Origin of the sequence: Paenibacillus sp. FSL L8-0470 (assembly GCF_038008625.1) — a bacterium.
In the GTDB taxonomy this organism is placed as follows: Bacteria; Bacillota; Bacilli; order Paenibacillales; family Paenibacillaceae; genus Paenibacillus_AQ.
In genome coordinates this window covers 5,401,867-5,632,552 of the sequence record NZ_JBBOZM010000001.1, presented here as the reverse complement: position 1 = coordinate 5,632,552, position 230,686 = coordinate 5,401,867, and the positions used below count along the sequence as shown (strand labels likewise).

Genomic DNA, 230,686 nt, shown 5'->3' with positions numbered 1-230,686 from the left:
GGGAAGAAGTGATTCAGGGTCTGCATGACCTGTTGAACAAGCCGGTGGATCAGTTGAAGATACTGGTTGAGGCCAAGGATGATAAAGGCAATTTTCTCAAGAATCGCGAGGTCCGCACCGAAGGCTGGAAAATCGATCAGGAAATGAAGGACAAGGTGGACGCTTTTATCAAAAAGCTCCGCAAGGAGCATGATATTCTCGAAACCGGCGTCGGCACGGTCAGGGAGCAGAGACGTTATTATCCCAAGAAAACACTTGCCGCGCATATTTTGGGTTATACCGACAGAGACGGCATTGCCATAGCGGGTCTGGAGAAATATTTCGATAAGCAGCTTAAAGGCGTCGACGGCAAGCTCTATTACCAGAGTGACGGCAAAGGATTCAAGCTGCCTGACTCACAGGATACTTTTCAGCCTGTCGTGAACGGCAGTGATTTCAAGCTGACCATCGACAGCACCATTCAGTATTACATCGAAGAAGCGATGAAAAAAGCTTATGAGCTGTATAAACCAAAATCCATAAGTGTGATTGCCGCCGACCCGAACACGATGGAGATTCTGGGCATGGCCAATTTGCCTACCTTCAATCCCAATGAATTCTGGAATTCGGAAACGAAACCGGGGGACTTCTATAACCACGCCATCATGTCGAGATTTGAGCCGGGGTCGACGTTCAAGATTGTAACGCTGGCCGGTGCGGTGGAGGAAAACCTCTTTGATCCGGATGCCTATTTTATGTCCGGCCAAATCAAACTCAAGGGTTTGCGCAAGCCTATACCTGATATCAACAGAGTAGGATGGGGTGAAATCACTTACCTTGAAGGGGTTAAACGTTCCAGCAACGTAGCGTTTGTCAAGCTAGGCTATGAAAAGCTTGGGAAGGAAAGGCTGCTGCAATATATCACTGATTTTGGTTTCAAAGATAAAACAGGCATCGACCTTCCGGGAGAAATCATCGGGCTCGTTAACCCCGACCCGAACAATGTGTCGGAAAATGCTACACTTTCTTACGGTCACGGGAAATTGCTCGTTACTCCGATCCAACAGCTTACGGCGGTGGCAGCGATTGCGAACGGCGGCAAGCTGATGGTACCTCATGTCGTCAAGGAAATTACCGATCCGAATACCGGGAAGACAACAGTCACTCAGCCTGAGGTTGTGCGTCAGGTTATCTCGAAGGAAAGCGCACGCGAGACCGGAAGCTATCTGGAGCAGGTTGTTGCGGATTTGCAGCATGGGACCGGGAGACACGCCTACATTGAGGGCTATCGTGTGGCGGGCAAGACCGGAACGGCGATCAAGCCTGACGGCAAAGGTGGTTATGACCGGGACAAGGTGCGCTCTTCCTTTCTAGGATACGCACCGGTCAATGATCCGAAGATCGCGGTCTATGTCATTATTGACGAGCCTGCCGACGCTGCCGGCGGCGGTATCGCGGCGGGCCCGGTGTTCCAGGAGATTGTATCCCAGGCTCTGCCCTATATGGGCGTGCCCAAAATGGGTGACACGAGCGATACAAGCAGCAGCAAGAAAACGGTCAAGGCGCAAGCCTCTGTACAGCGCAAGGCACCTGATCTGACGGGCAAAACCGTGAAGGCAGCCAGAGAGCTGCTTATCAATGGGGGATATGATTTTGAAGCGGTCGGTCAAGGAGCTACTGTGGTCAGCCAGTACCCAGAGAAAGGAACTGTGCTTGCAACAGGACAGCGCATTTACCTGTTAACTCAGCAGGGTGACAAACAGACCATTCCGGATTTGCGCGGGCAATCCCTGCGGGATGCACTGGAAATTCTTAATCTTCTGAAGATCGGCATTGCAGTGGATGGCGAAGGGTATGTCTCCGGGCAAACGGAAGGCATCAAAAATGGCAAGCCGCTGGTTACTCTGAAGCTCAATCCGATCAATGAATACGGTGAGGATATTCCGGTTACGGAGCCGGCGGAGGATGCAGCGGAAGAGTAGCCGGGGATCTCAGGTTGTTTAAAGAAGTGAACCAAAGCCGTTCCGTCAGCGGTAAAACAGTGATGGACCCGTTAGCTGAAGAACGGCAATCGTACAGGCTGTTCTAAGCCCTGTTTGTCCCGAATATTCATGAGATAAGAGATCATGTCTATACGAGCGAAAGCGGGGAGAACGGAATGAAGGTTTCGAAAGTCGTAACTCGGCAGAGAATGCTGTGGACGCTGCTGGGATTGGCCGTATTATTCGGCTCTCTGGCCGTGCGTCTTGCCTATGTGCAGTTGTCCAAAGGCGAAGAACTCAGCGCTAAGGCGGAAAATTTGCTGCGCCGTGACATACCTTTTACTGCAAAACGCGGTGAAATATTGGACCGTGAAGGGACGTCACTGGCCTATAATGTCAGCTCGCCTACGATTTATGCGGTTCCTGTGCAGGTGAAGGATAAGCAAGGAACAGCACAACAGCTGGCTCCACTACTCGGCATGACTGAGGTGAAGCTAGTGACGCTGCTGTCTAAAGGGAAGTCTTCGGTGAAGTTACAGCCCGGCGGCCGCAAAATTACGATGGAGCTTGCCGCAAGCATCCGTGATTTGCAGCTGCCGGGCATCGTTGTCGCTGAGGACAACAAACGTTATTATCCTTACGGGGATTTGGCGGCCCATATTCTTGGGTTCACGGGAATTGATAATCAGGGCATCACCGGCGTTGAGAATATTTACGATAAACTGCTGCGGGGAATTGACGGGAAAATATCTTATTTGTCTGATGCAGGCGGCCGGTTAATGCCTGGCTCCTCTGAGAAGTATTTCGAACCCCAGGAGGGACTGAGTCTGCAGTTGACCATTGATAAGCAGATCCAGTCCATTATGGAGCGTGAGCTGGATCAGGCAATGGTGAAATATCAGGCTCAGGGCAGCTGGGCTATTGCCATGAATCCGAAAAATGGCGAGATTCTGGCAATGGCGAGCCGGCCGGGTTATGAGCCTGGCGCTTACAAGGAATACGATGCGGCAGTTTATAACCGTAATCTGCCGATATGGATGACGTATGAACCAGGATCGACTTTCAAGATTATTACCCTGGCTGCGGCACTGCAGGAGGGTAAGGTGGATTTGCAGCATGAGCATTTTTTTGACCCCGGTTTTATTGAGGTCGGGGGGGCGAAGCTGCGCTGCTGGAAAAAAGGCGGCCATGGCAGCCAAACCTTTCTCGAAGTGGTGGAGAATTCCTGCAATCCGGGTTTTGTCGTGATGGGCCAGCGTCTTGGCAAAGATACCTTGTTCAAATATATCCGTGATTTCGGCTTTGGCACGAAGACGGGGATCGATTTGAACGGGGAGGCAAGCGGCATCCTGTTCAAGCCTTCGCAGGTGGGGCCGGTGGAACTCGCTACAACAGCTTTTGGCCAGGGGGTATCGGTTACGCCGATTCAGCAGATTGCGGCAGTGTCTGCGGCAATAAACGGCGGTAAGCTGTACACGCCTCATGTTGCCAAGGCATGGATTAATCCGGATACCGGTGAGACGGTATCAGAAGTGAAGCCGCAAGAAGTGCGGCAGGTTATTTCAGAGGAAACCTCGAAGAAGGTGCGGGCTGCCCTTGAGAGCGTAGTTGCCAAAGGCACCGGACGGCCGGCATTTATTGACGGCTACCGTGTGGGGGGCAAGACAGGGACGGCACAGAAAGTAATCAATGGCCGATATTCTCCTACGGAGCATATCGTATCTTTTGTAGGCTTTGCGCCTGCGGATGACCCGCAGATTGTTGTGTACACTGCGGTGGATAATCCACAGGGCATACAGTTTGGGGGCGTGGTAGCGGCTCCGATCGTACAGAACATTCTTGAGGATTCCCTGCGTTATTTGAAGGTGCCGGAGCGTAAAGACCAGCTTCCCAAAACCTATAAGTACGGGGAGACTCCGATTGTGACGGTTCCCGATCTGACAGGCGCCACAGTTCAGGATATTTATGAAGATCTCAACATGAATTTTACGCTCGTGCGTTCAGGCTCAGGCAATACCGTAGTCAATCAGGCCCCCAAAGCGGGAGCTAGAGTCGAACAAGGCTCGACGATCAGGATTTATATGGGGTCTTCAGGTGAATCATAAGAACGACAAAGCAGAGTGAGGGATTGCTATGAACATTAATGAATTATCTTCTTGTCTTGCAGCTTCGCGCCTATACGGCGATGGTGAAACAGAGATTTCCGATCTTCAGACGGATTCCCGCCAGGTGAAACCGGGTGATTTATTTATTTGTTTGCCGGGACATACTGTGGATGGGCATAAATTTGCCCCCCAGGCTGCCGCGAGTGGAGCCGCTGCCATCGTCTGCGAGCGGAGGCTGGATATTGATCTGCCCCAGCTCGTAGTGGACGACAGCAGGTTTGCTATGTCCGTGCTGGCAAATGTCTTCTTCGGATCTCCTAGCAGCCGCATGAGAATGATAGGGATCACTGGCACCAACGGTAAAACTACCACCACTTATCTGATTGAACGGATCATGCAGGACCATGGTGTAAAAACGGGACTGATCGGAACCATTCAAATGCGATACGACGGACAAAGTTATCCGATGTCAGGCACCACGCAGGAGTCGCTTGAACTGCAGCGTACGCTTCAAGATATGGTGCTTAAAGGTGTACATTGCTGCGTAATGGAGGTCTCCTCCCATGCGCTGCAGCAAGGACGCGTGAAGGGGACGGATTACCGTACGGCGATATTTACGAATTTAACCCAGGATCATCTCGATTATCATCATACAATGGAAGAGTATCGCGCCGTTAAAGGCCTGTTCTTCTCCCGTCTCGGCAACGCTATTTCTCCCTGGAAAGAAGAGCGCAAATATGCCGTACTTAACGCGGACGATGAGGCGAGCGCCTATTTTTCTGCCCAGACAGCAGCGGAAGTGATTACATACGGCATTGACAGCAAGGCAAATGTCCGGGCCTCACAAATTTCAATCACATCCAAAGGAACATTTTTCCATGTGGATACGTTTAAGGGAGAGGCAGACATTTCTCTGCGCATGGTCGGCAAGTTTAACGTATATAATGCACTTGCTGCTATCACTGCTGCACTTCTCGAAGATGTGCCGCTTCAAGAGATCAAAGCCAGCTTAGAGTCTGTGCCAGGTGTGGATGGACGGGTGGAATCGGTGGATGAGGGGCAGGACTTTGCGGTTATCGTTGACTATGCCCATACACCGGATGGCCTTGAAAATGTGTTGAAGGCAGTCAGCGAATTCGCCACCGGCAAAGTGCTTACCGTCTTTGGCTGCGGCGGCGACAGAGATACCACCAAACGGCCGTTGATGGGGAAGATCGCAGCCAAATACAGCGACAGTGTATTTGTGACCTCCGACAACCCCCGGACCGAAGATCCGCTGCTGATCCTGCGGGATATTGAAGCAGGACTGAAAGAGGATGGGGTAGCACAGGAACGTTATGAAATGGTTCCCGACCGGCGGGAAGCGATCAGAAAAGCTATTGAAATGGCAAGCCCCGGCGATGTAGTATTGATTGCGGGGAAAGGTCATGAGACCTACCAGTTGATCGGCGGAGTGGTTCATGATTTCGATGACCGCATTGTCGCCAAAGAAGTGATAAGGGGCCGAAGCTATTGATTACAAGAACGCTGCGAAATATCGCTGACATGTGCGGGGGAGAAGTGTTTTCCGCTGAAGATAGGAATGTAAAGATTGCCGGAGTGGTTACCGATTCCCGCAAAATTACATCTGACTGTCTGTTCGTTCCGCTTGCCGGAGACAACTTTGACGGACATCATTATGGTGCTGCAGCTTTGGCTGCGGGAGCGGCCGCAACGCTATGGCAGAAGGATAAGGGGACTGCGCCTGAAGGCGGCGGGGTTATTCTGGTAGAAGACACGCTGTCTGCACTGCAGAAGCTGGCTGCTGCTTATTTGAGCGAAATTGCTCCGCAGGTTGTTGCGGTTACAGGCAGCAACGGCAAAACGACTACCAAGGATATGATTACAGCCTTGCTTGAAGGACAATTTAAGGTCCATAAAACTCAAGGCAATTTCAATAACCATATCGGACTGCCGCTTACGGTCCTTTCTATGCGCGAGGATGTGGAGATCGCTGTGCTGGAGATGGGGATGAGCTCAAGGGGCGAAATCGCCCTGCTCGCTTCGCTTGCTGCGCCTGATGTGGCCGTCATCACAAATGTAGGTGAATCCCATTTGCTGCAGCTCGGCTCCCGTAAGGAGATTGCCCGGGCCAAGCTGGAGATTGCCGAAGGGCTGAAGCCGGGAGGTCTGCTGATCTATAACGGGGATGAGCCGCTGCTAGCTGAGGTTATGGCTGAAGCCTCCTTCCATGCGCCGGAGGGAATGCATACCTTGCGTTTCGGCATCTCTACGGATAACGATGATTATCCGACCGGGATGATGACGCATAGCGGAGGTATGACCTTTACAAGTTACCTCCATAAGGAGCGCGCCTATACGCTCCCGCTGCCGGGCAGGCATAACGTAGTCAACGCATTGGCCGCGCTTGCGGTTGCACGTCATTTCGGCGTAACTGATGACCACGTAGAGGATGGGCTGAAGAGGCTTAAGCTAACCGGCATGCGGATTGAAGTGATGCTGACCTCTTCGGGACTCACCTTGCTGAATGATGCTTATAACGCTAGTCCTACCTCGATGAAAGCAGCGATTGATGTGCTGCAGTCTATGAAATGCACTGGCAGCCGAATCGCCGTGCTGGGGGACATGCTGGAACTTGGTCCGGATGAAGTGCCGTTCCACCAGGAGATCGGGACTTATCTCGATCCTGAGGAAACAGATCTGGTCTTTGCCTATGGACCCCTCTCCGCCCACATTGCTGAGACGGCAAGGGACAAATTCGGAGCAGAACGCGTTTTTTCTTTTACGGACAAAGCGGAGCTGACTTCAGTCTTGATCGGGAAATGCAGTCCCGACGATGTTGTGCTGTTCAAGGCTTCCAGAGGGATGCGCTTGGAAGAAGTACTGCACAGCCTAAACAAACATTTTGAGCAAACTTAACATATTGGAGGGGGTGTACCCATGGATTATCAACTGCTGCTGCTGACGATTGCTGTGTCCTTTATCCTTGCGGTCATTGCCGCTCCGCTGATCATTCCGCTGCTGAGACGGATGAAATTCGGACAGCAGGTTCGTGATGACGGACCGCAAACTCATTTGAAAAAGGCTGGAACGCCTACCATGGGCGGCATCATAATTATGGTGGCCTTCACTTTATCTTTTCTGAAATTTTCCGTGGTGAATTCGGACTTTTATGTCCTTTTGGTAGCAACGCTCGGCTACGGGCTGATTGGTTTCCTTGATGATTATATTAAAATTGCTTTCAAGCGTTCGCTGGGACTTACAGCCCGCCAAAAGCTGGCAGGTCAACTGCTGATCGGGGTAGTGTTATGCGTTCTGCTGATTAACGCCGGCCATAATACAGGCATCAGCATACCGGGAGCCTCCATCAGCTTCGATTGGGGCGCATGGTTCTACTATCCATTTATTATCCTCATGATGATGGCGGTCACGAATGCAGTAAACTTTACTGACGGAGTAGACGGCTTGCTGTCGGGTGTCAGCGCGATTGCGCTTGCCGCCTTTGCCGTAGTGGCCATGCAGGCTACCTCGATTGCTGCCGGTGTCTGCGCAGCGGCGATGATCGGGGCGGTGTTAGGTTTTCTGGTATTTAACGCCCATCCGGCAAAAGTATTTATGGGAGACTTCGGTTCCTTCGGAATTGGCGGTGCGATCGGGGCTATTGCGATTGTGACCAAAACCGAGCTGCTGTTTGTTGTGATTGGCGGAGTTTTTGTGGTTGAGATGTTGTCTGTTATTTTGCAGGTAGCCTCCTTTAAAACGCGCGGCAAGCGCATTTTCAGAATGAGCCCGATCCACCATCACTTTGAGCTCGGCGGCTGGTCGGAATGGCGGGTTGTTGTCTCCTTCTGGGCGGTTAGCCTTGTGCTGGCGGCAGTAGGACTATATATCAGCAAGGGGTTGTAAACAATGAAACATCCGGATATGTACCGTGGGGAAGAGGTGGTCGTCCTGGGGCTGGCTAAAAGCGGCGTCCAGGTGGCCAAAGTGCTGCATGAGCGCGGTGCGGTAGTTACGGTCAACGATAAAAAGGAAAGAGATCAAAGTCCCGAAGCTTCCGAACTGGAATCTTTGGGAATTTCTGTTATATGCGGCGGGCATCCGGAAGGACTGATTCATTCAGGTGTCAGCCTGGTGGTCAAAAATCCGGGCATTCCCTACACTGTTCCTCCAGTGCAGCAGGCGCTGCAGCTAGGCATCGAGGTTGTGACCGAGGTGGAGGTGGCTTACCGGCTCTGTGCCGCCCCCATGATTGGTATTACCGGCTCCAACGGCAAGACAACGACTACGACCTGGGTAGGCCGCATGCTGGAGGCCGCAGGGATGAAGCCGATTGTTGCCGGCAACATCGGTACGCCGCTCTCTCAGGCCGCTCTGGAGGCGGATGAGGACAACTGGATGGTTGTCGAACTAAGCAGCTTCCAGCTTAAAGGGACGGAGACCTTCCGTCCCAAGGTGGGTGCTCTGCTGAACGTAGCCGAAACCCATCTGGATTATCATGGCGATATGGACGATTATGTGGCATCCAAAGCGAAGCTGTTTGCTAACCAGGAGCCTTCTGACACGGCTGTGCTGAACTGGGATGATCCGGTTTGCCGGGGCCTGGTTCCTTACATCAAAGGCAGCATATTGCCCTTCTCCATGACGGAGGAGCTGGTTCAGGGCATCTTTGTCCGTCCCTCTTTTGTGCCGGATACCGAAGATGACCACAATCGGGTAATCATTTATCGTGATTATTCGGAGAGCGAGACGGAGATTGCCACGGTGGATTCCATTGGCCTGCCGGGGCGGTTCAATGTTGAGAATGCCTTGGCTGCCTGCGGAATCGCCATCGCTGCCGGAGCAGCTCCGGAGGATCTTGGGGCTGTGCTGGCTTCTTTCCGCGGGGTGGAGCACCGTCTGGAATATGTGGCGGATAAGGCTGGCGCCGCTTACTACAACAATTCCAAAGCAACAAACTCCAAAGCCACCTCCATGGCATTGGCTTCGTTCCGCGAGCCGATTGTATTGATCGCCGGGGGACTCGACCGCGGGTCCGATTATATGGAGCTTCTGCCTGTCCTCAGCGGCAATGTGAAGGGGCTGGTGGTCCTGGGGCAAACAAAGGACAAGCTGGCCAGTGTGGCGCAAATGGCAGGAGTAAAGCACATCATCTCCGTCGATAATGGGGAGAGCGCCGCCGCCGTGCTGCAGCAGGCTGTCCGGGAGGCTTCCGCTCTTGCGGAAGAAGGAGATGTTGTTCTCCTGTCTCCTGCCTGTGCAAGTTGGGATATGTTTACTTCCTATGAGGAGCGCGGGCGTATTTTTAAAGAGGCGGTGCATAACCTTTAAGTAGGGGGGTGGATAAGCCCCTACTACGGATGCAAGAGGTGTGCTCCTGATGAAGAAATCCCGTCATGCGCCCGATATCTGGCTGCTGATTCCGATTCTGGCTCTACTGGCAATCGGCATGGTGATGGTGTACAGCGCCGGGTCCGTTTTGGGCTTCCGCAATTATGGCGATTCGTTTTATTTTGTTAAAAGGCAGCTGCTGTTTGCCGGACTGGGTCTCGGGGCAATGTTTGTTACTGCCAACACGGACTATCTGGTGCTCAAAAAATTTGCGAAGCCTGCTCTGATCATCTGCTTCGTTCTGCTGGTGATGGTGCTCATTCCCGGAATCGGGGTTGTGCGCGGCGGTGCGCGGAGCTGGCTGGGCATCAGCTCCTTCGGAATTCAACCCTCCGAGTTTATGAAGATGGGGATGATTCTTTTTCTGGCAAAATGGCTGGGACAGGATGATTATGATATCTCCGTCTTCACTCGCGGGCTGCTTCCTCCCCTGGCATTGATTGGTTCTGCCTTTGGGCTGATTATGCTGCAGCCGGATCTGGGCACTGGTACAGTAATGTTCGGTGCGGCTCTGATGATGGTGTTCACAGCAGGAGCCCGGATGAAGCATCTGCTGTCACTCGGAGTGGCCGGCATCGCCGGGTTCGCCGGATTGGTTGCTGCCGCACCATACCGCTTGCAGCGCATTACAGCATTCCTGGATCCCTGGTCGGATCCGCTCGGCGCCGGTTACCAGATTATCCAGTCACTGTATGCGATTGGACCAGGCGGCCTTGGCGGTCTTGGACTGGGCATGAGCCGGCAAAAGTACAGTTACGTGCCGGAGCCGCAGACTGATTTTATTTTTTCTATATTGGCCGAAGAGCTCGGATTTATCGGGGGGCTGGCGGTATTGCTGCTGTTTCTGATTCTGATCTGGCGCGGGATGAAGGTGGCGATGAGCCTGCCTGACCGTTTCGGCAGTTATCTGGCCGTAGGCATCGTCTGTATGGTGGCTGTCCAGGTCATCATCAACATCGGTGTTGTCATCGGCATGATGCCGGTAACGGGCATTACGCTCCCGCTGATCAGCTATGGAGGCTCGTCGCTGACCCTGATGCTTACAGCACTCGGTATTTTACTGAATTTATCCCGTTATGCGAGGTGAGAGACATGCGTATCGTATTAAGCGGCGGGGGTACGGGGGGACATATTTATCCCGCCGTCGCCGTCGCCAGACAGCTGGAAGAGGAAGACAAGGGCTCTGCCTTTTTGTATATCGGCGGCAAGCGTGGTCTGGAGAGCAAAATCGTTCCCCAGGAGAAAATTCCATTCAAGGCGATTGATATTACGGGCTTCCGCCGGAAGCTTTCCATGGACAATGTAAAGACAGTCATGCGTTTCCTCAAGGGGGTTAAAGCCTCCAAAGAAATGCTCAGGGAATTTAAACCGGATGTCGTGATCGGTACTGGGGGCTATGTCTGCGGCCCGGTCGTTTATGCGGCCTCCCGTCTTGGAATTCCGACCTTGATTCATGAGCAGAATGCCATTCCCGGGCTTACGAACCGCTTCCTTAGCCGGTATGCTGACACAGTTGCCGTAAGCTTTGAAGGGACTGAATCGGCTTTTCCGGGAGGCAAAAACGTCATTTATACAGGCAATCCCCGGGCAACTACCGTAACGACTGCCAGCGCTCAGAGAGGGTTCGCATCACTGGGCATTCCTGAAGGCAGCACAGTGGTGCTGGTTGTCGGAGGCAGCGGGGGGGCTAAGGCCATCAATCAGGCGATGATTGAGATGGCCCCTTATGTGGGTAAGGGTAATGGTGTTCATTATGTGTATGTTACCGGCGAGTCCTATTTCGAAGAAACCCGGAAAGCCCTGCGTCAAAAGCTGGGAAGCGAGCCAAGCTGGCTGCATATCCTTCCCTATATTCACAATATGCCCGAGGTTCTGGCTTGTCTTTCTCTGATTGTGAACCGGGCAGGCGCATCTTTTCTTGCAGAAATTACGGCACTGGGTATTCCCTCCGTCCTTATCCCGTCACCCAACGTGACGAATAATCATCAGGAAGCAAATGCTAGACAATTGGAACGTGAAGGCGCGGCGGTTGTACTGCTGGAGAAGGATCTGAACGGCCAGACCCTGCTGGCGGCTGTACAGAATATTATTGGCGCAGAAGATGTGCAGAGAAACATGTCGGAAGCCTCAAGACGTCTCGGCAAAAGAGATTCCGCCTCGCTGGTCGTGGCTGAGCTGCGCAGGCTCGTGGCCAACCGTAAAGCCTAGGTCTTCTGCAGGCTGTTGGGTGATGTATAACTGAAGTCGATGTTGTTTCCCGCTTACATGAACAGTCAATTAGGCCGGGAAATGCGCACTTTTTCTCTAGTTAAGAGGTTGTGAGTTTCTTGGTGAACAGCAAGCAATTCTCCGTGCCGGACCAGTCCTTAGTGCGTTACTCTTCTTGTTATCCTCCACTGTCACACACCCGGGGTTATGAACATAGGATAATCCTATAATCGTGACAATCACCCAGGGCACTTCCGGTTTATGAGATGACAAAGCGGGAGGGCCATCCCGCACATTTCATTGCTCCTTGTACGGGAAGTGCTTGTGGTGGGTGAGCGGTAATCTCGGAGGTGATACATTGGACAAATTGGTGATTGAGGGTGGAAACCCCCTGTCAGGCACCATACGTATCCATGGAGCAAAAAATGCGGCGCTGCCGATCCTGGCGGCAAGCCTGCTGGCCGAAGGAGTTCACTCACTGCATAATGTGCCGAAGCTGCTGGACATCGAAACAATGCTGAATATTTTGGAACGGCTGGGCTGCAGGGGCGTGCATGAAGACGAGACGGTGACCATTGACACGTCAATGCTGGGCACTTCCCATGTTCCTGAGGATTTAATGCGGCAGATGAGATCGTCTATTTTTCTGATGGGACCGTTATTATCCAGATTTGGAGAGGTGACGATTTATCAGCCGGGAGGCTGTGCGATCGGGGAGCGCAAGATTGATCTTCATCTGCAGGGACTGAAGCAGCTGGGGGCGGAAATTGAAGAGAGTAATGGACGGATTTCCTGCCGGGCCGCAAGACTTAAGGGAAGCGATATACATCTTGATTATCCTAGTGTCGGAGCCACGGAGAACATTATGATGGCTGCTTCCATGGCAGTAGGAACGACAACGATATCGGGTGCGGCCAGAGAGCCGGAGATTCAGGATCTGCAGAATTTCCTGAATCAGATGGGTGCCCAGATTATAGGTGCCGGTACCGATACCATTACGATTCAAGGTGTAAAGAAGCTATATCCCTGTACGTACGAGGTTATTCCCGACAGGATTGTCGCCGGAACGGTCATGATTGCCGCTGCCGCCACGCGGGGCAACGTTACATTGACCCATACCAATGCCGGGCATCTAACCTCCCTGATCCATGTGCTTAGGAGGGCTGGTGTTCAAATCACCGTATGCAATGATATAATTAATATCAGTTGCATGGGACGCCCCCGTGCGGTGGAACGAATCGTTACTTCTCCCTACCCTTCCTTTCCCACAGATCTCCAATCTCAGGTAATGGTGCTGCTGTCGCTGGCCGACGGATTCAGCGTCATCAAAGAGACGGTATTCGAGGGACGCTTCAAGCATGTGGAGGAGATGGCCAGGATGGGCGCCGATATTTCCATTGATCTGAACCGTGCGTTTATCCGCGGGGTGCAGAGACTGTATGGAGCAACGGTGGAAGCAACCGACCTGCGGGCGGGAGCTGCCCTGGTGATTGCCGGACTCGCCGCTCATGGAACCACGGTTGTTGAGCAGGCGCATCATATTGACCGCGGATATGACGGCATTGAGCAGCTCTTTCAGAAGCTGGGTGCACGCATCAGCCGCAAAGTACCTGTGCCGGGTCCGTTTGATTTGGCCAATTAAAGCTCCCTGTCTCCTTCAGCTTCATGCGTGGGAAGGAGACAGGGCCTTATTACGGAGATATGAGATGCCAAAAACCCGTTTACCTCTTCTTAAAGAGGACAAGCCTACCAAAAAAATGAGCCGAAAGATTACTTTCATTCTGCTGCTGCTGTTTATTGCGCTGTTGGCCGTGATTTTCTTCCGCTCGTCAATGAGCCGGATTACAGAGATCCAATTTCAGGGAAACAAATATTCCACCCGTGAGGTGCTGCTTGAGAAAAGCGGACTTGCCCTCGGAGGACAGTATTTTGCCGTCTCTAATGATGCAGTGGCTGATCGCCTTAAGGAGCTCAAGACGGTTCAGGAGGCCAGTGTGGAAAAAAAATTTCCCGGACTAGTCACCATCAGTATTAAGGAGTACCCTGCAGTGGCCTATGAATTGGATCAAGATGGCATACTGGAGGCTATTCTATCCAGCGGCGCTGCTGTTTCCGTGAATGAAACGGGCATTGCGGTGGAGAAGCCGATCTTGACAAGCTGGGGGGAAGATGATCCCCATAAAGCCAAATTGTGCCAGGCTCTCGCCAGTATTCCGAATGAACTGACCAGTGACATTTCTGAGATTGTGCCATCACCAACATTATCCTTTCCAGACCGCATCAAGCTGTATACCCGTTCGCATTTTGAAGTCATTACGGCAATTTCTTTGCTTAAGGATAAAGTAGAGTATTTAAATCAAGTGATAGAGACAGAGGAGCCCGGACTGATCAAGATGCTTGAAGCGGATTCCTATGTTCCTTTTGCACCTGTAAAAGAGGAGAATGTGAAAGAGGACACGCAAGAGTAAATAGGCCCTACTAATAGTAAGAAAAAAATGCTACAATCGGTTTTACGGGCAATAGGCAACGTCCCTCTTTTTTCTTCGGATTTTTTGAAATGAAGTATCAAATATGGATGACATTTCTTTATTACACTTATATTTCATGTAATAAAATGCCTGTTTTCAGGTTTCTAGCAGCTGCTGTCTTCATGCGAGATGCTTGTCATATTATCCCACTCAAAAAATTTGTAGAAAAAAGAGGGAAAGGATTAGAGATGTTGAATATGTACAGAGAAGTTTTTCTTCAATGGAAACCAAAAACTAAATCAGCTTTACATTTCATTTTGATAATAACAGGAGGTGCCATAGGGCTTGAGCAACAATGACATCATTGTTAGTTTGGACATCGGTACATCCAAAGTTCGGGCAATTATTGGGGAAGTTACTAATGGAACCTTTAATATTATTGGCGTTGGATCTGCTGATTCGGAAGGAATACGAAAAGGTGCGATTGTAGATATCGACCAGACTGTGCAATCGATCAAGAGTGCTGTAGATCATGCGGAGCAAATGGTCGGTATACAAATATCCGAGGTCTATGTCGGCATTTCCGGCAATCATATCGGGCTTCAATCCAGTCATGGTGTCGTGGCCGTTCAGAATGAGGATCGTGAAATCGGCGAAGATGATATCGATCGTGTAATCAAGGCAGCAGAAGTTATTGCACTGCCTCCTGAACGCGAGGTAATTGATGTTGTCGCCAAGCAATATATCGTCGATGGCCTTGAAGGAATCCAGGATCCCCGCGGGATGATCGGAGTTCGTCTGGAAGTGGAAGCGACGATTATTACCGGGGCCAAAACGCCAATACATAATCTGCTTCGCTGCGTAGAGAAATCAGGACTTAAAGTCAAAGATCTTGTACTGATGTCTCTTGGAGCCGGCGGATTGGCGCTTTCCAAAGATGAGAAATCAATGGGCTCCGTGCTGGTTGACATCGGTGCGGGCTCAACGACGATAGCCGTATATGAAGAAGGTTCCCTTTGTGCCACCTCCACGATCCCGATCGGCGGAGAATTTGTAACCAATGATATCGCATACGGTCTCCGTACACTTACTGATCAGGCGGAGAAGGTGAAGCTGAAGTATGGCTGCGCCTGGATTGACGACGCCGCTTCTGACGTAGTGTTCAAGGTGCTCCGGATCGGCAGCAATGTGGAAAAAGAATTTAATCAGGAAGATCTTGCGGCGATCATTGAACCGAGAGTGCAGGAAATCTTCCATCTGATTCGTCAGGAAGTGAAGCGGCTTGGTTACAATGAGCTTCCCGGAGGTTATATACTAACGGGTGGTACTGTATCTATGCCGGGGGTATTAAAAGCAGCCCAGACTGAACTATCAGCCTCTGTGCGCGTTGCGGTGCCGGATTATATCGGAGTCCGCGATCCCGGATTTACCGGAGGAGTAGGCATCCTGCATAACGTTGTCCGCAGATTCCGCGGACGCGGAAACAGCAGCAGCGGGAATAAAAAGACGGTCAACCGGAACAAGCAGAATGCAGCTCCAAATCAGGAAGCTGTATCGAAGCCGGGTTTGGTGGAACGTCTAAAGAATATGTTCAGCGAGTTCATATAAGTGTAAGTCCAGATATACTTGGACTGGCCATCCAAGCACATTGAGGGGGAGATGGAACAATATGTTGGAATTTGATTTTGAAATGGAGAGCTTGGCGCAAATAAAGGTCATCGGCGTGGGCGGCGGCGGTAGCAATGCTGTCAACCGGATGATTGAAAATGGCGTTCAGGGTGTGGAATTCATCACAGTTAATACAGATGCCCAAGCGCTGCATATGGCCAAATCGGAGCATAAACTGCAAATTGGGGACAAGCTGACCCGGGGACTTGGCGCGGGTGCCAATCCTGAGGTGGGCAAGAAAGCGGCCGAGGAGTCCCGTGATCTGATTTCAAATACTCTGAAAGGCGCGGACATGGTATTTGTTACCGCTGGTATGGGGGGCGGCACCGGTACAGGCGCAGCGCCTGTGATTGCTGAGATTGCCAGAGAGTGCGGAGCATTGACGGTTGGCGTCGTGACCCGTCCGTTTACTTTTGAAGGCAGAAAACGTGCAACTCAGGCAGAGCTTGGCATCGAGGCGCTCAAGGAAAAGGTCGATACACTGATCGTGATTCCCAATGACCGACTGCTGGAAATTGTGGATAAGAAAACCCCAATGCTGGAGGCATTCCGTGAAGCGGATAATGTACTCCGCCAGGCGGTGCAAGGGATCTCCGACCTTATTCAGGTTCCCGGCCTGATCAACCTTGACTTTGCCGATGTGAAGACAATTATGACGGAGCGCGGTTCAGCGCTTATGGGTATCGGTATCGCCACTGGCGAGAACCGTGCTTCGGAGGCGGCCCGCAAAGCGATCATGAGTCCGCTCCTGGAGACCTCCATTGAAGGTGCTCGCGGCGTGATCATGAACATTACAGGGGGTTCCAACCTTTCCCTGTATGAGGTGAATGAAGCAGCCGAGATCGTTACCTCTGCTTCGGATCCTGAAGTGAATATGATCTTTGGTGCCATCATTGAGGAAAGCATGAAGGATGAAATCAAAGTTACGGTAATCGCTACCGGCTTTGAACACAAACCTTCACCTATTGCTCCGGCCCGCCGTCCATCGGCGAGCAGCGAACCTGCTGCGCCTGATAAGAATGCCAATCTGCGTCCGTTTGGCAATCAGACGGCCTCAGACCAGCTGGACATTCCAACATTCCTGCGCAACCGTACGCGCGGCAATAATGACTAATAAAATAGTATAGTGTAAATAGATTTACGGAAGCACCGTATCTCCCTAGCGATCAGCTATGGGTGGATACGGTGCTTTTTGGTTTACCGGCTGTTATAATACTAGTAACGGGAGAGGATACAATGAAACTGCTTGATCCCCGGGTTGATTTTGTATTTAAACGTATTTTTGCAAGCGAGGGCAATAAGGATGTGCTGTTGGCTTTTCTTAACGGTATTTTTTCGGATGCGGGGGAACCTCCGCTGAATGAAGTGGTGCTGCTGAATCCATACACGGATAAGGATGATCTGCTGGATAAGCAATCGATATTCGACATATGGGCCAAGACCGAGGAAGGCAAGTTGATTAATATTGAAATGCAGCTGTTTAATAAATATGATATTGAGAAACGCACGCTCTATTACTGGAGCAAACGATATTCGGGGCAGCTGCAGGAGACAGGCAAGTATAAAGATCTCAAAAAATGTGTGACCATCAATATATTAAATTATAAAGTTTTGCCCAATGAGCATACTCATAGTGTGTTTCATCTGCGGGAAGATAGGAATGGAACTCCGCTCGCAGACGATATTGAAATTCATTTCTTGGAGCTGCCGAAGCTGGAGCATACGCCTGTTCCCGGTGAAGGCGGTTTGGTCAATTGGCTGCTGTTTCTGAAAGGAATAGACGATTCGAATTGGGAGGTGCTTAGCATGAATGAGCCTGTCTTGAAAAAGGCAATGGATACGCTGCAATTCCTGAGCCAGGATGAGGAGGCCCGCATGAAGTATGAAGCCCGCCAGAAGTTTTTGCTGGATGAGGCTTCGCAAAGAGACGGGGCGCTTACAGAGGGCTTTGCCAAAGGATTGGCTGAGGGAAGAGCGGTAGGAAGAGCTGCGGGTATAGAGGAAGGTAAGGCGGAAGGCAAGCTGGCGGGGAGATTGGAAGGCAAGCTGGAAGGCAAGCTAGAAGGTAAGCTGGAAGGTAAGCTAGAAGGCAAGCTAGAAGGCAAGCTGGAAGGGAAATTAGAGGGGAAATTAGAAGCAAGATTGGAAGTGGCCAGAAATCTGCTTGCGATGGGACTGGACTATCATGCGATCCGAACGGCAACGGGTCTTACAGATGAAGAATTAGAGTCTATGAAGCGAATTTAAGAATAGGGATTTTGAAGTCAGCCTTTAGATTTAGAGGCTGGCTTTTTTATGCTGTAATGATAAGCCTCGAGCCGCTCCAACCCCTCAAGTTAACTCTGTCACGCTATAACTCGACAAAAAAACCTTAAGAACGCCCCCCAAGTTTAGACAGACTTTGAATGCGAGAGTTCCTATACTAATCTTATCGTCCAAAAAGAGAGCCTGATCCCTGGCCTTGAGGATAGAGAGCAGCCCTTAGGCAGGTGAATGCATTGGTAGTTTATATTGACTTGATTTTCGCTGCCAATCTGCTGATCGATGGCATTCTTCTATGGCTGACAGGCTGGCTGGTTAAACTTAAGGTCTCCTGGTGGAGACTGGCGCTTTCCGCGCTGGTTGGCGCGCTTTATGTAGTGATGATGTTCGTACCGGAGCTGTCTTTTCTCTATACCTTCCTCATTAAATTCGGATTGTCGGTAGTCATGCTGTGGATTGCCTTTGGATTCAGGAGTCTGCAAAGCTACCTCCGCGTGTTGGGGGCCTTTTATATTATTAATTTTGCAGCAGCCGGCGGCATTGTAGGTATTCACTATTTGTTGCAGAGCTCAGGCGACATCTGGAACGGTATTCTGTTTACCTCTTCAGGAGGCCAAGCATACCGGATGAAGATCGGTTTCTGGTTTGTGCTTGCGGTCTTACCGCTGGTACTGCTCCTCTTTAAGCTCTTCCATTCTTCACGGGTCCGCAGGGAGCAGCTCGAATCGTATATTGGTGAGGTAACAGTGGAAATTGACGGCGTAACTGTGGTCTGTCCAGGGCTGCTGGATACAGGGAACCGGCTCAGTGATCCGTTGACGCGGATTCCGGTAATGGTGATGGAGGCGTCGCTCTGGGAAGGCCATCTGCCTGCTTCATGGAAAGGGAGGCTGACACAGACGAGCGCAGACACCCTTCTGCTGGAAACGGACGGGCAGTCTTTTGCCTGGCAGGATAGGATGCGGCTTGTCCCTTATAGGGGCATCAACCGTGGTTCATCCTTTATGCTTGCGCTGAAGCCGGATCTTGTGAAGATACAGCTGGGTGAGGAGACCTTTTACAGCAAAAGGGTGCTCATCGGGCTGGATGGCGGGACACTGTCGGGAGACGGCGCGTACCGGGCGGTCATACACCCTGACCTCGCCCAAAGAGAACAGGCTGCTGACGCGGCGCTGCCATGCTGATAACCGCAGAAGCATTTGCATTTCAATCCTAATATCGGACAAAGGGAATTGGGCAGGGCAGCAGGGAAATGGATGGGATAAGAAATATCACAGGGTTACTGTGTACTTCTTGGAGGAGGAACAAGAATGGTCAAATGGAAGTTAGCGCTGCAACTGCAATATTACCGCATGCTGTTTCTGCTGGGGCTGAAAAGCCAGGAAATTTATTATATCGGTGGAAGCGAGGCGTTGCCTCCTCCCTTGACTAGGGAAGAGGAGGAGTATTTGCTGCAGCGGCTGTCCAGCGGCGATGCGGCCGTCCGGGCTATGCTGATTGAGCGCAACCTGCGGCTCGTTGTGTACATTGCCCGGAAATTTGAGAACACCGGCATTAACATTGAAGATCTTGTTTCTATCGGGGCCATTGGACTAATCAAGGCAGTCAATACGTTTGATCCGGAGAAAAAAATCAAGCTGGCTACCTATGCCTCACGCTGCATCGAAAATGAGATACTGATGTATTTGCGGCGCAACAGCAAGACACGGAGTGAGGTGTCCTTTGATGAACCGCTAAATATTGACTGGGACGGCAACGAGCTGCTTCTCTCCGATGTGCTTGGCACCGAGAACGACACCATTTACCGTAACATCGAAGAGCAAGTGGACCGAAAGCTGCTGCAGAAGGCACTGGAAAAGCTGAGTGAGCGGGAGCGCCTGATTATGGAGCTAAGATTTGGACTGCGCGGGGGAGAAGAAAAAACGCAAAAGGATGTGGCCGATCTGCTGGGTATTTCCCAATCCTATATTTCGCGTCTGGAAAAAAGAATTATCAAGCGGCTGCGCAAGGAGTTTAACAAGATGGTGTAAGCATAAATCAGCAAGGAATAAAATGCCGGACCGGGGAGATAATGTACAGTAATGTTTCTCCTTGGGAGGTAAATCATCATGACCCGAAATAAAGTCGAGATTTGCGGTGTGGACACCAGCAAGCTGCCCGTTCTAACAAACGTGGAAATGCGGGAGCTGTTCACTTCGCTGCAGCAGCAGGGCGAGCGATCCGCCAGAGAGAAATTGGTAAATGGTAACCTTAGACTTGTTCTTAGTGTTATTCAAAGGTTCAATAATCGGGGAGAGTTCGTTGACGATCTGTTCCAGGTAGGCTGCATCGGGTTGATGAAAGCCATCGATAATTTTGATTTATCGCAAAATGTGAAGTTCTCCACCTATGCAGTGCCGATGATTATCGGTGAAATCCGCAGGTATCTACGCGATAATAACCCGATTCGGGTATCACGTTCGCTCAGGGATATTGCATACAAGGCCCTGCAGGTGCGTGACAGTCTGACGAACCAGAATTCCCGGGAGCCGACGATTTTTGAAATTTCCGAGGCGTTGGGAGTTCCGAAAGAAGATGTAGTTTTTGCTTTAGATGCCATCCAGGACCCGGTCTCCTTGTTTGAGCCAATCTACCATGACGGCGGGGACCCGATTTATGTGATGGACCAGATTAGTGACGATAAGAATAAAGATGTCTCTTGGATTGAGGAAATTGCATTGCGGGAAGCGATGCGCAAACTGGGACAACGCGAGAAGCGGATACTGTCCATGCGTTTCTTCGAGGGCAAGACCCAGATGGAGGTCGCCGATGAGATTGGGATCTCTCAAGCCCAGGTTTCCAGACTTGAGAAATCGGCCATCCAGCAAATGCAAAAGCATGTGAAGACCTGAGTAACAGCGATAGATGAAGCAGGGGTATCCAAGGGGCTATAAACCCTTATGGATACCCCTTTGTATGTAGAACTATATTGGAAAATATATATTGCATTGCATGTTGCCAAGCCCGAACAACATATATTGGACTATATGTCTGAAAGTACAGGGGTGGTGAGGTGAACGAGGATTCAATAGGCACAGGCAAAAAAATGAAAATCTCTGATTTTCAGACCAAGGATGTCATTAACATTGTCGACGGCAAGCGGCTCGGGCAAATCAGTGATCTGGAGCTCGATCTGCGCCGCGGAGTTATTGATGCAATCATTGTGCCCGGGTATACACGGTTTATGGGGCTCTTTGGAGGTGGCGCTGATTTGATCATTCCCTGGAGGAATATCGTTAAGATTGGTGCTGATGTTGTGCTCGTAAAGATAGAGGAGTCCAGAATGCCCCAAGGTCAGGAAGAGCGGGAAACGATGTATTTGGAACGGGGGGACCGCAGTGAAAGGCGCACATATTAACCGGGTGCGTCTTTTTTTGACGGAAACGGGTATAGAGCTTATGTAAGAAATGGGGCCCATAACCGGGCTCCGAAGTCTAAACATCACTTTGTGGGAGGTCTTGTGGTACACTTAGGCGGAGGTGAGAAGATGGAACCGTTCGTACAAATCGACAGAACGCCTGTGCAGCTTCATCTGGAGCGGTGGTGTTCAGCACATCCCCAAATTACTGCCGGATTCACAGGAAGACAAGGTGGTGCGGGCAAGGCACCGTATGAAAGCTTCAACTGTGCTCTTCATGTAGGCGATGACGTGGAAGATGTGATCAGCAACCGTAGGATGCTCGCCGAGAGTCTCGGTTTTACACTGGATTCATGGACATGCGGGGAACAAACTCATGGGAAAAATATTGCGGTTGTTACCAAAGAAAACCAAGGATACGGCAATCTGGACAGAGCAAGCGCCTTTCAGTCCACTGATGGGCTGCTGACCAATGTGCCGGGGGTGCTGCTGACTTCCTTTTATGCGGACTGTGTGCCGCTATATTTCTATGATCCTTTGCGGCAGGTGGCCGGTCTTGCGCATGCCGGCTGGAAAGGGACTGTAGCAGAAATTGCCGGGGCTATGGTCAGCACAATGGGTGAGGTCTACGGCAGCCGTCCAAAGGAGATCCTGACAGCCATTGGACCTTCTATCGGTGAATGCTGTTATGAGGTCGATGATTATGTAATGAATCATGTCCACCGGTTGGAGGATGAGCTTAGCACACTGAATTTGGCTGAGAACGCTCCGGTCTTATACAGGAGGTCGGATGCAGATGACAGCAAAAGCATGCTGAACTTGAAAGAAATGAATCGACGCATTATGATTAAAGCAGGAATATTGCCGACTCATATCGAATGTACAACTTGGTGTACAAGCTGTAACAGTGATCTCTTCTTCTCATACCGTAAGGAAAACGGGGTTACAGGAAGAATGACGAGCTGGATCGGAATAAAGGAGAGCTGAATGTTGGGGTTGACACTGCAAGAAAGAATAGCCGAGGTCAAGGAACGTGTAGAACGGGCTTGCGCGGCAAGCGGCAGGGATGCAAGTGACGTCAAGGTTATCGCAGTGACGAAATATGTATCGCTGGAAACGGTATCCGCTGTACTGGAAGCGGGTCTTGAGGACATTGCCGAAAGCCGCTGGCAGAACGCCGAACATAAATGGAACGCCCTGGGCAACAAAGGCACATGGCATTTCATCGGTCATTTGCAGACCAATAAGGTAAAGGACGTTATCGGCAAATTTCAATATATACACTCTTTGGACCGGTTATCGCTGGCACAGGAATTGCACAAGAAGGCTGAAGCCGCCGGTATAGACGTAAACGTCTTCCTTCAGGTGAATATCTCGGGAGAAGATACGAAATTTGGTTTATCTGCTGAAGCGGTGCCTGAATTTTTGCGTGAAATCGCTCCTCTGCATAATGTGAAAGTAATCGGCCTTATGACGATGGCGCCTTATGAAGGGGATCCCGAGCTTACCCGCCCGGTCTTTCGCGGACTCCGCGAACTGCGCGATGCGCTCAATCTGCTAGCTTTGACACCTGAGCCTATACAAGAGCTGTCGATGGGAATGTCGAATGATTTTGAAGTGGCGATACAGGAAGGAGCCACCTGGGTGCGCCTGGGAACGGTATTAGTAGGTCATGAGGAGGGAGCTTGATGGGCGTGATGAACCGGTTTATGAGCTTTTTGGGCTTGCAGGAGGAAGAGGAAATTGTGGAGCGGGAGCAGATTTCCCGTGAAGAGGATGAATACGAGCCTGCCCCTGTAGAAAACCGCAAAAACCAGCGGGCCAACGTCGTCAGTATCCATTCGCAAAAAAATGTGAAGGTAGTGCTTTATGAGCCCCGTTCTTATGACGAGGCTCAGGAAATTGCCGACCATCTCCGTTCGCACCGCACGGTCGTAATTAATTTGCAGCGCGTGCGTAATGACCAGGCGATGCGGATTATTGATTTTCTCAGCGGAACTGTTTATGCCCTGGGTGGAGGAATCTCCAAAATTGGGGGCAATATATTTATGTGCACACCGGATACGGTCGAAATTCAAGGTTCCATATCGGAAATTCTGGGTGACGATCAAGACTACAACAGAATGAGGTGAACGGGCTTTGTCCCAAATCGATTTAATTATTAACTTGCTTTTCAAGATCTACTACTACATGATTTTTTTCTATATCCTCATGTCCTGGCTTCCCAATGTCCGTGACAATTTCATCGGAGAACTGCTCGGCAAGCTCGTGGAGCCTTATCTGAGTCCATTCCGCCGGATTATTCCGCCACTGTTCGGAACGATAGATATTTCCCCGATCATCGCGCTGATCGTGCTTCAATTTGCTCAAGGCGGTCTGCACTCCATTGTGGGCCTGCTGCTCCGTTAATGACATGAAGAATGAAATTTATGGTCATTTTCACCCTGACGAACGGCAATTTGTGGACAAGGCCTGGGAATGGGTCACTCATGCAGGAGAGTATCATGAGCTCAAGCTGACTGAGTTTCTCGATCCCCGTCAGGGCTATATTCTGCAGAGTCTTGTGAACCGTCATCCCGATGTTGCTGTAAGATGGGAGGGCGGCTCAGAAAATGCTGAGCGGAAGCGGGCAATAGTGGCACCCGATTACCGTGACCTTTCAGAAGAAGATATGGAACTCAAGGTGCTTGCCATCACCTCCGGGGAACAGAAGTTTTTAGCATTGGAGCATGGCGACTATATGGGTTCAATTCTTGGGCTGGGCATCAAAAGAGGCAAAATCGGCGATATACATGTGCTCGAGGATGGCTGTCATGTTGTAGTGGCAGCGGATATCGCTAATTTCCTGGACGTGAATTTAACAGGAGTGCACCGGATTAATGTCAGCACAGAGATTCTGCCGTTGTCCGGCTTGCGGAGCAGTGAGGTTAAACTTGAGATGATGGAGTTGACCGTGGCTTCCTTGCGGCTTGATGGGATCGCTGCGGATGTGACCCGGCTCAGCCGGAGCAAGATACTTGCCCCGATCAAAGCAGGAAGGGTCCGGGTGAACTGGAAGGTAGAGGAAGACCCCTCCTGTGGACTTAAAGACGGCGATATGGTCTCCATTCAAGGTTTTGGCCGGTTTAAGGTTCTGGAGATCGGAAGTTTGACGAAAAAAGGCCGTTACCGGGTTCAGGTTGGCAAATTTGTCTGAATCGTTTGCAGGAATCCGGATTTGCTTGTCGAAATTCATTATCTCTAGGGAAGCAAACATTTTGAAAGCTGGGCGCCGATACTTGTAGAAGAGGCGGATCCTTAAACGGCATTCGGAATGATAACCAGCCTTATTTTTCTTGCAGAAACACTTGCCGCTTTATCCAGGCAGGCATGTTCGTTTCTTCTTAAAGTACAGTCTTTCTTCTTTGTCTGCCGGGACAAATTATGTTTTATGGGCATAAGAGGTCCGAAATTTCTAGGAGGTGCACAGCATGCCATTAACGCCGCTCGATATACATAACAAGGAATTCTCCCGGAGAATCCGCGGTTATGATGAAGACGAGGTCAACGAATTTCTGGATCAGGTAATCAAGGATTACGAAAGTGTCATTCGTGAGAACAAGGAGCTGCACAATCAGCTATTGTCTATTCAAGAGCGCCTTGATCATTTTGTGAATATTGAAGAAAGCTTGTCCAAGACAATCATCGTCGCGCAGGAGGCGGCAGATGATGTCAAGAACAACTCCAAAAAGGAGTCACAGCTGATTATCAAGGAAGCGGAAAAGAACGCTGACCGGATTATCAACGAAGCGTTATCCAAATCCCGGAAAGTAGCGATTGAGACGGAAGAATTGCGTAAGCAAGCCTCCATCTACCGCACCCGTTTCCGGACTCTCGTCGAAGCACAGCTTGAACTGCTGTCCCAGGATGATTGGAACGCCCTGGAGAGCCGCGAGGTCAGCGAGAACGTGCTTTAACCTTCTGAAAAGCTGAGCATATCTTGTGAGATGAATATCTCTTGTTTCCGGCCACTGTTATACCGCGGCTATGAATATTGACATTTTGTCTTGAAACGTCTATAACTAAAACATATCTGTACCATTATCATTCGATGACGGGACAAGTACGATAAGGTTACGTTCTCCAGAGAGTCGGTGTTTGCTGCGAGCCGATTGTTCACACCTTGCCGGAAGATCTTCCCCTAGAAGCTGAGCTGAAGCGTTAATTCGTGCGTAAGTTGAGCCGTCTGCCGGACGTTATCCCGGACCCGCGCGTTTAGATTGTCTGCGCGGAACTGAGATTGTGCTGAATACACTCCCCCTGAGGATGTGCGTGAAGCGCAGAATTAGGGTGGTATCGCGAGCGTCGTCTCGCCCCTTTGGGGGTGGGATGGCGCTCGTTTTTGTTGTTGCGGGGTGCGATCCCCCTAAATCCCCCTTTCCAAGGGGGACCCCAAGGGCTGGCCGCCCTCTGGACACCTGCAACAAGGGCATTGTGCAGAGAGTGGCGTCCGCGGACGGGTAGGGATTTGTTCGACGGGGGAGCGGCCCTTCTTAGGCTCCCCTGGCGGGTACGCCTGCGGGGCCTTTCCTGCTCAAGAGCAAGAGCAAGGGCAAGAGCAAAGACATTTGGTCGGCTACGCCCCGCGCGGGCAACCCGACCCAGCGCTGCCCTGACGGGATCGCGGGCCGGGGGCCCAAGACTAGAACAAAGACGAGGGCGAGATCAAAGGCAAGAGCAGGAGCAGGAGCAAGAGCAAGAGCAAGAGCAAGAGCAAGGACAAGAGCAAGAGCAAGGGCAAGAGCAAGAGCAAAGACATTTGCGTCGGCTACGCCCCGCCGCGGGCAACCCGACCCAGCGCTGCCCTAACGGGATCGCGGGCCGGGGGCCCAAGACTAGAACAAAGACGAGGGCGAGATCAAAGGCAAGAGCAAGAGCAAGAGCAAGAGCAAAAACATTTGCGTCGGCTACGCCCCGCCGCGGGCAACCCGACCCAGCGCTGCCCTGACGGGATCGCGGGCCGGGGGCCCAAGACTAGAGCAAGGGCAAGGGCTTTAGCGGGCCCGAGCAGCTTTATAGACTAAACTAAGGAAGGATTGACCAGCAATGCAAAAAGTAGATGTCAAAGAAAAAGCGCGGGCAAGAGATGTCCGCATACTGAAGAAATGGAGCGATGAGAATACGTTCCGCAGATCCATGGAGAACCGCGAGGGCCGTCCGAACTATGTGTTCTATGAAGGACCTCCGACAGCTAACGGCGTACCGCATATCGGGCATGTGCTGGGCCGGGTCATCAAGGATTTCATCGGCCGCTACCAGACGATGAAGGGCTACCGCGTTGTGCGTAAAGCGGGCTGGGACACTCACGGCTTGCCGGTTGAACTCGGCGTGCAGAAGAAACTCGGAATCTCCGGCAAGCAGGAAATTGAAGAGTATGGCGTGGAAAAGTTCATCAAAGAGTGCAAAGAGAGCGTATTTGGCTACGAGAAGCAGTGGCGTGAGTTCACGGAAGCGATCGGTTACTGGACCGATCTGGATAATCCGTATGTGACGCTGGATAATACGTACATCGAAAGCGTGTGGAACATCCTGGCTACGGTGCATGAGAAAGGTCTGCTGTACCGCGGACACCGCGTCAGCCCGTATTGCCCGAGCTGCCAGACAACGCTAAGCTCCCATGAAGTGGCGCAGGGCTATAAGACGGTGAAGGACCTCAGTGCAACGGCCAAGTTCAAGCTGGATGGCAGCGGCGACTATGTGCTGGCCTGGACGACCACCCCTTGGACGCTTCCGGCGCATATGGCGCTGGCAATGAACCCGGAGATGGAATATGTCCGTGCGCAGCAGGAAGACGGCGTATACGTGCTGGCCAAGAACCTCGTGGAAGAGGTACTGAAAGGGAAGTATACGGTTCTTTCTACGCATAAAGGCTCTGACTTTATCGGTCAAAGCTATACCCCGCCGTTTAGCTATATCGAGGCGGAGAAACATAATGTGATTGTTAGTGCATCCTTCGTAACGGATTCCAGCGGTACAGGGATCGTGCATATGGCTCCGGCACATGGTGAGGATGACTATAAGAGCTGCCGCGACAACGGCATCAGCTTTGTTAATGTGGTGGATACTTCCGGTAAATACATTGACGTGGTAAGTGATTTTGCCGGACGGTTTGTGAAAGATTGTGATTTAGACATCATCAAGGCGTTGTCCGAAAAAGGACTGCTGTACAATAAAGAGAAATACGAGCACAGCTATCCGTTCTGCTGGCGCTGCGATACTCCGCTGCTGTATTATGCGACAGACAGCTGGTTCATCAAAACGACAGCGATCAAAGATCAGCTGATCGCCAACAACAACAACGTGGACTGGTATCCTGACCATGTGCGCGAAGGCCGCTTCGGCAAGTTCCTGGAAGAACTGGTGGACTGGAATATCAGCCGCAACCGCTACTGGGGCACACCGCTGAATGTCTGGGTTTGCCAGGACACCGGCAAAGAATTTGCGCCGCACAGCATCGCAGAACTCCGCTCGATGGCGATCGGCGAAGTCGCTGAGGATATCGAGCTGCATAAGCCATATGTAGACAATATCAAGCTGCGCAGCCCGTTCAGCGAAGGCGGCGTGATGGTGCGTACTTCTGAGGTCATCGACGTATGGTTTGACAGCGGCTCGATGCCGTTTGCCCAAAGCCACTATCCGTTCGAGAATGAAGACAGATTCGCCGACCAGTATCCGGCAGATATGATCTGTGAAGGAATTGACCAGACACGCGGCTGGTTCTACAGCCTGCTTGCGGTATCGACGTTGTTCAAGGGCAAAGCGCCTTACAAGGCAGTTATTGCCCACGGCCACATCTTCGATGAGAACGGCCAAAAAATGTCCAAATCCAAAGGCAATGTTATTGACCCTTGGGAAATCATGAACGAATACGGCACCGATGCCTTCCGCTGGGCGATTCTGTCCGACAGTGCGCCGTGGAATAACAAACGTTTCTCCCGCGGTCTGGTTGGTGAGACCAAATCCAAGGTTGTGGATACGCTCGTCAACACGCATGCGTTCCTGACGCTCTATGCCGGCATTGACGGGTACGACCCTGCAGAGCATCCATTCAAAGTATCGGGGCATAAGCTCGACCGCTGGATTCTCTCCCGCTTGAACAGTCTGATTCTAGTTGTGGAAAAAGGCCTCGCCATCAACGACTTCGTCAATTCGTCCAAAGCAATTGAGAACTTCGTGGATGAACTGAGCAACTGGTATATCCGCCGCTCACGCGACCGGTTCTGGGGCAGCGGGCTTGACGAAGAGAAGCTGGATGCCTACCGTACGCTGACACATGTGCTGCTCACAACGGCTACGCTGATGGCACCGTTCACACCGATGCTGTCGGAAGATATCTATATGAACCTTGGCGGCGGGGAAAGTGTGCATTTGGCGGATTATCCGGCTGCCGACGAGAGTCTGATCGATCTTGAGCTGGAGCGGGATATGGAGAGTGCCAGAGGCATTGTCGAGCTTGCCCGCAACGTGCGCAACGAGGCTGGCATCAAGACACGCCAGCCGCTGTCCGAGCTGATCGTTTCCCTGGACCGCAGCTTTGATGTAACGGATTATGAAGAGATCATCAAGGATGAGATCAATGTCAAAGAAATTGTGCTGGAGAACAGCGACAGCGGGTTTGTTGATTTCACGCTGAAGCTGAACCTTAAGGTAGCCGGTAAAAAATACGGCAAGAGTGTAGGCTTCCTGCAAGGCTACCTGAAAGGGATGAACAGCGACGCTACCCGCAAAGCGGTACAGGACGGTGTGATTGCCATCGTGTCGCCGGAAGGGGAAGAACTGCAGATTACTGCCGAGGAGCTGCTTGTTGAGAAGCAGGCCAAACCAGGTTTTGCATCAGCTTCCGGTTACGGTCTCACGGTAGCGCTGAACACGGAAATCACTCCTGAACTTGAGCAGGAAGGCTGGGTCCGTGAAATTATCCGTTCAGTTCAGGATTACCGCAAACGCCTGGATCTGGCGATCGAGAAACGGATCGCGCTCACGCTGCAGCTGGATGATGAACTGAAAGCGGCTGTGACTGCTTTTGAACATGTACTGCGTGAAAATGTGCTTGTGACTACCGTTGAGTTTGACGGAGTGCATCCATTTGAAACGGTGGATGCCGGCGGCAGATCCATTGGAATCCATATCGGAGCCTAAAGAGAAGCTAAATGCTGATCCCCGTATCGCTTGTCTCCAAATGACATATACTAGCGGCATAAGAAGAAACGTCCAGGCCTTTAGCATCGGGCAGGGGCTTTCGAGATTGGCGGTATATGCACTGCTGATCAGAAAGCCGTTTCTGCGGAAATATGAGGATCATTACTGAGAACCTTATATTTATGCGCAAAATGACGAGCCCCGTGTTCGGGGAGAGATTGCCTCTCCCCGAACCGGGCTCATTTATTTTGTGGACGTTAGGGAAGGAGCAGGAGTGTTTTGGAGGGTCGGGAAGAAGGAAGCAAAGCCTCCGGGCAGCAGAGAGAAATCTCCGCCGCAACAGGCAAGGGTAGCGGACCGGATCAGGCTCCGGATTTCAAACGGGAAGCTGAAGCGGGAGCAGAGGCCCTTTCCCCGGATGAGAAATTGAGCGCGGTATACCGGCTGACATTGGGGCTGGCCCGGGAGATGGAGAAATCGCGGATTGCTGAATATACACAGCTGCTGCATTCGCCCTGGCGGCTGATCTGGCTGAACATAATATCAGGAATAGCGCGCGGGGTGGGGGTTGCCCTCGGATTCACTTTTTTTGCGGCGACGATCATTTATGTACTGCAGATGCTGGGGGCACTCAACCTGCCGATTATCGGAGATTATATTGCAGATATTGTGCGGATCGTACAGCACCAGCTGGAGCTTAAGACTTTTTAGGGATTAGAGAATCATTGATCTGGCATGTGTACCTAAAAAAGGAGCAGCATATGGCTACTCCCTTTCCTTTTTAGCGGACGGATCCAGCAGGTAGCTGCCTTCCTCGGTGTCCATGTAATGACGGTAACTGGTTCCTTTAATGATGGTTAAATGGTTCCCGGCGATATCGGTCGCCACAAAGTTCTCCCACGGCTCCACGAAGCCTTCGGTTTCGTCGGCCTCAATCTCCATATCGTTGTAAGAGCCGATATCATTGCCTTCGGCCATGGCCGGGGAGTTGGAGCTGCCCCAGCTTTCGACGATCTGCCAGGCATCTTCGCCGTCAAAACCGTTTTGCTCTTCGCGTTCGTCAAGGCTGGTGCGTCCAAAAGGCGGGAACAGCAGCTCTTCTTCGACCGGCCGGGTAAACGGGGCGTTCTGGCGTGGGGCATGCTCCTTGCTGTATCTGGTGGATGGAAGGGCTGAGAGGCGCTCATATGGAATCGGATTACCGCTGGCAATACAAATCCCGTAGGTGCCTTCATCCATGGCCTGCAGAGCGGCTTCGATATCGTCCAATTCATGCTCGTCGCGTTCCAGCAGGGAAATATCTATCGAGCGGTTATACAGCTCAGTGGCGGCATCGCCGGGATGGTTGTCGATTTCGGACAATTCCCCGGTTGTATCGCGCATGGCTTCCTGCAGACCGTAATGCTCGTTATTTTGCAGCCTGTGGCGGATTTCCTCCTGCTGCTGCAGCAGCGCTGCCCGCAGCTGCGAGAGCTGCTGTGATGTCAGATGGCTCATAGGCGAGTGCTCCTTTCAGATGCTTTTGTCATAACGTACGCTTCCCGGCATTCCTGCCGGTTCGTTCTTTGATAGCTTGACCGGAGAAGCGTCTTTTTAGCGATGGTAAATAGTCCCCCCGGCCTTAAAAGGGTTATACGGTCCGCAATAGACGGCTTCTTGAGGCCTGTGCTACAATATACAAGTCTTTATTCAGTATTTGTACCGCTATCACGCGGGAAAAATAAGAACGGAGTGACAACTTCTGTGGTGTACTATCTGATTGCGCTAATTGTGTTTTTGATTGACCAGGGTACCAAATATGTGATTGCTACCCGGCTGGAGCTCGGCGAGCAGATTCCGGTCATAAACGACTTCTTCATTATTACCTCCCACCGCAATAGTGGAGCCGCTTTCGGAATTCTTGAAGGACAGCAATGGTTTTTCTTTATAGTTACGGTTGTTGTTGTCGTCGGAATTGTCTGGTATATGAACAAGGCCAAAGCCTCGCGGAAGCTGCTTCCTACCGCTCTGGCATTGGTGCTGGGCGGAGCTATAGGCAACTTTTTGGACCGGATGCTTAACGGTGAGGTTGTCGACTTCCTGATGTTCAACTTCGGAAGCTACACCTTCCCCATTTTTAATGTTGCCGACTCCTGCATCGTGATTGGGGTTGGACTGATTATTCTCGATACACTGCTGGATATGAAGAGCGGGGACGAAATCATCGAAGTTAAGGAATCAAAGGAAGTAAAAGAAGGGAATGAATGATTTGAACAAGGACGTCAATGAGCAGGCAGGTGCAATTGCCTTCGAAGAAGAAAGGGACGTCACGGAGTGGATTGTTTCTGGAGAGAATGCCCGGGAGCGGGTTGATAAATATATTACGGAGGCCTGGGAAGAAGAAATTTCACGCTCTCAGGTACAGCTGTGGATCAGCAGCGGACATGTTAAGGTTAACGGTTCTCCGGTTAAGGCCAACTATAAGCTGAATGAAGGCGATGTTATCGCTGTTACGGTTCCAGAGGCTGAAGTTACCGATCTGATTGCGGAGGATATCCCGCTTGAAGTGGTCTACGAGGACAGCGATGTTATTGTAATCAATAAGCCGCGCGGCATGGTCGTGCATCCGGCAGCAGGGCATCCGTCCGGTACACTGGTCAATGCGCTGATGTTTCATTGCAAAGATCTGTCCGGCATCAATGGCGAGATTCGTCCCGGGATTGTTCACCGCATTGATAAAGATACTTCCGGTCTGATTATGGCAGCTAAAAATGATGCCAGTCATGCTTCACTCGCTGCCCAGCTTAAAGAGCACAGTGTAACACGCCGCTACATCGCAGTGGTGCATGGTAACCTGGCCCATAGCCAGGGAACCGTAGACGCCCCGATTGGCCGTGACCCGCATGACCGCAAGCTGTACACGGTAACCGAGAAAAACAGCAAACGTTCCGTGACCCATTTTACCGTGCTGGAACGCTTTGGCGACTGCACACTGCTGGAACTGCAGCTGGAGACCGGACGGACGCATCAGATCCGCGTGCATATGAAGTTTATCGGGCATCCGCTGGTCGGTGATCCGGTATACGGGCGCAGCAAGGGGATTATGATGAACGGACAGGCTCTGCATGCCGCCGTACTGGGCTTTAAGCATCCTTCCACGGGTGAGTATATGGAGTTCAGCAGACCGATTCCGGCAGATATGGAAGAAGTGCTGTTTACGCTGCGCAGCAGATAAGTACAAATGAAGTGATCATAAATCCATGGTTTTGGAGACGATTTTGCTTCATATTTAATGATATATTTAATAATAGCCAGGAGATGAGAACAAAATTATGAGTATCGAACAGTATCAAGAGACTTTCATTCAGACTAATTTTGCGGACCGCATCGGCGGTGCGAACTACGGCAAAGATACAGCCATTTACAAATTCGAGAAAATCAAACGCGCCAAAGCATCGGCGAAACAGGATTTTCCTAATATTGAATTGATTGATATGGGCGTCGGCGAACCTGACGAGATGGCGGATGAAGGCATTGTTGCAAGACTTGCCATTGAAGCGGCCAAAGAAGAAAATCGCGGCTATTCCGACAACGGAATTCCTGAATTCAAAGCTGCCGCTGCAGCTTACCTGAAGGATGTATTTCGTGTAGAGGGGATCGACCCTGTAAACGAGGTTGTGCATTCCATCGGTTCGAAGCCGGCATTAGCCATGCTGCCATCCTGCTTCATCAATCCGGGCGACATCACCATTATGACGGTTCCGGGTTATCCGGTACTGGGTACCCACACCAAATATTTGGGTGGACAAGTCTATACGGTGGAACTCAAGAGAGAGAACAACTTTCTGCCTGATCTGAATTCCATTCCGGAAGATATCGCCCGCAAAGCGAAGCTGCTCTACCTGAACTATCCGAATAATCCTACGGGTGCCAGCGCAACTCCTGAATTTTTCAGCGCCGTTGTAGACTGGGCCAAAAAATATGACGTCGTAGTCATCCATGATGCTCCGTATGCAGCGCTGACTTATGACGGTGTGAAGCCGCTGAGCTTCCTGTCCGTACCCGGCGCAAAGGATGTCGGCGTAGAATTGCACTCGCTCTCCAAGTCTTACAACATGACAGGCTGGAGAATCGGCTTCGTTGCCGGCAACCCGCTGGTCGTGAAAGCATTCAGCGATGTGAAGGACAACAATGACTCCGGCCAGTTCATCGCGATTCAAAAGGCTGCCGCCTACGGTCTGGAACACCCTGAGATTACTGAAGCGATTGCTGCCAAGTATTCCCGCCGCCACAACATGCTGGTGGACGCGCTGAACAGCCTGGGCTTCAAGGCAGAGAAACCGAAAGGTTCTTTCTTCCTTTATGTAGCTGCACCAAAGGGTATCAAAGGCGGACGCCGTTTCGAATCCGGCGAAGATTTCTCGCAGTTCCTGATCCGCGAGAAGCTGATCTCCACCGTGCCTTGGGATGATGCAGGTCCATTCGTACGTTTCTCCGTGACCTTTATCGCCAAAGGTGAAGAGGAAGAGAAACGTGTAATCTCCGAAATTCAAAGACGCCTCAGCGACGTTGAATTTGAATTCTAAACTAACGGGCAACAAGAAGCCGCCGCAGAGAAATCTGCGGCGGCTTCTTAGTGCAGCACGCTCAAGACGGGCGGTAAGATTTTCTGTGAAATTTGTTAATATAACGGAATAAGGACTCCCCGTTATCTTCGGCAGCAACCCCCTGCTTCAGCGGGCGCAGCATTGCCTGATACGGCTCCGGCACCCAAATATATTGATGGATATACGGTGTCAGCTTGAAACCGTTCTGTTCCCAGAAATGAATACGCTCAAGATGCGCAGCTGTATTTCCGGCTTCCACTTCAATGATGATTCCACCGGCCTTATGCACTTGTTCAGCCCAGTGAATGATTTTTTCCAGAAACAATGAGCCGAGGCCTTCTCCGCGTGACTTCTTGGCAACTGCCAGATAGTCAATGATAAGCCGCTTGTCGGCCGTCCCTCCAACCATCCCGGTTACAGCCATTGCTACAATATGTCCATCAGCTAAGCCAGCATGCAAATACGCTATTCCTCTGTCCAGCATATTGTGTATTATTCCTGCCGGTTTAGCTCCACTTGGAAAAGCCTCCAGGTACATGGGTTCAATTAACTCCCATAAGCTATCATTCCAATGCGCAGCTGTGATAAATTCCAGTTCCATTATCAGTCGCCTCCGGTCTTCATCATATCAAAGACGAACAGTTGCAGCTATTACAGCAGCTGGCGTTCTTTTTGCTTCTTTCTTTTAAACTGAAAAATTTCACGTTTAGGTGGAAGCTGCGGAGGGAATTTTGGAACTGTAGGAGCGAATGTGTTCGCCTTTGTCACCGGATTTCCACCGCATATAGCGGGTAAAATCAAGAAATCTGGTGACAACAGCGGCCGGAAGTCCAAACATTCACCGTAGTTACGTCCTCGACCAAAATGGGTAAATCTTAAATTGAATCTATATAGCAGCGGTATCAATCAAGAAATCCAAATCTAACAGCGGCCGAAAGTCCAAACATTCCCGCAGCCTGCGTCCTCTCACCTATACAATCTAATATTTTCAGTTCCACTGCCTCCCATTTGACACAAGCCATGACTTCTGTCATAATTCTGTTAAATGAATATGCGCCTTTAATTCAGTCCCGTGAGGCTGGCAAGGTAACGTGAATCGAGGTTCGCGACTTAAGGAAGGAATCCGTATGAGTACGGAGGGTCTTTTTATGCGCGCGGACACGCCATCTTTTTGAATCTGCGGATTTCACTCCTTGCCTGCTTTGGGCAAGGAGTTTTTTGATTTCCGGGAGCTTGAACGGGCGTACAAGCAGGAGGATGACGGATTATGGTTACTGAGAAAAATGTCATTATGGATGAAACGGCAATTCGCCGCGCGCTGTCGCGCATTGCCCATGAGATTTTGGAGAAAAACAAAGGTATCGAGAATTGTCTGCTGGTAGGCATCCGGACACGCGGCATTTACCTGGCCCAGCGGATCGCAGAACGTATCAAGGAAATTGAAGGTGTTGATATTCCTTACGGCGAGCTGGACATCACACATTACCGCGATGACCGCGAAGAGATGGATCGGGCGGTAGTGAAGAGCTACCTGACCCTGCCGGAAGGAGTCAGCGGCATCCACGACAAAAAAGTGATTTTGTTCGACGATGTGCTGTACACCGGACGCACAATCCGCGCGGCGATGGATGCCCTGATGGATTGCGGACGGCCAAGGATGATCCAACTCGCTGTACTGGCTGACCGTGGACACCGGGAGCTTCCGATCCGTCCGGATTACATCGGCAAGAACGTACCTACCTCCAGGCATGAGCAGATCGAAGTGGCGCTGACCGAATTCGACGGCAAGGATGAAGTTTACATTATTTCAAACCGGGAGGAACGATAACAATGATGACGGCAACCAAGGTGAAGGAACGCAGTCTGCTGGGGATTAAAGAGCTGGACAGCTCGGAAATCCGTGAGTTATTGGAGAGAACAGCGTACTGGGACAATCAGGCCGAGAAGCTGACCCCGGTACTGAGATCACATTTTGTTGCCAACATGTTTTTTGAGAACAGCACGCGCACCCGCTTTTCCTTCGAAATGGCCGAGAAACGCCTTGGCGTTCAGGTGCTGAATTTCACGGCTGCGGCTTCCAGTGTAGAAAAAGGCGAGTCGATCTACGATACAGTACGCACACTGGAATCAATGGGGATCGATGCCGGAGTTGTGCGTTTGAAGCCTGCGGGCGTGCTGCAGCAGCTGGCCGAGAAGGTGTCCATTCCGCTGATTAATGCCGGAGACGGCAATAACGAGCATCCGACGCAAGCGCTGCTGGACCTGTATACAATGAGCAAAAATTTTGGCGGGCTGAAGGGCCTCAAAGTTTCGATTATCGGGGATATTATGCATAGCCGGGTTGCACGCTCGAACCTCTGGGGATTGACAAAAATGGGGGCCAAGGTGCAGTTCTGCGCACCGGAGAATATGCAGGCGCCGGAACTTGCTGCCTACGCTCCTTATGTGAGTATGGAAGAAGCGCTTCAGGCTGATGTGGTCATGATGCTGCGGGTTCAGCTTGAGCGCCATGCATCCGGAATACTGCTGTCTGCTGAGGAATACCGGAAACAGTATGGATTGACGGAAGAACGGGCGGCCCGGCTCGATAAGAACACGATCATTATGCATCCGGCTCCGGTGAACCGCAACGTAGAGATTGATGACGCAGTGGTCGAAAGCAGCCAGTCGCGGATTTTTCCGCAGATGTCCAACGGCGTGCCTGTACGGATGGCTGTGATGGAGAGAGCCCTTCAATAAGAACTCTTCAAGTTAAAAAAAGCTGACATAAACACACTAATAAATATACACAAAGTTGAATTTTTATTATATAATAATCAGAGAGCTTGCGGCTGCGGCCTGCAGGTAAAAGGAGAATCATAACCGTGATCATAAGAAACGCCAGCGTGCTCAACCAGGAAGGCGAGTTAGAGACTAGACATATCGTAGTTCAGGACGGCATAATTTCCGCAATTGAGAGTAATCTGGATGTGCTCGACGAATCCGCTGAAATCATAGAAGCCGAAGGCAAACTGCTGATCCCGGGACTGATTGATATGCATGTGCATCTCCGCGAGCCTGGCTTTGAGCATAAGGAAACGGTAGAAACCGGAGCACGTTCGGCTGCCAAGGGCGGATTTACTACTATCGCCTGCATGCCGAATACACGCCCGGTAACGGACAGTCCGGAAATCGTACAGTTTGTGAAGGACAAAGCGCGCGAAGCCGGACTGGTGAAGGTGCTCCCTTATGCGGCGATCACGAAAAATGAGCTGGGACGCGAGCTGACCGATTTTGCCGCACTTAAGGAAGCTGGAGCCATTGGTTTCACGGACGACGGAGTAGGCGTACAGACTGCCCAGATGATGAAGGATGCTATGAAATTGGCTGCCGGGCTAGATATGCCTGTAATCGCGCATTGCGAGGACGATTCGCTGGTTGAGGGCTGTGCGGTAAACGAAGGCAAGTTCGCAACCGCGCATGGCCTTAAAGGCATCCCGAACGAGTCGGAAGCGATCCATGTCGGACGCGATATCCTGCTGGCTGAAGCAACCGGTGTTCATTATCATGTCTGCCACGTCAGCACAGAACAATCGGTGCGGCTGATCCGCCAGGCCAAACAAATCGGCATCAAGGTGACCGCGGAGGTATGTCCGCATCATCTGCTGCTGTCAGAGGATGACATTCCGGGCATGGATGCCAATTGGAAAATGAACCCGCCGCTGCGTTCGCGCCGCGACGTGGAAGCCTGCATCGAGGGTCTGCTGGACGGGACGCTGGATATCATCGTGACCGATCATGCGCCGCATAGTGAAGAAGAGAAAGCGAAAGGCATGCAGCTTGCACCGTTTGGTATTGTCGGATTTGAGACAGCATTCCCGCTGCTCTACACCACTTTTGTGGCAACCGGCAAATGGGATCTGTCCCTGCTGGTGCAGCGGATGACCGCTGATCCGGCCCGGGTGTTCCGGCTGAATACAGGCCATCTAACGGTTGGGGCCCCTGCCGATTTGACGCTGATCGACCTCAAGGAGGAGCAGGAAGTAGATCCGGCTTCATTTGCCAGCAAAGGACGCAACACTCCTTTTGCCGGATGGAAGCTTAAAGGCTGGCCGGTTATGACATGGGTAGACGGCACAGCGGTTTGGACTAAAGCTAATTAATGAACTGGTGGAGCGAAGATGCCGGCTGTATGGGGCAAGGTGAACATGCGGCGGCATTTTGGCGCGTTACACTCCGCTAATGATGCAAGGCATAGAATCAGACTACAGAAACAAGAAGGAGTGGATGGGAATGCAGGCGAGATTGCTGCTACAGGACGGAACGCTGTTTACAGGCACCGCATTTGGCGCTGAAGGCGAAAAGACGGGCGAGGTTGTTTTTAACACAGGAATTACGGGATATCAGGAGGTGCTGTCGGACCCTTCGTACTGCGGGCAAATCGTCACCATGACTTATCCGCTGATCGGAAATTACGGCATTACCCGTGATGATTTCGAATCTGTGCGTCCTTTTGTACACGGCTTTGTTGTACGCCGCCATGAGGAAGTGCCAAGCAACTGGCGCGCCGAATACAGCGTGGATGACCTGCTGAAGGAATATGGCATTCCCGGAATCAGCGAGATCGACACGCGGATGCTGACCCGCATTATCCGCCACCACGGTACGATGAAGGCCATTCTAACCACTTCCAACAAACGTGTGGAGGAGCTCATGGAAATGATGGGCGACACGACCATTGAGGAGCTGCGCAATCAGGTAGCCCGGACATCTACAACCAAAACGTACAGCAGCCCGGGGAACAAAGAACGGATCGTGCTGGTCGATTACGGCGCGAAGACCGGTATCCTGCGCGAACTGAACAGCCGCGGCTGTGATGTTGTAGTGGTGCCGCATGATGTGACTGCAGATGAGATCCGCCGCCTGAACCCGGATGGCATTCAGCTCTCCAACGGCCCTGGGGACCCTAAAGACGTGCCGTATGCCGTCAACACGATCTCCGAGCTGCTCGGCGAATACCCGATCTTCGGCATCTGCCTGGGTCACCAATTGTTCGCCCTGGCTTGCGGCGCCGACACAGAGAAGCTTAAATTCGGCCACCGTGGCGGGAATCACCCGGTAAAGGAACTGGAAAGCGGACGCTGCTTCATTACCTCGCAGAACCATGGCTACACAGTTAACGAGGATTCAGTTGTCAATACCGAGCTTGAGGTTACACATATCAACAACAATGATAAGACAGTCGAAGGACTCAAACATACCCGCTACCCCGCATTTTCGGTGCAGTACCATCCGGAGGCGGCGCCGGGACCGCATGACAGCAGCTATTTGTTCGACCGTTTCCTGCAAATGATTGCTGATCACAAAGCGAAAACGCCAGCAGGCTCACGCCAGGCCCAGCTTGCCGCAAATGCCAGAATCACGGCACCACAACCCAAAGCACAGCTTGAAGCCGTGAAAGGAGCTCTATAACATGCCAAAGAACGATAAACTTAAAAAGATTCTCGTCATCGGCTCCGGCCCGATTGTCATCGGCCAGGCTGCCGAGTTTGACTATGCAGGAACACAGGCCTGCCAGGCACTCAAAGAAGAAGGCGTGGAGGTAGTGCTGATCAACAGCAACCCGGCCACGATCATGACCGATACCAATATGGCCGACAAGGTATACATCGAGCCGATTACACTTGAGTTTGTTACGGCGATTATCCGCCAGGAACGCCCGGATGGCCTGCTGCCGACACTGGGCGGACAGACCGGCCTGAACATGGCCGTGGAACTGGCCCGCGCAGGTGTGCTGCAGTCGGAGAACGTGAAGCTGCTGGGCACACAGCTGGAATCCATCGAGAAGGCAGAAGACCGTGATTTGTTCCGCGATCTGATGCGCGAGCTGGATCAGCCAGTACCAGAGAGCACGATTATCACCACTGTGGAAGAAGCGATGGGTTTTGCCGCAGGAATCGGCTATCCGCTGATCGTTCGTCCAGCCTATACGCTCGGTGGAACCGGCGGCGGCATTTGCGACAACGAGGAAGAGCTGCGTGAAACCGTCAAAGCGGGTATCCGTTACAGCCCGATCGGTCAATGTCTGGTGGAGAAAAGCATCGCCGGCATGAAGGAAGTTGAATATGAGGTTATGCGGGACGCGAACGACAACTGTATCGTTGTCTGCAACATGGAGAACTTTGATCCTGTCGGTGTACATACTGGCGACAGTATCGTTGTGGCACCGAGTCAGACGTTGTCCGACCGCGAATACCAAATGCTGCGCAGCGCGTCACTCAAGATCATCCGTGCGCTGAATATCGAAGGCGGCTGCAACGTGCAGTTCGCGCTTGATCCGCAAAGCTATCAATATTATGTCATTGAAGTAAATCCCCGGGTCAGCCGTTCCTCGGCGCTGGCGTCGAAGGCGACCGGTTACCCGATTGCCAAAATGGCAGCCAAAATCGCTCTCGGCTACACGCTGGATGAAATCGTTAACCCGGTTACAGGACAGACCTACGCCTGCTTCGAGCCAACACTGGACTATATCGTCAGCAAAATTCCGCGTTGGCCGTTTGACAAGTTCACATCGGCGAACCGTAAACTGGGCACGCAGATGAAAGCGACCGGCGAAGTCATGGCGATTGGCCGTACCTTTGAAGAATCGATTCATAAAGCAGTCCGTTCCCTGGAAATCGGTGTCCACCGTTTCCGTCTGCCGGGCGCAGAGCAGCTGGAAGACAGCGTGCTGCGGGATCGTCTTGCCAAAGCGGATGACGAGCGGCTGTTCCTGATCGCGGAAGCGTTCCGCCGCGGCTACGGCCTGCAGGAGATTCAGGATATCACCAGCATTGATTGGTGGTTCCTGTCCAAGATTGAAGGCCTGGTGAACTTCGAGGATGTGCTGCGCAGTGAAGAGACGCTGAGTGCCGAAACCTTGTATCAAGCGAAACGCAAAGGTTTCACTGACCGGGCAATTGCCGAGATCCGGGCGGAAGGCCGGCCGGGCGGAGCTCAGACGAAGGAAGTGGATGTTCGTGCTATGCGCCTTGCGCAGGGACTAACTCCGGTCTTCAAAATGGTAGATACATGCGCGGCTGAGTTCGAAGCATCTACACCTTACTACTACTCCACTTATGAGACGGAGAATGAGGTTATCCATTCCGACAAGCAGAAGGTTATCGTGCTCGGGTCCGGACCTATCCGGATCGGTCAGGGGATTGAATTCGATTATAGTACCGTACATGCGGTCTGGGCGATCCAGAAAGCCGGATATGAAGCTGTAATCATCAACAACAACCCTGAAACGGTATCGACCGACTTTAACACCTCGGACCGGCTCTATTTTGAACCGTTATTCTTCGAGGATGTCATGAATGTCATCGCCCAGGAGAATCCGATTGGCGTTATCGTCCAGTTCGGAGGACAAACTGCTATTAACCTTGCTGCGCCGCTGGCTGCAGCCGGTGTAAATATTCTCGGTACCAGTCTGGAAAGCATCGACGAAGCTGAAAACCGCAAGAAATTCGAAGCGCTTCTGGCCCGTCTGAATATTGCACAACCTAAAGGCAAGACGGTAACCGATGTGAGTCAAGCCGTAGAAACAGCTCAATCGCTGGGATATCCGGTACTCGTACGTCCTTCCTATGTACTGGGTGGCCGTGCAATGGAGATTGTCTACAACGATGCGGAATTGCTGAGCTACATGGTTGAAGCGGTGAAGGTGAATCCGGAGCATCCGGTGCTGATCGACCGCTACATGCTGGGCAAAGAGGTCGAGGTTGACGCGATTTGCGACGGCGAGACCGTGGTCATCCCTGGTATTATGGAGCATGTAGAACGTGCGGGTGTCCACTCCGGTGACTCCATCGCTGTCTACCCGCCGCAATATCTGGATGAAGGCCTGAAGCAGAAAATAAGCGAAATCACGATCAAGATAGCCAAGGAACTGAAAACGATTGGCCTTGTCAACATCCAGTTCGTCATTTACCAGAATGAAGTATATGTGATCGAAGTGAATCCGCGCTCTTCGCGTACGGTTCCTTTCCTGAGCAAGGTAACCGGCATTCCTATGGCCCATCTGGCTACCAAGATCATTCTTGGCGGCAAGCTGAAAGACGATGGCTACACCGAAGGCCTCTGGCCGGAAAGCGACTATGTGTCGGTAAAAGTGCCGGTGTTCTCTTTTGCCAAGCTGCGCAGAGTAGAGCCTACCTTAGGGCCGGAAATGAAGTCGACCGGCGAAGTCATGGGCCGCGACAAGCTGTATGCCAAAGCGCTCTATAAAGGTCTGATCGGAGCAGGCATGAAAATTCCGGCAACCGGAGCAATCATCGTTACGGTAGCAGACAAAGACAAAGCTGAGGCAGTTGAGCTGATGAAGGGCTTCCACGCCATGGGCTACAAAATCATTGCCACCGGCGGCACGGCGCATGCCCTTGAGCAGGCAGGCCTGAACGTGATGAATGTCAACAAGCTGGATGAAGGAGAGCCGACAATCCTTGATCTGATCCGCGGTGGTCAGGCCAACTTTGTCTTCAATACGCTGACTAAAGGTAAAACGCCGGAGCGTGACGGCTTCCGCATCCGCCGTGAAGCGGTAGAGAACGGTGTCGTATGTATGACCTCACTGGATACGGTAACGGCGCTGCTGATCATGCTGCAGACGATCAACTTCTCGTCCCAGTCCATGCCCGCTTTTGTCGGACAATAACCTATAGATGTATGAGTAGCCCTTTCGGGCATGCCACAGGAACGGTTTGCGTTATCGCAGACCGTTCCGCTATGCCCGGGGACCCGGTAACTGTTAAAAAATGACCAAAGGAGCTGATCCGTACGTGAAACAGATGGACCCACAGCAGCTTGAACACGAGAATGTCGGAGAAATCACCAGACGGGATGAAATGGCTGAGCGGTTGATGATTGCCCTGGATTATCCTGATGCAGCGCAAGCGAGACTGCTCATTGAGAAGCTGGAAGGCATTCCTTGTTACATGAAGGTTGGAATGCAGCTGTTCTATGCAGCCGGACCAGACTTCATCAGAGAACTGAAGGCCCGCGGTTATTCTGTGTTCGTCGATGTCAAAATGCATGATATCCCCAATACGGTGCGGGGTGGGGCGGAGAGCCTTACGATGCTCGGTGTGGATATGTTCAACGTACACGCCTCCGGCGGCTCGGCTATGATGGCTGCCGCGCTGGACGGGGCTGCCCAGGCGGTCAGCCTGCACCCGTCCCTGAGAATGCCGCTGATTATCGCAGTGACACAGCTCACGAGCACCAGTCAGGCAGTGATGAACAGCGAGATTGGCATTGCCGGGAATGTAGCGGACACCGTGGTGCGTTACGCCAAGCTGGCGGCTGAGGCCGGCCTGCACGGTGTGGTAGCTTCACCTAAGGAGTCGGCGGCGATCTCTGACGCGTGCGGCCCGGAGTTCCGCACGGTTACCCCGGGCATTCGTCCGGCAGGGTCTTCCCTGGACGATCAGTCCCGGGTGATGACGCCGGGACAAGCTATCCGGCAAGGCAGCCACTACCTTGTAGTGGGCCGGCCTATTACGGCTGCGGCGGATCCGCGCGCAGCCGCACTATCTATTATTGAGGAGATGACTCAAGCATGAGCACATTATCGAATAAAAGCCAGCAAGTCGCCAGCTATCTGCTGGAGATTGGGGCAGTGGCGCTGCGTCCGCAGGAGCCTTTTACCTGGACCTCCGGCATCAAGTCGCCGATCTATTGCGACAATCGACTGACCTTATCTTTCCCGGCAGTTCGCGGCTACATTGCCAATGGCTTCGCAGAGCTGATCAGAGCCAGCTATCCGGACGCTGAAGTGATTGCGGGCACAGCCACTGCGGGGATTCCGCATGCGGCCTGGGTGGCCGACAAGCTGGATCTGCCGATGGCATATATCCGCGACAAAGCGAAAGGCCACGGCAAACAGAACCAGATCGAAGGGATTATCTCTCCCGGACAGAAGGTCATTGTGATTGAGGACCTGATTTCTACCGGCGGTAGCTCGATTAAGGCGGCGCAGGCCGTACAGGAAGCCGGAGGAGAGGTGCTGGCCGTGCTGGCCATCTTCAGCTATGAGCTGGACCGGGCCACTGAGGCATTTGCGGCAGCTGGTGTGCCGCTGCAAAGCTTGTCCAACTACAGCACATTGATTGATGTAGCACTGAGTCAAGGCACAATCGCTGACAGCGATGTAGCGCTGCTGCAGTCCTGGCGCAAAGATCCGGCCTCGTTCGGCGTGTAGCAGAATTGTATCCGGCAATGTTTCTCAGGGGCTGTCCCAAAAGGGATAGCCCTCTGTTTTTAAGTGGGATCGACGCGAGCACTTGGGTGGACGCTCCGCGGACGGACCGTTGTTCCAATCGCTGTTGTCCCCAGATTTTTATTTATTCTCCTTAGCGGTGAAAATCCGGGGACAAAGGCGACCGCTACCGCTTTTCCACAATCGTTCCGTCCTCTCCGCTGTTTAAGCGGAAAATGGGTCTGCAATCTTTAAAAAATGCAAAAAAAGAAACCATCCTTTGGTAAAATGGAGTTACCACACACCATTTCAAAGGAGAGGTTTCTTTTGTACATTCAATATACCATGGACCAACTTTGCTTGCCAATGGATCTGGAAGAAGATATTCCAGAACATCACCTCGTTCGTATCGTCAATGCCGCCGTTAACCGGCTGGACGACGGCATTTTTGACGCGGCCTACCCGGGTGGTGGCCGTGACAGCTACCATCCTAAAATGCTGACCAAAGTCATTATTTACGCCTACACGCAGCGCATCTATTCCTCTCGCCAAATCGCCAAATCCATTCGGGAGAACATCCCCTTCATGTGGCTCGCCGGTCGGCAGCGGCCAGACTTTCGAACGTTGAATCGATTTCGTTCCCAGCGGATGAAGAACGTTCTCGAAACCGTATTTACCGCCGTGCTTCAGTTTCTAGCTGACGAAAAATACGTTTCCCTGGAGCATTACTTTGTGGACGGAACCAAAATCGAGGCGAACGCCAATCGTTACACGTTTGTTTGGGGGAAAGCCGTCAGTAAACACAAAGTCAAAGACATTGAAACGGCAGAAGAACAGGAAGAACAAGAGAATTCAGGCAAAGACCTGGCTGAACTCGGCACAGATTCCGAAGTGAGCAGCGTGAAACTTGAACAGGTGGTGCAAAAGCTCGAAGCTCAGCTGGCCCAAAAACCGAAAGACAAGCCCTTAAAAAAGGCTGTTCGGACGCTGCGCAAGGATTGGCTTCCCCGACTGCTGAAGTACGAACAATACCAAAAACTGCTTGGTGAGCGGAACAGTTTCAGCAAGACAGATCCAGATGCAACGTTTATGCGGATGAAAGAAGACCACATGCGAAATGGCCAGCTGAAACCGGGATACAATGTGCAAATCGGGACCGAAAACCAATTTATTTTAGCCTACAGTTTACACCAAAGACCGACCGACACCCGCTGTTTACAGCCGCATATGGAAAAAGCGCAGCAGATCCTCGGAAAACTGCCAAAGACAGTCATTGCGGATGCAGGCTACGGCAGCGAAGAAAACTACGCCTATCTGGAAAAGAAAGAGATTCAGGCGGTGGTGAAGTACGGCAGCTACCACAAGGAAAAGAGCAAAGCCTGCAAAGCGAATGTTGGTAAAATTGAGAACTGGACATACGATGCAGCCGAGGATCACTGGACGTGCCCTGCCGGGAAAATGCTGCATTTCCGCAGAGAAAGTAAGGAAAACTCACAGAGTGGATATGAAATTCACAAACGTCATTACCGAAGTCAGAGCTGCGAGGGCTGTCCGCTGAAGGAACGCTGCACGAAGGCAGCCGGAGATCGGGAAGTGGTTGTTAGTTTGGAACGACTGCGTTACCAAAAGCAGGCTCGTGAGATCTTACGAAGTGAGGAAGGTTACGCCCTGGCGGTACGCCGAATGACGGAACCGGAAAGTGTATTTGGACAACTGAAAAATAACCGGGGCTTCCGGCGCTTTCTGCTTCGCGGCATGGAAAAATTGACGCTTGAAGTCGGGTGGCTTTCGCTTGCCCACAATTTACTGAAGCGAGCAGCCATAGACCAAAACATAGAGCAGCACTCCTCCAATAACAGGAGGTGTGCTGCTCTGTTGGTTTTTATGCTTTTGAAATTGAAGGTGGCCTGTCTCAGCTCGTAGAAAATCTACTTTTGGGACAGCCCCTGCTGTTTTTTTATTGGCGGATACCGTATTCTGCGGCTTATATTTTATAAACTGGGCATGATAACTTCAGGGAAGGAAGACATCCATTATCGTAACAAAGGAGAAGAAGGCATCATGAACTGGATATACTTCGCGAAGCTGTTCAGGACGAGATTTCAAGCAGGCTGCCTGGCCAAGAGGCTGGAGCAGGACGGTTGGATTTACGGCTATCATGATCCGCGATTTGTGGAAATTTATCGCTCCCGCAAGGGCCGCTACGGGGTACGTTTCCTGCCCTGAATAAATTAACAAAATCATCCTTGACTTTAGTGCCTGCTATATTGTATATTAACTATTGTCGCTGTTTGAATATGATTACTGACGCGGGGTGGAGCAGCCCGGTAGCTCGTCGGGCTCATAACCCGAAGGCCGCAGGTTCAAATCCTGCCCCCGCAACCAATTTATTTTCCTGCAGCCATTGTTTATCATACGGATACTTTAGATCCGGGCCCTTAGCTCAGTTGGTTAGAGCGGTCGGCTCATAACCGATTGGTCACAGGTTCGAGTCCTGTAGGGCCCACTTCACTAAACCCCTTGCCTAGCAAGGGGTTTTTGCTATATGTAGGCTTGTCGGAGCGAATATGCTTGAGTGGGGAAAGGCCATTTTTTTTAAGCTTGCTAACGGATTTGCTAACGGAGACTTTTATTCCACAGGTTCAAGCTGCTTTTCTGCGAATTTATTGAGTTCATTTTCAATTCTGTCAACGGCCTCTTCCTGCATGATTGGGAGAAGATGTGAGTACCTCTCATTGAACATTGCAGGAGTCATTCCCAATCTTTCGGCAGCCACCTTCGGATTGAATCCAATTGCAAGCAGGAACGAAGCATGGGTATGCCGCTGATCGTGAAATCGGATCTTTTTAACCCCGGCTTTACGAACAAGAACATCCATACCTTCAGTGATTCGCTTCGGCTTAATATAACCTCCTCCGGGATAGCAACACACCAGGTCATTATCCTCGTAGGCTTCCCCATGTTCCTTTCTGTACGCTTCAATTTGTGAATAGAGCTCCAGGAGATCATCTATAATATTCTGAAAGAGCTTGACCCGCCGGATCGAATCATTTGTCTTGGGCCGCTGGATCACCAATCCATCCCGCGTCCAGTTCGCTGTTTGAATAACCTTTAACTCTTTCTTCTCGAAGTCAATATCTTTCCACCGCAGCCCCAGAATTTCACCACGCCGCATTCCCGTATATACTGCTAATGAAAAGGCAATGTAATGAACATGATGCTTCGACGATTGCAGAAATTGAGTGAATTCTTAATTGTCTCCAGAACTGTATTTCTTTCTGCTCGTTTGCATTTACCTTGCTACGCATAGATACCTTACTCATGATGTCTTCAGCCAGCAACACCGCTGTGCGAATTCCGAAAAGATATGGAGCCCATTCGATAATTTACTGGCCGAACCATCCCCATTTCCAGATTCGATGGCGTCAAGATTCCATTCGATTGATATTGATCTTCGAGCATTTGCTCCAATGCTGTTTAATAATATTTGGTAAAATACATATATGGCCATCTATTTTAGGAATACACGTTCTGTTTTTTGTTCAAAAGAAAAGCCATTACTGGCTGATCTTTTTTCACCTTATAAAATGCGCTAATTGGTATGGTGGACTATATTAGTTGTGTAAATAATTCATATAAACCGTTTAACTGTTTGGACAAACTGTTCCTTATAAGAAATCAGTTCAGAAATATCTTTAATACCTATCATTGTTTTATCGTCATCGTTAAACTGAATATACTTGTTTGCACCGTTAAAATGTAACCGGCAAATCCATTTCCGAATGCTATTGTCTACAAGTATATTGAAATAGCTTAGATTATCGCGGTAATTAATACGCTCTGGAGCAATAATATCTTTTAAAAGAATCCTTGCAGTTATGTAACCTTCGAGTTCTTCCTCTGTAGTAACAATCTCAGAAAGATTTTCTTTATTATTTTCTATATCTGTCACTATTTCATGAGTAACGGCAACTTCACTATTAAGCTGATCCGAATTTGTATTTGCAAGAGCGGTTTGGAGTTTATCGTTTAAAATATCATTCACAAATTCTTTGAATGAACGTTTTACAATGCCATTAAATTTTTCAATAATCTGCCTTGTTTTCTTTCCAGGATAGACATCAGATAAAATGGCTGAAACAAAGTCATCGGTTGGGTTTTCCCATTGTTCCTTCAAGAATCGCTTAATTTCAATTGTGTACTTTAGTTCAGATGCAGTCGTATTAATACTTTCTACATCAAAGATATCTTTTTTGAATTTAACCAATTCAGCTATTTGATGTTCCCTTATGTCGAAAAGATTAAATTCAAAGAATGGAGTGACATCCATTTTATTTTGCTCTTCAAGATCAGTATAGAATCTATAGATGATCCCATTTGTTAAAATTGCGAATTTGGCTACGGTTGTTCCAAAATATCTGAATAACTGAGAATCATGCTTTGTGAGTATTTCTGTTATTGATTTTGCCTCGATTAAGATCATAGGTTTTTTGTTTTGCATTATTGCATAGTCAACCTTTTCACCTTTTTTAATCCCAACATCAGCAGTGAATTCTGGAAGGAATTCTTCAGGATTAAACACATCGTAGTTTAACGCTTGAAAGAATGGCATAATCACAGAAGTTTTGGTAGCTTCCTCTGTCAAAATACTATCCTTCATTTTTTGAACTCGTTTAGCCAATGCTCTGATCTGATCCGCAAATTCCATATTGATATCCCCTAATGTTCCCCATCGGCTGAGGGAATTGCTCATTTCATGAGTTTTTCTCTGCTTGATCGACTGCACGCTTCTTCATTTCGCGGTACCTCAATAATGCTGCTTCCATCTCTTCGATTTCGTCCTTTGAAAACTTGTCTGGTCCACCATAAAAGGACATATTCGTTTCTCTTTGATTAAGTGGAGCCGGATCATTAGTTCGTCCTAGTAAATAATCTCCACTTGTGTCAAGTGCGTCGGCTAATCTTCTCAGAGATTCAGGATCTGGTTTCCTGTCATTTGTTTCATACCGTGACAGCTGCACAACAGTCAGTCCAGACGATGCAGCTAAATCCTTTTGTATGATGTTCTTCTTTTCTCTGAGGTACTTTATTCGATCACCGAGTGTTCTCATCTTGACTCCTCTCTATAAGCTATAAATAAGTAGATATAATTCATATTAGCATTGCCATATTGGTAAATAAAGGACATTGCCAAAAAGGTATGACATTACCGAAATGGTAATTTGGAGGCAATGAGTGAAACGAGTGGATCTAGGGCCTGTACGCAAACTGTACAACTCGTAAAAATTTAGTAAAATAAGGAATATGAGACGAAGAGACGAAGATACGAGTTAACGGATGAAGAATAAAATATCCTTGAACCCTTGCTGCCCCCGGCCCGAAAAAAACAAGGAGGACGTCCGCCCAGGATCGGTGCCAGATGCTGAATGCCGTGCTATGGGTTGCTCGAACGGGAGCGCCATTGCGAGATTTACCGAGCACCTATGGTCCTTGGTCTTCCGCCTATAGTTTTTTCTGGCGGTTACAAAAAGCGAATATTTGGAATGAAATCTTGAAGCATGTCGCCATCGAACCCGATTGGGAACAAGTGATGATCGATGCCACCATCGTCCGCGTCCATCAGCATTGCAAAAGGGGGCAGGATCGGCAAGCCATCGGGCGTTCGCGCGGAGGATTAACCACTAAAATTCATGCAATGGTGGATGCGTTTTTGGCTATCCATTGCGTTTTGAATTGACGCCAGGACAAGACCACGATTCGGTCACGGGCTATCGCCTTCTTCATGAACTGGACGTTTGCCCGGGAGAAGTATTAGCGGATGCGCCTACGATACCAATGCCATTTTAGAGCTTTTGCAAAGCCGAGCCAATGAGACCTTACCATCTTCAAAAATTAAGGCGGCACCAGCTTTAACCTCGTCTAGCAACTCAGACTTTAGTATGTCCTCAGTCTTTCCGTCAAACTCAATAACAGCATATTCACTCTCGAAGCGATCAAGGATTCCCTTCCTCATTTGGTTGCCCCCTTGGTTTGAAGTAAACGTAATCTTGTTGCCATCACTAATTGCAGTAATTGTGCCTTTTGAGTCTGTCAAAAGGACAGTATCATTGGCATTTTTAATCTGGCTAGTATACTGGATGACCATAATTGTTTTTCCCAACACTTATGATAGTGTATTTCGGTTTCACTGCATCAAGAAACAGAAATGGATAAGGATAGGCTCTAAGAGCTTGTCCTTTTTTGGTTTACGGCTGCCGGACAAATTTCCTCCGTTGCTAGCGAGACTGGATTGTGAGATTATAGGGAAGTATAAATTTGAGATGGAATAGAGGCAGGCGGAAAAATGCTTAAAACGATCTTTAAAAATTATCCTTTGTGGTTCATGATTATTTGGGGTTGTGTAATGATAGGGTTTGTTGTGTTGTTTATAACGGGCATCAATCTGTCGCTAATGATGGCAGGGCTCATGATCCTATATATTGCAAACACAATACGTGCCTGGAATAATGAACGGATTATGGGCGTCATTTCTTTGGTGCTGGTTGTTGTATTTGCAGCAGCAACATACGTAACATTCATGGCGGATAAATAAACCAGACCGGCTGAGTACACAACAACATATTTCCATTTCACCCAAGCAGTGAAGAGCATTTTGCATATTCTATGCTGTACTCACTTTTGAAGGAGGAATGAGAAATGGGTTCATGTGGTTGCGGAGAAAATGTTGGTCCTGTAGGCGGTTTGGGCACATCGACTGCGGCAATTCTGGTATTGTTTATTCTGCTCGTAATTATTACCAAATCATTCTGGCTGTAACTTCTGCTTATCCGGTTTCCTAAAGTACAGACACAAAAAAGCAGCGGCTGCCAAGAGTATTATTCCTGCTCAGGCTTCCGCTGCTTTATTGTTTTACCGGCTTATTCGCCGGATCTCTCATAAGGCAGGTTCAAAGTATCGAAACTGTAGGTTACCTGTTGGGACTTTACTTCCGTAGCCTTATGAAAAGTAAAGGTGCTGTCACACACCACGCAGGCCAGTACTACTGCTTCCGCGGTATCTGCAACTAATTTAAGCTGGAACTTCTTTTTTTTGAACTCCTGATTGAACAGCCGGTCTACATACAGCAGGCCTTCTTCATAATGAATTGTAAAATGCCAGCCCATTGGCGGAAAGCAGTACACCCCCGCGAAGTGTCTAAATTGTTCATAGTCTGCGGCGTCCGCAAGTTCCGGTTTGACTATTATGGAGGTCGCCCCAGTGTACAGAATGCTTCTCAGGCCCTTTACAAGGCGGGCTACAGGGCTGGCATCGTTGTTGCTGAGTACAATTACGGTGAAATCCCCTAATATGTACTGCTGCAGGGTGCAGGTGTATCCATTAATATTCCCGTCCATAAACATTTCTTCTACAGGCTCGCCCTTTACACAACAGCCATATCCCACCGAAGCCTCGAGGTACCACAAATATCCGTAAGGAGAAAGCATACGGTCATAGGCTTCCTTGCTTATTACTGTGCCGCTGCCCAGCGCCTTGACCCATGTGAACAAATCGGCCGCAGTGGAATAGAGAAATCCGCTTCCAAAGGCACCAGTCATATCGTAATACTCTGCACAGACTACGCCTTCACCCGAGCAGGAATATCCGTATGCCTTATTGGTGAGAATCTCCTCATTGCAGCTTATTCCGGTATGCCTAAGTCCGAGCGGAGCAAATAAAAATTTCTCGTAATAAGCGCTGATCTCCATGCCCGACACCATCTCAACGATTCTGGCGAGAAAGACAAAATTCGAGTTGCTTTTCTGCACTTGCTGTCCAGGTTCACCTTGCAACGGTTCGTGATTTAACCACTCCCGAATGCTCTCGGCAGAAAGCCGGTCTCTTGAACTATATTGGCTCAGCTCTGTATAATCCGGTATCCCCGAGGTGGAGGACAGTAAATGATGAATGGTGATGCGGTCTCCGTGTCTATAGCCGGGATAATAAGTTTCCATGGGATCGTTAAGGCGAAGCTTCTGCCGGTCATACAGCTGCATTACAGCTGCTGCCGTGAACAGCTTAGTGATGCTGCCTATATTATAAATAGTGGAGGGTGTATTCGGCAGGGCATACTCATGATTTCCGTATCCATATCCCTTCTCCAATAAAATATGATCTCCCTGGGCAACCAGCACGGTTCCGCTAAAGCGTTCCGCATCCTCCCAGGTTTGCATGTATTGTTCGAGCCTGAACTGAATGTTGGTCATGTCTAGCCTCCTAATTCCTGTATTGCTCTATTGTATAAGACATGACAATAGCTGAATTGTAAAAAACGGACAGGCTTAGTTCAGGCTTTTGATATATTCGCTGGGAAGCAGCCCGCAGATGCTTTGAAATTCATGTATGAAATGAGCCTGATCATAATATCCGGTCTGCAGTGCTGCAGCGGTCAATTTGCTGCCTTCCATCCTGTTCAGCATCCCGAGAACGCTTTGAAAGCGCATGATGCGCGTAAAGGTTTTGGTGCTTACGCCGGTGCGTTCATAGAAGATTCTCCTCAGCTGCCGTTCACTGATGCATTCTCTTCGGGCGAGCTCTTTGACCGTGAGAATCCCCTGAGCCTGCCAGATATGGACAAGGGCGCTCTGAAAAAGATCATCCCCGGTCGGAGAGTCATTTAACCTGGAAAGAAGGCTACGGTCGGTCAGAAGTATGAAGTGTTCCATGGAAGCGGCAGTCTGCAAATGGCCCGTCAACTCTGTCTGGAGTTCTTTCCATATCTCGCTTAGGTCAAGGATTTGGTTCGTGAATAAATCAGCCGGTTCTCTCAAGAAAGCCTGCAGCCCTCCCGGATAGAATCGGATTCCAAAAGTGTGCAAGCGCTCATACGCCAGATCCACATAGAGTGACCGGTCCAACGTGCCAACGATCATGCCATGAAGGGTTGCCCTATCTTTTCCTATCTGGAATACCATATCGATGCAGCCGTCGGGGGCAATCATTTCCTTCCTGCCGGATATTGAAATGGGGCTTAGAGAGTTTTGGGAACTGCGGATGGTAGACAGCCAGTAACAGTATACATATTTATGTAATTTAATACTTGGCCTCCATTCGTTATATTTACCGGGCAAGTTAAGAATGGAGGAGCGGGCTTGAACTGGGACAAAGGGGGAGCTCATCAAATGTCCTCCTAATCTGAAAGATCGTAAAAGATATGTTTGTCAGGGTCTGTTCGCCAGCCCCCAAAGTGTTCCAAAGACAAAAATATAGAGCACAATACCCGCTACAACAAGCGCAGATAACCATCTGAGGATACGCGGTTTGGAGGCATTTTTCCCCAAGAAGCTGGTAAAAAAGCAACCTGTGAAGCCTGTCATTAGAAGGTACAGAAGATCCTTATTGTATTCTTCAGCAAAATCGAAGGTATAAAGGATCAGAGCAATCACCGAGATAGTGAACAATATACGGGACAGGAATTTCATAGTTCCTCCTCTAGTAATTGTATATTTTTAACTTTATATTATAGCAAATATAATCTCCACTTTAAAAATGGGATAAAGGAGGAAGTCCGATGTTTTATGACCAGGCACCTTATAAAGTCAAATTGGAATGGGGGCAAAGAGGAGCGCGGGCCGCGTCTGAACGTGGGGACATTGTGATCATAGTTGATGTGCTCAGCTTCTCTTCTACGGTAGTGACAGCGGTTCAGCACAAGGCCAATGTCTTTCCGTATCCCCCGCCAATCAATGAGAATGCCAAAGCCTATGCCAGAGCCAACAGTGCGGAAATCGTCTGGGGAAGAGCGGAGGCGATAAGAGAAGGAGGGCATTCCCTGTCACCATTGTCGTTTAGTTCTGCGGATTTTGGCCGTGACTTTGTATTATGTTCATTAAATGGTGCTGCGTGTACATGGATTGCTTCACAGGTGCCGGCGCTGCTCATCGGATGTTTCCTTAATGCGTCTGCCGTGGCTGAGGTTGCTAACCGGTTAATGCAGCAATTGCAGGCAAATATCACTGTGGTTCCCTGCGGCGAAAGGTGGTCCGATGTTAGGGATGGTGAAAATAATTTGCGTCCAGGCATTGAAGATTATTTAGGTGCAGGTCTGATTCTTTCCCAATTAACCGGCAGCAAATCTCCTGAGGCTGAGGTCTGTATTGGAGCTTTGAAGTACTCCAGCAAAACCATCAGGGAGCTTATATGGGATTGTGCAAGTGCCCGTGAACTTCGTGAGCGCGGGTATGAAGACGATGTGACCTATTGCTGCCAGGTGAATATTAGCAGTGCTGTGCCTATTCTTCAAGACACCAGCTTTATAAATGCTAAGGATCTTAATTAATAGACCAGATTTCCCCGTTGGATGAAGTCCAGGTTCTATCGCCGATAGTAATACTCCATAAGTAGCTTGCGGATTTCTGATCCAAAGAAGCCATCCATGATAAATCGTTCCATTGCCCCTCAGTTCTATCCATGATGGCTGTCCAATGACGTCCATTGTCTTGTGTTGCATAGAAGAGAAGAGAGGTATTGGTCTGGCCTTCCTCGTTCAGCAGCACGATTCCATAATTTGTAGAGGTGAAAAATATAGGAGAGGCAGGATTAAACTGAACAGCAGCGTATTTAGGAGGCACTTCAAGCAGCTCTTTGGCCCAGTGAATTCCTCCATCGGTTGTCTTATATAGTCCAATATCGCCTTGGCGTGGAGAATGGACCGTAATCCAGCCGGTGTCCTTCGTCTTAAACTTGAGGTCTCCAATGGGGCCGCTTGGCAAAGTGCCGCTCAAGGAATCGCTCAGCTTATGCCAGGATATGCCTCTGTCATTGCTCATATAGATACGGTTATCTGCCTGATACATTCCTGAACCTGCTGAAGTTGCCTTCCAGCTGTACCCAGCTTCCAAAGAATATTGGAATGTACGGATGTTATTATCTTCATCTATGTTACCGGCTTGCGGACTGTATGCGAACATAAGCTGGATTACGGACATAAGAACCCAGAGTGTTTTCATGGAAATCCCCTCCTCCTCCCATAGTATAGGAATAAATTGGGAGATAGGTTACAGAGAGATGAAAGAAAGGTTAATTTCCTTTTATGAAACTTTATGGATCTGGAAGCGTTTTATTGAGTATATACAAAAAAGGAGATGGAGAATATGTCTGAGCAAAAGAAAATTCAGGAGCTTGAGCACCGGATAGCTACGCTGGAGAATCAAGGCGGACATCCACCCGGCAACGACCCGAAAAAAATATTGCGCAGGGTGATATGGGGGATTCTGATCGTGTTTTTCCTGCTGACGGCAATAGGCGTAATGCAGTTTGTGAGCTCAGGCTAGCCAGATTGTTCATTCGTTCTTCTCATGAACGAGCAGTGTAGTGCAGACAAGCGTTATCATTAGTAAACACATCCCCCCCCCCTTATTAATAGATATGGACCCTGCCAGACGCCGGCGGGGTCACTTTTTTTGTCCATGGGTTCTCCTAATCTTCTTCCTTCGGTTCTTGCAGCAGAATGGAGAAGGTCTGGGTTTCATGATCGACCTCAATGGTCTCAATGCCAACAAAATCCGGGATATCAGGATGCACGGCATCCACGCTGTAATCCGGATGGGTCATTAATAACTGGATGACTTGAATGGCGTCCATCTCGCTCCCCCTTACGGGTAAATTCACACTATACATAAGGTCTCTGCATTTCATTATGCATAGCTATTATCCCCGCAGCGTTTACCGAATATGTCGGTGGATTAAATTTCTGTCTTCGTTCCTTTCCATCACGGCCATCAATTGCCCCTGGAACACTCGTCTCTGAATCTGGTCAATCCGCTGCATGGCCAGCTCAGCAGGAACCTGAAAGGTTGAAGCGATATATTGGACGGCATCTTCACGGAGTTCAGGCAACATTCTGGCAGAAATCATGGAGTAGGGCATCGCCGCATAAAGGATAAAACGCTCGGATTCATCCTCCTGTGCCTGTGTGAACTGTTCGGGCATCAGCGTGTGGTTACCGGCATGGCGAAGCAAATGGCAGAGCTCATGGAGGAACTCGAGACGCTGCAGCCCGGGAGGAAGGCGGCTGTCAATAAACATGCTGTACATGCCTGCAGAGGCTTCAATGCTCTTGCTTCTTACATCCAGATAATGAATCCAGATATTCAGCCGCTCCGATATGTACTCAATCGAGATTTGCGACGGCTGTTGCACGTTCAACCGCTGATATAAATCTTCAGTCCATTTCTCCAGGGCGGTCATTTGATAGTAGGATTGCATGGGAATCACCTCGATATAGGATCGTATGTTCGTATTATTGACCAAAAGAAAAGCCCGAAAGGGCTCAAGGATAACCGGAACTCATGTTCTTATATATGTAATCATAAATCAATCAAACTACAATATCAAGTGTTTTTCCCAAATTGGGGTGTGGGCTCTGCTGGAGCATTTGGACCAGATTCTGGCTTTGGATCTCAGTCGTTTTTGTGGCAATATTCATGACTTGCAGCCCTGAAGCCTGGTATAGGGACGTCTGACTCATCGCCATTGATAATGCAGCAATGTCCATGTTCCACCTCCTAAAAGTTTTGTGAGCAATGCTTCCTGAAAGTTCTTCGTACAAAACTCACATCGAAAGCATACGCTAAGTTTTTTGAAGCTTCACAGCTTTGAATTTACTTACTGTATATCGACAATGACAGGCCGATACTTTAGGTGAATGACATTTCTTTGCCGTTTGGCCTATACGGTACATCAGCCTTTGTCATATTCTGTGCTATATTCAATATTCACGAGGAGGAATTTAAATAATGGGTATAGATTATGGTTGCGGTAATAACGTTGGTGGAGTAAACCAAGGTCCACCGGTAGTTATGCCGGTAGTAAGTCCATGGACATCGACAAACTCCATTCTGGTTCTCTTCATTCTTCTGGTAATTATTACAAAAGCCTGTATATTCTAATTTAGACTCAATCGAATGTTGCCCCGTCAGGCATATGCCAGATGGGGCTATTTCTTTTTTTTACGGGCTGTGGGTCCAATCTGACGTTTGATTCTTCCCGTGGTTTCGTCGACTTCAATGATATAGAGTTCTTTTACCGTGCCTGCAAGTGCAAACCATTCCTTGAAGGCTTCTTCCTCAGACATGGGCCCGTAAAGCCTTTTTCCCCGATAACAAATATAGAACACCTTGGCTCTCCGCGCGTGGAATATTATCCCACTTTATATTACGCCTAATTCACGGAAGATTGCATAAAGAACATTTGTTCGCATATAATACATACAAATATTCCTGGGCTTTCTTAAGGAGGCGGTTTACATGAGTGCAAAAGAATTGGAGAAGCTGATCGGGCAGGTAATTGAGATCATATATGAGGACAAGTCGGGGAACATCACCCAGCGCAGAGTTGAGGTTCATGGGATTAAAGCCGGGCTGCTTCGGGCCACTTGTCTGACCACGGGCGGTCCAAGGGTATTCCGGACAGCAAACATCCTTGCCTGGCGCCAGGCAAAGGCCCGTTATGCTGGATGATACAGCGCGCAAGCTGCTGAGGATCATGTACCATTTCAGCAACCACTTCCGGAGGATGCCAACACTGCCTGAGCTTGCAAGGCTCAGCGGGCGGACACCGGCGGGAATCTATTCCGGATTTCGCGAGCTGGTGCTGGAGGGTCATATCCAATGGCAGCCGCCACAGCCTATAGAATCGGCGGTTATTTTGGTGGCCTGGGAAACTCCCGGGCCTGGAGCGCATACTTCAATCAGCGGCCACTGGAAGGATGACTGAGGCAATCTGCGTAGCGCTACGTACACAAGAAACGGATACCCTCCGGGAGGACGGTATCCGTTTTTTTGTTATTTGAACATGAATTCTACCTTAGTTCCGTCAGCAAAATCCTCCAGCTGATTGCCTACCCAGCTTCCTGCCCCGCGGTTATCGCTTGGCGTTATGTATTCAATGTCGGCTCCGGCACCGCCTTCGTCACACATGGCCATCGGCCATTCATCACGGTCGTAGCCTTTTTTGGTCGGAACCCCTTTTAAGGATTCCTTGCGGTTTGCTTCGGCTTCCCCCCGGTTGATGGTGCAGATCGCCGATTCCCCGCTGCTGATTGCCTCCTGGATATGTCCGGCTGTCTCCGGGTAACGATCCGCCGGGAATTCGAGCTGGACTACCTCGGAGTCTTCCGAAGAAGGCGTCGTGACGTTCTGGCCATTATCTTCAAACCAGTAAGCCGCCAGGACCAACAGTGCAATGATGATAAGACTGGAGATGAATTTCTTCTTTTTCACATCTGCTCCTCCTAAAAGTTTTGTGAGCATAGCTTCATGGATTATGTTTCGTACAAAACTGGCATCGGAAGCATAGGCTTAAGTTTTGTGAGCATAGCTTCATGATTCAGGTTCGTACAAAACTGGCATCGGAAGCATAGCTTAATTAGTATAGCGTAAATTCAGTGTCCTTTAGTATACTAAGTTAGGAAAATAAAGGGGGGACAGGGAGATGGGAAAAGAGATTTCAATTGAAGACCAAACGCTTATCGCCTCTGCGGTGGAGATTATCAAGAAACGGTATGAGTGGGAGCGGCATCATGTCGGTGCGGCCCTGCGCACCAAGACAGGAGAGATCTTCACGGCGGTTCACCTCGAGGCCAGCCTCTCCCGGGTTACTGTGTGCGCGGAAGCGATGGTGATCGGCAAGGCAATTTCCGAGGGGTACAAGGAGTTCGATACCATCGTTGCGGTGAGGCACCCGGACCCGGACAGCGAGGACAGAGAGATCAAGGTTGTCTCACCTTGCGGCATGTGCCGGGAGCTGATCGCTGACTATGGCAAGGATTGCAAGGTCATTCTAATCGAGGATGACAATCTGACCAAGGTCGATGTAATTGATTTGTTGCCTTTGCGGTATGCAAGGTAAGAGGCAGCCGTTCCGGTATTATACATACGTCTAGAGTCAATGAGATTAGCAGGCCATGCAATGGGAGGATTAGCCCAGGCCGGAGATACAAACCAAAGAGCCTTCGGGCTCTTTTTTGCTAGCAGATGCAGCATGCGGCTATATGGTGAAATGAGAAGTAAAAGTGCATTTGAATTCGCCGCATGCGGGTTATATGGTGCAATGAGAGGTAAATATGCAATTGAATCCGCTGTACATGGTAAATTTGTTGAAATAAGAGGTAAAAGTGCATTTGACTGCACCACGTGTATGGCTACATGAAAGGCAGTACACCAATCTGACTGCTGCCGCGTCAATTGGCGGAACTCCTAATAAAGTATCATACTTTATTTCGTCCTGATCTTTCCGCATAAATGGCTCCGTCCCTGGAAAAGGAGTGCGGAGCCGTTTCTTTGTGGAACCGATAATTTTGGCCGTTTGTTGTCTATCCGCCGCCACTTTGTCCCAAACCTTGTCATAACATGGTATAAAACCAAGGGAAGGTGAACAAGGATGGAACAGCGTATACTCCGGGATATGCTCGATTCGGCTTCAAGGCTGGTGAATGATGCCCAGTGGCAGGCAGCATTCAGCAGTCTGCTTAGAACTCCGGCGGACACCAAACTGGTGCTTCCGGCCTTGAAGGTGCTGAATACGTTATATTCGCTGCAAGGCAAGGCAATCCTCAGCGGGCAGCATGATTATCTGGAGAGTCCGGATGAATTCAGCAACAAGCTGAAGAATACCTGCGGACAATATGCCGCACTCCACGGCTATGAGCTGGGTGCGATCAACAATCAGACAGAGAAAGTTATAGAGAGCCAGCGTCAGGCGGTGGTGGACAGTGCGGTGCGCTGGCATAAGGCGGGCGGAATTGTGACGATGAGCTACCATGCCCATTTACCGGGTACCGCTCCGGCCTGGTCCAATGTCTCTATGAGCCTTAGCGAAGTTGATTTTGCCAAATACCTCACTCCCGGCACCGCTCAATACAATGCGTTAATGAAGGATCTGGACAAGACGGCCCTTTCTTTAAAAAAACTGAGGGATGCCGGTGTGCCCGTGTTGTGGAGACCGTACCATGAGATGAACGGCGGATGGTTCTGGTGGGGGCAAAAACGCCGCTTTACCGAGCTTTGGAACCTTATGTTCGAGCGGTACACGGTTTACCATAAGCTGCATAATCTGCTCTGGGTGTGGAGTCCGAATGCCAAAAATCAGTGGTGTGACGAGCCTGCGGGTTATTATCCCGGTGCGGGAAAAGTGGATGTGCTGGCACTGGATATTTATGAGGGGGATTTCAAAAAGAGTCACTACGATACGCTGTGGGATCTGGGGCGGGGCAAGCTGATAGCCATTGGGGAGAACGGACAGATGCCGTCCCCGGCCCTGCTGGCAGGTTCGCAGAATAAATGGTCGTACCAGATGACCTGGGGCAAATTGCTGTACGAGAATAACAGTGATGCGGTCATTAAGGCTTTTATGAAGGACAGCTTTGTAATCACGCGGTCAGAGTATACCGTCAAGGCTGCGGTACCAGTTTCGGTGCCTCCGGCAAATTCATTGCCAGGACTTAGGGGAGAGTATTACAATAATGCGTCACTTAGCGGTACTCCGGCGCTGGTCCGCACCGATCCCAATATTAATTTCATCTGGAAGCAGGGTGCTCCCGATCCGGCGGTTCCGGCCAATTTATTCTCAGTGCGCTGGAGCGGCAGGCTAAAGGCGGATTACAGCGAGGGTTATACGATTTACACTTCCTCGGACGACGGCATCCGGGTGTGGATTGACGGCGTGCTGGTGATTGACAGCTGGATGAAGCAGAGCGGGCAGGAGCGCAAGGGCAGCATCGGCCTGATTGCCGGCAAGCTGTATGAGCTGAAGGTGGAGTATTATGAGAACCAGGGCGATGCGAAGGCGGTGTTGATGTGGGAAAGCTCCAGCCAGCCTAAAGATGTTATTCCGGCCGGAGCGTTGTATCTTCCGTAACGGGCTGCTGTGAAAACTTAGATTTGCTCGCGGTAGCTGATGTTGTTGGCAATTTTCTCGTTGCGGACAGCGCCTCGCAGTACATCCTTCACAGACTGCACCTTGCGGATTTTCCGGAACAAAAGCTGTGGTGATGAAGGGTCATCGGAGAATACAGTAAGCGTTCCGATTCCAAGCAGACGTTCCGGAAATGGACTGGGCTACTGAGAAATCATTTACCCGCAGCAGTTCAACTTCTTCGAGATCCTTGCCGATAAGTCCGGTCTTGACCATAATCCGCTGACTGGTGATCGTGTAAGTAGTTGTGTTAAGGCGTATAAGGCCTTTGAAGCGGTCGGAAATGCCGGCGGGTTTGCCCTCCCACAGCTTGACTTTCGGACCTGAGCCGGACATTCTTTAGCTGACGTTTGGTGCGGTGCCGCTGGAACCGTTCCATCGACAGGTGCTCCGCATTTTCCGCAAAATTTGGCGCCATGCTTGTTTTCCGCGCCGCAGGCTGTGCAATAAGCCATAAGGGATCTTCCTCTCTTATTCCGGATGAAATGATTATAGTATACCATTAGATTTCCGGTCACGGCCGGAGATCTTTTACCCATGAATACGCTTAATTTTAGGAAAATGATTCATTCGGGCGCATTTTACAATATTTTCATTTGCACTTTGCAAAAGTCGCTATTATTCTGTTAAGTGGAGGGATTCAAAAATGAGAAAAGCTTTACTGACAGGATTACTTATGGTGGTGGTTATCCTCAGCGCCTGCAGCAATAATAGTTCAGCCCCTGCATCAGAAGAAGAAGCGCAGGAGACCGTACAAAACTTCTACGATAAGATGTCACAATTCGATGAAAAGGGCAAGTCTTCCCTGGATAATTTCAACACTACTTTAACCTCTTATTCGACAGGAAAAGCTTCGGACAAGGAGCTGGAGAAAGCGGTCGATCAATTCCAGGATACGACATCGGAAATTGCCGATGAGGTGGGGGATGTGAAAATTTCCAAAAGCCTGCCTAAAGAGGTCCAAACGCTGCTGAATGAATCAATAATCGCTTTTAAAAGTGCGTACTCCATTAAAGAGCAAGCCTCGAAAAGCGCCGTTTCTCCCGACGTTACGGCCGATGAGTTCAATGCAATGAACCAGCAGGCGGATGTGGCGATGCTGTATGGCATTTCCAAGCTGAACGAAGCAAGGGCTGCTGTAGGGCTGATCGAGGACGAGATCGGTACAGAAGCTGCGGGGACTGCGGATGCGGAGTCTGGTACAGCAGAGGGCAGTACGGACGTAAAGCTGGCTCCGACGACAGAGGATAGCACAAATTCCGGGACATCCACCGTTACCGGCGGCAAATAAGGAATACCCACAATTAAAGTTGAGGTCCATCCTTACACAGAATGGTAAAAGGCGCTTCACAGCTGCAGGCTGAGTGCGCCTTTTTGTTCGTTATTTGGAACGGAGCAACCGGTTTTTCCATTTACCGAAGCGGGATTGACTAAACGAAATTCCCTTGTGGTTTATGTAGGCAAGCATTAACGTTACGAGCATGAGGCCAAGGGACATTCCAACCGATATTCCTTTGGTCCAATCTGACAGTGTATTGCTGTTAGCAACAGGAATCATCACTAGTAATAAAGAAGAGATGATAAGAAGCCAAGAAGCATCCTTTTTCAAATGAAGTTCTCCTTTCCATTCATAATATATAATATTATACACCTATTTTCTGGAAAACAGGCAATTCCCTCTGTCATTTATTTCTGGTTGATTAAAAAGCGGGACTCCGGATATAATACAAACATACGTTCGTGTTATACGGAACATAAGTTTAGTATTAACTATCGGGAAGGGGAATGGCAATGACACTCGGCAAGAAGCTGAAAGGCAATGGCCTATGGGAGAGCAGCCGGATGATGCTGCCGGAGCATAAGAGCCGGATTATAAGAGATGAACGGGAAACGTTGCGCACGATTAAGCCGATTCTGGATGAACAGAAGCTGGAAGAGATCGAGTGTACGCTGGCTCTGTCGCTGCGGGCGCATGTCCGTGTGACGGTTGTGCTGTTTGATCCTTTTGAGCGCAAGCTGCTGAGCGGCTTTGTGACCTCCATTCACACCCACTCGCGCGAATTCAAGCTGCAGTGGGCGGAGGAATGGAAATGGGTCAACGTGGACGATATTTTGGAGGTATACATCGTTTGATGCTCCGTTGCCGGAAAGCATGCGGATTATATTTTTTTGTACAAAAGTAATTCCCACAATGAGCGAAAGTATACCGGCGTACTGAGCGTGTACGAATAAATTGAATAAGGTCCCGGAGAAAAATAAGGCAAGCAGCAGCATGTACATGATTATTTTACTGAAATAGTATTTGTTCTTATAGGCTACAGTGGCGTAAATATTGGCCTCTTGCTTGTGAAATCCGCTGCTTGACAGAATAAACAGAGGTATTAGGGAGGCCAGCCGTAATCCTATCGCATGCAAGCTGGAAATACTGGGCAGCAAGCAGAGGGAGCACCAGCAGCATTAGCTTTTCAGATCCCCTGAAGGCAATCCTCAGCTCGTAAGGGATGATGCTGATGAATTGGGCCTTAAAAGGTGCTGGAGCCGGGGCCGTATAGGCTGGATTCACCGGTACTAGAGATTTCGCCAGTTTCCGGGCTGAGCTGCGTTTGGCTTTTGCCGGTTTGACCCGGGGACGGGAGGTTCCGAAGATCCTTTCATAGCTTGTTAAGGCAACGAGCAGATGCATAAATATAAACGCAACCAGCACAATAACGAGCCTGCTGATTACAAATTTGAACTCCCAAGTCATGGTGTACATCTGAAAAGTATTGTTATAATCGCCGATCGTCTCAAAAAGGAAACGGAAGGATCATTTGGACGGGTCAGCGCAAAGTACTGCCTGAACTGGCTGAATACATTCTTAACGATAAACTGCAGACCAGTAACATCGAAGTACGGGTTGATCTCTGTTTTGTTCGCACCGGTGAAGACTATAGAGAGATAGGCGTAGGACAGGATAAACAACAGCAGATTGCCGAGATTTCTGCGCAGCGGGGGGAGTAGCTCCATGCAAACCGTCACGCTGGATAATACATAGATAAAGGGTAAAATCAGCAGTACAAAAGGCATTAAATAGGAAAGAGGCTCAATCGCATAGCTTTCCCCCCTGCTGAGCTGCATGATCAGAGCCATGACTTCAACAACCAGAGCAACCAGCGCAAGGTAGAGGAAATTTGCCAAACGTTTGGATTCCGCATATTGATGCACATTTAGGGGAGAGGTAGTATAGTACATCTCCAGTTGCAGTGTAACATCTCTTCCGATGGAGTTTCGGATCAGGAAGATGCCCCCGAATAGCAGCAGACAGTTAAAAAACAACACCACCAGCAGACCCATCCATACGGAGTTATAGGTTCCTCTGTAGTGCCCGTCAAGGAGACTGTTTTTAATAACGGTGGTTAGGCTGCCGGTAGTATCACTTGCCGGAAAGTAATAATAAGTACAACACGCAAACACGACGATTGTCCACAGGAAGCTTGCTCTTCGTATGCGTTCTTTCACCAGGACCAGAGATACAGACAGGAGATTTAAGGCTGAGGCGGTTCTTGTCATGCTGGTGATTCCCCTTTGATCTCATCCTGGTGGATGAGATAGAGGTAGACATCCTCAAGGGTGGGATAGACCGGCTCGGCCCAGGCGCTTGGCGGTGTTGACGAAAGGACACGGACCTCAATTCCGTCGCTTGATCTATTGCTGCTGCTGCATATGTATTTGTCTTGAAGGGTAGCAAGCCCGCTGTAATCCACGTTCATCTTCCATATCAGGCCTTCTACAGGTTCTGTTAATTGGTTCACGGCTCCAGCCGCCAGAATTCTGCCTTGCTTCATAATAATAATGCTTCCAGCCAGTGCTTCAATATCGGACACAATATGGGTGGAGTAGATCACGGTTGCTTCTTGCGCGGCCTTGGTAATGAGATTCTTCAAATTTACCCGTTCGTCGGGATCGAGTCCCACCGAGGGTTCATCCAGCAGCAGGAACTTGGGATTGTTAAGCAAAGCCTGGGCAATGCCGATCCGCTGCCTCATCCCGCCGGAGTAGCTGGCGATATGCTGGTCACCGACCTCATTTAAGTTAAGCGCACTTAACAGTTCTTGTATTCTGCCCGCTGCATGCCTCTTGGATAATCCTTTTAGAGCGGCAACATACATCAGAAACTCTCGGCCTGACAAGGCCGGGAACAGTCCAAAGGTTTGCGGTAAATAGCCGATCTTGCTTTTATACTCGTTTTGGATTGTGTTGATATCCACACCGTTGCAGTAGACAGTTCCGCTTGTCGGCTTTTTGGCCATGGTCAGAATATTCATCAAGGTGGACTTGCCCGCTCCGTTTGGTCCCAGCAAACCGTAAACCCCTTCGTGAAGCTCCAAATGAACCGGATACAGTGCATGGCTGTTATTCCGGTACACTTGTTCTACATTATGAATAGTGATGTTCACATCTGCCCCCCAAGCCCAGTTTAGGTAAGCAAAATACAAAAGGCACTCCTCTTGGAAGTGCCCTGTAAGGTCATGGCAATAATCTTCCTGTGAAGAGTTTCACAAATGAATTTTACCATTTGAATCTATTATTTTCCACATCTGATATGAACTGCTTATCCCGGTATATCATTTCAATTTACGCCGGTTGCCTCCGTCTTCTCATAAGCGATCAGGGTAACAGCTTTGTTGCCTGTGATTTGGGCAATTGCTGCTTCTGCCTGGCGGATCACCTCCACGGCATCTTCCTGATCGGCAAGTGCAGCCACCTTGTAGCTATCGCTGTGAATCTCCATTGTGTTATCCCACCCTTCATTGTTATTTTAGCCTTTTCCTGCAGAAATCATCCACCGGGGAGCTTGATCAAGACAGGTATACAAGCAATGAAGCATGAGAAGGCATTTACTATACCAGGGGGTGATTATATGCTGACATTGGATCAGGTTAAGAGTAAATCTGCCGGATCGCTGGGCAAGCTTCATCCCGTGCTGCAAGCTGCTGCGGGTGAGCTGATCCAGCAGAGCTATGCCAAGGGTGTTCCCATCATCATTACTCAGGGGATGCGCACAATTGCAGAGCAGAATGCGCTTTATGCGCAGGGCAGAACCAAGAAGGGACCAATTGTTACGAATGCCCGGGGAGGCAGCAGTTATCATAATTACGGATTGGCCATTGATTTTGCGCTGCTGCTGCCGGATGGCAACAACGTGTCCTGGGATATGAACCGGGACGGAGACAGCGATAAGGCCGCAGATTGGCAGGAAGTGGCTGCGTTAGCTAAACAGCTGGGGTTTGAATGGGGCGGCGATTGGACTTCCTTTAAAGACTATCCTCATCTGCAGATGACCTTCGGACTTACAACCGCTCAGCTACAGGCCGGAAAACGTCCGACTGAACAACAGGTGCAAGAGGCTTTGGCTAAGATCAACGGAAACGAACCGGCAGAGGAACAAGGGATCTCCATCATGCTGAACGGGCGTAAGCTCACAACCGGACTTGTAGAAAACGGGACAACGTATGCGCCTGTGCGGGCGGTTGCCGAAGCGCTTGGCGCCAAGGTAACTTATGATGCCGCAAGCAAGACCGTCAACCTCGTTAAGGAATAACTTGTATGAATAGATGCCGCACCTTGTGGGGAAATTATCAGCGACAAACCATGAAGGGGGCATAACAACTTGAAGAAGCTGATCACAAGCCTTGCATGCGGTACAGTATTATCGATGAGTTTGCTTGGAGCCGGTAACGCAGCCAATGCTGCGGGTACGGGCGGAATGGGCACGGCAGTTCCTGATACGGGAATGAATGGAATGAGGACTGAGAACAGAACAGGCAACACCATGGGCGACATGGGGACCAGAACCGGAGGCCCAATGCTTAACCAGCAAGATAATAACCTGTTAAACCGGACTACAGGAACGACAAACAACAACGATTCGATCATGAACGATAAGATCCGTACAGGAACAAATGGCACTATGACACAATATCCAGATGCCTCGCGCGGCACTAAATACCGGGCCACCGGCACCACTACAGCAGCCACAAACAATGACGACAACGGCTCGAACTGGGGTTGGTTAGGACTCGTAGGACTACTTGGGCTGGCCGGTATGCGCAGCAGAAGCGGTGAACGCGAGCGCCGCTAGTGCCCGCCCGCTTGATCTTGATCCGTCCCGGCTCCGGCCGGGATGTTTTTTTGCAAAAAAAATGTTTGGGATTTTGATTGCGTGTTTGCTGGATACGTGATATTATATTTCTTGTCGCGTTACAACGCACATTTCATGCCGGGGTGGCGGAACAGGCAGACGCACAGGACTTAAAATCCTGCGGTACGTGAGTACCGTACGGGTTCGACCCCCGTCCTCGGCATCCTTGATTTATAAGGGTTTTTCCGGAAAACCTTGGTTTTTAAAACAACTTGGGAGAGAACTTTTTAACGAGTTCTCTCCTGCAGTTCTCTCCTTTTTCCGAAGGAGAGAACGAGGAGAAGATCGCATGACTCTCATGAAATATTGAGGGCTGTGCGATCTTTTTTATTAAAAGACCAAAACACCGCTCATTGTTGATACTGAAGATACTTTGGAACTGTATTCCAAGTGAGAGTAAATGACTGTAAGACAGGACTTTACATAGCTGCTGAAGGCTTTCTTGACATTAAGAGTGAACTTGTCATCGTTTTCTCATCTAGTTTCACCCTTACTCATCTTTTAAATTGATACTAATAACAATCATAAGCTGTATGTGTTCGCAGTAATAGACGTTTATCAAAGTTTCGAAGCATTTCACCTCTTTGTTCTAATGAGTGGCAGGGGGACTACCGTCTGAGTACTAGTGGTATGTTCAATCGAGCCAAAAGCTAAAATAAAAAAAGACTCAGGGATAAATATCACCTGCAGCCTTATTCATGTTATTGGGTCTGTAAGGAAACCAGATGTCTTATTTGTCAGCAAGATAGCCTAAATCGTATTTGAAGAGAGGACTGGAGGATACAGGCTTCATAAATGTAACATCAGGTAAGTTGCCGTCTGATTTTCTGGGTGCAGATAATTGGGACGTATCCAAGCTTACAAAATCTTCGGAAGTGATCTGAAGACCACCATCAATTGTCCAAGAGTTATTGGCTACATTTTCTGTTGAATTGTTATCATTTCTTATTGTTGTACCTTTGTAAGCAATGTTATTATGTAAAATTTCTCTGTAACCAGGTATGTTGTTTATATCAGTTGGACTAACCCGTTCTAGCATATCAAAGTTAGATTTAGCATTGTTATAGGCTGTGTTATTAGTCCAGTTAGCGGATTGTCCTGGCATATGATTAGCATAAAAGCCATTAGCTCCGTTATTAACAGCTAAGGAGTATTTAACGGTATGTATCGGCAAGGGATCTGGAATTCCAGTTGTTCTGTAAGCATATCCGCCAACCTTAAACCCATTTTGGTCACCTACACCATTTTGATTCCCCTGATTATTAAACGACCAGCAATGGTCATAAATCACTGCTCCGGTTGAACTGATACTGTCAAAACCATCATCACTGTTATTCCAGGCGCGGGAGTTAATGAAAGAAACAGCTCCTCCATGAGCACCAAAACCATCTGTATTTTTAGCAGATACATCAGTAGGTCCAATATTGTTATAAGCATCCGAATTCAGGACAGTTCCTGTTCCACGTCCAGTATAGTAAAAACCAATCGCTTCATTATTATGAGCAGCCACATTAGTGATATCGGCTTGCCCTTTAATTCTAAAGGCTTCAGATTGCTCCCGTTCCCCTACTTTAATCCCTATGACATCAAATCCATTGAACGTGATGCCAGTCACACCATCTTCAACATAAAAAGCAGCGACACGTAAATTAGTAGGTACATTTTGAAAATCGAAAACAGGGCGTTCTCCAGGATAAGCCACATAGGAAATCCCGCTCTTGATAAAATCATTTACATAATTGTAAGTACTATCGGTTTTTGCAATTTCAAACTCATCATAAACACCTCCACGAATATATACGGTTTCCCCGGAGGACGCTGCTGATTGTGCTTTCATCAAACTCTTAAATGGTTTACTTTCGGTTCCTGGATTGCTGTCACTGCCAGCCGGTGAAACGTAATAACTTGCTGTACTTGTTGCATAAACAGAGAATGCCATGAAAAATGCTGCAAGCATACAACCGATCACCAACAAACTACCTATTTTCTTCACAAAATCTTCTCCCTGCAAATTGAATTGGTATATCCTATATTCTATCGTTATTATTTCATGATTATTTCATAGGTCTTTTCAACTGAATTTTTCATTTTTAATTCGTTTCAGAGGTAGAAGCAATCATAGGTAGTTAGGAGTAAAAATGGATATCCAGGTACGGTTGATCGAAGGCAGCATCAACATTTGAGACATATGTGAGACGCGGCGGCATGGTAAATTCGATTGGGCGTCTTGGTACGAGCGCTGTAAACTTCTTTTGTTCCATAAAAATGCTCCCCATACAGTAACAGGTTTTTATTATTTCACCTGTCTACTATATGGGGAGCATATCTTTTCGGGACCCCCTATTTCTATGAAGAATTAGAGGTTAGCGGCCTCCTTTTACCAAATCAAAAAGTCTCGGTCCAGCAACCGAAGGATTGCTTCCAGGAAAAAGTAGTCGCCGTAAATGATTGGTACTTCCCGGTCCGACTCCCGGTGATACTTTCCGGAGCCGTGGGAGACGATCGAATCCATTTCGGGGTTCCACTCACAGAATTTCTCGTCGATCTTTCTCAAGAGACGGACCGCCGCCTTTATATACAACCCTTTCTCATACTCGCCTACAAATTCCGATAGCTCCAGCAGTCCGCAAGCGGCGCATACGGCGGCAGTCGTATCATAATAAACAGGCTCCTCCGGCGAACGGAAATCGATGACCACCTCGTAATCATTCACGGCCGCACTCGCGATGAAATAATGCGCCGTCCGTTTGGCGGCATTCAGATATTCCGGCTTCTTGGTATACCGGTAGGAAAGCGCCATGCCATAGATGGCCCAGGACTGGCCGCGGGTCCAGGAAGAGCCGCTTTCATACCCTTGGCCTCCCGGATTATCCAGATACTCGCCGGTTTCCGTATCAAATTTCACTAAGTGATTGCAGGAGCCATCCGACCGCAATACGTACAGTAGCGCCATATCTGCGTGCTTAATTGCAATCTGCTTTAAGCCGGAGTCCTTTCGCTGGTCAGCTGCCCAATACAGCAGCGGCAGATTCATCAGGCAATCCACAATGGCGATGCCCTCCAGCCCTTCATTCCAGGCGCGGATATATTCTCCGGCTGGCTGGAACCGCCCGGCCAGAATACCTGCTGCATGAAGCCCCCGGATTCGGGATTGCTTATTTCCTGTGAGCCGGTAATCGGCCACTGCCGTATGTAGCCACAAAAATCCCATGTCGTGATCCAGGCCTATATAGTCAGCGAACCCTTGATCCAGCCTTGCTTCAATTTGTTCAGCCGTTTCTTTGTACACATCGTCCTTGGTGGCGTGGTACATCTGCCACAGGATGCCGCCCCAGAAGCCGTTTGTCCACCAGACAAGATTACGTTCTCCCATGTCTTCGTAGGTTCCATTGACTGGAATATAGGGCATGATCGGGCCGGTGCGCTGACACTCTGCTTTTAATTTTATGGCAAGCTTATCCCAAACTTGGGCCGCCCACTGGCGGTCTGCTTCACTAACTGCATATCTCATAACCGTTTCCACTTCCTGTCCGTATTTTGACGTCTGCAAAGTCTGTTTCAATTCTGGTTTCGACACGAATTCTTCCCTTGGGAATCCGGTATTCGATGGCAGGGATGATCGTTGTGGGGAAAATCAGATTGGTATTGGGCGCGCTGGTGATGACCATCGCTTTGCCGGTTTCGGAGGCCGCAGTGCTTCTGCCGTTAGAATCTGTGACCACAGCTAGCGTGCCGCCCGCGTGGCTGCGGGTCTCTCCGGGCAAGTCCGGATAAGCAAAGCCGCAGTCGTAAGCGGTGCATTCCAGCTGACTTGTGATGATGTGGCGCCGGATATGCCCCTTAGCGGTGGGAATCAGCCATGTCTCCACCTCGATGCCTTCTACAGGGCTCCATTTGGAATATACCTCTGTTTCGGTGACGGAAAATTCCAGGCAACCTCTTCTTACGTAAATCATATTGTGAACGGAAAAAGCCAGCATACTATCGGTTCCTGCCTCGTGCAACTGGCAGTACGATCTGGGACAGCTGAAACCGAACCGGGTGGAATAAGCGAATTTCGCATATTTTTCCGCTGCGTGGGTAAGCTGCAGAACCGGATATTGCCCACCCGTAAGCGCCGTAACATCATACCCCCTGCGGCTGATGAGCATATTACACTCTGGGATGACCATCTGTTTTTCCAGCTTGGGCAAGGGCTCGCTCTTCACTTTCCAGAACTCGTGTTCCGCGGGAAGGGCGAGGAGGGCGAAGGTTTTGAAGGCCCAATAGGGGGAACCGGAGGCATTATATCCCTCTGACATATTGAGATTCGGATACGCATAACCGATGGATAACACGCCGCCATTGTCATAAATGGGCTGCCGGAGCCACTGCTCCATATGCCGCCCGATTAGCCCTTTGAGTACCCCCGGCGGTAGGACATCCAGCTCCAGCATGGCGCTCATGCTCCAGAAGGCCGCCTGTGCAAAGCGGTAGGTCATGGACCTTCCGAAGGGCAGCGCTTTGCCTTCATCATCAAACCAGTAGATAAATGTTCCGGCAAATTCTTTGGCTCTTGCTTTAAACAGTGCTGATCTTACCGGATCTTCCTCTTCCATAAACTTGGCGTACAGGAGGCAATAAAAATGAATGGCAAAGGATATATAGTAATCCTTTTGCGGCCGCAATCCATCGGAATACCAGCCATTCCCCAAATAGAAGGACTCATATTTAGCCATCGCCTCCTCCATCCGCTCATTGCTATAGGGACTTCCCACATGCTTCAGGGCCAGGTTGGTAATGACATTGAAATACTGCCAATTGTTTTCGGCCAAGGAATACAGGTTAATCTGACCCAGCCATGCTGCCAGATGGGTGCGGCTATGCTCCGCCAGAGGTTCCCATAATTTCTCCGGAATCATCAGCAGACCAAAGGCGATGGCGGCCATTTCCACCATCCGCTGGTCTTTATCATGCAGGTCTCCCCAATATTCGGGAGCATCCGGATTTGTCCCGCTGGCAAGCCCCTCCAGATAAACCGGAAGCAGGCTTACATCTTCACCGCCGCCGGCCCAATAAGGGACCAGCCCCCATAGCAGCCGTGAAAAGCCTTCCATGCCGGCAATCCTGTTCCCGTATCCGGCCGTTTCAGCACCAAGCTGAAGTCTTGCCTTTCCCGGGCTGAAACGACCCTTTAAGGGCTCTATCATGGAAAGGAGCAGGCCTTCATAAAATTCTCTGCTGCCATAATCCGTTACTGCTTCCATAGCTGTCATCCACCTTTCTGCGCATAGTCAAGCCACTGTGCGACATAAGTCCAATCCATCAGATAGGGAGTGGCAGCAACAGCCGCCACTCCAGGATCAAGCGCTCTGGTTATACATTCATAACAAATAGTCTATACTTCCCGGTGGTTCAAAAGAGATGCGAGGAATACAAGAGTCAATCCTTGCCCCCAGCCTTGTATCCGCTGGCGCGGTACTCCCATGTAGCCTGCTGCATTCTGCATTACTGCCGTACCGGCAGACACGTTCTGTACCGATCCATCCGGGGATATGCTGGACAGAATGCCGGCAGTCGCCCGGTTGATAGCCTTGTTGTAGAGCTTGCCCTTGGAGAGCAGAGCAGCGGCAATACCAGCCGAAGCGGAGACTTCAGAATAAGACTCAGGATTGGTAAGTACCGTCTTCCATAATCCATCCTCTCCTTGCAGGCGTACCAAGGCGCTGAGCTGGTCTCTGAGGGAACCATCAATGACCATGAATGAAGGATGGGTAACATGAATCATCCGCAGGGCGCGGGCCATCGTGATAGCAGCCCAGGCATTGCCTCTCCCCCAGAATATTCCGGACATATTAGTCTGTGACACATGGTCCCAGCCATGGCAGTACAGGTTGGTTACAGGATTCTGAAGGAAACGCTCATGCCCATGATATTGCAGTATTCCATCCTCCAGATAATCCTCACGCCCCAGCAGATGCCCGATTCTTACCAGGAAATAGCCGGCCATAAATAGCGTATCCACCCAAGCCTGCTGGGGAAAGTTGTAAGCTTCTGAATTCACGGTGTGCTGGAAGACCCCATCTGCAAATCTCACGGCATCGTGCTTCAGGAATTCAGCCATCTGCACAGCATGATCCTTGTATACGTTATCCCCGGTAGCCTGGTACAAAGAAAGCAGGGTATGTCCAATGGACACCGCATTAACGGTAAGACGGGGTAATCCGTCTTCCAGCTGCTCATCTACCCATTCCTTCAGTTGATTCATATATTCTTCTTGGCCAGTTGCTTCATATGCCTCTGCGACTCCATAGAAGGCCACGCCTCCCGGCCAGTCCCAGTCGAAATCCATTTGAAAGGTCCGCTGTACCACACGGTCGAGGGCATCGCGGATCGCTTGTTCGTCGAATTGTAAAACAGTCATTACTGTCTTCCACCTTTCTGCTATATATGGGCTGATCGGTCAACCTTTCACCGCACCGATCATAACGCCTTTCTCAAAGTACTTTTGCACAAAGGGATACACACACAGGATTGGGACCGTCGCTACTATTATCGTGGCATATTTAATGGTTTCTCCAATCATGAATTGATCAGCCGAGCTGGCTCCTGTGGCCATGTTGTCCGTCGAGTTGGAAATCAGGATTTCACGGAGGATCAGCTGAAGCGGGAACAGGTTGCGGTCCTTCAGAAAGATAGAGGCGTAGAACCAGGCATTCCATTTCTCCACGGCATAATAGAGGACCATCACGGCTACGACGGGCTTAGATAAAGGCAGAATGATCCGGAACAGGATCGTCAAATGATTGGCTCCGTCAATCTTTGCCGATTCCTCAAGGCTCTCGGGAATGGCGGAGAATGCGGTACGCATAATAATCAGGTTAAAGGTGCTTACGGCGAACGGTATGATGGTTGCCCATATGGAATCAATCAGACCGACTCCCTTTACGATCAAATACATCGGGATCAGGCCGCCGTGGAAGAACATCGTGAACACGATCAGCAGGGTAAAGGCACTGTTCCACATTACATTTTTTCTGGATAACACATAGGCCGCTATGGAAGTCAGAAGCATGTTGAGCGTGACACCGAAGATCAGAATGAACAGTGTATTGCCATAACCTTTGATAATGCCGGGATTACTAAAAACGCTTCGATAGGCTTCTAAGCTGAAGCCTAACGGTTTATATAAAAAACCTTTGTTCGCAACCAGCTGTGAGGAATCACTGAAAGAAGCGAATAGCACATATAAAAGCGGGTAGAGCGTAACTATAACAAGAAGAATCAGAGCGGTATTAATAATGAAATCAAATGCCTTATTTTTGAAGCCTTTTTCGGCATGCATAACGGTTTCCTCCTACCAAAGACTGGTTTTATTGACTCTGCGGCTGATATAATTGGCCGAGATCAATAGAATGAGATTAACGAGCGAGTTGAACAGACCTACAGCTGAGCTGTAGCTCCAGCCGAATTCCAGCAGGCCTTTACGGTACACAAAGGAGGAAATCACGTCAGCCGTTTCATAGGTTACGGGATTGTAGAGCAGAATGATTTTCTCAAAGCCGACATTTAGCATATTGCCCATCCGGAGGATAAACATAATGGTAATTGTGGGTATGATTCCGGGAAGCGTAATGTGCAGCATTTGCTTCAGGCGGTTGGCACCGTCAATCCGGGCTGCTTCATACTGTTCCTGATCGATGCCCGCCAGGGCGGCAATATAAATAATTGATTCCCAGCCGACTTTCTGCCAGATTTCGGAAAGAATATAAATCGGGCGGAACAGACCAGGCTTCTGCAGCATAGCGGTTCCGTCATAACCGATCCAAGAGAATAATGTATTAATAACCCCGTTGCTGTTGGTGAAGTCCGTGATCATTCCACAAATCACGACGAGTGAAATAAAGTAGGGCATATATGAAAAGGTCTGCACCACACGTTTGAAGGACTGATTCCTGACTTCATTGATAAGCAGAGCCAGTATGATCGGAGCCGGAAACATAAATACAATAGAATACAAACTGATGACTACCGTGTTTTTTAGAATCCGCCAGAAATAGTAGCTGGAGAAGAAGTCCTGAAAGTGCTGGAGTCCTACCCAGTCACTGTCTACAATCCCTTTCATCGGTGAAAAATCTTTAAAGGCTATAATCGCCCCATACATCGGTGCATAATGAAAAACAACGTAATAGAGCATCACTGGGATCATCATGAAATACAACAGTTTGTTCAGTTTGAAATCCCGGATGAAACGATGCTTGAAGCTATTATTTAGGGTAGTTTGTACTCCCGTCATTGGAGCTAGTTTGGCCATGGTTTCTCTTTTCCTCCTTACGGGAGCAGAGCAGGGACTGTTTGTTCTGTCTGCTCCCGGTGTGGCTTGTGGTTTAGCGCTTCAAATACCGCTCCAGCGCTGCCTGTTTAATTTCAATGGCACGCGAGAGCTTGACGGAATTAAGTTTTTCCAGATATTTATCATAGGCATCCAGCGGCTCTGTACCCAGGATAATCTTTAATGTCATTTCGTCCACCAGCGTGTTCACATCGGCCATGATGTTGGCGAATTCTGCACTTTCTTCAGGAGTTGGCGTAACGAGCGGAAGCTGGTAGTTAGCCATATCTGTATTTTTCCATAAGGCTACCGCGTCTTGCTGTTCCGGCAAGTTCAGGTATTGCTCGGAAACCCGCTTATCGGAAATAAATGGGCCTCCGGTATTGCCCCGGATATACAGAGACATGGCTTGAGCAGGGGCCAGCTTGTCGGGGTTGTTCATGATAAGATCAGTGAATTTCGGACTGCCGTTTTCCATGGTGTAGCTGACGCCTTCGATTCCGAAATTAAAGAGCAGCTGTCCTTCCTCGCTGTAGCCATAATCGAGCAATTTGACCGCCAGCTCCGCATTCTTGGATGTTGCCGAGATGGCTACCATCCCGCCGGTGGAGTAGGCATAATCCCGTTGACCGAACTTTGGCGTGGTGCCTTTTTCGAGAACCGGATAAGGCGCAGCGACAATGGAGGCCTTGGCATCTATTCCTTTGAGGATAGGCGTCCACTTGCCGATACCCCCGCCTGAGTTAGCCCAGGTAGCTCCTGTCGCACCCGACGTAATGTTGGCATCCATCACCTTGGAATCCACTGTAGCCACATCTTTATCCAGCAGCCCGTCAGCATACCACTGATGGAACAGGCTCAGGAATTCCTTATAGCCCGGCTCAGCCGGACCGAACTTAACCTTTCCATCCTCCAGATAGAAATCGCGGGTAACGCCAAATGCGCCAATAAAAGCACCGTTCCCGAGCTCATTGAAGACACGCGGCTTGCCGACAAAGGAGATCGGTGCAGCAGCTCCTTTTTTCTCCTTAAACGCTTTCAAAGTAGTGGTCCATTCGTCGATCGTTTCAGGTACGGGCAGACCCAGCTCATCCAGCCAATCCTTCCGGATCACCGGACCCTGGAACGTAAGCTGGGTTTCATCTACACGGATGAAAGGGAAGGAATAGTAGCTTCCATTGTCGGTTTTAACCATTTTCTCAATCTCGGGATGCTCTTGCAGATACTTCTTATAATTCGGCGCATATTTGTCAATCAGGTCATTGAGTTCCAGGATGTAACCGTCTTTGATTGCCTTTTCCGGGCCGCCCGGGAAGTTGAAGAAGTTATACTCCAGCAAATCGGGCAATTCTCCTGAGGCCAGCATCACGTTGAAGGATTCGTCGACCTGGTTAGCCGGAGGGGTTGTGAAATCCACTGTAATCCCTGTGCGTTTCTGCCATTCCTGATAAAAAGGAACCTCCGCATGCGCGGACTTCACCCCCGTCAGATTGTTAGGCAGTGCTCCCCAATAAGTGAGCTTGGTGTCCGTTTTCAAGGGATATACCACTGCTGATTCTGATGACATGTCCGGGCTGGAAGCTGGTTCGTTCTCAGCGTTGTTCTCCGAGCATCCCGCAAGCGCGCTGCCCGCTAATAGGAATGTCATAAGAGAAAACATTAGCTTTCTGCTTGCTTTTCTCATTCTTGTTAACCCTCCCTGAGTGTACTTCATTAACATGTGCTAAGAACCTGCTGCTTCGCGGCGGTTCATGCCATAACTATAAGGTCCGCCCGGTGTTACTGTACATGCGCAGAATATCCAATCGGATTGAAAAGGGCGCCGTGGGATCGGCAATTTAGACAAACGAATAGGCAATGGGAATATAACCGGACTTTTCCAGTAGGATTGACATAAAAAATCCCCGCCTGTCATGGATGGTGACAAGCAGGGGGAGGGTGGGTTAGTCCTCGGCGATCTCTTTATACTTGCCTGGGGTAATCCCTTCAATTTTCTTAAACGTGCGGATATAAGTGCCGACATCATTGAAGCCTGATTTCTCCGCCGCCTCATTCACCGTCAGCCGCTGCTCCGTAATTAACTGCTTGGACCAGGAAATCCGCTTCTTATTGATCGTATCCATGAGCCCTTCCCCGGATTGTTCCTTGAACAGCCTGGACAGATATGTAGGCTTCATATCAAATTGCTGTCCGAGCAGAGAAACATTCAAGCCCGGATCGGTATATCGCTCATCGATAAAGGCCGATACCTTGTTGATCAGCTCACTCAAGGCCTCTTGGCGGTTCTCCTGAACATGCTGCAGCCGCTTAGCCCGGGCATAGTCGCACACTTCCCTAAGCATACCCTCAAGCTGCTCCTGCATTTCTGTAAGCGTCTCTGACGAATAAAGTCTGTCGATGCGTTTAGGATTCTGGATCAGGATGTTGTTCTGACTGGCAGTCAGTTCTCCGATGCTCTTGATCAAGGTGCCGGCCAGATCGAGTATAAGACAACGCGCTAGCGGCAGCTTTACAGGGTGATTTGAGAAATTCATCTGCAGGATTTCATCCAGGGCGCCTTGAGCCGCCTGGAAATCACCTACTTTAACATAGTTAATCAGCTGTTGCTCGCTCTGAAGAGGGTAATAATAACCTGAATCGGTCTCTGCCCGGATGTTATATCTCTGGATGTCTTCATAGGACAACACTTCCTGTTTGCCCATAACCAGCTTATACTCCATGGCCTCCAGAGCTTCCTGATAAGCTTGAGGAATCTGATGAAGTCCGCGGTGAACCTGGCTGATAGAAACGGTAATATAGATACTGTACTTATGCGCAAGAAACTCTTGGGCGCTGCGGGCCGCCTGAAGCAGATCATCCGCCTGCTCCTCTGCAGGGATCTCAGACAGGCTGATCAGACAGGGCATCGTCTCATCTGTCTCAACCAGATAGCCCCGGTGTCTGACATTGACAAGCTCCTCCACCACATTCCTCACAATAAAATGCAGCAGCCGCAGCTTCTCATCCGCTGTTTTTCCTTGAACACGTTCCAGGAAGATGTCCACATCCTCCAGATAAAATAAAAGGATGCCGAAATCTTCAGAGAGCAGCTGAATATCAAAGGCACTCAAAGCTTCAGCCAAAGGAAGCTCGTGTTCTTGCTTGCCTTTGAGTAATCTCATGATGTAATTAGAACGGAGGCTGTAGTGCTGTTTCTTCATTTCCAGCATCATATTGTCCATTTCATTCAAAGTGCTGTCCACCGCCTGCTGGATAAAAAGAAATTCGTTCGCTCCTTTCTCCCGGAGAGATACTTTATTATTGAAAGCGCGTACAATTCGCTGGATCGGATTATAGTTTTTACGCAGAAAAATATATGTCAGACCTCCGCCGCCGAGCAGGCTGGCCAGAATGCTCATCACCGTCAGTTTGCGGACCAGCTCCGCTTTTTTCCAATAGACTTCACTGGGAATCATGGAAATATATCTGAGGCTGGAAACTGCTGACTGAATAGAGAATACTTCGTACTGCTGACCTTCGGACTCCCAGATGAACATGCCGCCTGCACCGGGCTGTTTGCCGAAGGGCAACCGGGCAGGAAGGTCAGTATTCGAATTGGATACGAGCACATTGTTGTCGGAATCTGCGATCACGACATGTCCTTTACTGAAGGCTTCGATGTTAAGCAGGGAGGAGAGTATTTTGGACTTGTCGAGCAGAATCACATTAGCGCCTAAGGGCTGATCATCTTCATAATCATAGGTGCTTACATATGCGAGCGCTTCCATAGAAACGCCATTCTCGTTCGTACGTTTCACGGGCACGAAGCCTTTGAATTTCTTCCTTTGCAGAATATCAATCCACTCTTCATAGCTTAAGCTATCGGACTGGTGATTCTCAGCGTAGGCAAATCTTGTGTTCCGGTAAACTCCGGGAAGCAGGATGGTATCGCGGGAAGCCAAGTAGATATAGAACAGGTCTGTCTCCGAATAAGCAGATTGATAGAGGGACATGTCCTTGGTGGCATCATGGAGATCATACATGTATTCTTCAGGAAAGATGACATACTTGTGCTGATCGACCAGTTCACGGAACTTCGTATTCCAATTCAGCTCGAAGTCCAAGCGGTTGACCGCGTCAATCTGCTTATCCATCAGTTCTCTTAATTGTTTGAGCAAGGAATTGTTGGCCAGATGAATTTCGTCAGTGAGCATCTTGCTGGACTGGTAGTATACAATCGAGCTCAATGCAACCGGAAGCAGCAGCACGGCCATATAAGATAAAGACCAGGTCAGCAGCACACTCCTGCTATTGAACCATTTGTTCTTTATTTTCTCCATCAACATTCTCCTGTCAGAACTGCTATTTTTCAACATCGTTTATTGTACATGGCCAGCCTGTTGAATACAATTGACATTCCTGAAACACTTTACTTTACAGCATAGGTTAATAGCATGATGATGTGGCTACTCATAATAAATAGCATCATATGGGAACTCAAGCTTCTTCATCCGGTAGTCTTTCGGGGTCATTTCCATGTGTTCACGGAACACTTTGCCGAAGTAGCTGGGACTGTCAAAGCCGCATTGCCGGCCTATCTCCTGAATGGAGAGATCGGTAGTACGCAGCAGAGAGACAGCGGCTTCTACCCGCCGTTCCCGCAGATAAGCCAGGGGAGAGATCTGATCGGATTTCTGGAACAGCCGGCATAAGTGATGCTTGTTGATTCCGCAGTGTTCAGAAAGCATGTCAAGAGTCAGCGGAGCTGCGTAGTTCTCCTTCAGATACTTTTTGGCCTTCAGGATGATTGAGCTGGTAGCTGCGCTAATATCTTTGGTGACCTCCCGGCTTGTTCTGACCAAGGTCAGCATCCAACTGTAGATCTCAGTAGACAATACATACTTATCGGTAATCTTCTCTTCGGAAATCTTCCGCAGCAGTTCCTGCAATCCCGTGATGACGGGAGAAGTTGCCTCTCGTTGAATTACATGTCCCTCCTGTTCTATGATCATCTTCCAGATCCGATTGGCTTCTTCGCCTCTTAGATTAAGCCATAGAATTTCCCAGGGCTGCGTCTGATCATTGTAGTAGTATCGGTGTTTACTGGGAATTTGGACCAGAAATCCGGAACCTTTAGGCACAGGCACGATCTGCTGATCCACATCAATCCAGCCCTGGCCGCTGAGTGTATATTGGAAAATGACATGTCCTGAATCCGGCCGTTCGTCACCAGAGAAACTGTATTCAGTACTTCTGACCCTCTGCCAACCAATAGAATCCAGAGTCAAGATTGATTTATCTTCATTTCGAAAAGCATAAGAAGATGGCTCTAACATTGACTGACCTCCTGAATATAAAAAATCAATTTTGTTATATTATAAAGCAAAACTTTTAGATTGTCTCCGCTTCACTCCAAAGGTAAGATCGATTTAGATAAAGGAGTGAAGTCAAATGCCAAAATCTGAACAGCTTATAAAACTGCTCCCCGGTGAATATTGGTGGGGCGGCCGCACTGCAGATGGCAGAAGCATGCCTTATGGTCTTACTTTGTTCAAGGCTGATCTGGATGAGAACCATCACGGAAATCAGGCCTGTCCGCTGCTGATATCCAGTAAAGGAAGATATCTGTGGAGTGAAGAGCCGTTTGAGTTTCAGTTTGAACCGGATTACCTGACGGTGGCCGGAAAGGGAGATCTAATTACTGGAGAAGGATATGACAGCTTAAGAGGTGCGTTCGGGCATGTATCCCGAACCTTCTTTCCGCCTGCTCCAGGCATACCCGAAGAACTGCTGTTTACCGCTCCGCAGTACAATCTGTGGATCGAATTGCTCTACGAGCCGACTCAAGAAAAAGTATTGCAGTATGCCCGAAAGGTACTGGATCTCGGGATGCCTCCGGGGGTCATCATGATTGATGACAACTGGCATGAGCCTTATGGCACTTGGGTCTTCCATTCCGGCAGATTCCCCGATCCAGCGCGGATGGTGCAGGAGCTTCACGCCATGGGCTTCCAGGTGATGCTATGGGTATGTCCGTTCATCAGCCCGGATTCGCTGACGTTCCGCAAGCTTGAACTGGCTGAACTGCTTTTGAAGGACAGGGATGGAAAGACCGCGATCCGCAAATGGTGGAACGGTTATAGTGCAGTACTGGATTGTACTAATCCCGAAGCTGTGAAATGGATTCACGACCGGCTTGATACGTTGCAGCACGAATATGGGGTTGACGGCTTCAAGCTGGATGCCGGTGATGCGGATTTCTATGAGCCTGATGATCAGGCGTTCATTCCTTCAACCCGCAGCGGGCATAGTGAAGCATGGGCTAGAGTCGGCCTGAAGTATAGGCTGAATGAATACCGTGCCTGTTGGAAGCTGGCTGGACAGCCGCTCGTGCAGAGGTTAAAGGATAAGAGCCATGAGTGGCAAGGCAACGGACTTGATGCTTTGATCCCTGACGGACTGGCGCAGGGTCTGCTGGGTTATGCATACACCTGCCCGGATATGATTGGCGGAGGCGAATACATGAGCTTTACTTCGGCCCAGTTTGATCCGGAGCTGTTTGTCCGTTATGCTCAGTGCTCAGCGCTATTCCCGATGATGCAGTTTTCTGCGGCCCCTTGGCGGCTGCTGGATGAGACCCATTTAGGCTACTGCGTAGAAGCAGCTAAGCTTCATGCTCAGTATGGTGATGAGATTCTTGAGCTTGCCCGGCATGCATCCCGCACAGGTGAGCCGATTATGCGCCATATGGCATATGAGTTTCCCGGACAAGTCATTGAGCCTGTTCAAGACCAGTTTATGCTGGGAAGCTCTATCCTCGTTGCTCCGGTCATAGACAAAAATGTACGTAAGCGCAGCATTGTTTTTCCCGAAGGAAGCTGGACCGGGGATGACGGGAGCGTGGTGGAAGGGCCGATAATCCATGAAGTTGAAGTGCCTCTGAGCCGGCTTCCGTATTACCGGAAGGGGTAAGACTCAGCTGCAATGATAATATGCATATAAAGAGAAAGCCGGCCTTGGTTGTCAAAACCAAGGCCTTTTTTTCAAATACTGCTATTCTTGTAATCGCTTGGACTAAGACCGGTGTGCTGCTTAAAGACCTTGCTGAAATAATAAGGGTCCAGATAACCGACATGCTCAGCAATGTCCTTTATTAGTACGAAAGGGTGTTCCCGGATAAAACGGCAGGCCGCTTCCATCCGCAGCTGAACCAGATAATCTGAAATAGACAGCTGAAAAGCTCTTTTAAACACCCTGTTCAAATAGGCGGGATGCAGTTCAAAGATATCAGCGATACCTGGCAGAGAGATGTTCTCACGAAAATGATCATTAATGTACTGTTTAGCATCCTTCGCCCAATCACGCTGCAGATTCCGCTCTTGTTCGGAACGGAAAAAGTAACTGCTCCATATCTCCCGTACCTGCATTTGAAGTTCGGCCATTGTACGCAGCTTCCATACTTCTTCGGTCAGCTCCTGCTCCATCGCTTGCTTAAGGTCAAAGTGAAAATCAGACGAATTTGTAAGCTGGCTGTGCAGGGAATGGGAGATGTGAAGCAGGAGTTTCTCCCAGCCTCTTCGTGTCACAGGAAGCTGTTCACGGTATTCTCCGGCAAACAGAGTATCGATCTCTTTAACAAATAATTGCTTCTGCTGCTTGATTATAAAGTGCGCGAGTCTCATCCATGCAGGTTGCAGAGACTCCAGAAGCAAAGGGAATTCTTCAAGTGTGGAATCGGCCAGCTCAAAACAATGTCCTTCAAAGCGGCTCTTGAGCGGAACGAGCTTACGGCAACGGCCCAGCAGCTCCGGAATAGGCACAAAACCTGCCGGGGAGAAAGCCAGGACAGAGGTAGCACCTGTATTATGTAGAGAACGGGTAATCAGATGAATCCACTCCAGATGACGATCCTTAGACCAGGAGTGGACGCCGATCAGCATTATTGCTTCCGCAGTTGGAGAAGGAAGACGTGTACACTTTTCACCTGTGTTTAGGAGACTGCTGCAGAATGTCTGGAAATCATCAGGTATGTCTCCAACCGGCGACCAGGCATAAATCAGTACGTAGTTCCCATAATAGAAAAGCTCGCGCGCGACTTCCATCCAGGCGGATTCCTGGCTGAAGAGCATGTCTGGCGAATCCACAATAAGTCTGGTCACTTCACGTTCCAGCAGCGTCTGATTGAGCATTAACCGGTCTTTCATTTTGAATAGCAGGTCACTGATTTCCTCGTCGGCAGCAGGCTTAAGAAGATAATCCGTAATGCCGAGTTTGATAGCCTCCCTGAGATAGGAAAAATCATCATGGCCGCTTAGAATTGCGCACTGGATATCAGGCAGCTTTTGCCTGACCTTCCCGATCAGCTCGATCCCGTCCATGACCGGCATCCGTATATCGGTGATCACAGCATGCGGCTGTGTCCAATGTAATTCCACAAGCGCATCTTCTCCGTTATTGTACATCCCGACCACTTTGAAATCGGAGCTTAAATGATTAATTTTCTCCTTCAAATAACGCAGGATACGGGGTTCATCTTCTACCAGTATAAGCCGGAACATAAGGTTACCTCCTGACTGTGATTGTAAATTCCATACCATCGTTCCGATTGCTGAGGGCAAAGCTGACGTTTGAATTCCAGAAGAGGCGGCAGCGGGTCAAGGTATTGATAATTCCCATATGGCCCAGACCCTTCGTTGACAGCTTGTCAAGCTGCCGGATTTTTCCTTGATTGAGCTCATCGATAAGAGTAACAGTATCCTCATATGCAGAAGCAGTGAACCCTGAACCGTTATCGCGGATTCTAATTTCCCAGGCTGAAGCCTCAGTACTTGAGGTGGTGACTGTAATGTTAATCATCCATGGAGGACGCGCATGCTTGAAGCCATGTACAAATGAATTCTCAACCAAAGGCTGCAGTAAAAATTTCGGCACTTGTTCCCCTTCCATACACGGATCAACGTCCACAGTGAATGAAAATTGTCCATCATACCGAAATTCCATTAGCTCCATATATTGTACGGTATAATGAATCTCCTGCTTGAGCGTAACGTAGTCGGCCATTGAATTCGTAGAATAGCGAAGCATGCTGCTGAGCTTCTGGGTGAGCAGTGTGAATTCCCGGAATCCGGTTTCTTCGGCGTAAGATGCTAAGGCAGTGAGGGTGTTGAATAGAAAATGAGGATTTATTTGAGCGTACATCGCCTGTAAATGGGCTACATTTTCTCTTTTTTGAGCCTGCAGCACATCACTCAGAGAATGATTTAGCCTGACTTTCATCTCTTCAAAGGTTTCGTACAGCAGACTCATTTCTGTAATATTTTTTAGTTTTTCAACACTTGACGTATTGACGTTATCAACGTTCAGTTTTTCCAGCCGCTTTTGCAAATACCGGATCGGAGAGGCAATCCGCTCAGAGAGAGCATAGGCGATTATCAGCGAGACGATTTCTCCAAATACAGCCAGAATAAGTGTTATGCGCTGCAGATGGGTGATCGGTGCCATGACCTCAGATTTTGGCTGTTCGATTAGGACGGTTAGTCCGCTGAAGTCAGACCTCATTTGGCTCCATAGCATTTTAGTATTACCGTCTGAGATCATGATTTCTGTATTGCTGCCAGGCCACCGGGGAATAGCTGGAGGGCTGGCAGCGGTTTCAGAATTAGGGTAAAATACTTCCCCTTTGTCGTTAATTACATATACATGCGTAGCCGAGTCCGCTTCACTACTGCCAAGCTCCAGAGTATCTGATAACAGTTCGAGAGGCTGCTGTATTTCGACCACTGCCTCAGGCTGATTGTTAGGGAAATTAAAGCTCCGCACTAGTGAGAAGTACACAGAATGGTCTTCCTGCCACTCACTAACATGAGGAGGTAGCAGCAATTTATCGCCGCTCAGATTAAGGGCATCGCCAAGCCACTCTGCTTTTTGGATCTGATTCTTGATATCATGGGCGGTATCCATGTTCTGGCCGTAAGTGAGAAAGAAACCGTCACGGGCGATAATATTAATCTGTGAGGCGATAAACCATGGACCATTGAAGGACCGCAGCAGTTCCTCATATTTTTGGCGTTTGGAGAAGTTTTGAAACGATGAATCATCGTTCATTCCTTCATAGAGATAATTCTTAATGTCGGAGCTGTAGATCACCTGGGCTGAAATCCGGTCCATATCTTCGATTACGTTATCAAGTGCCTCTTGGTACCGGTACAGCTGCTGTCTGTTGGTTTCTTCAACCCGGCTTATTAAATCCTTCGAGGATTGATAGTAAAAGAGAGAAGCACTGCTGACAACTAAAATGGAACTGAGCAATGTAAAGTTAAGAAAGAGCCGTGTTTTTATGCTAAGCTGCAATTCTAATCCCTCCCATAATGTAGTTTATCATATGAAATCGGGATATCACCGGCAGGTTCGGATTTTACAGGAGTCAGGTTCACTTTTTCCATTCCGCATTTACAGTAAGAGCGTTACTATATAAAAGCGCCAATGATTAATAAATGGAGGGGTTCAAATGAGAAAGTTTCACTTATCTGCAGCCGTGCTTTTGGTAAGCACCATGCTCTTGTCTGCCTGTGGCAGCGGGAATAATAATTCATCCGTTAATCAAACAGGAACATCCGGTACAGAGGAGCAGGCAAGCAAGCCGGTTACCTTGAAGGTACTGGTAGCCAGCGACTGGCTGAAAGAGAAGAAGTGGCAGCAGGTGTTTGATGATTATGAAGCCAAAACAGGCAACAAGCTGGATATTCAGAGCGCACCGGTTAACAGTTACCAGGATCTTGTAAATACCCGTCTGGCCACAGCTGATGCGCCGGATTTGCTATTTTACTGGAGTCAGGCAGGACGCATTAAGCAGCTGACACCTGAGAAGAATCTGCTGGACCTCAGCAATGAAGATTATGTATCCCGGATTAACCCGGCTGTTTCGAAATATTTCCTGAAAAGTGAAGGGAAGCTGTATGGCATACCGGTGACCGGGCTCAGTGTTTCCGGAGTTATCTATAACAAAAAGGTATTCAATGATCTCGGCATCCAAATTCCGCAAACGTACGAAGAATTCCTTGCAGCCTGCGACAAGATTAAAGCAGCGGGCATAACCCCGGTATACGAAGCAGGTAAAGAAGGCTGGCCGCTTCAGATCTATACGTTCAGTGCTATGGCTAATGTAATTAATTCACAGCCGGATTTAATGGACAAAATCAATGCTAACCAGACAAGCTTTGGTGAAGTGCCTGAATACGTAGATGCGCTCCAGAAGCAGGCCGACCTTAAAGAAAAGGGATACCTGAATAAGGATCTGTTCTCCGGCACCTATGATATGTCACTGGAACAGGTGGCTACCGGCAAATCGGCGATGATCTTTGAAGCGGACTGGGCGATTGAACCGATTATCACTAAATTTCCGGATGCGGAAATTGGAATGTTCCCGCTGCCTTGGGGCGGCAACAACATTGCAGGGATAGCTGATCCGAATGGGCTTTATGTATTGAAGAAATCCAAAAATCTGGAGGCCGCGAAAGGGTTCCTCGATTTCTTTGCCAGCGAAGAGGAGTTGTCGACGTATTTCAGCTCGGTCAAATCCATTCCAACCTGGACTGGGGTCAATGTTGAACTGAATCCGGGTACATCAGATATGAATTCTTATGTGGAAGAAGGCAAGGCGGCCCCATTCTTCAATTCACTTGCAGCAGTAGATATCGGCGACTATCAATCCCTGTTACAGCAAATGTACGGCGGACAAATGTCGGCTAAGGATGTTGCAGAAGCGCTGCAGTCAAACTTTAATAAAGGGGCAAAGGCAGCCGGTCTGGCCGGCTTCTAAATATATGCCCTAATGGAAGGATGGTGAGGAACGATGCTGCACCGAAAGATGTATCCTGTATGGCTGATCGCTCCGGCCCTGATTATATACGCGGTACTGTACATTTATCCAACGTTGTCCGGATTCTATTATTCTTTCACGGACTGGTCCCCCTATAAAGAAACAATTAATTTCATAGGTCTGGATCAGTTCAAGGAGCTGTTCGGCTCCAAAGCTCTGTATACCATTATGAAGCACACGGTGATTTACGCGGCAATCGTAACGATTCTGCAAAATGGAGTAGGGGTTGTGCTGGCCCTGTTTCTGAATGCGCCGCTGGCCGGCCGGAATTTCTTCCGCAGTATGTATTTTCTGCCTTGTATCCTCAGTGCACTGGTTGTCGGTTACATGTTCACAACAGTGCTTCACCCGGACGGGATCTTTAATCATCTGTTAGGAGCGATCGGTCTTTCTTCCTGGGAAAGAGACTGGCTTGGTGATCCCAAAATTGCCCTATATTCAGTTGCATTTATTAACGTATGGCAATGGGCCGGTTCGTCTATGGCGCTGTACCTGGCAGGCTTACAGGGAATCTCAAAGGATATGCTCGAAGCTGCCGTTATTGATGGGACGACCTATTTTCAACGTCTCCGGTATGTAATTATCCCAACGCTGTCTCCGGTGGTGTCTACCAGTGTGATGCTGAGCATGATTGGCTCGATGAAGGCGTTTGAATTGATCTATGTCACCACAGGCGGCGGACCAGGCGGAGCAACCGAAGTAATGAACATTCATATCTACAAGCAATTCGGCTCAGGTCTTTACGCATACGGCACCGCAGCCAACGTAGTGCTCTTCGTCTCCGTAGGTATCGTATCCATCGCGTTAATGAAGCTGCTGCAAAGAGGGGAGAACGCTGCATGAAAAGGCAATTAGGCCCTTGGCTGTTACGGACCGTTATCGCGATACTCGGCAGCCTTATCATTGTTCTGCCTTTGCTGCTGGTATTCCTGGGCTCACTGAAAACGCCGGCGGAAGCAGCAAAGCTTAGTCTCAGTCTGCCCACCGAATGGATGTGGTCCAACTATAAAACGGTCTTCATAGAAGGCCGGCTGCTGAACGGCTTCAAGAACAGCGTAATCGTAACTGTAGGCACTGTAATTCTGGCTGTTGGCGCCGGCTCGATGACCGCTTACTTTATATCCCGGCGTCATGGCAGCTGGGTACAGTATTTGTTTTTCGTGTTCTTTGCCGGTATGATTGCACCCCCGTCGATGATCCCGACCATAAAACTGATGCAGGCGCTGCATATTTCCGGTGAATTCATCGGTCTTATCCTTTTCCTAACCGCATTATATCTGCCGCTGACCATCGTCATTATGAGCGGTTTCGTGAAAGGGCTACCAAGGGAGATTGATGAAGCGGCAACGATTGACGGAGCCGGCAGCTTCTACACCTTCACCCGGATCATTTTCCCGCTGCTCAAGCCGTCCATTGCGACGGTGACCGTATTTGTAGCGATATACGCATGGAATGACTTTTTGAACACGCTTTACATTATCAGTGACAGTAATAAATGGACGCTGCCATTCTCTGTTTATAATTTCGTGTCACAGTATGGGACCGAGTGGCAGTTTGTATTCGCAGATTTGTTGTCCGTCATGGTGCCCATCCTGATCATATACCTCTTCCTTCAGCGTTATATCATTGAAGGCATGACGGCAGGATCGGTAAAAGGATAGCTAAATCCAAAAGAGAGCCGGAAGGCTCTCTTTTTGGTGCAGATTATTTCTCTTTATTTATGCGATAATCCCGGGGATTACTTCCCATGACTCTACGAAACACTTCCCGGAAATGTGCTGCATCCCGGTAGCCGATGATTCTGCTTATAGAGCTGATGGTGTGATCCGAATTCCTTAACAACTGACAGGCCAGTTCTACCCGTCTGTGCTGTAAATATTCAGAAAAGCTCATACCTGTTATTGTACGGAACAAACGAATGAAGTTACGCTTGCTCATTCCGGCCTCTGCAGCTAAGTTCTCTACCGTCAGAGGCTCGGTAAAGCGGATATCGATCTCCTTTAGGATACGAAGAAGCTCGGTTCTGCCGCTTGAATTTGCATGAAATGAAGCTTCAGTATGCTGCGCTTTTGTAAGCATCCTGTGGATTTGTACCGACAGCTGCAGAACACCCGAGAAAAGACCGGCTTCAAAGCCGGAAAGCTTTGCCGTGTATTCCCTGTGCAGCAGCTCAAACAAATGTGCTAACTCCATTTTCTGATCCATAAGAGAAAGGTGGGGATTTGACCTGCCTTTAAATATGGATATGGCTTCAGTGTCACCATAATATCCAATCCAGGAAGCAAGCTCATCAATGAATTCGGGCCGTATGCAGAGATTGTAAACAAGAAGTTTATGCGGATTCGCGGGGCTGGTGGGCCGGAACAGATGGGAAGTGCCTACCGGCAATATATAAAGGCTGCCTTTACTGGTTTTCTCTACACCGGTGCCTATATAGTGAAAGCCTTCACCTGATAAGACATAGACAACTTCAATATAGGCATGATTATGCTCCCTTAGTTCAAAGCCCTCCTCGTATCGGTTTACAAAGAGGGGGAAATTTCCCTGGAAATGCTCAATGAAATCCGAATGATAAGCGGGAGCTTTGTCCGCCTTTTTTAAACGTTCATATGGCTTGCAAGGCTTGTCACTATAGTCCATGTTGAATGTCACTTCTCCCTAGCTCAATATAAAGTGACTTTAGTATACAATCGATATTAAAATAACGAAAGGGGATATACTACGTGGGAAAATCAGCACAAGAGCAGCAGGCAACCTGGATATGGTATCCGGGAGATTTCGAGATTAGATTAAATGAAAAAATGGCTGTCAAGCGAACAGCACGTAAAGGTGCCTATCCCTCTTACTGGAGACTGGACCGCCACTATTCTAATATTGAATTCCGGTTTACGTATGATCTGCCCCAAGAGGAGTCAATTAGAATCGCTGCCGAAGGGATATTTGCCCTATATCTTGACGGGAAGGATAACTACCGGAATAATCAATCCCTAATCCTACTGCCAGCTGGCAAGCATGAAATTTCGATAAGCTTATTTAATGACACAGAGGTTCCGGCTTTATTCATTGAGGGCGATCATATCTGTACTAGTTCATCATGGGAAGTCAGATCTTATCAGAATGACTGGGTTAATGCAGGCTCCTGGACATTTAACTCACCCGGCCAGCCTCCTTCTCAATTCCGGCTCGCCTTGACTCCACAAGAGCCCATTCTCTCTGAGTTAAGAGACGGATTTCCTTTACTGGATTTCGGCAAGGAGACCTTCGGATACTTGCGCTTTCATGGTTTGAGCGGACAAGGGAAATTGAGCATTTCTTATGGTGAATCCATAGCTGAGGCATTGTCCCCGGATGAATGTGTCCTTATTGATGAATTCAATGTTACTGACATGATCGCAGGTACAGAAGAAGGCAGTTATACGCTTAAGAATGCTAAAGCTTTCCGGTATGTCTGGGTCCAAGCGGATGCAGAGGTTCACTGGCAAACTGTATCAATGCTCTATGAATATGTTCCCGTTACCTACCGGAGTTCGTTCCAGTGCTCAGACCCGAAAATTAATGAAATATATGATATGTCACTTTATACGCTGCATTTAAACACACGCGAATTTTTCCTGGATGGCATCAAACGTGACCGCTGGGTATGGTCGGGTGATGCATATCAGGCTTTCCTCATGAACTATTACAGCTTCTTTGATCTTGACGTAACCCGCAGAACACTTGTGGCGCTAAGAGGTAAAGATCCTCTGACCATGCATATTAACACAATTCTGGACTATTCTTTGTACTGGTTCATTTCTTTGTATGATTATTATATGTACACCGGTGATCTGGATTTCATTAGAGTGAACTACAACCGTGCGGTGTCACTTATGGATTTCTGCCTCCAGCAGAGGAATGAAGAGGGGTTGATCGTAGGCCGGCCGCAGGACTGGGTATTCGTGGATTGGGCAGATTTCTCTAACGAGGGTGCAGTGAGTACGGAACAGATTCTGTTATCACGCGGGCTTGAAGCCATGTGCCAATTTGCCGGCTTGCTTGGGGATGACGAGGCTTCAGCCTCTTACGGAAAGCTCGCAGAAGAGATTATAGCAGCAACGCTTCATCTGTTCTGGGATAAGGACAAAGGCGGCCTGCTTCATCATCGCGTGGATGGAGAGACCCTGCCGGAGTTAACCAAGCATGCCAACATGTTCGCCATGTCTTATGATTATTTATCTGCTGAACAACGGGACAGCGTCATTCGTAATGTTATGCTGAATCCGGAGGTTCCGCAGATCCGGACTCCATACATGCGCTTTCATGAATTAGCTGTCCTATGTGAGAGCGGGCAGCGTGAGTACGTCCGCAATGAGATGTTGTCCTATTGGGGCGGAATGATTGATTTAGGGGCAACTACATTCTGGGAAGAGTACGATCCAACCCAAACGGGTGATACTCACTATGGAATGTATGGAATGCCGTATGGAAAGAGCCTGTGTCACGCATGGGGGGCAAGTCCTATTTATCTGCTGGGCAAATATTTCCTTGGGGTCAAACCCTGTGAGCCGGGTTATGCTGTATTCATCGTAGAGCCTCATCTTGGCGGTTTGGAATGGTTAAAGGGAACGGTCCCGATTGCAGATGGAGAAGTTGAAGTCGATATGAATGAACAGCGGATCCGCGTCCGGTCTACGACCGGACAAGGCCTGCTTAGATACCGGACAAATGGACAACCACACGAAGCGGTTATCCCTGCAGATGGGGAATGGCTGGAAATCCGGCTCAAAGATTGAGGATACATGTTCACATTTTACATGCGGCAGGTTCGTATTTTCCATTCCTTACAGAAGGACTGTCAAGTAAGATGTAGGGGTCTTAGGACACCGCGCTATGACATTTCAGACATGTAATTGAGAGTTATATGCCGAAAATGTGAAAGGATGGTAAAATTTGAAAGAACAAAAAAGGAAGCAAGCCTTGGGAACTGTGGCGATAGTAAAGCGTGTTGCCGGAAGATTATTCGTAATGGTGATGATACTTAGTCTGACGGGGGGACTTTCACCCTTTACAGGCTTTGCAGGAGCAGAGGCATCCCCTATTACACCGGCTGGCCCAATCGTCGACGCACCTATTATGGGCTGGAACTCATTTGATTCTTTCTATGACAGCACGGATTTAAATGAAGCAAATGTGAAAGCGGTTGCAGATTATATGGCTGCAAATATGAAGGACAGCGGATACCTCTATATTAATCTGGATGGAGGCTGGTGGAATAACCAGGGCGGAAGCGGAGTGGTGCTTGTTGATGAATATGGACGGCCGGTTCCGGGAGCTGTGAGATTTCCGTCTGCTAACGCTGATGCGGACGGGGACGGGAGAACGGACGGGTTAAAGCCGCTTGCCGACTATATTCACAGCGAGGGATTAAAGCTTGGCATCTATGCTACGAGGGGGATTCCCAGAGCTGCGAATAATTCAGCGGTTACAATAGAGCCTGGGGCGACTGCAGCAACAGCTTCAGCTACCGGACAGCAGCTTACCCGGCTTACAGGAGCACAGATTACCAATATCAATGATATTTGTGCCTGGTCAAATGATAATTATGGATTGAATTGGGATGATTATCCAAATGAAGCCCTGGCTTACTATGTGTCTCTGTTCCAATTATGGGAGGACTGGGGCGTCGATTTAATTAAGATAGATGATCTGAACGACAGTACAAATGCCAAATATACTGCATATCCGAACGGGACTCCCCCGTATCGCCAGGCCGATATTGAGGGGTATGCTAAAGCCAGAGAAATTGCCGGCAGCGATATCGTTATAAACGGTTCGCCTGGAAGAGGATTAACTGGTGAACGTGTGGATAATATCCTGAGCCAGTTGGACACCATGCGTGCCAGTGCCGATGTATGGGATACTTGGGCTGATGTGAACAAGCTGTTTACTCCAGCGAAGGACTACGCGCAGTATACCTATACCAAACCGGGCAAATATATGGATCTGGATATGCTGCCGTTCGGGACATTGAAAGACAAGACCAATAATCCCTATCGTTCAAGCAAGCTTACCAAAGACGAAGCTGCTACTTCTATGACCCTGCATTTGATTGCGCGCTCGCCGATTATTATGGGCGGAGTCTTATACAAGCTGGACATGAGCAATGAAATGGATCAGTTTACGTTTGAACTGCTCACCAACAAGGAAGCGATTGCTGTTAATCAGGAGGGCACGAATCAGAAATCGTTTTATGATGCCGGAAATATCACCAAATGGGTCTCGGATGCAGCGGATGGTTCGAAGTATGTCGCCTTATTTAACCGTAACGGCAGCGCAGCTAATATTAACTTCGAATTTGCTGACCCGGAGATAGGCCTGGCCCCGGCGGACACGTACAATGTTAGGGACTTGTGGGCAAAAGAGTACGTAGGCTCCTTCACCGGAAGCTATTCTATCAACGTTCCGGCCCATGGGGCGATGTTATATAAAGTCATTCCGGCTACGGATGCAGAGGCCATTCCTGCTGTGAGCATTGCTACACCCGGTGCTTCGGTACCTGCGGGAGAAAGTACGACGATCACTACGACTCTGACGAATAGCGGCATTAAGAATGTCAGCAATGTAACGGTAAATCTCGAGGTCCCGGGCGGATGGTCAGCGGTGCATGCGGCAGGAAATACCCGCACGATTGCATCGCTGGCAGTAGGTCAATCGAAGACGATACAATGGCAGATTCATGTGCCGGACAATGCAGCGGTTACAGATAATATTGTAACAACAAAGGTTCAATTTGCGGATGGCGGGACGTCTTACAATAAGCAGATCAGCACTCCGTTCACGGTGATTCCGGCGGTGATTCCGGAAGGGTTCTCTGATGATTTCTCAAATGGGAAAACAAGCTGGACGGACACCGGGGCAGGCACCTGGACTGTAGCTGATGAAAGCGGCAATAAGGTGCTGAAGCAAACGGCGTCCACCGCGGGAACTTCGACTACAAGGAATGAGTATCGGACTTCTGTAACAGGAAGAACCTGGATGGATGCAATCTACGAGGTTGATGTCAGATACGATGGTGTGTCCCGAAGTAATGATCTATCGAACTGGTCTACACTCATGTTCAAAAAAGCTGCGCAGGACAACAGCTTCCGTCAGGATACCTACTATCTGTATTGGAGAATTAACGGGCAGCTTACCCTTGTCAAAGGTGCTGCGGGTACGATACTCGGAACCTATCAGGCCCCTGCCTTGAGTACTGCAACAACGGCAAGCAGCTGGCATCATTTGAAGGTTGCCAATATTGGAAACCGCATTCAGGTATACATTGACAACAATAGCACTCCGGTTATTGATGCTGCGGATTCTTCTTCCCCTCTGACAACCGGTTACGCCGGCCTGGGAGCCAGTTCCAGTGCCTGGAGCTTTGATAATTTCAGCGTCAGGGTTGAAGGGGATTTGGTGCAACCGTCAGGGGCGTATGACCTGAATTCGGAAAAGGCGGATGATCCGGATAATGTCATTAAGATTCCCGTTGTCCTGTTTAACAAGACCGTATGGAATACGTATCTTATTGACAGTGAAGGGAAGCAGATAGAGTTAGGTCTCAACGATGGGGATGATTATGAAGTTCTGGATTCAAATTATGTGAAGACATACAAATTAACCCGGGATCTCTTGAGCAGACTGGAGAAGGGCACTTATACCTTTCGCATGGCCTTATCTGATGCAGGTACAGTAGATTATACGCTTACCATAATGGATACGACCTCCAGAGCTCCGGTAACGAATACTGCAGGGAGTGCAGTGACTACCTACGACGGGAATACAATTAATCTCGCGGAAGTCAGTGGTCTGTTTGACGTTGACAGTAACGCAGGAGAGCGGACATTCAGTATAGAGGCCGGCGGAGCTGCAACCGGAGAGGGGGCAATTGCTGCAGACCATAAGACATTAACGGTTACGAAGCCGGGCACCTTTATAATCGGACTTGTGACTGCTAAGACAGCTACTCATGAAGCAGGAGAAAAAGTAAACGGCATATTAACTGTGAACAAGGGGAACGCCTTTGCACAGACATATAATATTGATATTTCAGCTGCAGACACCAGCGAGGGCACCTTGGATGTCAGTACGCTTACCGGCGCACCTGCGAGTGTTACCAATTCAAACTATACGCTTGGAGCATACACAGATTCCGAAGGCATATTAAACGGAAATCCTTCACTATCCGGCACCACACTAACCTATCAGGGTACGGCTAAGTTATCCGGTACGGCAACACAGCTTATACTGCTCAAGAGTGACACCTATGCCGATTCGACGATTACGATAACCTTTACGGCTACACCCGCTGACAACACAAATCCTAATCCGGCCACCGGTGCTCCAGGAACTCCAGTATTATCCGATAACAACGGACAAGATACCGGGCTAAGAGACGGGGATTACACGGTAACCATGAATCTGTGGTGGGGCAACAACGGAACCCGGTTCAAGCTGTACGAGGATGGAAATCTGATTAAGGAAGTTCCGCTGGCGGACCAGTCTCCTTCAGCCCAAGCCGTGCGAATTGACATTACAGGCAAGAAAAACGGCACTTATGTCTATACCGGGGAACTGAGCAATTCGCTGGGCACGACGAAGAGTTCTCCGCTGACTGTAGCTGTCATGGACGCGTCACCGGGGCAGGCAGTGCTCTCAAGCGATAATTGGGACGGAGACGGTAATTATAACGTCAGCATGAATCTGTGGTGGGGCACGAACGCTACAGAGTACGTGCTTTACGAGAATGGAACATTGGTAGAAACGCAAACGCTGGAAGCCCGCTCGCCAGGAGCCCAATCTGCAGTAACTGTGGTATCCGGTAAAGCTCCGGGAATCTATGAATACGAAGCCGTGTTGCGTAATCCGGCGGGTGAAACCAAAACCTTGAAGATGACCGTAAAGGTCCAAAAGTAAAATTGTGAATTAATGAAAGAATGTACTTTACAGGGGGCAGCTGATTATGTATTGTGATCGGCTGCCCTATGCATATGCAATCATGTTGTTAACCCTGTAATGTTTTTATATATGATTATATGATTCCCGTTACAATCTCGAAACCGCAATTTAGCTATATTATAGCACAACCTTTCATAAACATAGCGGGCTTATAATAATCTGTATATTCATCGGAGGGATTCCATAATGCTCTCCATACCAGAGATACTTAATCATGCATCAATAAAGGAGAGAATTATTAATGTCATCTTTATTCAATTTAGCAGGTAAAACAGCAATCGTAACCGGCGCAGGCCAAGGTCTTGGACAAGGGATCGCTCTTGCCTTCGCAGAAGCAGGCGCAGATGTCATCTCCGCTTCCCTGTTCCCTAGTGACGAAACCGTAGCAGCTGCTGAAGCTTTTGGCGTAAAAGCACTCAGCATCGCCACTGACCTGAGCGATCACACTAAACTGCAGGGCATGTTCGACGAAGCTGTTGCCTTCACAGGTAAAGTAGACATCCTCGTGAACTGCGCAGGGATGATCCGCCGTACACCCGCGAAGGATCACAGCGAAAAAGACTGGTTTGACGTAATTAACCTCAACCAGAACACTGTATTCCTGCTGTCCCAGATCGCCGGCCGCCACTTCCTCGAAAGAGGCAACGGTAAAATCATTAACATCTGCTCCATGCTATCCTACCAGGGCGGCATTAACGTACCTGGCTACACTGCAAGCAAGCATGCCGTAGCGGGTCTGACTAAAGCCTTCGCTAACGAATGGGCAGGTTCCGGCCTCAACATTAACGCCATCGCTCCAGGATATATGGCTACTGAAAACACAGCCCCAATCCGAGCGGAACAGAGCCGTTCTGATTCAATCCTTGACCGCATTCCTGCTGGACGTTGGGGAACTGCTGAAGATGTTAAGGGCCCTGCTGTGTTCCTGGCCTCTGCGGCTTCAGACTATCTGAACGGGCATATCCTTAATGTAGACGGCGGATGGCTGGCCAGATAATTCCAGTACAGCAATAACTTTCACCATTTACACATCACAGGGAGCTGCCCATAAGCCATGAAATGGCTTAAGAGCAGCTCCTTGTTTTTAGGTTTTAGGTAGGATATACGGCAGCGGTTGGTGTTCTTTCTGAGCGAACGGCCTGTTATCTAATTGTGCTCACCCATCAGCAATTTTGCTATATTTTAACGCAATTTAGATTAATCCCAACTGGATTATAATAATGCTATCAGGCGGCCCGCTGGAAGAGAAACAACGTATCCTCACTGGATCCGTGCCAAAAGGGTATACCTTGCCTGTTTGCAACCGGTATCACGGCTTATGCCGCTCAACTTTACGGCAGCGAAGCGCTGGCGTGGCTGGCTTGGTCGATCCTTTTGCAGGATGAAATGGGACAACGCGATTTGAAGCGCGAGGAACAACCGGCTGCAGAGCTGGAGTATGTGAGGAGTATCATTGAGATTCCAAGCGAAAAGGAGCTGAGGAAAATAAATGATAAATTCAAGCGTTACCTAATCCTATGCCTGATTGTTGCAGGTACAGCAGCTGCCGGACAATTCTACTACTACCACCAGCATTCCACTGATTTAGCTATAAAAGCTGATCAAACGGGGGAAGCTGTTCCATTGCAGGTAACCGAAAGCATTGATATCGGGCATGGCCTGAGCATGGAGTTTGTTCTGATTCAACCAGGATCATATACCATGGGGTCTGCTGTGTATTTAGGAGAGGGAGACGAGACTCCCGAACACCAAGTCACAATTACTGAGCCGTTTTATCTGGGAAATATGAGGTAACCCAGGAACAATGGGCAGCACTTACGGGAAGTAATCCAAGTAAATTTCAAGGTGATGAGCGACCTGTTGACAGTGTCAGCTGGGTTGATTCTAAGCGGCTGTTAACCAAGCTTCGAGAAATAACCGGCCGGCAATTCAGCTTGCCTACGGAGGCGCAATGGGAGTATGCCGCACGTGCGGGTACAACTACGCCATGGAACTTTGGAAACAGCGAAGCTATTTTGCGTGAGTATGCCTGGTTTGGGGACAATGCGAATAACACTACGCATCCAGTGGGCCAGAAACTGCCTAACGCCTGGGGGGACGACTTTACAATGGTCCGCTCATCCTACCGTAATACTGCGGAAGCTGAAGCGGCTTCTCCCGGCATAGGCTTCAGGGTTCTGATGGAACTAAATTGAGATTAATGCGAATGGTAAAGGAGGTGGTGTATAAGGGCGATAAAATGCATAGTTAGCACAAAATAGGAGGTTGTGTTCATGGTTAAATCAATGACTTCCCTGTTTAGCAGTGTTGGTCAAATTAGTAAAATCTGTGTGTCCGCAATAATGATTAGTTTAGCCGTATTAATGATAATATCAGCACCGGCATTTGCTGACTCAAGCAGCACGCCAAGCAAATGGAAGTTTGATTTTGGTCCGGCTAAAAGCTTCGAAAAGGGCTATATAAGTGTACCTGCCAATTTAGCATACACTCAGGAGAGAGGCTACGGTTTTTTAGGATTAGGGCCTGACGGCTACAAAGAGGATAACAGAAGTGATGGCTTTGTAATGCTGGAGGGACAGGAGATCAAGCTTCAACAGGTTTCATTGAAGTCAAACCCGAGAACCGTTGATGATGATGCAGTAGCTGTCACACAGCCGGATTTACCAATCCGCTTTGCAGTAAATGTTACACCAAATTCCTATTATAAAGTAAAGGTTACTTTAACAAGTGCTGATCCTCAGAAGGACTCTATCGTCAATTTATTCTCGGAAAAAAGACATTTTCATTTAACAGAAAAGCTAATTCCTGCCGGTACAAGTCTAAGCTATGAATTTAATGTAAATGTTCAGGATGTTTACTCCAAAGTAACCGGGACCTACGTAGATACTATGTTAAATATTGCAGTAAGTGGTGAAAATGCGGCGATTTCTTCGGCTAGGGTTGAACAGCTGGAGCATGGGAAAACGCTGTGGGTGCTTGGGGACTCCACCGTAAATGACCAATTGGCCCCACTCCCCTACTTCAGGCTCCAGAACTATTCTGGTGTCGGGCAGGCGCTGTCCAAATATGTAGGCCCTGATATTGCAGTATCTAATCATGCAGAAAGCGGTCTAGATGATTATTCCAGTATGGCGCATTTTGATCAGTTTAAAGACCGTATTCAGCCGGGCGATTATGTATTTTTTGAGTTTGGCCATAATCATAAAACGGATGGTCCAACAGGATATTATAATGGTATTTCCTATTATTATGACTATGTGCATAGTAAGGGAGCCGAGTTCATTGTTGTAGGTCCAATCGACCGCCACCGGGCTTATCAATACACTGCAGCTACAAATAAATGGACTTCTACTTTAGACGGCTTCTCTGCGATCGGTAAGCAATATGTAGAAGAAAAAGTGGCTATTGGTGCGACTGATATTGCCTTTGTAGATCTTAATGGCCCTTCGCTGGCATGGTATTCTCAGCTATGCGAGCTTTTGGGGAAAGAGGCTACAAGTACGGATTACTATTTCAGGGGAGTACAGGGTGGAAGCGTAGACGGCACACATCCGAATGATGCAGGTGTGGATCATTTTGCCAAAATGTTCTTTGAGGGTGCAGAAGCTATAGTTCATGCAGATCCTCAAACACCACAGGCAAAAGTATTAGCAGGTTTACTGAGAGGGGTAAGAGATGAAACTCCATATACGGTTCCTGCATCCATTACAAGTTTGGGGCATGCACCGAATAGCGCTTACCCCCAGCCGTATGTAACTCCAGTTTCTTATCCGTTAGTGATTAACAACGTGTATATGGATGACAGTGGTAAAGTATTATCCATGTCAGTGACAAAGCAAGGTGACCTTACTACCTATGGCCGGGGAATAGTAGAAGTATATAAGGCTAATGGCGAACTGAAAGGTACTGCTTATGCAAATGAGCAAATCGATAATACAATTGAAGGCACACAAATTGTAACCTTCACAACGGACTTGACGCTTGAACCTGATGAGACGTTGAAAGCATATGTCATGGAATTTGAAGATCAGCCAGGGTATCCACTGACAGATAAACAGCTTGCAGATTTTTATATTCCATAAATATAATCGGAGGCGAAATTATGGTGAAATCAATGACATCTGCGTCTATTTCTGCAAGTCAAATCTCTAAAGTCTGTGTAGCTATTACATTTCTCCAACCGGCAGTGACAGCAATTCAGGGACCAAAAGTGCACCTTTTAAAAGCATTATGAAAGCGCAATCAGTAGCGTCCGCCGGGGATACCGTATATATTTGTGGAGGAGTTTATAATGATTTTGATATTGCCACAACCGACAGCAATTATAATTATGTTCATGATATTACCAAGAGTAGAATAGCTTATAAGGCTTATGCAAGGGAGAACTAGGGGTTAAAGTAGGGACTCAATAGAGGGAATTTGCTGACCAATAATTTGAGTTTTATCATGTGAAAAAAACCCTGGGCTGCCAGCTGGCAACGGTACTCTACCGGTGTCAGCTTGTTTAATTTTGCTGCGGCCGTTGCGGTTATTATATTGGTTTGTAAACTGTAACTTAATTCTTACTGTATATCTCCTTGACTGCCTTTCGATAAGAATTAGGTGTTAAGCCCTTATGCTTTTTGAACAGCTGAGAAAAATACGGCGCACTGAAGCCGCCGACGATGCGGCCGATTTCCCTGATGGAGGTATCTGTATTCTCCAGCAATGCGCATGCTTCACGGATACGGCGACCGGCCAGATATTCGGACAACGTCATACCGGTATGCTGGCTGAATAAGTGGGAAATATGAAACGGAGATAAATGAAGCTCCTGAGACAGTGATTCCAGTGATAAGGGCAGGTTAAAATGCATTTCCACCCAGTCGACTATTCTCTCGACGTGGCCTAAGTTTTTGTCTAAGGGAAATTGCCCTTCGTGGATTCCGAAGACGTGCAGTTGAAGATGCTTCAGCAGGGAGATGAGGAACAGCACCCGATCTTCTACACTCGGCTCGCCGCCGGAGAGAGTCAGGGTGTTGTTATAATTCGTGAATAAATTTTCTAAAGTTTGGTCTTCGCAAACTGTAAACACTTGTTGCTGGAGTGAACCTTTCATGAGGCTCTGCAAAAAAGCCTGCAATTGGGGGTACGGCTGTAGATAAGGATCAAGGATGTGGGGATCAAAGGTGAGATTTGTTCTGATGTAAGTGGAACCCTCCATTGCGGGGACATCAACTTTATGCAGTTGATAAGGTTGGAAACAAAAGAGTGTGTTCTGACGCAGCACATACTGCAGGCTCTCTAGGGTTACAGTACCCGTCCCCTCATGTATATAAAGGAGCTCTAAACCCTGATGAGCATGTGACATCAGCCAATGCTCATTTCGTGTTTCTTTTTTATATTTTAAGAAAAATGCGTTCGCTCCCAGGTTAAGGGGCTGGATGATCTTCGGCATAATGCCCTCCTTGCAATCTTGAAACCGCAATTTAGCTACATTATAGCACAACCTCGCTTAAACCAGGCGGGAGTATAATCATACTGTAAATTGATTACGGAGGGGAATGGAGTGTCGCTCAATATGGATGAATCAGTGAACCAACAAACAGTAGATTTAGTTATGTTCATGGGACAGTCGAATATGGCAGGAAGAGGGACAGCGGAGCAAGCCCCCGTCGTTCCTTCCGGAACAGGGTATGAATTCCGGTCGATGTCCGATCCCGCAAGGTTATATGAGATTATGGAGCCGTTTGGGGTGAATGAGAATAATGCTGCCAGCGGCGTTTCGGAAACGATCAAAACAGGGTCGATGATTTCGGCTTTTGCTATAGAATACTACAAACTAACCAGCCGTCCTGTTGTAGGCGTGTCTTGTTCCAAAGGCGGTACTTCCATTAATCAATGGCAGCCGGAGGGGGCATTCTTGAATGATGCCATCGATCGTTTTCACTTAGCCGACCGTTATCTTGAGCGCAGCGGATATTGCGTGAAGCATAAGTTTATGGTCTGGTGTCAGGGAGAGACCGACGGTGATCTCGGGATGAGTGCAGCGGAGTATAAATTCAAGCTTAGCCTGATGATAGAGGCTATGCTTGCTGCCGGACTTGAACATTGTTATCTCATCAGAACCGGCAACAACAGAGACCAGCCGGCGCTATATAACCCAATTAAAGCGGCTCAAACAGAGCTGTGCAAGGAATATGCGAACACCACTCTAGTGTCTGCCAAATTCGAAGAGATGTCAGCGAAGGGTCAGATGTCAGATGCCTTCCACTACACGCAGAAAGCTTATAATATCACTGGCGCTGATGCGGGGAGGAACACTGCCCTTCATATCTTGAATTTGGAGGAGTGACATGAATTTTCGCTCTGTCTTGACATGCTTCGGTCCAGGATGCCGGTGCCAATAGAGTTCATAAAAGTCGCTGATGAAATAATCGAACAAATTTAAAATTATAAAGTATATTATGGGGAGTTCGTTAAAGGGAAAGAGGAAGAGATTATTTATTAAGCTCTTCATCATCAATTCAATTGCCTCATCCTTAGCTACAAATTATGCCATGAAAAAATTCCTGGAAGTCAAATCGGTTGTATGATTACTAAGTTAACGACTTATCCAAATACATGCAAACCCAATGATGTAGAAATAACGTTGGGATGGCAAATCGACCCGTTCTATTGGTATAAAGATGTTATTTCTACTCACTATGAGATCAGTAATCTGTCTGGTGTCATTGCTGAGGGGGAGAACCAATCTCTGGAGTAGTCTGGCATGAATATCCATCCCCATAGATGATATGCTAAATAGTACTCCCCCTTACCTTGCTCCGTTACGTTTGAGTAAAAGGGGGAGTATTTAGTCAATCCTTATGAAAGGAATGGGTCAACAAACGATAGATCGTCTCCTGGTCAGGTTACCTGACTTTTTTAAATATCCTTTGTTTTATGTAAGAATGATAACGTTTTTTATCAAACCATCCTTTAATTCCATTATATCAATACAAATTGACATATCTACGGATGAGTCGTTATTTGAGTTAATAAGATCAATCTTGACAAAGTACGTAGCGGTTTTCATACTTAGTAATCAATTCGAGGCGGACAGCTGTAATTTTATGAAAGCGCTATTTCAAAAGACGACTGCAAAGGAGATATTCCCATGCTTGGCATAATCAAACGAATGAAAATCTTTCACCGGCTGGTGTTTTTTATGCTGCTGCTTATCTCGCTCGTGTGCACCGGATTTCTGGTGGTCACAACAATTTCTTTTAAAACCTATGATGAGATGCTGTACGAGCAGGCTTCCCGCGCCATGAATCTGTCGGTCTCCGGCATTGAAAATGAGATCGGTAATATCGAGAAGCTGTCAATGAATATGGCGCTTGACTCCAGAATTCAGGAGCAGCTGATCAGCATACAAGGAGGGATTTCCTCGTACGAGCGTTCGGTCAGAACGACAGATTTCAAGAATAAGATCATGCAGTATATGTTTTCGGAAGAGAGTATTGCCTCCATCCGGTTCCTGAATACGAGCGGATACGAATTTTTTGTCGGGCAGAACAGAGTGACCAATCAGGAGGAACAAATTGCCGGGATTGTCCGTACTGCACACGAACGTGAAGGCTCAGGAGTCTGGATCGAACCGGAGAATAAAGATGAAGGACTGACTCTGGCAAGAGAAGTCCGTTCTATTTACGAACCGATTCTGGAGCCGCTGGGAACACTGATTTTTCAGATTGATTTCCAAAAGCTGGTGGAGCGCCATTTCCGGCCTGCATCAAGTACAGCGACAGAGTTATTCGTTATTTCCGACTCGGTTGTGTTGTACCGGCCTGCGGCAGAAAGCATCCAAAGCTTTGATGCGGGAGCCATTGCACTGACAGGCAATTACGGTTCTTTTGTTCAGCAAATCGCCGGAAAATCTTATTTTCTCGCGTACAAGCAGTCTCAGGCGACGGGGTGGAAATATATCAGCCTTATTCCCTACGATGATGTGTTTCAGGAGAAAAAAGCACTGCGCAACACGATTTGGCTCATTGCCGCATTGTTAGTTGTAATCGCCTGCTCCATCAGCTATTTATTCGCCAAGAGGTTCACCCGGCCGATTAATCAGCTGGCCAGGCAGATGCGCAGCGCGGAAAAAGGCAATTTCAGCGCTTCCCTGCTGGATATCCGCGCGGCCTCCCAAATGGACGAGATAGGCTATCTGCACAAAAGATTTAACAGCATGATCCGAAATATCGAGCAGCTGATTGATGAGAATTACAAGAAGCAAATCGTGATTAAAGATACGGAATACAGGGCGCTGCAGGCTCAGATTAACCCACATTTTCTCTACAATACGCTCAATTCGATCAATTGGATGGCCCGCATGCGCAGCGATGAGGTTATCTCAACGATGGTGGAATCCTTGAGCCAGCTGCTCCGCGGGGCCATGGATAACAAACGGACCATGGTGACCGTACGCGAGGAAATTGAGCTGATTAACAGCTATATGTATATCCAGAAGGTGCGCTATGGCAAGCGGATCGATTTCAGAGTGGATATACCAAGCGATGCGCTCGACAGCCAAATCCCTAAGTTTGCGCTGCAGCCGATCGTGGAGAATGCGGTGTATCATGCCGTAGACCAGATGGCTGGGGTATGCCATATTACGATTCACTCCGAAACCACTGGAAACGGGGAAGAGCTTGTGTTTGTGGTTAGTGATGATGGTCCCGGCGTGGACAAAATTTATCTGGAGAGCCTTAGAAGTCTGGATTATGAAGCGAAAGGAACAGGGATCGGGCTGCGGAACATCCACGAGAGACTGCAGCTTGCTTTTGGAGAGGGTTATGGCATCGGGATTGAAAGTGAGATTAGCAAAGGAACCAGTGTCCGGATCACGATACCAAGAGGAGGAAACACATATGTATAAAGTACTGCTTGTCGATGATGAGGAACTGGTGGTGCAGGGAATCTCCAGCCTGATCCCATGGGAGAAGAACGGGTTTCAGCTGCTTGAGCCCGCATACAACGGGGTAGAGGCCTTGGAGCGGTTCCGCAGTGAGCCTGCCGACATTGTGATTACGGATATTCGCATGCCTATGATGGACGGACTGTCATTAATCAGGCAGCTTAAGGAGGAGTCGCCGCATACTGAGTATATAGTCTTGTCCGGTTACGGCGAATATGACTATACGAGCGAGGCAATGGCTCAGGGAGTGAAGCATTATCTGCTGAAGCCGTCCAATGAGACGAAGATTCTGGAAGTGCTTCATAAAGTAGCCGCTGAACTGAAAGGGCGGGCGGAGCATGCGCATTTTGTGGAACGGCTGCAGAATGATTTCAAGAAAGTGCTGCCTCACGTAAAAGAGCAGCTGTTACGGGATATTGTGCTCACCGGAATGTACAATAAGCAGGATTGTGACTATTTTATGGACCTGTTCATGATTGAGCAGCAAATGTTCAAGCTGGTGTTATTTACGCTCCATGAAGAAACGGAGTATATTCACAAATTTGCGCTTAGAAACATTGCCGAAGAAGTGTTCAAAGATGAGGGAGCCTATTTAACGACAGTGGTGCGGGACCAGGTTCTGCTGCTTGTAAAGGCGGTTGATTTCGAACGGCTGTCAGAGAAGGTCAAGCAGGTTCAGCGGATTTACAAAGCGTACTATAAGTTTGAAATATTTGTTGCCATCAGCAATGAAGGGGGATTCACCACCATCCGGTCGATGTACGAAACGGTGAGGCGCTGTCTGAGCTTCGGCATATCCTTTCAAGAAGGATATATCGTTACTCCGCAGGATGTGCTGGATGCCGAACGGGAGCTTCCCGTGGACACGGCAAATGTATCGGATCGGCTGGCGCTGGCAGTTCGTACAGGCAATCCCGCAGAGGTGAGGGAAACCATTACTGAAGCGGGCAGATGGCTGGAGAACGGCTTGTTTGATGCGGCTGCAGCCAGAAAATTATGCCTGGATCTGTTCCTGACCGTGATCCGCCAAAGTGATGGGGGACTGGACGAATATGTGGCCGATATTCCGAAGCTGTACAATATGGCTTCCCTTCGCGGAGCTTTTCAACTGCTGGAGAAAACGGCATTGGAGCTGGCTGCACGGAATTCAGGCTGGGCGGCCAAACGGCAGAATGATCTAATCGACTCGGTGCTTCGGATTGTAGAAAATAATCTGGGCAATCCTGATTTATCGTTAAAGTGGATCGGAAACGAGCTGTTGTATGTGAATGTAGATTATCTGGGGAAAATGTTCACCAAAAAAATGGGCAGCAAATTCTCCAATTATTTGGTTCAGCTGCGGATGGAGTCGGCCAAAAGGCTGATGGAGCAGGACAAGGATCTGAGAATTTACGATATTGCCGTGATGATGGGGTATCCTGAGGATGCCCAATATTTCTCCAAATTGTTCAAGAGATACGCCGGCATGACGCCAACAGAGTATATGCGCAGCAGGGAGGCACAGGAACGGTGATCTGCAAAAGCTCGATTTATTTCAAGAAAAACCTCTGTTTTTTCCATGTTGGAGATTAGCAAAGAGATGTATTTTAAATATAGAGACGGTTTGTACCTATCCGGGCCCGGACAACACAAATACGTTCACCAAAACAACAATTAGAGGGGCGCTAACTAATGAAGAGACGCTTTTCCATGACGATGATCCTGGCAATGACCTGTATCCTTGCTCTTGCCGGATGTTCAGGGGGCAACTCGGCTGAGCCAAGCGGAACGACACAACCTGCACAAGAAACCGGCAGCAGCGGAACGCAGGAAGCAGGAGGCAATCTCCGTGTGATCTGGTGGGGAAATCAGGATCGGCATAATTTAACGTCCGAGGTTCTCGACCTCTACTCCAAAGCCAATCCTGGAGTAACCTTCACGCCGGAATATCAGGGATTCGACGGGTATTACCAAAAGCTCACCTTGCTCGCTGCTTCCAACAATATGCCTGATGTTTTTCAGTTTTATGTAGGCGCCAGCGATGCGAATCAGTTTGTTGATAAAGGGTTGGTTGAGCCATTGGACGGTTATATCGAGAAAGGTCTGATTGATGTTTCGGAGATTGGGGAGAGCACGCTGTCCGGCGGTAAAGGCTCGGACGGCAAAATGTACGGGATTCCTCTTGGTGTCAACGCCAGAGTCATGATCGTTGACCCTGCCGCTTATGAAAAAGCAGGCCTTACCGTTCCTGAAAACGGTTACGCAAACTGGGAAGCACTGTATGAAGATTTGAAAAAGCTGAAGGAGACCACCGGTGCATATGGGGCAGACGACCTGTTCAACATCGCCTTCACTTTGCCTTATTATGCCCGCCAGTTCGATCAGACCGTAAATGCTGAGGATACAGGAATCGGTTTTGATGAGAAATTATACACTGATTTCTTTACTTACCGTCAGGAATGGGCCAAGGAAGGCCTTATTCCGAAGATGGACGCCTCCATGTCAGTAAAAAATCCGGAGGAATCGTTCCTCGTGAAGGGCCAATCTGCTGTGATGGTTGGCTATACAAACCAGTATCCCGGAATTGCAAAAGCGGCAGCACGGCCGCTTAAGATGATTCTTATGCCTGGACCGAATTCTGAGAAGGCGATGGATGTGCGGCCAGGTCTGCATTTCTCCATCGCTGCAAATTCCGCCAACAAAGAAACAGCGGCAAAGTTTATCAGTTACTTCATTAATGATGTTGAAGCGAACAAAGTGCTGAATGCGAACCGAGGGATGCCGATTTCAAGTACCGTACGCGCTGCCTTGATGGAACAGTTCGAACCTGAAATGAAGGATGTAGCCGATTATATGGAAATCGTAGCTGAGCATAGCGGCCCGCTCGACCCGCCAGCTCCGGCCGGGGCTACGGAAATTGATACGCTCATGATTGATCTGGAACAGCAGATTATGTACGATCAGATTTCGATCCAGGATGCATATGAGAAGCTGCAGAAGGATGCAGCAGCTATAGTGGCCAAGCATAAGCAGTGACAAACAAAGCGGCCGGCTCTTGATTACGATTAAGCAGCCGGCCGTAGATAGGTGTGGTGAAAATAATGGCACAAAAAGTCGCAAAAGCAGGCGGTTATGAGAACGGAGCCGGCTATCTGTTTATTTTACCTTGGATTATTGGCTTTATCGCGTTTACGGCCATTCCGTTCGTGGCGTTATTCTATTTTTCCTTTACGAATTACGACCTCATATCAACACCCAAATGGATCGGGCTGGATAATTTTATCCGCATGTTCACCGTAGACGAGAAATTCGTAACCAGTCTTAAAGTCACGTTCTTCTATGTTCTGACAGCGATCCCGCTGCGCCTTGTTTTCGCCTTGTTCATTGCAATGCTGCTGAACATGAAGATTAAGTTCGTGGGACTGTATCGGACAGCATTCTATGTACCTTCCATTATTGGAGGCAGTGTAGCGGTAGCGGTAATGTGGGGACAACTGTTTGGTCTTAATGGGGCTGTCAACGGAATCATTGGAGCTTTAACCGGCACCAGCCCGAACACATCATGGATTGCCAATCCCGATACAGCACTGTGGACGCTCATCCTGATGGCCATTTGGCAGTTCGGTTCCCCGATGATTATTTTTCTTGCCGGGCTGAAGAACATTCCGGATTCCTATTATGAAGCGGCGGTTGTTGACGGTGCGAATGCGTTCCACAGGTTTGTGAAAATTACGCTTCCTTTGCTGACTCCGGTCATCCTGTTCAATCTTGTAATGCAAATCATTGGCGGATTTATGACGTTTACCCAGGGACTTATCATTACGTCAGGCGGACCGCTGGACCGGACCTTGTTCTACCAGCTCTATGTGTACCGGCAGGGCTTTGAATTCCTGGATATGGGGTATGCTGCGGCGCTGTCCTGCTTCTTGCTGGTAATTGTTGCGGTTCTGACCGCGCTTGTCTTTAAATCGTCGTCCTCATGGGTACATTACGAGTCGAAAGGATAGTCATTATGATACAAAATTCAAAGTTTAGTGTGGGTAAGCTGACGATCCAGCTAGTGTGTCTTATCATCGGGATCGTCTCGCTGTACCCGCTGGTCTGGATGGTCGCCAGCTCGTTTAAGGAGAGCTCCCAAGTTTTTGTGAGTGCGCAATCGCTGATCCCTAGAAGCTGGGACTTTAGTAATTATACAAACGGATGGCAGGGATTTGCGGGAATCACGTTCGGGACATTTTTCAAAAATACTATCATTATAGTATGTTCAGTGGTAGTGGGAACCCTTGTCTCCTGCTCGTTGATTGCTTACGGATTTGCCAGAATACCGTTTAAACTGAAGGGCTTCTGGTTCGGAACCGTGATGCTGACTCTGCTGCTGCCGGGACAGATTGTGCAGATTCCACAGTATATTATTTTTCATAAGATGGGCTGGGTCAATACGTTCCTGCCCTTGATTGTCCCGGCATTTTTCGGGTCTGCCTTCTTTATCTTCCTGCTCTTGCAGTTCATCCGCACCATTCCTTATGAGCTGGATGAAGCGGCCAAAATCGACGGCTGCAGCCGGTTCGGCATCTTCTCACGGGTCATTCTGCCGCTGATTAAGCCAGCTTTGGTGACAACCGCCATTTTCGAATTTTATTGGTCCTGGGACAATTTCTTCGGCGCGCTGATTTATTTAGGCAGACCACAGCTGTATACGATCAGCGTTGCACTCCGTCTGTTCGCAGATCCGAGCTCCGGTACGGATTGGTCAGCCATGTTTGCGATGGCTACACTATCGCTCATTCCGCCTATCCTTATCTTCTTTGTATTCCAGCGTTATATCGTAGAAGGGATCAGCACGACGGGATTGAAAGGATGAGTGGATGATGAATAGCAGGCAAATAATAGGTTTGAACGGCAGCTGGAGCGCCACGCTGGAAGACTGGAATGAACCGGGAAAGACGATATCCAGGGAAATCACATTACCAGGAACGCTTGACGAACATGGGCTGGGGCCTGTACCGAGCGCTTCCTCCGAGCATCTGACCCGTAAGCATGCGTATGAAGGGCGTGCCCGTTACGAACGCCGGGTGATGATTCCAGAGGAATGGCGGGACAAAGTGCTCTTCTTCGGAATGGAGCGGACACGGGGAACGGAGCTTTGGATCGACGGGATACAGGCAGGCAGCTGCAACACACTGTCAACACCACAGCTGTATAATGTAACCGGCTATCTCGATCCGGGGCAGCATGTCCTCTCTGTTGTTGTGGATAATGCCTCAGGAATTATGAGCTGGAAAAGCATCCGTAATTCGCATATGGCAACGGATCATACACAGACGAACTGGAACGGTATCCTCGGCGATATCGAGCTTACCGCCGTAGAACCGCTGCGGATCGGGCAGATCCGCTTGTATCCTCAAAGGGGAGGGGAGGTTCGAGGCAAAGCCGTCATCAGCAAGCCCGCAGATGGCACTGCTGAAGGGCGGTTATCCCTTAGCATCCTGGATTCCGCAGGCAGCAAGCTTTATGTCGGCGGAGAAATTCCTTTCCGGCTGGAAGCGGGTTCTTGCGATAGGGAAATTCCGTTTATCATTCCTGCAAGTGATGCATTGGAATACTGGGACGAATTCAATCCGGTGCAGTATACAGTACATGCTGTTCTGGAGGGGACATACCGGGAGCAGGCTACAGCAGATGAGTTAACGGTGCCTCTTGGCATTCGCACGTTTGGCGTAGCGGGAACCCAATTTGAAGTGAACGGCAGAACTACGTTTCTCAGAGGCAAGCATGACGCCTGTGTGTTCCCGTTAACGGGATACGCCCCTATGGAGAAGGAATCCTGGTTGGAAGTATTCCGGACAGCGAAGGCTTACGGTATTAACCATTACCGGTTTCATTCCTGGTGCCCGCCGCGGGCGGCCTTTGAAGCAGCTGATCAGAGCGGCATGTATCTGCAGCCGGAGCTCCCGTTCTGGGACCCCGGAACAGCATTTCAAAATGATGAAGAATGGCAGTACTTCTCGGAAGAGACGTTCCGGATTATAGAAGCGTACGGCAACCACCCGTCATTTGTCATGTTTGCCTGGGGCAATGAGCTGGCAGGGTCGATGGAACGGATGGAGGCGCTAGTAGAAAAGGCCCGCAGCTGGGACCCGGGCAAGCTGTATGCGATCGGCTCCAATAATTTCTTCCTCCATGCGGGGTTGCCCGGCAACTCGGATTACTGGACCACCTTCTGGACTGAAGGGAGCTGGAATGTGAAGAAGGCCGGATATGGAGGGAAACATGTCCGCGGGGCAACGCCCCATCCGACACGCGGCTTCATCAACAACAGCCCGCCCTCCGGCCGTAAGGATTACCGCGAGGAAATCCGCGGGGTTTCGCTCCCGGTAATCGGACATGAGGTCGGGCAATACCAGGTGTATCCTGACTTCCGGGAGATTGACAAATACCAGGGAGTGCTAAAGCCGGAACATCTGATACGATTCCGGAGCCTGAGTGTTTCTTCAGGGTTGCTTGAACAGGCAGACAATCTGCATGCCGCCTCCGGCCGCCTCGCCGCTTTATGCTACCGTGAGGAGATTGAGGCAGCCCTACGTACACCAGGGATGGCTGGGTTTCAGCTGCTCGATTTGCAGGATTTCCCTGGTCAGGGGGGAGCGTTTGTAGGTATGCTGGACGCCTTCATGGAACCCAAGGGAATTATTACTCCTGAAGAGTGGCGGCGGTTTTGCAGTGAAGTGGTGCCTTTAGCCCGGCTGCACCGGTATGTGTGGACGGAAGGCGAGAGCATTCTCTGGCAGGCGGAAATCGCTAATTACGGACCGGAGCCGCTTACGGATGCTGCAGTAATCTGGTCTATCACAGGCGCTGATGGCGGACAGATCGGAGAAGGGCGGCTTACAGCAGACGCTATTCCCCAAGGCGGGCTGTGGTCTGCCGGGGAGTGTGAATTCCGCATTCCTGCCATTTCCAAGGCAGAGAAATGGACGCTTCAGCTCAGTATTGAAGGAACAGCGTATAACAATGAATATTCGTTATGGATCTATCCTGATTTATTGGATATTTCAATTCCAGCATCGGTTGTAGTTGCGGATGCTTTCGATGAGAACACGCGGCGCGAGCTGCGTAGCGGCAGGACTGTGCTGCTTATTCCTCCGGCTCAGGGCTCATTCGGGAGCGGTCCCGAAGGGACATTCATCCCCGACTTCTGGTGCTTTCCGATGTTCAAAAAGTACGGTCCTCCCGGAACATTAGGCCTGTATTGTGATAGGGACCATCCTGCGCTGGAGGCATTTCCGACAGCTGCGCATGCGCAGTGGCAGTGGTGGCATCTTATGAGGCACTACCGGGCCATAGTGCTTGACGATTCGGCGGCGGATTACCGGCCTATCGTTCAGGTCATCGACAACGTGGCCAGACAGCATAAGCTGGGGATTGTGTTTGAAGCGAAGGTGTCTGGCGGAAAGCTGCTGGTCTGTTCCATCGACCTGTGGAGCCAGATGGACCGGCCGGAAGCCAGACAGCTGCTGCACTCATTGCTGAACTATTGCTCTTCAGACCGGTTCACTCCCGGGGCAGAATGGACGGAGGACTTCACAGAAAGTTTGTTTGCCGCCAAGGAAATGTCCGTGGTTGCGGGCAATCCGAACGCGGATAATTATGGATAACGGTTATTCCGATCTAAACTAGACTGAAGGAGATCAGGGTTATGAAGACGAACGGGGATGTTCCGTATCACCGGCTCCAAGACCATACGATGAATGCTTCTGCAAATGTACTGCGTTTCAAGGGACAACTGCAGATTCACCTGGAAATGGAGCCAACCCGGCCGGTCCAGCATGCGCTGCGGATGCTGGACCGCGATCTGGAGACGGTCCTGGGCGAGAAGCCTCTATTGAATGGTGGAACTAATGAGCAGGCAGATCTTTATATTCGGTATGCTACAGCTCTGGATGAGGAAATTCAGCTTCCGGAAGCCTATGCGTTTCTCTTCGAATCAGATGGAAGTAGAGGGCGGATGGACATTGTAGGCTATGATGATCTGGGGATCGTCTATGGCATCCTGGAATTCAGCCGCAAATTTCTCGGCATCTCGCCCTTCTGGTTCTGGGCAGACCAGCCGGTTGCACGGCGGGAAGCAGTTGAGATTCCATGTGAGGCGTACCACTCAACGCCTTCTAAGGTACGCTTCCGGGGGTGGTTTGTTAACGATGAGGTCTGCCTGATCGGCTGGAAGGAGCCTTATCCTCCTGCGCGGGAGGTGTGGGAGCCGGTATTTGAAGCGCTGCTGCGCTGCGGAGGCAATATGGTCATTCCGGGCACAGATCTGCCACGGCATGGTGATCACTATGAGATTGCTGCTGAAATGGGCCTGTGGTTGACGCATCATCATGCTGAGCCGCTCGGGGCCGAAATGTTCCTGCGGGCGTATCCGGGCAAACAAGCCAGCTATCAGAAGCATCCGGAGCTGTTTGAAGCATTATGGGCGGAAGCGATTGAGCAGCAGAAGGATAAGAATGTCGTCTGGGTACTGTCCTTCAGAGGACAAGGGGATCAGCCGTTCTGGGAGCAGGACCCGTCTTTCGATACCCCTCTGAAACGCGGTGCGATGATTGCGCAGGTGGTTCGTAAGCAGTATGACATGATCAGAAGCGTTGTCCGAAATCCGATATGCAGCGTCGCTTTGTATGGGGAAATTGCCGAGTTGTACAAAAGCGGCCATATTGAATTGCCGGATGATGTAATCAAGGTATGGGCCGACAACGGATATGGAAAAATGGTGTCGCGCAGACACGGCAATCTCAATCAGCGGGTACCTTCTCTGCCAGCGGCCAGCGATCAAGGGAAGCACGGGATTTATTACCATGTCACGTTTCATGATTTGCAGGCTTCCAATCATTTGACGATGTTCCCCGGGCCTGCCGCCCTTCTGAAACAGGAAGTGGAAGAAGCGTTCAATACCGGAGCGCACGAATATGTGCTGCTTAACTGTGGCAATGTCCGGCCGCATGTCTATATGCTCGATGTGATCCGGGAGCTGTGGAACACCGGCAGCATTGATGTCAGCGGGCATTTACGGGATTTCATCGGCAGTTACTATTCGAGCTTTCACGCTGATTTGGCGGCGCTGGTTCAGAGTTATTCCGATGCAGCCATTGCGTACGGACCGCACGACGACGACCGGGCAGGCGACGAATATTATCATCACCCGGCACGCAAAATCATCGGGCACTGGCTGACCGGGAAAGGCGGGCAGCCGCTTGCGCAGCTGCAGTGGGCAGTGGGAGATGCACCGTTTCCGGAGCAGGTACGCAGGTTCGAGGAGAAACTGGCATCTGGTATAGAGACCTGGAGCGCATGGCTTGACCGATGTGATGAAATTATTTCAAGGCTTGGTACAGAAGACAGACAAAGAGCTCAGGATCATTTACGCTTTCATGGAGCGATCCATCTGTCAGGGTGTGAAGGCTTTTACTGGCTGTGCCGTTCTTATGATGCATACCGTAAGGAACAGTACCCGCAGGCATTTGTCCATGCTTCGCAATCAGTCTGGAGCTACCGGCGCGGGCTTGATGTTCTGCGCGCGTCCGAGCACGGCAAATGGGAGCGGTTCTACAGGGCCGACTGGCTGACCAATATAGAGAGTACGATCAACAATGTGGAGACATTAAGACGTTATCTGCGGATGCACGGTGACAGCCCGGATTTCTTCCTGTGGTATAAAGCTTATCTGATGCCGGAAACGGAGAAGTATATCTATCTGGAGAATACACACCGTAAGCCGCTGTCAGACGATGATCTGTCCTTGCGTTTGAGAGATCATTTTTTTGGAGAAGGAAATGAATGAAGCGGCGGGGGCTAAATGTTCAATTTGAATGTCAGGAGCGACGCAGCATGAATAAAGAAATCAATTGGCTCCGGCCCTGCCTTAACCCTCTGCCCCAGCGGATAAGTAACACGGAAAATTCCCTGGTAAGCCTTTGCGGAGGAGACTGGAAATTAAATATGTCCCCTCCGGAAGACTTTTTTGATCCAGCCGCAGACCTTTCCGGTTGGTCAGATACTACTGTTCCCCTGCAGATTGATGCGGGGGAGAGTGAATACGCATACGCACGTGAGCTGCACATTCCTGCAGAATGGGAGCAGAACAGAGTTTTTCTGCGTTTTGACGGAGCTAACTGTTATGCGCGCGTGTTCATTGATGGGTTTTTTATCTGCGATCATTATGGAGGTTTTGTCAGCTGGGATTGTGACATTACCGACTATATCGTCCCCGGCCAGGCGCACCGGCTGGTGGTAGGGATTACCGATAAGCCGTCGGAGGTGAATCCGTTTCATCGGGGAGGGCTGATCCGTGAGGTGGCTCTCTACACCGTGCCTCAGACTTATCTTGCCCGCCTGCATGCCGATACTGTGTTTGACGGAAGCTATACAGATGCAACCCTTACCGTCTCCGCTATGATTGCTGGAGGAGGCGGGACCGTGGCGATGAAACTGACCTCACCCTCCGGGGAGGTGATGCAGCTTGCACCGCTTGCAGGGAATGCCAAATGTGACTTGATAGGTGCATACACCATCCTTGCTCCGCTGAAATGGGACAGTGAGCATCCGCATCTCTACACCATTACAGCTTCACTGATTGTAGACGGCAGCTGTGTAGAAACTGCCGTCAAAACAATCGGATTCAGGCAGATCGAACAGAGAGGCGATGAAGTATTTGTCAACGGCCAGCTGCTCAAGCTCCGCGGAATCAACCGTCACGACATTCACCCTATTACGGGCAGGTCTCTAACCCGCGAGCTGATGGAAGAGGATGTGCGTCTGTTCAAGGAAGCCAATATTAACTTTATCCGAACGAGCCATTATCCGCCCAGCCCATATTTTTTGGACCTATGCGATCAATACGGGATGTACGTGGAGGATGAGATTGCAGTCTCTTTCCTGGGATACGGCACTTGGCATACCCAGAGTGATCCCGAATTTACAGCATGTTTTATGGGGCAGTTCACGGAAATGATAGAGCGGGATCGTTCTCATCCGAGTGTAATTATCTGGTCTTTGGCCAATGAGAGTTATTGGGGGGAGAATCTGGCATTGATGAACGATTATGCCCATAAGGAGGACCCCGGACGACTGACCATCTTTAGTTATCCGCTTACACAAATGGAGAATGACATCCCGGCAGATATCTGGAGTGTGCATTACGAGAGAGGGGACAGTGACCTCGCTGATTTGACGGATTGCTTCCACCGGAGCCGCCATGAGCCGGCAGCACGGCCTGTGCTTCATGATGAATCGACCCATATTCCATGTTATAACCGCAGTGAGCTTCAGCACGATCCAGGAGTCCGGGATTTCTGGGGGGAGACCCTCTGCAGATTCTGGGACAAGGTATGGATGACCAAAGGGGCCTTAGGATGCGCGATTTGGGCTGGCATCGACGATATTAGATTGCAGGATCAGGCTTCGTATACTTATCCATGGGGGATCATTGATGGCTGGCGGCGCTTGAAGCCGGAATATTGGCATACCCGCAAAGGATATTCGCCGGTACGTCTGTCAGGCGAACCCAGGGATCAGGACGGAAGCATAGCTCTGACTATCCACAACCGCTTCAATCATACCTGCTTGAGTGAGCTGTGCATTACCTGGAGCCTTGACGGTATGTCGGGAGAAATACAGGGTCCTGACGTTCCTCCGCGGGGTGAAGGCTTGCTGAGTCTTCCTGCCCGTTACCGGTCAGGGGCGACGCTGGAGCTGACCTTTACCGATCCTTTCGGATATCAGGTAGAGGAAGCGGTGTATACATTAAATGCCACACCCCTGCAGTTGCCCTGTCTCACCGGAGGTGAGCCTGTCATTACCAGAGAAGAAGGCAGTGTAATCATCAGCGGCAAGGAATTTTCTCTGGTCTTCTCGGCCGAATCCGGATTGATCAGCGAAGGATATTACCGGAACCGCCTTATACTCACCGGAGGTCCGTTTCTGAATTTGACCGGATTGGACTTGGCTTCATGGAAGCTGGATACCCTGGAGGCCGGAATGGCTGACGGCAATGCCCAGATTACATTGGACGGCTGTTATGGTGAAGTGAAGGTGCGCTTTGTAATGTCAGTGGACGCGGACGGACTTATGGAAACGTCGTATACGATTACGGATATGCCTTATCCAAGTCCCAGAGAAATTGCGATTGGTGCAAGTATTACTTCCCATTCGGGCGGCTATCACGAAGTTGGTATTGCCTTTACGGTATCCGGCGATTTGCATAACTTGTCATGGAAAAGAACGGGCCTGTGGAATGTATATCCGGACTGGCATTTGGCCCGTCTTACAGGGAGAACTCCGAGGTTCAACCCTCAGGGCGTGAACAAGGCGGATTCCCCGCCTGATTGGGGCTGGCAGATGGATGAGAAGGATGCCTCCCTGTTCGGCAAATATGATATCGGCCGCCGGGGAACCCGTGATTTTGCGGGTATGAAGCCGTCTATTGCCTATGCCGCTATGGAGAAGGACGGCGCGGCCTTCACCGCTCTGTCTGACGGAAGTGATTCCATACGGATGGAGGTGGGCTTTAAGCCGGATCATCTCATATCTGACCGGAATCCTGATATTGACTACAAGGGCAGCTGGTTAACACAGGACACCAAATACCGCAGTCTCGGAGGCACAGAGATGTGGTCCAAAACGGCAGGAGATAGCTGTGAATATACCTTTACCGGAACAGGAATAGCCTGGTACTCCAGTCTGGACCGGATTTGTGGAACAGCCAGGGTATATATTGACGGCGAATTGAAGGATGTCTGTGTTGATCTGGGTGTGAGCCGGGCCGGCAAGCATGCTCGGGGCTACAAGAAGTATTTCCGTCAGCTGGTGTACTCCATTCAGGATTTGCCCCACGGCAAGCATATCCTGCGGATTGAAGTGACAGGCGAAAGGGCGGAAGGTTCTAACAACAGCTACGTAAACATTGATCATTTTTTGGTGATGGACGGGAGTGAAATCGGTGATACGAGGTTCTTAATCAACAGTGAAATCAATTATCCGGAGCTGTCGTGGGGGAATTATACCAAGCCTCCTATTGCTGTCTCATCAGGTTATACCCGCCGTATTTATACTATGCTTGGGAAGATACAGTGCTTGTGACATGTAAAGTCTTCTTTCGCAGCAATCGAGAAAGTATAATAAACGTGCGATGCGCCGACAGCTGCGTATCGCACGATATGTTCCGTGAGGGATAGGTTTAGAGCTCGATTGCTTTCATTCGAATTTACTCACAAGAAAGTTAGAACTCGTAAGTCTTCAGTTTTCCGTTTCTTGAAGAGAGTTTCAGCACATTTCCATCCTCAGGCAAGGTTTCCTGAAGGTCATTACTTTAATACAAATAGACACATTAATCTTTCAAGTATTTTTCTAAGGCTGGGTAATTTCTCTGTGCTACGTTAAAGCCATGTTGATAGAATTCTGTCAATACGTCTGGATCATTTTCCGTTCTTTTGACGACTTTCACTTCTGGCCGTAATACAAATACTTTTCCCTCTGCTTCTAATTGTTCTATATAAGTTAAAATCCGATTATATTCATATGCTCTACTAACTAAAGCTTGATAGAATTTAGGGTATTGTCTGTAAAAAAATTTTGCCACTAGATTAAATGGTTTATCTGACTTTTTTAAGTATCCTTTATTCTGTGTAAGAATGATAACGTTTTTTTTACATCCATCCTTTATTGCTCGTTGAATCGGAATTGAGTCAGAAACACTACCATCTAATAGAGGTATTCCATCGATATGTACAATTTTGCTCACCAGAGGCATACTACTAGATGCTCTACAGAACCTCATAAATCGTTCTTTATCTTCTTTTTCTTCTAAGTAAACCGCCTGTCCATTTTCACAATTCGTTGCAACAGTAATACATTTTTGCTTGGAAGAAAAAAACGTATTAAAATCAAAAGGATATAGTTCCCTCGGAAAATAATCATAGATCATATCCATATCAAATAAATCTCCGGTCTTAAAATAATTTTTTAGACTGACATACTTCGTTTCTCTTAAGGAGTCAATCATAGAGTTTTTAATCCGTTTTGGCTGTCTAGATACATAACTCGCACCTACTCCTGACCCAGCAGAAACCCCAATTACATATGGGAAGTATAAATTTATTTCCATAAAATAATCCAATACTCCCGCACTAAATACTCCCCTAGTGCCCCCTCCTTCTAAAACTAGACCTATTTTCATTATCAAAATCCCCCTTTTGTCACTTAACTAATAAATTGTTCCTTTATCAATTATTTGTTGGGTCAGCTCTTAAGTGTATTTTTCCATGTTCACAATTAACTTTGCCTTTTTCCTTTTTCAATTTCTTTTCCTAAAAAGTAAATCGCATACATCCCTACTAAGACACCTACGACAGCAGTCAAAACAAGAATAGTCCAACTAATCTTATCTGCACCTAACACAAAAAATGAATCATTCCATGGTCCCCAAACAGGAATCCAAGAACCTAATAGATGAATTTTTAAAAAGGAGATTGCGATAAGTGGTCCACTAATTGCTGTAGTAATTAGTCCAAAAAATTTGCCTTTGGATACTAATAATAAAGATAACCAGTTTGGAACATACACGATAAAATTCACTAATAACAGCGGTAAGGTGAATTTATACCCCCAATTCATTGCTTGACGCATATGATCGTAATCGTGTATTGCAATCATGATTAACATTAATAAGTTTATAAAAAGTAAAGGATAAATACTTTCTTTAGATAACTTTTTATTCATCGGTAGTCCACCCTCTCTTCAGCAAGTGCTTTTTTTGCATTTCGAATAGTTCTCATTCCAAGGAATAAGAAAATGACAGCTAGAATAGCATGGATTGAGCCACCTAAATAGTCTTCTCCCATCCACATCATAAGTACTGAGCAAAATTCCAGAATTATCAAAATGCCTAAAAGTACAAAGCTTAAAATATTCCCTTTCTTTTGGTCCATATTAACTATCTCTCCTTATAATAAATATAATATTCGCAGCTCATATCTCCAACCAAACCCTTGATAAAGGTGGGTAAACTAAAAAAGCGTCAGATCATCACTTGACTGACGCCGTTCGTAATCCATTGCCAAATAACGGCTTGGAAAAGTATCGATTCCGCGGATTATTCCGATTTCTTTGAGACTCAGATTACGAAAAATTTTGACGGATGGACTCGGCTTTTTCTTTGGTAAAGACACCTGAATCCAACAGATCCAGTATGGATAATACTCCACCACGGGAACCCCAGCTTCCTTCATCAATCACTTGGAAGGATACCCACCAGCCTGGAGACGGCTCCTTCACATCAAGTGCTTGGGCCAAACTGGATAGTATATTCTGAATAACTTCTTTCCGGACCTCATTTCTCCAATCTCCATCCATGACCAGAATGTTTATAAGGATGATATCCTTTTCTGGTGTATCCACTATTAATTTTCCTCCAATACCCATATGCCCGGTGGAGAACTCGGAGAATCGAACCTGGAAACCTTCACGTGCTGGCGGGCAAAACTGTCCAACCTCTGGAACCAGCACTGCATCTGTCAGTGTTTCGGCAAGAATGCGGCGTTGCTCTAAGGAAATACGGCCTTCAGGATAGTTAACTGCAATCATAGTCATAATAATTCGCTCCTTTTTTATAGGTGATACCCAAGAAAGTAGTGTGGTTCTAAATGAGAGTTCTACTCATACCTATAATCTAAACGGTGAAGAATCCCTTGTCAATACTAATTATTATAAAAATATATATTATAATAATATATAAAATAATCAGTGTGCATTATGTTGAAATGCTTTATAATTAACTTGCCAGTTCCGTTCAGGGTTAATCGTTTGATTCTGGCAGCATTTCCATAGGAGGTAATACAACAATGGCTTCACTATCCGCAAAAGAGAATACGATGCTTGCGATACTGGGCATTCTTTCAATAGGTCCACACACCGGCTACGATATTAAACAACATATGGAACAAAGTACCCAGTATTTTTGGAAAGAAAATTACGGCCAGATTTATCCGGGCCTGGCCGAGCTTTTGAAAAATAAGGATGTGTCAGTCCGTGTACAGCGCCAGAATGGGAAGCCTGATAAAAAAATATACAGCATTACGGAACAGGGAAAGCAGCTCTTGAAAAATTGGCTCTCCCAGCCAATGGAGCACATGGTGATGCTAAAGAAGAACGAATTACTGCTAAAGGTATTTTTCGGTAGTAATACTTCAACTGACATTATTATCGGGCATATTTTGGATCATAAAAAAAAGCTGGAGGAAGCATTACAGATCTTTTTGGGGCTTGAGGAATGGCTTCTGAAGCAAGAGCCGGATGACCCGAATATTAAGTACTGGATAATTACCAATAATTATGGTAAAAGACAATTCAGTAGCCTTATACGTTGGTGTGATGAGAGTATTAATGAGTTGGAGACTCAAAGTGACCGGAGCGTGGATAAGGGGTAGCCGTTCTTGACCAGTTACGGGTACTGCCAACAAAAAAAGAGGAATTTGCAACACTCCAGGTTTTGATTACACAACGACCGGTTTTCACTCTGATAAGAGTGTAGCCGGCCTTTTTGTTATCTCTGGTGCAAAAGCCGCAATGATCTGAGAAAGTTGAGAGTCTAACTATTGGAAAAAATATCATGCAAAATAGAGGCGGATCGCACAGAAAGTATTTACACGATTCACGCGGCACTGGATGCAGGAGTTACGCTTCTAGATACAGGTGACTTTTATAGTTCGGGAGACAATGAACTTTTGGTTGCTGAAGCTTTGAAAGGAAGAAAGCACGAAGATGCCATCCTCAGTGTGAAATTTGGCATGATGATCTCACCGGATGGCTCCTATTCGGGAATTGACTGCCGTCCTCAGGCTGTGAAAAACTCACTCTCGTGTGCATCAAAAAGATTATAAATTTTTGTGTAGCTGTTGACTGGGGCACCCCCTACTTGATTCTCTAATAATAAGTAGGGGATGGGCAGCATCAGACTTGACAGTTGCTGTTGCTCAGGGGGTTAGCGTAGAAGGGGGGAGGCGTACAGTTTTCAGAAATATCGGCTTTATCGGCCATCATCTGGCCTCGGCATGCGTTCAACTGATCGATGGCGGTCTGCTATATTTGTATTGCATTAACCCTGAAATCGCTTAGTTGTCTCACGTATGACCAAGCTTGTAGGCAACATGACTTTCTTATTGCCGTAAGATGAGCCTTCGGTAATTTCGAACAGCAGCTTGGCACTCTCATAGCCAAGGACGTCGAAATATTGCTTCACTGTGCTCAAGGCGACCTTAGCGAACTTGGAGCTCTCGAAATCGTCAAAGCCGATTAGGGATACTTGTTCAGGGATACGGATATCAATTGCGGTCAGCCGTTCTATGACCTCAAGGGCCCGCTTATCGTTCGCGCAGAAAAGTGCAGTCAGCTCCCCGCTTTGTATCAGGTGTGCAAGCACAGAGTGGTCCATTTCCTTATCCAGGAACAAGAGAGACTCGGAGATTGGAATGGACGCATTCAACATGGCATTGCGGTAACCGTTATATCTGTCAATCTCCGGACTCAGATGATAGTCGTAAGCCGCAAATCCGATTCGTCGATGACCTTGCTGTATCAAGTATTCTACTGCTTCATAAGCACCGTCGTGGTTATTACATGTGACGACGTTGACAGGATAGCCGGAAGGCGAACGGTCAAGCATAACGAATGGGATCGCTTTTTTTCGAATTTCCCCGAGATAGCCCTTTGCAGCTTCGGGATCAGAGGAATAGATGAGTAATCCTCTTAGTTCCGTTTGAATCAGCCCCAGAACGAGCTCGCACTCCTGTTCGAAGTCATTTTCCACGAATTCAATGATCAGCTTGCAGCCATGTTTGCCCAGAAAGGACTGGATGCCCCTCATGATCTGCATATACGAACTATCGTACAGTTCGACGCCAGAAATGACGAAAGCCACCAGATTCGAGGTCTTTTCCGGGACGGCCGCTTGACTGGCGACGAAGCTCCCCTTACCTCTGATACGGTAGATCACGCCCTCGTTCACCAGCTCTGACAGAGCTTTGCGCACAGTGATAGTGCTGACATCCAGCAGCTTGGAAAATTCCGACTCGCTAGGAATCCGGTCTTCCTCTGTAAATTCCTGATTCTCAATCTGGGATAAGACATAGTCTTTCACCATCTGGTACTTTGTCAGAGTCAAATCCTTCTTGCTCAAGTAAGTTCACCTCATATCGACATTTCCTCAATTATAGCGTATATCGTTTTAAAAAGTATACGTACTTAGAGTGTGTTTTAGATGGATTATTATCAAATAAGCAGGAGATTCTCGAAAATTAAGTAATAATGGGGCTTAATAACATAAAATATTTGAATTTTGTGCAGGTCTGTATTACTATGGGGTCAAATAAAGTATGCTCTTTCATTAACTTAACATAATAGCTTTACTGCAGTCCGCTACGCCGTCAACGGACAACAAAAAGAGCTGCTGGCAAATCCAGCAGCCCGACGCTTGAGTATTTCATTTAGATAGTAACAAGAGTGCCTTCCTTCCCGAACGGGTAGTCGATGACAATACGACCAACTTCGCAATCGCCGATGCCACTGTACAGATTGACCTTGCCATCGGGACGCATTTCGATGCCGGCGGTGAATGTGCAGTCCGTTAGATGCGGTTTCTTGGCGGGACCCTCGGGATAACAAGGACGCGTGCCGATGATTTTCAACTCTGAGAACTGATTCGTCTGCGGGTCCAATACGAAGGCCATGTTCATATAGGTCGATGTATCTCCTTGAGCATAACAGATATGGCCAATGACGCCGATCTTCCCGCTCTCAAGCAAGTAGGCCTGGTTGCAGCCCCCCCACTCATCCTCATGGAACAGGCCTCTGATATTGGGGGCGTTCTCAATAACCTCCGGAGACAGGTCGTCGAGGCTGTTGATGATTGTGAATCCAACTAAAGATTCACTTCCGAATTCCTTGCGTACTTCTTCTCCGCGTGGTCGTGAGAAGACACCGATCCTGCCATCCTGAAGCTCTACAAGCCGAATGTCTTTCATATAATCCGGACCGGTCGTGAAGTAGAAGAGATCATGAATATCATGGCCTTTGTAGAAGTAACCGTAGAAAGTATCAAGCTGTCCCTGCTTGTAACGGACATGAGTACCGCCTAATATGAGCTGTTTGTGGATTATGCTAATGTAAGGGTCTTCAAGCTGATAAATCATTGTGTCCGGAACGGCAGTCCACTCATCCGGACCACTCTGCTCGAACAGGCGGACCCAAGACCTTGCCCACTCATGGCGTTTTTCCAGGCGACCATAAATGTAGCGCTTGCCGTTCCATTCAAACGGGATCGTAGGGTTGTAGACATCGAAGTCTTCGACTCCGTGGAAAACAAGCTTGGCGCTTTCATAAATGCGTTTGTTTGCTTCAAATTGCTGACGCAGTTGCAATAAGTTCATTTGTGGCAATCTCCTTTCAGGCTTCAATAACAATTCTATCCTAATGGATAGCTATGTCCCAATTCTTGCTCCAATTTTAAATGCATTATGGTGGTTTGACATTGTAAGACTTGTCTTTATCAATGTACATATACGAACAAGGAGGAAGATGGCCAATGTTGAAGCTTCTCGCGGCGGACGGCATTGATTCTGAGATTCAGGCCCATTACCGGCTGATCGCTTCGGTGCACGATACGATCGGCATGCATAGTCATGACTTTTTTGAATTGTTTCTTATTCTGAAGGGAAGCGTTGTACATGTCATTAACAGCAACCGGCAGTTGTTGCAGGAAAATACTCTCGTGTTTATACGGGACCGGGATGTGCATTGCTATGAGCAGACGACAGATAGCGATTGCCAGTTCATCAATTTGTCGTTCAACCGGGAGGTCCTGGATGACCTGATTGCTTTCTTGGGAGAGGGATTCCCGAGTGGAAGGCTTCTTGAGCCGGCCATGCCGCCGTCGACTTTGTTGTCCAAAACGGAGAAGGAATATGTGCGGTATCGGCTGGAGCAGCTCAGTCTGATCCCGCAGGAGAAGAAGCTGGCTATCAAAGCAGAGGTAAGAGCCATCTTGACCGATCTGTTCTCCCGCTACATCAAGGCTGAAGCGGAGCCGTTCGAACCGGCAGGACAGCCGGAATGGTTAAAGGCTCTATGCAGAGAGGTGAAACAGAAAGAACAATTTACGCGGGGAGCAGCCGCGCTTGTCCAACTGTCGGGCAAATCGCATGCTTACGTGTGCAGAATGTTCAGAGAGTATCTCGGGATGTCTCCGACCCAGTATATCAATGAATTAAGAATTTCCTACGCCGAGAATTTGCTGCTGAACACGGGTATGGAAATCGTGGATATCAGTTTGGAAATCGGACTTGAGAATGTTAGCTACTTCTATGACTTGTTTAAGCGGAGACACAACCTGACGCCCCATCGATACCGCCAATTCGGAAATATTCATAAATAGTATACTAAATAAATCTAATTTGTATTTGGATTTTATATATTGACGCAGTAAATAGTATGTGCTATTTTTTACCTAGCATAATAACTTTCGGCATCATGATGGTCTACTCTGTATAAAACGGAAAGCAGAAGTAACCCGGCTTCGGCGAACGTTAGGGTCCAATCTGGAGGTGAATTGAATGCGCTTGCATTCCGGCTGAGTCGCGGAGTTCACGCATCTGTGAGCCCTAGTACCAGCCTATCAGACTACAACATGTTGACAGTCAGGAGGTGTTTCTGTGAAGACAAGTAATAACAGGTTCATAGCCAGAATGATCAGGCACCGCTATCTCTACCTTATGGTGCTTCCCGGCTTCCTGACACTGCTGGTTTTTCACTATTTTCCGATGTACGGAATTTTAATCGCTTTCAAGGATTTTAACGCTTCCAAGGGGATATGGGGAAGCGAGTGGGTGGGATTCAAGTATTTTATTTCTTTTTTTAATGATCCCATGGCGTTTAGGGTTTTGAAGAACACATTGCTTCTCGGTTTGTATACTTTATTCTGGTCATTTCCGGCGCCGATTATATTGGCACTGCTGTTCAATGAACTGCGGAACAAAAGATTTAAGAAGATCGTTCAGACGGTATCTTATTTCCCGCACTTCATTTCGGTCGTCATTGTTGCGGGGATGCTTAAGGAATTTACGGCGAGGGACGGCTTGTTTAACAATATTGTCGCCTTTTTCGGCGGAGAACCGGTTATGTTTCTTCTGGAGTCGGATTTTTTCCGGTCCATCTTCATCTCTTCCGGTATATGGCAAGGCGTCGGGTTCGGCACGATCATCTACCTTGCCGCATTAAGCGGAATAGATCCAACGCTTTATGATGTGGCTGAAGTAGACGGCGCAGGGCGATGGAAGAAGGTTTTGCACATTACATGGCCTTCGCTCAAGCCGACCACAATCATATTGCTGATTTTCGCTGTAGGGGGAGTTCTTGGAAGTGATTTTCAGAAGATCATTCTGCTCTATTCACCTGAGACTTACGAAGTAGCGGATGTCATCGGGTCCTATGTCTATCGTCAAGGTATACTGGGTGCGCAATACGAGTACACGACAGCAATCGGAATGTTCATGTCGCTTATTTCCTTTATTATTCTTTACTTGACCAATTGGATTAGCCGGAAAGTATCAGAGACAAGTTTGTTCTAGGTGGTGAGAGGTTGAAAAGGGTTAGCTTAGGTTCCAGAGCTTTCGATGCAATAAACGTTATGATCATGCTGTTAATCCTGGTTGTTGTGCTGTATCCGATTCTGCACATTGTCGCGACATCGCTAAGCGGTGCAAGTTACATCTCTTCCGGGAGCGTAACGGTTTGGCCTAAGGGATTTAATCTGGAAGCGTACACGACGGTATTTCATGATCCATACATTTTTAAAGGGTATCTGAACTCGATTATTTATGCGACAGGCTCAACGGGCATCATGCTGCTTTTTACGGCAATGATGGCGTATCCGCTCACGATCCCTGGATTTGCGGGTAAGAAATTTTTAACCTTCTTCCTTATGATAACGATGTTTTTCGGTGGCGGTTTAATTCCGACCTATCTGCTTATGCGCAGTCTGAACCTGTTAGACACGGTATGGGTCATGATTCTCCCGGGCGCAATCAGCGCTTATAACGTATTTTTATTTCGTACCTTCTTTCTTAATATTCCGTCTGAGCTGAAGGACTCCGCTTATATCGACGGGGCGAATGATTTAGTGGTCCTATTCAAAATCATACTGCCGTTGTCGAAAGCGCTTTTTGCAACCTTTGCTCTGTTCGGTCTGGTCGGAAGCTGGAACAGCTGGTTCGAAGCTTTGATTTACTTGCGGGATCAGGATAAGTACCCTTTGCAGATGGTGTTAAGAAACTATCTGTTCACTTTGGATACGACTGCGATTCAAGGCCGGGTAGGAGGCGGTGCTGTTGCTGTCAATGCCCCGGGAGAAACACTTGATCCGAAGGCGGTACGAATGAGTGTCATTATTATTACCATGTTTCCGATTATGTGCATTTATCCCTTCTTTCAGAAGCATTTCACCAAGGGATTATTCGTAGGCTCCGTCAAAGGCTGAGCTGCGGATGTGCCGGTGTAAAGAGGTGGGTGCCCGGACGGCTCATTGTTAATGATGAGAGTTGAAAAAGCAGGTTTATCGTACAAATTAGGGGGAAATGAAATGAACAAGCTGGCGAAAATACTTGTCCTCGGGTTGGCCGCGCTGATGATTTTTTCAGGATGTTCGAATGACTCTAAGAATTCTGCCGCCAATGGAGAGAATCAGGAAGTGATGCGCTTTTCGGTGACTCTGCCTACGTATGGCGTGGATAATCCGAATAGTCTCGTAGGCAAGGAATGGCACAAACGCATGGAAGCATACATGGGTAAAAAGGTGGAAATTGAATATAACTATATTCCGTCTTCCGAGTATGACGAGAAGGTCAAACTCATGATTGCAAGCGACGATCTGACGGACTTCTTCGTGACGCCGTTATTTTATGATACGAGCGAAATGGCCGGTCAGGGCCAGCTTCTCGAATTAGCCCAATATAAAGATTTAATGCCGAATTATATGAACTACATTAGCAAGGTGAAAAATGGAATGAAGCGGGTGACGAATGCTGACGGCGAGATGTATACCTTTATGGAAACTTCCACTCCAAGGTTCCCTGAGGATCGCGGTATGCTCATTCAGAATACGTCCTCTTACCGCTATGACGTGTTCAAAGCGAATAATATCGAAATTCCGGAAACACTTGATGAATTTTATGAGGCTGCCAAAAGCCTTAAAAAACTCTATCCCGACAAATATCCTGTCGCAACCAAATGGAACAGCCTGAGATCGCTGTTCTCTGCGAACCATATCAAGGACGAAATCTTCTGGAACGGCGAGAAATATGTATATGGGGTTCTGGAAGAAGGGTTTAAAGATGCGCTCCAATTTGCAAATAAGCTGTATGCCGATAAGCTGTTAGATCCGGAGTATACGATTGATACAGATGATACGCTGAAAAGAAAAGCGCTGAATGGCGACAACCTCATGTGGCTGACGCAGTGGTTTACCACTCCGGCCGAGTACACAAGAACGGCCAATGATGGCAAGATTTTTGCAGTTTCCCTGTATCCTGACAATCCGAAATACGGGAAAGCCTGGCAGGAAGTGGTGAATGGCAATACTCCTGATTTGGGCTGGGCAGCTTACGGCCTAAGTTCAAAAGTGAAAAACCCCGAAGAATTGATCAAATTCATCGATTATCAATATTCGGATGAAATGATCAGACTCATCACCTGGGGGATTGAGGGTACGACCTATACGATTGGGGAGAATGGTATTCCGACCTTTGTGGACTCTTTGAAAAATGCCAAGGATCCGTGGCTGGAAGGCGATAAATACGGCATGCGGGCAAGCCGGAATCATAACCCTGGCCTGCAGATGGTTAGTGACGCAAGAGCTTTTGTAGATTTTGCCGCGACAGACTATACCGTATTTAACGGCAAATATGAAGAGGTGCCGATTGAGAAGTCACAATTCCTGACGAGCTTACCCATGCCTGAGAACGAATATGTTCCTTCCTGGCTGAGCGAACCTTCGATTCAACTCACAGGCGATGAAAACCAGCGGATCTCGGAGATTATGAACCCGGTTAAAACGTTTGTTACGGAAGAACAGGCCAAATTCGTGGCAGGCAAGAGCAGCTTTGATGATTGGCAGGTATTCATTGATAAGGTCCAAAAAATGGGCGCCATTGATGAAGCGCTGAAAATTTATAACGATGCTGCGCAAAGAGTAACAGCAAACTAATAGAGATTGTCCCTCCGTTGCTGATTGCTTCGGGGCGGCAATAAATCGCAAAGCGATAGGATGTAAGATAACGAAACCATAGGATGTGAGAAGAGCTTTGAACGAGAAAAAAGAGATTTTATTCCATGTCGAAAAGCTTCTGAATAAAAGAAATCAATTTATGATTACAAAGGTTTCTCCAATGGAGTTTTCAGGTTTTACGACAAAGGAACAGCTGTTCATTCATGAAATGGATGAGCAACCGTTCCAGAGCATAACCAGGGGACAACAGTGGGGGGAGAATTGGGGGTACGGCTGGTTCCGGTCCACAATCATCGCCCCTAAGGAGGCCGAAGGCAAACGGCTGGTGGCTATGCTTGATTTTGGAGCCGAAGCGACCGTGTATGTTGACGGCATCGTGAGTGGTGCAAAGGATCTTAACCATCATTACGTAACCTTAACCCGTTCGGCGAAAAGCGGCCAGCAATTCGAAATTGTCGCAGAGGCGTACGCCGGCCATTCCGATTCTCAGCCGTTGTTCGGAGAGTCGCAACTCTGTATTTTTGAAGAAGAAGTGTACCAGTTTTTTATCGATTTGGAATGCCTGTACGATCTTCGCAATCATCTCGATGTCAAATCTCTCCGCGTTGCGGAGATTGATCGTTGTCTGACTCAGGTATTTGCGACGGTCGACCTGACCCTGCGCCAGGAATTGTTGGGAGAGAACGTAAAAGAGTGCAGGGAGATTATGAAACCGCTTTTATCTTGTGTGAACGGTTCAACGGCGCCTACCCTGTACCTTATGGGACAGTCCCACCTGGATGTGGCCTGGCTGTGGCCGATTGAGGAGACGAAGCGTAAAATTGCACGGACCATGTCCAATCAGCTTGCGCTCATGGACGAATATCCGGAATATACTTACACGCAGAGTCAGCCTTATTTATTCCAGTTGGTCAAGACGCTGTATCCTGAGCTGTATACGCGCATCAAACAAGCGGTGAAGGAAGGCAGAATCATTCCCGAAGGCTCCATGTGGATAGAGCCCGATACGAACCTCCCCAGCGGCGAAAGCCTGATCCGCCAGGCGATGTACGGCAAGCGCTTCTTCAAGGAAGAATTCGGTGTAGACAACGAAATGCTGTGGCTGCCTGACGTGTTCGGCTATTCCGGGAACCTGCCGCAAATTATGAAGGGTTGCGGGATTAAATATTTCGGTTCCGTTAAATTGTTCGGTACTTATGATAATGTAGCAGATCCGTTCCCGCATAATACGTTTCTGTGGGAAGGGATCGACGGTTCGCAAATCTTGTCGCATCTGCTCAACTATGGAGACTACTACCCGATTCGGATCCGCCCGTCGTTCTTAATCCATCAGTGGAAAGATCGCGTCCAGCTTGAAGGGATTTCTACGCGGCTCACGCAGTTCGGACATGGCGACGGAGGCGGAGGCTCCAACCGGGACGATCTTGAGTTTATGCGCAGGCTCGGCAATTTGGAGGGCGTCCCCAAGACGAAGCACGGCTCGCCAATCGAATTTTTCCGGGATCAGACCGAAAAGGGCATTCCTGATGTCAAGTACGTAGGAGAGCTCTATTATCCCGCTCACCGCGGGACTTATACAACACAAGCGGTCATCAAAAAGCTGAACCGGAAGGCGGAAATTGGCTTCCGTGAGGCGGAGTTATGGGGGGCTGCAGCGGAGCATTTAAATAACCGGACCTATCCTTACGGGGAGCTGGACCGTCTGTGGAAGGTTCTGCTGCTGCACCAATTCCACGATATTCTGCCGGGCTCATCTATCCACCGCGTCCATGAAGAGGCGCAGCTTAAACTGATGGAATTGAATAAGGACGTGTACAACGTGGCTTCAGAAGCAAGAGGTACAATCACAGACGGCGAGTCCTCCAGTGTTACCGTATTTAACTCGCTGTCCTGGATAAGACGGGAACTGGTAGCATTACCTAATGGCGTTCACGGGATTGCGGATAGGAATGGAGCCGTTCTACCGGTGCAATTGCACGAAGGTGTTAGCTATGCTCAGCTGGAGGCTCCTTCCATGGGCTGGTCGACGTACAAGACTGAAACGGAAGTGCCGGTCGTTCCTGTTCTGTCGACAGTCTCTGCAAGTGAATCGCATATGGAGAATGAATGGATTGCGCTTGGAATTAACGAAAAGGGTGAGATTACACGGATTTTCGATAAGGAGACCTGCACGGAATGGGCAGCAGACTGCTGCAATGTTATGCGGATGTACCGGGATCAAAATTCGGATTTTGATGCCTGGGAGATTGACCGGCGCTACCGCTTGGCACCCATTGAGCTGAACGCAAACGCCAAGGTATCCGTTACTGCGAATGGACCGCTCTTCGCAAATCTTCGGGTTGAGCGGGAATTGAATCACTCGACCATGATTCAGGATATCCGCTTGCGTGCGGGCAGCCGCCGGGTGGAATTCCATACAACGATTCAATGGCGCGAGAAGAATAAGCTGCTGAAAGTCGATTTTCCGGTTCGCATTCATACGAACGAGTCTCTGCAGGAAATTCAGTTCGGTCACGTCAAGAGGCCGAATCATGCTTCGCGTCCGCATGATGCGGATCGTTACGAAGTGGTTCAGCATAAGTGGTCTGCCCTTGCAGAGGCAAACCGCGGCTTCGCACTGCTGAACGACTGCAAATACGGCATTTCCGTCAACGATAACACGATGAGCTTAACACTGCTTCGGGCTCCGACTTGGCCGGATGAAACGTCCGATCAAGGGTTGCATCATTTTACTTATGGATTTACATTCTGGAACGGTGCATTTCTCGACAGTCCTGTTGTGCGCGAAGCTTATGAGCTGAACTATCCTGTCAGCCTTGTGCCTGGAGGAGGGTGTGGGGCACAATCCTTACTCTGCATCGATCAAGCCAATGTGATTGCGGAGACGGTCAAGCTTGCCGAAGACGGATCGGGCGATTGGGTTGTGCGTCTGTATGAGAGTAAAGGGGCCACGGTAGTCTGCAAGCTTCACGCCGGGCTGTCCGTTGCGGCGGTTAGTGAGGCGAATATGCTGGAGGAGAAGATTGCAGAAGTGCCGCACGAAGGCGGAGATGTAAGGCTCCAATTCCGTCCGTTCGAGGTGAAGACCATTCGATTGGCGCTTCGCAAGGAGCGATATGAATAAGCAGGGGGTGGCTTGTGGGAGAGAGTACATCATCAGTGGTTTGAACAGATGGTGTTTTGCAGCGCAACGATTTCATTCTATCAAATCTACTAAGGCCGGGAGGTCAACGAAATGAAAATGAAACAGTGGAAAAGTGCGGGAATATGGACTTGCCTTGTGCTGATGATTATGACGGCGCCGGGCGGCGCGTTTGCAGCGCAGGCGGCGGAAAGTGGCGACGGGCAGAATCTGAGCATTGTAAAGAAAGGGGTCCAGGAGCCGTTCAAGATCAAGGTCGTGGATGCCGAGACGGGCCGGGGCATTCCGCTTGTTGAGCTGAAGACGACGAACAACGTTCTGTATTACACGGATAGTGCTGGTGTAGTGGCGTTCAGTGAACCCGGATTGATGGATCAGCCGGTCTTCTTCCATCTGTCGAGCCACGGTTATGATATCCCCGCCGATATGTTTGGCAATCGTGGGCAGGCTGTACAGATTATGCCCGGGGGTATGATTACAATCGAGATGAACCGGGTCAACATCGCTGAACGGCTGTACCGGATTACGGGCCAAGGTATTTATCGCGACAGTATGCTCCTTGGTTTGGGGGCGCCGATTCAGGAGCCGCTGATAAACGGTCTGGTCATGGGACAGGATTCTGTGCAGACGATCACGTACAAAGATAAGCTGTATTGGTTCTGGGGTGATACCGACAGACCAGCGTATCCGCTGGGGAACTTCCGTGTGACGGGAGCAACTTCTCAGATGCCGCAAAACGGCGGATTGGATCCGGACGCCGGTGTGAATCTGGACTATTTCACTAAAGAGGACGGTTTCGTCAAAAGCTTGGTGCCGCAGCTGCCTGACGGCGCCGGCATAGCTTGGGTGTTCGGTTTGATGACTGCCAAGGACAGTGCCGGACATGAACGCCTGCTCGCCGGATATAGTACCCATAATCCCGGACTCAGCGCCTTCGGCATTCTTGCCTTTAATGACAATATCAAGGAATTCGAGCAAGTCGTCCAGTTCCCTTCCAAAGACGATTGGCGCCATCCGGGCGGCCAGGCGACCTATTATGAGGAGAACGGGGTGGGCTATTGGCTCTTTACCGAACACCGGATGCCAAATTTGCGCGTATCCGCAAGCTATGACGCCATCATCGACTATACTCAATATGAATCGTTTACAGCTTTAACACCGGGAACGACGTACAACGGAGCTCAAACGTCGTTGGAACGCGACGCAAACGGCCAGCTTGTATGGGGTTGGAAAAAGAATACTCCGCCGCTTAAGCAGGATCAAGAGAAGGAGCTGATCCGTTTAGGGGTGATCCAAGCGGCCGACCTGCATTATTATCAATTGAAAGATGCCGATACCGGCGAAGAGGTTCAAATCTCCTCAAGCGCCGTCGAATGGAACGATTACCGGCAGCGTTACGTGATGATCGGGCAGCAGCTGCAGGGAAAGACATCGGTGCTCGGAGAAATCTGGTACGCGGAAGCTCCGGCGCCTCAAGGTCCGTGGACTAATGCCAAAAAGATCGTAACGCACAATAATTATACTTTTTACAACGTTGCCCAGCACAAAAATTTCAATAAGGATGGCGGCCGGGTAATCTACTTCGAGGGGACTTATACGAATACGTTCACGAATCATGTAGCGACACCGCGGTATAACTACAATCAAGTCATGTATAAACTCGATCTGGCGAATCCGAAGCTAGGGCTTACTTCTATGAACTAACTGAATGAACCCCTTCCGGAAGCACGGTAGGCATTCCGGAAGGGTCCTTTATGCAGGGGGTGATAGCAGCCTGTGCCGATGGGGAATGGATAGTCAATGCGGTAATTGACGGGAGGAGTTACTTTGGATTTTGATTTTACCAGGTACACCAGGCTGATGGGGAGATTTGATCTGACTGACAAAGGGAATCCGAAATGCGGATGGGTTAATAGTGCTGTTCATCTTGCCTTCCGGGGTACGGCCATCTCTATGACAGCAGGGGATTCCGGCGGCCAGGATTACGTTGAAATCGTATTGGACGGGATCGCCCGTAATTGGATTAATCTGAAGAAGGGGGTTCATGTATACATAATCGAACAGGGGCTCCCGGATGGAGAACACACTTTGGAAATCCACAAGCGGACGGGAATTTTGACCGGGAATATCGCATTTCATCATTTTTCTCTTCCTGGCGGCGGAAGCTTCCTTGCCCCGCCTGCGGCCAAACCTATCCGGCTTGAATACTTTGGGGATTCCATCACAGATGGAGCAGGGATCGGCCATCCGCATGTGCTCGCTGAAGCCCCGCATCTTGACGACGGCTATATGTCCTATGTCGGGATCAGCGCTAGAATGTTGAACGCGGAATATCATACGATGGCCATTTGCGGCATTGGCGTTTGGCAGGATGCCGTAGGGAACAGGCATGGATTGCCGGAGCATTTTTTGGGGACCCTCGGCAAAGACACGGCGCCATGGGACTTTTCCCGGTATATTCCTGATGGAATTGTCATTAATTTGGGTCAAAACGATTATTCTACACCAATTGATGATGAGGAGTATATTGCCGCTTATATAAAATTCATTCAGGTTATCCTGGATCAATACAACGATCCCTATGTCTTTTGCTGTGTTGGAACCATGAACAACAACTATCTCGCCAGTGTGAATAAGGTCGTGGCCCATTTTAATCAAAATGGAAACGGAAAGATATTATTGGTTGATTTAGGGCTGATTCATCCAGAGGTGGAAGGATGGGGCGGCCGTTATCATCCCGGCTATCAGACGCATTACCGGATGGGATGGGAGCTGGCCTCTTTTATATCCGCCAAGACCGGATGGGAATTGCTTAAGCGTCCGTTGACCGCTACGGAATGCGTGTTCTGAAATTCTTCACTTACCGGGTAGGACTTATCGCCTCCAATGAAATAGAGTAGTGTAAGCCGCCTTGGATTACGGAGCGGAAGTGATTGAATTCGATGTTAAGCTCACCAAGGCTAACATCCTTGCTGTATTCCATGATTCAACTTGCTGGAGGAACTGCGTCTTAAAGATAAGAAACTACAACATCAGGCGGGTCGCTAATGAAAATATGTTTAAATGTTCAACTGTTTTAGCATATGCCGTCATTCAGATGAATAGTATATGGAACCGAATTTCTTAAAAAAGCATATGGAAATCTAATGGAAGGTAATGGTTGGAGATCATTTATTTTCATCTTTTAAAAAACTCCTAAAGTAGAAGGTGTTGACCTTGTTTGTTCCCTAAAACAAACAAGACTTCTACAAAGGAGTTTTTACTTTGATTAATAAAAGTATGGGCCGAGAAATGATGATTTGTCTACTGAGTCATTACTGGAAAATTTATATAGCCTAACAGAGTCAGCCGAGGAAGCTTAGTAAGTTTACACAGGCGCGTAAACTTTTCCAGTAATATTGACTGGACCAGTTAAGGTAATATCCCCCTGGAGGTCTTCAGGGTTTGAGGCAAACACCTGAAATACATGAAATCCTACTGATACATTCGTAAGAATTGTCTGGAACGTTGTAGTCATTTCAAGTGGTTCATCTTCATCGTTTGAAATGGACTCTTGCTCAGCGCTACCAACAACGATTCCATCCGTAAGGACTTGAAGGAAGAGTTTGGGTTGATCTGGTGGTGTAGCAAAAACGTTCGTTACCTGCCAACCTACTGTAGTAGTGAGTTCTACAAAGTTGGTTGCAGTTGGAACATTAATACCAAATTCTAATATCAACTTAGCTGTGGAATTAATTGGAACAATAACTCCATTGTCCAGGTTTGTCTGGACGCTTCTACCGAATTCAACTAAGGTTTGTGCCATATTTTCACCTCCACTTATTTTATAAAACCATCATATGACTTATTTTATTTTATGTTTGTGTCAATATCCTATTAACTAAAAAAACCTCGAATTTACAAGGGAGGAAGAAAAATGAAAATTATTTTTATTACTTCAGGTTTTAGAGCAGTTTATTACTTTTTTGAACAAAGTATAGTAGAAGCATTTCAGAATGCAGGTCACTATTGTGAATCTTTTACATTAAATAATGGTTTAAATGCTTTAAAACTTAAGAAAGAATCTTTGCAGCCAGATCTTATTTTAGCAATAGCCGGTTTGAAAATCTCCAAACCAATACTAGAATTTTTAAAACAAACAAAAGTAAAGTCGGTCATTTGGATGACGGAAGATCCTTATTATATGGATTGGACCCTTCCGCTTATCCCTTATTTTGACTATATTTTTACCATCGATCAAGCTGCATTGGAACAATATAAAGGACTTGGGCATCCAAATGTTTATCATCTTCCGTTAGGAACAGATCCGGAAGTGTTTCATTCCACACTAGTCTCTGAAGAGTTCACAAGTGATATTTGTTTAGTAGGAGTTCCCTATAGTAATCGAATTGAGCTTATAGAATTCTTGTTAAAGAGAACAGACTATCAAATTCAAATCGTTGGGAGAGGATGGGGCAAGCATAATAATGAATGGAACAAAAATTTAAATCTAGATTTAGGTTTAGTGAATGCCTGGGTAAAGCCCGAAACCGTTGTGAATTATTATAATGGTTCAAAAATTGTTTTAAATATCCACCGTCCTTCTGATGAGAAATACAATAGAAATCGTATGGGTATTATTGCCAAAAGTATCAACAACCGTACCTTTGATGCTGCCAGTTGCGAAGCATTTCAACTTATTGATTCTAAAGAGGAGCTGGTAAATCATTTTGAGGAAGGGAAGGAAATTGTTTCTTTCGAAGATAAGAATGATTTACTTGAGAAGATTCATTATTATATTGCACACGACGAAGAACGCAAACAAATTGCTATAAAAGCAAGAAAACGCGTGTTGACTTCACACACCTTTCAACATCGAATCGATCATTTGTTAATGAAGGTTCAATCTTAAATTGCCGTAACTACGGCGAATGTTATGGACATCCAGCCGCTGCTGTCTCCGGATTTCCTGATTTATACCGCTTCTAGCGGATAAAATCCGGAGACAGCATATGCTTCCGATGCGAGCTTTCCTTCGGAAAGCTTTCGGGCGGACGCTTTCGCTCTTCCAGTTCCAAAAATCCCCACCTCCCCCCGTGAATTTGACTTCCATCAGTCCTTCTTCATCTTCGTTTTGTGTATTATTTTCCAACTGTCATCAACTCCTGACTATGTGTAGAAGCAAGCTGAATCAGCTGCCGCACATGTTCATCTACCAGGGAGTAAAACGCCAGCTTTCCTTCTTTGCGGTATTTAACCAGGTTTAATTTTTTTAGCGTCCTAAGATGATGCGATGCCGTTGCAAGCGGGGATCCGATGATATTGGCCACATTAAAAACAACATGAAAATTAGATGAGACTAATTCACACGCTAAATTTAGTCTTATATCCTATTACGTTTTGATTATCAATACATAGTATGAAAGTAGACAGCACTAGGGGGGGCGATATTGATTGACAAGGGTATCCATAATCATGACTAGTTACAATAAGCCTGTTATATCACGAAGTCCATTCAATCCATTTTAACTGAAAAATAATGTAATTATAAGTAAAAAAATGTAGAAAGAAGGAAGGTAATAGAATTGGAGAAGAACTCACCATATTCTAATTTAAAAGAAAAATTAATTTCTCTAAAGGCTAAAGTTGGCGTAATTGGACTTGGCTATGTAGGGATGCCTTTAGCAATTGAATTATCAAAAAAAGGTTACCAAGTTTATGGAATTGATATTAATGTAGAAAAAATCAGTAGATTAAAGAACATGGATTTCTATATTTCAGGAGTAAATAAAGAAGATTTACACGAAGTGATAAACAGTAAAAAATTTATTCCTACAAATGATTTTTCAGTAATTTCATCTTTAGATTCTATTAACATTTGTGTTCCTACTCCTTTAACAAAGGATAACATCCCGGATATGTCGTATATAAAATCAGTAGTTGAAGAAATAAAACAATATATGCATAAAGAATTACTCATTATTTTAGAAAGTACTACTTATCCGGGTACAACAGAGGAATTGATCGAATATGAATTGACAAAAAAAGGATATAAAGCTGGTGAGGATTATTTTCTTTGTTTTTCCCCAGAAAGAGTAGATCCTGGTAATGGCAAATATAATACAAAAAACATACCAAAAGTAATTGGAGGAAAAACACAATTATGTACTGAAATAGCAACCTTGTTATATAAGGATGCCATTCAATCACTTGTGACTGTTTCTTCCCCTAAGATAGCCGAAATGAGTAAGCTTTTAGAAAATACATTTCGCAGTGTGAATATTGCATTTATTAATGAAATGGCGATGTTATGCGAAAAATTAGAAATAAATATATGGGAAGTAATTAAAGCAGCGAGTACAAAACCCTTTGGTTTTATGCCATTTTCTCCTGGCCCTGGTATTGGAGGACACTGCATTCCTCTTGACCCTATGTACTTATCGTGGAAAGCAAGAGAATTAAACTTTTATAGCCGTTTCATTGAATTAGCACATGAAATAAATCATTATATGCCGGAGTATGTGTTAAATAAGGTTGAAATAGCACTTAATAATGTTAATAAATCTGTCAGAAACTCTAAAATATTATTACTAGGCATGGCGTATAAGCCGAATATTGATGATTTACGGGAATCTCCTAGTCTTTCTATCTATCATACATTAAAAGAAATGGGCGCTTTAGTTGAATACAATGATCCTTATGCAGCCCAGTTTACAGATAATGAAGGAAATATTGTACATTCAATTGAATTGGATCATCAAAATCTTCGTAATTTTGACTGTATTATCTTATTAACAAACCATAATGTTTATAACTACCAAGAGATTTCGGAAAATTCTAACTTAATTATAGATACAAGAAATGCCTTTAAAAATATAGATACACCTAACATTGTAAGGATCGGAGATTCTCCCCCAGGTTGCTGAGCTTCATTCAGCATAACAGTACCTGGCTCAGAACTTTTGCGTTAGCAGACGCTGTGTAAGTGGTACACTTTTAGATTAGCAAACACACTGGAGGTATTTACTAATGGAGCAAAACAAAATAATATATCAATCTGATGTAGGTACTTCAGTCGGTCAAATTAATAAAAATAAAGTTGTCGTTTATACTGCTATCACAGCTAATTATGACAATCTTTATGAACCCCGGTATAAATCCGATAAATTTGATTATGTATGCTTTACTGACAATCCGGATATAAAGTCAAATTTTTGGAAAATAATACCACTACCACATCATAATCTTGATTCGACAAGAAAGGCAAGATATGTAAAAATACTACCTCACTTGTTTTTTCAAGACTATAACTACAGTGTATGGGTAGATGCAAATATTACTATCGTTGGAGATCTATACGAGTTGCTGCAAAGTTATTTGAAGGAATCTTCTCTTGTCTTTTTTAGGCACTCTGATGGAAGAAACTGTATATATCAAGAAGCAGAAGCTTGCATACGGAGAAATAAAGATGACAAAAATGTAATTCTTGCCCAAGCTGAAAGATATGAAAAAGAGAGATATCCAGAAAATAATGGCCTTATTTCTACTGGAGTAATTTTAAGGAGACACAAGGATCCAAAAATTATAGAAACAATGGACGCTTGGTGGAATGAAGTTGAAAACTTCAGTAAAAGAGATCAGATGAGCTTTAATTATATCGCTTGGAAGTATAATACCCCTTTTTCTATTCTCGATGATTATATTAGGGATAATAAATACTTCAAATGGAGAATTCACGATCATCAGACAAATCAAAAAAAATCTTTGATCTAATGTCAATACGAAGTATTAAAGTCACGAAGAATGAATATTTCGGTGGAATAGAGCCATTGAGTTAATAAGTGAGAGCCACGTGATGTTTATAAAGAGAGCCACCCGGGGAGGGGCTCTCTAAGCGAAAGTGACTGTTACTTGCTGAGTCCTTTCCGTTGGTATTTTCCTTTTGATGGGACAGTTAACACCTCCGATATGGTATTCCGTGAACATTGACAGCTCGATGCAATGCTAATGTTCAAAGAAAAAGGGTGATATTAAAATGAGGTTCGGTGGTAGCGATAAATTAACAATTCAATCCATATTTAAGGAAGTAAAGAATAACTTCACATATGAATTCTGGGTTAAGCCTGAAGCAGCTCATAAAATTAGAAAAGAGTCAGTTATAGGTGTTTCAGGTATTTCAGATCAAAGGTATGTTATTGCGGCTGGTTATGGGGGCGATAATGAGTATGCTGGAACAGGAGTGTCAGTAGGGACGAATGGTGTTTCAGTTTTTGAACATACAGCAAATCATCTGCCAGCTACTTTAGTATATGAAACAAGTATTACTGACTGGACTCACATTGCAATTGTTTATCGTGATAAAACCCCATATCTTTTTATTAATGGTGAGATTAGAAAAATGGGTTTGAAAAGCCTGAAAACAAATGTTTTTGCCTCAGGGATAATCGGGGGTCTGAGTAATTACGGTTTTTTTATTGGTGAAATTACTAATGTTAGAATTTGGGATTATGCTAGAACAAGGAGACAAATTTACGAGAATATGAATAATGGAATGACTGAAAAAAAACCGGGCTTAATAAGTTTAATTTTAGAAGAAGACAGACTGAATAAGCAAAAACTAATAAGTAATGATGAACGTAATGAAACTAATACTGAAGAAATTGATGTAATCATTTGTGTGCATAATGCTTTAGAGGAAGTAAAGGTATGTCTCGAGTCATTAATTGCTAAGAGAACATTAACCTTTAATATTATTATAGTTGATGATGGCAGTAACAAGGAAACAAGTAGATTTTTAAGGGCTTATGCTGAAGTCTATAATTGTAAGCTTATTAGAAATGATTATGCACAAGGATATACAATTGCCGCTAATATAGGGTTGCTGGCATCATCTTCTAAATATTGTGTGTTACTTAATAGTGATACAATCGTTACACTTCGCTGGTTAGAAAAGCTAATTGCATGTATGGAATCTGAGAAAGCTGTAGGTTTAGCAGGTCCTCTTTCCAATGCAGCTTCTTGGCAATCCGTACCAAAATTGTTTGAACAAAAGGATTGGGCAAAAAATTCACTCCCAGAAAAAATGAACTTGGAACAAATGTCAAATTTAGTGGAAAACCGGTCAGATAAATGTTATCCAGAAGTTCCACTTTTAAATGGATTTTGTTTAATGGTTAAAAGAGAGGTTATAGATAAAATTGGTTATTTTGATCAGGAGACTTTTTCGGAAGGATATGGCGAAGAAAATGATTATTGTATCCGAGCAAAAAATGCTGGCTTCAAACTAAAAGTAGCCGATGATTGTTACGTGTATCATTATAAATCTAGTAGTTACACGAGTGACCAAAAAAAATTGTTAAAAAAACAAGCAGATAAGCTAATTTGCAGAAAGTATTCCAGTAAAAAAATAAGAGATTGTATGACAGTTTTAAAAGAAAATAAGGAACTAAACACTTTGAGGAAAAAAGTTGAAAATGCGATAGAAAACGGTGAAAAGTTAAAAAGAAGTAATATCTCAATTTTATTTATTTTGCCAACAAAAGGAGGAGATGGGGGATCACACTCAGTTGTACAGGAAACAATGGGACTTCGTACATTGAATGTAAATGCAAAAATAGCCAACAATCTTAACTATAAGATTCCATTTTCTGAAAAATACTTAAATTTTGATGAATTTTGTGTTTATTATAAAAATCAAGATGAATTAATTCGCCTTTCTCAACACTTCGACATCGTAGTAGCTACCGTATTTACAACGGTGAAAATGTTAAAAAACATCATCGAATGTCACCCCTATATAAAACCCTCCTACTATATACAAGATTATGAACCATTGATGTTTGATAAAGATCATCATTGGTATAAAGAAGCGATAGAATCTTATACATTAATTTTAAATAATAATGCTTTTGCCAAAACGAATTGGATCCGTAATATAATAAAAGAAAATCATGGAATTGAGGTTTATAAAATTGCTCCGAGTTTAGACAACATGCTTTTTAAACCTGCAGTGACAATAAATAATAGTAAAAAAGATGTTGTTCATATTGTGGCAATGGTCAGGCCAAAAACTCCTCGAAGATCGCCTAAAGAAACAATGAAAGTGTTGAAAGCGATAAAAGAAAAATATAATTCAAAAATAGAAATTTCTATATTTGGTTGCTTTGATAATGAATTGAACTCTTTAAATGTTCCTTTGAATTTTGATTTTAAAAATCAGGGGATACTCCATAGGGAACAAGTTGCAGAACTTTTACAAGACTCCAATATTTTTATTGATTTATCAACTTATCAAGCTTTTGGACGTTCAGGATTAGAGGCAATGGCAATTGGTTGCTCTACTATCCTTCCAAAGATAGGAGGAATATATGAATATGCGGTACATGGATACAACAGTTTTTTAGTTGATACTGCTAATAATGAAGAGGTTATTCATTTTATAAGTTATTTAGTAGAAAATAAAAGTATAAGAAATAAATTTTTCTTAAATGGAATAGAAACTGCTAAAAATTATTCGATAGAAAAAGCAAGTCTTTCGCAGTATCAATTTTTCGACAATATGTTAAATAATGAAGAAAAAGGGAATTGACAGAATACACATAAGTCAATTCCCTAATTCATGTCCACTTGATTGTAATATTGATTATACCAGGTTATAAATTTGTTGATACCGTCGTCAATTGATGTATTTGGTTTAAAGCCTACATCTTCAAATAAATTTTTTATGTCAGCATAGGTTTGGTACACATCCCCAGCTTGCATTGGATAATATTTTTTAATCGCTTTTTTACCAGTTGAATGTTCAATCGCTTGAATTAAATCTATTAATCTTTCAGGTTTATTATTCCCAATATTATAAACCTTGTAGGGTAAGGTTTTATTAAATATTGCAGGAGAGTTTTCTATAAGTCTAGTGACACCTTCAATAATATCATCAATATAAGTAAAATCCCGGTACATATCTCCATTATTAAATACTTTTATCATTTTATCTTCAATAATAGCCTTTGTAAAAGAGTAATATGCCATATCAGGTCTTCCATACGGACCATAAACTGTGAAGAAACGCAATCCGGTTGCAGGTATTTTATAAAGGTGACTATAAGTATGTGCCATTAGTTCATTAGACTTTTTTGTAGCTGCATATAAACTAACTGGTTGATCAACCATGTCTTCTGTTGAAAATGGTATCTTTTGATTAGAACCATACACAGAACTTGAGGAAGCATAAAGCAGGTGGCTTACTTTGTGGTATCTACACATCTCGAGAATATTGAAGAATCCCACAATATTGGATTGTATATAAACATGTGGTTTCTCAATGCTATATCTTACACCTGCTTGTGCCGCCAGGTTGATTACTATATCAATGTTGTTTTTTGAAAACAAGTTTTCAAGATAGTCCCTGTCAATTAAATCTGCTTTATGGAAAGTGAAATGATCAAATTTCTTCAATATGTTTAAACGGCTAAGTTTAAGGTTCACGTCATAATAATCGTTCATGTTGTCATATCCTATTACTTTGCAACCCATGCTCAATAACTTTTTGGAAAGGTGCATACCAATAAAGCCGGCTGCACCTGTAACAAGATATGTTTTTGTGCTATCTACAGGTTTTAAATTCATTTTACACACCTACACCATAGTATTTAAATCCTTTTCCAGTTAATTCTTGTTTATCGTAAATATTTCTAAAATCAAAGAAATACTTTCCACTATTTAGTTCATCATATTTATCAAAATCCAGGTTTCTGAATTCATTCCATTCAGTGAGAATCAAAGTAGCATCCGTATTTGTAATAGCCTCGTAAGTTTCTTCACACCAAATCAGGTTATCTTTTATATCATGAAGACGCCATGTACCTTCTTCACGTCCTTTTGGATCATATACCTTTAGCTTTATACCATACTTCACTAATTCTGGTAAGATGACTAATGAAGGTGCTTCCCTCATATCATCTGTATTAGGTTTAAAAGTAATCCCTAGAACCGCTATAGTTTTCCCCTCAACTTCACCCAGAGCATCCACGATCTTATCTACCATTTTAAGCTTTTGTCTTTCATTAGCTTTTATAGTAGCTTCTATTAAAGAGAGAGGTTCACCGCTATCTTGGGCAATTTTAACGAGAGATCTGGTATCCTTTGGAAAACAGCTTCCTCCATAACCAGGACCTGCATGTAAAAATTTGGGGGAGATGCGTCCGTCCTTTCCCATTGCTTTAGCTACTTTTTGAACGTCAGCCCCCACCTTTTCACAAAGATTAGCTACTTCATTAATAAAGGTAATTTTCATGGCAAGAAAGGCATTTGATGCGTACTTAATGATTTCTGCCGTTTCAATGTTCGTTATGACAAAAGGAGTTTCATTGATATATAGGACTCGATATACTTCTTTCATTAGATTGATAGCTTTTTCATTTTCAGCACCGATAACTACTCTATCGGGATGAGTAAAGTCTCTAACTGCAGATCCCTCTCTTAAAAATTCAGGGTTTGAAACTACGTCGAAAGTATAGTTTACCCCTCTTTCGTTTAGAGCATCTTGCACCAGTGACTTGACTTTTTGTCCTGTTCCTACGGGTACAGTCGACTTATTGACAATCACCTTATATCCATTCATGTAAGTAGCTATACTCTCGGCAACAGTAAGAACATATTGAAGATCAGCACTTCCGTCATCTGCTGGCGGTGTTCCAACCGCAATGATGATAATGTCATTTTTTTCTACAGCATCCTGGATATTAGTTGTAAAATATAGTCGTTTATAATAATAATTTTTTTCGACCATTGTTTCTAATTCTGGCTCATATATGGGAATAATACCTTGTTTTAAACGAGCAATTTTGTTTTGATCAATATCAACACATGTAACTTTATGGCCAAAGTCTGACAGGATTGCTCCCGACACTAAACCAACATAACCTGTACCTACTATGGCAATTCTGGACATTAATTACACCTCTTATATACCTTTTAAGTAGTAGAGATTTAATATCTGATCAAACTTTTTTGCTACAGCATTATAATTGTAGTTCTCTAAAATATAAGGCTGTATCTCACTTAAATACTTTTGTCTTTGTTCCTCATCACTAAGGATGGAAAGAGCCTTTTGTAATTCATTTTCATTTTCGACAATGGCATAATCTAACTTGAACTTACGAAGTAACTCAGAATAAGCAGCAGAATTTGATACAATTGTGGGAATACCATTTGCAATCGTCACTAGCAATCTGTTATTGCTCTTTTGTTTTTCCAAACTATCGTGAGACAAAAAGCATAGACTATAACGTTTTAGATTATTAATAAATCCTTCATATTTCCATTCTATTAACTCAACATTGTCTAATTTAATTTCTTTATTGCCTATAACACCTATTGAATATTTAGGTTGCGCGGATATATAATCAATTGCCCACATTGCTGATTCTAAATTACCTAGTTGGTGATTACCAAACCAAACTACTTTTCCGTTAAATGGTGAAAGGGAAGGGTTCAATTGTTCAACATAATCGATACCATCATTCAAAATGCAACATGGTTTACCTAGCTTCAATTCCTCTATCCGCGCTTTTTGAGTTTCATTTGCAACAGTAATTAAATCAGCTTGCTGCGCAACTTGGTTAAATGATTCTCTGGCATCATCGTACTGCCGTCCTACCACATCATAGATGAGAAAAACCTTTCGTTTCTTTTTTTGATCTAGAATTTTTATTAAATTTTCTTGTGAAGCGGATTGATTCACAACAATAATGTCAGCATTCTCCGGATCATCAAGATTAGCTATATACTTGTTGGGAAATAACTTTTGAAGATGATCTATTAGATATAAAGCCCGAAGTCTTGATGTGGCATTTTTTATAAAAGGCCTTCTTTTGGGGATAAATGTTATCTTAATCGGATTTTTTCCCACTTTTACTCCCCTTCCAAAATAGTCTCATATAATAATATGCGTTTAATTTTGTTATGCTTAATTAAAATGCCTAAACGGTCTGCAAAATATATTCAAGAAAAGGCAGGAAGGATGTGTGCATACGCCGATTCTTATGGGGATGGCTGGTTCGATCAGCATCTGGACGCCGGGAACTGGAGGACATGGAACGGTTTGACCCCAATGAAGGAAGCAAGGCGTTTTTATCTTGTAGGGGGGGACGAGTGGACGCGTTCAGCTAATGGTAATGCATCGTCCGATCGGAAGAAAATCGTGCTCGCAGGGGCTCCGTGTCAAATCATGGGGCTAATTCTTTGAAACAAAAGGTTTTTATGAATTATTTTTATGTCTATACCCAATGATATAGGGATTTATACGAATTTGTTGGCCAATTTTGATTTCATTTGCAGTGATTCCCAATTTCCACAGACAAAACACTAGAGAACACTGATCTCGTTCGCTTCCAGTAGCGATTTCGTTCCACCAAAGTTCATTCAATTGGTTTATTTTTTCCGTGTTTTTTCTAATAATAAATCCACTCTCAAATAATCCATAATCACGAGGAAATCCTTCATTTAGATACTTTATTTTTACACGGTCCGCAATTTCGGTGCTTACTTTGTTGACTTTTAAACAGTGTTCTAATTCTTGATAGGTGCAGTTTCGTCTTGGATGCTTGTATAAGGCAATATCTTGGCCCTCTAGACATTCCACTATCATCTCATAAATATCTTTTGCTTTTAATTTAAAATTTGCATCCAAATAAATGCTTAGGTCATGTTCTGGTAGAAATTTATGAGATAACAATTTGGTTAAACGAGCCATTTTTCTTGGGCTTTCAAATTGTTTTTCCAATACTTTAATCGTCCAATTTTCAGACTTTATGCTCGGGTCATCTGTAAACAGAATATAATCCACACTTTTATCTATACATAAGGGTTCTTTAACGGAATCATGATTACCAAATAATGAAGTATAAACAACTACCTTCATAGTATGCCCTCCTCGAGTCTATTAGCGAATGATCGCTTAAGATAACTACGTACCACATAATGTCCAAAAGAGGATGGGACGGGTTGTCCGAAAATAGCTGGAGTAGTTGTCCAGGACCGTAAACCCGTCAAGGCCACGAAGCGTTCATTTAGCCTTGACGGGTGTTTTCAAATAGAAGAAATCGGCAGCCACCCCATTGGACTGCTTAATCCTCGAGAGTCCTCACATATTTTTCTATTATGTTGCTAATATATTTGTGATCCACGTTATCATAACAAGGAAGAGTTACGGTATTTTTTTCAAGATATTTCGCAATTGGCTGAACACTATTATATTTGTTCTTATAATAAGTTGTATTGCTCAGGCAATACGTTCCTATTGTGGATTCAATTCCATTTTCCGTTAAATAAGCGATTAAATGATCTCTATTCATCCCTTCGGGAACCATAAAAACGAGGGATTGAATATTATGAATCACATTGTCCAGCGAATTTTGCCTTTTAAAACCTAAAAGATGGAGTCTCTTTTTATACTCGTCAGCTATACTGCTCCTACTTTTCACAATTGATTCTAATTTATTTAATTGTTTTATTCCCATTGCTGCTTGAAGCTCCGATAGTCTGTAATTATATCCATAATTAATGAAATCAGCCATTCCATCTCGGACAATCGCTCCATGGTTTAATTTAACACTCATAATTTCCGCGATTTCTTTCTTATTGGTTGTAATCACTCCTCCTTCGCCAGTCGTAAGCAATTTCCGGGGATGAAAACTAAAACAGGTAAGATCTGCGATTTTACCTACGTTGACTCCATTTTCACTGCTCCCGATGGCACAAGCAGCATCTTCAATCAACGGTATTTGATGTTTTTCACATATCCCTTTTATTTTAGATATTCCGCTTGGGTTTCCGAACGCATCCACGAATATGACTGCTTTTGTTTTTTGGGTTATTTTCCTTTCTAGTTCTTCCGATTTCATATTGTAAGTATCCTGATCCACATCCGCAAAAATTGGCATCGCTCCGATATCCTCTACAACATTTACGGTTGCCGGAAAAGAAAAGTCGGATACGATCACCTCGTCTCCCAATCCTATTCCGAGTGATTTTAAGCACATTGTCAATGCTGTAGTCGCAGAGGTGGTCAGGAAGGCATGATCGACTCCTAAATAAGTTTTTATTTCCTGTAAGAATTTGTTTACATATTCTCCTTTGGTAAAAATTCCTGATTCAAATATTCTTTTGAAATCTTCTTCAACTTCTTGAAAGGTAATATAAGGTTTTATTAATTTTATCATTTAAGAACATTCCTCTTGTTATATATTTCTTTATACCATCGAACCGTTTTTAATAACCCTTCATCAAAATCCACTAAATTAAAATCAATCATCGACTTGATCTTTTGATTGCCTGCATGATGACAGGCTACATCTGCCGGTCGACAATCTTTATATAAAATAGGACCTTTATAATTGAGGATTTTTGATATTTTTAAGATAATTTCTTTAATTGCAATGTGATTACCGGCTGCAATATTTACACAATCTCCACGTTTAATCACATCATAAACCTTGATTATAGAATCGATTGTATCTACTACATAAATATAGTCTCTACTTTGTAGACCGGTTCCATGGATTTCCGGAGCATCACCATTTAACAATTTCATAATCGTTGCAGGAATCACTCCTGATAGAGGGCCTTCATAATTTTGCCTAGGACCATAATTATTAAAGGGTCTGACGATAAACGCATCCAGACCGAACATGTTAACATAACTGTGTAACATGGTGTCAGCAGCGGCCTTGCCTGCAGCATAGGCCGTAGTTGGAAGTATCGGATGCTGTTCATCCATCGGCTCATATTGTGCGCTGCCATAAACCTCAGATGATGAAAAGTGACAAAGTGTTTTAAATGCTCCTTTTCTCTGTAACTCAAGCAGATTATTTAAAACGATCACATTTGTCATATAGGCATTCGATGGATTGATAAAGGAATAATTCAATGCCTTGGTGGCACAGTTGAAAACAATATCAATCTTATGTTTTTCAATTATATATTCCAGAGAGTCTTTTAATTCGGCATCATCTACATATAAGACCATTCCCTTGGACAATGCGTCTGATAAGTTTTCTCTGTTTCCTAAAAACATATTGTCAACAACTATGACTTGTTTCGCTTCATTCATCATTAATTGTTCTACCAAGTGACTCCCTATAAATCCCGCACCGCCGGTAATTAATATCGTGCTATTTTTTATTTTAGGCCTCATAGTCCACCTCCACTTGTTACTTGTTCCCCTCGATGTATGCTCTAATCATCTGTGCGACTTCCAAGGCTTTGGATGCTTCTTCAGGCCCTACAATGGAACATTGCTTCATTCGAATGGATTGCACAAAATGATCGATTTCAGCAAAAAGGGGTTCAGTGTTGGGAACGATGATCTTTTCAACTATACTTTCTTGTCGGTAGGATAGATTTTTTTCTATAACAGAATCCACTTTTTGATAGATAAATAACTCTTTGGTCATATAGTCAGATTTGATCAACCGATCTCTTTCGGTGATCGTCAACGTCCTTACTTTTTCCTGAGATAGGCGGTTGGCTACCAGATTTGCTATGACCCCATTTTTGAATGTAAGCACAGCATTAGCCACATCCATCTGCCCAGATTCAGTCAGGCTATAACCTACCGCAGAAAGGCTTTGAATCGGACTTCCGACCAAACTTAAGACAATATCAATGTCATGGATCATAAGGTCAAAAATAACATCAATGTCAATCACTCGGTTGAGGGCCCCTAATCGCCTCGTTTCAATGGAAATCATTTTGGGGCGATTAATAATTTTGTTTAGCTGTTGAATTACCGGATTGAATCTTTCCACATGCCCTACCTGAACAATGACATTCTTAGCCTTGATTAATGGTTTAATTTGTTCTGCCTCTTTCATCGAACTGACGAATGGTTTCTCAACCAAAACATGTTTTCCTTCCTGCAATGCCTGTTGGATGAAAGTGAAATGTAAACTGGTTGGAACAGAAATGATTACTGCATCCACTTTTTTTAATAATTCACTAAATGACGAAAAAGGACAAACATCGTACTCCTTAGCTATTTTCAGGCACCGTTTCATATCGTTATCATAAACACCAACAAAATGGACATTTTTCATCTTATCCAGGGTTCGGCAATGATTCATGCCCATAATTCCGACTCCGGCTACCCCAATATTAATTAATTCCATTACTATCACCCTTAAATTCTTTAATTGAGGATATTACATAATCTTGTTCGTATTCTTTTAACGTTGGATAAAGCGGCAGGGCCAGGATTTTTTCCGAAACCTTTTCTGCTATTGGAAAGTCTCCTTTTTGATAATGGAGTCCATGGAAGGCAGGTTGAAGATGAAGGGGTAGGGGATAATAGATGCCTGTAGCAATTTTTCTATGGTTTAGGTATGAGGCTAATTCGTCGCGATTGTCTGTTTCAATGCTGTATTGGTGAAAGACGTGTTCCCGATTCTTCACCGTAATAGGGGTTTTAACCAAACCTATCAACTTTTCTGAGTAGCGGTTCGCAATTTCTCTCCTTTTTTGATTCCAATCATCTAGTCTCTTCAATTTCACTTCTAATATGGCTGCTTGGATTTCATCTAACCGACTGTTTAAACCGATATCAGAATGTACATATTTTTTTTCGCTTCCATGATTTCTCAATACTTTAATTTTTTCATATAAATCCTTATCACTCGTTACTACCATACCTCCATCTCCATATGTTCCAAGATTTTTGGAAGGGAAAAACGAAAAACAACCTGTATCACCAAATGATCCTACTTTTTTTCCATTAAAAGTGGCTCCGATGGATTGGCATGCATCCTCAATAACCTTTAAACGATATTTTTTCGCTATTTCCATAATCTTTTCCATATCTGCCGATTGTCCAAAAAGGTGTACAACCATAATTGCTTTCGTTTTTTTTGTTATCGCTTGTTCAATCAAAGCGGGGTTCATATTATACGTTATGGGATCAATATCGACGAAAACAGGCTTTGCCCCGACACGAGCAATAACCTCTGCTGTGGCAAAGAAGGTAAAGGGGGGAGTAATGACTTCATCTCCATCCCCAATAGACATGGCTTCCAATGAAAGAAGGAGTGCATCTGTCCCATTCGCAACCCCAATGCCATAAGAGGTCCCTACGTATTCGGATAACAATTTTTCAATTTGCTTTCCTTTATTCCCTAGAACATAGGATCCACTTTCCAGAACTTCATGAACTGACTTCTGTATCTCATCCTTTACACTCTCGTATTCCGCCTTCAAATCCAATTGAGGTATCATTTGTTTTCAATCCTTTACAAGGTATTTTCATCCGGTACTTTTCTTGCTGGGTTTCCTACAACTGTCTCAAAATCCGGCACATTTTTTGTCACAACGGCCCCTGCACCAACCACAGTATTCTTACCTATAATGATGGCAGGTAACAATGATGCATTATTCCCTATTTTTGCTCCTTCCTTAATATAAGGACCTCTCAATGTAAATTCTTTTGCTCCCATATATTTATCATTGGACATGGAAACGCATGGACCAATGAAGACGTGATCTTCAATCGTAGTATCTGCCGTAACATAAGCTAAGGTTTGGATGGTGCAATGCGAACCAATTGATGTATTTAATTCAACCATGGCACCTCGACCTATGACAGTATTCGCTCCAATCCGTACTTTTTCACGGATACTTGCTTGATCCCCAATGAATGCTTCTTCAGAGATTATAGTTCCCGTGTAAATCGAAACATGATTTCCTATTTTGACATTAGATTTGATCTCAAGTGGAGGTAAAGTAGTCTCCGTTTTTCGCATATTTGCATTTCCACCGGGATAAACCCCGATAATACAGTGAGATCCTATCGTTACGTTATCCCCAATTCGGGTATTTCCCAAAATAGCCGTATGATGCCCGATAGAAACGTTTTTTCCTAATACGACACCCTCCTGAATTACGACCAGTTCACCTATATTTGCATTCTCACTAAATCTATCAATCATTTGCATCCCCTCTTTTTGGTATCAAATTAGAAAAAATTGTAACTCCACTTTCTTATATCAATTGTGAGTACCTAAGATACTCTTAATCATATTTACTAACTCTAAGGCACGTACCGTCGCTGAATGTTTTGTATGAACCATTCTATAACCTTCATTTGCCATCTTTGCCCGTTCTTGATCATGGGTTAAATAGAACTCAATCTTTTCCAAAAAATTCTTTTCATTAATAGAGGCAAAGTGTACATCCGGTATAAATCCTATATCCTCTAGCTCTTTTAAGGGTGGCGCAAGCAAAAGAGTGTTGCAAGCCGGAACTTCAAAATACTTTGCTAATGGATAATGGAAGGTTGAATCACATGTTAAAAATAATTTTGCTCGATTAACTTCCTTAGCATATTTTTCTCCTATAATAATATTTTTCCTGGTTTCATCCTGGTTTTCGTAACCAGGGTGTGGATGATAAACAAAAAAAGGCTTATCTATTAAAGCATCATACATGATTTTTCTTAACGGATAATACCTCCTTGCTACCCCCATCATTAAACAATCGATGTCTTTAGGTAACCCATAATCTTTAAAGACCTCTTCATTGGCAAAGTGAGGCAGCCACCTCATTCTTTGGAGATATTTGGGATACCTATTTATAAAGTAATCTCGACAAAGTGTAAAAATATATGGAACATGATTCTGCTCAATAAAAAGGATACGTTCTTGCACGAGTCGATGAAGATCATACATGAAAACACCGAATGGGATATTAAGAGAGGAGAGTCCGGTGATGACGGGAGAACGATTGTCAACCGGATCATTGATCAATATAAAATCCGGCCTAAACCTGATATGATTCAGGATATTTTGAATATCCCCTGGCTCACTCCATAGCACTAAATCGATTACCTTAGACAATGCCTGAGAGAGATAATATGGATGTCTTTCCGTCTTTTTGGAAAAATCACGGCTAATATATAATATCTTGAGTTTTTCCATAAGTTACTCCTTTCAAATTAGTCAATCAATCAACTCATGAAAAATCCATCTACAAGTTTCAAAATTATATTATGCATTGGATGTTTAACATTCCATAGACATGAATGGAACTTCCGATTAAACACATTTTTAATGTCTCATACATTAATATAACTAATCGACTTTCAAGGAGTGTGTAATAATGACAATCAGACCAATTGTTATCTTAGGTACAGGTGGAAACTGTATTGATATTTTGGATACAATAAATGACATTAATGCTATTCAATTAAAATATGAATGTGTCGGATTCCTTGATGATAACCCAGATCATTGGGGACAAAGGATTGCAGGGTTACCCATTCTTGGCCCGCTTCCCACTGCCAAAGATCTTCCTCCATCGCATTTTATTGTGAACGGTATAGGAAGTCCTCGAAATTTTTGGGAAAAAGAATCTATTATAGCAAAGACGAAAGTCGGTATCGAAAAATTCGAAACTATTATTCATCCTACTGCCCATATATCAAAAATGTCTGATATTGGTCGGGGGACGGTTATTTTCCAGAATGTCACGATTACATCAAATGTTAAAATTGGTGATCATGTAATCATCCTTCCAAATACAGTGATAAGTCACGATGATATTATCGGCGATTACTCCTGTATTGCTGGTGGAGTTTGTATTTCCGGTGTTGTTGCAATTGGTAAATCATGCTATATAGGAACAAATAGCTCAATAAAACAAAATGTATCAATAGGTGATTTTTCACTTGTCGGGATGAATAGTGCCGTTTTGCGTGATGTTCCGAAAAACAATGTAGTTGTTGGTAACCCAGCAAAATTTTTAAGATATACCCGCTGATGTGGCCGGGGGAGGGGAATACAATCAGTAGCCTTTTCTTTCAAATTAAGTGACAATGATTAAATTTGAGACATAAGTTAATTGAGGATGTGAGTGGAAAAGCATTTATTATTTTATAGTGGGAGGAAAGGATGGGATATAATTTTGTTAAAAATAGTTAGCGTAATTGACCAGATCGGTTCAGATATAGATTATTTAGCTAATGGTTTATTGCCCTATATGGATCGCTATGATTACCAAGTTTTGGATGTACATCCTACAACCCCAAGTACTTCTCAACTTATGCGATTCGAAAAATACGGTAAGGATGCAGACATTATTGATTTTCAACATCCTCATATTGCGCTTTTGCTATTAAACAGGTATCCCTGGCTTTCAGAGAAGAAAAAAATATTAACCAACTATATTCCTGATTATCTAAATAACAGTCAATATAGCATGTTTGATAAAGTAGTCTCTTCAAATAAAACGATGCAAAGAAGAATACCGGGCAGCGTGTTTATTTCTTTAACAGTGGATACTAATTTCTGGACTTTTAATGACAAGTGGACGAATAATAAAAATTTGATTATGGTTACCGATGAAATAAAGCAAGAAAAGGGAGTTTTTGAAGTAGCAGTTGCATGCCGTAACCTTGGGCTAAACCTTTTATTGGTTGGTCGAAAATCGGATGAAAGCTATTTAACTAAAGTGTTAGAAACTGGACGTGTTACTTACCGACAAGAGATGAGTAAGGAAGAACTTCAACAATTGTATTATCAGTCTACCTTATTCGTTTGTAACTCGGATGAAAGTGAGATTGGACCTGTTTCAATATTAGAGGCCATGATCTCTGGGGTGCCAATTCTTTCCCGTTTAGTCGGACATGTGCCAGAACTTAACAAAAAGAATAGTATGCGATTATTAGAGTCTCCATTAAATGATGTCGCTTCATTGACAAATGCTATTGAGAATCTTCTGAGCAACGAGCAAGAGCTCTTAGTTATGCGCGAGAGAGCTTGGCAAATTGGCTCAAAACAAGCAGACGAACGCAGAGCATACAATTATCAAAAGCTTTACAGTTCCCTTTTTCCTGGAACCCCAGTCTCTGTAATTGTAACAATTTATGAATATCATCATACAATACTTAATTGTTTACAATCTATTGCTGCCCAAGATTATGTTAATAAAGAGTTAATTATCTGTGATGACAATCCGAATAGTGAAAATCAGTCAGTAATAGAGGAATTTGCACGTTCAGTCTCTTTTCCAGTTGTATATCGAAACACATCCCGAAAGGAAAATGATTATGGGCTAGCTAGAGCTCGTAATGTAGGGATAATAGAGGCAAGTGGTGATATTTTAGTATTTTGCGATCAGCGTATAAGTATGCATTCCAATGCTATTAGTGAATTTGTCAAAAATCTAATGCCTAAAAAATGGTTATTTGGTACAAAAGGAATAATAAAAGGATTTGTTGAGAACTTCTCCTGTGTTTACCGAAATGATCTAATAAGAGCTGGCATGTTCTGTGAGCGTGTTGATGAATATGGTGGGGCAACACAAGAAATATTTAAACGCACTCATTCACAGGGGTTTAAGCATGAACTAATTCCAACTGCTAATTCAACTTTTATTGTTGAATCATTAAGTCTTTCAAAAAGACGTCCAGAAATTATTAAAATGCGAAATCGCTTATATAGAATGAACTTTTAGCCTTTAAAAGGGAGAAAAAATAGAGGTAGAGGTGAGATTATTGGAAAGTGGTAATTTAAACAGATCACATACTATAGATGTAATAGTCTGTGTATATAACGCGTTGGAGTATGTCAAATTGTGCTTAGAATCCTTGATAGCAAAAAAAACCATTCCATTCAATTTAATCATTGTGGATAGTGGGAGTGAAAAAGAAACAAAAGACTATTTAGCTTCTTTCGCAAGGAAATATGATTGTAAATTAAAAACTAATAACTCAAAGACTGATTACACAATTGCATCAAATCAAGGACTGAAATTGTTTACATCAAAATATTGTGTGTTATTAAATAGTGACACAATTGTATCTATTCATTGGTTAGAAAAACTGATGGATTGTATGGAATCTGAAAGCAGTACAGGGATTGTTGGACCTTTATCAAATTCGGCCAGCTATCAGTCAGTACCTAAGGATGTTAATGGAAATGGAGGCACGGTAAACGAATTGGAAAAATTAGGCGGTAAAGAGCTAACCATTGAACAAATGGCATATTTTATAGAACAACAATCAAAAAGAATATTTCCAGTTGTTAATCATGTGAATGGGTTTTGTTTTATGATTAACCGTTCCGTCATTGAAAAAATAGGTGATCAGGATGAAATAAACTTTCCTTGCTATGGGGGAGAGGATGATTATTGTATTCGGGCAGTCAATGCAGGGTTTAAACTAAAGGTTGCCGATGATTGCTATATTTATCATTATAAATCCAAAAGTTATAATACTGAAGAAAAAAACGAGAAAAGGAAAAATGCAGGGAGACTTCTACGGGAAAAACATACACCAGCAATTGTTAAACATCATTACACTGAAATAAAAAATAACATTGAACTTGCAAGAATAAGGGAAGAAATTGATCTAGCGCTAATTAATAGCAGTTGTATGTATGATTACAATAGGGCTATTTTGCTTTTCTGCTCTGACCTGGAAAAAAATAGCAACCTCGAAACGATGATAAAAGAAACAAAAAAAATGTATAGAGATAATATACTTCTAAAACTGGCTGTGCCTTTTCATTTTAAAGAATATCTTACAAAAATATATCCACATCAAGCGGTTCATTTTATATTTTACGAAAATAAAAGTGAATTGATTCGAATTAGTCAGCATTTTGATACCGTAATTGCCGCTGATTTAAAAGCTAATGATACTTTACGGCAAATTGCAGCAAATTATGACCATATTAAAGATGTTTATTATACCGTAGAAAAACATTGAATTTTTAGAAACCCTTGATGTTGCTTGCTACAAAATTGCCTCCTTCGAAAATAATGATATCCCTTTATTAAGAAAGGTCGCATCAAAAGGAAAGCCGATGATTGTTTCAACAGGGATGGCTTCACTTGGTGAAATTGAAAATTTAGTAAAAACAATTAAGGATGCAGGCTGCGTTGATTTCATTTTATTAAAATGCACGAGCAGTTATCCAGCTTCACCCGAAAACTCGAATCTTAATACGATTCCCTTTTTATATTTCAAAGGATATAAAGGCTGGCGAAGTATTGACAATGGAAAATATAAAAGTGATTCGTCCAGGATTTGGTTTGGATCCAAAATACTATGATCTACTTTTGGGAAAGCAAATTAAAAAGATCTAAAAATTGGAACTCCATTAAGCTGGGAGCAGTTATTGTAATAATGTTTGAAATAATATGTAATCATTAGCCCCGAGAGCCCTGCAAAACGCATACAGTTTCTGTAAAAAACAAACCCAGTACCCGGTCCAGTACCCAGTACTAGGTTTGTTGTATAAATGGAAAAAAGAAAAAGCGAGTTCACATAGTCTTCTTAATAGACATCCCGCGCATACCGCTTGGATAACGACATTTCTTGTACATAATTAATCGCTTCATCCGCAGGCATACCGCCGTGCTGCCGGATTACCATTTTCAGTGCGGCATCTACTTCTTTGGCCATTTGCCGGGCATCTCCACATACATAGAAGTGCGCGCCTTCCTGAAGCCAGGCCCATAGCTCGGCTCCATGCTCAAGGATGCGGTGTTGTACATAGATTTTGTCAGCCTGATCGCGCGAAAAGGCTGTGTCCAGCCGATGCAGGAAGCCTTCCTTCTGAAGAGCTTCAAGCTCGTCGTAGAAATAAAAATCACTGTCTTTCCGCTGTTCTCCGAAGATCAGCCAATTTCTTCCTTTGGCTCCGGACGCTTTACGCTCTTGCAGGAAACCCCGGAACGGAGCAATGCCTGTACCCGGACCAACCATAATCATCGGGGCATCGGGATTTGCCGGTGGACGGAATTGGGCATTCTTTTGAATGAAAATGGGAATGATCGTATCCTCTGTAGCGAGGTCGGCGAGAAATGTAGAGCATACTCCCTTGCGGGCGCTGCCGTTGTTCTCGTAGCGAACGGTGGAAACTGTAATATGAACCTCGTTGGGATTTGCTTTCGGACTGGAAGAAATCGAATAGAGGCGGGGCTGCAAAGGCTTGAGCTGTTCCACAAGCTCCTGTGCGCTGAGGGAAACCGGGTATTCCTGCAGCACATCAATCAGTTGACGGCCCCACAGCCATTGCTTGAGGTCCGCCAGGTTCTCATTGTCTAGCAGCTTGCTTAACCGGGCATCCTGAGCGCGGTCCCGGATGAACCGGAGCATATCGGTTGTCACCCGGGCAATCTCGAAATGACGCAGCAGTGCTTCGGTCACCGGCAGTTCTCCCTGGCCTTTGACCATTACTGGTGTAGCAGGTTCAATGCCCAGCGTATGCAGCAGATTGCGGGCCAAGTCAGGGCAATTGGCAGGCCACACCCCCAGAGCATCGCCTGCTTCGAACTGCACTCCTTCAGGTGTAAGGTCGAAGGCGTAATGGCGGGTCTCCTTTTCAGATCCGGCCTTGTTCAGATTCTGCTTGAACAGCAGCCGTGAAGGTACCGGGTGGTTCCGGTGATATCCGCGTGGTTCCGGGTTTGTGGTAACCGGGATGGATACGGCAACCGGAGTGGATGAGATGCCGCTTACTGCGGCGGGTATAGCGGGCTTCGGGCTGCCTGTAAATCCGCCCAACAGTGCAGAGACATCATTCGTCCATGCCTCCGCCTGCTCCTGAAAGTCCGTATCGCAATGGGCACAGTCAAGCAGCCGCTGTGCACCAAGCTCCTCCAGACGGGTATCCAGATTCCGCCCGAAGCCGCAAAAGAGATCGTAATTGGAATCCCCGAAAGCGAGCACGGCATAACGCAGATCCTGGAGCTGTGGGGCATTCTCTGCCCTGAGGGATTGAAAGAAGCTTTCTCCATTGTCCGGAGGATCGCCGGCTCCGAAGGTGCTGGCGATAAACAGGACAGACTGGTTCTTGGCCAGATCGCTCACGGAATATTGATTCATATTTACGAGCTGCACATCATAACCGGCTTGCTGTAACTTCTTGGCACAGTCAATGGCTGCACCCTCCGCATTTCCGGTCTGCGAAGCCCATAGGATGGTTACCGGAAGGTTGGTTGTCGTGGGGCTCTCCGGGAACGGGGCAGCCTCCGAAGGGGACGACTCCGATAACGGTTCGGGTCTAAAGTTAGCTTCAGCCCCGGGAAGGGGAGTGCGGGAGAACATGCCCGCCAGCAGGCCATCAACAAAGAAGCGGGTTGGTGGCTCAAAAGGGGCGGCGGGCGGCAGCACCGGAATGCCGGAAGCGGACCGGCCGGCCTCGGTGCGCAGGCTAGTGATGAAGCCGGACAGATAAGCCTGTTCGTGGTTATGCAGAATCATGGCTGCGGGGGCTTCAATCCCAAGCATGCCCGCGAGCGTGTCGAGCTGCTTCATAGTTACGGCCTCCTTCGGACGGGCGGTCTCAGCGCTGGCTGGAGTTGAAGCCGGATTGCTGTCGATAACAGGCGCATGCGGTTCCCCGGAAGGCTGGCCTGCAGCCTTGACCAGTGACACAGAACAAAATTTCAACTCGGGCTGTAAGGACAGGGGGTCGACGGTATCATTGGTAACTTCATTGACAGCCAGCTGTGATCCAAAGACATCATTCCAGTGAAAGGGGGCAAAGCAGTTGCCGGGGCGTACACGGTCTGAAAGGAGCGCCGGGAGAATTGCCAGCCCCCGCCGCGAACGGAGTTCTACCGGATCTCGGTCTTTAATTCCCAGCACTTCAGCATCTTCCGGGTGAATTTCCACAAAGGGACCCGGGTTCAATTTATTGAGCCTCTGAACTTTGCCTGTTTTGGTCAATGTATGCCATTGGTGCTGCAAGCGGCCGGAATTCAGCACAAAGGGATAATCGCTGTCCGGCATCTCTGCAGGCGGCATATACGGACGTGCCCAGAATACAGCTTTCCCGCTTTCTGTAGGGAACACGATACCCAGAGAACTGTCATCTGGAAGCTCACTTGGTGCAGTGCCGCCTTGACGGTTCAAATAACGGATCGGATTGCGGTCGTTCGGCTGATCCGGCGCACTAGGCCACTGCACAGGCGTTTCACGCAGCCGTGCATAGGTGGCCCCGCGCAGGTCGTACCCTGTTTTCGGGTTCCAGGCTTGCTGGATTTCCGCATAGACCTCTGCCGAAGAAGAATAGGAAAAAGCTTCAGCATAACCCATTTCAGCGGCTACCCGGGTGATAAGCTGCCAGTCCGGCATGGCCTCTCCAGGCGGCTCGACGGCTTGCTGCATTAAGGTCAGGTTGCGCTCCGAATTAATCATCACCCCTTCACCTTCAGCCCATAAGGCTCCGGGCAGCAGGATATCCGCATACCGGTTGGTCTCCGTATCCAGGAAGCTGTCCTGGGTAATGACCAGTTCAGCCGCTTCCAGGGCAGCGATTACTTTCTTGCGGTTGGGGACGGTAGCCACCGGATTGGTGCAGATGATCCAGCAGGCCTTGATTTTGCCTGAGATCATGCTTTCGAACATGGAAATGGTGCCGCCGCTGGCATCGGTTCGAAGCGTTCCCCGGGGGATCTCCCACAGCTTTTCTATGAAGCTTCGATCGGTTTCCGACAACAGAGAACGTTGACCGGGCAAGCCTGGACCCATGTAACCCATCTCCCGGCCGCCCATGGCATTGGGCTGTCCGGTGAGTGAGAAGGGGCCGCTCCCCGGACGGCAGATGGCTCCTGTAGCAAGGTGCAGGTTGCAAATGGCATTCGTGTGCCAGGTGCCGTGGATGCTCTGGTTGAGACCCATGGTCCAGCAGGACAGCCACTCCGGCGCCTCGCCTATCCACTCGGCCGCCTGCCGGATATCCGCTTCCGGGATGCCGGTTATTTCGGAGACTTTATCCGGAGGATAATCCTCCAGAAATTCCTCCATACTCTCAAAACCCGAGGTGAACCGGGCGATAAAGGCCGGGTCCGTATGGCCGCTTTTTACAAGCAGATGCAGCAGTCCGTTGAGCAGGGCGAGATCTGTTCCGGGTCTGATCTGCATGAATAAATCAGCTTTCTCCGCAGTTGCCGTCCGCCGGGGGTCAACGACAATCAGCTTGGCTCCGCTCTTCACCCGGTCCATCAGCCGGAGGAACAGAATCGGATGACAGTCGGCCATATTGGCGCCAATAACGAAGAATAAATCCGTTTGATCCATATCCTGATAAGAACCCGGAGGGCCATCTGCTCCCAGAGAGAGCTTGTAGCCATTGCCGGCGCCTGCCATACACAGACGTGAATTGGACTCCATATTTGGCGTCCGGATGAAGCCCTTGGCCAGCTTATTAATCAGGTACTGGGCCTCCAGAGACATCTGGCCCGATACATAGATGGAGAGGGCTTCCGGGCCGTGTTCCTCCAGAATACTGCGCAGCCGCTGCGCGGTATCGCGGATGGCTGCATTTATTTCCATTTGGACAGGTTCAATCCCCCTGGACGGGCGGCTGTATGCATACTCCATCCGGCCGGATTCTGTGATCGCGGCTGCAGCAGTGCTGCCTTTGGTGCAGAGCCTGCCGAAATTGGCCGGATGCTCCTTATCTCCGGTGATTTTGACCACGCGGTTATCCGATACTTCGAGTACGATCCCGCAGCCAACCCCGCAGTAAGGACAGACGCTTTTGATTTTGCCAGTTGTCATGTGAGTTCACCGCCTCAAAGTTTTCTGCACAAGCTGGTTAGAAATTAACCCCGGATTCTGCCTTCGCCCAGGATTTTCTCCAGGATCTTGTTACCGCGTAAAAGATAAGGGTGGTAAGGAGCACAATGGAACCGACCAACAGAAAACCGGTAACCTGTGAGCCTGTGGACTGCTTCAGCGGGCCCAGGATATAGGTCGGCAGCAAATATCCGCCAAGACCTCCTGCAGCACCGACAATTCCGGTAATGACTCCGATCTCACTGGAGAAACGCTGGGGGATGATCTGAAAGACCGAGCCGTTACCCATCCCGAGGCAGGCCATCATTACACTGGTATAGAGCAGCATCACCAGGAATGAACCCGGCATTGACGCAATGGCAAACGCACATACCGAAATTACACTGTACAAAACAAGCAGGAGGCGCATGCCGCCAATCCGGTCCGCAATCCAGCCGCCTAAAGGCCGGAAGAAGCTGCCCGCGATGACTGTGATGGTAACCAGGTATCCCACCTGAACTTTGGTTAGACCCCCGGAGTGTACGCCGTCGCCATACACATCATAGAAGAAAATGCTCGCATAGTTGGCGAACCCGACAAACCCGCCGAAGGTAATAGCATAGAACATCGAGAACCACCAGGTATCCGCATGCCTGAAGACGCTGAGGTAGTCTTTGAGCGGCTTGGGAGCAGGGGCATTCGGAGCGTCTTTAGCCAATATAGCAAAAACAATCATAACGATCGCCAGCGGAATCAGCGCAAGCCCAAACACACTGTGCCATCCGTAAGCCTGGGCGATCTGCGGTCCGAAAAAAGTGGCCAGCGCGGTTCCGCTGTTCCCTGCGCCGGCAATGCCCATCGCCAGCCCCTGATATTGCGGAGGGTACCAGCGGCTTGCAAGGGAAAGCGATACGGCAAAGCTTGCACCTGCAAAACCGAGCAGGAATCCGATCATATGGATCTGAAGCAGGCTGGTTCCGCCAAGCCAGCCCCACAGAAGAGGGATAATGGTGAGGAACATCCCGATTAGGCCCGCTTTTTTACTGCCAATGCGGTCGGCTAGTATGCCCATCGGAATCCGGAATATCGAGCCGCCGAGGATAGGGATGGCGACCATGGCTGCTTTTTGAGTATCCGATAATCCGAAGTCCTTGGTAATGTAGAGCGATAGAGCTCCGCACAGCACCCAAATCATAAAGCTTACGTCAAAATACAAAAAAGCTGAGAACAAACTCGGGGCATGACCCGCCTTGCGAAAACCTTTGGCTTCCATTGCTGACATCCTCCTTTTTATGAACCCCAAGTAAGGGAATCGGCAAAAAAGGGCCGACTGACAGAACCCGCACTGCGGATTTTGTTAATCGGCCCCATTGCCAATTGCAGCCACATCATCGTGGCTGACTTTATAAGTAGATGTAAGAATACCGGTGCAACAAGCCATCCGAGCCACAGCATTGTGGGGAGAAACCGTTGCATCCTTCGTTGACACAATGTTGTGTCGTTGAAATCTTATATTGTCAATATAAATAGTCACAACACAAATGTCAATAATAATAACATAAAATTTAAAATTTTTAATATCCAGGCACTTTTAATGCGTATTTTAAATTTTTTATGTTATGTATTATGACGTTTATATGTTGATTCTGGTAAGCGGACTTCAGGTTCGGTCGTTTCGAGCTGAAAGCAGGAAGGATTGTTAACGAGGTCTTTATGGGACAGGGAGCGCCAGATTGTATGCATTGGCAGTCTTACCTGGGACACCTTTCTGATTAGCAATGGTGATTAATTGAACTACAGCTCTGTCTTTTTCAAGAGATTCAGGTGTTGCAAAAATGCAATTTACGCAGCATGGGAAAAATATTTTATTTTTTTCTTGATATTTGTAAAATATCTTAAAATGCATTCTGCACGAATTTGTATAATTCGCCGAATATGAAAGGTCACCTCCAGGTTGTTTTAATATCTTTTAAACAAGATGAATGAAATAGTGTGGTTATTTTGCGACTGTTACATCCAATCCGAATAAGAAAAAATTAGAGTTGAATTTCACTTGTCTATTCCAACAAGCTTATAATCATTAAAGAAAAAATGCGCTTAAAAAGAGTGTGTTCAAAAGAGTGAGTCGCAAAAAATCTACAGAAAAAAACCTTGATGTAGAGCTATTTCGGGCCTGTTGACCCGTTCTTTTTTCTGTAATACGATGACATTGCGAAATATTTCACAATAGATTTAAGGCATGCGAAGCAATAGTTTTATTTTTTTAATCAGAAAAGTGAAAATATTCACATATGAGGGAGCAGATTAAATGACAAAAGTAATTTCAGCCGCAAAAGCAGCGGAGCTCATTAAAGATGGAGATACAGTTGCAGCCAGCGGGTTTGGATTATCATGCTGGGCAGAAGAGATGGGAATAGCCATTGAAGATCGCTTCGTGCAAACAGGATTACCGAAGAATTTGACTGTAATGCATGCGAGTGCAGTCGGCAACCGCCGCGACAAAGGAATGAGCCACTTAGGCCATGAGGGATTAATTAAACGATGGATTGGCGGAATTGCAATTGCTTCTCCTGGGATGGCTAAGCTCATCGAAGAAGACAAGTGTGAAGCGTACAATTTGCCCCAAGGTGTAATTACTCAGCTATACCGGGAAATTGCAGCTAAGCGTCCTGGTGTGATTACCAAAGTAGGCATGGAGACGTTCGTAGATCCTCGGGTCGAAGGCGGAAAAATGTCCCCGTCTACGAAGGAAGACATAGTGAAGGTTATTGAATTAGAGGGCGAAGAGTGGTTGTTCTATAAATCCTTCCCTATTAATATCGGCTTGATCCGCGGAACTGTGGCTGATGAGAATGGCAATTTGACTCTTGAAAAAGAAGGCCTGCATATGGAGGTTCTGCCTATCGCTCAGGCTGTCCGCAACTCGGGAGGCATAGTTATCGCCCAGGTAGAGACGGTCGCAAAGTGTGGCACTCTTAATCCTAAAGATGTTAAAGTGCCAGGGATTTTAGTAGATTATATTGTTGTTTCTAAACCGGAAAATCATTACCAGACAGAAAACACTCATTATAATCCGGCATTCTCCGGTCATGTAAAAGTACCTACAGAGTCTATTGAATCCCTACTGCTGGATGAGCGCAAAATCATCTCCCGCCGAACTGCAGTAGAGCTTCAACCGAATACGATCTTGAATCTTGGGGTTGGAATTCCGGTTAATGTTGCAAACATAGCAGCAGAAGAGGGAGTAAGCGACCAACTGATTTTGACAACAGAGGCGGGTTCGATTGGTGGTGTTCCCGCAGGTCTGAAAGACTTCGGTCATGCTTATAACTCTGAAGCTATTGTAGATCATGACTCGCAGTTCGATTTCTATGATGGTGGCGGAATCGATTTATCTGTCCTTGGCTTGGCTCAAACAGACGAGTTCGGGAACGTAAATGTCAGCAAATTTGGAACTCGTGTAACTGGATGCGGCGGGTTTATTAATATCTCTCAAGCTGCCAAAAAGCTTGTGTTCGCAGGTACATTTACAGCTGGCGGGCTAGAGATCAAGGCTGAAGATGGAAAATTGCAAATACTCCAAGAGGGAAAAGTAAAAAAGTTCATTAAGAAGGTGCAACAAATCACGTTCAGCGGTTCATATGCCGCCAAAGTTGGGCAACCCGTTGTATATGTTACTGAGCGCGCAGTATTCGAACTGCAGAATGGAAAAGTTACATTAACTGAAATAGCACCAGGTGTTGACTTGCAAACTCATATTCTGGATCAAATGGAATTTGAACCGGCGATCTCACCAAATCTTAAAGAGATGGATCAAGCCATGTTCCAGGAAAACTGGGGAAAATTGAAGTCTATTATTGCCGCAAAAAATCAGATTTTATTGGAAGTATAGTGATTATTTACTGATTTAATAAACCATGAAAAGGGATGATGTCATGAATGTAAAATTGAATCGTTGGAGGATATTGATTGCATCAACGATCATTAATATCTGTGTAGGTGCAATATACGCATTCAGTATTTTTGCACTGCCATTAACCAAAGTATTTAATGTTACGATGCCGGATATTATGATGGCTTTTACTATTAATGCGGCTATATCTCCAATTCCAATGATCCTGGGAGGGAAATTGGTGGATAAAGGGGGAGCCAAGAAGGCTATATTCATTGGCGGAGCAATGTTTGGGCTTGGATTTATTCTTTCCGGATTGGCAACCGCTCCTTGGATGCTGTATATCACATACGGTGTAATTACCGGAATAGGTCAGGGAATTGTGTATTCAGCTACAATTGGGAACAGCGTTAAGCTGTTCCCGGATAAAAGAGGATTAGCTGCCGGAATTGTTACAGCGGGATATGGCGGTGGTTCCATCGTTATAGCACCTATAGCTAACGCGTTAATTAGCGGCAATGGTGTCCAGCCAGCATTGATCATGCTCGGGGCCGCCTTCTTAGTAGTCATTCTAAGCCTTGCTCTACTCGTTAAAGCATCCCCGGCCGGGTATATCCCTGAAGGCTGGACGCCTCCGGCTGCTGCAGCTTCTAAGGGTGGAGTTAATATAGAGTGGCACGAAATGATAAAGAAGCCATTATTCTATGTGATAGCCTGCCTGTTCTTAATCGGTGCCTTGTCAGGAATGATGGTAACAGCTAATGCTTCTGTAATCGGTCAGAAGATGTTTGGACTTTCGGCCGCAGCCGCAGCACTATATGTAAGTTTATACTCTCTCAGTAACTGCATTGGTCGTGTATTCTGGGGTGCTGTGTCCGATAAAATTGGGCGGGTAAAATGTCTGCTCATTATCTATCTGGTCATTGCGGGCATGATGTTGACTATAGCATTATCTACAACAATAGCCGGATTTGCAGTAGCCATCGTAGGAATTGGCTTATGCTTTGGCGGAACCATGGGAATATTCCCTTCTATTGTCGGTGAGAAATTTGGTATGAAATATTACGGCGTGAACTATGGTGTAACTTTTATCGGTTATTCAGGAGCAGCATTCTTCGGACCGCGAATTGCCGGTAAGGTTGCAGCAGCTAATGACGGAATGTTCACGAATGCTTTTTACATCGCTCTGGTTATCTCCTTGGTTGGTTTTGCCTTAACCTTTGTTTTCAAAGCAATGGAAAAACAACAGCCAAAACCAGAAGCCGCTAAAGCTGCTTAAGAAACTTAGTTACATTAACGATAAAAAACAATCAAAAAATGGAGGTTTATAAGGATGTCGATTACAAAATTATTAGGTATTAAATATCCAATTTTTCAAGGTGGTATGGCTCAAATCGCCGTTTCTCCTCTAGTAGGTGCTGTTTCTAATGCGGGAGGGCTAGGCATTATCGGTTCAGGCGGATTTACTGCTGATCGTCTTCGTGACGAGATTCGTAAGGCAAAAGAAAGCACCAATAAACCCTTCGCTGTAAATTTGATGTTGATGATGAACAATATCCCTGAACTTATTCAAGTCATTATAGAAGAAAATGTGAAGATTGTTACCACGGGTGCAGGCACGCCCGCTCCATACATGAAGACTCTCAAAGAAAATGGCATTATCGTAATTCCGGTAGTCCCTTCTGTAAAAATCGCCAAGAAAATGGAAGCATTAGGTGTTGATGCGATTGTTGCTGAGGGAACAGAAGCGGGCGGACATGTTGGTGAAACAACGACGATGGCTCTGCTGCCTCAAGTAGTTAGTGCGGTTTCCATTCCGGTTATTGGAGCCGGCGGGATTGCGGATGGCCGTGGGGTCGCAGCCGCATTTGCGCTCGGAGCACAGGGTGTTCAGGTTGGAACCCGGTTCCTGGCTACAGTGGAATGCCCTACTCACGAGAACTTCAAACAAGCAGTAATTACAGCAGATGATACGAGCACAACGGTTACTGGCCGCAGCCTGGGTGGTCCTGTAAGAAGTATTAAGAATAGTATGATCGCTGAATTCCTTAGACTTGAAAATGAAAAGGCTTCTCGTGAAGAGTTAGAGAAATTAAGTTTAGGATCTTTGCGCAGAGCCGTATTCGAAGGAGATACGGATACTGGCTCTGTAATGGCAGGACAAATTTGTGGGATGGTCAATGAGATTACCACGGTTGAAGAGATGATTACCACTATGTTTGAAGAGGCGCAAGAAATCCTTGAGAAGCTGGGGAAATTATCAGTTGTTGGTGCATAATTAAAGTGTAATATATATTAGCCAAGTGGTATCATTTACGTAATGATATCATTTGGCTTTTTTTCTAAGTATGAAGTAAGCGTTAATACAACTGTATAGGACTGATAAATTTGACTAAAAGAAATAAAAAATCAGGTAAACGTACGATAGACGAAATTATTGGAGAATTGCCGTCTACTTTATTTGTCACCGATCCAAACGGAAATATATTAATTTCCAATGAATTTACCGCTTTAACCATTGGAGTTCAATTAGAAGAGCTGCTAAAGGCCAACGTCCAGGATTTGGTGAAGGCAGGCTATTATGGTCATTCCATTACGATGGAAGCCATTCAAAGTAAACAAAAAGTATCTAAGAATATCATTACGTCAAGAGGGTTTCATATATTCTCGACAGCTATTCCTATTTTGGATAAGGATGGGGAGGTGCAGCTGGTAGTCACCACTTCAAATGAATTCAAACAGGAACACACCTATTATGAGGCTAATGTACCTGTAACCCAGCAAATCAGCAAGCAATTAGGAGAAGCTGCAGCGGGAAAAGGGAAAGGTATTGTTGCCGAAAGTTTAGCAATGAAACAAATTATTAAAGTCTGCAACCAAATAGCATCCTACGACAGTAAAGTGTTAATATATGGTGAATCCGGAACGGGCAAAGAGGTTATAGCGAAATATATTCATCTAAAGAGTGAAAAGTGGAAGGGTCCCTTCATTGCGATTAACTGCGCAGCTATTGCTCCGGCTGGATTTGAATATGAATTGTTTGGATACGAAAAAGGAGTCTTTGAAGGGCAGGCGGAAGTGAAGACAGGCATGATTGAAATTGCCAATGAAGGGGTTCTATTTCTGGATGAAATTGCGGATTTGCCTCTCGAGATGCAAGCCAAATTATTGCGGGTTCTTGAGAATCAGGAAGTGAGAAGAGTCGGCGGCATCACTAATATACCGATCAATTGTCGTGTTATATCAGCTACTAGCCGGGATCTGTGGAGTATGGTAAAGAAAGGGCTGTTCCGGGAAGATTTATATTATCGGATTAATGTGATCCCGATTCATATTCCTCCGCTTCGCAACCGCAAACTAGACCTTGTAGGATTAATCTCCAGTTTTATAGCCAGCTTCAATCAAATGTATGGTAAGAAATATGTCTTAAGTGCTGAAGAGTTTGATAAGATGCTTAGTCAGCCTTGGCATGGGAATGCGAGAGAGTTAAGGAACTATATCGAAAGACTTGTGGTTACGGAATACATGGGAATTAGCCAACAGGAAGAGGATAATGTTGCGGATTGGTATTCAATAGACCACTTCATAGAAAAGAATAAACATCAGCTGTCTACTCTGAAAGACTTCACTGCAGTAGCAGAGGGGCGTTATATAAAAAAAGTACTGAAAGATTGTTATGGTAACGGAACAGAAGCGGCCAAGAAATTAAGTGTGGACAGATCGGTTATTTACAGAAAGCTAAAGAAAATGGAAGAAGTGCTGGCCCCCAAAACCTTATAACAGCGCAACCTGTCCTGAATGGAACATTATTAAAGTTTGATTCTGGTAATCATAAAATCAAAGGTTTCAGCTCATTTGGGCTGGAGCTTTTTTTTGTTCCAGGGACAGATTGTTCCCGCATGAGCTGCTGCGGTGAAACAAATATGATTTTATATTCGCCTTATTGGAGCTAGAATTTAATGAATCCAAATCCATAAAATTCCGTAATAACAGCTATACCTATTATTTTAATGGAAATGGAGTGAAGTGAATGAATTTGTCAATGTTGCGTAGCGGTCCCGCTTTTTGGACGAGGACAGTGCTTGCCGCTACTCTGATTCTGACTCTGACGGCCCCGATGGTGCATGCGTCTGCCGTTTCCCCTGCGTCTCCTCCTCCGGCATCTGCTAAAGGGCAAGCTAAGCCGCTGACGACAGAGAATGCCGCGGCGTTCCTCAAGCAATTCTTCAGTATGAAAGAGGTAAAAGCGCAGCTTGCCGGTGCGGTTGTCATTGTGGTCAAGGATGGCAAGACGGTGATTGAAGAAGGCTTCGGCTATGCGGACAAGGCCGGTAAAACGGAGGTAGACCCTGATGAAACGGTCTTCCGCATGGCCTCGGTATCCAAAACCTTCACCGCCACTGCCGCTATGCAGCTGGTAGAGCAAGGGAAAATTGATCTGAAAGCGGATTTCCAGACCTATACAGGACCGATTGAATTCGAGAATCCCTTCGGGGTTCCGGTAACGGTGGAGGATTTGCTGACCCATACCACTGGGTTCCGGATTCAGGACCCTCAGCCGGAAGATATCAATGATGATTTCGGGACAAAGGTATCTATTGAGGATTATGTGCTGCAGCACATGCCGCCGGTTGTCCGAGAGCCGGGCACTTCTTACATGTATGACAACTTCGCTTCACTGTTGCTTGGTCTGGTAGTGGAGAAGGCCAGCCGCGAGTCCTATGAGGATTATATGGAGAAGCATGTATTTGCACCGCTGAATATGGATAAAAGCGGCTTCCTGCTGGAAGGCAAGCTGAAGGAAGATCTCGCTACGGCCTATGATGCCGCAGGCAAGGCGCTTGACTTGTATACAGTAACTCCAACCGTCATGCCACATGGAGGCATGCTGTCCACCGCCGATGATATCGGCAAGTTCATGACTGCTTTTCTGAATGGGGGTGTGGCGGGAAATAACCGCATTCTGGCTGAAAGTACAGTAGACTCCATGAAGGAATATCGCTCCTCCATCCACCCGTTGTTGCCGAATACCACCTACGGCTTCGAAGCACCCATGCAGCTTCCCGGTGCCGGCAGCAGCTCCAAGATTATCACCAAGGCAGGCGATTTAATCGGCTTCAGCTCTTATATGTTCCTGATTCCGGAGCAGAATACCGGAGTTTTTATTGCCTATAATCAGCAAAGCGTGCTGCGGGAGCTGTTTTACCCGGCGTTTATCCAGGAATTTTTCCCGCAATATGCCGCACCGGCGAAGCTGGGAACCTTCCAGCCGCTGAGCGCCGAAGCCCTGGATGCGTTCACGGGTTACTATGCGGATCTCCGTCTCAAGAGCCTGGTCTCCACGGTTGCTGTAAAAAATGGTGCGCTTAGCATTAGTGATGCATTGCTGGGCACCCGCCAGCTGCGTCAGGTGGACGATAATTTGTTCATTGATGCGCTTACCAAGAAATTTACTGGCTTTGAAATGACTTCGGGCGGACAAGGCGCCTATCTGAAAGAACCGTACCTCAATCCTTACAGCTATGAGCAAAAAGGGCCGGATGGTGTGGGTTATGCCGATGTCACCGCGAGCCATCCGTATGCGACCCCGGTTATGATGCTGCAGTCGCTGGGCTATCTGCCGAATGATGCGGCGCTCAGCTTTCAGCCTGAGGCGGGAACTACACGTGCCGAGTATGTGCGGTTGATGCTGGAGAGCAGCAATATAAAAGAGAGCAAGACAGAGAAGCTGGCATTCCCTGATCTGCAGGGTCATCCTGATGCCGCATATGTACAGATGGCCGTTGAACTCGGAATGGTTCAAGGAACGCCAGGCGGAGAGTTCCAGCCTGACCGGGTCATTTCCCGCCAGGAGGCGGCGGTAATGGTGTGGAAACTGCTCAGCGCACAGTACCCGGATGAGCTGTTCAAAGATGTGAAGCTGGCCGGCAAAACGGATAAATGGGCGGTTCCGGCAGTGAGGATGGCCGTGGCTTTGGGACTGTACGGACCTGACATCAAGGCTAATGCCAAGGGGGCTGTTGATTTCAAGTCCAGAGATGCGCTGAGCAAAAAGGAGAATGCTGCAATTCTGTATGCTCTGTTCACGAATCCGATCAATCAGATCGTTGCCGGACTGACGGAGAAGTCCGGGGAAGCGGGCAACTGAGAGGGCGGACAGCGACAGGAGTTCATATATCTAGTTCAACTTAATAAGCCCCCTTATGAAATGGAAAAAAGGGAGATTGCGCCCGATGAATATATTGGGCTGTACTACAAAAAGCAGAGCCTGCAGACATTGTCCGCAGGCTCTACTTTTTAAGAATTTTGGGGGACGGTCTAACGGCCGCCTTTTTTTATTTCTTTTCTCCGCCCTCGGCATGGAGCTTGGCGATTAGCTTATCGCCCTCGACATCAAGGTTGGGAAGCAGACGATCCAGCCATTTCGGAAGCCACCAGGCTTTGTCTCCGAAGATCGCCATTACGGCCGGAACGAGCGTCATACGGATGATGAAGGCATCGATCAGGATACCGAAGGCCAGCGCGAAGCCGATCTGCTTAATCATCGCGTCAGGTGCGAAGATAAAGCCGGCGAAGACGGAAACCATGATTATGCCTGCTGCAAGTACGACGCGGCTGGCGAGATCATAGCCATGAACGACGCTGTCGTTGCCACGGCGTCCGTGGACGTAAGCCTCGCGCATGGAGCTGACCAGGAACACTTGATAGTCCATCGCCAGCCCGTACAGAATGCCGGTGACCAGAATCGGCATGAAGCTGAGCAGCGGACCCCCGGTGTCAAAACCGAACAGGGAGTGCAGCCATCCCCACTGGTACACGGCTGTGGTAAGGCCGAAGGTGGCGAGCACGCTGAGAATAAAGCCAACTGTCGCTTTGATCGGAACGATGACCGACCTGAAAACGAGCAGCAGGATGATTAACGACAGAATTACGATGATGCCAATATAAATTGGGAAAGCATCGGAAAGCTTGGAGGACATATCAATATTAATGGCGGTGAAGCCGGTCACGCCAAGCTTAACATCATTCCCGGATGCGAGGCCGGAAGCGGGATCGCGCAGATCCTGTACCAGATCTCTTGTCGCTGTATCTGTCGGGCCGGTTTTTGGAATTAGACTGATAATGGCGATATCTCCGGTCGCATTGACACCCATTGGGGACACCAGCGTGACGTTATCATGCATTTGCAGCTCCTGAACCAGCTTGCCCAGGGTCTGCATAGAAATCTTGTCGGCCGGGTTGTTCGGCTGGGCCACCAGCAGCAGTGGTCCGTTGAAGCCTTCGCCGAAGCCCTTGGAGATAATGTCATAGCTCTGGCGTGCCGGGGTGTCCAGGTTCGCCGAGGCACCGGACGGAATACCCAGCTCCATTTTTGTTACCGGGATCGCCGCTGTTCCAAGACCCAGAACCACCAGAATAATGATGATCCAGCGGTATTTCACGGTAGCGTTCGCCCAGCGGTGTGAGAACCCGTGGCGGGCTTTGTTAACGGAAGCAACGTTTTTGGAGCGGGCCTTAGCGGTGCAGATCCGTTCACCCACCAGACCCAGCAGCGCAGGCAGCAGGGTCAGCGCCAGCAGGACGTTGATCAGAACGCTGACAGCGGCCACTAGAGCCATGGTTGACAGGAAGCCAATGCCGATGACCAGCATGCCGCATAGGGCGATGATAACGGTTAGTCCGGCGAAAAATACTGCGCTGCCGGCGGTACCTAATGCCCGGCTTGCTGCTTCGCCGGCGCTTAATTTCTCATCGAGAATCAACCGTCGCTGCCGGTTGACGATGAACAGCGAGTAGTCGATGCCGACAGCCAGACCGATCATAACGGCGAGAATCGGCGTGATGTCATTCATCTGGATGATGCTTGAGAGGGCAAACGCTCCGCCGACGCTGATCCCGACGCCAAGGAGTGCGGTGATCAGCGGCAGCCCTGCGGCAACGACCGAGCCAAGCGTAATAAACAGTACAATGGCTGCGACGACGACGCCTACCGCTTCTGTCGATCCGATCGACGGAATACTCTTCAGCGAATCGCTCGGAATGGCTGTGATGCCAGAGCCTGCCTGCTCGACTTCGGTCACAGTGTTGATGATGTTATCCGGTACGGAAGATGGCAGCGACGTCTGCTGAACAGTGAATTGAAACTGGAACAGGGCGATGCTGCCGTCGGCGGATAACATGACGCCGGGAACCGGAACACCGTCAGCCAACAGCGGTCCGTAAGGAGCTGCCTGAGCTGTAGCAGCCGCTTGACCCGTTGCGGCCGAAGGGTCTGCAGTGGCAGATTGACCACTGGCAACAGCTTGTCCCGCAGCATCAGTCTGACCCGTAGCTGCCGAAGGATCAGCAGTGGCAGATTGACCACCGGCAGCGGCTTGACCCGCAGCGTCAGTCTGTCCCGTAGCGGCTGACGGGTTTGCTCCTGTAGCTTGTCCCGCAGCAGCGGCGGCTTGAGCAGCCAGCTCGGCCGGGTTGATAATATACTCCATATTATAGACATCATTGATAGCCTTCAGAATCAGCGCTGTCCGCTCCGGCGTGTCCAGCCGTTCTCCGGCAGGCGCGGTGAAGGCGACGCTCGCCTGGCCGCCGGCAGCAGCAGGAAGCTCTTCAGCCAGCATATCCAGAACTTTTTGCGATTCCGTGCCTTCAATTTTCATTTCGGAGCTGGATTGGATGCCATTGACGCCTAGCAGGGCACCTACAACACCGAGAATAAGAATCCAGGCCGTAAGGAAATACCATGGTTTGGAATAAGCCGATTTTCCCAATCGGTATAGAAATGTTGACATGTAATGGTTTCTCCTTTTTATCTCTGGTTTAGAAGCCGTTGCGTAAATAAGCAAACATGGAATTCAAATATTGATCGAACGACAATGCACCGGTGTGTTCATCCTGTGACTCGCCCGGCAGCAGCACGTTTAGCCGTCCGTCCAGAATTGGCACGAACGCTCCATAGACAGCACCCGCAAGAAGATGGGTATATCCGTCCGCATAACGTCCATGAGAGAACTGCTCGAGCGTCTGCTGTGCTGCGATCTGTAAACGGCGGAATACGCTGAGGATATAAGGCTCCAGCGAAGGGTACTGATTAGCAAGTGATACGAACTGGCGTAATTGATACAGAAACTCGGAAGTAAACTGCAGCTTCAGCAATTTGTACAAGGCATCCAGTGGTGTTGCATCCGGAGCCAAGCCTGTTAGCAGTATGTTCTTGTCCTCTTTTGAAATGTTGCCCATAAAATACTCTGCTACCGCCTCCTCTTTGCACGAGAAGTAATTGGCAAAGGTCCGCCGGGAGTAGCCGGCCTTCTGGACAACATCATCGACAATGAAGCCGTCCATACCCAACTCAAGTGCAAGCTCGAAGGCGGATTGGGATAAGGCATAAGCTGTGGCTTCCTTCTTTTTATCGCGCAATGTCGGCTTGGGGTTCAAGTTCCAAGCGACCTCCTTTCTTGAGTACAGAGGATGCTCTGCCCTCTATTTGCTATTTCTATATTATTGCCCAAAGAGCAAAATTGCACAATGGGCAATTATTTGCGGAATATGAGCTTCTTGAAACCATAATGAACAAAACATGTCGAAAGATAACTTTCGCATGTTTTGTTGTCTAAAGGGCTGCCCAAAAGGGCAGATTCTCCGTGCCCCTTTGGACGATGGCAGAAGGTCTCCCGGTCTATAAGATAAAGGCATAGAGAAAAACATCTAGCATAGAGGAGACGATACTGAAATGGCAAAATTATTATACCGGCTGGGGTTTTGGTCGGCGAAGAACCGGATTAAAGTCCTGCTGGGAAGCATTACACTTTTGGTGGCAGCAGCTATTGTGGCACTTTCGATGGGTATCCATTTTGGTGAGGAAACCTCCATTCCCGGACTTGCCTCGCAAAAAACACTGGAGGTTATGGAAAAGGAATTTCCAAACCCGCAGGGTGACCTCGGGAAAACCCAATTGGTGCTAAAGGCTCCCGGCAATGAAACGTTATCCTCTGAAGCAGCACAGCAGCTAATTGCGGAGAAGCTTAAGGAAGTGGCAGCGGATCAGGAGGTAGCTTCGGTTGTAAGTCCGTATGATAACCATTCATTGAATGCGGACAGCAGCATTGGCTATGCCACAATTACGTATAAAGTGCCAGGTGACGAAGTTACAGAGGCATCGAAGGATTCAGTTACCGAGATTGCAGAAGGCCTGCGGGATGCCGGCTGGCAGGCCGAATTGATCGGCGACGGGTACGTAAAAATGGCAACCAGCAGTCCGGCCGAAGCACTTGGGGTATTGGTGGCCTTGGTAATCCTTGCAGTTGCTCTTGGTTCTATCCTTACCGGCGCTTTACCGATTTTAACAGCGGCTTTAGGCCTTGGCTTTGGTATTATGCTGATTATTATCGGAACGAGTATGTTGGACATTCCGTCGTTTGCTTTATCGCTGGCCGGTATGCTTGGACTGGCTGTCGGCATCGATTATGCATTATTCATTATCGCCAGATACCGCCAGCAGCTTGCCGAAGGCTATGAAAGACGGGAAGCAATCGCCATTGCGAATGGAACAGCCGGGAGTGCAGTGGTGTTTGCTGGAATAACAGTTATTATTGCTCTGCTCGGCTTTTCCTTTGTGGGCGTACCGTTCCTTAGTGCTATGGGCATGGCAGGCGCGCTATGTGTATTCACTGCTATATTGATGACGATATTTGTGGTGCCGGCAATACTAGAATTAATGGGAGGTAAAATCAAAGCACCGGTCAAGCGTTCCAAGGGCTCAGAAAGCAAGCAGAAGCCGGCAGGCCGCGGGAATATGTGGGGAAGATTTGTTACCGGGCAGCCTTTAGTGGCTGTAGTACTGGGTGTTGCGCTGTTGGCAACCATTGCTCTGCCATTCTTCCACATGGAGACGGGCCTTGGGAATGACGGTCATAAATCGCCGGATAAAACCGAGCGCCGGGCCTACGACCTCCTAAGTGAAGCCTACGGTGAAGGGTATCATGGACCGTTAGTAATATTGGCAGAAACAGATGGCGGGGAAGCGGCTGCCGCCAATCTTAATAAAGTGATTGAAGAAGTGAAGACCTACCCCAACGTCGTTATGGTAAACCCGCCGGTGACTGGACCATCCGGAAAAGTGTCGCTGATTACCGTCATGCCGGCAACGGGACCCAATGATTCAGAAACCTTAGACCTTGTGCATCTGATTCGTGATAAGGCTTCGGAAATAGAGCAGCAGGATCATGTCAAAATTGGGGTAACCGGCAGTACTGCTGTCAATATTGATATCACTCAGAAGTTGAATCAGGCCTTGCCTAAATTTTGCCTGATCATTGTTGGTTTGGCCTTTGTACTGCTAATGCTGGTGTTCCGTTCGATTCTGGTTCCGATCAAGGCAGTGCTCGGCTTCATTCTGTCGCTCGGTGCGACCTTGGGATTTGTCACCTATGTTGTTCAGGATGGTCATTTCCAAAAGCTGTTCGGATTCTATGCGGAAGCGCCGGTGTTCAATTTCCTGCCGATCATTGTAGTTGGTGTTCTGTTCGGCCTGGCGATGGACTATGAAGTGTTTCTGGTCAGCCGGATGCGTGAGGAGTTCAAGAAGAGTGGAGATGCCAAGAAGTCTGTTCTTGCCGGTATGCACCACAGTGGCGGAGTCGTAACCGCAGCAGGACTTATCATGGTTGCCGTCTTTACCGGATTCATTCTGGCAGAGGAGCCTATGGTCAAAGTCATGGGACTGGCGCTCGCCTTTGGGGTTCTGTTTGATGCCTTTGTAGTCCGGATGTTGATTGTTCCTGGTCTTATGACCCTGCTTGGGAAGTCGGCCTGGTATTTTCCAAAGTGGCTGGACCGGCTGCTTCCCAACCTGGATGTGGAGGGTGAGGAAGTTATGAAGGAAGTAGAACAGAAACAGCTGAAATTTGTGAAGGAAGCTAATATCAGATTCTTGGCTGAACCCTTAGAATAAGCTGGTTTAAGAAGCGGCAGCCGTTGATTAGTACAATATTCAATGACTGCCGCATTATTATCCATAAATCGTTAAGAAACTGGGGGAGGTTGCAGTGAGGATAGGCGTTATTGGGGTGGGGTATGCGGGATTGGTGTACGGTGCAGTAATTCATTGGCAAAGAGGTGTTGCTCCATGACCCGCCTTTCAGTGGTCGCACCTGTCTATAACGAAGAGGGTAATATTTACGATCTTTACTTAAGCATCACGAACGCGTTGAAAGAGAAAGTGGAAAGTTATGAAATAGTGCTGGTGAATGATGGCAGCAGAGATCGAAGTGCTGTCCTGCTGAATGAAATCGCCCAGATGGATGAGGCGGTAAAGGTCATTCATTTTGAGAAAAACTATGGGCAAACGGCTGCGGTCTGGGCCGGAATTAAGCGCTCTACAGGCGAATTAATCGCCCTTATGGATGCAGACCTCCAGACAGATCCCCGGGATATCTTCAGACTGATGCCATTTATTGAGAGGATCGATTTTGTAAATGGAAAACGGGTGGATCGCAAAGAACCCATGCTGAAGAAAATATCTTTGCGGCTCGGAAATAGAATTCGCAATTGGATCACCGGAGATTCGATTTATGATACAGACTGCCCTATGAAACTCTTCACCCGGGAGGTGGCAGACAGCTTTCATTTATACAATGGAATGCACCGTTTTCTGCCGACACTCGCAAAGATGAATGGATTCTCAGTCCTTGAAGTCACGGTAACCCATCAGAGAAGGAAATACAGCGTATCTAAATATGGGATTTTGAAGGAGGGGTGCACAGGTTTTATGGATGCCATGGTCATCGGCTGGCTCAAAAAGAGAGGGATTCTGTACCATGTTAAAGGAGGAAATTAAGATAAAATTACACAATAAAGTAGCGGTTGTTACAGGTGCAGCGTCAGGGGTAGGCCGGGCGATAGCGGAATTGTATGCCAAGGAAGGTGCCATGGTTGTGGTGGCCGATCTTAACGGGGATGTGGTCTCTGAGGTCGTGGACGGAATCAATCTGGCCGGAGGGGCAGCCGTGGGCATCGTTGCTAGGAACTCAGCGCAGTGAGGCGGTTGAGCCTATAGAAATTGCGACCGTTGCCCTTTTCCTTGCCTCGAGGATTCCAAGTTTGTCAACGGAACTGTGATTGCGGCAGATGGTGGCTGGACGGCGTATTAACCCATAGCACGCTCAATGAATACTCGTAAGCAAAGGTTAAGAGGCATTGATGGAGATTTCCATGCAATGTCTCTTTGTGTATTATGAGGAGTTCAGCCACACTGCCCAAAAGGGCAAATATCATTTGCCCTTTTGGACGGTGTGGAAAGTCTTACAACATTATAGAATTAAAAGAAGTGGAAAATTATAAAGTTAGGGATGCTTTTACATGTATTTAATAGAGGATTACAGCAGAATGCAGTTAGGTTAAAATAAAACTTACGGATCAGAGAGACGATCAGGGGGAGGACCATTGAACAATAAAAAAAACGGAATGCAGGATATTAGTGAATTATTCGCTTCAAGGCTGCCGACTTTGATTTGGGTGTCAATCGTTTATGCAGGAACAATAATACTGCAATTTCTCAAGGAGCCTTTGATTTTAGAAGGTGCTGTATTTACAGGCTTGTTTACAGTTCATGGATTATTACACTGGAATTCCCACAGAGTCACTCACAATAAATTTTGGCTGTATTTCTCAATTCAAGCGGCTTTAATTTATTTGTGTGCGATTTTAATGCGAGATGGTTATCAGGCGGTTTTAATCGGACTGCTGCCTATACTGATAGCTCAGAGCCTCAGTCTTTCCTTCCGGGTGAAGAGAGCAGTATTCGTTTCACTTATCAGTATTGTGGTATTTTTTGATTCCGCTTTGACTGTTGGAGATTCCGGTGAACTTATCTTATTTCTTCCTATATTTATTCTGATGCTGATTATTGTGCTGGCTTATGCAATATTGTTCTTCAAGCAGGTCCAAGAGCGGCTCAGAATTCAGAGCTTTCTGGAGGATCTGAGAGAAGCCCATGAGAAGGTGGAGGAGTTAACCCTTGCGAATGAACGCCAGCGTATGGCCCGGGATTTGCATGATACACTGGCACAAGGGGTTGCCGGACTCATTATGCAGCTCGAAGCCGCAGATGCTCATATGTCACAGAATCATGCGGAGCGGGCGCAGGGAATTATCAGGCAGTCGATGCAGCATGCACGCCGGACATTGGCCGAAGCCCGGAGAGCGATTGACAATCTGCGCTTGAAATCAGCACCCGAGATTGATTTCAAGGAGGCCATTGGCGATGAAATTGAACATTTTAATGACGCCACCGGGATCCTTGTATCCACGGAATATCATTTGAACAAGCGGTTGTCCAGATTGCTGATGGAACATAGCCTGCATATCATTAAAGAATGTCTGACCAATATTGCCCGCCATGCAAAGGCTGATAAAGTATGGGTTGTGGTTTCCACGCAATACGACAGGCTGATTATTGAGATTAGGGATAATGGCATTGGATTTAAAACAGATGATATTGGCAAGGATGCCGGACACTATGGGTTGCTGGGAATTAAAGAGCGGGTAAGACTAATTGGAGGAGAGATTAACGTGGACAGTAACTCAGAAGGAACCCGCATTAAGCTGGAGACACCTTTCATTGAAGGAGAACTTACATGAATGTATACAAAATTCTGATTGTAGACGATCACTTTGTAGTCCGGGAAGGATTAAAGCTGATTCTGGAGACAAGTGAGCAGTTTCAAATGGTTGGTGAAGCCGGGAACGGTTCAGAGGCACTGCAATTGATCAAGGAGCTGCAGCCAGACGTGATTCTGATGGATTTGAATATGCCAGTTATGGGCGGCCTGGATACGATGAAGGAGTTAAGGAACCAAGGATGCACGATTCCGGTAATAATTCTCACAACCTATAACGAAGACGATCTAATGATCAGTGGCCTGGCCATGGGGGCGAAAGGATATTTGTTGAAAGATACCAGCCGTGAGAATCTGTTCAGAAACATTGAGTCGGCAGTACGTGGAGAAACCTTGCTCTCCGCCGATATTATGGAACGGGTAATTGCAGTCAAGTCGCAGCAGAAAGCTCCAATTCCTCTGAAACATGAAGCCAATCGCTTGACTGACAAAGAAATATTCATCCTGCAGTCTGTCGCCAAGGGGTTCAAAAGCAAAGTAATTGCCTTTGATATGGGAATCTCCGAGCGTACCGTAAAAGCACATTTAACGACCATTTACAATAAGCTTGGAGTAGATTCACGTTCGCAGGCGGTTGCCGTTGCACTGGAGCGGGGGATTTTGGAAATGTAAGATCGGGTTGTCCTGCAACTATGGTGATGATCAGAAAGTGATTGAAGTCAAATTCAGAATTAATTACCCTTCAGAGAGGGAGTACTCTTCACCTTCCACCAAATCCTTGTAATCAGCGCTCCATTCTCCGCCGTGTTCACTGTTCGGATTCACCCATTGCTTGTTTCCGTACCAGGCCCCTGCTTCCAGTACCAGCACTTTCAGCCCCGCTTCTCCAAGCTCATTAGCCGCAACGGCACCTCCGCCGCCGGACCCGATAACAATTACATCAGCATCGAACATGGGCTCAGCGGCACACAATAGATGATCCCCCTCCCTGCCGCTCAATAGTCAACACATTGCCAAGCAGGGCCCGATAACCAGAGACAATTCCCGGGTATTCTGCTTGTATCCAACCCACCGGAACCCTTCCAGTCTCCGCTTCGTCGGAACACTGAGCCGGGTCTTTCCGTATGCCGGCCATTCCGAGTAGTTGCCAAACATGGTCTGTCTGTTGAGGAAATCTATGTTATACCGTATAAGACCTGCATCATTCCGGAAGGGAGGCGGTACAGTTCCAAGATCGAGGTCCGCATGCTCCAGCATGGCAAGTACCCGAATCCGGTCTGCAGGGTGAAGGGCGGCGAACGGACTTCCCTCCCAAACGGAATAATCAATAACAGCCTGCATTTGTCCGGAGGCGACGAATTGAACGGCACCGCAATTGAGCAACCCGGCGACAGGAGAGGCTAGCGGTACAACTGTCAAATAAAAACCCTGCACAAGCGAAAGAGAGTGGTCCAGCTCCCAGATCATATACTCGTGAACACATAAATTAACAGCACCTGCAGTTTGCACGTCCCCGCATACGGAGCCTGTCGCAGTATTTGGGATTATTGCTTCAACAAGAGCGCGAAATGTGGTACAGGTATGGGGAGAGACGGTTGCGGCGTAGGTTGCAGCCGGATGCATAACAAATCCCCCTTTGCTATAACGGATTTTGCTGGTCTCCAGTTTCCCGTATATAGATATCTATTCCTCAGAATTCACTTTAGACGCTGTTCAGCAGCAAGAATCTGAAATCTTAAAGAGTTGAATAGATGGAGCAGGCTGTATTAACGAAGTAGCTGGCGATTCCCGATAAAAATACCTATACAAGTTGAACTAAAGAACTACCTTGAGGCTAAAGCAGCGGAGGGGAATTTTGGAACTGTAGGAGCGATAGCGACCGCCTGAAAGCTTTCCGTAGGAAAGCTCGCTTCGAAAGCATAAGCAGTCTCCGGATTTCAACCGCAAATAGCGGGTTAAATCAAGAAATCGGGAGAAGGGCAGCGGCCGGAAGTCCAAACATTCACCGCAGTTGCGTTCTATGCCGGTTGGGTAAGTCTAAAGTTCAACTTATATAAGTGACAAGATGATTTACATTCAGTTTAAACATTTATCTTACATTAAAATGAATTCTCAGATATGGAGGTAAGATCTTTTGGAATTGTTTGAATATATTTTGCTGATGCTGGCGGCAGTCTCTTTATCCAATTTAGTGAACCGGTTTATCCCTTCGGTCTCCGTGCCTATTATTCAAATCGTGCTGGGGATAGTGATTACTTGGCTGCCCCTGCACTATGAACTGAAACTAAATCCGGAGCTGTTCTTGTTGCTGTTCATTGCCCCGTTGCTGTTCAATGACGGCAGGCATGCCGACAAAGAGGCACTTTGGAAGCTGAAGAAGCCCATTCTTTTGCTGGCGCTGGGTCTAGTCTTTGTAACGGTAGGAGTCATGGGATATTTCCTTAATTGGCTGCTTCCGGTCATCCCGCTGGCGGCGTCCTTTGCACTGGCGGCTGCATTAGCGCCTACTGATGCCGTGGCGGTGGGCGCACTGGAGCAGAAAGTCAGAATCCCCCACCGGACGATGCAAATCCTTGAGGGAGAATCTTTAATAAATGACGCATCGGGTCTAGTTTCCTTTCAGTTTGCCGTGGCCGCTATGGTCACTGGGGTGTTCTCCTTCAAATCCGCCGGGCTCAGCTTCATTTCCATTTCACTAGGCGGTGTGGTGCTGGGTCTTCTGCTCACGCTAGTGAAATATGGAGTGGTGAAATGGCTGCGGAGACTGGGAATGGAGAATGTTACACTTCACATGCTGATTGAGATCCTGACTCCCTTTTTGATTTTTATGGCTGCCGAGGAACTGGGGGTTAACGGCATCCTTGCCGTCGTCGCCGCAGGAATTGCCCATTCTTTCGGTTACAAGAAAATGAATCCCGAAGTAGCCAAGCTGAGAATTGTCTCTAAAAGCACCTGGTCGGTCATTATTTTTGTATTGAACGGGCTGGTCTTCCTGCTGCTTGGCACCCAGCTTCCGGAGATTATTCAGACGATTTGGAACAGCCCGGAAATAGGGAATTTTAAAGTGATTATGTACACGCTGCTATTGACTGCGGCTGTACTCGGGCTGCGCCTTATCTGGGCCCTTCTGATGAATATTCCCGAAGGGACCGAACCGCGCGCCCCTTGGCAGCTCAGATTCAAGAAGGCAATTATCCTTAGTTTGTCAGGAGTCCGTGGAACGATCACACTGGCGAGTACGTTGTCGCTGCCATTTTTTCTTAATGATGGCACAGTATTTCCGGCCAGAGATCTGATCATTTTCCTGGCGGCTGGAGTTATATTGTGGACTCTGCTGGCCTCCAACTATCTGCTGCCGCTTTTATTGGGGAAAGAAACGCAAACAGAGCAGGAAGAGGAGGAGATTCAGACGAAAATTGAGATTCTGAGGAATGTTGTTAGCGGATTAAACGACCTGACCACGGACCAGAACCGGCTGGCTACTGCCCAGATCATCAATACGTATACCTCCAGAATCCGAACACTCAGGAAAGATGAGAAGAAGGATAAGGTACAGCAGGCCTTGGGCCTGGCTGTCCTGCAATGGGAAAGAGAGAATACGCTGCTTGCGCTGGACAACAAAAAAGTGAATCCATATACAGCGTACCGTTATCTGAACAGAATTAACCGGCTGCTGTTTATGCACACACGGAATCCCCAGTATAAAAGAGAGCTGTTCCCCGTTAAGCATTGGGACGAGGTGGCCGGGGTGCTGCAGCAAGCCCGGTTAAGCATCCGCGAAAGACGCGCCGAATTGACCAGCCTCAGGATTCAAAATATTGCTTATGTCATTAAGCAGCTAAAGACTCTGCTTACAGAAGGAGGGCCGGATATGGAGACGGTCAACTCGGTAGTTCTGCAATATGAACGGATGCTGCTGCGCCTGACAAGAAGCGAATCCGACACCGGCACCCGAAAAGAGTTCGGCATGTCATTGCAGGAGCTGGCCCGGGTCGGAATTCAGCTGGAGAGAGATCATATCCAATCCATGTTCGAGACAGGGCGTCTCTCCAGACAGGGTATGAAAGAAATGAAACGCGATATCCTCTTCATGGAGCATGATCTGCGGGAAGAGACGAGTTAAGGAGGGCGGTCTTGCCACAGAAGGTGCTCATATCCAAAAGGGTGCTTGACCGTTGAAATAGGATAACTTATGCTTTCTTAGAGCACCAGCGTCCCCCAAAAAGATACTGCTTACAATGGTATGAAAAACAATCAAAGGAGAATTTCGAATGGAACAATCAATCTTTGATGATTTTGAGTGGATCAACCAAAGCAAGGCGAGCTATGTAGACGACAAACTGATTATTGAAGCACCGGCTGAAACGGATTTCTTCTGTAATAATGGTGCTATTTCGGAAACAGGAATTACCCCGGAAAGCCTCTTAAATGCCCCCTTTTACTACAAAGAGGTAACCGGAGATTTTGTGATGCGGGTTCAGGTTTCGCATGATTTTAAGGATACTTATGATTCGGCGACGATTATGGTGATGCAGGATTTTCAAGTATGGGCCAAAGCCTGCTTTGAAAAGACAGACTTTGATACCCATGCTGTAGTTAGCGTTGTAACCAATCATACTTCAGACGACGCCAACGGCTGTAATATTAACGGAAATATTGTATGGCTGCAGGTTACTAGAGTAGATAATGCATTCTCTTTCCACTATTCGCTGGATGGGATCAAGTTCGACATGATGCGGTTCTTCACTTTACCGGTGGGTCAGACCCTTAAGGTTGGTCTTGTAGCGCAGGCACCGGTAGGCCAAGGCGGGGAACGGATTTTTCATAATTTTTCATTGATTAATAGGACGGTAAAAAATATCCGGTTTGGCGAATAAACTTCAACCAGTTACATAGAGAATCATATGGAAGTAATACGTTGGCCGCTCTGCATGGAGCGGCCTCTTTCTGTGTTAATCATAGAAGCTAAATTAGTACATAGGTTGCTCTCAAAGGCCCATGAACGCCGACAACGAGCTGCATTTCAATATCGGCTGAATTCGAAGGACCGGAGATGAAGTTGATGGAGGAGCCCATAGGCTCACCTGCTTGAACTCGCCGGTTTAGATCGGCCGCGGCCTGAGTGGAGCGAAGTACCAGCCTCTTTTTTTCAATAATCGCAATATAATGGGCAGGCAGAAAGTGGAGGGAGCGGCCTTGATCCGGGCGGCTTTCTACGACAATCGTTCCTGACTCGGCTAGTGCGTAGTCGGCGAAGACAATCGCGGTATTGGCGCATTCGGAGCGGAGAATATTCTTCTCTCTTCCTGCCGCTTCCTCCCAGACGTACGAATCCGGGAAGTTTAACCTATAATCGGAAAACCGGGTATCTCCGGAAGTGATTACAGCGCCTCCGCCATTCGCTTGGATCAGATCATCCAATGTTCTCTGCAAAATCTCGGGATTCGACTCAATCAACTGAGTGTGGATAAAAAAGCACTGCTCTTTAAGAATCTCTATCAGCTCACCGGTTGTTAAATCGCCATAGCTGTTTGGAATCCACTCTTTCAGGTCGGGCCGCTGCACATCATGTACACGTTCTCGCCCCAGCTTGGAGGCGATTGTGTTTAGAAAAGACTCCTTGCCTGATACCGTCATTGGCCAGCCCCTCCTTTACGTTTGTCAAACCACGCCCGGAAGCTGTCTTGCTGCTTGACCGGTTGACTAAGATCACGAGCGTTGATCCAGCCGCGGACTAGGCCCGGTCCTCTAACAATTCGTCCCTGCCTGCTGATCAGCTGGCTGGCCGGGTTCGCAAACCGCAGTGCTTTGCCGAACAAAGCTTGGGAAGACAGCAGACGGCTGGCCGCCTTCATCTGAAGTCTATCTCCTGCACCGGTTCTGTTTTGTTCCACAATTTTCTGACGGTGCAGGATAAGCTGCTCGTGAAGCGGGATTTTAACCGGACAGACATCCGTACAGGCTGCACACAGGCTGGAGGCAAAAGGAAGCTCTTTGTAGTCATCGTATCCGCCCAGCAGCGGGGTGATTACTGCCCCGATCGGACCCGGATAAATGGAACCGTAAGCATGCCCGCCAATATGACGGTAGATCGGGCAGACGTTAAGACAGGCACCGCAGCGGATACACTGCAGGGCTTCGTTGAATTCACTTCCCAGAATCTCGGAGCGCCCGTTGTCTACTACGACTAAATGGAACTCTTCCGGACCATCCGTCTCCCCGGCTGCCGAGGGGCCCATTACAGTAATATAGCTGGTCAATTTCTGCCCCACAGCACTTCGGCAGAGCAGATTATCCAAAACCTCCATCTCCTCAAGTGTCGGGACGATTCGTTCCATCCCCATCACTGCAATATGTGTTTTTGGTATGGCGGCTGTAAGATCCCCGTTGCCTTCATTGGTCACCAGATTAATGGCTCCAAGGTTAGCGATGGCAAAGTTGCAGCCCGTAATCCCGACATCCGCCTCCAGAAACTTTTGCCGCAGCACCGAACGGGCAAAACGGGCGAGGTTCTCGGGACTTTCATCACCTGTATATCCAAGCTTCTCAGTGAACACTTTATGGATTTGCGTCCGGTCTTTATGCAGTGCAGGGGCCACAATATGTGAAGGCGGGTCCCAATCATCCATTTGAAGGATATATTCCCCAAGATCGGTCTCGATCAGGTCGCAGCCTGCTTCCATCAAGACATGATTCAGCTCAATTTCCTCGGTGACCATTGATTTGGATTTGACGATTTTTTTAGCCTTTTTTTGTACGATGATGTCCCGGATATAGCTGCTTGCTTCCTCTTTGGTTTTTGCAAAATAGATGTGTCCGCTCTTTTTCTCAATGTTATCTGCCAGCTGCGCTAAGTAATAATCCAGATGTTTCAGCGTATGCTGGCGGATTTGCTGGCCGAGGGTACGCCACTGCTCCCAATCCCCGAGAGAGGCTGCGGCGGAAAGGCGCCTGGTCTTCAGGCTGTCCTGGGCTAAGCTTACGGCGCTTCTCATGAAGGGATTACCAAGTCCATCTGTAGTCCGTTCGCTGAAATCCCGTTTATCCGTTTGCAGGCTCATGTCTGGCTTCCTCCTTGGCAGCAGCAGCATTGTGATGGTTCAGCACTTCTGCAATATGCATTATTTTCACAGGTTCGCCCTTGCGGGACAGGCGGCCGCCGATATTAAGCAGGCATCCCATATCTGCGCTGATCAGAATGTCCGCTCCGGTTTCAACGACACAACCGCATTTTTCATCTACCATTTGCTCGGAGATCTCAGGCATTTTCACGGAAAAGGTTCCACCAAAGCCGCAGCAATTATCACTGTTTTTGAGCGTCTCCAATTGGAGTCCCTGTACCTGTTCGAGCAATTGGAAGGGGGTTTCCTTTTCTCCCAGCAGTCTTGTCATATGGCAGGAACGGTGGTAGGTAGCGGTGCCTTCAAGCCTTGCGCCAACATCGGTAATACCAAGCACCCTTACGATGAATTGTGTGAACTCATATGATTTCTCTTTTAAAGCAATCGCTTTCAATTCCCAATGTGGATCTCCTTTGAAAATTTTCGGGTATTCATGAAACATAGCGATACAGGAGCCGGACGGACCCACGACATAATCGGAGCTTTCGAAGGCAAGCATCATGTTTTTCATCGCAAGCTTGGAATCCTCAAGATAACCGCTGTTATAAGTAGGTTGACCGCAGCACACCTGGGAAGCCGGAAAGTCGATTTCACAGCCGAGCCTTTCGAGAACTTGGACCATAGCAATTCCGACATTCGGGGTCATTAGGTCTACTAAACAAGTCGATAAAATACTGACTTTCAATTCGATCCCTCCCAATGCAACCTTGATAAGAATAGCTTAACTCAATAAGTCAATGAAAAACAACACAAAAACAAATAAAAAATGTGAATGTTGTTGACATAAAATAATGATAACGTTTACACTATGGGAGGATTGAATGGAATAATCTACCTTGAGGGGGAGAGACAGTGGAAAAGCATTTGATGTATATCAACGGCCAGTTTACGGAATCAGAAGGCAACGAGTGGATGAATGTAACCAATCCATCAACAGATGAAGTCATTTCACAGGTTCCCAAAGCTACAAGGAATGATGTGGTGCGTGCCATTAACGCAGCGGAAGAAGCCCAGTCAGCCTGGGAGGAAACACCTGCGGTTGAAAGAGGAAAGTACCTTCATGCCATTGCCGATGGGATTCGGGCAGAGGTTGATATCCTTGCCAGACTGATCTCCGAAGAAGTAGGTAAGACCTTGGAATTGTCCACGGTAGAGGTTAACTTTACAGCAGACTATATGGATTATATGGCAGAATGGGCACGACGTTATGAAGGGGAAATTGTTCAGAGTGATCGTGATAATGAGAATATTTTTGTGTTTAAACGGGCGATTGGGGTCACCACAGGCATTCTGCCATGGAATTTCCCGTTCTTTCTGATCGCCAGAAAAATGGCACCGGCCCTGATCACCGGAAATACGATTGTAGTCAAGCCTAGTGCCGAATCTCCGAACAATGCGGTGGCTTTCAGCAAAATTGTTGACAAAGCTGGCCTTCCTAAGGGCGTGTTCAACCTGGTTACCGGTAAAGGCGGAGAGGTCGGCAACGAATTGGCTAGTAGCCCAAAAGTCGGTATGGTCAGTCTAACAGGCAGTGTGCCGGCAGGACAACAGGTGATGAAGGCGGCTGCTGAAAATATCATCAAGGTCAGTCTGGAGCTTGGCGGCAAGGCGCCTGCCATTGTTATGGATGATGCCGATCTGGATTTGGCTATCAAGGCAATCGTGGATTCCCGGGTGATCAATACAGGGCAGGTCTGCAACTGTGCGGAGCGGGTCTATGTGCATGAGAAGATCAAGGACGAATTCACCACCCGTCTGGTCGAGGCGATGAAGGCGGTGAAGTACGGCGATCCGCTGAAAGACAAGGATATTCATATGGGCCCGCTGATTAACAAGGCAGCGCAGGAATCCGTGCAGCAGAAGGTAGACCGTGCAGTACAAGAGGGCGCCAAGATCGCCTGCGGCGGTAAAAAGGTAGAGGGAGCAGGCAGCTTTTTTGAGCCGACGGTCATTACCGGTGCCACCAATGATATGGAAATTGTACAAGAGGAGATCTTTGGACCGGTTATCCCGATCATTTCTTTTGCAAACCTGGATGAAGCGATTGCGCTTGCCAATGACAGTGACTTTGGACTGACCTCTTCCCTGTATACCCGGAATCTGAACGTTGCGATGAAAGTCATCAAGCGTCTCAAATACGGGGAAACCTATATTAACCGCGAGAACTTTGAAGCAATGCAAGGCTTCCATGCAGGCTGGAGAAAATCCGGCATCGGCGGCGCGGACGGCAAACATGGTTTGAACGAATATCTCCAGACCCATGTGGTTTATTTACAATATGATAAATCGGTCAACTAAATTAGTGGAAAATGAATCCTGCACTTATTCGATACGGTCCGAAAGGGCCGTATTTTGTGTGGTTGGATGTAACTCTTTTAATTGTAAACAGCAAATTTTTGGAGCAGGATAGAGCTGTACATAATCATAGGGAGAAAGGATGCAGGACATGGAGAAAAATAATGAATGTATGTATTGTATGGGGGATGAAAGAAGGGACAACCTTATGATTGAGGTGGCTCAGCTAGAGGTTTCGACCGTGTTTCTGTTTAAAGAGCAGACGTATAAAGGCAGATGTAATGTTGTATATAAAGATCACGTAAAAGAGTTATTTCAGCTTACAGCAGAAGAATTATCGGCATTCATGAAGGATGTGCAAAAAGTGGCCGCAGCTATGGATCAGGCTTTTGCGCCAGATAAATTGAATTACGGGGCTTACGGAGACAAGCTGCATCACCTGCACATGCACATTGTTCCTAAATATGCAGATCAAAAGGATTGGGGCTCCACCTTCCAAATGAACCCGGGCGATACTTATTTAACTGACGAAGAATATGTTGAAATGATTGTTCATATTAAAAAGCACTTATAAGCTGGTTAGGTAATATTATCTCATTAGATCGTTTTTCATTAAGCGAACGGTCAGCAAATATTGAAAATTTGGAGGAGCTTAATGGGGACAGATATTCACTGTTTTGTAGAGGAAAAAATGTATCGCACCGGCATAAATGAAACTGACCGGACGGGAAAATGGATATCGATTGACAAATGGACTAAAAGCAGTTGGGCAATTCTTTATCCTGAACGAGATGAAGGACCTATTTGGAAGGTCGAACGAAAGGATATGGTTTTCACAGAGAGGAATTATGACCTTTTTGCAATTTTGGCTAATCAGCGGAATTGCGAGAATCTGCCTTATATCAGTGATCCGCGCGGGTTACCTGAAAACGTTAGTCCAGAGATTCCGCTTCAAATTATAGTTTTAGAGGGCCATAGTACGACGTGGTTTACTGCAAAAGAGCTGTTCGAATTTAATTGGAATCAAGTGTTTGAGTATGAAGATGAGACCATGGACGGTGAGAAAATAAATGGATCCGTCAATTATATGGAATGTGGGCGTACATTTTTAGAAGCCGTTAACCGTCTAGTTGGGAGGAAAAATTCATCGGATATTAGACTAATCATTACGTTTGACAATTAATGAATTGTTGTGGAAGTGACCTGACAATACGATCAACCGAAATAGTCCAATGCAAAACAACACGTAGTGATCTGCACTCGTGTTGTTTTGCATGTTTGGATATCCATACTTTTATATATCATATATGTTGTTGCTAGATCGGCTTGCCAGGCTTTTAAAGATGCGAACCGCCGCTTGCGTCAATCAACTGACCAGTTACCCAGCGGCTGTCCTGAGAAGCGAGGAAGGCGGCGATATCCGCAATGTCTCCGGGTTCTCCCCAACGGTTGAAAACGGATAGGCCTGCCGCATATTTTTGTCCGTCAGGATCGCTTAAAGTTCCTTCATTCATCTCGGTGTTGATGATGCCGGGTTGGATGGAGTTGACCGTAATATTCCGGCTCCCCAACTGCTTAGCCAGCAGCAGCGTAAAGGTATTGATCGCTCCTTTTGTCATGCTGTAGGTGAAGACACCCGGTGAAGCTACCCGCGTCACGAAGGAAGAAATGTTAATGATGCGCCCGCCGTCCTTCAACCGCGGCAAAGCTTGCTGCGTTACAAAAAACGGCGCTTTGACGTTAATCGTCATCACTTCGTCAAAAGTAGCTTCCGTCGCTTCTTGGAAAGTAAGAATTTGCCCGATTCCCGCGTTGTTGACCAAAATATCGAATCCGCCGCCGTCCCCGTGCTCTTGAATCGCTTCGTCCAGCGCCGCGATCAACTCGCGAATGCCGTCAGGCGTGCTCAAATTTGCGCCAATCGCACAGGCGTTTCCTCCGTTTTGGGTGATTTGTTGCACGACCGCTTCCGCTTCATGGCGGCGTTGACCGTAATGAACGGCGACAAAAGCGCCCTCTTGCGCCAGACGTAACGCGACGTTGCGCCCGATCCCCCGGCTGGCCCCCGTTACTAATGCTATTTTTCCTGTCAATTTGCTCATCAGTACTCAGCTCCTTATTTTCTTTTCCTCTATAGTTTTAACATAGAAGCCGTTATGAAATGTTGCTCTCTTATTGCTTCGGGTGGCTGCACTGCCGTAGGTCTAATATTTTTCAGTCCATGTTTAGTCTCATTTATTGATAAGTTTGGCGTTAGTTGGTGTTTCATAGTATAAGTGTAGCTAAAAATTTGATTAAGCTAACGGACAGGATAATGCTGGTACATGCCGAATTTACTTATGTTAACAATGATTGATGGGGGGCAGTTCATGGAAGGAAGCGAATTGTATGTTTATCACATTGTCACCAGAAGTAAGATGGACATTGGGCAGATAATTAGCTTTGACAAAAACCAAAAAAACACCTTATATCACTTCTTTTTTGAGAAGGAGCAGTTGAATTCCAAAGGTGAAGACTTTATTCAAATATTACACCGTCATTATACAAATGACGGCGTTAAGATGGATAAAGAGAATGCAGATGTAGCTATTAGATATGTGGAACAAACAATCAGAGCTACTAGAGAAGTAATAGTTGAAATGGTCAGATTGCAAGAATATCCTGAATATCCTTCACGATTGTCTTGCTTATACGCTGCTAAGAGCTATGAAGACGCTCTGAAATGGAAAGAGCTTTTCGATTCTTATCATCGAAAAGTTTTGCAGATCGTTAAACTTCGGGTTACTGGGAATATCTTTGAAGGTGACGGTAATCTTTTACCAAAGGAAGATGGAATTCCTTTCTCCCGAAAAATCGAACAGGCCAGAGAATACTGGAAAGGCAATATAAATAACGAACTTCCTGAACTGCTGATTAATGGGGAAATCGAAGTAGTAGAAATTATTGATGAATTCTCTACTTAATTTCAACAAAAGCGCTGAAAAACCACTTCGCTTACGGGATACGGTAGTTGAATCAGTAGTCTATAACCTCCTATTTGAAGCAAGCTATAATTGCTCTAGTAGGAGGTTTTATATGTATCGGATGGTTTAATTGCAGAGAATACCAAGGATTCCGTAAAACGTAGGTTTTAATCCACCTTGGGGTAGAGGGCGACGAAATCCTACGAATGAGTGAGTATATGTGAGATAAACCCTTAAAACCGGGGGACGGGCAGGATAGTTTAATCGTTTCTCAAATATTTTATCAGTTGGATAATTTAATGAACTTTGTGAATATAACGTTATCTGAAAGATGCGCAATGATTATTTTTTGAAGGGATGATTAAATTGAAGCAAGGGATATTAGTTTTTTTAAATGGAACTTCAAGTTCCGGAAAGACCTCCATATCGACTGAACTGATCAATCAGAAAGAGATTCTTTTTTATCATTTATCAATTGATGATTTTTTTAATAATTACAATGATTTTATTAACAATAAATTTCCAGATGAACCTCCAAAGGCAATAGATCATCAAGTTGTCTCTCAAATAGTTGATGATTCCATATTCACTGTGTACCATTCGACAATTAAATTGTTATTAGAATTGGGTTTTAATGTAATAGCGGATACCGTAATCAACACTGACAAGAGGTTTAATGAGTTTCTTGATCAATTTTTAGATCAGCCTACGTTATTTACAGGTGTAATATGCTCGAAAGAAGAACTCATAAGAAGAGAGCAAACAAGAGGAGATAGAACGATAGGACTAGTAGATTCACAGTTTACTCAAGTATATTGCTTTGATGAATATGACCTCGAAGTAAATACGGAAAAGATGAATCCAACAGAATGTGCCGAAAAAATATTACGTTTTATTAAGTCCAATAAGGAATACACGGTATTTAAGAAATTAAGTAAAAGAGAGATTAGTGTGGAATAAAAAGGTTTTTCATCAACTTAAATAGAAGTAACAAGTAGCATAGATAATATGCTCAAAATTAAATCAATGGGAGTTGTTTATATTGAATAATAACATTAGGAAGATGATTGCGGTGATATCTAATTAAAAAAAACGGGAGATGAATTGAACTTGAAAAACAGGTTTCCGCGTACGGCAACTTATGATCCTAACTGGATTAACGAAAACAATATGGGCCCTAACCCATTATGGCTTCTTGAAGACCTAGCTAAGGACATGAACCTTGAGAAAGGCATGAAAATCCTAGATATGGGCTGTGGCAAAGCTATCACCTCTGTATTTTTAGCGAGAGAATATGATGTGCAAGTTTGGGCTAATGATTTATGGGTCGATCCTACGGACAACCTAAAACGTATTAAACAATCAGGTGTGGAGGATCGAGTATTCCCCATAAAGGCTGAAGCTCATTCATTACCATATGCAATGGAATTTTTTGATGCCATCATAAGTATAGATGCTTATCACTATTTTGGAACCGAAGAACTCTACTTTTCTTGGTATTTTCAAAAGTTAGTGAAAAGCGGAGGACAAATGGGTATAGTCATACCTGGAGTAACCAAAGATATTAACAACCAAGGCGACCTGCCTGAGAAATTGAAAAGTCTTTGGAGCAATGATCTATATACCTTCCGAACGTATCAATGGTGGGAAAATCACTGGGATAAAACAAAGCATGTGACTATTGATTTCGCTAATAATATTGTGGATAGTAAGGAGCTTTGGCTTAATTCAAATTGTGATCAGGAATTGCTTGCCGCGGACGAGGAAAATCTTCTTACTTTCGTTAAAGTAATTGCAACAAAATATTAAATAACGAAGGAAGCTGGTCAATCGACCGGCTTCCTTCTGCTTACGGGATGGATTTGTCTAAATAGGATTCAACTAATGGGAAACGTTAGTTCAGAAAACACATCATTAGGCCGCCGCGGACCAATAGGCGACCTCATTAAGCTAACGAGGCAGGATAATGAAAATGTATGTATGGGATATAAAAGTGAAAAATAAACGTTTTTGGATATGTCCATATTCCAATGATGTTTATAATTGGAGGTTAGAATTTATGCAAAGTAGATTAGAACAAGACATTATTTCAACGGCAGAAAGCTTCACAAATAATTTTTCTGATAAAGGGAATTTTGATTTTAGTGTACAAAGCCTACGTAAAGTAGACGATATTCTTGAAGAATTATGTGAGTATGAAATAGATAATGATTCTTTGGATTCTGTTTCTTCTATGGTTGGAAGTTACATTTTCGAAGTAGCAAGAAGGAATTATGGTGGGAATTATTATTGGATACAAGATAGAAAACAACCTGTTTTAGTCACTGGTGAGCCAGATTTTTCAATTTCAATTTTTGCTTTCGATAAAGTTAGAGGTAGAATTCAGAATGGGAAAGAAGATGACATACCATATTACTTTGATGGTTATATCAATGCAGTTGAAAAAGGTAAGGAAACAGGGTACAGTGCAACAATTGTTTAAGGTCTATGAGATTAAGCTAATGGGAAACGATACTTGAAATGTTGCCTACGTAATGAACGAAACCAATGTAGGAGGCGAAAAATGGAATACAGTATAAGAGCGGTGAATGAAGAAGATATTAATGGCTTATGTAATATTAGAAATAATAAGGACTTGTTTATTAAGTATTTGAAACAACATGAAAATAAAAAAAGTATATTTGGCAATAGCCGCTGAAGAAAATACAATTCTAGGTTTTGGTGTTCTAAAACTAAAGGGGAATTTATTTCCAAAATTAAGTGACCTTTATGTAGCGGGACTTTATCGAGGTAAAGGCGTCGGAACGGATTTAATAAGATATCACGAGGAAATTGCAAGAAGTCTTGGCTATTCTGATTTAATCGTTAGTGTTGACCCAATAGAAAATCCAAAGATGATAAAGCTCATTACAAAACAAGGGTACGAAGCTATTTCCGAACCATATATAAAAACTGCTATTTTTTACAATGATGATGGGACTACTTATGAGAAAACTTATTCTAGAATTGACTTGAAGAGGTCATTGAGCTAACGGGCAGGATAGTTATAAGGCTTTCAAATTTGAGCGCACATCCGGAAACTTCACCGTTTGTTCATGAAGGGATAAAATGTCACCACCATCGGGTTGGCTTCGCCGTAACCCACCGATGTTTACATCAGATTGCGCCCACCATCCAGAAACAGAGGGATCGGGCGCTTTTATTATTGCGAAAATCGTCGGCTATAAATAAACGCTGCAAACAATGCAAAGTATGCTTGACATAAAGTGCAAAGTAAACTATGCTATTAATGCAAAGTAAACATTGCAAGGGAGTGGTCACTTGAAGACAAGAATTGCGGAACTGCGTAAGCAGCACAAGCTGTCCCAGGAAGAGCTGGGGCTGATCGTAGGCGTTACCCGGCAAACCATCACCTCCCTTGAAACGGGAAAATATGCGGCTTCCCTTGTTCTTGCCTACAAGATTGCTAAGCATTTTGGACTCGCCATTGAAGATGTTTTTGATTTCAGCGAAGTGGAGGAATTGTAATGGACAATTACAAGGTTCAAGTCAAAACTCGCAAGAACGTACTGTCACTGGTAGCTGCTGCCACGCTATTGATCTATGTGGGACTTGTGTTTTACCGCGGTGGTCTGCCCGAATTGCCCAGTTTTATAAAGGGATTTCACACAGGTGCTTTTATCGGCGCTGAATTGTGCTTCGTTTTTTTTCTCGCCAAGTACATTAAAGCCAGCAAAAATGACGCAGAGCTGAAGAAGCTGTACATCGAGGAGAACGACGAGCGGAGTGTAGTGATTATCCAGAATGCCAGCTTGCTCAGCATAGTCATGATTCTCGTAGGTCTGGCCATCGCTTCCGTGATTGCGGGTTTCTTCAATTCCTTGATATTCTACACCTTACTGGCTACCCTACTATTTGTTTTGATCGTATTTTTTTCCGTGTGGAAGTATTACACAAAAAAACATTAAAGGTTAAATCGAAGCGGAAATCGCAAGAAAAACCACCGTCGTGCCGTAAAGCTAGATTCGGTGGTTTTACACACTAATCTAGCTGTATAGTTTTTTATCCCCCTTGATTGTATTTAAAGCATATTCTGAATAACTGTTAATGAGGGCTAGTTTTAGGACAGATCTCTTTTATTATATTGGAGCTTTGGGAGTTATATCTTCGAAAGTTTAGCTGAGTGAAATGGCCAATAAGAAAAATCGTTCATTGGAGTATCAACATTTGCAGTCAGCGATAGGAAAACACGATTGAACTAACTGGAAACGCTAGTTTAATACAGCGGGCAGATTAAAACCTCTCCTTAGAAGCAAACTAGATTTAATAGCTTCTAAAGTGGAGGTTTTGTTATGAACTTAAATGAGTTGTGGAGTTTGTATGAGGCTGACAAACGCATTCAAGGGTTCAGTCCAAAAACATTAAAAGCATACGCCTTACAGCACAAGATGTTAGTGATGGAGCTAGGCAATCTCGATGTCACAGAGGTAACGTTAACCATACTGAAGGAGTACTTGGCAAAGCAAGCAGTTCGTTTGAAGCCAAACAGCCTTGGTCATCGAATTCGTTTTATTCGTTCTCTTTTCCGGTATGCTTATGAAGAGACGTATCTGACTTCAAATCCTTCTCTAAAATTAAGAGAACCCAAATTAGATAAGCGCATTCCTAAGTTTTTGATTGAGGAAGACGTCATACACTTGAAAATCTCATGTCAGTCACTCAGGGAAAGAGCACTGCTTGAGTTTCTCTACAGCACCGGCTGCCGGGTTGGGGAGGTAGAAAAAATCAACATCGAAGACCTAAACTGGGAGAACTGCTCAGCAATCATAAATGGCAAGGGATCGAAGCAAAGAGAAGTTTACTTTACGACAGAGTGCAAAGTATGGTTAAAGAAGTACCTGGCCAGCCGTGAGGATTCCTGCAAAGCCTTATTTGTTACCGATACGCATCCAACAAAACGAATGGCTATACCTACGATTAGGTGGGCAATAAAACGGCTTGCAGATCGGGGAGAACTTGAAGTGAATGTGTACCCGCATCGCTTTCGACATACTTATGCATGCCAACTCCTTGATAATGGTGCTCCATTAGATTTCATTCAAGGAATGCTCGGTCATGAGAAGGCATCGACCACTCAAGTCTACGCACAACTCCGCGGCGAACGTCGGAGAGAACTTTATCGACGATACTTTTAGTTTGTAATGGCGACGGATCAGCTTTAGAATTCGTCGCTATTCAACTAAATGCCAGGTTAGTTGCAACGACGATGTTATACTTGGATTAGTAATTAAGTTCACCATAGCTGCAGCCGTGCTTCCAGTATCTTAGTCATCTGTTCGACCATCTCTTCTGGCGTATACGGCATGGATTCGACGATCCACCATTCAATCAACCCCGTAACGGAAATAGATAAGAATTGCGCCATCACATCTCGATGGATACCCGTTTCCAGATTCATGTAGTTCACCACCACGGTGATATTTCCCTTAATGAACTGTGTCATACGATGTCTGAAAGTTGGACTGCCTTTGTTGGTCATTAACACGCGGTAGATCGATGCATGCTCTTTCAGATACGTGAATGCACGAATCAGCAGCTCCCGGGATAGTTCAGTGGCTACTCTTTCCTCCTGTAAACAGCTGTCAACAAGCATCATCAGATACGTCTCCACGCTCTGTTCCAGCAGGTCATATTTGTCTGTGAAATGCAAATAGACTGTTCCGCGGTTGACATTGGCCCGATCCGCAATCCCTTGAATGGTGATCTTCTCAAAATCCTGCTCCTCCAACAACCCGATGAACGCTTGCATAATCATTTGTCTTGATCGCTCGATGCGTCGATCCATGTTTTCCCCCTCTTTCTTGAACATATCCAGCTTTCGTTGTTCATTTCTCAACAAAAGCAGTTACGATTAGCCATTGCGCTTGCTTTAGTTCCAATGATACCTTGATTGTAGTACACAGGTGTTATATATTCAACATCTGTTAATTGCATGGGGAGGGGACTATATTGAACATACTTGTGTACGGAGCAGGTGTGCAGGGAAGCTATTTAGCGCACGTCCTAGTTCGGGGCGGTCATGATGTGACCGTGTTGGCAAGAGGAAAGCGAGCGGAGGAACTGGAAGAGAAGGGAGTGGTCATCCGGCATTACTTTCAGCGCAAGACAACCTTCGATCCGGTTCGTGTGATTCGTACACTTGAGCCGGGTGACTTGTATGACTTGATCTTCGTCATGATGAAATATTCGGACTTTGGGGCTGTGCTGCCGATCCTCTCGAACAACGATAGCCGCAATATTATACTGGTTGGCAACAATATGGATACTTATGCTATGCAGGACTATTTGAAGGCTGGGCGGTCACCCAAGCAGGTCGCATTTGGATTCCAGACTACCGCTGGTATTCGTGCCGATGGGCAAGTCATTTGCATCCGTGGCGGCCATGGGCAGATGATCATCGGGGGATTGAACAGCCCCATTCCGTTCCGCTCCCTGCTGGAGCAGGCATTCAAGCGAACCAAGTACAAGCTCAACTATCATGATCAGATCGATGACTGGCTAAAAAATCACATGGTGTTAGTCGTGCCAATGAACATGGTCATTCTGTTCCATGGCTTCCAAATGAAACAGGTTGTTCGTGACGACAAGAGATTGCGTCAGTTGGTGGCGGCGATGGGGGAGGGCTTTCACGTACTGGATTCATTGGGTTACCCGCTGACCCCGGTGGGTCAAGCATCTTGGATTATCCGGTATCCACGCTTAGTTCGCTGGGCCCTAAAGCTTTTTTTCTTGCTCCCGATTAGTCGGTTGATTGATGGGACGGATGTGGAGCTTAATGCGTTGAATTACACATTCGCCGAGTTGAGGACCAGGTCGGATGTGCCTACGCCGAACTGGGATGCTTTGGAGGGGGAGCGGATTATCCAATCGTAGTTGCTGCGATTTGCTGCCCCCGCTATTGGAGTAGGAATCGAATAGATACAAGAAGTAAATTAGAAAAAATTCGTGATGCTCAAAGAAAATAACTAAGTATGCCGATTCGAAGTCAGCCCCTAAAAACACGATTGAACTAACGGGATACGATAGTTCAATAAACACACCAAGACAAGGCTGCCGTGCATAATCGGCGGCCTTACACTAAAGGGCAGGATAGTTGAATGATTTCGCGAATAACTTAAGTCATGACGAATTTACGAGGTTCGCAAAATAGACGTTAGCCGAAAGAAGTTCTTAGTTTAGGAGGAGTCTATATGATATTAGAAAAAGTTATAAATAGAATTGTAATACAAAGTGAATATAAGGATTTTGTTGATAAGTATATAGATAATATACTTACCGAATTTAAAGGTAAGATTCATAGCATTTATATGTGTGGCTCGATTCCAAAAGGAACTGCTAAACCTTTTAAGTCAGATGCAGACTTTACTATTGTATGTGTAAATCCCAGAGATATTGATTACGAAAGATTGTCAAATATTAAAGACAGGCTTTTGGAAGAATATCCAGTAGTAACTAAGATTGATACGATAATTTGCTCGATTGACGATGTATTAAGTAAACCAAATGAGTGGGGTTTTTGGGTAAAGATAATTTGTGTTTGCATATATGGTCATGACGTTGGTGAAAAGGTACCACCGATAATTATTTCTCCAGAGTTCATTTTAGACTTAAATACAGAGACCAGGGAGGAAGTAGATCGTATACATAGTTTACTTTCTAATGCTAGTGATAACACAATGAAAACTAGATATATTAAAGGTTACTCTAAGAGATTAATTCGTGCATTATACTCTTTGGTTTTAGAAGATACAGGTGTATGGCAAGATGACATTATTAAGATGAAGAATGCCATATTAAACTATTGTGAGATTGACTCCGCTTTAGTTGATTATCTGTATGCTTGTTGCTTGGATAGTAATGTACTTGTTGAAGAGTTTCTGGGAATTGCAGATGAAGTATGTAGCTATTTTGAGAACGCCTTAAATGCAGTGGCTGCTTCCAGAACTTCCTTTGGCTAACACCATATTGACGCTCCGGGTCACTCTGAGAAGCGAGTGACTACATCCAGCCCCCTAAGCCCGTCGGGACGTCCCTGCATTAGGTGTTCGGCAAGCCTCACAACTATAAGCAGCAACTCTAATTAAAAACATAAGACTATTGAGCTAACTGGGAACTTTAGTTATATACATTAATGAGCAGGTGCTACGGTAGCCTGCTGTTTTCATTGAAGTAACGGGCAGTATAGCGCAACATTGATTTATTTTTAACGTCCTAATTAATGGTATAATTGTCATGTCTTAAAAAGCTCTAGAGTAATGGTTATTAACCATACTAAAAGGGGGTATTCATGACGTATTCAATTTCAAATATACAATCCACGAGTTTATCAATGTCATTATTAGTGATACTTTTAGCCTTAATAGATCTAACTATAAAGAAGTATTTCATTGTAGTAGATTTAAATAAGATCTCGGATACTATTGGAAAGAATATCAATAGGTGGGTAAAAGGAATACTTGCTGTCATTAGTTTTTGTATTTTCTTCTTCGTTTTGGATACAACGAATATCAACTCACTTAAGTGGTTCTGGTTAATATTATTTATAGTTGCCATGGGACAACATGCGTTTATCGAATGGAGGTATTTGAAAGGCTCAAAAGAATACGTTATTTCACTTATTAAATTAGCAGTCGGATTAATATACATTTTAATTTTTATTTTCTAAAATTATTGGTTTTTATCGTTTATTAAGATGGCTTACTTGAGTAAAAATTGATTGAACTACTATGAAATCGCCTGGTAGCCTTTTATTGCAGCTTTATATAGATCAAGAGCGTTCTGGTTTAGTGATGGTAGTGGAGTAGCCTAGTCCTTTAAGTCTGCGTAAAGCATGTCGCACAATGGATTGTTCCCTTTGCTTATCGAAGTAGTCTTCCCCTAGATCAAAATACATTTCATTTACGAGTTAGAAGGTAATAGGAGATTCTCAACATGGCATGGGCGACTACTATTCCTGCTTTTCCTTCCTTTCCGTGCTGCTGTACGCCTATACAGTGCGCCAAGGTAATTCTTAGATCCTTTTACGGAATGAGCAGCTTCGGTTAAGCCTGATCTTAAATATTTGTTGCCCTTTTTGGTTTTAGCCAAATTCCTTTTGGACGCACTTTCGTTATGGCCAGGAACAAGTCCTGCCCAGGAACACATATGAGCTGCGCTTGGAAACTGGTTTTTAATATCTGTACCGATTTCAGCCAGGATTTGTTCGGCCATTCGTGTTGATATGCCTGGAATTGAGTCTAATCGTTCGATATCTTCTTGGTAAGGATTTACTCGCTGTGCAACTTCTTGATCCAACATATCAATTTGTTGAGTTAGAAAGTCGATGTGAGTTATGGAGGGCAAGTTCAAGTTCGTCTTTTTTTCGTTTTAGTGTTCGAAGGGCCATGTTGGCCAGTTGCTCAGGATCATCTATACCTTCAGCAATCGCATAAAGCATGCTTTTAGAGGAAACTCCCATAATATCTGAGACAACGGAACCAAGCTTAATATTAGCTCCCTCTAATACTTTTTGGATTCGATTATGCTGTCTGGCTCGTTCTTCGATGATACTCCGACGATAACGAACAAGCTCTCTTAACTCACGTTGATTACGGTCTGGAATGAAACTGGCTTTAATCAGTCCGTGGCGAAGGAGTTGGCAAATCCATTCTGCGTCTTTAACATCGGTTTTGCGACCAGGCACAGCTTTCATATGCTGGGCATTAACAACCAGAAATTCGATCTCTTCAGCCTCAATTAAATTTACAATAGGTTTCCAATAAACACCTGTGCTTTCCATGGCGACATGAGTACAGCTGTGCTCCTTAATCCAGTCCACTAACTTAAGAAGAAATACAGTTTTAGTTTACATCCACGCCATTCAACCTTTCTACGGCATCATGATTGGAGACTGGTGCAACAACCAGAATAGGATTAATCTACTATGAGTTCTTCCCAGCGGGAGCAACATTCAGTGGTGCACCGTGGTCGTTGGAGTCAGACTAACGGATGGGCTCTAATCGCACCATAGTTCATCGACCTTCCTCTCCCAGCCGTACTTCCAGTATAAAATACCGAGCTAAAATTTTCATTCTCTGTGGTGCAGCGCTGATTTTGCGCTGCATGGTTGGCTAACGGGCAGCTGAAGATTAATTACGGGGGAATCGTACCATAAATGGACAAAAACCCAAGCGTCACAACAGAATGCATACTTAATCTAAATAACCTTAAATAATCTTATGGCGTAGAGCCCAGCGTAAGCGTGTATCTTCATGGTACTTTGTTTTTTTTGGGTTTCCTTCCGCTCGGAAAATAGTCAGATCACTCAGTTTGATGACAAAAGACCAGAGGGTATCAAATTGAAGCTCCTTGCCGTACTGACAAACAAATCCGCATTTGCCGGATAGGATATCCTGCGCAAGTTGCAATGGATCTTGAGCTTGAGCCAATTGTTCTGTCAGTGAATGTTGAACGGTATGATATCGCGTTTGGGTCGAATACCAGTTTGGTTCAGGGCGTTCATCCAGAGCTATCATGCGAGTATCTATAAATTGATTTGTAGCAATGATAAAACACTGGCCAGGTTTGGGCCTACGAGTAACAATGCTTTGCGCGCAACATTCTACTACAGCCATATCCCCGCTTCGATCGGCAAGGATGATGTTCTGTGCCGTGCTCAACGGTAGCTCCTGTAGAAGGTGAATAGCTTCTTGAACATTTCGTGCTTTCTCTAATAGATAACGTACAATCATAAGGAAATTTAACCCCGGCTTGGTCTTTCCGGAAGCGACGAAGGTCATTCCTACAGCAAGCCCATGTTCGTTCACCCCGTCTTCTTTTCCGATGAGGGCGTCGCCTTGACCAATGAACGTGTACCCGGACGTTGGTCGGTACAAGCAACTCTCCGTGGTACTTTTAAACTGCGTAAACATGTCATGATTACGGGCAAAGATTATCTCCTCTCCCACTTGGAAACAGAAGCAGGTACATCCGTAGGACTCACCAAAGACCCCGAGATTAAGTAAAAAAGCGGCAAATGTGTCATATGAAATTCGCAAGCCGTCAGCCATACCGCGAATTTCTTCAGTAATTTCAGGGTATACGGCTTTACAGATCGCCTCCGACTCAAGTCCATATCGAAGCTGCTCCTCTTCAAGCTTGAAGAACCCATCGAATTGGACTCCTTTCTTATATAATAGGTTTCCATAATGATTTCCCAACTCATAATGATTTCCTTGCAGACGCGGGTGATACATTTTATAACACTCCTCTTTGTTTTTATGTCTTGATCATATAAGGAGAGAAACCTATTTTCTTGATAAATAATGCTATGATATAGGAAATAGGCAAGTCACATGGAGGAATCGTTATGGAGTACATCGATGCGATTATGTCAGCTGTGCGGTATATTGAAAACCATCTTACCCAAAAAGTAAGAGTCGCAGATATCGCGAAGCATGTTGGATACTCCAACTACCATTTCCAAAGACTATTCCATCAGGTAACCTCACAGACGATCGGGCAATATATGATGGGCCGCAAGTTGACAGAGGCTGGGAAACTCCTCCGCGAGGGACAGTTTCGAGTAGTGGATGTTTCTTACCAGTTCGGGTTCGAATCTCATGAGGCCTTCAGTAGGGCGTTTAAAGCACGGTTTTCCGTTAATCCGCACCAGTGGAAGCAGAAATCTCTGTTTATACCGCCCAATCTATTTAAAGAGGAAATAAGGGAAGACTATTTGAAACATCTTCAACAACTGGAACCCGAGAATGTAGAACAAGTACGACTGAATGGGCTTGAAATTCGTGGTTATCAGTCAGCTGATAGCTCGGTGGGAAGCATATATGAATGCTGGAATCGGTTGTATCAGGTATGTCTTGATTTCAGCACCCCTAAATATGGATTGATTCAATACCCTTTTTCTATGGAGGGGAAGGCTGCCTTTACGTACACCGCAGCGGTAAAACACGATTTAACTAAGGCAGCAGAAGATCAAGTAACGCTTCAAATTCGGCCAGGAAAATACCAGGTTTTCTGGCACAAAGGGGAACTAGAAGCATTGCCCTTTACGTATCGTTATATTTACGGAACATGGTTGGTAAAGCACAATGTTACGTTGTCGGGCGGTTTTGATTTTGAGTATTATGGTGGGCGGTATATAGGGGAGGATGCAAAAAAGGTAGAAGTAAAAATTTATATTCCGGTTGAAGAGGGATAAAGATCATGATAAAACCGCTCAGACTAGGGAGAAGTGAAAAGACTGGCAAGGCATTGGATTGTGTTTTTGGCATTAGCCCCGGAAACTGGGTATGGGAAAGCAGTACTTTAGTAACATAATCAGCCACCTTGGTTCAACTAACGGGCAGGATAATGCAACTATTTTGTGTTTATTTGGTCTATAAGAATACATGTTGGAGAAAGGGAGGGAATAGCAATGAAAAATAAAAAGTGGGCAATATTTGTTATAGTTACACTTATCATTGTATCTTTGACTGGTTGTTTTGGCTCGAATAAGAACAATGACTTTTCGGAAATAAGTAAAAGCTTAGCCCAGCATTCTAACCAATTGAATGATGAACAAGGCGTAACGTTAGTGGGTTATGCAGCTGACCAAAAAGAGAATGTGTTCAAAATTGGAATAGGCTATGACTCCACATTAACTGAAGAAAGATTAACAAAAGTCATTAATGATTATCTGTCTAATTCCCTCTCGGCAATACAGGAAAGCGACTGGCATCAGAGACTCACGCCTTATAACCTGATAATAGAACGCATAGGAGAGGTTAAATCTAACTTCCCCATCATTGCACATAAAAATGAGGGGGAGTCCGATTTGACCTGGGTGAAAACTGAAGATAATTAAAGATTCTGTTTTAAAGGCCGCTTCCGCCAAAGGAGTGGGCTTATGTTTATATTGAGATGCAAACCTTGTGGTCAAAATAATATTGTGCTTAGATACATTACGGTGAACGGAATCATAAAGAGTGTGAAGTCGTGGAACTAACGAGAAACGATTGCTGAATAAAGAGCGATGGCAGCCGGCCAAGACGATCGGCTGCTTTTTGTCATTAAGATATCGGGCAGGATAGCGAGAATACCTTGGCGAAATAAAGACTGATTCGTGTACCAAAGGAGCGATTGAAATGAATACGACTGAATTAAGAAAATTCGTAGATGAGAAGAAACCGTTTGAGGAAGCAAGGGAAGGTTTAAGATGATGTACTAAGTTTGATAAATATTCCATCCTTCGGTAGAAGATTAAACAAACGAGAAACACTAGCTCAAACATGCTGGCAGATTAAACCTCCCTTTAGAAGCAAACCTAGATGGTTTAAGCTAGCGGGAGGATAGTTTAATTATGCTTGTTTTATCCTGGTCATATTGTCTATCCATCGTGGTATTATTGAATGCAATAAACAAACAAGGTGAATTTACTTCAAAAGAAATAGTGTTTTGCTACTTATCACGTATCGCAAAATATGATCAGGATGGCCCTCACATAAATTCCATCATGGAAATTAACCCCGATGCCATTTTCATCGCAGAAGCACTTGATATAGAACGTCAGCGGAATGGGAGTAGAGGACCTTTTCATGGCATACCGGTTCTCGTTAAGGATAATATCGAAACCGGAGACATGATGCGGACCAGTGCGGGAGCTTTAGCACTGGCACAGCATGTAAGTACGAGCGACGCTTTCCTGATTCGCCGATTAAGAGAATCGGGAGCCATCATTTTGGGCAAGACGAATATGACAGAATGGGCCAACGGTATTTCCTCGACAATGTGGGCAGGTTATAGTTCAAAGGGGGGGCAGGTCGCGCACCCTATGGTGACTTTTTCGTAGGCGGATCCAGTACGGGATCTGCAGCTGCGGTGGCCATGAGTTTTGCAGCAGCGGCGATAGGCACAGAAACCTCCGCTTCAATTCTGAGTCCATCCATACAGATGTCTATTGTCGGCATCAAACCGACCGTAGGCTTAATTAGCCGCTCAGGACTTATTCCTTTTTCTTATTCACAAGACACAGCAGGGCCGATGGCAAGGACGGTTTCAGATGCGGTAGTTCTACTTAACGCATTAGCTGGGAGGGATGAGCACGACCCAGCAACCTGGCGTAATGACCATGTTATACCGGATTACACACCATTCTTGGACAAGAATGGACTACAGGGAGCGAGAATTGGGGTCTTTTGTGAAGTACCAGATTACCTGCGTGAATCTGGTGAACATAATCAGGAGCTATTTCACCAAGCAGTCTCCGAAATGATAAAAGCAGGAGCCGAAGTAGTAGAAAATATCGACATTCCTTCGTTTCATGGTCCATGGCATTGGAACAAGATGAACTTAGAATTTAATCATGGAGTGGAGAATTATTTGCAGCGTCTCCCGGCACATATGCCGGTTCATTCATTGTCCGAACTCATCAATTGGAATGAAAAGTATGCAGATGCAGCCCTGAAATACGGTCAAGATATATTAGAATTCCGGGAGGGGTTAACCAATCCCTTGAAAAATAAGGATTATATCATGGAATCTATTATGGATTTATATCTAGCCCAGAACGAAGGAATTGATTATGCGATAAATAGTTATCAGTTAGATGCGATAATGTTTCCAGCTTATATTGGAGCGGATATATGTGCCGAAGCTGGTTATCCATCTATTGCTATCCCCGCGGGGTATGGAGCAAACGGCAGACCATTTGGCATTACTTTTGCCGGAAAAGCATTTACTGAACCGGCCTTAATTCGCATAGCTTATTCTTTTGAACAAATAACAAAACATCGCAAAAAACCTATATTCAACTAAAGGGAAACTATATAGGCAACTTCCCATTAGATGAGAGCGATTTAACTAGAGAGCAGTTTAGCAGGGTGAACGGTATGATCTTCTATTAAAAAATAGAGGATTACCATATCACTCCGCCGAAATTTGAAATGTACTAATGACAGATTTCGCTACATTTGTTCTGCGAATCGGGCATATAATTCCAGGAAAATGTGGTGAAAGCTAGAAGATGCGGGGTAAGCGTTCAGCACCATAATAGAAGTGAAATCTATCTAGGAGGACTTCAAATGAGCTATGATTTGATGGTTTTCGAGCCGTCCAGGGCACCGAGGGAAAGGAAGGAGTTTATGGATTGGTTTGAGCAGCAAGTGCAATGGTCGGAAGATCATGAATATAATGATCCTTTTGTCTGCTCAGAGTCGTTGCAGCACTTGTATAGTAAGCTATCGGAGGATTTCCCCAATATGAATGTAGATGATGAAATTTTTGAAGCTATGGAGGAAGCCGGAACTGAAAACCGGTTAACCGAGTACTCGCTGGGCTCCGCCGTCATCTATGCGGCTTTCGCTTATTCCGTAGCTAAGGAAGCATATACTACGATGCGGAATTTGGCTATAAAACACAAGGTAGGGTTTTTTGATGTTAGCAGCAACGACGGCGAAATTTTTTTCCCTGATTGATAATGCCACTTCGATAGTTTTCCAGACTTCCCCCAAGTTTGTTGAACGTAACCATAGTCATTATTTATCTAACAGGCAGGATACTTCGGAATTATTGAAGAAATATATTTGGAACAAACCTAATAGGAGTTTTCGTATGATACTTGCAATTAAGGTAATTAGAGTTTTGCTCTTCGTAATTGTAGTTTTGTTATTTGCTTCATCAATGCCAATCTTTGCAGGAATAACTTTGCTTTTTATTTTTGGACTTTCGAAACTTCTTAAAAAGATAGATTAGTAAATACAGGAGACGTTAGCTGTAAGCTAATTGGAGGAGATGGGCATGGACTATTCGAAGCGTCATGTATGGATTGAAGCTGAAATATGGAAAGAAGGTTCATGGGATTGTAACGATTGTAATACAGGGTGAATGCATGAACGGTTCGTATTTTTGGTCCAGTGACATGGTGTTAATTGACGTTATTAGCAGGGGAAAAATTGAACAACTTATAGACCATTTGCACCGTGGTCGTTGGAGTCAGACTAACGGATGGGGCGTTATGACCTACCGCCTGGGGGACCAGACGCCTCTGCCCGGTTTCGACCAGCGCAATTGGCCGAAGACTACCGGGCCGTACGGCAATCGACAATCACGCTGCTGCGCGGGTTGCCGGCGGAGGCGTGGTCCCGCAAGGGCACAGCCAACAACGTAAGCATTACGGCTCGCGCCCTCGCGTACGCCAGCGCGGGACACGAACTTCATCACATGGGGGTCATTCGAAATCGGTACTTGAGTTAGTCGTCCCGAAGACGGGACGGAAGCTGAACAGACAACGCGGCTTTTATGGCATGCTCTGCCCACCCCGTTCGTTCATAGGCTGAAAGGAAGAGAGGACAAGACGGGAGGCTCGTATCTAAGGATGTGAAGTAAACAAAAGAGCAATCTCCATTGAGGTTGCTCTTTTTGTCACGGCTTATCTTGCCTAACGGTGTATATGCAGTTTCTTCCTCCCGCTAAAATGTACTCCCCCCGTTCAATATGAACATTATTTCCTAGAACCGTTTTAAATAAATGTAACTCATTCTTGCACAACCCGGTACATACAGCAGCAGCTTCACAGATCGGACAATGCTTCTCAATGAATAGGAGACTGCCATCATCCTGCGCCTTAACCTCCGCCATATAACCTTCATTTGTTCGTATCTCGGCCAGTTTCTCCAGTTTCTCTCGAACGTCTGATGCATCGCCAAGATGCTGAAGATATTGTTCTTGCATATTTTTATTTCGAACTTCCAGCAGCTTGTCCAGCCCTTCATTACCAAAAGCTTCTTTCATCGAATTGATGAGGCTGACGGATAAATCCGAATATCCGCTTGGGAAAAAACGATTAGCCGCGGGAGTTAATATCCATAGCTTGGTGGGTCGACCCATGGGACGGGCCTCTTCCACATTCGTAACCAACCCTTCTTCTTTCAGCGCATTCAAATGTTGACGAATAGCCATTCCAGACAACGAAAATTGAGAGGAGAGTGCCACAACATCCATTCCCCCTCGCTCCTTTAACAGATCAATGATCGCTCTTCGAGTACTGGTGGAGACATCCTTTTTGATTTGATTTCGGCTCATGGTGCACCTCCTTTTGAAGCAACTTAATCTACATCACTCACTACATTTTAAACAAAAATGTTGACAAAGTCAAAGCCGAACTGTAGCTTAGACATTATAAACATAAATGTTTACTAAGTATCCGGATACGATGTATACATACCAATTTTCTTGGAGGTCACATGTCGTCTAATCATCAAAGTATTTTCAGCCCACGTTATTTTGCACTATCCATAGGGATTATTTTGTCAGTGATGGCCGTTGGATTCGAAGGACTATCCGTAACCACCATTGCTCCTTCGATTGCTGGAGACTTGAACGGTCTTAGCCTGTTCGGGTGGATATTCAGTACCTATCTGCTTGCGCAGATTATCGGAACGCTGGTCGTCGGTCGGATCATAGATAAAAGAGGACCTGCAGCACCGTTCACTTTTGCACTTCTGTTGTTTATCGTAGGGCTGATCGCTGCCGCAATAGCAGGCGATATGTATAACATGATAGGATCACGTGCCCTGCAGGGTTTGGGTGCCGGAGCTATGATGACTTGTGTGTATACGGCAATATCCTTAAGTTACCCGGATGAGTTACGTGCCAAAATACTTGGAGCATTTGGTACAGCCTATGTTCTTCCGTCCATGCTCGGTCCATATGTAGCAGGTCTTATAGCAGATCAGTGGTCCTGGCGGTTTGTTTTCTGGGGGATCTTACCTGTGCTGGTTGTTTCAGCATTGCTTAGTTTACCTGCTTTTAGGAAATTGAAAGTGCAGAATACGGGAGGGGATAGCGGACCTTCATCCACTTGGATGGCGTTACTCTTAACGATGGGTACAGGCATTTTCTTGGTTGGTCTAAGTATGCTTCCGAGCATTATGGGATTTGTATTCGTCATGATTGGCCTCGCATTTATGATATTTCCGCTCCGTAAATTGCTACCGAAGGGAACGCTTACGTTGCGAAGAGGTATGCCAGCGATTCTGGCAACACGTGGGTTGTTCTTCGCTGCCTATACCAGCACACAGAATTTCTTGGTATTGGCTTTAATCGATGTGAAAGGAATTACACCTTCTCAGGCCGGATTAATCGTAGCGAGTGCTGCATTAAGTTGGTGTATAATTGCGTATCTGCAAGGACGGTGGGATGCGGCAGATCAGGGCCGTGGACGTCATATGAGAATTATTCTTGGGGTATTGCTGCTTGCCATAGGGATTGCCATCGTATTTTGGGTACCTGTTGTGACCGTTACCGTTGCAGTTATTGGTCAGATCATCGCAGGAGTCGGTATTGGATTGGCACATCCGATTAGCGGTGTTGTAGCATTTTCCCAAACGGGGGAAGGAGGCGTGGGCCAAACCTCGGCAAATCTGCAATTTGCGGATTCTTTTACACCCGGTGTAGTTATCGGGATTGGTGGTTCCATCCTTGTAGTTTGTCAGGCTGGCGGAATGTCACTGCAATCCGGCTTAATTGTAGCCATGGGTTTCCATCTCTTGTTGATCGTCATGAGTATAATTGCGAGCACTCGGATCTCACAACAATCCATCTAGAATGCTGATCCTAAGAAAGAGGGTGTACCGGTCATTGTCCACTGAAGATACGGAGAAACTTTTTATAGCTTATCGCATCATCGGGACTAAATGGACTATCCATATATTATTCACTCTTTCTTACGGTCCGAAGAAATTTGGCGAAATTTCCCAGAGTATTCCTTCCATTTCGGAAATGATCCTCTCCAAACGTTTAAAGGATCTTCAACATCATAATTTGGTTAAAAGAACAAGTCTGAAACGCCCTACACAATCCATCTATGAACTTACACCAAAAGGAGCTGCTCTCGCTACATTCATACCCTGTTTAATGGACTGGGGTACCAAAAACTAAATGAATGAAGTGTGCATATACCAGTCCTGAAGAAATTATTAAGCTTTTATAGGAGGAATGAAGATGAACATTGAGGTCAGTGATAAAGCATCCGAGAAAATCGCCAAAATCTTATTAAGCGCAAATACCCGACATTCTTTTCTTAGAGTAGGCGTTGAAGAAGGGGGATGCAGTGGATTATCTTATACCCTTGTCTTGGACGAGCAGCAAACAGAGGAGGATATAGTATTCAATAAAGATAAATTCAGTATATTAGTTCACACGAAGAGTATTCCATATATTGATGGTCTTGAAATTGACTATGAAGAAAGCGGAATGTTAGGCGGGTTCACCATGAATAACCCTAATGCAAAAGTTTCATGTGGATGTGGGGCCAGTTTTAGAATGGCCAACTATCGGGGCGAAGTTAAAAAATGTGATTAAACTGCAGGAAGGAGAGAAGAGGAATGATACCATTTGAAGTATCTGAAAAAGCTATTGATTCTTATAAGGATGAATGGGGTTTGGAAGAGGCCCAATATGTAAGGATTTATGCAAAATATGCGGGTGGAGGCTCAGATGCTTGGATTTTACAGGATGAACTTCTTCAAATTGATTGTAATGAAAATGGCATATTTTCAAACACAATCTCCTATTGAGCATAAAATAAAGAAAGAGCATCTCATTTCAGCGATGACGCAATCATTTCTTTACGAACTCATTTTATCATTAATGCAGATCGTGCAACCGCCGAGGATTATTTGGAGTTAATCCATTTAATCAAACAAAGAGTATATGAGACATTTAATATTGATTTGGAGACAGAAGTCATTATTTTGGGAGAATAACTTCTGTGGACTACTTTCAAGCCGCCTTTGGCGGTTTTTCTTGTTAGTTGAAAAACCATTTTCGTCACTTCTACTTATTAAACATTTTTATTTACAAAGTAGGGTGATTATTGTATATTTAGATCATAAAAAGGTGAATTTTACCATAAAAATCATCTATTATGGAGGTGTAGGAGACAAACAACAATCAGATTGGAATTTTTGATAGGCAGCACAGGGCGTTGACGATTGGTATTATGCTGGTTCTGACAACCGTAGCTTTCGAGGGGCTGGCTATTACGACAATTGCCGCGAAAATGACACAAAGCTTGCAGGGTATTCATTTATACGGTTGGATTTTCAGCGCATTTTTGTTATCTCAGCTTATTGGAACCCTGGTTATGGGTCAGCAGGTTGACAAGCGCGGCGTTTTTACATCCATGCTCGTGTCGTTTAGTATTTTTGTGCTAGGAACCGTGGTTGCGGCTGTTTCTTTAGATATGCACATGCTTATTGCAGGAAGAGCCCTTCAAGGTTTTGGGGCGGGAGCCCTGATCACATGTGTTTATACCTGTGTAACGTTGCATTATTCGGATGCTCTTCGTACTCAAATTTTAGCGGCATTCTCCATGGCATTTGTCCTGCCTTCCTTAATCGGGCCTTACCTGGCAGGCCTTATTGCCTCCTATATGTCATGGCGATTTGTTTTCTGGATTGTTTTACCCCTGATTGGATTGGCATTGAGTCTCACATTCCGCTCTTTCCGTGATCTGCAGCTTCGGCAAGTACTGACAGGCCCAGCCCAAACAGCTGACTCGAAGACTCTTCATGCGATTCTACTTGCCATTGGAACGGGGCTGTTACTCACAGGACTCGGTATGATAACCGATTGGAAAGGAATAGTACTCACTTTGGGTGGCTTATTCGTCATGATCCCACAAATGCGAAAACTTCTTCCTAAGGGCACTTTTGTGGTGAAAAAAGGATTGCCTGCTACATTGGTTTCCAGAGGGTTGTATGTGGCTTGTTATTTTACAACGGAGAGTTTTGTGATCTTGGCACTAACCGAAGTAAAGAGGTTATCGGCAGACCTTGCAGGCCTCATTGTAGCAGCAGGTTCTTTGAGCTGGTCCGCCGCAGCGTGGTTGCAAGCCAAGCTTGATGTACGAGATCAAGGTCGTGGCCGAAAGCGCAGAGTTATGGTAGGTATCGGGATTATGATCGCTGGGACTGTACTTGTGATCCTAGCCCTTATGTTGTCGGACGGTGGAATTATACTCATTCTGCTCTCGCAAATGATTACCGGCTTCGGTGTTGGATTGGCTAATCCTACAACTGCGGCCATTGCTTTACAACATGCGGCGCCTAGGAAAGAGGGAGAAATGTCTGCGAATCTTCAATTCGTGGATTCCTTCTATATGGGAGTAAGCATCGGAGTTGGCGGCGCTCTAATCGCCTTGTCAGAAACTTTACAGTGGGGCATATCGACAGGAGTTATGATGGTGTTAACACTCCAATTACTATGGGTCTTATTAAGTTTCTTGGCATCTTTACGAATCACCGAACTCGTTCATCAAGAACATCATCCGATCAGCCAGTCGAAAGATAACATTCCCATGTAACGGATGACGGTCGCGTCGTTAAAAACATCAAGAAGAACGGGGGGAAATTGCATTGGGAGGTGGATAAAATGGCACGTGTATTAGTTGTCATTACTCCGGCTGAAGGCCATGTGAATCCGTCGTTAGGATTAGTTACTCAGTTGATTGACAGTGGAGAGGAAGTTGTCTATGTGTGCACGGAGGAGTATCGTTCCCGAATTGAACAAACCGGAGCCCTGTTGATTACCTATCCATTTCCGCAAGATGCCTTTTCTCATGATCCAGTGTTGAAACCGCAGGAGTACAAGCATCCTTATCAGTTCATTTATATGATGGTAGGCGGTATCATTCGGAGGATTATACCCGAGGTGCTTCGAGTGATCGAAAATCAAAAGTTCGATTATTTGATCTTTGATTCACTGATGGGCTGGGGAGGGACTATTCTTGCAGAAAAACTAGGAATTCCCGCGGTGTGTTCGATTGCCTCCTTTGCTTTCGTAGATCCGTTGGGGGCTGGCGAAGGCATGAATGAGAAGGAGATGGATACGAATACGAAGGAACTGTATGAGGCTACGATGAAGATAACGCGTGCGTTAGCGCAAGAGTTTCAAGTGAGTATTCCCGTCATGGAAGAGATTCCGGCACATGCAGGTCGGTTAAATCTTGTGTATACAAGTCGTTATTTTCAGCCACAGGCAGAAAAACTGGATGATCGTTTTATTTTCACGGGTCCTTCGATCATACCGCGTCAAGATGCTCAGACCTTCTCGTTCGAGCTGCTTCGTGAACGTTACCCGCAAACTGTGTACATTGCTATGGGTACTATTTTAAATAAAAACTTGGATTTCTATCAGCTTTGCTTTGAAGCATTTGGGGATATGCCGGTGAATGTGGTTCTATCTTCAGGAAGATACACGGATATGGAGCCGCTGGCTGATCGAATTCCTCCTAATTTTATCGTCATGCCATACATTGCACAGTTGGATATGCTACAACATACGGATGTTTTTATTACACATGCCGGAATGAACAGTACGAGTGAGGCGCTTTATTACAACGTTCCGTTGGTAATGATTCCACTAACGTCGGATCAGCCTCTTGTAGCCAATCGGGTACAGGAGTTAGGGGCGGGTATCACTTTAAATAAACATAAGCTCAGTGCAACGGATATGAGAGAGGCATTATCAGAAGTCCTAAGCAATCCATTTTATAAACAGCAGGCTTGCCTCATCGGTGAATCTTTACGGCAGGCCGGCGGTTATAAGCGGGCCGCCGAAATGATCATGAGTCATATGGCTTCAGTCCATGGTAATATCTCCAATACCAAGTTGATTACTAAATAAGTTTCCAATCAATAAGGAACTTTAAATTAGAGTAAAGTTCTCTCATGTCAAAAACGAAAGAACCCTGTATGTACATTAAAAGGCACAGGGTTCTTATACTCTGATGAAACCGACACGATGGGCAATGCTCGTTATGAGTAACCTTGATGAAGAGAACTTAAAGCTACAAAAGTCAGTTGATAAATATGTGAAAAGATTAATTTTTTTTCATCATTTGAAAACTACTATGAAAATTCATTGCACCAAAGTGTGGAAAAAGGCTCTCTTCCTTTAATTTTAGATTCACCGGCATCCCCTACGGTTCTTCTTGTCGCTCCATAGCATCGCTTGTTATACGGGATCTTACGTCCAACCAGCTTCATCATTGGTAAGCCCTAATTTATGGTAATATAAAGCGCGAGGTGATTCAGTTGAATGCTGAACGTAGAGAGTACGCTGAAAAAGTTTTAACTCATATTTTTATTGGGAGTCAAGTAGATGGTGCTAAATTCGGTTTAGGCCCTATCCGTTAAGACTGATCAGGCGATTATAAGTCGAACTTTTCCCATCCTGATGCCAATAAGAACCTTTGAGGCTTCTTCTAAGGCTTCCGGTTCTATTACCATTAATAGCGGCTCTCCAATATCAATCATTGCACCTATACGCTTACTGTAGCCTTCGAAGGTTCCGATGGATATAATTTCACCGCAGCGTACGCCAAACCCACTATTATGACCTTCTACGATCTGCACGGTTAGCCCCGGATTTAACTCATTCCATTTCATAATGTTGGTGCCCTTCCTTTTGTATTCGAAGTTCATTCAGCCTCGCCGCCGGTCCATGGCTTATAGCGCACATCAGGTTATGTCGTCTACTTTATTTAGTGCTGCCAGTACAATCTTGATATCTCGCACCTTGGCAAATGGTGAACGGTCACTTTCAACGATGGTTTCTATCCGGCTAAGAGCTGCAGCCCGGCGGAACCTCACATCATTTTTTTTGGGGTACTGTTCAATCAAATGCTTGGCTAATTCAACTATGACTTTTTCTCGATCCATTTTATCCTCCTTTAGAGGGGCTAGAGGGCCAGATTATCAAAATACTCTCTTATTAAACCCCAAACCTCTGATCATTTTCTGAACATTCATTCAGCGATATGTATCTAATAAATGAGTGCGTAGGACAGTGTGCAGAAGGTAAAACGAAGTTAGCTGGTGTTTATTTTGTTCAGAGACGGTAGCGTTCCGCATGAAATTCCTACAACGTAGTTCTGTCAGGAAAGTTACTGAGCTAGCGTGCAAGCTCATCAAACTCCTCTTCAGAATGGGATTTATTTTTTATTTGTGGTAACAAATGGAGGGTGTGATATGCTAAATTTGATATAATTTGAAAGTGGATTATTTGCAGGAGGACTGGGGGATATAGATTGGACTTGAAACCTTTACTCTAAACTTTTCAGTTCAATCTATATAGGTAAAGTAATTAAACAACATTGGAGATGAACAAGACATGGCGAAAGCAATTTTTCTTGATTTTTACGGTACGCTGGTATATGAAAACAGTGAAATTACGATGGAGGTAATCGACCAGGTCTATAATACTGGAAATGCAAAGGACAAAATGGAAGCTGCCAGGTTTTGGTGGAGATCTTTTGCAGAGCTGCGTGCAGCTTCATTTGGAGAGACGTTTCTGCCACAGTATGAACTGGCTGTCCAGGCGTTTGAGACAACCATTCAGCATTATTCTTCCACAGCGGATGCCAAAAAGCTTGCTGACAGGCTTGCAGAACATTGGAGTAATCCTCCTGTGTACAAAGATGTCGAGGCTTTTCTCTCAGCCAACCGGTTGCCGATATACATTGTGACGAATTGCGATACTATTTTTGTGGAAACAGCATTGTTCAACATGGGGTTACAACCAAATGGACTGATTACAAGCGAGCTGGCAAAAGCTTATAAGCCCCGCAAGGAAATTTTCGAACTGGCCTTGGAGGTTTCGGGGGTGAGTGCAGACGAAGTGATACATATTGGCGATTCATTAAGCGGTGATGTCACGGGTGCTGCTAATGCTGGAATTCAACCGTTGTTTTTAAATCGGGAAAACAAAGAGACACCTCCTGGAGTAACGTCGATTCATTCGTTGCCTGATATTATTAAAATTCTGCATATTTAACCGTAAGAAGGATGGGAGTACTTTGACGATGTGTAGAAAGTATTTATTGTTTGTTTTAACCATGGTTATCTTTGTAATTTCATTAAGCGGGTGTGGAAGTGTAGAAGAAGCGGACCTGAAAAAACCGGTTAAAAATTATTTAGATGAGCGATATGGCTTCAAGGAGCCGTTTGAATTTCTGACATGGGATGATAATTGGTTTGAAGGTATTGATCATCAGACAGCTATTGAAATCGGCAAACCCTATCATGCGACTGCTTATATTATGCTCGAACGGGATACTTACAAAATTGCAGAGGAAAGAAGTGATAATGTATTTTTTGAATTATATAAAGGTGCCTATATCGAACAGCATCCAGAGGTAATGAAAGTAACCGAACAACTGATTGATAAATATGATTTAATGAAGAAATCGGCAAGTGAGTACGATAAAATGAAAGGGAACTACTATTACTATCTTAATGTTAATCTGAATACAAAACAGGCGGATGAACTTATAGATACTTTCAGAGGGACTCAAAAAATAGATACTCTAAATTCTCTGCCTGACATGTCTGATCCATTAAGTAAAGAGGGTAACCGTTATCGGGGTGTAATTAATTTTAATTTTGATTTTAACACCTATAAACAAGACAAAGACGTTCCTCAAGCAGAGGATATTGCAAACGATTATGAAAAAAGTCATGTTCTTACTGAAGGGCTCTATTGTATCTCTGTGCATACTATAGAGGTTCATGATAAGGGAGTTTCTCAAGGAATGGATCAGAGGAATAATAACGTTCGTTTTGAGGTCGACAAAAAGGGTGAGTTCAAAAATATAAGTGTGTTGGAAGGATAACCGATAATCTTAAGGAAGGATCGCATGGCTCTCATAAAGTAATGAGGGGCCTGCGATCTTTTTTTTGTTCAGACACTACTCATGGAATAAACATCATTCATAGCAAGCGCAAAATTGCTCGAAATAATATTTAAAATTGTGTTATTGAAACCATTGACGGTTAGGCTAACAAAGTAATATTCTGTAATGGTTAGAGGGTTGTTGGAAACAACGGGCCTTATAACCATTGATTTAGTGGTATGCCAAATATGTTGTGGGAACCATTAGATCATTGCATCTAGAGCTCTTTTTAGATAAGAGAGCGCTTTCAATTTGCGTATAACGAGGAAGGAGGAAGGAACTTTTTTGTATTTTCATGCAAATTTAAGTAAGAGATGTAACGTAATTTAAAATTTATTAATTAATGGGAGGGATGTTGCTTGAAGAAAATTTTAGCTTTTGTTATGATGTTTGGTTTGCTTATGGGGATGGTAGCGCCAATTCAGGCAAGTGCAGCAACAAACATCGAATTCAATAAAACTGCAACTGCAAGTTCAAGTGAAGATTCAACAAAAACACCGGATATGGCTATTGATGGAAACGCTTCAACAAGGTGGTCCTCCAGTTATTCTGATCCTCAATGGATTAGTATTGATTTTGGAAGCGCCATCAATGTGAATGGTGTAATGCTGAACTGGGAGGCTGCCTACGCAAAGTCTTACCAGATTCAGCTATCCACAGATAACAGCAACTGGACTACAGTGTTTTCCACTACAACAGGAGACGGTGGAGTTGATACGATTTCATTTGCAACCCAAAGTGCAAGATATGTAAGAATGTATGGAACACAAAGGGCAACCGAATACGGGTATTCCCTGTGGAATTTTGAAGTGTATTCGGATAGCGGACCGGTGGATAATGGAATTATTTCTGGTGCGGTGTATAAGCTTACAGCGCAACATAGCGGCAAAAACCTGGATGTGGCAGGAGGCGCTACTTCAGACGGAGCTAATGTGCAGCAGTGGACGGATAATGGAAACTCCCAACAAAAGTGGAAAGTGATTGACGTTGGCAGCGGAGCCTATAAATTGATTGCTGAGTCCAGCGGTAAGGCATTGGATGCCGCAGGCCCTGCGGCCGATGGAGCCAATGTGCAGCAATGGACGGACAACGGTGCAGTCACTCAGAAGTGGGCAATTATTGATGCAGGTAGCGGGTACTACAAATTAATCTCCAAAAGCAGCGGTAAAGCCTTGGATGTAGCAGGAGGCTCATCTGCAGACGGAGCTAAAGTGCAGCAGTGGACAGATAACGGAAATGCACAACAGAAATGGAAATTTACGCAGATCACAACGACCCCAGATACCACAGCACCAACCACACCAACAAATCTTATAAGTTCCTCAAAAACGGCAACAAGCGTAAGCCTTGCTTGGGCAGCATCCACAGACAACGTAGGCGTAACAGGGTACGACATCTATAATGGAACGACTCTGGCCGGATCCAGCACAGCAACAAGCTATACCGTAACCGGCTTGACTGCAAATACAGCATACAGCTTCACGGTAAAAGCAAAGGACGCAGCAAATAATATATCGGCGGCAAGTACGGCTCTGAGTGTAACAACCAGTGCATCTGCCACCAACCAGGGATTCTATATTAACGGGACAACTTTATATGATTCTAACGGAATTCCCTTTGTTATGAGAGGGGTTAACCATGCTTACACTTGGTACAAAGGTCAGGAGTCTGTTGCCATTCCTGCAATTGCCAAGACAGGCGCAAATACCATTAGAGTTGTCCTTTCAGACGGGCAGCAATGGTCGAAAGACAGTCTGGCAGCCCTACAAAATCTCATCACCTTGTGCGAACAGAATAAATTGGTGGTAGTCGTCGAAGTCCATGATGGAACTGGCTCGGATAGTGAAGCAGTACTTAATAATATAGCGAATTACTGGATTGAAATGAAAAGTGCACTCATCGGAAAAGAAAAAACCGTCATCCTCAACATTGCAAATGAGTGGTACGGCACATGGGATGGGGCAAACTGGGCAAAAGGGTATGCTTCTGTAATCCCGAAGCTTAGAAATGCCGGAATCAAAAATACCATCATGGTTGACGGAGCGGGATGGGGACAATATCCGCAATCCATAGTTGATTATGGAACACAGGTGTTTAATGCGGACCCGCTGAAAAATACGCTGTTCTCAATCCATATGTACGAATATGCCGGAGGAAATGCTGCAACGGTTAAGAGTAACATAGACAATGTATTGAATAAAAATTTGGCTCTTGTAATCGGCGAATTCGGAATAAAACATACAAACGGAGATGTTGATGAAGCGACGATTATGAGTTATTCTCAGCAAAAGGGTGTCGGCTATCTTGGATGGTCGTGGAAAGGAAATGGTACCGGGCTGGAGTATCTGGATATGTCAAACGATTGGGCCGGAACCAGCTATACCGAGCAAGGGAATGCCATTATCAACGGTCCAAACGGAATTAAAGCAACCTCGAAGCTAAGTACGGTATTTGAAGGAACCTCCGATAATCAGGTGCCGACAACACCTTCGAATTTGTCCGGTACATCACCAACATATTCTACAGTTGTGCTGACTTGGACAGGATCAACTGACAATGTAGGGGTGGCAGGATACAATATTTATCGGGACGGAACTCTAGTTAATATCAGCCAAGCGACTAACTACACGGTTACTGGCCTCAAAGCAAATACCACTTATGCATTTACTGTAAAAGCGATCGATGCCGCAGGTAACTTGTCTGCTGCAAGTAATGCCGTAAGTATAAAAACAGCTGACAGCAATGATAAAACAGCGCCTACTGCTCCAGCCAGTCTTGTTGTGGTCCCTGCTATCACATCGGCAAGTCTGACTTGGACCGCGTCAACTGACAACGTTGGCGTTGCTGGCTATAACATCTATGCGGATGGAGAATTACAAGGCACCAGTGCAAAGACAAGCTACACAGCATCCGGTTTGACAGGTGCAACCTCATATACCTTTTCTGTTAAGGCTTTTGACGATGCCGGAAATGAATCAGCCGCCAGCAACTCTGTCGGGATCATTACGGGGGATCCTGGCAACATTCAAGTTATTGATCCGGGGATTATAGATAAATACACAACTTGGTATGTTGGAATCAATGGTGCCGACAAGCCGGCTTCCCCGACGGTTGCCAAGCTGTCTCCGCTTGAGAATGGCGGACTTGGTATGACCTTTAATCTGCAGACGGAGAACTATCCAAGCTTCCAGGTAGATCCGGACCCTGCTGAAGATTGGAGTAGCTACAGTAATATGAACCTCATCATTTCCAATCCCAATGCAGTTGAGGTTCAGATCCAACCGATTGTAAAAGACGGCGAATGGGCATGGGTTGAATTAGGACAGTACATTAAAATTCCTGCGAAAACTACCATTATCTCCACAGTACCTTTGACAAGTCTCACGAACAAAGATGTAAATCGTATAATTTTACGTGTACAAGGTGGAGGCAGTGGTTTAGCGGGCAGTCTTCAATTGCATACTATCAGTTTTGATTTGGAGCAGACAGCGTATGCTGCGACGATCGCAGAAATGAACCGCCCCAAAACAGCAAGCTTCTATCCTTGGAATCTCATTGAACCTTCATACACCGGGAATGTTTCCAGCGGGTTGGAAGGGGAGACTCTTTTTGTGAAATATAATTCAACGATCAGCGATACAGTTTCAGCAGGTGTAGCAACTGAAACCAAGCCTGGTCTTGGTATAGGCGATGATTGGTCTAAATATGCCAGCGTTTCCTGTAATTTAACCAATACCGGAACGAGTGCCGTTCATGTTTCTTTGGTAGTCAGAACGAACGGTGGATGGGTATGGCAGGAAACAGGAGGCCAGATATCAACCGATCCTTCAGTGGAGAGGATTATCGGACCTGGTGAATCTGTCGATGTCGTATATTCATTTCATTCTCCCATTTGGAAATCAGCAAAAACAAATTGGGCTAATCAAGCCAAGCTGGAAAATGCAATTGATGTTAGGGGAGTTCAATTTAAGGTATATGCCGGATCAGGTGAAACCGCATCAGCGGGAACACTCCTCATTAAAGACTTTGAGTTGAATTTCTAAACAGCGTTGGTAAGCTGATTCCGGAAGCGGTGCAAAAATGCGAAGGTGAATTTAACTAACTAGCGCAATACAGAAAACCAGCGTGCCTCCCGTATAATAGGGGGCACGCTGGTTTTGCTTTGCAAGACATCACTATTTTCCAGCGCTAGCCAGGCTAGGCTATTTACTGCTGCTTAGCGTACCATTCCGAGAACTGCTTTTGATATTCGGCGATATATTTGTCAATTCCCGCTGCCTTCAGTCTTTCCAGCGCTTTGGGGTAGGCGGACTCATAATCGCTGAAGCCGCTGCCGATTGGCGCGAGGTATTCAGTAAATACTCCATTCAGCTTCGTTTCTTCATTCTTGACCGGCGTATTGTCGAAGTTGAAGCCTGCGCCTTTGGAGATGATTGCCCCGTCATCCCAGGCTTTATATCCGGCGATAAAATCATCCGGCACCGTGTTGTCGAAGCGGATGAAATTTTTGTTCATCAGCAGCCAGTCGGGAATCAGCGGATCGGTGGTTATTTTCGTGAGCCGCCCTTTGTCATCCAGGGAGAAGTCCGTTCCCTCAATGCCGTAGGCGAACAGGTCATACAGCTCCTGATTTTTTTGCAGCAGGTTGAAGAACATCACGTAGCGTTCCGGGTCCTTAGCTGCGGCGGAGACGAAAAAGGCGCTGCTGTAGGTGCCCCGGCTGATCTTCGGACGGCCGCTGCCAAGGAAATAGTTAACCAGCTTGGCTTCAGGCACCGCCTGCGAGATCGTAGCCGCACCCTCGAAAGGACGCGCTGCCGTACCCGCCCAGAACATTGCTTTGCCGGAGTTCCAGTCGGACTGCAGCTGCGGAACATTGGTGGCGGCATATTTCGGGATGATTCCTTTCTCATACCAGCCGTGCATCAGCTTGGCATAACTCTTGAATTCTTCGCTTTCAAACCAGCTGATGATTTGATCGTCCTTAGCAGACTCATCAAGCGCAATGAAATCATTTTGCCAGTACAGATTCTTGTCCGTGTAATCATATTGCAGCATTCTGCGGGCATCTGTGGAGGCATAACCAATCAGCTCCGGATGAATGGCATGGACCTTGTCATAGAACTGCTCCAGCTCTGACAGCGAGGTGACTTTGGTCATGTTGGCCTCCTCCAGCAGATCCTGTCTGACCAGCACGCTGTAGAATTCTGCGGAATTCGGCTTGTTGCCGACAGGAATTGCATATTGCTTGCCGTCCAGCTGGAAGGCGCTGAAGGAAGCCGCGTCAACATTTTTACTTAGGTCAGGTGCGGCATCCACATAAGGAGTAAGATCGGTATACAGCCCTTTGGCGACTGATTTCACCATATAATTGCTGTCAGTGTAAGTGGCAAAATCCTCTCCCGTAGACAACATCAGGTCAGTTTTGCCTCCGCCGTATTCGGTCCAGGGCAGAAACTGGAATTCCACCTCGGCATTGATTTCTTTCTTGATCACATCATGGAATTCCGACTTGCCCAATGCTTTCATCCGGTTCGACTCATCCCCGTACAGCACAATTTTTAGCTTGGCGGGAGCCAGGCCGCTGCCTGCTTGGTTATCACTGCCTGCAGAGGGGCTTGTACCTTCACTTCCGGCTCCCGCAGTAGAGTTAGCGCTTTCATTGTTGCCCTGGGAGCAGGCGCTTAACAAGAACACAGCGGACAGGAGCAAACTTAACCAACCTTTTTTCTTTTTCATGATGAACCCTCCTGAAATAGAATCGATATGCTTGAAGCTATATTGCAATGGCAGTGCTCCCTTACGTCCCATTGTACAACAAGTTGAAGCAGGGGAGCATTAGCCTGGTGCAATCCAATTTAGGGCAAAACCTGGCGGGGAATCAGCCTTTGACCGAACCCACGACAATACCTTTAACGAAAAAGCGCTGGAGAAAAGGATACAATATGGCAATCGGCAGGACGGTCAGGCAGGTCATTGCCATTTTGGCCGTCTCCAGCGGAGGAGCAATAATTGCGCCACCGACCTGTGCGGCGTTGCCGGAAGCCAGGAACTGGATGTTCGCCATCATGTTGTACATCAAATATTGGATCGTATAGAGATCCTGGTTGGACACCAGCATCAGCGGCAGATAGAAATCGTTCCAGAACTGCAGCGCGTAGAACAGGGAGATGGTAACCAGTCCGACCCGGCCCAGCGGGACCATAATACTAAAGAAGATCCGCAGGTGGCCGGCACCGTCAATTTCCGCCGATTCAACAATTTCATGCGGAATGCTGCGGAAATAGTTGGCCATCAGGAACATCAGAAAGACGCTCAGCAGATAAGGCACGAACAAGCCTAGCAGGGTGTCGCCGAGATGATAATATTTGGTGCTCAGTAAATACCACGGCAGGGTGCCTCCGCTGAAGAGCATGGTGAAGTAAGCGAAGAAGGCGAAGACATTTTTGAGCCGGAAGCTTTTGACAGAAATAACGTAGGCATAGGCAGTGGTAACCAGCACTGCGGAAAGAGTACCCAGCACCGTAACGATCACCGACATGGAATACGCCTTCAGGATCTGCTGCGCTTTGGAGCCGAACAGAAATTCATAGGTTTCAAAAGTGAAGCCCCGGGGCCAGAAGGAGTAGCCTTCCGCAGCGATTCGCGCTTCGGTGGATAATGAGCCGGATACGGCCAGAACAAACGGCACGAGACAAATGACCGAGAATATGGCAATACAGAAATAAAAGAAAATGAGCAGCCCTTTGCTGTCGGTAGTTGGCATCTTGCGGCCTCCTAAAATAGTTTGCTGTCTTTGTCATACCAGCCGGCCAGCTTGTTGGCCACTAGCACCAGAAGGAAGCCAAAGACGGATTGATAGAGAGTTATGGCTGAAGCGAAGCCGAATTCGCCGGAACGAATGGCTGTACGGTATACATACACATCAATAATATCGGTGGTGGGCAGTAGCAGCGGATTCAAGAAGGTTACCCCCATAATCATGCTAAGATCGCCTTTCAGCATGCCGCCAATACCGAGCAGTGTCATCAAAATAATGGACGGAATCAGCATCGGCAGCGTGATTTTGGTAATGATCTGCCATCTTGAGGCACCGTCGATCCGCGCGGCTTCATAATAGGAGGGATCGATTCCCTGCAGCACCGCATAATAGATAATCGCTCCGTAGCCTGCGCTTTTCCAGATATTCGCCAGTACCAGGATGATAACGAACAGCCAGGGGCTGGAATACCAGTCGACTTGGGCAAGTCCAAGCGAATGGAACATCTGGTTGAGAATACCCTTGTCATAATCCAGCAGGGAGAAGAGAATCGCTCCGATAATAATCCACGAAATAAAATAGGGGAAAAACATCACACTCTGCGTTACCTTGATAAACCATTTACTGCGCAGCTCGTTCAAGATGATGGCGATCGCCACCGAAAAAAACGTGCCCGTCAGCATATAAAGCGCATTCAACATTACCGTGTTGCGTGTCGCCCTGAGGGCATCCTCCATACTGGAGAAGAAAAACTCAAAGTTGGAGAAGCCTGCCCAGGGGCTGCCGAAGATCCCGTCGTTAAAGTTGTAGTTTTTGAAGACAAGAATCAGTCCGCTCATCGGCAGGTACGCAAAAAGTATCAACACGGCGATGCCCGGCAGTGCGAGCAGATACAGCGAGCTGTCCTTCCTCAGAGATTTGCGGAAACTACGGCTTCTGGCCGTCCGGGTCTTCAGACTGTGCCGCCCCGTGGTCTCCGGTATAGCCTCTTGGCTCATTAATCGTCCACTCCTTTAAAGTAGCATTATCATTTCTGTCCCGTGTTCCAGGAGCATGTTCTACAAGGCAAAGCATAAAGCTGAAATCAATGTAAACGCTATCATAATAAACGAAAAAAAATTAAAAAAACGGAATGTATAGGCTTAAAAAAAGCAAAAAAGCAGCACTATTTTGCTTTTTAGGCTATGAATAGCCCCATTTGAGGGTAGAATCCGTACTGTGGAGGCCCGAGTGATGCAGGCGGTCATACACCAAAAGGGGATGCCCCCGGCTGCTCTATGGCAGCCGGAGGCATCCCCTTCGGATTACTTGGATTGCAGAATATGATTCATTCTCCATTTGGAGGGTGTAACTCCATATCGTTTTTTGAATTGGGTTGTAAAATAGGTGCTGCTGTTATACCCTACCTTTTCCGCAATTTGCCGGATATCCATCTCCAGGTCCGTAACCAGCAGCAATTGCGCCCGTTCAAGACGCAGCTGGTTAACGAAATCCGGGAAGCTGCTGTCTACCTCTTCGGCAATCAGCCTGCTGAGATAAGCAGGACTGAGCGACAGCTTCTCGGCAAGGACATTCAGGGACAGCCCGGGATCCGTATAATGCCCCCTGATATAGCTAATGGCTTCAGTGGCAATATTCCGGGTCTGTACAGCACTCATGCTGGCAATCCGCTCAAGGGCGGTGTAACAGCATTCCTCAATCCAGCTCCGCAGCTTGTCATAGCTCTGGATGTGCCGGATCCGCTGGTAATCGTCCAGAAAGCCGGAGTGCCGGGTGTCAGTACTCAATTCGGCTGTGCGGCTCAGCTCAAAGGCAAGCCTCGATAAAGCGATATTGGCAGATTCCGCACGGTAGCTGCAGGCCACGGCCAGCAGCCGTTCCACTGCCTGCGGGATGTGGTCCGCCTGATCACTCTGCCTGACGGCCAGCAGCACCGGTTCAAGGGTACTGTCAGGCAGCGGACTGCTGTTCAGATGGATAGTATCATCGGCAAATATAATGTTCTGCCGCTCATGAAATTTGATATATTGCAGACCCTCTGTTGCTTCATTATATTTGCTTCTCAGCAGGCCCATATCATTTGAGAACCCGCTGATCCCGATGGAGCAGCGGACACCGGTTTCAGGAAGAGAGGCCGCAATCTCTTCCCATTTGCCGCGGTACAAGGCATAATCTCCGAAGCTGCCGCTGTGAAGTTCACTGAGAACGAGTACGGCGGTTCCCACATGCGGCCGGAAGGTTTGCACCGCCGCCAGCCCGCTGAATGCAGTGCGAATCACCTCAATGCCCTCTCCGCCGGACTCTAAGGTGTCTGCTGCCGGGCCTTGTTCCTCTATGGCCAGCACGCATACACAGTAGGCTCCTCCGGGATCACCGATGCTCATCACTGGCGTATCGCCATTGTCAGAGGCTTCACGGGGGGAGAGCAGCCAGCGCATCAAGGCGCTGTCGTCGCTTTCTTTTTTGAGCTGCACCAGCTTGACACCGATTTGCTCCAGCTCCAGGCTTACGGTGTCGAAATCACCGCCTGTCTTCAGCGCTTCTTCATTGCCGGAGAGGTGAACAATATTGCCGAACAGCCGCCCGATGGGCTTGTACATCCGCCGGGAGATCAGGTTAGCGCTTGCCGCCGCAGCCAACATGAGAGCCAGGCACAGGCTGATCATCAGATTGCGGGCATTTGAAATGTCGCGGATGCTGTCCTTATAGGACGTCTCCGAAATAAACCATAGCTTGTCCTTAGCGGAATAAATATAGGTAATCAGCTGCGCTTCTCCGGTACCCCTGTAGACAAAGGAGCCTCTCTCAGAGGTGGAGGCAATGACCTGCTTCAGCATGTCCGCCTTTAAGGGGCTGCCGGAGAGTGCGCTGTGCATCAGCACATTGGCATTTCCGTCAAGTACAGCGTAACGTGTGACTTCGCCTTCTTTTTGCGTGAAGAGATTGTTCTGCAGCTTGCCCGGATTAACGGTCAGTGCTACTGCGCCGTAATACTCACTGCTGGCAAATGCACGGTCATTATAGAAGACGGTCAGCAGGGTTACGGGGGTTCCATTGTTCAAAGTGGCCTTCCACAGAAACGGAGATTCGACGATCCGGCTGGTCCGTATCCGCTGAAACAGCTCCAGCTTGGATTCGGGGCTCAGCGGCAAGTTCTCGAACATCGCGACAGGTTCATTCGTGCCGAAGATGTAAGCATTCTCCAAATACTGGTTGACCACCAGTGCGCCACGGATCTGGCTAAGGGCACTGTAGAGCTGGTCGCTCCAGCTCGTATCCCCGTTCATCATCAGCGCGTTGATGTTGGGATTCGCATAGAAATCCATGGTGTAGTTCTGGACAATCTCTTTATAGTTCATATAAACAGTTTCAGTATTCAACAGCACATTTTGGTTCGCCTTATTGACATTATCTATAGATATATTCCGGTACAGGTAGAAGATCACGACGGCCAGAACAAGAATACAGCCTACCGAAATCAGAGTCAGGCTCATAAAAAAGCGGGTATACAGCTTCTTTTTCTTTCCCAAGATGATCGCCCCTTTACGTAAATCCTAGTATACCCATTCTAGAGGGACAACCGTTTCATTGACAAGCGGTAAAAGATTACGAATTGAGCATGAAAGTATAAAAATGAAGAAATAGAACATAGAAAATGCAAGAAAGTTGAACTTGTACGAACTATAATTGGTGGTGCTTACAATTCGATTGTTTGAAGGAGGACTTCTGTGTTGAGAACATTCCGTAATCCGGTGCTGCCGGGATTTTACCCTGACCCCTCGGCTATCCGTGTGGGAGAAGATTATTACCTTGTGACGTCCAGCTTTGAGTTTTTCCCTGGTGTTCCGATCTTCCACAGCAAGGATATGGTCAATTGGCGCCAGCTGGGTCATGTGCTGGACCGCCCGTCCCAGCTTAATCTGGATCAAACCCTTCCGTCCATGGGAATCTGGGCACCGACAATCCGTTTTCATGAGGGCATCTTCTATATGATCACGACGTATGTCGACAATGATAAGAATCAGCATAATTTCTATGTGACGGCAACGGATCCGGCCGGAGACTGGTCAGACCCCGTCTGGCTGGAGGATGCCCCCGGCATCGACTCGTCCCTGTTCTTCGATGAAGACGGCAAAGTGTACTATACCGGCAACCGTGTTCCGCCCGAAGGGCAGGATTATCCGAAGCATATGGATATTTGGCTGCAGGAGATTGACCTGGGCCAAGGCAAGCTGGTCGGACCGAAGCATAGCATTTGGCAAGGTGCACTCAAGGTGGCCCACGCGCAGGAGGGACCCCATATCTACAAAATCGGCGGCTGGTATTATGTCCTGATTGCCGAAGGCGGGACCGGACATACCCATGCGATTACGATTGCCAGAAGCCGGAGCGTGACCGGCCCCTATGAAGGCCACAAAGCCAACCCGATTCTGACGCACCGCCATCTCGGCAGAGCCTATCCGATCGTCAATGTCGGCCATGGGGAACTGATCGAGACGCAGCATGGAGACTGGTGGATGTTCTGCCTGGCTTCCCGGACCAGCGGCGGCTATTACCGCAATCTCGGACGTGAAACGTTCCTGACACCGGTGGCCTGGGAGAATGAATGGCCTGTGGTGAACCCCGGTAAAGGGGTG

General features: G+C 46.7%; 198 protein-coding genes, 3 tRNA genes and 9 pseudogenes (2 of these 210 running past the window's edge). 136 read left to right on the top strand and 74 right to left on the bottom strand.

What is annotated here, in order from left to right; all coding sequences use genetic code 11:
• From NST99_RS25765 to NST99_RS25640, 26 genes are all read left to right on the top strand, one after another.
• Window positions 1–1,961, top strand: partial view of a penicillin-binding transpeptidase domain-containing protein gene (locus tag NST99_RS25765; protein ID WP_341095449.1) — the 3' portion only. The gene continues 265 nt to the left of window position 1, outside the view; the window shows 1,961 of its 2,226 coding nt (coding positions 266–2,226); its start codon lies beyond the left edge, outside the window; its stop codon occupies window positions 1,959–1,961.
• Between the two features lie 176 nt (window positions 1,962–2,137).
• The gene (locus NST99_RS25760; protein ID WP_341095446.1) at window positions 2,138–4,066 is read left to right on the top strand and encodes a stage V sporulation protein D; all 1,929 of its coding nucleotides are present in this window, start codon (window positions 2,138–2,140) and stop codon (window positions 4,064–4,066) included.
• Window positions 4,067–4,094: 28 nt separating this feature from the next.
• Complete coding sequence (locus NST99_RS25755; protein ID WP_038595369.1) at window positions 4,095–5,582, top strand: UDP-N-acetylmuramoyl-L-alanyl-D-glutamate--2,6-diaminopimelate ligase; 1,488 nt, start codon at window positions 4,095–4,097, stop codon at window positions 5,580–5,582.
• Entirely contained in the window at window positions 5,579–6,985 is a 1,407-nt protein-coding gene (locus NST99_RS25750) for a UDP-N-acetylmuramoyl-tripeptide--D-alanyl-D-alanine ligase (protein ID WP_341095443.1), read from the top strand. The genes NST99_RS25755 and NST99_RS25750 overlap by 4 nt, the downstream gene beginning before the upstream one ends.
• Before the next feature lie 21 nt (window positions 6,986–7,006).
• Entirely contained in the window at window positions 7,007–7,972 is a 966-nt protein-coding gene (gene mraY / locus NST99_RS25745) for a phospho-N-acetylmuramoyl-pentapeptide-transferase (RefSeq protein WP_341095441.1), read from the top strand.
• Window positions 7,973–7,975: 3 nt separating this feature from the next.
• Window positions 7,976–9,397 (top strand): UDP-N-acetylmuramoyl-L-alanine--D-glutamate ligase, encoded by a 1,422-nt coding sequence (gene murD, locus NST99_RS25740; RefSeq protein WP_341095439.1) that lies wholly within the window; start codon window positions 7,976–7,978, stop codon window positions 9,395–9,397.
• Between the two features lie 49 nt (window positions 9,398–9,446).
• Window positions 9,447–10,544: a stage V sporulation protein E gene (gene spoVE / locus NST99_RS25735; protein WP_038595363.1), complete on the top strand. Its 1,098-nt coding sequence runs from the start codon at window positions 9,447–9,449 to the stop codon at window positions 10,542–10,544.
• A gap of 5 nt (window positions 10,545–10,549) precedes the next feature.
• Window positions 10,550–11,665 carry an undecaprenyldiphospho-muramoylpentapeptide beta-N-acetylglucosaminyltransferase gene (gene murG, locus NST99_RS25730; protein ID WP_341095435.1) on the top strand — a complete coding sequence of 372 codons (1,116 nt, stop codon included), beginning with the start codon at window positions 10,550–10,552 and terminating at the stop codon, window positions 11,663–11,665.
• Between the two features lie 358 nt (window positions 11,666–12,023).
• Window positions 12,024–13,307 carry a UDP-N-acetylglucosamine 1-carboxyvinyltransferase gene (gene murA / locus NST99_RS25725; RefSeq protein ID WP_341095433.1) on the top strand — a complete coding sequence of 428 codons (1,284 nt, stop codon included), beginning with the start codon at window positions 12,024–12,026 and terminating at the stop codon, window positions 13,305–13,307.
• Between the two features lie 64 nt (window positions 13,308–13,371).
• Window positions 13,372–14,133 (top strand): cell division protein FtsQ/DivIB, encoded by a 762-nt coding sequence (locus NST99_RS25720; RefSeq protein ID WP_341095431.1) that lies wholly within the window; start codon window positions 13,372–13,374, stop codon window positions 14,131–14,133.
• Window positions 14,134–14,222: 89 nt separating this feature from the next.
• The gene (locus tag NST99_RS25715; RefSeq protein WP_341095430.1) at window positions 14,223–14,492 is read left to right on the top strand and encodes a hypothetical protein; all 270 of its coding nucleotides are present in this window, start codon (window positions 14,223–14,225) and stop codon (window positions 14,490–14,492) included.
• Entirely contained in the window at window positions 14,479–15,741 is a 1,263-nt protein-coding gene (ftsA, locus tag NST99_RS25710; protein ID WP_341095429.1) for a cell division protein FtsA, read from the top strand. Before NST99_RS25715 ends, ftsA begins: the two co-directional genes overlap by 14 nt.
• A 61-nt stretch (window positions 15,742–15,802) precedes the next feature.
• Entirely contained in the window at window positions 15,803–16,915 is a 1,113-nt protein-coding gene (gene ftsZ, locus NST99_RS25705) for a cell division protein FtsZ (RefSeq protein WP_341095427.1), read from the top strand.
• Window positions 16,916–17,037: 122 nt separating this feature from the next.
• The gene (locus NST99_RS25700; protein WP_341095425.1) at window positions 17,038–18,048 is read left to right on the top strand and encodes an Rpn family recombination-promoting nuclease/putative transposase; all 1,011 of its coding nucleotides are present in this window, start codon (window positions 17,038–17,040) and stop codon (window positions 18,046–18,048) included.
• Window positions 18,049–18,299: 251 nt separating this feature from the next.
• Window positions 18,300–19,247, top strand: a complete 948-nt coding sequence (gene spoIIGA / locus NST99_RS25695) for a sigma-E processing peptidase SpoIIGA (protein ID WP_340896974.1) — start codon at window positions 18,300–18,302, stop codon at window positions 19,245–19,247.
• A 126-nt stretch (window positions 19,248–19,373) separates the two neighbouring features.
• On the top strand, window positions 19,374–20,093 hold the full coding sequence (gene sigE, locus NST99_RS25690; protein ID WP_038595351.1) for an RNA polymerase sporulation sigma factor SigE: 720 nt from the start codon (window positions 19,374–19,376) through the stop codon (window positions 20,091–20,093).
• A gap of 78 nt (window positions 20,094–20,171) precedes the next feature.
• Window positions 20,172–20,954, top strand: coding sequence for an RNA polymerase sporulation sigma factor SigG (sigG, locus tag NST99_RS25685; RefSeq protein ID WP_038595349.1), 783 nt, complete (start codon window positions 20,172–20,174; stop codon window positions 20,952–20,954).
• Between the two features lie 194 nt (window positions 20,955–21,148).
• On the top strand, window positions 21,149–21,460 hold the full coding sequence (locus tag NST99_RS25680) for a YlmC/YmxH family sporulation protein (protein WP_038600462.1): 312 nt from the start codon (window positions 21,149–21,151) through the stop codon (window positions 21,458–21,460).
• A 129-nt stretch (window positions 21,461–21,589) separates the two neighbouring features.
• Window positions 21,590–22,447: a peptidoglycan editing factor PgeF gene (gene pgeF / locus NST99_RS25675; protein WP_341095422.1), complete on the top strand. Its 858-nt coding sequence runs from the start codon at window positions 21,590–21,592 to the stop codon at window positions 22,445–22,447.
• A 9-nt stretch (window positions 22,448–22,456) separates the two neighbouring features.
• Window positions 22,457–23,149, top strand: coding sequence for a YggS family pyridoxal phosphate-dependent enzyme (locus NST99_RS25670; RefSeq protein ID WP_341097756.1), 693 nt, complete (start codon window positions 22,457–22,459; stop codon window positions 23,147–23,149).
• On the top strand, window positions 23,149–23,592 hold the full coding sequence (locus NST99_RS25665) for a cell division protein SepF (RefSeq protein ID WP_341095420.1): 444 nt from the start codon (window positions 23,149–23,151) through the stop codon (window positions 23,590–23,592). The genes NST99_RS25670 and NST99_RS25665 overlap by 1 nt, the downstream gene beginning before the upstream one ends.
• Window positions 23,593–23,599: 7 nt before the next feature.
• Window positions 23,600–23,869 carry a YggT family protein gene (locus NST99_RS25660; protein WP_341095418.1) on the top strand — a complete coding sequence of 90 codons (270 nt, stop codon included), beginning with the start codon at window positions 23,600–23,602 and terminating at the stop codon, window positions 23,867–23,869.
• 4 nt (window positions 23,870–23,873) lie between these two features.
• Entirely contained in the window at window positions 23,874–24,656 is a 783-nt protein-coding gene (locus NST99_RS25655; protein ID WP_341095416.1) for a YlmH family RNA-binding protein, read from the top strand.
• Between the two features lie 274 nt (window positions 24,657–24,930).
• Window positions 24,931–25,416, top strand: a complete 486-nt coding sequence (locus NST99_RS25650) for a DivIVA domain-containing protein (protein WP_038595344.1) — start codon at window positions 24,931–24,933, stop codon at window positions 25,414–25,416.
• A 1,129-nt stretch (window positions 25,417–26,545) separates the two neighbouring features.
• Window positions 26,546–29,638, top strand: coding sequence for an isoleucine--tRNA ligase (gene ileS / locus NST99_RS25645; RefSeq protein ID WP_341095414.1), 3,093 nt, complete (start codon window positions 26,546–26,548; stop codon window positions 29,636–29,638).
• A 327-nt stretch (window positions 29,639–29,965) separates the two neighbouring features.
• On the top strand, window positions 29,966–30,349 hold the full coding sequence (locus NST99_RS25640; protein WP_445745045.1) for a DUF5665 domain-containing protein: 384 nt from the start codon (window positions 29,966–29,968) through the stop codon (window positions 30,347–30,349).
• Between the two features lie 54 nt (window positions 30,350–30,403).
• On the opposite strand, the gene NST99_RS25635 is transcribed toward NST99_RS25640, so the two are convergent.
• A complete protein-coding gene (locus NST99_RS25635) occupies window positions 30,404–31,135 on the bottom strand; it encodes a TraR/DksA C4-type zinc finger protein (RefSeq protein WP_341095410.1) in 732 nt (243 codons plus the stop codon).
• A 246-nt stretch (window positions 31,136–31,381) separates the two neighbouring features.
• Here NST99_RS25635 and lspA point away from each other — a divergent pair, with 246 nt between their 5' ends.
• From lspA to NST99_RS25620, 3 genes are all read left to right on the top strand, one after another.
• Window positions 31,382–31,885: a signal peptidase II gene (gene lspA, locus NST99_RS25630; protein ID WP_076109056.1), complete on the top strand. Its 504-nt coding sequence runs from the start codon at window positions 31,382–31,384 to the stop codon at window positions 31,883–31,885.
• Window positions 31,878–32,852: an RluA family pseudouridine synthase gene (locus NST99_RS25625; protein ID WP_341095408.1), complete on the top strand. Its 975-nt coding sequence runs from the start codon at window positions 31,878–31,880 to the stop codon at window positions 32,850–32,852. Before lspA ends, NST99_RS25625 begins: the two co-directional genes overlap by 8 nt.
• A 97-nt stretch (window positions 32,853–32,949) precedes the next feature.
• Window positions 32,950–34,203 (top strand): LL-diaminopimelate aminotransferase, encoded by a 1,254-nt coding sequence (locus tag NST99_RS25620; protein ID WP_341095406.1) that lies wholly within the window; start codon window positions 32,950–32,952, stop codon window positions 34,201–34,203.
• 61 nt (window positions 34,204–34,264) lie between these two features.
• On the opposite strand, the gene NST99_RS25615 is transcribed toward NST99_RS25620, so the two are convergent.
• A complete protein-coding gene (locus NST99_RS25615; protein WP_341095404.1) occupies window positions 34,265–34,825 on the bottom strand; it encodes a GNAT family N-acetyltransferase in 561 nt (186 codons plus the stop codon).
• Between the two features lie 666 nt (window positions 34,826–35,491).
• Here NST99_RS25615 and pyrR point away from each other — a divergent pair.
• The 11 genes and pseudogenes from pyrR to NST99_RS25560 all read left to right on the top strand — a co-directional run bounded on the left by pyrR (window position 35,492) and on the right by NST99_RS25560 (window position 46,946).
• Window positions 35,492–36,052: a bifunctional pyr operon transcriptional regulator/uracil phosphoribosyltransferase PyrR gene (pyrR, locus tag NST99_RS25610; protein WP_341095403.1), complete on the top strand. Its 561-nt coding sequence runs from the start codon at window positions 35,492–35,494 to the stop codon at window positions 36,050–36,052.
• A gap of 2 nt (window positions 36,053–36,054) precedes the next feature.
• Complete coding sequence (locus tag NST99_RS25605) at window positions 36,055–36,963, top strand: aspartate carbamoyltransferase catalytic subunit (protein WP_341095401.1); 909 nt, start codon at window positions 36,055–36,057, stop codon at window positions 36,961–36,963.
• A 125-nt stretch (window positions 36,964–37,088) separates the two neighbouring features.
• Window positions 37,089–38,366, top strand: a complete 1,278-nt coding sequence (locus tag NST99_RS25600; protein WP_445744991.1) for a dihydroorotase — start codon at window positions 37,089–37,091, stop codon at window positions 38,364–38,366.
• 130 nt (window positions 38,367–38,496) lie between these two features.
• Window positions 38,497–39,675, top strand: a complete 1,179-nt coding sequence (carA, locus tag NST99_RS25595; protein WP_076109061.1) for a glutamine-hydrolyzing carbamoyl-phosphate synthase small subunit — start codon at window positions 38,497–38,499, stop codon at window positions 39,673–39,675.
• Between the two features lies 1 nt (window position 39,676).
• The gene (gene carB, locus NST99_RS25590; protein ID WP_341095399.1) at window positions 39,677–42,898 is read left to right on the top strand and encodes a carbamoyl-phosphate synthase large subunit; all 3,222 of its coding nucleotides are present in this window, start codon (window positions 39,677–39,679) and stop codon (window positions 42,896–42,898) included.
• Between the two features lie 133 nt (window positions 42,899–43,031).
• Complete coding sequence (gene pyrF, locus NST99_RS25585; protein ID WP_341097754.1) at window positions 43,032–43,805, top strand: orotidine-5'-phosphate decarboxylase; 774 nt, start codon at window positions 43,032–43,034, stop codon at window positions 43,803–43,805.
• Window positions 43,802–44,443, top strand: a complete 642-nt coding sequence (gene pyrE, locus NST99_RS25580) for an orotate phosphoribosyltransferase (RefSeq protein WP_341095398.1) — start codon at window positions 43,802–43,804, stop codon at window positions 44,441–44,443. Before pyrF ends, pyrE begins: the two co-directional genes overlap by 4 nt.
• Window positions 44,444–44,767: 324 nt before the next feature.
• A pseudogene (locus tag NST99_RS25575) lies at window positions 44,768–46,270 on the top strand (IS1182 family transposase); the annotation flags it as partial.
• A gap of 231 nt (window positions 46,271–46,501) precedes the next feature.
• On the top strand, window positions 46,502–46,666 hold the full coding sequence (locus NST99_RS25570; protein ID WP_019909365.1) for a hypothetical protein: 165 nt from the start codon (window positions 46,502–46,504) through the stop codon (window positions 46,664–46,666).
• An 82-nt stretch (window positions 46,667–46,748) separates the two neighbouring features.
• Window positions 46,749–46,825: transfer RNA gene (locus tag NST99_RS25565), tRNA-Met, on the top strand.
• 47 nt (window positions 46,826–46,872) lie between these two features.
• Window positions 46,873–46,946, top strand: a tRNA-Ile gene (locus tag NST99_RS25560).
• 123 nt (window positions 46,947–47,069) lie between these two features.
• On the opposite strand, the gene NST99_RS25555 is transcribed toward NST99_RS25560, so the two are convergent.
• The 3 genes from NST99_RS25555 to NST99_RS25545 form a co-directional block, all read right to left on the bottom strand.
• Window positions 47,070–47,615, bottom strand: a complete 546-nt coding sequence (locus NST99_RS25555; protein WP_341095396.1) for a site-specific integrase — start codon at window positions 47,613–47,615, stop codon at window positions 47,070–47,072.
• A gap of 456 nt (window positions 47,616–48,071) precedes the next feature.
• Window positions 48,072–49,148: a type I restriction endonuclease gene (locus NST99_RS25550; protein WP_341095394.1), complete on the bottom strand. Its 1,077-nt coding sequence runs from the start codon at window positions 49,146–49,148 to the stop codon at window positions 48,072–48,074.
• A 46-nt stretch (window positions 49,149–49,194) separates the two neighbouring features.
• On the bottom strand, window positions 49,195–49,551 hold the full coding sequence (locus NST99_RS25545; protein ID WP_341095393.1) for a helix-turn-helix domain-containing protein: 357 nt from the start codon (window positions 49,549–49,551) through the stop codon (window positions 49,195–49,197).
• A gap of 275 nt (window positions 49,552–49,826) precedes the next feature.
• Between NST99_RS25545 and NST99_RS25540 the strand changes: the two are divergent.
• Window positions 49,827–50,177, top strand: a pseudogene (locus NST99_RS25540) (IS5 family transposase); the annotation flags it as partial.
• Between the two features lie 87 nt (window positions 50,178–50,264).
• Here NST99_RS25540 and NST99_RS33805 read toward each other — a convergent pair.
• Window positions 50,265–50,585 carry a DUF3006 domain-containing protein gene (locus NST99_RS33805; protein WP_445744990.1) on the bottom strand — a complete coding sequence of 107 codons (321 nt, stop codon included), beginning with the start codon at window positions 50,583–50,585 and terminating at the stop codon, window positions 50,265–50,267.
• A 258-nt stretch (window positions 50,586–50,843) separates the two neighbouring features.
• On the opposite strand from NST99_RS33805, the gene NST99_RS25525 reads away from it, so the two are divergent.
• Complete coding sequence (locus NST99_RS25525) at window positions 50,844–51,032, top strand: hypothetical protein (protein ID WP_341095391.1); 189 nt, start codon at window positions 50,844–50,846, stop codon at window positions 51,030–51,032.
• A 104-nt stretch (window positions 51,033–51,136) separates the two neighbouring features.
• Entirely contained in the window at window positions 51,137–51,256 is a 120-nt protein-coding gene (locus NST99_RS25520) for a YjcZ family sporulation protein (RefSeq protein ID WP_341095390.1), read from the top strand.
• 101 nt (window positions 51,257–51,357) lie between these two features.
• Here the strand turns inward: NST99_RS25520 and NST99_RS25515 are convergent, their stop codons facing one another.
• The 3 genes from NST99_RS25515 to NST99_RS25505 all read right to left on the bottom strand — a co-directional run bounded on the left by NST99_RS25515 (window position 51,358) and on the right by NST99_RS25505 (window position 53,898).
• Window positions 51,358–52,683: a serine hydrolase domain-containing protein gene (locus NST99_RS25515; protein WP_341095389.1), complete on the bottom strand. Its 1,326-nt coding sequence runs from the start codon at window positions 52,681–52,683 to the stop codon at window positions 51,358–51,360.
• A 75-nt stretch (window positions 52,684–52,758) separates the two neighbouring features.
• Window positions 52,759–53,595, bottom strand: a complete 837-nt coding sequence (locus NST99_RS25510; RefSeq protein ID WP_341095388.1) for a helix-turn-helix domain-containing protein — start codon at window positions 53,593–53,595, stop codon at window positions 52,759–52,761.
• Between the two features lie 42 nt (window positions 53,596–53,637).
• Window positions 53,638–53,898 carry a hypothetical protein gene (locus NST99_RS25505; RefSeq protein WP_341095386.1) on the bottom strand — a complete coding sequence of 87 codons (261 nt, stop codon included), beginning with the start codon at window positions 53,896–53,898 and terminating at the stop codon, window positions 53,638–53,640.
• A gap of 89 nt (window positions 53,899–53,987) precedes the next feature.
• On the opposite strand from NST99_RS25505, the gene NST99_RS25500 reads away from it, so the two are divergent.
• Window positions 53,988–54,755 (top strand): 2-phosphosulfolactate phosphatase, encoded by a 768-nt coding sequence (locus NST99_RS25500; protein WP_341095384.1) that lies wholly within the window; start codon window positions 53,988–53,990, stop codon window positions 54,753–54,755.
• On the opposite strand, the gene NST99_RS25495 is transcribed toward NST99_RS25500, so the two are convergent.
• Window positions 54,748–55,425 carry a WD40/YVTN/BNR-like repeat-containing protein gene (locus NST99_RS25495; RefSeq protein ID WP_341095382.1) on the bottom strand — a complete coding sequence of 226 codons (678 nt, stop codon included), beginning with the start codon at window positions 55,423–55,425 and terminating at the stop codon, window positions 54,748–54,750. The two genes, NST99_RS25500 and NST99_RS25495, sit on opposite strands and share 8 nt — an antisense overlap.
• Window positions 55,426–55,569: 144 nt before the next feature.
• Between NST99_RS25495 and NST99_RS25490 the strand changes: the two genes are divergently transcribed.
• Window positions 55,570–55,749: a hypothetical protein gene (locus tag NST99_RS25490; RefSeq protein WP_341095380.1), complete on the top strand. Its 180-nt coding sequence runs from the start codon at window positions 55,570–55,572 to the stop codon at window positions 55,747–55,749.
• Window positions 55,750–55,894: 145 nt separating this feature from the next.
• On the opposite strand, the gene NST99_RS25485 is transcribed toward NST99_RS25490, so the two are convergent.
• The 3 genes from NST99_RS25485 to NST99_RS25475 all read right to left on the bottom strand — a co-directional run bounded on the left by NST99_RS25485 (window position 55,895) and on the right by NST99_RS25475 (window position 56,972).
• Window positions 55,895–56,059 carry a hypothetical protein gene (locus NST99_RS25485; RefSeq protein WP_156130946.1) on the bottom strand — a complete coding sequence of 55 codons (165 nt, stop codon included), beginning with the start codon at window positions 56,057–56,059 and terminating at the stop codon, window positions 55,895–55,897.
• 81 nt (window positions 56,060–56,140) lie between these two features.
• Complete coding sequence (locus NST99_RS25480; RefSeq protein ID WP_341095378.1) at window positions 56,141–56,683, bottom strand: ImmA/IrrE family metallo-endopeptidase; 543 nt, start codon at window positions 56,681–56,683, stop codon at window positions 56,141–56,143.
• Window positions 56,684–56,795: 112 nt separating this feature from the next.
• On the bottom strand, window positions 56,796–56,972 hold the full coding sequence (locus tag NST99_RS25475) for a YjfB family protein (protein WP_341095377.1): 177 nt from the start codon (window positions 56,970–56,972) through the stop codon (window positions 56,796–56,798).
• Window positions 56,973–57,213: 241 nt separating this feature from the next.
• On the opposite strand from NST99_RS25475, the gene NST99_RS33800 reads away from it, so the two are divergent.
• A complete protein-coding gene (locus tag NST99_RS33800; RefSeq protein ID WP_445744989.1) occupies window positions 57,214–57,366 on the top strand; it encodes a YjcZ family sporulation protein in 153 nt (50 codons plus the stop codon).
• A gap of 47 nt (window positions 57,367–57,413) precedes the next feature.
• Here NST99_RS33800 and NST99_RS25470 read toward each other — a convergent pair whose 3' ends face one another.
• Window positions 57,414–57,551: a hypothetical protein gene (locus tag NST99_RS25470; protein ID WP_156130945.1), complete on the bottom strand. Its 138-nt coding sequence runs from the start codon at window positions 57,549–57,551 to the stop codon at window positions 57,414–57,416.
• 172 nt (window positions 57,552–57,723) lie between these two features.
• On the opposite strand from NST99_RS25470, the gene NST99_RS25465 reads away from it, so the two are divergent.
• Window positions 57,724–57,936: a hypothetical protein gene (locus tag NST99_RS25465; RefSeq protein WP_341095375.1), complete on the top strand. Its 213-nt coding sequence runs from the start codon at window positions 57,724–57,726 to the stop codon at window positions 57,934–57,936.
• Window positions 57,926–58,192, top strand: coding sequence for a hypothetical protein (locus NST99_RS25460; protein ID WP_341095374.1), 267 nt, complete (start codon window positions 57,926–57,928; stop codon window positions 58,190–58,192). The genes NST99_RS25465 and NST99_RS25460 overlap by 11 nt, the downstream gene beginning before the upstream one ends.
• 68 nt (window positions 58,193–58,260) lie before the next feature.
• On the opposite strand, the gene NST99_RS25455 is transcribed toward NST99_RS25460, so the two are convergent.
• Entirely contained in the window at window positions 58,261–58,698 is a 438-nt protein-coding gene (locus tag NST99_RS25455) for a NucA/NucB deoxyribonuclease domain-containing protein (protein WP_341095372.1), read from the bottom strand.
• A 211-nt stretch (window positions 58,699–58,909) separates the two neighbouring features.
• On the opposite strand from NST99_RS25455, the gene NST99_RS25450 reads away from it, so the two are divergent.
• The 3 genes from NST99_RS25450 (at window position 58,910) to NST99_RS25440 (ending at window position 61,333) form a co-directional block, all read left to right on the top strand.
• Entirely contained in the window at window positions 58,910–59,326 is a 417-nt protein-coding gene (locus NST99_RS25450) for a cytidine deaminase (RefSeq protein WP_341095370.1), read from the top strand.
• A gap of 39 nt (window positions 59,327–59,365) precedes the next feature.
• Window positions 59,366–59,626: a hypothetical protein gene (locus NST99_RS25445; RefSeq protein ID WP_341095368.1), complete on the top strand. Its 261-nt coding sequence runs from the start codon at window positions 59,366–59,368 to the stop codon at window positions 59,624–59,626.
• A gap of 231 nt (window positions 59,627–59,857) precedes the next feature.
• Window positions 59,858–61,333: a glycosyl hydrolase gene (locus NST99_RS25440; RefSeq protein ID WP_341095367.1), complete on the top strand. Its 1,476-nt coding sequence runs from the start codon at window positions 59,858–59,860 to the stop codon at window positions 61,331–61,333.
• A gap of 141 nt (window positions 61,334–61,474) precedes the next feature.
• Here NST99_RS25440 and NST99_RS25435 read toward each other — a convergent pair whose 3' ends face one another.
• Window positions 61,475–61,726, bottom strand: a complete 252-nt coding sequence (locus NST99_RS25435) for a PH domain-containing protein (RefSeq protein WP_341095366.1) — start codon at window positions 61,724–61,726, stop codon at window positions 61,475–61,477.
• A gap of 50 nt (window positions 61,727–61,776) precedes the next feature.
• Window positions 61,777–61,845, bottom strand: a pseudogene (locus NST99_RS33795) (zinc-ribbon domain-containing protein); the annotation flags it as partial.
• A gap of 191 nt (window positions 61,846–62,036) precedes the next feature.
• On the opposite strand from NST99_RS33795, the gene NST99_RS25430 reads away from it, so the two are divergent.
• A complete protein-coding gene (locus NST99_RS25430; RefSeq protein WP_341095364.1) occupies window positions 62,037–62,681 on the top strand; it encodes a hypothetical protein in 645 nt (214 codons plus the stop codon).
• Window positions 62,682–62,771: 90 nt separating this feature from the next.
• Here NST99_RS25430 and NST99_RS25425 read toward each other — a convergent pair whose 3' ends face one another.
• Window positions 62,772–62,999, bottom strand: a complete 228-nt coding sequence (locus NST99_RS25425) for a hypothetical protein (RefSeq protein WP_341095362.1) — start codon at window positions 62,997–62,999, stop codon at window positions 62,772–62,774.
• A 182-nt stretch (window positions 63,000–63,181) separates the two neighbouring features.
• On the opposite strand from NST99_RS25425, the gene NST99_RS25420 reads away from it, so the two are divergent.
• Window positions 63,182–63,523 (top strand): YolD-like family protein, encoded by a 342-nt coding sequence (locus NST99_RS25420; RefSeq protein WP_038595306.1) that lies wholly within the window; start codon window positions 63,182–63,184, stop codon window positions 63,521–63,523.
• 175 nt (window positions 63,524–63,698) lie between these two features.
• On the opposite strand, the gene NST99_RS25415 is transcribed toward NST99_RS25420, so the two are convergent.
• The 4 genes from NST99_RS25415 to NST99_RS25400 all read right to left on the bottom strand — a co-directional run bounded on the left by NST99_RS25415 (window position 63,699) and on the right by NST99_RS25400 (window position 66,161).
• Window positions 63,699–64,136, bottom strand: coding sequence for a hypothetical protein (locus NST99_RS25415; protein WP_341095361.1), 438 nt, complete (start codon window positions 64,134–64,136; stop codon window positions 63,699–63,701).
• Window positions 64,133–64,939 carry a hypothetical protein gene (locus NST99_RS25410; RefSeq protein ID WP_341095359.1) on the bottom strand — a complete coding sequence of 269 codons (807 nt, stop codon included), beginning with the start codon at window positions 64,937–64,939 and terminating at the stop codon, window positions 64,133–64,135. Before NST99_RS25410 ends, NST99_RS25415 begins: the two co-directional genes overlap by 4 nt.
• Window positions 64,936–65,826: an ATP-binding cassette domain-containing protein gene (locus tag NST99_RS25405; protein ID WP_341095357.1), complete on the bottom strand. Its 891-nt coding sequence runs from the start codon at window positions 65,824–65,826 to the stop codon at window positions 64,936–64,938. Before NST99_RS25405 ends, NST99_RS25410 begins: the two co-directional genes overlap by 4 nt.
• A 173-nt stretch (window positions 65,827–65,999) precedes the next feature.
• A complete protein-coding gene (locus NST99_RS25400) occupies window positions 66,000–66,161 on the bottom strand; it encodes a hypothetical protein (protein ID WP_197073616.1) in 162 nt (53 codons plus the stop codon).
• A gap of 129 nt (window positions 66,162–66,290) precedes the next feature.
• On the opposite strand from NST99_RS25400, the gene NST99_RS25395 reads away from it, so the two are divergent.
• The 3 genes from NST99_RS25395 (at window position 66,291) to NST99_RS25385 (ending at window position 67,734) form a co-directional block, all read left to right on the top strand.
• Complete coding sequence (locus NST99_RS25395) at window positions 66,291–66,971, top strand: M15 family metallopeptidase (RefSeq protein ID WP_341095354.1); 681 nt, start codon at window positions 66,291–66,293, stop codon at window positions 66,969–66,971.
• Window positions 66,972–67,040: 69 nt separating this feature from the next.
• Window positions 67,041–67,511 (top strand): WGxxGxxG family protein, encoded by a 471-nt coding sequence (locus NST99_RS25390; protein WP_341095352.1) that lies wholly within the window; start codon window positions 67,041–67,043, stop codon window positions 67,509–67,511.
• A gap of 137 nt (window positions 67,512–67,648) precedes the next feature.
• Window positions 67,649–67,734: transfer RNA gene (locus NST99_RS25385), tRNA-Leu, on the top strand.
• Between the two features lie 567 nt (window positions 67,735–68,301).
• Here NST99_RS25385 and NST99_RS25380 read toward each other — a convergent pair.
• The 9 genes from NST99_RS25380 to NST99_RS25340 all read right to left on the bottom strand — a co-directional run bounded on the left by NST99_RS25380 (window position 68,302) and on the right by NST99_RS25340 (window position 81,197).
• Complete coding sequence (locus NST99_RS25380) at window positions 68,302–69,564, bottom strand: right-handed parallel beta-helix repeat-containing protein (RefSeq protein ID WP_341095349.1); 1,263 nt, start codon at window positions 69,562–69,564, stop codon at window positions 68,302–68,304.
• A 384-nt stretch (window positions 69,565–69,948) separates the two neighbouring features.
• Entirely contained in the window at window positions 69,949–71,082 is a 1,134-nt protein-coding gene (locus NST99_RS25375; protein ID WP_341095347.1) for a glycoside hydrolase family 88 protein, read from the bottom strand.
• On the bottom strand, window positions 71,066–72,817 hold the full coding sequence (locus tag NST99_RS25370; protein WP_341095345.1) for a DUF2264 domain-containing protein: 1,752 nt from the start codon (window positions 72,815–72,817) through the stop codon (window positions 71,066–71,068). The genes NST99_RS25375 and NST99_RS25370 overlap by 17 nt, the downstream gene beginning before the upstream one ends.
• A 131-nt stretch (window positions 72,818–72,948) precedes the next feature.
• Entirely contained in the window at window positions 72,949–73,974 is a 1,026-nt protein-coding gene (locus NST99_RS25365) for a glycoside hydrolase family 88/105 protein (protein ID WP_341095343.1), read from the bottom strand.
• A gap of 39 nt (window positions 73,975–74,013) precedes the next feature.
• The gene (locus NST99_RS25360) at window positions 74,014–74,895 is read right to left on the bottom strand and encodes a carbohydrate ABC transporter permease (protein WP_341095341.1); all 882 of its coding nucleotides are present in this window, start codon (window positions 74,893–74,895) and stop codon (window positions 74,014–74,016) included.
• Between the two features lie 12 nt (window positions 74,896–74,907).
• Entirely contained in the window at window positions 74,908–75,864 is a 957-nt protein-coding gene (locus NST99_RS25355; RefSeq protein WP_445744988.1) for an ABC transporter permease, read from the bottom strand.
• Window positions 75,865–75,937: 73 nt separating this feature from the next.
• Complete coding sequence (locus tag NST99_RS25350; RefSeq protein ID WP_341095339.1) at window positions 75,938–77,530, bottom strand: extracellular solute-binding protein; 1,593 nt, start codon at window positions 77,528–77,530, stop codon at window positions 75,938–75,940.
• A gap of 295 nt (window positions 77,531–77,825) precedes the next feature.
• The gene (locus NST99_RS25345; RefSeq protein ID WP_341095337.1) at window positions 77,826–80,201 is read right to left on the bottom strand and encodes a helix-turn-helix domain-containing protein; all 2,376 of its coding nucleotides are present in this window, start codon (window positions 80,199–80,201) and stop codon (window positions 77,826–77,828) included.
• 126 nt (window positions 80,202–80,327) lie between these two features.
• The gene (locus tag NST99_RS25340) at window positions 80,328–81,197 is read right to left on the bottom strand and encodes an AraC family transcriptional regulator (RefSeq protein WP_341095335.1); all 870 of its coding nucleotides are present in this window, start codon (window positions 81,195–81,197) and stop codon (window positions 80,328–80,330) included.
• A 115-nt stretch (window positions 81,198–81,312) separates the two neighbouring features.
• Here NST99_RS25340 and NST99_RS25335 point away from each other — a divergent pair, with 115 nt between their 5' ends.
• Window positions 81,313–82,833 carry a glycoside hydrolase family 31 protein gene (locus NST99_RS25335; RefSeq protein ID WP_341095333.1) on the top strand — a complete coding sequence of 507 codons (1,521 nt, stop codon included), beginning with the start codon at window positions 81,313–81,315 and terminating at the stop codon, window positions 82,831–82,833.
• Between the two features lie 71 nt (window positions 82,834–82,904).
• On the opposite strand, the gene NST99_RS25330 is transcribed toward NST99_RS25335, so the two are convergent.
• Together NST99_RS25330 and NST99_RS25325 are read right to left on the bottom strand one after the other, a co-directional pair.
• Window positions 82,905–84,419: a response regulator gene (locus tag NST99_RS25330; protein ID WP_341095331.1), complete on the bottom strand. Its 1,515-nt coding sequence runs from the start codon at window positions 84,417–84,419 to the stop codon at window positions 82,905–82,907.
• Window positions 84,420–84,423: 4 nt separating this feature from the next.
• Window positions 84,424–86,211 carry a sensor histidine kinase gene (locus tag NST99_RS25325; protein WP_341095329.1) on the bottom strand — a complete coding sequence of 596 codons (1,788 nt, stop codon included), beginning with the start codon at window positions 86,209–86,211 and terminating at the stop codon, window positions 84,424–84,426.
• A gap of 157 nt (window positions 86,212–86,368) precedes the next feature.
• Between NST99_RS25325 and NST99_RS25320 the strand changes: the two genes are divergently transcribed.
• Genes NST99_RS25320 through NST99_RS25310 form a run of 3 tightly spaced genes read left to right on the top strand, consistent with a single transcriptional unit; the run spans window position 86,369 to window position 89,400 of the window.
• The gene (locus NST99_RS25320; protein ID WP_341095327.1) at window positions 86,369–87,679 is read left to right on the top strand and encodes an ABC transporter substrate-binding protein; all 1,311 of its coding nucleotides are present in this window, start codon (window positions 86,369–86,371) and stop codon (window positions 87,677–87,679) included.
• 33 nt (window positions 87,680–87,712) lie between these two features.
• The gene (locus NST99_RS25315; RefSeq protein ID WP_341095325.1) at window positions 87,713–88,582 is read left to right on the top strand and encodes a carbohydrate ABC transporter permease; all 870 of its coding nucleotides are present in this window, start codon (window positions 87,713–87,715) and stop codon (window positions 88,580–88,582) included.
• Window positions 88,579–89,400, top strand: coding sequence for a carbohydrate ABC transporter permease (locus tag NST99_RS25310; protein ID WP_341095323.1), 822 nt, complete (start codon window positions 88,579–88,581; stop codon window positions 89,398–89,400). Before NST99_RS25315 ends, NST99_RS25310 begins: the two co-directional genes overlap by 4 nt.
• A 43-nt stretch (window positions 89,401–89,443) precedes the next feature.
• Here NST99_RS25310 and NST99_RS25305 read toward each other — a convergent pair whose 3' ends face one another.
• On the bottom strand, window positions 89,444–90,379 hold the full coding sequence (locus NST99_RS25305) for an AraC family transcriptional regulator (protein ID WP_341095321.1): 936 nt from the start codon (window positions 90,377–90,379) through the stop codon (window positions 89,444–89,446).
• Window positions 90,380–90,462: 83 nt separating this feature from the next.
• On the opposite strand from NST99_RS25305, the gene NST99_RS25300 reads away from it, so the two are divergent.
• The 7 genes and pseudogenes from NST99_RS25300 (at window position 90,463) to NST99_RS25270 (ending at window position 101,104) form a co-directional block, all read left to right on the top strand.
• Window positions 90,463–92,511, top strand: coding sequence for an alpha-L-rhamnosidase-related protein (locus tag NST99_RS25300; protein WP_341095319.1), 2,049 nt, complete (start codon window positions 90,463–90,465; stop codon window positions 92,509–92,511).
• 157 nt (window positions 92,512–92,668) lie between these two features.
• On the top strand, window positions 92,669–96,673 hold the full coding sequence (locus tag NST99_RS25295; protein ID WP_341095317.1) for an NEW3 domain-containing protein: 4,005 nt from the start codon (window positions 92,669–92,671) through the stop codon (window positions 96,671–96,673).
• Between the two features lie 283 nt (window positions 96,674–96,956).
• Window positions 96,957–97,712 (top strand): 2-dehydro-3-deoxy-D-gluconate 5-dehydrogenase KduD, encoded by a 756-nt coding sequence (gene kduD, locus NST99_RS25290; protein ID WP_171717307.1) that lies wholly within the window; start codon window positions 96,957–96,959, stop codon window positions 97,710–97,712.
• Between the two features lie 389 nt (window positions 97,713–98,101).
• Window positions 98,102–98,509: a hypothetical protein gene (locus NST99_RS25285; RefSeq protein WP_341095313.1), complete on the top strand. Its 408-nt coding sequence runs from the start codon at window positions 98,102–98,104 to the stop codon at window positions 98,507–98,509.
• A gap of 53 nt (window positions 98,510–98,562) precedes the next feature.
• Window positions 98,563–98,910 (top strand): annotated as a pseudogene (locus NST99_RS25280) (formylglycine-generating enzyme family protein); the annotation flags it as partial.
• A gap of 78 nt (window positions 98,911–98,988) precedes the next feature.
• Complete coding sequence (locus tag NST99_RS25275) at window positions 98,989–100,797, top strand: hypothetical protein (RefSeq protein ID WP_341095311.1); 1,809 nt, start codon at window positions 98,989–98,991, stop codon at window positions 100,795–100,797.
• A 73-nt stretch (window positions 100,798–100,870) separates the two neighbouring features.
• Window positions 100,871–101,104, top strand: a complete 234-nt coding sequence (locus tag NST99_RS25270; protein WP_341097749.1) for a right-handed parallel beta-helix repeat-containing protein — start codon at window positions 100,871–100,873, stop codon at window positions 101,102–101,104.
• Window positions 101,105–101,270: 166 nt separating this feature from the next.
• Here NST99_RS25270 and NST99_RS25265 read toward each other — a convergent pair whose 3' ends face one another.
• Window positions 101,271–102,152, bottom strand: a complete 882-nt coding sequence (locus NST99_RS25265) for an AraC family transcriptional regulator (RefSeq protein ID WP_341095309.1) — start codon at window positions 102,150–102,152, stop codon at window positions 101,271–101,273.
• Between the two features lie 123 nt (window positions 102,153–102,275).
• On the opposite strand from NST99_RS25265, the gene NST99_RS25260 reads away from it, so the two are divergent.
• The 9 genes from NST99_RS25260 to NST99_RS25220 all read left to right on the top strand — a co-directional run bounded on the left by NST99_RS25260 (window position 102,276) and on the right by NST99_RS25220 (window position 118,760).
• Window positions 102,276–103,049, top strand: a complete 774-nt coding sequence (locus tag NST99_RS25260; protein ID WP_341095307.1) for a sialate O-acetylesterase — start codon at window positions 102,276–102,278, stop codon at window positions 103,047–103,049.
• A gap of 804 nt (window positions 103,050–103,853) precedes the next feature.
• Window positions 103,854–105,611, top strand: a complete 1,758-nt coding sequence (locus tag NST99_RS25255; RefSeq protein ID WP_341095305.1) for a sensor histidine kinase — start codon at window positions 103,854–103,856, stop codon at window positions 105,609–105,611.
• On the top strand, window positions 105,604–107,163 hold the full coding sequence (locus NST99_RS25250; RefSeq protein WP_341095303.1) for a response regulator transcription factor: 1,560 nt from the start codon (window positions 105,604–105,606) through the stop codon (window positions 107,161–107,163). Before NST99_RS25255 ends, NST99_RS25250 begins: the two co-directional genes overlap by 8 nt.
• 158 nt (window positions 107,164–107,321) lie before the next feature.
• The gene (locus NST99_RS25245; protein WP_341095302.1) at window positions 107,322–108,665 is read left to right on the top strand and encodes an ABC transporter substrate-binding protein; all 1,344 of its coding nucleotides are present in this window, start codon (window positions 107,322–107,324) and stop codon (window positions 108,663–108,665) included.
• A gap of 65 nt (window positions 108,666–108,730) precedes the next feature.
• Complete coding sequence (locus tag NST99_RS25240; RefSeq protein ID WP_341095300.1) at window positions 108,731–109,636, top strand: carbohydrate ABC transporter permease; 906 nt, start codon at window positions 108,731–108,733, stop codon at window positions 109,634–109,636.
• Between the two features lie 5 nt (window positions 109,637–109,641).
• Window positions 109,642–110,490: a carbohydrate ABC transporter permease gene (locus NST99_RS25235; protein ID WP_341095297.1), complete on the top strand. Its 849-nt coding sequence runs from the start codon at window positions 109,642–109,644 to the stop codon at window positions 110,488–110,490.
• 7 nt (window positions 110,491–110,497) lie between these two features.
• Entirely contained in the window at window positions 110,498–113,284 is a 2,787-nt protein-coding gene (locus NST99_RS25230; protein ID WP_341095295.1) for a glycoside hydrolase family 2 TIM barrel-domain containing protein, read from the top strand.
• A gap of 41 nt (window positions 113,285–113,325) precedes the next feature.
• Complete coding sequence (locus NST99_RS25225) at window positions 113,326–115,464, top strand: glycosyl hydrolase 115 family protein (protein WP_341095293.1); 2,139 nt, start codon at window positions 113,326–113,328, stop codon at window positions 115,462–115,464.
• 47 nt (window positions 115,465–115,511) lie between these two features.
• A complete protein-coding gene (locus NST99_RS25220; protein ID WP_341095290.1) occupies window positions 115,512–118,760 on the top strand; it encodes a glycoside hydrolase family 2 protein in 3,249 nt (1,082 codons plus the stop codon).
• 247 nt (window positions 118,761–119,007) lie between these two features.
• Here NST99_RS25220 and NST99_RS25215 read toward each other — a convergent pair whose 3' ends face one another.
• From NST99_RS25215 to NST99_RS25200, 4 genes are all read right to left on the bottom strand, one after another.
• Complete coding sequence (locus NST99_RS25215) at window positions 119,008–119,856, bottom strand: patatin-like phospholipase family protein (RefSeq protein ID WP_341095289.1); 849 nt, start codon at window positions 119,854–119,856, stop codon at window positions 119,008–119,010.
• A gap of 95 nt (window positions 119,857–119,951) precedes the next feature.
• Window positions 119,952–120,398 (bottom strand): hypothetical protein, encoded by a 447-nt coding sequence (locus NST99_RS25210; RefSeq protein ID WP_341095287.1) that lies wholly within the window; start codon window positions 120,396–120,398, stop codon window positions 119,952–119,954.
• Entirely contained in the window at window positions 120,395–120,607 is a 213-nt protein-coding gene (locus NST99_RS25205; RefSeq protein WP_341095285.1) for a hypothetical protein, read from the bottom strand. The genes NST99_RS25210 and NST99_RS25205 overlap by 4 nt, the downstream gene beginning before the upstream one ends.
• Window positions 120,608–120,797: 190 nt before the next feature.
• On the bottom strand, window positions 120,798–121,268 hold the full coding sequence (locus NST99_RS25200; protein ID WP_341095283.1) for a tautomerase family protein: 471 nt from the start codon (window positions 121,266–121,268) through the stop codon (window positions 120,798–120,800).
• Window positions 121,269–121,519: 251 nt separating this feature from the next.
• On the opposite strand from NST99_RS25200, the gene NST99_RS25195 reads away from it, so the two are divergent.
• Both NST99_RS25195 and NST99_RS25190 read left to right on the top strand, forming a co-directional pair.
• A complete protein-coding gene (locus NST99_RS25195) occupies window positions 121,520–122,104 on the top strand; it encodes a PadR family transcriptional regulator (RefSeq protein WP_341095282.1) in 585 nt (194 codons plus the stop codon).
• 168 nt (window positions 122,105–122,272) lie between these two features.
• Window positions 122,273–122,557 carry an aldo/keto reductase gene (locus tag NST99_RS25190; protein ID WP_341095281.1) on the top strand — a complete coding sequence of 95 codons (285 nt, stop codon included), beginning with the start codon at window positions 122,273–122,275 and terminating at the stop codon, window positions 122,555–122,557.
• Window positions 122,558–122,772: 215 nt separating this feature from the next.
• Here NST99_RS25190 and NST99_RS25185 read toward each other — a convergent pair whose 3' ends face one another.
• Both NST99_RS25185 and NST99_RS25180 read right to left on the bottom strand, forming a co-directional pair.
• Complete coding sequence (locus NST99_RS25185; protein WP_341095280.1) at window positions 122,773–123,852, bottom strand: GntR family transcriptional regulator; 1,080 nt, start codon at window positions 123,850–123,852, stop codon at window positions 122,773–122,775.
• A 307-nt stretch (window positions 123,853–124,159) separates the two neighbouring features.
• Window positions 124,160–125,101: an MTP-1 family protein gene (locus tag NST99_RS25180; protein WP_341095279.1), complete on the bottom strand. Its 942-nt coding sequence runs from the start codon at window positions 125,099–125,101 to the stop codon at window positions 124,160–124,162.
• Window positions 125,102–125,256: 155 nt separating this feature from the next.
• Here NST99_RS25180 and NST99_RS25175 point away from each other — a divergent pair, with 155 nt between their 5' ends.
• The 8 genes from NST99_RS25175 to NST99_RS33790 all read left to right on the top strand — a co-directional run bounded on the left by NST99_RS25175 (window position 125,257) and on the right by NST99_RS33790 (window position 136,220).
• Complete coding sequence (locus tag NST99_RS25175) at window positions 125,257–126,105, top strand: AraC family transcriptional regulator (RefSeq protein ID WP_341095278.1); 849 nt, start codon at window positions 125,257–125,259, stop codon at window positions 126,103–126,105.
• Between the two features lie 277 nt (window positions 126,106–126,382).
• The gene (locus NST99_RS25170; RefSeq protein WP_341095276.1) at window positions 126,383–127,297 is read left to right on the top strand and encodes an ABC transporter permease; all 915 of its coding nucleotides are present in this window, start codon (window positions 126,383–126,385) and stop codon (window positions 127,295–127,297) included.
• An 11-nt stretch (window positions 127,298–127,308) separates the two neighbouring features.
• Window positions 127,309–128,205, top strand: coding sequence for a carbohydrate ABC transporter permease (locus NST99_RS25165; RefSeq protein ID WP_341095273.1), 897 nt, complete (start codon window positions 127,309–127,311; stop codon window positions 128,203–128,205).
• Between the two features lie 102 nt (window positions 128,206–128,307).
• Window positions 128,308–129,930: an extracellular solute-binding protein gene (locus tag NST99_RS25160; RefSeq protein ID WP_341095271.1), complete on the top strand. Its 1,623-nt coding sequence runs from the start codon at window positions 128,308–128,310 to the stop codon at window positions 129,928–129,930.
• A gap of 229 nt (window positions 129,931–130,159) precedes the next feature.
• Window positions 130,160–133,075, top strand: coding sequence for an alpha-mannosidase (locus NST99_RS25155; protein WP_341095270.1), 2,916 nt, complete (start codon window positions 130,160–130,162; stop codon window positions 133,073–133,075).
• Window positions 133,076–133,186: 111 nt separating this feature from the next.
• Entirely contained in the window at window positions 133,187–134,797 is a 1,611-nt protein-coding gene (locus NST99_RS25150) for a hypothetical protein (protein WP_341095268.1), read from the top strand.
• Window positions 134,798–134,920: 123 nt separating this feature from the next.
• Window positions 134,921–135,943 carry an SGNH/GDSL hydrolase family protein gene (locus tag NST99_RS25145; protein WP_341095266.1) on the top strand — a complete coding sequence of 341 codons (1,023 nt, stop codon included), beginning with the start codon at window positions 134,921–134,923 and terminating at the stop codon, window positions 135,941–135,943.
• 61 nt (window positions 135,944–136,004) lie between these two features.
• Window positions 136,005–136,220: a glycerophosphodiester phosphodiesterase family protein gene (locus tag NST99_RS33790; protein ID WP_445744987.1), complete on the top strand. Its 216-nt coding sequence runs from the start codon at window positions 136,005–136,007 to the stop codon at window positions 136,218–136,220.
• Between the two features lie 240 nt (window positions 136,221–136,460).
• Here NST99_RS33790 and NST99_RS25140 read toward each other — a convergent pair whose 3' ends face one another.
• Window positions 136,461–136,898: a hypothetical protein gene (locus NST99_RS25140; protein ID WP_341095264.1), complete on the bottom strand. Its 438-nt coding sequence runs from the start codon at window positions 136,896–136,898 to the stop codon at window positions 136,461–136,463.
• Window positions 136,899–137,009: 111 nt separating this feature from the next.
• On the opposite strand from NST99_RS25140, the gene NST99_RS25135 reads away from it, so the two are divergent.
• On the top strand, window positions 137,010–137,984 hold the full coding sequence (locus NST99_RS25135) for a CgeB family protein (protein ID WP_341095263.1): 975 nt from the start codon (window positions 137,010–137,012) through the stop codon (window positions 137,982–137,984).
• A 229-nt stretch (window positions 137,985–138,213) separates the two neighbouring features.
• On the opposite strand, the gene NST99_RS25130 is transcribed toward NST99_RS25135, so the two are convergent.
• Complete coding sequence (locus NST99_RS25130; protein WP_341097748.1) at window positions 138,214–138,459, bottom strand: ArsR/SmtB family transcription factor; 246 nt, start codon at window positions 138,457–138,459, stop codon at window positions 138,214–138,216.
• A 198-nt stretch (window positions 138,460–138,657) separates the two neighbouring features.
• Here NST99_RS25130 and NST99_RS25125 point away from each other — a divergent pair, with 198 nt between their 5' ends.
• From NST99_RS25125 to NST99_RS25115, 3 genes are all read left to right on the top strand, one after another.
• Window positions 138,658–139,998 (top strand): nucleotide sugar dehydrogenase, encoded by a 1,341-nt coding sequence (locus tag NST99_RS25125; protein WP_341095262.1) that lies wholly within the window; start codon window positions 138,658–138,660, stop codon window positions 139,996–139,998.
• Between the two features lie 103 nt (window positions 139,999–140,101).
• Window positions 140,102–140,845: a glycosyltransferase domain-containing protein gene (locus tag NST99_RS25120; RefSeq protein ID WP_051051336.1), complete on the top strand. Its 744-nt coding sequence runs from the start codon at window positions 140,102–140,104 to the stop codon at window positions 140,843–140,845.
• A 262-nt stretch (window positions 140,846–141,107) separates the two neighbouring features.
• Window positions 141,108–143,660, top strand: coding sequence for a glycosyltransferase (locus NST99_RS25115; protein ID WP_341095258.1), 2,553 nt, complete (start codon window positions 141,108–141,110; stop codon window positions 143,658–143,660).
• A 23-nt stretch (window positions 143,661–143,683) separates the two neighbouring features.
• On the opposite strand, the gene NST99_RS25110 is transcribed toward NST99_RS25115, so the two are convergent.
• The 10 genes from NST99_RS25110 to NST99_RS25065 all read right to left on the bottom strand — a co-directional run bounded on the left by NST99_RS25110 (window position 143,684) and on the right by NST99_RS25065 (window position 154,035).
• Window positions 143,684–144,697, bottom strand: a complete 1,014-nt coding sequence (locus NST99_RS25110; RefSeq protein ID WP_341095257.1) for a GDP-mannose 4,6-dehydratase — start codon at window positions 144,695–144,697, stop codon at window positions 143,684–143,686.
• Between the two features lies 1 nt (window position 144,698).
• Window positions 144,699–146,021, bottom strand: coding sequence for a UDP-glucose dehydrogenase family protein (locus NST99_RS25105; RefSeq protein WP_341095255.1), 1,323 nt, complete (start codon window positions 146,019–146,021; stop codon window positions 144,699–144,701).
• A 12-nt stretch (window positions 146,022–146,033) separates the two neighbouring features.
• Complete coding sequence (locus NST99_RS25100) at window positions 146,034–146,981, bottom strand: glycosyltransferase (RefSeq protein WP_341095253.1); 948 nt, start codon at window positions 146,979–146,981, stop codon at window positions 146,034–146,036.
• 348 nt (window positions 146,982–147,329) lie between these two features.
• On the bottom strand, window positions 147,330–147,992 hold the full coding sequence (locus NST99_RS25095) for a glycosyltransferase domain-containing protein (RefSeq protein ID WP_341095251.1): 663 nt from the start codon (window positions 147,990–147,992) through the stop codon (window positions 147,330–147,332).
• A gap of 205 nt (window positions 147,993–148,197) precedes the next feature.
• Window positions 148,198–149,292, bottom strand: coding sequence for a DegT/DnrJ/EryC1/StrS family aminotransferase (locus NST99_RS25090; protein WP_341095249.1), 1,095 nt, complete (start codon window positions 149,290–149,292; stop codon window positions 148,198–148,200).
• Window positions 149,289–150,266, bottom strand: coding sequence for an NAD-dependent epimerase/dehydratase family protein (locus tag NST99_RS25085; RefSeq protein WP_341095247.1), 978 nt, complete (start codon window positions 150,264–150,266; stop codon window positions 149,289–149,291). The genes NST99_RS25090 and NST99_RS25085 overlap by 4 nt, the downstream gene beginning before the upstream one ends.
• Window positions 150,267–150,282: 16 nt before the next feature.
• Window positions 150,283–151,239 (bottom strand): Gfo/Idh/MocA family oxidoreductase, encoded by a 957-nt coding sequence (locus NST99_RS25080; protein WP_341095245.1) that lies wholly within the window; start codon window positions 151,237–151,239, stop codon window positions 150,283–150,285.
• Window positions 151,226–152,338 (bottom strand): DegT/DnrJ/EryC1/StrS family aminotransferase, encoded by a 1,113-nt coding sequence (locus NST99_RS25075; RefSeq protein WP_341095244.1) that lies wholly within the window; start codon window positions 152,336–152,338, stop codon window positions 151,226–151,228. Before NST99_RS25075 ends, NST99_RS25080 begins: the two co-directional genes overlap by 14 nt.
• A 14-nt stretch (window positions 152,339–152,352) precedes the next feature.
• Window positions 152,353–153,048, bottom strand: a complete 696-nt coding sequence (locus NST99_RS25070) for an acyltransferase (RefSeq protein ID WP_341095242.1) — start codon at window positions 153,046–153,048, stop codon at window positions 152,353–152,355.
• 57 nt (window positions 153,049–153,105) lie between these two features.
• Window positions 153,106–154,035, bottom strand: coding sequence for a glycosyltransferase family protein (locus NST99_RS25065; RefSeq protein ID WP_341095241.1), 930 nt, complete (start codon window positions 154,033–154,035; stop codon window positions 153,106–153,108).
• A gap of 181 nt (window positions 154,036–154,216) precedes the next feature.
• On the opposite strand from NST99_RS25065, the gene NST99_RS25060 reads away from it, so the two are divergent.
• The 4 genes and pseudogenes from NST99_RS25060 to NST99_RS25045 all read left to right on the top strand — a co-directional run.
• Window positions 154,217–154,876 carry an acetyltransferase gene (locus tag NST99_RS25060; RefSeq protein ID WP_341095236.1) on the top strand — a complete coding sequence of 220 codons (660 nt, stop codon included), beginning with the start codon at window positions 154,217–154,219 and terminating at the stop codon, window positions 154,874–154,876.
• Window positions 154,877–154,969: 93 nt separating this feature from the next.
• Window positions 154,970–156,571 carry a glycosyltransferase gene (locus NST99_RS25055; RefSeq protein ID WP_341095234.1) on the top strand — a complete coding sequence of 534 codons (1,602 nt, stop codon included), beginning with the start codon at window positions 154,970–154,972 and terminating at the stop codon, window positions 156,569–156,571.
• 31 nt (window positions 156,572–156,602) lie between these two features.
• Window positions 156,603–157,826, top strand: a complete 1,224-nt coding sequence (locus NST99_RS25050; RefSeq protein ID WP_341095232.1) for a glycosyltransferase family 2 protein — start codon at window positions 156,603–156,605, stop codon at window positions 157,824–157,826.
• Window positions 157,822–158,244, top strand: a pseudogene (locus NST99_RS25045) (N-acetylneuraminate synthase family protein); the annotation flags it as partial. The gene NST99_RS25050 and the pseudogene NST99_RS25045, both read left to right, overlap by 5 nt.
• A 152-nt stretch (window positions 158,245–158,396) precedes the next feature.
• Here NST99_RS25045 and NST99_RS25040 read toward each other — a convergent pair.
• Complete coding sequence (locus NST99_RS25040) at window positions 158,397–162,632, bottom strand: bifunctional nitrate reductase/sulfite reductase flavoprotein subunit alpha (RefSeq protein WP_341095230.1); 4,236 nt, start codon at window positions 162,630–162,632, stop codon at window positions 158,397–158,399.
• A 37-nt stretch (window positions 162,633–162,669) separates the two neighbouring features.
• Window positions 162,670–163,902 (bottom strand): nitrate/nitrite transporter, encoded by a 1,233-nt coding sequence (locus NST99_RS25035; protein WP_341095228.1) that lies wholly within the window; start codon window positions 163,900–163,902, stop codon window positions 162,670–162,672.
• A 1,035-nt stretch (window positions 163,903–164,937) separates the two neighbouring features.
• On the opposite strand from NST99_RS25035, the gene NST99_RS25030 reads away from it, so the two are divergent.
• From NST99_RS25030 to NST99_RS25010, 5 genes are all read left to right on the top strand, one after another.
• The gene (locus tag NST99_RS25030; protein WP_341095226.1) at window positions 164,938–166,521 is read left to right on the top strand and encodes an acyl CoA:acetate/3-ketoacid CoA transferase; all 1,584 of its coding nucleotides are present in this window, start codon (window positions 164,938–164,940) and stop codon (window positions 166,519–166,521) included.
• A gap of 43 nt (window positions 166,522–166,564) precedes the next feature.
• Window positions 166,565–167,800: an L-lactate MFS transporter gene (locus NST99_RS25025; protein ID WP_341095224.1), complete on the top strand. Its 1,236-nt coding sequence runs from the start codon at window positions 166,565–166,567 to the stop codon at window positions 167,798–167,800.
• Between the two features lie 54 nt (window positions 167,801–167,854).
• Window positions 167,855–168,799, top strand: coding sequence for a DUF561 domain-containing protein (locus NST99_RS25020; RefSeq protein ID WP_340897038.1), 945 nt, complete (start codon window positions 167,855–167,857; stop codon window positions 168,797–168,799).
• 110 nt (window positions 168,800–168,909) lie between these two features.
• A complete protein-coding gene (locus NST99_RS25015) occupies window positions 168,910–170,301 on the top strand; it encodes a sigma-54 interaction domain-containing protein (protein WP_341095221.1) in 1,392 nt (463 codons plus the stop codon).
• 250 nt (window positions 170,302–170,551) lie between these two features.
• Window positions 170,552–172,669 carry a serine hydrolase gene (locus NST99_RS25010; RefSeq protein ID WP_341095219.1) on the top strand — a complete coding sequence of 706 codons (2,118 nt, stop codon included), beginning with the start codon at window positions 170,552–170,554 and terminating at the stop codon, window positions 172,667–172,669.
• Window positions 172,670–172,856: 187 nt separating this feature from the next.
• On the opposite strand, the gene NST99_RS25005 is transcribed toward NST99_RS25010, so the two are convergent.
• The gene (locus NST99_RS25005) at window positions 172,857–175,313 is read right to left on the bottom strand and encodes an MMPL family transporter (RefSeq protein ID WP_341095216.1); all 2,457 of its coding nucleotides are present in this window, start codon (window positions 175,311–175,313) and stop codon (window positions 172,857–172,859) included.
• 28 nt (window positions 175,314–175,341) lie between these two features.
• Window positions 175,342–175,959, bottom strand: coding sequence for a TetR/AcrR family transcriptional regulator (locus NST99_RS25000; RefSeq protein WP_341095214.1), 618 nt, complete (start codon window positions 175,957–175,959; stop codon window positions 175,342–175,344).
• Window positions 175,960–176,254: 295 nt separating this feature from the next.
• Between NST99_RS25000 and NST99_RS24995 the strand changes: the two genes are divergently transcribed.
• From NST99_RS24995 to NST99_RS24975, 5 genes and pseudogenes are all read left to right on the top strand, one after another.
• Window positions 176,255–178,474 (top strand): MMPL family transporter, encoded by a 2,220-nt coding sequence (locus tag NST99_RS24995; protein WP_341095212.1) that lies wholly within the window; start codon window positions 176,255–176,257, stop codon window positions 178,472–178,474.
• A 174-nt stretch (window positions 178,475–178,648) separates the two neighbouring features.
• On the top strand, window positions 178,649–179,359 hold the full coding sequence (locus tag NST99_RS24990; RefSeq protein WP_341095211.1) for a glycosyltransferase family 2 protein: 711 nt from the start codon (window positions 178,649–178,651) through the stop codon (window positions 179,357–179,359).
• Window positions 179,340–179,478 (top strand): annotated as a pseudogene (locus NST99_RS24985) (SDR family NAD(P)-dependent oxidoreductase); the annotation flags it as partial. The gene NST99_RS24990 and the pseudogene NST99_RS24985, both read left to right, overlap by 20 nt.
• 750 nt (window positions 179,479–180,228) lie before the next feature.
• On the top strand, window positions 180,229–181,161 hold the full coding sequence (locus NST99_RS24980) for a sensor histidine kinase (protein ID WP_341095208.1): 933 nt from the start codon (window positions 180,229–180,231) through the stop codon (window positions 181,159–181,161).
• Window positions 181,158–181,811 carry a response regulator transcription factor gene (locus tag NST99_RS24975; RefSeq protein WP_341095207.1) on the top strand — a complete coding sequence of 218 codons (654 nt, stop codon included), beginning with the start codon at window positions 181,158–181,160 and terminating at the stop codon, window positions 181,809–181,811. Before NST99_RS24980 ends, NST99_RS24975 begins: the two co-directional genes overlap by 4 nt.
• Before the next feature lie 90 nt (window positions 181,812–181,901).
• On the opposite strand, the pseudogene NST99_RS24970 reads toward NST99_RS24975, so the two are convergent.
• Window positions 181,902–182,093: pseudogene (locus NST99_RS24970) on the bottom strand (FAD-binding protein); the annotation flags it as partial.
• A gap of 48 nt (window positions 182,094–182,141) precedes the next feature.
• A complete protein-coding gene (locus NST99_RS24965) occupies window positions 182,142–182,762 on the bottom strand; it encodes a hypothetical protein (protein ID WP_341095205.1) in 621 nt (206 codons plus the stop codon).
• Window positions 182,763–183,273: 511 nt separating this feature from the next.
• On the opposite strand from NST99_RS24965, the gene NST99_RS24960 reads away from it, so the two are divergent.
• Together NST99_RS24960 and NST99_RS24955 are read left to right on the top strand one after the other, a co-directional pair.
• Entirely contained in the window at window positions 183,274–185,262 is a 1,989-nt protein-coding gene (locus tag NST99_RS24960; RefSeq protein ID WP_341095204.1) for a Na+/H+ antiporter, read from the top strand.
• A 148-nt stretch (window positions 185,263–185,410) separates the two neighbouring features.
• The gene (locus tag NST99_RS24955; protein ID WP_341095203.1) at window positions 185,411–186,016 is read left to right on the top strand and encodes a DUF1349 domain-containing protein; all 606 of its coding nucleotides are present in this window, start codon (window positions 185,411–185,413) and stop codon (window positions 186,014–186,016) included.
• A gap of 88 nt (window positions 186,017–186,104) precedes the next feature.
• Here the strand turns inward: NST99_RS24955 and NST99_RS24950 are convergent, their stop codons facing one another.
• Genes NST99_RS24950 through NST99_RS24940 form a run of 3 tightly spaced genes read right to left on the bottom strand, consistent with a single transcriptional unit; the run spans window position 186,105 to window position 188,945 of the window.
• Entirely contained in the window at window positions 186,105–186,776 is a 672-nt protein-coding gene (locus tag NST99_RS24950; RefSeq protein WP_341095201.1) for a LutC/YkgG family protein, read from the bottom strand.
• Entirely contained in the window at window positions 186,773–188,200 is a 1,428-nt protein-coding gene (locus NST99_RS24945) for a LutB/LldF family L-lactate oxidation iron-sulfur protein (protein ID WP_341095199.1), read from the bottom strand. Before NST99_RS24945 ends, NST99_RS24950 begins: the two co-directional genes overlap by 4 nt.
• On the bottom strand, window positions 188,181–188,945 hold the full coding sequence (locus tag NST99_RS24940; protein WP_341095197.1) for a (Fe-S)-binding protein: 765 nt from the start codon (window positions 188,943–188,945) through the stop codon (window positions 188,181–188,183). The genes NST99_RS24945 and NST99_RS24940 overlap by 20 nt, the downstream gene beginning before the upstream one ends.
• 167 nt (window positions 188,946–189,112) lie before the next feature.
• Between NST99_RS24940 and aldA the strand changes: the two genes are divergently transcribed.
• The 3 genes from aldA (at window position 189,113) to NST99_RS24925 (ending at window position 191,738) form a co-directional block, all read left to right on the top strand.
• Window positions 189,113–190,558 (top strand): aldehyde dehydrogenase, encoded by a 1,446-nt coding sequence (gene aldA / locus NST99_RS24935; protein WP_341095195.1) that lies wholly within the window; start codon window positions 189,113–189,115, stop codon window positions 190,556–190,558.
• A gap of 148 nt (window positions 190,559–190,706) precedes the next feature.
• Window positions 190,707–191,129 carry an HIT family protein gene (locus tag NST99_RS24930; protein ID WP_341095193.1) on the top strand — a complete coding sequence of 141 codons (423 nt, stop codon included), beginning with the start codon at window positions 190,707–190,709 and terminating at the stop codon, window positions 191,127–191,129.
• Between the two features lie 81 nt (window positions 191,130–191,210).
• The gene (locus NST99_RS24925; RefSeq protein WP_341095191.1) at window positions 191,211–191,738 is read left to right on the top strand and encodes a hypothetical protein; all 528 of its coding nucleotides are present in this window, start codon (window positions 191,211–191,213) and stop codon (window positions 191,736–191,738) included.
• 154 nt (window positions 191,739–191,892) lie between these two features.
• Here NST99_RS24925 and NST99_RS24920 read toward each other — a convergent pair whose 3' ends face one another.
• Window positions 191,893–192,657, bottom strand: coding sequence for an SDR family oxidoreductase (locus tag NST99_RS24920; RefSeq protein WP_341095188.1), 765 nt, complete (start codon window positions 192,655–192,657; stop codon window positions 191,893–191,895).
• Window positions 192,658–192,924: 267 nt separating this feature from the next.
• Between NST99_RS24920 and NST99_RS24915 the strand changes: the two genes are divergently transcribed.
• From NST99_RS24915 to NST99_RS24880, 8 genes are all read left to right on the top strand, one after another.
• On the top strand, window positions 192,925–193,518 hold the full coding sequence (locus NST99_RS24915; RefSeq protein WP_341095187.1) for a DUF2441 domain-containing protein: 594 nt from the start codon (window positions 192,925–192,927) through the stop codon (window positions 193,516–193,518).
• A 366-nt stretch (window positions 193,519–193,884) separates the two neighbouring features.
• Entirely contained in the window at window positions 193,885–194,478 is a 594-nt protein-coding gene (locus NST99_RS24910) for a chloramphenicol phosphotransferase CPT family protein (RefSeq protein ID WP_341097747.1), read from the top strand.
• 150 nt (window positions 194,479–194,628) lie between these two features.
• Window positions 194,629–195,327, top strand: a complete 699-nt coding sequence (locus NST99_RS24905) for an SAM-dependent methyltransferase (RefSeq protein WP_341095185.1) — start codon at window positions 194,629–194,631, stop codon at window positions 195,325–195,327.
• 157 nt (window positions 195,328–195,484) lie between these two features.
• Window positions 195,485–196,000: a hypothetical protein gene (locus NST99_RS24900; RefSeq protein ID WP_341095183.1), complete on the top strand. Its 516-nt coding sequence runs from the start codon at window positions 195,485–195,487 to the stop codon at window positions 195,998–196,000.
• Between the two features lie 178 nt (window positions 196,001–196,178).
• Window positions 196,179–196,550 carry a GNAT family N-acetyltransferase gene (locus NST99_RS24895; protein WP_341095182.1) on the top strand — a complete coding sequence of 124 codons (372 nt, stop codon included), beginning with the start codon at window positions 196,179–196,181 and terminating at the stop codon, window positions 196,548–196,550.
• Window positions 196,551–196,839: 289 nt separating this feature from the next.
• A complete protein-coding gene (locus tag NST99_RS24890; RefSeq protein ID WP_154118287.1) occupies window positions 196,840–197,046 on the top strand; it encodes a helix-turn-helix transcriptional regulator in 207 nt (68 codons plus the stop codon).
• Entirely contained in the window at window positions 197,046–197,486 is a 441-nt protein-coding gene (locus NST99_RS24885; RefSeq protein ID WP_341095179.1) for a hypothetical protein, read from the top strand. The genes NST99_RS24890 and NST99_RS24885 overlap by 1 nt, the downstream gene beginning before the upstream one ends.
• Window positions 197,487–197,870: 384 nt before the next feature.
• Complete coding sequence (locus NST99_RS24880) at window positions 197,871–198,713, top strand: tyrosine-type recombinase/integrase (protein ID WP_341095177.1); 843 nt, start codon at window positions 197,871–197,873, stop codon at window positions 198,711–198,713.
• Between the two features lie 98 nt (window positions 198,714–198,811).
• On the opposite strand, the gene NST99_RS24875 is transcribed toward NST99_RS24880, so the two are convergent.
• Window positions 198,812–199,363 (bottom strand): TetR/AcrR family transcriptional regulator, encoded by a 552-nt coding sequence (locus NST99_RS24875; protein WP_189029953.1) that lies wholly within the window; start codon window positions 199,361–199,363, stop codon window positions 198,812–198,814.
• A 164-nt stretch (window positions 199,364–199,527) separates the two neighbouring features.
• Here NST99_RS24875 and NST99_RS24870 point away from each other — a divergent pair, with 164 nt between their 5' ends.
• From NST99_RS24870 to NST99_RS24860, 3 genes are all read left to right on the top strand, one after another.
• Window positions 199,528–200,451, top strand: coding sequence for a ketopantoate reductase family protein (locus NST99_RS24870; RefSeq protein ID WP_341095174.1), 924 nt, complete (start codon window positions 199,528–199,530; stop codon window positions 200,449–200,451).
• Window positions 200,452–200,768: 317 nt separating this feature from the next.
• On the top strand, window positions 200,769–201,536 hold the full coding sequence (locus tag NST99_RS24865) for a nucleotidyltransferase domain-containing protein (protein WP_341095172.1): 768 nt from the start codon (window positions 200,769–200,771) through the stop codon (window positions 201,534–201,536).
• A gap of 329 nt (window positions 201,537–201,865) precedes the next feature.
• Window positions 201,866–202,243: a hypothetical protein gene (locus tag NST99_RS24860; RefSeq protein WP_341095171.1), complete on the top strand. Its 378-nt coding sequence runs from the start codon at window positions 201,866–201,868 to the stop codon at window positions 202,241–202,243.
• Between the two features lie 233 nt (window positions 202,244–202,476).
• Here the strand turns inward: NST99_RS24860 and NST99_RS24855 are convergent, their stop codons facing one another.
• The 3 genes from NST99_RS24855 to NST99_RS24845 form a co-directional block, all read right to left on the bottom strand.
• Window positions 202,477–202,872: an IS110 family transposase gene (locus tag NST99_RS24855; RefSeq protein WP_341095170.1), complete on the bottom strand. Its 396-nt coding sequence runs from the start codon at window positions 202,870–202,872 to the stop codon at window positions 202,477–202,479.
• Window positions 202,873–202,876: 4 nt separating this feature from the next.
• Window positions 202,877–203,395, bottom strand: a complete 519-nt coding sequence (locus tag NST99_RS24850) for an IS110 family transposase (protein ID WP_341095168.1) — start codon at window positions 203,393–203,395, stop codon at window positions 202,877–202,879.
• A gap of 388 nt (window positions 203,396–203,783) precedes the next feature.
• Complete coding sequence (locus NST99_RS24845; RefSeq protein WP_341095166.1) at window positions 203,784–204,812, bottom strand: C45 family peptidase; 1,029 nt, start codon at window positions 204,810–204,812, stop codon at window positions 203,784–203,786.
• A 113-nt stretch (window positions 204,813–204,925) separates the two neighbouring features.
• Between NST99_RS24845 and NST99_RS24840 the strand changes: the two genes are divergently transcribed.
• The 5 genes and pseudogenes from NST99_RS24840 to NST99_RS24820 all read left to right on the top strand — a co-directional run.
• Window positions 204,926–205,774 carry a helix-turn-helix domain-containing protein gene (locus NST99_RS24840; RefSeq protein ID WP_341095164.1) on the top strand — a complete coding sequence of 283 codons (849 nt, stop codon included), beginning with the start codon at window positions 204,926–204,928 and terminating at the stop codon, window positions 205,772–205,774.
• Window positions 205,775–205,990: 216 nt separating this feature from the next.
• Entirely contained in the window at window positions 205,991–206,419 is a 429-nt protein-coding gene (locus NST99_RS24835) for a hypothetical protein (protein ID WP_341095162.1), read from the top strand.
• Between the two features lie 495 nt (window positions 206,420–206,914).
• Window positions 206,915–208,368, top strand: a pseudogene (locus tag NST99_RS24830) (amidase family protein).
• Between the two features lie 266 nt (window positions 208,369–208,634).
• Window positions 208,635–209,027, top strand: coding sequence for a hypothetical protein (locus NST99_RS24825; RefSeq protein WP_341095160.1), 393 nt, complete (start codon window positions 208,635–208,637; stop codon window positions 209,025–209,027).
• 536 nt (window positions 209,028–209,563) lie between these two features.
• Window positions 209,564–209,805 (top strand): annotated as a pseudogene (locus NST99_RS24820) (DinB family protein); the annotation flags it as partial.
• Between the two features lie 168 nt (window positions 209,806–209,973).
• Here the strand turns inward: NST99_RS24820 and NST99_RS24815 are convergent.
• Window positions 209,974–210,633, bottom strand: coding sequence for a helix-turn-helix transcriptional regulator (locus NST99_RS24815; RefSeq protein WP_341095158.1), 660 nt, complete (start codon window positions 210,631–210,633; stop codon window positions 209,974–209,976).
• A gap of 161 nt (window positions 210,634–210,794) precedes the next feature.
• Between NST99_RS24815 and NST99_RS24810 the strand changes: the two genes are divergently transcribed.
• From NST99_RS24810 to NST99_RS24785, 7 genes are all read left to right on the top strand, one after another.
• Window positions 210,795–212,156, top strand: coding sequence for an MFS transporter (locus NST99_RS24810; protein ID WP_341095156.1), 1,362 nt, complete (start codon window positions 210,795–210,797; stop codon window positions 212,154–212,156).
• 1 nt (window position 212,157) lies between these two features.
• Window positions 212,158–212,490: a winged helix-turn-helix transcriptional regulator gene (locus NST99_RS33785; RefSeq protein ID WP_445744986.1), complete on the top strand. Its 333-nt coding sequence runs from the start codon at window positions 212,158–212,160 to the stop codon at window positions 212,488–212,490.
• Between the two features lie 63 nt (window positions 212,491–212,553).
• Window positions 212,554–212,913 carry a HesB/IscA family protein gene (locus NST99_RS24805; protein WP_341095155.1) on the top strand — a complete coding sequence of 120 codons (360 nt, stop codon included), beginning with the start codon at window positions 212,554–212,556 and terminating at the stop codon, window positions 212,911–212,913.
• Between the two features lie 23 nt (window positions 212,914–212,936).
• Window positions 212,937–213,128 carry a hypothetical protein gene (locus tag NST99_RS24800; RefSeq protein WP_341095153.1) on the top strand — a complete coding sequence of 64 codons (192 nt, stop codon included), beginning with the start codon at window positions 212,937–212,939 and terminating at the stop codon, window positions 213,126–213,128.
• A 42-nt stretch (window positions 213,129–213,170) separates the two neighbouring features.
• Window positions 213,171–213,317 carry a hypothetical protein gene (locus tag NST99_RS24795; protein WP_341097746.1) on the top strand — a complete coding sequence of 49 codons (147 nt, stop codon included), beginning with the start codon at window positions 213,171–213,173 and terminating at the stop codon, window positions 213,315–213,317.
• A gap of 236 nt (window positions 213,318–213,553) precedes the next feature.
• Entirely contained in the window at window positions 213,554–214,918 is a 1,365-nt protein-coding gene (locus NST99_RS24790) for an MFS transporter (protein ID WP_341095151.1), read from the top strand.
• Window positions 214,919–214,986: 68 nt separating this feature from the next.
• Window positions 214,987–216,240: a macrolide family glycosyltransferase gene (locus tag NST99_RS24785; protein ID WP_341095149.1), complete on the top strand. Its 1,254-nt coding sequence runs from the start codon at window positions 214,987–214,989 to the stop codon at window positions 216,238–216,240.
• A 518-nt stretch (window positions 216,241–216,758) separates the two neighbouring features.
• On the opposite strand, the gene NST99_RS24780 is transcribed toward NST99_RS24785, so the two are convergent.
• Both NST99_RS24780 and NST99_RS24775 read right to left on the bottom strand, forming a co-directional pair.
• On the bottom strand, window positions 216,759–217,004 hold the full coding sequence (locus NST99_RS24780; RefSeq protein WP_341095147.1) for a hypothetical protein: 246 nt from the start codon (window positions 217,002–217,004) through the stop codon (window positions 216,759–216,761).
• Between the two features lie 72 nt (window positions 217,005–217,076).
• Window positions 217,077–217,277, bottom strand: a complete 201-nt coding sequence (locus tag NST99_RS24775) for a hypothetical protein (protein WP_341095145.1) — start codon at window positions 217,275–217,277, stop codon at window positions 217,077–217,079.
• Between the two features lie 451 nt (window positions 217,278–217,728).
• Between NST99_RS24775 and NST99_RS24770 the strand changes: the two genes are divergently transcribed.
• The 3 genes from NST99_RS24770 (at window position 217,729) to NST99_RS33780 (ending at window position 223,332) form a co-directional block, all read left to right on the top strand.
• Entirely contained in the window at window positions 217,729–218,391 is a 663-nt protein-coding gene (locus NST99_RS24770) for an HAD family hydrolase (protein ID WP_341095144.1), read from the top strand.
• Between the two features lie 28 nt (window positions 218,392–218,419).
• Window positions 218,420–219,229, top strand: coding sequence for a hypothetical protein (locus NST99_RS24765; protein ID WP_341095142.1), 810 nt, complete (start codon window positions 218,420–218,422; stop codon window positions 219,227–219,229).
• Window positions 219,230–219,672: 443 nt separating this feature from the next.
• Window positions 219,673–223,332, top strand: a complete 3,660-nt coding sequence (locus NST99_RS33780; protein WP_445745044.1) for a cellulase family glycosylhydrolase — start codon at window positions 219,673–219,675, stop codon at window positions 223,330–223,332.
• Window positions 223,333–223,495: 163 nt separating this feature from the next.
• Here the strand turns inward: NST99_RS33780 and NST99_RS24750 are convergent, their stop codons facing one another.
• From NST99_RS24750 to NST99_RS24735, 4 genes are all read right to left on the bottom strand, one after another.
• Window positions 223,496–225,028, bottom strand: a complete 1,533-nt coding sequence (locus tag NST99_RS24750) for a DUF3502 domain-containing protein (protein WP_341095140.1) — start codon at window positions 225,026–225,028, stop codon at window positions 223,496–223,498.
• 142 nt (window positions 225,029–225,170) lie between these two features.
• Window positions 225,171–226,055 (bottom strand): carbohydrate ABC transporter permease, encoded by an 885-nt coding sequence (locus NST99_RS24745; RefSeq protein WP_076114482.1) that lies wholly within the window; start codon window positions 226,053–226,055, stop codon window positions 225,171–225,173.
• A gap of 11 nt (window positions 226,056–226,066) precedes the next feature.
• Window positions 226,067–227,047: an ABC transporter permease gene (locus NST99_RS24740; RefSeq protein WP_341095138.1), complete on the bottom strand. Its 981-nt coding sequence runs from the start codon at window positions 227,045–227,047 to the stop codon at window positions 226,067–226,069.
• A gap of 306 nt (window positions 227,048–227,353) precedes the next feature.
• On the bottom strand, window positions 227,354–229,579 hold the full coding sequence (locus NST99_RS24735) for a helix-turn-helix domain-containing protein (RefSeq protein WP_341095137.1): 2,226 nt from the start codon (window positions 229,577–229,579) through the stop codon (window positions 227,354–227,356).
• A gap of 201 nt (window positions 229,580–229,780) precedes the next feature.
• Here NST99_RS24735 and NST99_RS24730 point away from each other — a divergent pair, with 201 nt between their 5' ends.
• Window positions 229,781–230,686: the 5' portion of a glycoside hydrolase family 43 protein gene (locus NST99_RS24730; RefSeq protein WP_341097743.1), read on the top strand. Its footprint extends 660 nt past the window's final position; only the first 906 of its 1,566 coding nucleotides appear in the window; it begins with the start codon at window positions 229,781–229,783; the stop codon falls past the right edge of the window.

Bases quoted from the DNA above. Each gene is read 5' to 3' on its own strand.
- NST99_RS25760 (WP_341095446.1), top strand. From the start codon at position 2,138: ATGAAGGTTTCGAAAGTCGTAACTCGGCAGAGAATGCTGTGGACGCTG.
- NST99_RS25755 (WP_038595369.1), top strand. From the start codon at position 4,095: ATGAACATTAATGAATTATCTTCTTGTCTTGCAGCTTCGCGCCTATAC.
- mraY (WP_341095441.1), top strand. From the start codon at position 7,007: ATGGATTATCAACTGCTGCTGCTGACGATTGCTGTGTCCTTTATCCTT.
- murD (WP_341095439.1), top strand. From the start codon at position 7,976: ATGAAACATCCGGATATGTACCGTGGGGAAGAGGTGGTCGTCCTGGGG.
- spoVE (WP_038595363.1), top strand. From the start codon at position 9,447: ATGAAGAAATCCCGTCATGCGCCCGATATCTGGCTGCTGATTCCGATT.
- murG (WP_341095435.1), top strand. From the start codon at position 10,550: ATGCGTATCGTATTAAGCGGCGGGGGTACGGGGGGACATATTTATCCC.
- NST99_RS25720 (WP_341095431.1), top strand. From the start codon at position 13,372: ATGCCAAAAACCCGTTTACCTCTTCTTAAAGAGGACAAGCCTACCAAA.
- NST99_RS25715 (WP_341095430.1), top strand. From the start codon at position 14,223: ATGAAGTATCAAATATGGATGACATTTCTTTATTACACTTATATTTCA.
- ftsZ (WP_341095427.1), top strand. From the start codon at position 15,803: ATGTTGGAATTTGATTTTGAAATGGAGAGCTTGGCGCAAATAAAGGTC.
- NST99_RS25700 (WP_341095425.1), top strand. From the start codon at position 17,038: ATGAAACTGCTTGATCCCCGGGTTGATTTTGTATTTAAACGTATTTTT.
- sigE (WP_038595351.1), top strand. From the start codon at position 19,374: ATGGTCAAATGGAAGTTAGCGCTGCAACTGCAATATTACCGCATGCTG.
- sigG (WP_038595349.1), top strand. From the start codon at position 20,172: ATGACCCGAAATAAAGTCGAGATTTGCGGTGTGGACACCAGCAAGCTG.
- NST99_RS25680 (WP_038600462.1), top strand. From the start codon at position 21,149: ATGAAAATCTCTGATTTTCAGACCAAGGATGTCATTAACATTGTCGAC.
- pgeF (WP_341095422.1), top strand. From the start codon at position 21,590: ATGGAACCGTTCGTACAAATCGACAGAACGCCTGTGCAGCTTCATCTG.
- NST99_RS25665 (WP_341095420.1), top strand. From the start codon at position 23,149: ATGGGCGTGATGAACCGGTTTATGAGCTTTTTGGGCTTGCAGGAGGAA.
- NST99_RS25655 (WP_341095416.1), top strand. From the start codon at position 23,874: ATGAAGAATGAAATTTATGGTCATTTTCACCCTGACGAACGGCAATTT.
- NST99_RS25650 (WP_038595344.1), top strand. From the start codon at position 24,931: ATGCCATTAACGCCGCTCGATATACATAACAAGGAATTCTCCCGGAGA.
- ileS (WP_341095414.1), top strand. From the start codon at position 26,546: ATGCAAAAAGTAGATGTCAAAGAAAAAGCGCGGGCAAGAGATGTCCGC.
- NST99_RS25635 (WP_341095410.1), bottom strand. From the start codon at position 31,135: ATGAGCCATCTGACATCACAGCAGCTCTCGCAGCTGCGGGCAGCGCTG.
- NST99_RS25625 (WP_341095408.1), top strand. From the start codon at position 31,878: ATGAATGATTTGAACAAGGACGTCAATGAGCAGGCAGGTGCAATTGCC.
- NST99_RS25620 (WP_341095406.1), top strand. From the start codon at position 32,950: ATGAGTATCGAACAGTATCAAGAGACTTTCATTCAGACTAATTTTGCG.
- NST99_RS25615 (WP_341095404.1), bottom strand. From the start codon at position 34,825: ATGGAACTGGAATTTATCACAGCTGCGCATTGGAATGATAGCTTATGG.
- pyrR (WP_341095403.1), top strand. From the start codon at position 35,492: ATGGTTACTGAGAAAAATGTCATTATGGATGAAACGGCAATTCGCCGC.
- NST99_RS25605 (WP_341095401.1), top strand. From the start codon at position 36,055: ATGATGACGGCAACCAAGGTGAAGGAACGCAGTCTGCTGGGGATTAAA.
- carA (WP_076109061.1), top strand. From the start codon at position 38,497: ATGCAGGCGAGATTGCTGCTACAGGACGGAACGCTGTTTACAGGCACC.
- carB (WP_341095399.1), top strand. From the start codon at position 39,677: ATGCCAAAGAACGATAAACTTAAAAAGATTCTCGTCATCGGCTCCGGC.
- pyrF (WP_341097754.1), top strand. From the start codon at position 43,032: ATGGACCCACAGCAGCTTGAACACGAGAATGTCGGAGAAATCACCAGA.
- pyrE (WP_341095398.1), top strand. From the start codon at position 43,802: ATGAGCACATTATCGAATAAAAGCCAGCAAGTCGCCAGCTATCTGCTG.
- NST99_RS25570 (WP_019909365.1), top strand. From the start codon at position 46,502: ATGAACTGGATATACTTCGCGAAGCTGTTCAGGACGAGATTTCAAGCA.
- NST99_RS25555 (WP_341095396.1), bottom strand. From the start codon at position 47,615: ATGCGGCGTGGTGAAATTCTGGGGCTGCGGTGGAAAGATATTGACTTC.
- NST99_RS25550 (WP_341095394.1), bottom strand. From the start codon at position 49,148: ATGGAATTTGCGGATCAGATCAGAGCATTGGCTAAACGAGTTCAAAAA.
- NST99_RS25545 (WP_341095393.1), bottom strand. From the start codon at position 49,551: ATGAGAACACTCGGTGATCGAATAAAGTACCTCAGAGAAAAGAAGAAC.
- NST99_RS33805 (WP_445744990.1), bottom strand. From the start codon at position 50,585: ATGGTCATCCAGTATACTAGCCAGATTAAAAATGCCAATGATACTGTC.
- NST99_RS25525 (WP_341095391.1), top strand. From the start codon at position 50,844: ATGATAGGGTTTGTTGTGTTGTTTATAACGGGCATCAATCTGTCGCTA.
- NST99_RS25520 (WP_341095390.1), top strand. From the start codon at position 51,137: ATGGGTTCATGTGGTTGCGGAGAAAATGTTGGTCCTGTAGGCGGTTTG.
- NST99_RS25515 (WP_341095389.1), bottom strand. From the start codon at position 52,683: ATGACCAACATTCAGTTCAGGCTCGAACAATACATGCAAACCTGGGAG.
- NST99_RS25510 (WP_341095388.1), bottom strand. From the start codon at position 53,595: ATGAGCTCCCCCTTTGTCCCAGTTCAAGCCCGCTCCTCCATTCTTAAC.
- NST99_RS25505 (WP_341095386.1), bottom strand. From the start codon at position 53,898: ATGAAATTCCTGTCCCGTATATTGTTCACTATCTCGGTGATTGCTCTG.
- NST99_RS25500 (WP_341095384.1), top strand. From the start codon at position 53,988: ATGTTTTATGACCAGGCACCTTATAAAGTCAAATTGGAATGGGGGCAA.
- NST99_RS25495 (WP_341095382.1), bottom strand. From the start codon at position 55,425: ATGAAAACACTCTGGGTTCTTATGTCCGTAATCCAGCTTATGTTCGCA.
- NST99_RS25490 (WP_341095380.1), top strand. From the start codon at position 55,570: ATGTCTGAGCAAAAGAAAATTCAGGAGCTTGAGCACCGGATAGCTACG.
- NST99_RS25485 (WP_156130946.1), bottom strand. From the start codon at position 56,059: ATGGACGCCATTCAAGTCATCCAGTTATTAATGACCCATCCGGATTAC.
- NST99_RS25480 (WP_341095378.1), bottom strand. From the start codon at position 56,683: ATGCAATCCTACTATCAAATGACCGCCCTGGAGAAATGGACTGAAGAT.
- NST99_RS25475 (WP_341095377.1), bottom strand. From the start codon at position 56,972: ATGGACATTGCTGCATTATCAATGGCGATGAGTCAGACGTCCCTATAC.
- NST99_RS33800 (WP_445744989.1), top strand. From the start codon at position 57,214: ATGGGTATAGATTATGGTTGCGGTAATAACGTTGGTGGAGTAAACCAA.
- NST99_RS25470 (WP_156130945.1), bottom strand. From the start codon at position 57,551: ATGTCTGAGGAAGAAGCCTTCAAGGAATGGTTTGCACTTGCAGGCACG.
- NST99_RS25465 (WP_341095375.1), top strand. From the start codon at position 57,724: ATGAGTGCAAAAGAATTGGAGAAGCTGATCGGGCAGGTAATTGAGATC.
- NST99_RS25460 (WP_341095374.1), top strand. From the start codon at position 57,926: ATGCTGGATGATACAGCGCGCAAGCTGCTGAGGATCATGTACCATTTC.
- NST99_RS25450 (WP_341095370.1), top strand. From the start codon at position 58,910: ATGGGAAAAGAGATTTCAATTGAAGACCAAACGCTTATCGCCTCTGCG.
- NST99_RS25445 (WP_341095368.1), top strand. From the start codon at position 59,366: ATGAGATTAGCAGGCCATGCAATGGGAGGATTAGCCCAGGCCGGAGAT.
- NST99_RS25440 (WP_341095367.1), top strand. From the start codon at position 59,858: ATGGAACAGCGTATACTCCGGGATATGCTCGATTCGGCTTCAAGGCTG.
- NST99_RS25435 (WP_341095366.1), bottom strand. From the start codon at position 61,726: ATGTCCGGCTCAGGTCCGAAAGTCAAGCTGTGGGAGGGCAAACCCGCC.
- NST99_RS25430 (WP_341095364.1), top strand. From the start codon at position 62,037: ATGAGAAAAGCTTTACTGACAGGATTACTTATGGTGGTGGTTATCCTC.
- NST99_RS25420 (WP_038595306.1), top strand. From the start codon at position 63,182: ATGACACTCGGCAAGAAGCTGAAAGGCAATGGCCTATGGGAGAGCAGC.
- NST99_RS25415 (WP_341095361.1), bottom strand. From the start codon at position 64,136: ATGACTTGGGAGTTCAAATTTGTAATCAGCAGGCTCGTTATTGTGCTG.
- NST99_RS25410 (WP_341095359.1), bottom strand. From the start codon at position 64,939: ATGACAAGAACCGCCTCAGCCTTAAATCTCCTGTCTGTATCTCTGGTC.
- NST99_RS25400 (WP_197073616.1), bottom strand. From the start codon at position 66,161: ATGGAGATTCACAGCGATAGCTACAAGGTGGCTGCACTTGCCGATCAG.
- NST99_RS25395 (WP_341095354.1), top strand. From the start codon at position 66,291: ATGCTGACATTGGATCAGGTTAAGAGTAAATCTGCCGGATCGCTGGGC.
- NST99_RS25375 (WP_341095347.1), bottom strand. From the start codon at position 71,082: ATGAGATATGCAGTTAGTGAAGCAGACCGCCAGTGGGCGGCCCAAGTT.
- NST99_RS25370 (WP_341095345.1), bottom strand. From the start codon at position 72,817: ATGGAAGCAGTAACGGATTATGGCAGCAGAGAATTTTATGAAGGCCTG.
- NST99_RS25365 (WP_341095343.1), bottom strand. From the start codon at position 73,974: ATGACTGTTTTACAATTCGACGAACAAGCGATCCGCGATGCCCTCGAC.
- NST99_RS25360 (WP_341095341.1), bottom strand. From the start codon at position 74,895: ATGCATGCCGAAAAAGGCTTCAAAAATAAGGCATTTGATTTCATTATT.
- NST99_RS25355 (WP_445744988.1), bottom strand. From the start codon at position 75,864: ATGGCCAAACTAGCTCCAATGACGGGAGTACAAACTACCCTAAATAAT.
- NST99_RS25350 (WP_341095339.1), bottom strand. From the start codon at position 77,530: ATGACATTCCTATTAGCGGGCAGCGCGCTTGCGGGATGCTCGGAGAAC.
- NST99_RS25345 (WP_341095337.1), bottom strand. From the start codon at position 80,201: ATGGAGAAAATAAAGAACAAATGGTTCAATAGCAGGAGTGTGCTGCTG.
- NST99_RS25340 (WP_341095335.1), bottom strand. From the start codon at position 81,197: ATGTTAGAGCCATCTTCTTATGCTTTTCGAAATGAAGATAAATCAATC.
- NST99_RS25335 (WP_341095333.1), top strand. From the start codon at position 81,313: ATGCCAAAATCTGAACAGCTTATAAAACTGCTCCCCGGTGAATATTGG.
- NST99_RS25330 (WP_341095331.1), bottom strand. From the start codon at position 84,419: ATGTTCCGGCTTATACTGGTAGAAGATGAACCCCGTATCCTGCGTTAT.
- NST99_RS25320 (WP_341095327.1), top strand. From the start codon at position 86,369: ATGAGAAAGTTTCACTTATCTGCAGCCGTGCTTTTGGTAAGCACCATG.
- NST99_RS25315 (WP_341095325.1), top strand. From the start codon at position 87,713: ATGCTGCACCGAAAGATGTATCCTGTATGGCTGATCGCTCCGGCCCTG.
- NST99_RS25310 (WP_341095323.1), top strand. From the start codon at position 88,579: ATGAAAAGGCAATTAGGCCCTTGGCTGTTACGGACCGTTATCGCGATA.
- NST99_RS25305 (WP_341095321.1), bottom strand. From the start codon at position 90,379: ATGGACTATAGTGACAAGCCTTGCAAGCCATATGAACGTTTAAAAAAG.
- kduD (WP_171717307.1), top strand. From the start codon at position 96,957: ATGTCATCTTTATTCAATTTAGCAGGTAAAACAGCAATCGTAACCGGC.
- NST99_RS25285 (WP_341095313.1), top strand. From the start codon at position 98,102: ATGGGACAACGCGATTTGAAGCGCGAGGAACAACCGGCTGCAGAGCTG.
- NST99_RS25275 (WP_341095311.1), top strand. From the start codon at position 98,989: ATGGTTAAATCAATGACTTCCCTGTTTAGCAGTGTTGGTCAAATTAGT.
- NST99_RS25265 (WP_341095309.1), bottom strand. From the start codon at position 102,152: ATGCCGAAGATCATCCAGCCCCTTAACCTGGGAGCGAACGCATTTTTC.
- NST99_RS25260 (WP_341095307.1), top strand. From the start codon at position 102,276: ATGGATGAATCAGTGAACCAACAAACAGTAGATTTAGTTATGTTCATG.
- NST99_RS25255 (WP_341095305.1), top strand. From the start codon at position 103,854: ATGCTTGGCATAATCAAACGAATGAAAATCTTTCACCGGCTGGTGTTT.
- NST99_RS25250 (WP_341095303.1), top strand. From the start codon at position 105,604: ATGTATAAAGTACTGCTTGTCGATGATGAGGAACTGGTGGTGCAGGGA.
- NST99_RS25245 (WP_341095302.1), top strand. From the start codon at position 107,322: ATGAAGAGACGCTTTTCCATGACGATGATCCTGGCAATGACCTGTATC.
- NST99_RS25240 (WP_341095300.1), top strand. From the start codon at position 108,731: ATGGCACAAAAAGTCGCAAAAGCAGGCGGTTATGAGAACGGAGCCGGC.
- NST99_RS25235 (WP_341095297.1), top strand. From the start codon at position 109,642: ATGATACAAAATTCAAAGTTTAGTGTGGGTAAGCTGACGATCCAGCTA.
- NST99_RS25230 (WP_341095295.1), top strand. From the start codon at position 110,498: ATGAATAGCAGGCAAATAATAGGTTTGAACGGCAGCTGGAGCGCCACG.
- NST99_RS25225 (WP_341095293.1), top strand. From the start codon at position 113,326: ATGAAGACGAACGGGGATGTTCCGTATCACCGGCTCCAAGACCATACG.
- NST99_RS25220 (WP_341095290.1), top strand. From the start codon at position 115,512: ATGAATAAAGAAATCAATTGGCTCCGGCCCTGCCTTAACCCTCTGCCC.
- NST99_RS25215 (WP_341095289.1), bottom strand. From the start codon at position 119,856: ATGAAAATAGGTCTAGTTTTAGAAGGAGGGGGCACTAGGGGAGTATTT.
- NST99_RS25210 (WP_341095287.1), bottom strand. From the start codon at position 120,398: ATGAATAAAAAGTTATCTAAAGAAAGTATTTATCCTTTACTTTTTATA.
- NST99_RS25205 (WP_341095285.1), bottom strand. From the start codon at position 120,607: ATGGACCAAAAGAAAGGGAATATTTTAAGCTTTGTACTTTTAGGCATT.
- NST99_RS25200 (WP_341095283.1), bottom strand. From the start codon at position 121,268: ATGACTATGATTGCAGTTAACTATCCTGAAGGCCGTATTTCCTTAGAG.
- NST99_RS25195 (WP_341095282.1), top strand. From the start codon at position 121,520: ATGGCTTCACTATCCGCAAAAGAGAATACGATGCTTGCGATACTGGGC.
- NST99_RS25180 (WP_341095279.1), bottom strand. From the start codon at position 125,101: ATGAACTTATTGCAACTGCGTCAGCAATTTGAAGCAAACAAACGCATT.
- NST99_RS25175 (WP_341095278.1), top strand. From the start codon at position 125,257: ATGTTGAAGCTTCTCGCGGCGGACGGCATTGATTCTGAGATTCAGGCC.
- NST99_RS25160 (WP_341095271.1), top strand. From the start codon at position 128,308: ATGAACAAGCTGGCGAAAATACTTGTCCTCGGGTTGGCCGCGCTGATG.
- NST99_RS25155 (WP_341095270.1), top strand. From the start codon at position 130,160: ATGGATGAGCAACCGTTCCAGAGCATAACCAGGGGACAACAGTGGGGG.
- NST99_RS25150 (WP_341095268.1), top strand. From the start codon at position 133,187: ATGAAAATGAAACAGTGGAAAAGTGCGGGAATATGGACTTGCCTTGTG.
- NST99_RS25140 (WP_341095264.1), bottom strand. From the start codon at position 136,898: ATGGCACAAACCTTAGTTGAATTCGGTAGAAGCGTCCAGACAAACCTG.
- NST99_RS25135 (WP_341095263.1), top strand. From the start codon at position 137,010: ATGAAAATTATTTTTATTACTTCAGGTTTTAGAGCAGTTTATTACTTT.
- NST99_RS25120 (WP_051051336.1), top strand. From the start codon at position 140,102: ATGGAGCAAAACAAAATAATATATCAATCTGATGTAGGTACTTCAGTC.
- NST99_RS25115 (WP_341095258.1), top strand. From the start codon at position 141,108: ATGAGGTTCGGTGGTAGCGATAAATTAACAATTCAATCCATATTTAAG.
- NST99_RS25110 (WP_341095257.1), bottom strand. From the start codon at position 144,697: ATGAATTTAAAACCTGTAGATAGCACAAAAACATATCTTGTTACAGGT.
- NST99_RS25105 (WP_341095255.1), bottom strand. From the start codon at position 146,021: ATGTCCAGAATTGCCATAGTAGGTACAGGTTATGTTGGTTTAGTGTCG.
- NST99_RS25095 (WP_341095251.1), bottom strand. From the start codon at position 147,992: ATGAAGGTAGTTGTTTATACTTCATTATTTGGTAATCATGATTCCGTT.
- NST99_RS25090 (WP_341095249.1), bottom strand. From the start codon at position 149,292: ATGATAAAATTAATAAAACCTTATATTACCTTTCAAGAAGTTGAAGAA.
- NST99_RS25085 (WP_341095247.1), bottom strand. From the start codon at position 150,266: ATGAGGCCTAAAATAAAAAATAGCACGATATTAATTACCGGCGGTGCG.
- NST99_RS25080 (WP_341095245.1), bottom strand. From the start codon at position 151,239: ATGGAATTAATTAATATTGGGGTAGCCGGAGTCGGAATTATGGGCATG.
- NST99_RS25075 (WP_341095244.1), bottom strand. From the start codon at position 152,338: ATGATACCTCAATTGGATTTGAAGGCGGAATACGAGAGTGTAAAGGAT.
- NST99_RS25070 (WP_341095242.1), bottom strand. From the start codon at position 153,048: ATGATTGATAGATTTAGTGAGAATGCAAATATAGGTGAACTGGTCGTA.
- NST99_RS25065 (WP_341095241.1), bottom strand. From the start codon at position 154,035: ATGGAAAAACTCAAGATATTATATATTAGCCGTGATTTTTCCAAAAAG.
- NST99_RS25060 (WP_341095236.1), top strand. From the start codon at position 154,217: ATGACAATCAGACCAATTGTTATCTTAGGTACAGGTGGAAACTGTATT.
- NST99_RS25040 (WP_341095230.1), bottom strand. From the start codon at position 162,632: ATGACAACTGGCAAAATCAAAAGCGTCTGTCCTTACTGCGGGGTTGGC.
- NST99_RS25035 (WP_341095228.1), bottom strand. From the start codon at position 163,902: ATGGAAGCCAAAGGTTTTCGCAAGGCGGGTCATGCCCCGAGTTTGTTC.
- NST99_RS25030 (WP_341095226.1), top strand. From the start codon at position 164,938: ATGACAAAAGTAATTTCAGCCGCAAAAGCAGCGGAGCTCATTAAAGAT.
- NST99_RS25025 (WP_341095224.1), top strand. From the start codon at position 166,565: ATGAATGTAAAATTGAATCGTTGGAGGATATTGATTGCATCAACGATC.
- NST99_RS25020 (WP_340897038.1), top strand. From the start codon at position 167,855: ATGTCGATTACAAAATTATTAGGTATTAAATATCCAATTTTTCAAGGT.
- NST99_RS25010 (WP_341095219.1), top strand. From the start codon at position 170,552: ATGAATTTGTCAATGTTGCGTAGCGGTCCCGCTTTTTGGACGAGGACA.
- NST99_RS25005 (WP_341095216.1), bottom strand. From the start codon at position 175,313: ATGTCAACATTTCTATACCGATTGGGAAAATCGGCTTATTCCAAACCA.
- NST99_RS24995 (WP_341095212.1), top strand. From the start codon at position 176,255: ATGGCAAAATTATTATACCGGCTGGGGTTTTGGTCGGCGAAGAACCGG.
- NST99_RS24990 (WP_341095211.1), top strand. From the start codon at position 178,649: ATGACCCGCCTTTCAGTGGTCGCACCTGTCTATAACGAAGAGGGTAAT.
- NST99_RS24980 (WP_341095208.1), top strand. From the start codon at position 180,229: ATGCGAGATGGTTATCAGGCGGTTTTAATCGGACTGCTGCCTATACTG.
- NST99_RS24975 (WP_341095207.1), top strand. From the start codon at position 181,158: ATGAATGTATACAAAATTCTGATTGTAGACGATCACTTTGTAGTCCGG.
- NST99_RS24965 (WP_341095205.1), bottom strand. From the start codon at position 182,762: ATGCATCCGGCTGCAACCTACGCCGCAACCGTCTCTCCCCATACCTGT.
- NST99_RS24955 (WP_341095203.1), top strand. From the start codon at position 185,411: ATGGAACAATCAATCTTTGATGATTTTGAGTGGATCAACCAAAGCAAG.
- NST99_RS24950 (WP_341095201.1), bottom strand. From the start codon at position 186,776: ATGACGGTATCAGGCAAGGAGTCTTTTCTAAACACAATCGCCTCCAAG.
- NST99_RS24945 (WP_341095199.1), bottom strand. From the start codon at position 188,200: ATGAGCCTGCAAACGGATAAACGGGATTTCAGCGAACGGACTACAGAT.
- NST99_RS24930 (WP_341095193.1), top strand. From the start codon at position 190,707: ATGGAGAAAAATAATGAATGTATGTATTGTATGGGGGATGAAAGAAGG.
- NST99_RS24925 (WP_341095191.1), top strand. From the start codon at position 191,211: ATGGGGACAGATATTCACTGTTTTGTAGAGGAAAAAATGTATCGCACC.
- NST99_RS24920 (WP_341095188.1), bottom strand. From the start codon at position 192,657: ATGAGCAAATTGACAGGAAAAATAGCATTAGTAACGGGGGCCAGCCGG.
- NST99_RS24915 (WP_341095187.1), top strand. From the start codon at position 192,925: ATGGAAGGAAGCGAATTGTATGTTTATCACATTGTCACCAGAAGTAAG.
- NST99_RS24900 (WP_341095183.1), top strand. From the start codon at position 195,485: ATGAAAATGTATGTATGGGATATAAAAGTGAAAAATAAACGTTTTTGG.
- NST99_RS24895 (WP_341095182.1), top strand. From the start codon at position 196,179: ATGAAAATAAAAAAAGTATATTTGGCAATAGCCGCTGAAGAAAATACA.
- NST99_RS24885 (WP_341095179.1), top strand. From the start codon at position 197,046: ATGGACAATTACAAGGTTCAAGTCAAAACTCGCAAGAACGTACTGTCA.
- NST99_RS24880 (WP_341095177.1), top strand. From the start codon at position 197,871: ATGAACTTAAATGAGTTGTGGAGTTTGTATGAGGCTGACAAACGCATT.
- NST99_RS24875 (WP_189029953.1), bottom strand. From the start codon at position 199,363: ATGGATCGACGCATCGAGCGATCAAGACAAATGATTATGCAAGCGTTC.
- NST99_RS24865 (WP_341095172.1), top strand. From the start codon at position 200,769: ATGATATTAGAAAAAGTTATAAATAGAATTGTAATACAAAGTGAATAT.
- NST99_RS24860 (WP_341095171.1), top strand. From the start codon at position 201,866: ATGACGTATTCAATTTCAAATATACAATCCACGAGTTTATCAATGTCA.
- NST99_RS24845 (WP_341095166.1), bottom strand. From the start codon at position 204,812: ATGTATCACCCGCGTCTGCAAGGAAATCATTATGAGTTGGGAAATCAT.
- NST99_RS24840 (WP_341095164.1), top strand. From the start codon at position 204,926: ATGGAGTACATCGATGCGATTATGTCAGCTGTGCGGTATATTGAAAAC.
- NST99_RS24835 (WP_341095162.1), top strand. From the start codon at position 205,991: ATGAAAAATAAAAAGTGGGCAATATTTGTTATAGTTACACTTATCATT.
- NST99_RS24825 (WP_341095160.1), top strand. From the start codon at position 208,635: ATGAGCTATGATTTGATGGTTTTCGAGCCGTCCAGGGCACCGAGGGAA.
- NST99_RS24815 (WP_341095158.1), bottom strand. From the start codon at position 210,633: ATGAGCCGAAATCAAATCAAAAAGGATGTCTCCACCAGTACTCGAAGA.
- NST99_RS24810 (WP_341095156.1), top strand. From the start codon at position 210,795: ATGTCGTCTAATCATCAAAGTATTTTCAGCCCACGTTATTTTGCACTA.
- NST99_RS33785 (WP_445744986.1), top strand. From the start codon at position 212,158: ATGCTGATCCTAAGAAAGAGGGTGTACCGGTCATTGTCCACTGAAGAT.
- NST99_RS24805 (WP_341095155.1), top strand. From the start codon at position 212,554: ATGAACATTGAGGTCAGTGATAAAGCATCCGAGAAAATCGCCAAAATC.
- NST99_RS24800 (WP_341095153.1), top strand. From the start codon at position 212,937: ATGATACCATTTGAAGTATCTGAAAAAGCTATTGATTCTTATAAGGAT.
- NST99_RS24790 (WP_341095151.1), top strand. From the start codon at position 213,554: ATGCTGGTTCTGACAACCGTAGCTTTCGAGGGGCTGGCTATTACGACA.
- NST99_RS24785 (WP_341095149.1), top strand. From the start codon at position 214,987: ATGGCACGTGTATTAGTTGTCATTACTCCGGCTGAAGGCCATGTGAAT.
- NST99_RS24780 (WP_341095147.1), bottom strand. From the start codon at position 217,004: ATGAAATGGAATGAGTTAAATCCGGGGCTAACCGTGCAGATCGTAGAA.
- NST99_RS24775 (WP_341095145.1), bottom strand. From the start codon at position 217,277: ATGGATCGAGAAAAAGTCATAGTTGAATTAGCCAAGCATTTGATTGAA.
- NST99_RS24770 (WP_341095144.1), top strand. From the start codon at position 217,729: ATGGCGAAAGCAATTTTTCTTGATTTTTACGGTACGCTGGTATATGAA.
- NST99_RS24765 (WP_341095142.1), top strand. From the start codon at position 218,420: ATGTGTAGAAAGTATTTATTGTTTGTTTTAACCATGGTTATCTTTGTA.
- NST99_RS33780 (WP_445745044.1), top strand. From the start codon at position 219,673: ATGATGTTTGGTTTGCTTATGGGGATGGTAGCGCCAATTCAGGCAAGT.
- NST99_RS24750 (WP_341095140.1), bottom strand. From the start codon at position 225,028: ATGAAAAAGAAAAAAGGTTGGTTAAGTTTGCTCCTGTCCGCTGTGTTC.
- NST99_RS24745 (WP_076114482.1), bottom strand. From the start codon at position 226,055: ATGCCAACTACCGACAGCAAAGGGCTGCTCATTTTCTTTTATTTCTGT.
- NST99_RS24740 (WP_341095138.1), bottom strand. From the start codon at position 227,047: ATGAGCCAAGAGGCTATACCGGAGACCACGGGGCGGCACAGTCTGAAG.